The 230,686-nt window shown below is 52.3% G+C and carries 215 protein-coding genes, 6 tRNA genes, 3 rRNA genes and 2 pseudogenes (2 of these 226 only partly in view); 114 read left to right on the top strand and 112 right to left on the bottom strand.

All coding sequences use genetic code 11. From position 1 onward, the window contains the following. The 6 genes from NMD08_RS23730 to NMD08_RS23705 form a co-directional block, all read right to left on the bottom strand. Nucleotides 1–596: the 5' portion of a carbohydrate kinase family protein gene (locus NMD08_RS23730; protein ID WP_370620226.1), read on the bottom strand. Its footprint begins 412 nt before the window's first position; 596 of the gene's 1,008 nt are visible here — the first part of the coding sequence; it begins with the start codon at nt 594–596; the stop codon falls past the left edge of the window. Then, entirely contained in the window at nt 593–1,453 is an 861-nt protein-coding gene (locus NMD08_RS23725) for a ketose 1,6-bisphosphate aldolase (protein ID WP_151218044.1), read from the bottom strand. Before NMD08_RS23725 ends, NMD08_RS23730 begins: the two co-directional genes overlap by 4 nt. 14 nt (nt 1,454–1,467) lie before the next feature. Next, nucleotides 1,468–2,151, bottom strand: a complete 684-nt coding sequence (locus tag NMD08_RS23720) for a D-lyxose/D-mannose family sugar isomerase (RefSeq protein WP_187260071.1) — start codon at nt 2,149–2,151, stop codon at nt 1,468–1,470. Nucleotides 2,152–2,271: 120 nt separating this feature from the next. After that, entirely contained in the window at nt 2,272–3,213 is a 942-nt protein-coding gene (locus NMD08_RS23715) for an ABC transporter substrate-binding protein (protein ID WP_048213896.1), read from the bottom strand. Nucleotides 3,214–3,242: 29 nt separating this feature from the next. Further along, nucleotides 3,243–4,238 (bottom strand): ribose ABC transporter permease, encoded by a 996-nt coding sequence (locus tag NMD08_RS23710; protein WP_187253967.1) that lies wholly within the window; start codon nt 4,236–4,238, stop codon nt 3,243–3,245. Then, the gene (locus NMD08_RS23705; RefSeq protein ID WP_151218040.1) at nt 4,231–5,754 is read right to left on the bottom strand and encodes a sugar ABC transporter ATP-binding protein; all 1,524 of its coding nucleotides are present in this window, start codon (nt 5,752–5,754) and stop codon (nt 4,231–4,233) included. The genes NMD08_RS23710 and NMD08_RS23705 overlap by 8 nt, the downstream gene beginning before the upstream one ends. Nucleotides 5,755–5,868: 114 nt before the next feature. On the opposite strand from NMD08_RS23705, the gene NMD08_RS23700 reads away from it, so the two are divergent. Then, nucleotides 5,869–8,133 (top strand): hybrid sensor histidine kinase/response regulator, encoded by a 2,265-nt coding sequence (locus NMD08_RS23700; RefSeq protein ID WP_151218039.1) that lies wholly within the window; start codon nt 5,869–5,871, stop codon nt 8,131–8,133. 69 nt (nt 8,134–8,202) lie between these two features. Next, nucleotides 8,203–8,532 (top strand): DDRRRQL repeat protein YjdP, encoded by a 330-nt coding sequence (yjdP, locus tag NMD08_RS23695; protein ID WP_151218038.1) that lies wholly within the window; start codon nt 8,203–8,205, stop codon nt 8,530–8,532. Between the two features lie 124 nt (nt 8,533–8,656). Here the strand turns inward: yjdP and phnP are convergent, their stop codons facing one another. The 16 genes from phnP to NMD08_RS23615 form a co-directional block, all read right to left on the bottom strand. Beyond that, the gene (phnP, locus tag NMD08_RS23690; protein ID WP_151218037.1) at nt 8,657–9,415 is read right to left on the bottom strand and encodes a phosphonate metabolism protein PhnP; all 759 of its coding nucleotides are present in this window, start codon (nt 9,413–9,415) and stop codon (nt 8,657–8,659) included. An 8-nt stretch (nt 9,416–9,423) separates the two neighbouring features. Further along, on the bottom strand, nt 9,424–9,858 hold the full coding sequence (gene phnO, locus NMD08_RS23685) for an aminoalkylphosphonate N-acetyltransferase (protein ID WP_151218036.1): 435 nt from the start codon (nt 9,856–9,858) through the stop codon (nt 9,424–9,426). Beyond that, a complete protein-coding gene (gene phnN / locus NMD08_RS23680) occupies nt 9,845–10,399 on the bottom strand; it encodes a ribose 1,5-bisphosphokinase (protein ID WP_151218035.1) in 555 nt (184 codons plus the stop codon). The genes phnO and phnN overlap by 14 nt, the downstream gene beginning before the upstream one ends. Before the next feature lie 2 nt (nt 10,400–10,401). Beyond that, entirely contained in the window at nt 10,402–11,538 is a 1,137-nt protein-coding gene (gene phnM / locus NMD08_RS23675) for an alpha-D-ribose 1-methylphosphonate 5-triphosphate diphosphatase (RefSeq protein WP_151224623.1), read from the bottom strand. Further along, nucleotides 11,535–12,215 (bottom strand): phosphonate C-P lyase system protein PhnL, encoded by a 681-nt coding sequence (gene phnL, locus NMD08_RS23670; RefSeq protein WP_151218033.1) that lies wholly within the window; start codon nt 12,213–12,215, stop codon nt 11,535–11,537. The genes phnM and phnL overlap by 4 nt, the downstream gene beginning before the upstream one ends. A gap of 9 nt (nt 12,216–12,224) precedes the next feature. After that, a complete protein-coding gene (gene phnK / locus NMD08_RS23665; RefSeq protein WP_003844769.1) occupies nt 12,225–12,983 on the bottom strand; it encodes a phosphonate C-P lyase system protein PhnK in 759 nt (252 codons plus the stop codon). Then, nucleotides 12,980–13,771: an alpha-D-ribose 1-methylphosphonate 5-phosphate C-P-lyase PhnJ gene (gene phnJ / locus NMD08_RS23660; protein ID WP_247605068.1), complete on the bottom strand. Its 792-nt coding sequence runs from the start codon at nt 13,769–13,771 to the stop codon at nt 12,980–12,982. Before phnJ ends, phnK begins: the two co-directional genes overlap by 4 nt. A gap of 46 nt (nt 13,772–13,817) precedes the next feature. Beyond that, the gene (locus NMD08_RS23655) at nt 13,818–14,885 is read right to left on the bottom strand and encodes a carbon-phosphorus lyase complex subunit PhnI (protein WP_187253963.1); all 1,068 of its coding nucleotides are present in this window, start codon (nt 14,883–14,885) and stop codon (nt 13,818–13,820) included. Further along, a complete protein-coding gene (gene phnH, locus NMD08_RS23650) occupies nt 14,885–15,469 on the bottom strand; it encodes a phosphonate C-P lyase system protein PhnH (protein WP_151224624.1) in 585 nt (194 codons plus the stop codon). Before phnH ends, NMD08_RS23655 begins: the two co-directional genes overlap by 1 nt. Next, complete coding sequence (phnG, locus tag NMD08_RS23645) at nt 15,466–15,918, bottom strand: phosphonate C-P lyase system protein PhnG (protein WP_151218029.1); 453 nt, start codon at nt 15,916–15,918, stop codon at nt 15,466–15,468. The genes phnH and phnG overlap by 4 nt, the downstream gene beginning before the upstream one ends. Further along, nucleotides 15,919–16,644: a phosphonate metabolism transcriptional regulator PhnF gene (gene phnF, locus NMD08_RS23640; RefSeq protein ID WP_151218028.1), complete on the bottom strand. Its 726-nt coding sequence runs from the start codon at nt 16,642–16,644 to the stop codon at nt 15,919–15,921. A gap of 20 nt (nt 16,645–16,664) precedes the next feature. Continuing rightward, nucleotides 16,665–17,444, bottom strand: coding sequence for a phosphonate ABC transporter, permease protein PhnE (gene phnE / locus NMD08_RS23635; RefSeq protein WP_003841119.1), 780 nt, complete (start codon nt 17,442–17,444; stop codon nt 16,665–16,667). A 68-nt stretch (nt 17,445–17,512) separates the two neighbouring features. After that, complete coding sequence (gene phnD, locus NMD08_RS23630; protein WP_187253962.1) at nt 17,513–18,529, bottom strand: phosphonate ABC transporter substrate-binding protein; 1,017 nt, start codon at nt 18,527–18,529, stop codon at nt 17,513–17,515. A 24-nt stretch (nt 18,530–18,553) separates the two neighbouring features. Continuing rightward, a complete protein-coding gene (phnC, locus tag NMD08_RS23625) occupies nt 18,554–19,342 on the bottom strand; it encodes a phosphonate ABC transporter ATP-binding protein (RefSeq protein ID WP_370619184.1) in 789 nt (262 codons plus the stop codon). Nucleotides 19,343–19,474: 132 nt separating this feature from the next. Beyond that, a complete protein-coding gene (gene yjdN / locus NMD08_RS23620) occupies nt 19,475–19,921 on the bottom strand; it encodes a VOC family metalloprotein YjdN (protein ID WP_151218025.1) in 447 nt (148 codons plus the stop codon). Nucleotides 19,922–20,060: 139 nt separating this feature from the next. Beyond that, the gene (locus tag NMD08_RS23615) at nt 20,061–20,396 is read right to left on the bottom strand and encodes a zinc ribbon domain-containing protein YjdM (RefSeq protein ID WP_096758651.1); all 336 of its coding nucleotides are present in this window, start codon (nt 20,394–20,396) and stop codon (nt 20,061–20,063) included. A 540-nt stretch (nt 20,397–20,936) separates the two neighbouring features. Between NMD08_RS23615 and crfC the strand changes: the two genes are divergently transcribed. Continuing rightward, nucleotides 20,937–23,294 (top strand): clamp-binding protein CrfC, encoded by a 2,358-nt coding sequence (gene crfC / locus NMD08_RS23610; protein ID WP_252838883.1) that lies wholly within the window; start codon nt 20,937–20,939, stop codon nt 23,292–23,294. After that, a complete protein-coding gene (locus tag NMD08_RS23605; protein ID WP_151218024.1) occupies nt 23,291–24,184 on the top strand; it encodes a diguanylate cyclase regulator RdcB family protein in 894 nt (297 codons plus the stop codon). The genes crfC and NMD08_RS23605 overlap by 4 nt, the downstream gene beginning before the upstream one ends. Nucleotides 24,185–24,214: 30 nt before the next feature. Here the strand turns inward: NMD08_RS23605 and kdgT are convergent, their stop codons facing one another. After that, nucleotides 24,215–25,213, bottom strand: a complete 999-nt coding sequence (kdgT, locus tag NMD08_RS23600; protein WP_247605065.1) for a 2-keto-3-deoxygluconate transporter — start codon at nt 25,211–25,213, stop codon at nt 24,215–24,217. Between the two features lie 693 nt (nt 25,214–25,906). Here kdgT and proP point away from each other — a divergent pair. After that, complete coding sequence (gene proP, locus NMD08_RS23595; RefSeq protein ID WP_151218022.1) at nt 25,907–27,409, top strand: glycine betaine/L-proline transporter ProP; 1,503 nt, start codon at nt 25,907–25,909, stop codon at nt 27,407–27,409. A gap of 70 nt (nt 27,410–27,479) precedes the next feature. After that, entirely contained in the window at nt 27,480–27,569 is a 90-nt protein-coding gene (pmrR, locus tag NMD08_RS23590; protein WP_151218021.1) for an LpxT activity modulator PmrR, read from the top strand. Here pmrR and pmrB read toward each other — a convergent pair. The 7 genes from pmrB to melR all read right to left on the bottom strand — a co-directional run bounded on the left by pmrB (nt 27,563) and on the right by melR (nt 37,082). After that, complete coding sequence (gene pmrB, locus NMD08_RS23585; RefSeq protein WP_187253959.1) at nt 27,563–28,645, bottom strand: two-component system sensor histidine kinase PmrB; 1,083 nt, start codon at nt 28,643–28,645, stop codon at nt 27,563–27,565. The genes pmrR and pmrB overlap by 7 nt on opposite strands. Beyond that, nucleotides 28,646–29,314: a two-component system response regulator PmrA gene (pmrA, locus tag NMD08_RS23580; protein ID WP_003031849.1), complete on the bottom strand. Its 669-nt coding sequence runs from the start codon at nt 29,312–29,314 to the stop codon at nt 28,646–28,648. A 4-nt stretch (nt 29,315–29,318) separates the two neighbouring features. Further along, nucleotides 29,319–30,956 carry a phosphoethanolamine transferase EptA gene (gene eptA, locus NMD08_RS23575; RefSeq protein WP_370619181.1) on the bottom strand — a complete coding sequence of 546 codons (1,638 nt, stop codon included), beginning with the start codon at nt 30,954–30,956 and terminating at the stop codon, nt 29,319–29,321. A 144-nt stretch (nt 30,957–31,100) separates the two neighbouring features. After that, nucleotides 31,101–32,438 carry an arginine/agmatine antiporter gene (gene adiC, locus NMD08_RS23570; RefSeq protein ID WP_151218019.1) on the bottom strand — a complete coding sequence of 446 codons (1,338 nt, stop codon included), beginning with the start codon at nt 32,436–32,438 and terminating at the stop codon, nt 31,101–31,103. Nucleotides 32,439–32,565: 127 nt separating this feature from the next. Then, a complete protein-coding gene (locus tag NMD08_RS23565) occupies nt 32,566–33,327 on the bottom strand; it encodes an AraC family transcriptional regulator (RefSeq protein ID WP_151224627.1) in 762 nt (253 codons plus the stop codon). A 317-nt stretch (nt 33,328–33,644) separates the two neighbouring features. Beyond that, entirely contained in the window at nt 33,645–35,912 is a 2,268-nt protein-coding gene (gene adiA, locus NMD08_RS23560; protein ID WP_370620225.1) for an arginine decarboxylase, read from the bottom strand. Nucleotides 35,913–36,149: 237 nt separating this feature from the next. After that, nucleotides 36,150–37,082: a transcriptional regulator MelR gene (gene melR / locus NMD08_RS23555; RefSeq protein ID WP_151218098.1), complete on the bottom strand. Its 933-nt coding sequence runs from the start codon at nt 37,080–37,082 to the stop codon at nt 36,150–36,152. A gap of 268 nt (nt 37,083–37,350) precedes the next feature. Between melR and NMD08_RS23550 the strand changes: the two genes are divergently transcribed. From NMD08_RS23550 to NMD08_RS23540, 3 genes are all read left to right on the top strand, one after another. Then, nucleotides 37,351–38,706, top strand: a complete 1,356-nt coding sequence (locus NMD08_RS23550) for an alpha-glucosidase/alpha-galactosidase (RefSeq protein WP_187253957.1) — start codon at nt 37,351–37,353, stop codon at nt 38,704–38,706. 92 nt (nt 38,707–38,798) lie between these two features. Further along, the gene (melB, locus tag NMD08_RS23545) at nt 38,799–40,229 is read left to right on the top strand and encodes a melibiose:sodium transporter MelB (protein ID WP_370619179.1); all 1,431 of its coding nucleotides are present in this window, start codon (nt 38,799–38,801) and stop codon (nt 40,227–40,229) included. 2 nt (nt 40,230–40,231) lie between these two features. Then, the gene (locus NMD08_RS23540) at nt 40,232–40,486 is read left to right on the top strand and encodes a SemiSWEET transporter (RefSeq protein ID WP_151218016.1); all 255 of its coding nucleotides are present in this window, start codon (nt 40,232–40,234) and stop codon (nt 40,484–40,486) included. Between the two features lie 26 nt (nt 40,487–40,512). Here the strand turns inward: NMD08_RS23540 and NMD08_RS23535 are convergent, their stop codons facing one another. The 6 genes from NMD08_RS23535 to NMD08_RS23510 all read right to left on the bottom strand — a co-directional run bounded on the left by NMD08_RS23535 (nt 40,513) and on the right by NMD08_RS23510 (nt 47,428). Then, nucleotides 40,513–41,130 carry a DUF2238 domain-containing protein gene (locus tag NMD08_RS23535; protein WP_151218015.1) on the bottom strand — a complete coding sequence of 206 codons (618 nt, stop codon included), beginning with the start codon at nt 41,128–41,130 and terminating at the stop codon, nt 40,513–40,515. Nucleotides 41,131–41,278: 148 nt separating this feature from the next. Beyond that, entirely contained in the window at nt 41,279–42,925 is a 1,647-nt protein-coding gene (fumA, locus tag NMD08_RS23530) for a class I fumarate hydratase FumA (protein WP_187260087.1), read from the bottom strand. Nucleotides 42,926–43,021: 96 nt separating this feature from the next. After that, nucleotides 43,022–44,362, bottom strand: coding sequence for an anaerobic C4-dicarboxylate transporter DcuB (gene dcuB, locus NMD08_RS23525; protein ID WP_151218014.1), 1,341 nt, complete (start codon nt 44,360–44,362; stop codon nt 43,022–43,024). A gap of 118 nt (nt 44,363–44,480) precedes the next feature. Further along, a complete protein-coding gene (locus tag NMD08_RS23520) occupies nt 44,481–44,783 on the bottom strand; it encodes a hypothetical protein (RefSeq protein ID WP_370619177.1) in 303 nt (100 codons plus the stop codon). Between the two features lie 297 nt (nt 44,784–45,080). Continuing rightward, the gene (dcuR, locus tag NMD08_RS23515; protein ID WP_151218012.1) at nt 45,081–45,800 is read right to left on the bottom strand and encodes a two-component system response regulator DcuR; all 720 of its coding nucleotides are present in this window, start codon (nt 45,798–45,800) and stop codon (nt 45,081–45,083) included. Continuing rightward, complete coding sequence (locus tag NMD08_RS23510; protein WP_210905457.1) at nt 45,797–47,428, bottom strand: sensor histidine kinase; 1,632 nt, start codon at nt 47,426–47,428, stop codon at nt 45,797–45,799. The genes dcuR and NMD08_RS23510 overlap by 4 nt, the downstream gene beginning before the upstream one ends. A gap of 606 nt (nt 47,429–48,034) precedes the next feature. On the opposite strand from NMD08_RS23510, the gene NMD08_RS23505 reads away from it, so the two are divergent. From NMD08_RS23505 to NMD08_RS23480, 6 genes and pseudogenes are all read left to right on the top strand, one after another. Beyond that, nucleotides 48,035–49,575: ribosomal RNA gene (locus NMD08_RS23505) — 16S ribosomal RNA — on the top strand. Nucleotides 49,576–49,646: 71 nt separating this feature from the next. Further along, nucleotides 49,647–49,723: transfer RNA gene (locus NMD08_RS23500), tRNA-Ile, on the top strand. A 106-nt stretch (nt 49,724–49,829) separates the two neighbouring features. Continuing rightward, nucleotides 49,830–49,905 (top strand) — tRNA-Ala (locus NMD08_RS23495). Nucleotides 49,906–50,111: 206 nt separating this feature from the next. Then, nucleotides 50,112–53,016: ribosomal RNA gene (locus NMD08_RS23490) — 23S ribosomal RNA — on the top strand. A gap of 93 nt (nt 53,017–53,109) precedes the next feature. Next, a 5S ribosomal RNA gene (rrf, locus tag NMD08_RS23485) occupies nt 53,110–53,225 on the top strand. Together the 16S, 23S and 5S rRNA genes with 2 tRNA genes alongside form the textbook arrangement of a ribosomal RNA operon. A 302-nt stretch (nt 53,226–53,527) precedes the next feature. Next, nucleotides 53,528–53,743: pseudogene (locus NMD08_RS23480) on the top strand (IS110 family transposase); the annotation flags it as partial. Between the two features lie 99 nt (nt 53,744–53,842). Here the strand turns inward: NMD08_RS23480 and NMD08_RS23475 are convergent. The 6 genes and pseudogenes from NMD08_RS23475 to NMD08_RS23450 form a co-directional block, all read right to left on the bottom strand. Beyond that, nucleotides 53,843–53,938 (bottom strand): annotated as a pseudogene (locus tag NMD08_RS23475) (GNAT family N-acetyltransferase); the annotation flags it as partial. A gap of 507 nt (nt 53,939–54,445) precedes the next feature. After that, nucleotides 54,446–56,593 carry a hypothetical protein gene (locus NMD08_RS23470; RefSeq protein WP_252838510.1) on the bottom strand — a complete coding sequence of 716 codons (2,148 nt, stop codon included), beginning with the start codon at nt 56,591–56,593 and terminating at the stop codon, nt 54,446–54,448. Continuing rightward, a complete protein-coding gene (locus NMD08_RS23465) occupies nt 56,586–60,551 on the bottom strand; it encodes a hypothetical protein (RefSeq protein ID WP_370619175.1) in 3,966 nt (1,321 codons plus the stop codon). The genes NMD08_RS23470 and NMD08_RS23465 overlap by 8 nt, the downstream gene beginning before the upstream one ends. A gap of 128 nt (nt 60,552–60,679) precedes the next feature. Next, complete coding sequence (locus NMD08_RS23460; RefSeq protein ID WP_370619173.1) at nt 60,680–62,875, bottom strand: DEAD/DEAH box helicase; 2,196 nt, start codon at nt 62,873–62,875, stop codon at nt 60,680–60,682. Further along, entirely contained in the window at nt 62,872–64,188 is a 1,317-nt protein-coding gene (locus tag NMD08_RS23455; protein ID WP_252838507.1) for an ATP-binding protein, read from the bottom strand. Before NMD08_RS23455 ends, NMD08_RS23460 begins: the two co-directional genes overlap by 4 nt. Nucleotides 64,189–64,191: 3 nt before the next feature. Next, the gene (locus NMD08_RS23450; RefSeq protein WP_370620224.1) at nt 64,192–66,495 is read right to left on the bottom strand and encodes a TerB N-terminal domain-containing protein; all 2,304 of its coding nucleotides are present in this window, start codon (nt 66,493–66,495) and stop codon (nt 64,192–64,194) included. Here NMD08_RS23450 and NMD08_RS23445 point away from each other — a divergent pair. After that, the gene (locus NMD08_RS23445; RefSeq protein ID WP_223237005.1) at nt 66,406–66,612 is read left to right on the top strand and encodes a hypothetical protein; all 207 of its coding nucleotides are present in this window, start codon (nt 66,406–66,408) and stop codon (nt 66,610–66,612) included. The genes NMD08_RS23450 and NMD08_RS23445 overlap by 90 nt on opposite strands. A 94-nt stretch (nt 66,613–66,706) precedes the next feature. Here the strand turns inward: NMD08_RS23445 and NMD08_RS23440 are convergent, their stop codons facing one another. From NMD08_RS23440 to NMD08_RS23430, 3 genes are all read right to left on the bottom strand, one after another. Continuing rightward, nucleotides 66,707–67,768 carry a nucleotidyl transferase AbiEii/AbiGii toxin family protein gene (locus tag NMD08_RS23440; RefSeq protein WP_252838506.1) on the bottom strand — a complete coding sequence of 354 codons (1,062 nt, stop codon included), beginning with the start codon at nt 67,766–67,768 and terminating at the stop codon, nt 66,707–66,709. After that, nucleotides 67,768–68,385, bottom strand: coding sequence for a DUF6088 family protein (locus NMD08_RS23435; RefSeq protein ID WP_252838505.1), 618 nt, complete (start codon nt 68,383–68,385; stop codon nt 67,768–67,770). Before NMD08_RS23435 ends, NMD08_RS23440 begins: the two co-directional genes overlap by 1 nt. A gap of 154 nt (nt 68,386–68,539) precedes the next feature. Next, nucleotides 68,540–70,516 (bottom strand): ATP-dependent endonuclease, encoded by a 1,977-nt coding sequence (locus tag NMD08_RS23430; protein ID WP_370619170.1) that lies wholly within the window; start codon nt 70,514–70,516, stop codon nt 68,540–68,542. A gap of 254 nt (nt 70,517–70,770) precedes the next feature. On the opposite strand from NMD08_RS23430, the gene NMD08_RS23425 reads away from it, so the two are divergent. The 4 genes from NMD08_RS23425 (at nt 70,771) to NMD08_RS23410 (ending at nt 73,356) form a co-directional block, all read left to right on the top strand. Then, nucleotides 70,771–71,064, top strand: coding sequence for an ash family protein (locus NMD08_RS23425; protein WP_227012533.1), 294 nt, complete (start codon nt 70,771–70,773; stop codon nt 71,062–71,064). Continuing rightward, complete coding sequence (locus tag NMD08_RS23420) at nt 70,956–71,417, top strand: hypothetical protein (RefSeq protein ID WP_252838503.1); 462 nt, start codon at nt 70,956–70,958, stop codon at nt 71,415–71,417. Before NMD08_RS23425 ends, NMD08_RS23420 begins: the two co-directional genes overlap by 109 nt. Continuing rightward, nucleotides 71,414–71,629, top strand: a complete 216-nt coding sequence (locus tag NMD08_RS23415) for a helix-turn-helix transcriptional regulator (RefSeq protein ID WP_252838502.1) — start codon at nt 71,414–71,416, stop codon at nt 71,627–71,629. The genes NMD08_RS23420 and NMD08_RS23415 overlap by 4 nt, the downstream gene beginning before the upstream one ends. Nucleotides 71,630–72,471: 842 nt before the next feature. Further along, nucleotides 72,472–73,356, top strand: a complete 885-nt coding sequence (locus NMD08_RS23410) for an integrase domain-containing protein (protein ID WP_252838501.1) — start codon at nt 72,472–72,474, stop codon at nt 73,354–73,356. A 189-nt stretch (nt 73,357–73,545) separates the two neighbouring features. Here NMD08_RS23410 and NMD08_RS23405 read toward each other — a convergent pair whose 3' ends face one another. From NMD08_RS23405 to aspA, 7 genes are all read right to left on the bottom strand, one after another. Next, nucleotides 73,546–74,805, bottom strand: a complete 1,260-nt coding sequence (locus tag NMD08_RS23405; protein ID WP_252838500.1) for an integrase arm-type DNA-binding domain-containing protein — start codon at nt 74,803–74,805, stop codon at nt 73,546–73,548. Between the two features lie 163 nt (nt 74,806–74,968). Then, a tRNA-Phe gene (locus NMD08_RS23400) sits at nt 74,969–75,044 on the bottom strand. A gap of 158 nt (nt 75,045–75,202) precedes the next feature. Further along, entirely contained in the window at nt 75,203–75,778 is a 576-nt protein-coding gene (locus NMD08_RS23395) for a transcriptional regulator (RefSeq protein WP_210904338.1), read from the bottom strand. A 36-nt stretch (nt 75,779–75,814) separates the two neighbouring features. Continuing rightward, the gene (locus NMD08_RS23390) at nt 75,815–77,524 is read right to left on the bottom strand and encodes a protein-disulfide reductase DsbD (RefSeq protein WP_252838499.1); all 1,710 of its coding nucleotides are present in this window, start codon (nt 77,522–77,524) and stop codon (nt 75,815–75,817) included. Then, nucleotides 77,500–77,847 carry a divalent cation tolerance protein CutA gene (gene cutA, locus NMD08_RS23385; RefSeq protein ID WP_151217311.1) on the bottom strand — a complete coding sequence of 116 codons (348 nt, stop codon included), beginning with the start codon at nt 77,845–77,847 and terminating at the stop codon, nt 77,500–77,502. The genes NMD08_RS23390 and cutA overlap by 25 nt, the downstream gene beginning before the upstream one ends. Nucleotides 77,848–77,978: 131 nt before the next feature. After that, the gene (gene dcuA, locus NMD08_RS23380) at nt 77,979–79,280 is read right to left on the bottom strand and encodes an anaerobic C4-dicarboxylate transporter DcuA (RefSeq protein WP_151217313.1); all 1,302 of its coding nucleotides are present in this window, start codon (nt 79,278–79,280) and stop codon (nt 77,979–77,981) included. A gap of 115 nt (nt 79,281–79,395) precedes the next feature. Next, complete coding sequence (aspA, locus tag NMD08_RS23375) at nt 79,396–80,832, bottom strand: aspartate ammonia-lyase (protein ID WP_016151388.1); 1,437 nt, start codon at nt 80,830–80,832, stop codon at nt 79,396–79,398. Between the two features lie 337 nt (nt 80,833–81,169). On the opposite strand from aspA, the gene NMD08_RS23370 reads away from it, so the two are divergent. Next, a complete protein-coding gene (locus NMD08_RS23370) occupies nt 81,170–81,649 on the top strand; it encodes an FxsA family protein (RefSeq protein WP_151217315.1) in 480 nt (159 codons plus the stop codon). Nucleotides 81,650–81,689: 40 nt separating this feature from the next. On the opposite strand, the gene yjeH is transcribed toward NMD08_RS23370, so the two are convergent. Beyond that, nucleotides 81,690–82,937 (bottom strand): L-methionine/branched-chain amino acid transporter, encoded by a 1,248-nt coding sequence (yjeH, locus tag NMD08_RS23365; protein WP_187253589.1) that lies wholly within the window; start codon nt 82,935–82,937, stop codon nt 81,690–81,692. 274 nt (nt 82,938–83,211) lie between these two features. Between yjeH and NMD08_RS23360 the strand changes: the two genes are divergently transcribed. From NMD08_RS23360 to NMD08_RS23350, 3 genes are all read left to right on the top strand, one after another. After that, nucleotides 83,212–83,505 carry a co-chaperone GroES gene (locus tag NMD08_RS23360; RefSeq protein WP_000027827.1) on the top strand — a complete coding sequence of 98 codons (294 nt, stop codon included), beginning with the start codon at nt 83,212–83,214 and terminating at the stop codon, nt 83,503–83,505. A 43-nt stretch (nt 83,506–83,548) separates the two neighbouring features. Continuing rightward, nucleotides 83,549–85,195 (top strand): chaperonin GroEL, encoded by a 1,647-nt coding sequence (gene groL, locus NMD08_RS23355; protein ID WP_003025464.1) that lies wholly within the window; start codon nt 83,549–83,551, stop codon nt 85,193–85,195. 134 nt (nt 85,196–85,329) lie between these two features. Continuing rightward, nucleotides 85,330–85,683 carry a DUF4156 domain-containing protein gene (locus NMD08_RS23350; RefSeq protein ID WP_151217317.1) on the top strand — a complete coding sequence of 118 codons (354 nt, stop codon included), beginning with the start codon at nt 85,330–85,332 and terminating at the stop codon, nt 85,681–85,683. A gap of 171 nt (nt 85,684–85,854) precedes the next feature. Here NMD08_RS23350 and yjeJ read toward each other — a convergent pair whose 3' ends face one another. After that, nucleotides 85,855–86,718 carry a YjeJ family protein gene (gene yjeJ, locus NMD08_RS23345; RefSeq protein ID WP_187259227.1) on the bottom strand — a complete coding sequence of 288 codons (864 nt, stop codon included), beginning with the start codon at nt 86,716–86,718 and terminating at the stop codon, nt 85,855–85,857. Nucleotides 86,719–86,902: 184 nt separating this feature from the next. Further along, complete coding sequence (epmB, locus tag NMD08_RS23340) at nt 86,903–87,931, bottom strand: EF-P beta-lysylation protein EpmB (RefSeq protein ID WP_151217319.1); 1,029 nt, start codon at nt 87,929–87,931, stop codon at nt 86,903–86,905. Between the two features lie 41 nt (nt 87,932–87,972). On the opposite strand from epmB, the gene efp reads away from it, so the two are divergent. The 3 genes from efp (at nt 87,973) to ecnB (ending at nt 88,985) form a co-directional block, all read left to right on the top strand. Next, entirely contained in the window at nt 87,973–88,539 is a 567-nt protein-coding gene (gene efp, locus NMD08_RS23335) for an elongation factor P (RefSeq protein ID WP_003025478.1), read from the top strand. A gap of 57 nt (nt 88,540–88,596) precedes the next feature. Beyond that, nucleotides 88,597–88,731: an entericidin A/B family lipoprotein gene (locus tag NMD08_RS23330; RefSeq protein WP_151217320.1), complete on the top strand. Its 135-nt coding sequence runs from the start codon at nt 88,597–88,599 to the stop codon at nt 88,729–88,731. A 107-nt stretch (nt 88,732–88,838) separates the two neighbouring features. Next, complete coding sequence (ecnB, locus tag NMD08_RS23325; protein ID WP_370619166.1) at nt 88,839–88,985, top strand: lipoprotein toxin entericidin B; 147 nt, start codon at nt 88,839–88,841, stop codon at nt 88,983–88,985. Between the two features lie 30 nt (nt 88,986–89,015). On the opposite strand, the gene NMD08_RS23320 is transcribed toward ecnB, so the two are convergent. Beyond that, nucleotides 89,016–89,615: a LuxR C-terminal-related transcriptional regulator gene (locus NMD08_RS23320; protein WP_151217322.1), complete on the bottom strand. Its 600-nt coding sequence runs from the start codon at nt 89,613–89,615 to the stop codon at nt 89,016–89,018. Between the two features lie 256 nt (nt 89,616–89,871). On the opposite strand from NMD08_RS23320, the gene sugE reads away from it, so the two are divergent. Then, nucleotides 89,872–90,189, top strand: coding sequence for a quaternary ammonium compound efflux SMR transporter SugE (gene sugE, locus NMD08_RS23315; protein WP_000118520.1), 318 nt, complete (start codon nt 89,872–89,874; stop codon nt 90,187–90,189). Here sugE and NMD08_RS23310 read toward each other — a convergent pair. Further along, nucleotides 90,186–90,719: a lipocalin family protein gene (locus NMD08_RS23310; protein WP_151217324.1), complete on the bottom strand. Its 534-nt coding sequence runs from the start codon at nt 90,717–90,719 to the stop codon at nt 90,186–90,188. The two genes, sugE and NMD08_RS23310, sit on opposite strands and share 4 nt — an antisense overlap. A gap of 92 nt (nt 90,720–90,811) precedes the next feature. Continuing rightward, nucleotides 90,812–91,957 carry a class C beta-lactamase CMY-179 gene (locus NMD08_RS23305; protein ID WP_187259226.1) on the bottom strand — a complete coding sequence of 382 codons (1,146 nt, stop codon included), beginning with the start codon at nt 91,955–91,957 and terminating at the stop codon, nt 90,812–90,814. A 131-nt stretch (nt 91,958–92,088) separates the two neighbouring features. On the opposite strand from NMD08_RS23305, the gene ampR reads away from it, so the two are divergent. After that, on the top strand, nt 92,089–92,964 hold the full coding sequence (ampR, locus tag NMD08_RS23300) for a LysR family transcriptional regulator AmpR (protein WP_151224455.1): 876 nt from the start codon (nt 92,089–92,091) through the stop codon (nt 92,962–92,964). Nucleotides 92,965–93,004: 40 nt separating this feature from the next. Here the strand turns inward: ampR and frdD are convergent, their stop codons facing one another. From frdD to frdA, 4 genes are read right to left on the bottom strand one after another with little or no spacing between them, the layout of a single operon-like run. Next, on the bottom strand, nt 93,005–93,361 hold the full coding sequence (frdD, locus tag NMD08_RS23295; RefSeq protein WP_103768662.1) for a fumarate reductase subunit FrdD: 357 nt from the start codon (nt 93,359–93,361) through the stop codon (nt 93,005–93,007). 10 nt (nt 93,362–93,371) lie between these two features. Further along, complete coding sequence (gene frdC, locus NMD08_RS23290) at nt 93,372–93,767, bottom strand: fumarate reductase subunit FrdC (protein WP_370619164.1); 396 nt, start codon at nt 93,765–93,767, stop codon at nt 93,372–93,374. 10 nt (nt 93,768–93,777) lie between these two features. After that, the gene (frdB, locus tag NMD08_RS23285) at nt 93,778–94,512 is read right to left on the bottom strand and encodes a fumarate reductase iron-sulfur protein (protein ID WP_137384014.1); all 735 of its coding nucleotides are present in this window, start codon (nt 94,510–94,512) and stop codon (nt 93,778–93,780) included. Beyond that, nucleotides 94,505–96,295, bottom strand: a complete 1,791-nt coding sequence (gene frdA / locus NMD08_RS23280) for a fumarate reductase (quinol) flavoprotein subunit (RefSeq protein ID WP_048212906.1) — start codon at nt 96,293–96,295, stop codon at nt 94,505–94,507. The genes frdB and frdA overlap by 8 nt, the downstream gene beginning before the upstream one ends. Nucleotides 96,296–96,619: 324 nt before the next feature. Between frdA and epmA the strand changes: the two genes are divergently transcribed. After that, on the top strand, nt 96,620–97,597 hold the full coding sequence (gene epmA, locus NMD08_RS23275; RefSeq protein ID WP_048236296.1) for an elongation factor P--(R)-beta-lysine ligase: 978 nt from the start codon (nt 96,620–96,622) through the stop codon (nt 97,595–97,597). 214 nt (nt 97,598–97,811) lie between these two features. Continuing rightward, on the top strand, nt 97,812–99,314 hold the full coding sequence (yjeM, locus tag NMD08_RS23270; protein ID WP_187253595.1) for a glutamate/gamma-aminobutyrate family transporter YjeM: 1,503 nt from the start codon (nt 97,812–97,814) through the stop codon (nt 99,312–99,314). 65 nt (nt 99,315–99,379) lie between these two features. Here yjeM and mscM read toward each other — a convergent pair whose 3' ends face one another. The 3 genes from mscM to rsgA form a co-directional block, all read right to left on the bottom strand. After that, entirely contained in the window at nt 99,380–102,694 is a 3,315-nt protein-coding gene (mscM, locus tag NMD08_RS23265) for a miniconductance mechanosensitive channel MscM (RefSeq protein ID WP_151217329.1), read from the bottom strand. A 17-nt stretch (nt 102,695–102,711) separates the two neighbouring features. Continuing rightward, complete coding sequence (asd, locus tag NMD08_RS23260; RefSeq protein WP_151217331.1) at nt 102,712–103,680, bottom strand: archaetidylserine decarboxylase; 969 nt, start codon at nt 103,678–103,680, stop codon at nt 102,712–102,714. 92 nt (nt 103,681–103,772) lie between these two features. Continuing rightward, nucleotides 103,773–104,825 carry a small ribosomal subunit biogenesis GTPase RsgA gene (gene rsgA / locus NMD08_RS23255; RefSeq protein WP_252838498.1) on the bottom strand — a complete coding sequence of 351 codons (1,053 nt, stop codon included), beginning with the start codon at nt 104,823–104,825 and terminating at the stop codon, nt 103,773–103,775. A 105-nt stretch (nt 104,826–104,930) separates the two neighbouring features. Between rsgA and orn the strand changes: the two genes are divergently transcribed. The 4 genes from orn to NMD08_RS23235 all read left to right on the top strand — a co-directional run bounded on the left by orn (nt 104,931) and on the right by NMD08_RS23235 (nt 106,081). Then, nucleotides 104,931–105,476 carry an oligoribonuclease gene (gene orn / locus NMD08_RS23250; protein WP_151217332.1) on the top strand — a complete coding sequence of 182 codons (546 nt, stop codon included), beginning with the start codon at nt 104,931–104,933 and terminating at the stop codon, nt 105,474–105,476. A 185-nt stretch (nt 105,477–105,661) separates the two neighbouring features. Then, nucleotides 105,662–105,737, top strand: a tRNA-Gly gene (locus tag NMD08_RS23245). Nucleotides 105,738–105,774: 37 nt separating this feature from the next. After that, a tRNA-Gly gene (locus tag NMD08_RS23240) sits at nt 105,775–105,850 on the top strand. Between the two features lie 155 nt (nt 105,851–106,005). Next, nucleotides 106,006–106,081, top strand: a tRNA-Gly gene (locus NMD08_RS23235). A gap of 269 nt (nt 106,082–106,350) precedes the next feature. Here the strand turns inward: NMD08_RS23235 and queG are convergent. Then, entirely contained in the window at nt 106,351–107,490 is a 1,140-nt protein-coding gene (gene queG, locus NMD08_RS23230; RefSeq protein ID WP_286542384.1) for a tRNA epoxyqueuosine(34) reductase QueG, read from the bottom strand. On the opposite strand from queG, the gene nnr reads away from it, so the two are divergent. The 22 genes from nnr (at nt 107,489) to NMD08_RS23120 (ending at nt 130,349) form a co-directional block, all read left to right on the top strand. Continuing rightward, nucleotides 107,489–109,036 (top strand): bifunctional ADP-dependent NAD(P)H-hydrate dehydratase/NAD(P)H-hydrate epimerase, encoded by a 1,548-nt coding sequence (gene nnr, locus NMD08_RS23225; RefSeq protein ID WP_370619161.1) that lies wholly within the window; start codon nt 107,489–107,491, stop codon nt 109,034–109,036. The two genes, queG and nnr, sit on opposite strands and share 2 nt — an antisense overlap. After that, nucleotides 109,008–109,469, top strand: coding sequence for a tRNA (adenosine(37)-N6)-threonylcarbamoyltransferase complex ATPase subunit type 1 TsaE (gene tsaE / locus NMD08_RS23220; protein ID WP_187259221.1), 462 nt, complete (start codon nt 109,008–109,010; stop codon nt 109,467–109,469). Before nnr ends, tsaE begins: the two co-directional genes overlap by 29 nt. Nucleotides 109,470–109,485: 16 nt before the next feature. Beyond that, nucleotides 109,486–110,811, top strand: coding sequence for an N-acetylmuramoyl-L-alanine amidase AmiB (gene amiB / locus NMD08_RS23215; protein WP_187259220.1), 1,326 nt, complete (start codon nt 109,486–109,488; stop codon nt 110,809–110,811). Nucleotides 110,812–110,820: 9 nt separating this feature from the next. Beyond that, nucleotides 110,821–112,671 (top strand): DNA mismatch repair endonuclease MutL, encoded by a 1,851-nt coding sequence (gene mutL / locus NMD08_RS23210; RefSeq protein ID WP_187253600.1) that lies wholly within the window; start codon nt 110,821–110,823, stop codon nt 112,669–112,671. Next, entirely contained in the window at nt 112,664–113,614 is a 951-nt protein-coding gene (gene miaA, locus NMD08_RS23205; protein ID WP_151217341.1) for a tRNA (adenosine(37)-N6)-dimethylallyltransferase MiaA, read from the top strand. The genes mutL and miaA overlap by 8 nt, the downstream gene beginning before the upstream one ends. Before the next feature lie 84 nt (nt 113,615–113,698). Beyond that, nucleotides 113,699–114,007 carry an RNA chaperone Hfq gene (hfq, locus tag NMD08_RS23200; RefSeq protein ID WP_003025584.1) on the top strand — a complete coding sequence of 103 codons (309 nt, stop codon included), beginning with the start codon at nt 113,699–113,701 and terminating at the stop codon, nt 114,005–114,007. A 74-nt stretch (nt 114,008–114,081) separates the two neighbouring features. Beyond that, nucleotides 114,082–115,362 (top strand): ribosome rescue GTPase HflX, encoded by a 1,281-nt coding sequence (gene hflX / locus NMD08_RS23195; RefSeq protein WP_151217343.1) that lies wholly within the window; start codon nt 114,082–114,084, stop codon nt 115,360–115,362. 189 nt (nt 115,363–115,551) lie between these two features. Further along, on the top strand, nt 115,552–116,805 hold the full coding sequence (gene hflK / locus NMD08_RS23190) for an FtsH protease activity modulator HflK (RefSeq protein ID WP_151217345.1): 1,254 nt from the start codon (nt 115,552–115,554) through the stop codon (nt 116,803–116,805). A 2-nt stretch (nt 116,806–116,807) separates the two neighbouring features. Then, the gene (hflC, locus tag NMD08_RS23185; RefSeq protein WP_151217347.1) at nt 116,808–117,812 is read left to right on the top strand and encodes a protease modulator HflC; all 1,005 of its coding nucleotides are present in this window, start codon (nt 116,808–116,810) and stop codon (nt 117,810–117,812) included. Nucleotides 117,813–117,894: 82 nt separating this feature from the next. Further along, on the top strand, nt 117,895–118,092 hold the full coding sequence (locus NMD08_RS23180) for a DUF2065 family protein (protein ID WP_006686310.1): 198 nt from the start codon (nt 117,895–117,897) through the stop codon (nt 118,090–118,092). A 102-nt stretch (nt 118,093–118,194) separates the two neighbouring features. Beyond that, the gene (gene purA, locus NMD08_RS23175; protein ID WP_003025606.1) at nt 118,195–119,493 is read left to right on the top strand and encodes an adenylosuccinate synthase; all 1,299 of its coding nucleotides are present in this window, start codon (nt 118,195–118,197) and stop codon (nt 119,491–119,493) included. A 216-nt stretch (nt 119,494–119,709) separates the two neighbouring features. Continuing rightward, nucleotides 119,710–120,135 carry a nitric oxide-sensing transcriptional repressor NsrR gene (gene nsrR, locus NMD08_RS23170; protein ID WP_005134424.1) on the top strand — a complete coding sequence of 142 codons (426 nt, stop codon included), beginning with the start codon at nt 119,710–119,712 and terminating at the stop codon, nt 120,133–120,135. Between the two features lie 38 nt (nt 120,136–120,173). Beyond that, complete coding sequence (gene rnr / locus NMD08_RS23165; protein ID WP_210904351.1) at nt 120,174–122,636, top strand: ribonuclease R; 2,463 nt, start codon at nt 120,174–120,176, stop codon at nt 122,634–122,636. 70 nt (nt 122,637–122,706) lie between these two features. Continuing rightward, nucleotides 122,707–123,438, top strand: coding sequence for a 23S rRNA (guanosine(2251)-2'-O)-methyltransferase RlmB (gene rlmB / locus NMD08_RS23160; protein WP_003830482.1), 732 nt, complete (start codon nt 122,707–122,709; stop codon nt 123,436–123,438). A 123-nt stretch (nt 123,439–123,561) separates the two neighbouring features. Continuing rightward, nucleotides 123,562–123,966: a DUF2170 family protein gene (locus tag NMD08_RS23155; protein WP_151224459.1), complete on the top strand. Its 405-nt coding sequence runs from the start codon at nt 123,562–123,564 to the stop codon at nt 123,964–123,966. Nucleotides 123,967–123,981: 15 nt separating this feature from the next. Next, nucleotides 123,982–124,680, top strand: coding sequence for a PspA/IM30 family protein (locus NMD08_RS23150; RefSeq protein ID WP_187253603.1), 699 nt, complete (start codon nt 123,982–123,984; stop codon nt 124,678–124,680). Next, on the top strand, nt 124,680–125,747 hold the full coding sequence (locus tag NMD08_RS23145) for a potassium channel family protein (RefSeq protein ID WP_286540808.1): 1,068 nt from the start codon (nt 124,680–124,682) through the stop codon (nt 125,745–125,747). Before NMD08_RS23150 ends, NMD08_RS23145 begins: the two co-directional genes overlap by 1 nt. Next, the gene (locus NMD08_RS23140) at nt 125,723–126,406 is read left to right on the top strand and encodes a YjfK family protein (protein ID WP_187253605.1); all 684 of its coding nucleotides are present in this window, start codon (nt 125,723–125,725) and stop codon (nt 126,404–126,406) included. Before NMD08_RS23145 ends, NMD08_RS23140 begins: the two co-directional genes overlap by 25 nt. A 17-nt stretch (nt 126,407–126,423) precedes the next feature. Next, complete coding sequence (locus NMD08_RS23135; protein WP_006686318.1) at nt 126,424–126,822, top strand: DUF350 domain-containing protein; 399 nt, start codon at nt 126,424–126,426, stop codon at nt 126,820–126,822. 9 nt (nt 126,823–126,831) lie between these two features. Continuing rightward, nucleotides 126,832–127,473, top strand: coding sequence for a DUF1190 domain-containing protein (locus tag NMD08_RS23130; protein ID WP_187259217.1), 642 nt, complete (start codon nt 126,832–126,834; stop codon nt 127,471–127,473). Between the two features lie 2 nt (nt 127,474–127,475). Continuing rightward, nucleotides 127,476–128,642 carry a glutathionylspermidine synthase family protein gene (locus NMD08_RS23125; protein WP_151217354.1) on the top strand — a complete coding sequence of 389 codons (1,167 nt, stop codon included), beginning with the start codon at nt 127,476–127,478 and terminating at the stop codon, nt 128,640–128,642. Between the two features lie 84 nt (nt 128,643–128,726). Then, nucleotides 128,727–130,349 carry an isovaleryl-CoA dehydrogenase gene (locus NMD08_RS23120; protein WP_370619158.1) on the top strand — a complete coding sequence of 541 codons (1,623 nt, stop codon included), beginning with the start codon at nt 128,727–128,729 and terminating at the stop codon, nt 130,347–130,349. A gap of 85 nt (nt 130,350–130,434) precedes the next feature. Here the strand turns inward: NMD08_RS23120 and yjfN are convergent, their stop codons facing one another. Both yjfN and bsmA read right to left on the bottom strand, forming a co-directional pair. After that, on the bottom strand, nt 130,435–130,710 hold the full coding sequence (gene yjfN, locus NMD08_RS23115) for a DUF1471 family protease activator YjfN (RefSeq protein ID WP_151217356.1): 276 nt from the start codon (nt 130,708–130,710) through the stop codon (nt 130,435–130,437). Between the two features lie 147 nt (nt 130,711–130,857). Further along, nucleotides 130,858–131,187 carry a biofilm peroxide resistance protein BsmA gene (gene bsmA, locus NMD08_RS23110; protein WP_151217358.1) on the bottom strand — a complete coding sequence of 110 codons (330 nt, stop codon included), beginning with the start codon at nt 131,185–131,187 and terminating at the stop codon, nt 130,858–130,860. 181 nt (nt 131,188–131,368) lie between these two features. On the opposite strand from bsmA, the gene yjfP reads away from it, so the two are divergent. Further along, nucleotides 131,369–132,118, top strand: a complete 750-nt coding sequence (gene yjfP, locus NMD08_RS23105; RefSeq protein ID WP_151224462.1) for an esterase — start codon at nt 131,369–131,371, stop codon at nt 132,116–132,118. On the opposite strand, the gene ulaR is transcribed toward yjfP, so the two are convergent. Together ulaR and ulaG are read right to left on the bottom strand one after the other, a co-directional pair. Further along, nucleotides 132,115–132,870 carry an HTH-type transcriptional regulator UlaR gene (gene ulaR, locus NMD08_RS23100; RefSeq protein ID WP_003025646.1) on the bottom strand — a complete coding sequence of 252 codons (756 nt, stop codon included), beginning with the start codon at nt 132,868–132,870 and terminating at the stop codon, nt 132,115–132,117. The two genes, yjfP and ulaR, sit on opposite strands and share 4 nt — an antisense overlap. Nucleotides 132,871–132,975: 105 nt before the next feature. Beyond that, on the bottom strand, nt 132,976–134,040 hold the full coding sequence (gene ulaG, locus NMD08_RS23095; RefSeq protein ID WP_151217362.1) for an L-ascorbate 6-phosphate lactonase: 1,065 nt from the start codon (nt 134,038–134,040) through the stop codon (nt 132,976–132,978). 364 nt (nt 134,041–134,404) lie between these two features. On the opposite strand from ulaG, the gene ulaA reads away from it, so the two are divergent. From ulaA to NMD08_RS23065, 6 genes are read left to right on the top strand one after another with little or no spacing between them, the layout of a single operon-like run. Then, nucleotides 134,405–135,802: a PTS ascorbate transporter subunit IIC gene (ulaA, locus tag NMD08_RS23090; RefSeq protein ID WP_151217364.1), complete on the top strand. Its 1,398-nt coding sequence runs from the start codon at nt 134,405–134,407 to the stop codon at nt 135,800–135,802. A 15-nt stretch (nt 135,803–135,817) separates the two neighbouring features. After that, nucleotides 135,818–136,123 carry a PTS ascorbate transporter subunit IIB gene (gene ulaB, locus NMD08_RS23085; RefSeq protein WP_003025655.1) on the top strand — a complete coding sequence of 102 codons (306 nt, stop codon included), beginning with the start codon at nt 135,818–135,820 and terminating at the stop codon, nt 136,121–136,123. Between the two features lie 9 nt (nt 136,124–136,132). Then, nucleotides 136,133–136,600, top strand: a complete 468-nt coding sequence (ulaC, locus tag NMD08_RS23080) for a PTS ascorbate transporter subunit IIA (protein ID WP_151217366.1) — start codon at nt 136,133–136,135, stop codon at nt 136,598–136,600. Between the two features lie 12 nt (nt 136,601–136,612). Then, the gene (gene ulaD, locus NMD08_RS23075; protein WP_151217368.1) at nt 136,613–137,263 is read left to right on the top strand and encodes a 3-keto-L-gulonate-6-phosphate decarboxylase UlaD; all 651 of its coding nucleotides are present in this window, start codon (nt 136,613–136,615) and stop codon (nt 137,261–137,263) included. Between the two features lie 9 nt (nt 137,264–137,272). Then, entirely contained in the window at nt 137,273–138,127 is an 855-nt protein-coding gene (locus tag NMD08_RS23070) for an L-ribulose-5-phosphate 3-epimerase (protein WP_151217370.1), read from the top strand. Then, on the top strand, nt 138,127–138,813 hold the full coding sequence (locus tag NMD08_RS23065) for an L-ribulose-5-phosphate 4-epimerase (protein WP_151217371.1): 687 nt from the start codon (nt 138,127–138,129) through the stop codon (nt 138,811–138,813). The genes NMD08_RS23070 and NMD08_RS23065 overlap by 1 nt, the downstream gene beginning before the upstream one ends. A gap of 131 nt (nt 138,814–138,944) precedes the next feature. Here the strand turns inward: NMD08_RS23065 and yjfY are convergent, their stop codons facing one another. Continuing rightward, nucleotides 138,945–139,220, bottom strand: a complete 276-nt coding sequence (gene yjfY / locus NMD08_RS23060) for a DUF1471 family protein YjfY (RefSeq protein WP_151224466.1) — start codon at nt 139,218–139,220, stop codon at nt 138,945–138,947. Between the two features lie 298 nt (nt 139,221–139,518). On the opposite strand from yjfY, the gene NMD08_RS23055 reads away from it, so the two are divergent. The 6 genes from NMD08_RS23055 to NMD08_RS23030 all read left to right on the top strand — a co-directional run bounded on the left by NMD08_RS23055 (nt 139,519) and on the right by NMD08_RS23030 (nt 142,949). After that, nucleotides 139,519–140,283, top strand: coding sequence for a TSUP family transporter (locus tag NMD08_RS23055; RefSeq protein ID WP_151217375.1), 765 nt, complete (start codon nt 139,519–139,521; stop codon nt 140,281–140,283). Nucleotides 140,284–140,441: 158 nt separating this feature from the next. Next, nucleotides 140,442–140,837 (top strand): 30S ribosomal protein S6, encoded by a 396-nt coding sequence (gene rpsF, locus NMD08_RS23050; RefSeq protein ID WP_003025672.1) that lies wholly within the window; start codon nt 140,442–140,444, stop codon nt 140,835–140,837. 6 nt (nt 140,838–140,843) lie between these two features. Then, nucleotides 140,844–141,158 (top strand): primosomal replication protein N, encoded by a 315-nt coding sequence (priB, locus tag NMD08_RS23045; RefSeq protein WP_003025674.1) that lies wholly within the window; start codon nt 140,844–140,846, stop codon nt 141,156–141,158. 4 nt (nt 141,159–141,162) lie between these two features. Further along, a complete protein-coding gene (gene rpsR / locus NMD08_RS23040; protein WP_000135199.1) occupies nt 141,163–141,390 on the top strand; it encodes a 30S ribosomal protein S18 in 228 nt (75 codons plus the stop codon). 41 nt (nt 141,391–141,431) lie between these two features. Then, nucleotides 141,432–141,881: a 50S ribosomal protein L9 gene (rplI, locus tag NMD08_RS23035; RefSeq protein ID WP_003025676.1), complete on the top strand. Its 450-nt coding sequence runs from the start codon at nt 141,432–141,434 to the stop codon at nt 141,879–141,881. A 144-nt stretch (nt 141,882–142,025) separates the two neighbouring features. Continuing rightward, nucleotides 142,026–142,949: a DMT family transporter gene (locus NMD08_RS23030; protein ID WP_187253612.1), complete on the top strand. Its 924-nt coding sequence runs from the start codon at nt 142,026–142,028 to the stop codon at nt 142,947–142,949. A gap of 55 nt (nt 142,950–143,004) precedes the next feature. On the opposite strand, the gene NMD08_RS23025 is transcribed toward NMD08_RS23030, so the two are convergent. Beyond that, complete coding sequence (locus NMD08_RS23025) at nt 143,005–143,655, bottom strand: LysM-like peptidoglycan-binding domain-containing protein (RefSeq protein WP_151224468.1); 651 nt, start codon at nt 143,653–143,655, stop codon at nt 143,005–143,007. 219 nt (nt 143,656–143,874) lie between these two features. On the opposite strand from NMD08_RS23025, the gene fklB reads away from it, so the two are divergent. Further along, entirely contained in the window at nt 143,875–144,495 is a 621-nt protein-coding gene (fklB, locus tag NMD08_RS23020; protein WP_003025685.1) for an FKBP-type peptidyl-prolyl cis-trans isomerase, read from the top strand. Nucleotides 144,496–144,800: 305 nt separating this feature from the next. Then, nucleotides 144,801–146,210 carry a D-serine/D-alanine/glycine transporter gene (gene cycA, locus NMD08_RS23015; RefSeq protein WP_151217380.1) on the top strand — a complete coding sequence of 470 codons (1,410 nt, stop codon included), beginning with the start codon at nt 144,801–144,803 and terminating at the stop codon, nt 146,208–146,210. 82 nt (nt 146,211–146,292) lie between these two features. Here cycA and ytfE read toward each other — a convergent pair whose 3' ends face one another. Further along, nucleotides 146,293–146,955, bottom strand: a complete 663-nt coding sequence (gene ytfE / locus NMD08_RS23010; protein WP_151217382.1) for an iron-sulfur cluster repair protein YtfE — start codon at nt 146,953–146,955, stop codon at nt 146,293–146,295. A 244-nt stretch (nt 146,956–147,199) separates the two neighbouring features. Between ytfE and NMD08_RS23005 the strand changes: the two genes are divergently transcribed. Next, the gene (locus NMD08_RS23005) at nt 147,200–148,771 is read left to right on the top strand and encodes a methyl-accepting chemotaxis protein (RefSeq protein WP_187253613.1); all 1,572 of its coding nucleotides are present in this window, start codon (nt 147,200–147,202) and stop codon (nt 148,769–148,771) included. Between the two features lie 64 nt (nt 148,772–148,835). Here the strand turns inward: NMD08_RS23005 and NMD08_RS23000 are convergent, their stop codons facing one another. From NMD08_RS23000 to NMD08_RS22990, 3 genes are all read right to left on the bottom strand, one after another. Continuing rightward, complete coding sequence (locus NMD08_RS23000; protein WP_151217489.1) at nt 148,836–149,801, bottom strand: DMT family transporter; 966 nt, start codon at nt 149,799–149,801, stop codon at nt 148,836–148,838. Between the two features lie 76 nt (nt 149,802–149,877). Continuing rightward, nucleotides 149,878–150,702 carry an AraC family transcriptional regulator gene (locus tag NMD08_RS22995; protein ID WP_151224470.1) on the bottom strand — a complete coding sequence of 275 codons (825 nt, stop codon included), beginning with the start codon at nt 150,700–150,702 and terminating at the stop codon, nt 149,878–149,880. 63 nt (nt 150,703–150,765) lie between these two features. Continuing rightward, on the bottom strand, nt 150,766–151,632 hold the full coding sequence (locus NMD08_RS22990; RefSeq protein ID WP_370619156.1) for an SDR family oxidoreductase: 867 nt from the start codon (nt 151,630–151,632) through the stop codon (nt 150,766–150,768). Nucleotides 151,633–151,722: 90 nt separating this feature from the next. Here NMD08_RS22990 and NMD08_RS22985 point away from each other — a divergent pair, with 90 nt between their 5' ends. Then, nucleotides 151,723–152,103 (top strand): helix-turn-helix domain-containing protein, encoded by a 381-nt coding sequence (locus NMD08_RS22985; RefSeq protein ID WP_005134463.1) that lies wholly within the window; start codon nt 151,723–151,725, stop codon nt 152,101–152,103. Between the two features lie 45 nt (nt 152,104–152,148). Here NMD08_RS22985 and cpdB read toward each other — a convergent pair whose 3' ends face one another. Beyond that, nucleotides 152,149–154,092 (bottom strand): 2',3'-cyclic-nucleotide 2'-phosphodiesterase, encoded by a 1,944-nt coding sequence (cpdB, locus tag NMD08_RS22980; RefSeq protein WP_370619154.1) that lies wholly within the window; start codon nt 154,090–154,092, stop codon nt 152,149–152,151. A 187-nt stretch (nt 154,093–154,279) separates the two neighbouring features. On the opposite strand from cpdB, the gene cysQ reads away from it, so the two are divergent. Further along, nucleotides 154,280–155,020 (top strand): 3'(2'),5'-bisphosphate nucleotidase CysQ, encoded by a 741-nt coding sequence (cysQ, locus tag NMD08_RS22975; RefSeq protein WP_187259206.1) that lies wholly within the window; start codon nt 154,280–154,282, stop codon nt 155,018–155,020. Here cysQ and NMD08_RS22970 read toward each other — a convergent pair. After that, the gene (locus NMD08_RS22970) at nt 155,010–155,567 is read right to left on the bottom strand and encodes a YtfJ family protein (protein WP_370619152.1); all 558 of its coding nucleotides are present in this window, start codon (nt 155,565–155,567) and stop codon (nt 155,010–155,012) included. The two genes, cysQ and NMD08_RS22970, sit on opposite strands and share 11 nt — an antisense overlap. Between NMD08_RS22970 and NMD08_RS22965 the strand changes: the two genes are divergently transcribed. Both NMD08_RS22965 and NMD08_RS22960 read left to right on the top strand, forming a co-directional pair. Then, on the top strand, nt 155,566–155,739 hold the full coding sequence (locus NMD08_RS22965) for a hypothetical protein (RefSeq protein WP_370619150.1): 174 nt from the start codon (nt 155,566–155,568) through the stop codon (nt 155,737–155,739). The genes NMD08_RS22970 and NMD08_RS22965 overlap by 2 nt on opposite strands. 153 nt (nt 155,740–155,892) lie before the next feature. Beyond that, nucleotides 155,893–156,099 (top strand): DUF1107 domain-containing protein, encoded by a 207-nt coding sequence (locus NMD08_RS22960; RefSeq protein WP_003025710.1) that lies wholly within the window; start codon nt 155,893–155,895, stop codon nt 156,097–156,099. 67 nt (nt 156,100–156,166) lie between these two features. Here the strand turns inward: NMD08_RS22960 and NMD08_RS22955 are convergent, their stop codons facing one another. The 7 genes from NMD08_RS22955 to NMD08_RS22925 form a co-directional block, all read right to left on the bottom strand. Then, nucleotides 156,167–157,507: a hemolysin family protein gene (locus NMD08_RS22955; RefSeq protein WP_151217392.1), complete on the bottom strand. Its 1,341-nt coding sequence runs from the start codon at nt 157,505–157,507 to the stop codon at nt 156,167–156,169. Nucleotides 157,508–157,665: 158 nt separating this feature from the next. Next, the gene (locus tag NMD08_RS22950) at nt 157,666–158,736 is read right to left on the bottom strand and encodes a 1,4-beta-xylanase (protein ID WP_370619148.1); all 1,071 of its coding nucleotides are present in this window, start codon (nt 158,734–158,736) and stop codon (nt 157,666–157,668) included. A 10-nt stretch (nt 158,737–158,746) separates the two neighbouring features. Continuing rightward, nucleotides 158,747–160,291, bottom strand: coding sequence for an MFS transporter (locus NMD08_RS22945; RefSeq protein ID WP_151217394.1), 1,545 nt, complete (start codon nt 160,289–160,291; stop codon nt 158,747–158,749). An 80-nt stretch (nt 160,292–160,371) separates the two neighbouring features. Then, nucleotides 160,372–161,394 carry a Gfo/Idh/MocA family protein gene (locus tag NMD08_RS22940; RefSeq protein WP_151217397.1) on the bottom strand — a complete coding sequence of 341 codons (1,023 nt, stop codon included), beginning with the start codon at nt 161,392–161,394 and terminating at the stop codon, nt 160,372–160,374. 11 nt (nt 161,395–161,405) lie between these two features. Continuing rightward, nucleotides 161,406–162,473, bottom strand: coding sequence for a Gfo/Idh/MocA family protein (locus tag NMD08_RS22935; RefSeq protein WP_210904366.1), 1,068 nt, complete (start codon nt 162,471–162,473; stop codon nt 161,406–161,408). Then, nucleotides 162,470–163,654, bottom strand: coding sequence for a Gfo/Idh/MocA family protein (locus tag NMD08_RS22930; RefSeq protein WP_151224477.1), 1,185 nt, complete (start codon nt 163,652–163,654; stop codon nt 162,470–162,472). The genes NMD08_RS22935 and NMD08_RS22930 overlap by 4 nt, the downstream gene beginning before the upstream one ends. Nucleotides 163,655–163,670: 16 nt before the next feature. Then, the gene (locus NMD08_RS22925) at nt 163,671–164,825 is read right to left on the bottom strand and encodes a Gfo/Idh/MocA family protein (protein WP_370619146.1); all 1,155 of its coding nucleotides are present in this window, start codon (nt 164,823–164,825) and stop codon (nt 163,671–163,673) included. A 190-nt stretch (nt 164,826–165,015) separates the two neighbouring features. Here NMD08_RS22925 and NMD08_RS22920 point away from each other — a divergent pair, with 190 nt between their 5' ends. Beyond that, nucleotides 165,016–166,071 (top strand): LacI family DNA-binding transcriptional regulator, encoded by a 1,056-nt coding sequence (locus tag NMD08_RS22920; RefSeq protein WP_151224479.1) that lies wholly within the window; start codon nt 165,016–165,018, stop codon nt 166,069–166,071. Between the two features lie 7 nt (nt 166,072–166,078). Here NMD08_RS22920 and msrA read toward each other — a convergent pair whose 3' ends face one another. After that, complete coding sequence (msrA, locus tag NMD08_RS22915) at nt 166,079–166,717, bottom strand: peptide-methionine (S)-S-oxide reductase MsrA (RefSeq protein WP_151224480.1); 639 nt, start codon at nt 166,715–166,717, stop codon at nt 166,079–166,081. A gap of 212 nt (nt 166,718–166,929) precedes the next feature. Between msrA and tamA the strand changes: the two genes are divergently transcribed. From tamA to NMD08_RS22900, 3 genes are read left to right on the top strand one after another with little or no spacing between them, the layout of a single operon-like run. Next, nucleotides 166,930–168,663 (top strand): autotransporter assembly complex protein TamA, encoded by a 1,734-nt coding sequence (gene tamA / locus NMD08_RS22910; protein ID WP_151217409.1) that lies wholly within the window; start codon nt 166,930–166,932, stop codon nt 168,661–168,663. Further along, entirely contained in the window at nt 168,660–172,436 is a 3,777-nt protein-coding gene (tamB, locus tag NMD08_RS22905) for an autotransporter assembly complex protein TamB (protein WP_370619144.1), read from the top strand. Before tamA ends, tamB begins: the two co-directional genes overlap by 4 nt. Nucleotides 172,437–172,438: 2 nt before the next feature. Next, nucleotides 172,439–172,783, top strand: coding sequence for a gamma-glutamylcyclotransferase (locus tag NMD08_RS22900; protein ID WP_029139743.1), 345 nt, complete (start codon nt 172,439–172,441; stop codon nt 172,781–172,783). A 104-nt stretch (nt 172,784–172,887) separates the two neighbouring features. Here NMD08_RS22900 and ppa read toward each other — a convergent pair whose 3' ends face one another. Further along, nucleotides 172,888–173,415 carry an inorganic diphosphatase gene (gene ppa / locus NMD08_RS22895; protein ID WP_003025726.1) on the bottom strand — a complete coding sequence of 176 codons (528 nt, stop codon included), beginning with the start codon at nt 173,413–173,415 and terminating at the stop codon, nt 172,888–172,890. Nucleotides 173,416–173,723: 308 nt separating this feature from the next. On the opposite strand from ppa, the gene ytfQ reads away from it, so the two are divergent. The 5 genes from ytfQ (at nt 173,724) to NMD08_RS22870 (ending at nt 179,507) form a co-directional block, all read left to right on the top strand. Further along, nucleotides 173,724–174,680, top strand: coding sequence for a galactofuranose ABC transporter substrate-binding protein YtfQ (ytfQ, locus tag NMD08_RS22890; protein ID WP_005134480.1), 957 nt, complete (start codon nt 173,724–173,726; stop codon nt 174,678–174,680). An 84-nt stretch (nt 174,681–174,764) separates the two neighbouring features. Continuing rightward, the gene (ytfR, locus tag NMD08_RS22885) at nt 174,765–176,267 is read left to right on the top strand and encodes a galactofuranose ABC transporter, ATP-binding protein YtfR (protein ID WP_370619142.1); all 1,503 of its coding nucleotides are present in this window, start codon (nt 174,765–174,767) and stop codon (nt 176,265–176,267) included. A gap of 13 nt (nt 176,268–176,280) precedes the next feature. Next, nucleotides 176,281–177,303 carry a galactofuranose ABC transporter, ATP-binding protein YtfT gene (gene ytfT / locus NMD08_RS22880; RefSeq protein WP_151217413.1) on the top strand — a complete coding sequence of 341 codons (1,023 nt, stop codon included), beginning with the start codon at nt 176,281–176,283 and terminating at the stop codon, nt 177,301–177,303. Further along, nucleotides 177,290–178,291 carry a galactofuranose ABC transporter, permease protein YjfF gene (gene yjfF, locus NMD08_RS22875; protein ID WP_151217415.1) on the top strand — a complete coding sequence of 334 codons (1,002 nt, stop codon included), beginning with the start codon at nt 177,290–177,292 and terminating at the stop codon, nt 178,289–178,291. Before ytfT ends, yjfF begins: the two co-directional genes overlap by 14 nt. A gap of 103 nt (nt 178,292–178,394) precedes the next feature. Continuing rightward, a complete protein-coding gene (locus tag NMD08_RS22870) occupies nt 178,395–179,507 on the top strand; it encodes a methyl-accepting chemotaxis protein (RefSeq protein WP_151224482.1) in 1,113 nt (370 codons plus the stop codon). A 52-nt stretch (nt 179,508–179,559) separates the two neighbouring features. Here NMD08_RS22870 and fbp read toward each other — a convergent pair whose 3' ends face one another. Further along, nucleotides 179,560–180,558, bottom strand: a complete 999-nt coding sequence (gene fbp, locus NMD08_RS22865; RefSeq protein ID WP_003025742.1) for a class 1 fructose-bisphosphatase — start codon at nt 180,556–180,558, stop codon at nt 179,560–179,562. A 175-nt stretch (nt 180,559–180,733) separates the two neighbouring features. On the opposite strand from fbp, the gene mpl reads away from it, so the two are divergent. Continuing rightward, the gene (gene mpl, locus NMD08_RS22860; RefSeq protein ID WP_003839563.1) at nt 180,734–182,113 is read left to right on the top strand and encodes a UDP-N-acetylmuramate:L-alanyl-gamma-D-glutamyl-meso-diaminopimelate ligase; all 1,380 of its coding nucleotides are present in this window, start codon (nt 180,734–180,736) and stop codon (nt 182,111–182,113) included. 99 nt (nt 182,114–182,212) lie between these two features. On the opposite strand, the gene yjgA is transcribed toward mpl, so the two are convergent. Continuing rightward, nucleotides 182,213–182,764 (bottom strand): ribosome biogenesis factor YjgA, encoded by a 552-nt coding sequence (gene yjgA / locus NMD08_RS22855; RefSeq protein WP_008786039.1) that lies wholly within the window; start codon nt 182,762–182,764, stop codon nt 182,213–182,215. Nucleotides 182,765–182,859: 95 nt separating this feature from the next. On the opposite strand from yjgA, the gene pmbA reads away from it, so the two are divergent. The 11 genes from pmbA (at nt 182,860) to NMD08_RS22800 (ending at nt 192,381) form a co-directional block, all read left to right on the top strand. Beyond that, on the top strand, nt 182,860–184,212 hold the full coding sequence (pmbA, locus tag NMD08_RS22850; RefSeq protein WP_003830385.1) for a metalloprotease PmbA: 1,353 nt from the start codon (nt 182,860–182,862) through the stop codon (nt 184,210–184,212). 47 nt (nt 184,213–184,259) lie between these two features. Continuing rightward, nucleotides 184,260–184,646 carry a cytochrome b562 gene (gene cybC, locus NMD08_RS22845; RefSeq protein WP_151217419.1) on the top strand — a complete coding sequence of 129 codons (387 nt, stop codon included), beginning with the start codon at nt 184,260–184,262 and terminating at the stop codon, nt 184,644–184,646. Between the two features lie 330 nt (nt 184,647–184,976). Beyond that, nucleotides 184,977–185,285, top strand: a complete 309-nt coding sequence (locus NMD08_RS22840) for a PRD domain-containing protein (protein WP_016151467.1) — start codon at nt 184,977–184,979, stop codon at nt 185,283–185,285. Between the two features lie 10 nt (nt 185,286–185,295). Next, entirely contained in the window at nt 185,296–185,658 is a 363-nt protein-coding gene (locus tag NMD08_RS22835; protein ID WP_103675660.1) for an SFCGS family glycine-rich protein, read from the top strand. 2 nt (nt 185,659–185,660) lie between these two features. After that, the gene (locus tag NMD08_RS22830) at nt 185,661–185,960 is read left to right on the top strand and encodes a DUF4312 family protein (protein ID WP_038636649.1); all 300 of its coding nucleotides are present in this window, start codon (nt 185,661–185,663) and stop codon (nt 185,958–185,960) included. A gap of 22 nt (nt 185,961–185,982) precedes the next feature. After that, on the top strand, nt 185,983–186,759 hold the full coding sequence (locus NMD08_RS22825) for a DUF4311 domain-containing protein (protein WP_151217421.1): 777 nt from the start codon (nt 185,983–185,985) through the stop codon (nt 186,757–186,759). An 11-nt stretch (nt 186,760–186,770) separates the two neighbouring features. Beyond that, entirely contained in the window at nt 186,771–187,415 is a 645-nt protein-coding gene (locus NMD08_RS22820; RefSeq protein ID WP_003830379.1) for a DUF4310 family protein, read from the top strand. Between the two features lie 58 nt (nt 187,416–187,473). Further along, nucleotides 187,474–188,607, top strand: a complete 1,134-nt coding sequence (locus NMD08_RS22815) for an amidohydrolase/deacetylase family metallohydrolase (RefSeq protein ID WP_210904370.1) — start codon at nt 187,474–187,476, stop codon at nt 188,605–188,607. After that, on the top strand, nt 188,591–189,709 hold the full coding sequence (locus NMD08_RS22810) for a DgaE family pyridoxal phosphate-dependent ammonia lyase (protein ID WP_151217425.1): 1,119 nt from the start codon (nt 188,591–188,593) through the stop codon (nt 189,707–189,709). The genes NMD08_RS22815 and NMD08_RS22810 overlap by 17 nt, the downstream gene beginning before the upstream one ends. Then, on the top strand, nt 189,706–190,446 hold the full coding sequence (locus NMD08_RS22805) for a KDGP aldolase family protein (RefSeq protein ID WP_151217427.1): 741 nt from the start codon (nt 189,706–189,708) through the stop codon (nt 190,444–190,446). Before NMD08_RS22810 ends, NMD08_RS22805 begins: the two co-directional genes overlap by 4 nt. A 21-nt stretch (nt 190,447–190,467) precedes the next feature. After that, nucleotides 190,468–192,381 (top strand): BglG family transcription antiterminator, encoded by a 1,914-nt coding sequence (locus NMD08_RS22800; protein ID WP_151217429.1) that lies wholly within the window; start codon nt 190,468–190,470, stop codon nt 192,379–192,381. Between the two features lie 33 nt (nt 192,382–192,414). Here NMD08_RS22800 and nrdG read toward each other — a convergent pair whose 3' ends face one another. From nrdG to treR, 5 genes are all read right to left on the bottom strand, one after another. Further along, the gene (gene nrdG / locus NMD08_RS22795) at nt 192,415–192,879 is read right to left on the bottom strand and encodes an anaerobic ribonucleoside-triphosphate reductase-activating protein (protein WP_151217431.1); all 465 of its coding nucleotides are present in this window, start codon (nt 192,877–192,879) and stop codon (nt 192,415–192,417) included. A gap of 159 nt (nt 192,880–193,038) precedes the next feature. Next, complete coding sequence (gene nrdD, locus NMD08_RS22790; protein WP_151217433.1) at nt 193,039–195,177, bottom strand: anaerobic ribonucleoside-triphosphate reductase; 2,139 nt, start codon at nt 195,175–195,177, stop codon at nt 193,039–193,041. 408 nt (nt 195,178–195,585) lie between these two features. Then, on the bottom strand, nt 195,586–197,238 hold the full coding sequence (gene treC, locus NMD08_RS22785) for an alpha,alpha-phosphotrehalase (protein ID WP_370619139.1): 1,653 nt from the start codon (nt 197,236–197,238) through the stop codon (nt 195,586–195,588). A gap of 49 nt (nt 197,239–197,287) precedes the next feature. Further along, nucleotides 197,288–198,706 (bottom strand): PTS trehalose transporter subunit IIBC, encoded by a 1,419-nt coding sequence (treB, locus tag NMD08_RS22780; RefSeq protein ID WP_370619137.1) that lies wholly within the window; start codon nt 198,704–198,706, stop codon nt 197,288–197,290. Nucleotides 198,707–198,816: 110 nt separating this feature from the next. Then, entirely contained in the window at nt 198,817–199,764 is a 948-nt protein-coding gene (gene treR, locus NMD08_RS22775) for a trehalose operon repressor TreR (RefSeq protein WP_370619135.1), read from the bottom strand. 191 nt (nt 199,765–199,955) lie between these two features. On the opposite strand from treR, the gene mgtL reads away from it, so the two are divergent. The 8 genes from mgtL to NMD08_RS22735 all read left to right on the top strand — a co-directional run bounded on the left by mgtL (nt 199,956) and on the right by NMD08_RS22735 (nt 207,746). After that, nucleotides 199,956–200,009, top strand: coding sequence for a mgtA regulatory leader peptide MgtL (gene mgtL, locus NMD08_RS22770; RefSeq protein ID WP_353655333.1), 54 nt, complete (start codon nt 199,956–199,958; stop codon nt 200,007–200,009). A gap of 143 nt (nt 200,010–200,152) precedes the next feature. Next, nucleotides 200,153–202,861 (top strand): magnesium-translocating P-type ATPase, encoded by a 2,709-nt coding sequence (gene mgtA / locus NMD08_RS22765; protein ID WP_151217440.1) that lies wholly within the window; start codon nt 200,153–200,155, stop codon nt 202,859–202,861. 375 nt (nt 202,862–203,236) lie between these two features. After that, complete coding sequence (locus NMD08_RS22760) at nt 203,237–204,214, top strand: TRAP transporter substrate-binding protein (RefSeq protein ID WP_048212839.1); 978 nt, start codon at nt 203,237–203,239, stop codon at nt 204,212–204,214. A gap of 62 nt (nt 204,215–204,276) precedes the next feature. After that, nucleotides 204,277–204,786, top strand: a complete 510-nt coding sequence (locus NMD08_RS22755) for a TRAP transporter small permease (protein ID WP_151224490.1) — start codon at nt 204,277–204,279, stop codon at nt 204,784–204,786. A 30-nt stretch (nt 204,787–204,816) separates the two neighbouring features. Beyond that, nucleotides 204,817–206,103: a TRAP transporter large permease gene (locus NMD08_RS22750; RefSeq protein WP_278238680.1), complete on the top strand. Its 1,287-nt coding sequence runs from the start codon at nt 204,817–204,819 to the stop codon at nt 206,101–206,103. 191 nt (nt 206,104–206,294) lie between these two features. Continuing rightward, the gene (locus NMD08_RS22745; protein WP_252838479.1) at nt 206,295–206,969 is read left to right on the top strand and encodes a hypothetical protein; all 675 of its coding nucleotides are present in this window, start codon (nt 206,295–206,297) and stop codon (nt 206,967–206,969) included. Continuing rightward, a complete protein-coding gene (locus NMD08_RS22740; protein ID WP_370619133.1) occupies nt 206,962–207,381 on the top strand; it encodes a hypothetical protein in 420 nt (139 codons plus the stop codon). Before NMD08_RS22745 ends, NMD08_RS22740 begins: the two co-directional genes overlap by 8 nt. Beyond that, on the top strand, nt 207,378–207,746 hold the full coding sequence (locus tag NMD08_RS22735; RefSeq protein WP_151217446.1) for a hypothetical protein: 369 nt from the start codon (nt 207,378–207,380) through the stop codon (nt 207,744–207,746). The genes NMD08_RS22740 and NMD08_RS22735 overlap by 4 nt, the downstream gene beginning before the upstream one ends. Nucleotides 207,747–207,780: 34 nt before the next feature. On the opposite strand, the gene ridA is transcribed toward NMD08_RS22735, so the two are convergent. From ridA to pyrL, 4 genes are all read right to left on the bottom strand, one after another. Then, the gene (gene ridA / locus NMD08_RS22730) at nt 207,781–208,167 is read right to left on the bottom strand and encodes a 2-iminobutanoate/2-iminopropanoate deaminase (RefSeq protein WP_000047544.1); all 387 of its coding nucleotides are present in this window, start codon (nt 208,165–208,167) and stop codon (nt 207,781–207,783) included. 76 nt (nt 208,168–208,243) lie between these two features. Further along, a complete protein-coding gene (pyrI, locus tag NMD08_RS22725) occupies nt 208,244–208,705 on the bottom strand; it encodes an aspartate carbamoyltransferase regulatory subunit (RefSeq protein WP_003025816.1) in 462 nt (153 codons plus the stop codon). 13 nt (nt 208,706–208,718) lie between these two features. Further along, nucleotides 208,719–209,654 carry an aspartate carbamoyltransferase gene (gene pyrB, locus NMD08_RS22720; RefSeq protein WP_151224491.1) on the bottom strand — a complete coding sequence of 312 codons (936 nt, stop codon included), beginning with the start codon at nt 209,652–209,654 and terminating at the stop codon, nt 208,719–208,721. A 36-nt stretch (nt 209,655–209,690) separates the two neighbouring features. Further along, entirely contained in the window at nt 209,691–209,792 is a 102-nt protein-coding gene (gene pyrL / locus NMD08_RS22715; protein ID WP_003025819.1) for a pyr operon leader peptide, read from the bottom strand. Here pyrL and NMD08_RS22710 point away from each other — a divergent pair. Next, nucleotides 209,772–209,894: a hypothetical protein gene (locus NMD08_RS22710; protein WP_123268762.1), complete on the top strand. Its 123-nt coding sequence runs from the start codon at nt 209,772–209,774 to the stop codon at nt 209,892–209,894. The two genes, pyrL and NMD08_RS22710, sit on opposite strands and share 21 nt — an antisense overlap. On the opposite strand, the gene NMD08_RS22705 is transcribed toward NMD08_RS22710, so the two are convergent. The 5 genes from NMD08_RS22705 to arcA all read right to left on the bottom strand — a co-directional run bounded on the left by NMD08_RS22705 (nt 209,891) and on the right by arcA (nt 215,156). Beyond that, nucleotides 209,891–210,370, bottom strand: coding sequence for an arginine repressor (locus NMD08_RS22705; protein ID WP_151217448.1), 480 nt, complete (start codon nt 210,368–210,370; stop codon nt 209,891–209,893). The genes NMD08_RS22710 and NMD08_RS22705 overlap by 4 nt on opposite strands. A 144-nt stretch (nt 210,371–210,514) precedes the next feature. Next, the gene (locus NMD08_RS22700) at nt 210,515–211,918 is read right to left on the bottom strand and encodes a YfcC family protein (protein ID WP_187253635.1); all 1,404 of its coding nucleotides are present in this window, start codon (nt 211,916–211,918) and stop codon (nt 210,515–210,517) included. Nucleotides 211,919–211,973: 55 nt separating this feature from the next. Continuing rightward, nucleotides 211,974–212,978, bottom strand: coding sequence for an ornithine carbamoyltransferase (gene argF / locus NMD08_RS22695; RefSeq protein ID WP_151224494.1), 1,005 nt, complete (start codon nt 212,976–212,978; stop codon nt 211,974–211,976). Nucleotides 212,979–212,999: 21 nt separating this feature from the next. Next, nucleotides 213,000–213,926, bottom strand: coding sequence for a carbamate kinase (gene arcC, locus NMD08_RS22690; protein ID WP_210904378.1), 927 nt, complete (start codon nt 213,924–213,926; stop codon nt 213,000–213,002). 9 nt (nt 213,927–213,935) lie between these two features. Beyond that, nucleotides 213,936–215,156 (bottom strand): arginine deiminase, encoded by a 1,221-nt coding sequence (arcA, locus tag NMD08_RS22685; protein WP_370620223.1) that lies wholly within the window; start codon nt 215,154–215,156, stop codon nt 213,936–213,938. A 672-nt stretch (nt 215,157–215,828) separates the two neighbouring features. Here arcA and NMD08_RS22680 point away from each other — a divergent pair. Further along, nucleotides 215,829–216,281 (top strand): YhcH/YjgK/YiaL family protein, encoded by a 453-nt coding sequence (locus NMD08_RS22680; RefSeq protein WP_151217454.1) that lies wholly within the window; start codon nt 215,829–215,831, stop codon nt 216,279–216,281. A 90-nt stretch (nt 216,282–216,371) separates the two neighbouring features. On the opposite strand, the gene argF (NMD08_RS22675) is transcribed toward NMD08_RS22680, so the two are convergent. Together argF (NMD08_RS22675) and NMD08_RS28365 are read right to left on the bottom strand one after the other, a co-directional pair. Beyond that, nucleotides 216,372–217,376 (bottom strand): ornithine carbamoyltransferase, encoded by a 1,005-nt coding sequence (argF, locus tag NMD08_RS22675; protein ID WP_187259185.1) that lies wholly within the window; start codon nt 217,374–217,376, stop codon nt 216,372–216,374. Continuing rightward, a complete protein-coding gene (locus NMD08_RS28365; protein WP_373276870.1) occupies nt 217,346–217,441 on the bottom strand; it encodes a hypothetical protein in 96 nt (31 codons plus the stop codon). Before NMD08_RS28365 ends, argF (NMD08_RS22675) begins: the two co-directional genes overlap by 31 nt. A 98-nt stretch (nt 217,442–217,539) precedes the next feature. On the opposite strand from NMD08_RS28365, the gene rraB reads away from it, so the two are divergent. The 3 genes from rraB to NMD08_RS22660 all read left to right on the top strand — a co-directional run bounded on the left by rraB (nt 217,540) and on the right by NMD08_RS22660 (nt 219,771). After that, on the top strand, nt 217,540–217,965 hold the full coding sequence (gene rraB / locus NMD08_RS22670; protein WP_286542434.1) for a ribonuclease E inhibitor RraB: 426 nt from the start codon (nt 217,540–217,542) through the stop codon (nt 217,963–217,965). A 51-nt stretch (nt 217,966–218,016) separates the two neighbouring features. Next, the gene (gene miaE, locus NMD08_RS22665) at nt 218,017–218,775 is read left to right on the top strand and encodes a tRNA isopentenyl-2-thiomethyl-A-37 hydroxylase MiaE (RefSeq protein ID WP_370619131.1); all 759 of its coding nucleotides are present in this window, start codon (nt 218,017–218,019) and stop codon (nt 218,773–218,775) included. A gap of 165 nt (nt 218,776–218,940) precedes the next feature. Next, entirely contained in the window at nt 218,941–219,771 is an 831-nt protein-coding gene (locus tag NMD08_RS22660) for a topoisomerase II (RefSeq protein ID WP_370619129.1), read from the top strand. A 26-nt stretch (nt 219,772–219,797) separates the two neighbouring features. Here NMD08_RS22660 and NMD08_RS22655 read toward each other — a convergent pair whose 3' ends face one another. The 4 genes from NMD08_RS22655 to pepA form a co-directional block, all read right to left on the bottom strand. Then, entirely contained in the window at nt 219,798–220,301 is a 504-nt protein-coding gene (locus NMD08_RS22655; protein ID WP_370619127.1) for a GNAT family N-acetyltransferase, read from the bottom strand. Nucleotides 220,302–220,461: 160 nt separating this feature from the next. Next, complete coding sequence (locus NMD08_RS22650; protein WP_151217462.1) at nt 220,462–223,317, bottom strand: valine--tRNA ligase; 2,856 nt, start codon at nt 223,315–223,317, stop codon at nt 220,462–220,464. Further along, on the bottom strand, nt 223,317–223,760 hold the full coding sequence (holC, locus tag NMD08_RS22645) for a DNA polymerase III subunit chi (RefSeq protein WP_151217464.1): 444 nt from the start codon (nt 223,758–223,760) through the stop codon (nt 223,317–223,319). Before holC ends, NMD08_RS22650 begins: the two co-directional genes overlap by 1 nt. Nucleotides 223,761–223,904: 144 nt before the next feature. Further along, nucleotides 223,905–225,416: a leucyl aminopeptidase gene (gene pepA / locus NMD08_RS22640; protein ID WP_003025870.1), complete on the bottom strand. Its 1,512-nt coding sequence runs from the start codon at nt 225,414–225,416 to the stop codon at nt 223,905–223,907. Between the two features lie 153 nt (nt 225,417–225,569). On the opposite strand from pepA, the gene NMD08_RS22635 reads away from it, so the two are divergent. From NMD08_RS22635 to lptG, 3 genes are all read left to right on the top strand, one after another. Continuing rightward, nucleotides 225,570–225,620 (top strand): hypothetical protein, encoded by a 51-nt coding sequence (locus NMD08_RS22635; protein WP_212723231.1) that lies wholly within the window; start codon nt 225,570–225,572, stop codon nt 225,618–225,620. 62 nt (nt 225,621–225,682) lie between these two features. Continuing rightward, nucleotides 225,683–226,783 carry an LPS export ABC transporter permease LptF gene (gene lptF, locus NMD08_RS22630; RefSeq protein WP_151217466.1) on the top strand — a complete coding sequence of 367 codons (1,101 nt, stop codon included), beginning with the start codon at nt 225,683–225,685 and terminating at the stop codon, nt 226,781–226,783. Next, nucleotides 226,783–227,865: an LPS export ABC transporter permease LptG gene (gene lptG, locus NMD08_RS22625; protein ID WP_151217468.1), complete on the top strand. Its 1,083-nt coding sequence runs from the start codon at nt 226,783–226,785 to the stop codon at nt 227,863–227,865. Before lptF ends, lptG begins: the two co-directional genes overlap by 1 nt. Nucleotides 227,866–227,898: 33 nt before the next feature. Here the strand turns inward: lptG and NMD08_RS22620 are convergent, their stop codons facing one another. The 3 genes from NMD08_RS22620 to idnT form a co-directional block, all read right to left on the bottom strand. After that, the gene (locus NMD08_RS22620; RefSeq protein ID WP_370619125.1) at nt 227,899–229,425 is read right to left on the bottom strand and encodes a helicase HerA-like C-terminal domain-containing protein; all 1,527 of its coding nucleotides are present in this window, start codon (nt 229,423–229,425) and stop codon (nt 227,899–227,901) included. A gap of 79 nt (nt 229,426–229,504) precedes the next feature. After that, nucleotides 229,505–230,503 carry a LacI family DNA-binding transcriptional regulator gene (locus NMD08_RS22615; protein ID WP_151217472.1) on the bottom strand — a complete coding sequence of 333 codons (999 nt, stop codon included), beginning with the start codon at nt 230,501–230,503 and terminating at the stop codon, nt 229,505–229,507. A 52-nt stretch (nt 230,504–230,555) separates the two neighbouring features. Further along, nucleotides 230,556–230,686 carry the 3' end of a gnt-II system L-idonate transporter gene (gene idnT / locus NMD08_RS22610; protein WP_370619123.1) on the bottom strand. 1,189 nt of this gene lie beyond the right edge of the window, so the window shows 131 of its 1,320 coding nt (coding positions 1,190–1,320); the start codon falls outside the window, past its right edge; its stop codon occupies nt 230,556–230,558.

Below are 230,686 nucleotides of genomic sequence, written 5' to 3'. Positions count from 1 at the left end.
TAATCGAGATGGCGCAGGGCGGGCATCACCAGCGGCTGGTAGCGCGGGTCGCCCTTGCGTGAGACCAAATCCAGCGATGTTTCGAAACCGTTATCGCGCATTTGCGCCAGCAGCCGAGCGCTACGTGTGCCGTACTCTTCATCTGGCATGTCCAGGCTGTCGAGCAGCAGCAGATAGCCAAGATGGAAGATTTTCATCGAGGTATCCAGTTGCTCAAAAGCGGGCAGATCCAGCAGGCGATTCGCGCCGGGAGAATGAAAAAAGGTGCGCTGACCGCTCGGATCGGTCATCACCTGCGACATTGACGTGGGCGCGAATGTCGTGCGCTGCACGTGTTGGTGATTAACGTGATACTGCTCCAGCATCGCCATAATGTAGTCGCCGTCGCTGTCCTGCCCGATTAACCCCACCGCCTGCAGCGGCAGTCCGGCGTGCATTTTTGCCAGCGTCAGTAGTACGTTCAGCGGCGCACCACCGGTGGCGCGTTCGCTACGGGTGATCTCCGCCAGCCAGCCGCGTTCCGTCCACTGCACAATTTGATGCACATGATCGACCAGCATGTTGCCTGCGGCGATAACGCCTTTGCGTTCCATCAGACCCGTCCTGCGCTGCCAAAAATGCGCATCTGTTCTGAAACGGTATCGGTAATGGCTTCCTCAATGCCGAGCAGCAGTTCGGCGAATTCGTCGTACAAGGGCTGACGATTCGCCATCCGCGTCTCCACTGCCGACAGCGCCGCTTGTGACATGCCGGTATAGAAGTTGATTTTGTGAATGCCGAGTTCAATCGCGCGCTTGAAATCGTCGTCGCTGATGCCGGAACCGCCGTGCAGCACCAACGGGATCGCCGCCTGCTGGCGGATAGTGTCCAGACGCGGGAAGTCGAGTTTGGGTTCGCCTTTGTATTTGCCGTGCGCATTACCAATGGCGACAGCCAGCGCGTCAATTCCGGTTCTGTCGACGAAATCACGCGCCAGCATCGGATCGGTAAACAGTGATTCGTCGGCATGACCGTACAGCGCACCGCCTTCATCACCACCGACTGCGCCCAACTCAGCTTCCACCGACACGCCGACGGCGTGGCACATCTTCACCACTTCGCGGGTCTGACGGATATTTTCTTCGTACTCCAGCGTGGAGCCATCGAACATCACTGAGCTGAAACCTAAGCGTAACGCTCGCACCACCGACTCAAAGTGCAGGCCGTGGTCAAGATTCAGCACTACAGGAATGTCATGTCTGGCGGCTTCGAACTTGACCGCTTCGACCAGAGAATCCAGCGAGATATATTTAAAATGCACCTCGGCAATGTTGATAATAAATGGCGAACGTTCCTGCTTTGCCGCGGCAAACAACGCGCGCAGGAAATGTGAATCCAGAACGTTAAACGCCCCTAAGGCATAGCGGTGTTCGCGAGCATGGGCAAGGCCATCAGCGAGTGAGATCAACGGCATAATGTGCTCCTTGGTTAGCGGAACAGGCGATATTCGTTACACAGCACCAGCAGCGCCGGTTCGTCTTCTTCAATGTCGTTGTAGCGGGAAATCGGTTGCAGAAAATGGTTGTCGTGGTCGTCGTCATTAACAGAAGAGACCTCGCCAACCAGCACGTCACCAAAACCTTCTTCCGCCCAGAAGCTGTGATACAGGCCTGGCGGCAGGCAGATGCTTTCACCCGGCGTCAGGCGCAGTTGACTGCCTGCGGCATGCGTTTGTCGACAACCGTCAATCACCACGCTAACGTCGCTGTCTTCCGTTTGCTCGCGGATCCCTGCATTCCACAGTTCTACAATGAGATTACCGCCGCCGCGATTGATAATGTCTTCACGTTTGCGCCAGTGAAAATGCATCGGCGTGACCTGCGCATCGCGAACGTGCATGATTTTCTCGGCGTAGCATTTCTCGTAAGGCATACCTTTCGGCGAGCCGTTACGCAGGGTGAACAGCGTTAACCCTTGTGCGGCGAAATTGTTGCCGCCGAATGCGGTGACATCCCAACCGAGCTTGAGGTCGAAAACTTCGCTCCAGGCACTGGCGTCGAGCTGGCGCCATTGGGTGGGCGGGAAACTGGCGAAAGGAGGCAGGTGCACGTCGTGCAGAGAAAAAAACTGGCGCGTGTGCCCAAGGATCTCGTTTATTGCGGAGCGTTTCATCGGCTGAATCCTCCTTAATATAATGCCGGATGGTGCCGCGCTTATCCGGCCTACAAATTCATAGCGATCTTGTAGACCGGATAAGGCATCTTTGCCGCCAACCGGCGTTGTTGTGGCGGGCTATTTCACCGTCCAACCCTTATAACTGCCGACGTTGTTTTTATCGATCATCGTCACTGGGATCAGCACGGGTTCTTTCGGGGCGGGTTTCCCCTGTAATATGTCATAACCGATTTCGACCGCTTTGGCAGCCATCACCTGCGGATCTTGTGCTGGCGTCGCCACAAATAGTGAGTTTTCGCGCTTCAGGGCTTCTTCGCCGTCCGGGCTGCCGTCTACGCCGACAATAAAGAATTCGCTACGTTGCGCCTGCTTTGCCGCCAGATCGGCACCGATCGCCGTGGGATCGTTAATGGCGAATACGCCGTCGATCTTCGGATTCGCCGCCAGCAACGCGGTCATGATCTCCAGCCCGCCTTCGCGACTGCCTTTGGCGTTTTGGTTATATGACAGCACCTTGATGTCAGGGTGGCGTTTAAACTCGGTCTGGCAGCCTTCCACACGGTTCTGGACGGCAGATACCGGTGGCCCGTTGATAATGACCACGTTGCCTTTGCCTTTCAGACGGTCGGTAATATATTTACAGGCCATTTCTCCCGCCTGGGTGTTATCGGAGGTGATGGTGGCGTCTGCGCCTTCCGCCGCCACGTCAACGGCGACCACCACAATCCCGGCGTCTTTCGCGCGTTTTACCGCCGGGCCGATGCCTTTGGAGTCGGCGGCGTTCAGGATAATCATGTCGACTTTGGCGGCAATAAAGTTGTCGATTTGCGACACCTGCTGGCCCAGATCGTAGCCGCTGGAAACCAGCGTCACTTTAACGTTATCACCGGCCAGTTTGCGTGCTTCCAGCTCCGCGCCTTTGGTTATCTGCACGAAGAACGGGTTGGCCAGATCGCCCACCGTAACACCGATGGATTTCAGTTCTTTTGCCTGTACAAACGGAGCGCTAGCAAGCAGTGCGCCAGCACAGAGCGCGGTGACTAAGGGCTTCAATCTCATGCTGTATTCCTCGAAGTAAGATGTTGTTGTTATGCACTTTGATGGTGTCGGGTACGGTATTTGTCGATCAGCACCGCTATGATGATCACCGCCCCTTTGATCACCAATTGCCAGAAATAGGAGACGCCCATCAGCGTCATGCCGTTATTCAGCGTGGCGATAATCAGCGCCCCCACCAGCGTGCCAGTGATGGTGCCGATCCCGCCAACAAAGCTGGTGCCGCCGAGGATCACCGCGGCGATGGCGTCCAGTTCGTAGCCCATGCCTAAGTTGCCGTTGGCGCTGTACAGCCGCGAGGCGCTCATCACCCCGCCAAGACCCGAGAGCAAACCGCTCATGCCGTAGACGAACATCAGCACCAGCCACACTTTAATCCCGGTTAGGCGCGCGGCCTGCATATTGCCGCCAACCGCATAGATATGAACGCCGAGTGTGGTGCGCCTAAGAATGAACCAGCACACCACCACCACCGCCAGCGCAATCACTACCAGCCATGGAACCGGACCAAGATAGTTATTGCCGATCCACTCAAAGCTGATGTTGGAGTTAATCACCGTCGTGCCGTCGGCCAGCAGGTAGGCCGCACCGCGCAGCGCGGTATAGGTTCCAAGCGTGACGATAAACGGCGGCAGGCCAGCAAAAGCGACCAGCGCCCCGTTAAACAACCCCAGCAGCATGCCGAGCAGCAGCGCAGCAGGGACTGACAGCATGGCAAATTCCGGGATCAGCGAAACTACCATCGCCGCGACTGCGGTAGTGCCGAGAATGGAGCCAACCGAAAGATCAATGCCACCGGTTAAAATAATGAAGGTCATGCCAGCGGCCAGCACGATGTTGATCGACGCCTGGCGGGTAATATTCAGCAGGTTGCTTTCGGTAAAAAAGTTTGGCGCGATAAAGCCAAATACCGCCACAATCAGGATAAGAATCGGCAAGATACCGACCGTTTGCATCAGATCGCTCATCAGCATTTTTTTCGCGGAGGCGGATTTCGCCACCTGCTGGGGAGTGGTTGGATTATTCATGGGACACCGCCTGATGATGGGAGTCGTTCACGCCGGTTGCCAGCGTCATAATATTTTCCTGGGTAATACTTTGTCCGTTCAGCTCGCCGGCAATGCTGCCTTCACGCATCACATACACGCGATCGCTCATCCCGACCACTTCCGGCAGTTCGCTGGAGATCATCAGGATCGCCACGCCTTTGCGCGCCATATCATTCATGATCCGGTAGATCTCGCTTTTGGCACCGACGTCCACACCGCGCGTCGGTTCATCGAGGATCAAAATGCGTGGGCCGATCGCGACCCAGCGCGAAATCAACAGCTTTTGCTGGTTGCCGCCGGATAGCCCGCCCGCACGGACCTGCGCATGCGGGACGCGAATATTGAGCAATTTGATGGCGTCATCAGAAATTGCCTGCGCCTTTTTGCGATCGAGCATGCCCCAGGTGGCGTCGCGCTCCAGCGTCGCCATGGTGATGTTCTCTGCCGCTGCCAGCTCCAGAAAGAGTCCCTGTTCTTTGCGGTTTTCCGTCAGAAAACCGATGCCGTGGTCAATCGCCTCGCGCGGGGAGTGGATCACTACCGGTTCACCGTCCACTTCAATCATGCCGCCGATGGCTTTACGCACGCCAAAAATCAACTGTGCCAGTTCAGAACGCCCGGCGCCGACTAAACCCGCAAGGCCGACAATCTCCCCGGAGCGTACCAGTAAGCTGCACGGCTGGACTTTATTGCCGTCGGTCAGGTGGTGGACGTTGAGGCGCGCTTTACCTAAAGGAATATCGCGCTCTTTGTTGAACAGATCGCTTAACGGACGGCCTACCATCATGCGCACCAGTTCCGAGGCGTTGAGTTTGTCGCGGGTCAGGCTGCCGACGTATTGCCCGTCGCGCAGGACGCTGACGCGATCGGAGAGCTCGTACACTTCCGCCATGCGGTGGCTGATGTAGATAATCGCCATCCCCTCATCGCGCAGGCGCATAATCAGTTCAAACAGGCGGTGGGTTTCACGTGAGGAGAGGGCGGCGGTGGGTTCATCCATCACCAGAATGCGGCTGTTACGGTGCAGGGCGCGAGCGATTTCTACCTGCTGCTGTTCGGCGATGGTCAACGTCATCACGCGATCGCTGGCCTTAAACTGGGCGCCGAGTCGGTCGATGACTTTCTGCGACTGTATCACCATCTCTTTACGCTGGACCAGACCGCCGCGCGACAGTTCGCTACCAAGAAAGATATTTTCCGCCACCGTCAGGTTTGGCGCGAGCTGCATCTCCTGGTAAATCAGCGTGATGCCTGCGCTAAGCGCATCTTTTGGCCCACGAATGTGGAACGGCTGACCGTCAATCAGGATCTCCCCGCTGGTGGCGGTATAGGCGCCCGCGAGGATCTTCATCAGGGTGCTTTTCCCTGCGCCGTTCTCACCCATCAGGGCATGAATCTCACCGGGCCAAACCGTTAAATCGACCCCTTTTAGCGCATAAAATTTGCCAAACGCTTTGGCAATGTTGCGCATCTCCAGAACCGGTGTCCTGCTCATGGCGGATCTCCTGTGGGGTGGCCGATATCAGCAGTCCATCACAGGAATGTAAATGCAAAATGTCAGAAGCCGTTCATATTTGTCATATTGCGATTTTTCTTCACGGAGCGTGATATGCCGCAACCGGGACGTCACTTTTTCGCCAGTGCGCGTGGACGATTACTGTTCTTTAATCTGCTGGTGGTGGCGGTCACGCTGATGGTGAGCGGCGTGGCGGTGCTGGGGTTTCAGCATGCCAGCCAGATCCAGGAACAGGTGCAGCAGCAAACCGTTGACGACATGACCGGCAGCATGAACCTGGCCCGCGATACGGCAAACGTGGCGACGGCGGCAGTGCGACTGTCGCAAGTGGTCGGCGCGCTGGAATACAAAGGTGAAGCGGAGCGGCTGCAGGAGATGCAGCGGGCGCTGAAGCAGTCGCTGGAACAATTGGCCACCGCGCCGCTGGCTCAGCAAGAGCCGGTGCTGGTCGAGCGAATTATCCAACGCAGCCAGGAGTTACAAAGCAGCGTGGAAGGTATGTTGCAGCGCGGACAGCAGCGGCACTTTGAACGTAACGCGCTGCTCAGTTCGCTGTATCAGAATCAAAGTTATTTACGTCACCTGCAAAAGCTTATCGGCACGCAGGATGACGTACAGCTGGGACAAATAGACCGCTTAATTGTGGCTGCCATTGAAACCCCCACGCCGCGTTCGGTGATCAAACAACTGGACGAAGTGATGCCCACGCTGCCTCTGCAAACCAGCAATCTTCTGATTACCAACATCCTCAGCGATTTCAACCTGGAGCTGCATAAGCTGGGGCCGCTTTCGTCCGCGCTGGAGCAGAGCGATCTGGCGATCAGCTGGTATATGTTCCACATCAAAGCGCTGGTGGCGATTCTCAACAGCGATATCAACCAGTATGTCTCGCAGGTGGCGACTATCTCCGAACAGCGGGTGGCGCAAAGTCATCAGGAACTGCAATCCGGCGCGTTATTTATTTTGTCATTTGCGCTGCTGGCGGTGGTGATCACCGGTTTTGCCGGGTGGTATATCTACCGCAATCTCGGTTCTAACCTGACGGCTATTTCGCGGGCGATGACCCGGCTGGCGCATGGGGAATCAGACGTCAGCGTCCCGGCCCTGCAACGGCGCGATGAGCTGGGCGAACTGGCGCGCGCCTTTAGCGTCTTTGCCCGCAATACGGCGTCGCTCGAACACACTACCCGGCTGCTGAAAGAAAAAACCACGCAGATGGAAATCGACCGCACCGAGCGTCAGGGGCTGGAGGAAGCGCTATTGCACAGCCAGAAACTGAAGGCAGTGGGGCAACTGACGGGCGGATTAGCCCATGATTTTAATAACCTGTTGGCGGTCATTATTGGCAGCCTGGATTTGGTGGACCCGGATTCTCCCGACGCGCCACGGGTCAATCGGGCGCTGAAAGCCGCCGAGCGCGGGGCGCTGCTGACCCAGCGGCTGCTGGCCTTTTCGCGCAAACAGTCGTTGCATCCGCATGCCGTTGAGCTGAAAACCTTGCTGGAAAATCTCGGCGAACTGATGCGCCATTCGCTCCCCTCCATGCTGACGCTGGAAATTGAGGCCCAGTCTCCGGCCTGGCCCGCCTGGATTGACGTTAGCCAACTGGAAAATGCCATTATCAACCTGGTGATGAACGCCCGTGATGCCATGGACGGGCAGGTGGGTACGATAAAAATCCGTACCTGGAATCAACGGGTCACGCGCAGCGACGGACGTAAGCAGGATATGGTGATGCTGGAGGTTGCCGATCAGGGAAGCGGGATGTCACAGGAGGTGAAAGCTCAGGTCTTCGAGCCGTTTTTCACCACCAAACAGACCGGCAGCGGCAGCGGATTAGGCCTGTCGATGGTCTACGGTTTTGTGCGCCAGTCTGGTGGTCGGGTGGAAATTGAGAGCGCGCCGGGGCAGGGAACCACGGTCCGGTTACAGCTTCCCCGCGCCGTTGTGCCGGTACAGATTCAGGCAGAGCCGATAGCGGAACATGCGGCGAACTGCGGTGAAAAGCTGGTACTGGTGCTCGAAGATGAGGCCGACGTGCGCCAGACGCTGTGTGAGCAGTTGCATCTGCTGGGGTATCTAACGCTGGAAGCCGCCAACGGCGAGCAGGCGCTGCATATGCTGGCGGCTTCATCCGAGATTGATATTTTTATCAGCGACGTAATGCTGCCTGGAGGGTTAAGCGGTGTGGATGTAGTCAACTATGCGCTGAAGCACTACCCTCAGCTAACAATTCTGCTGATTAGCGGTCAGGATTTACGCCCGGCGCATAACCCGGCGCTGCCTGACGTGGCGCTACTACGTAAACCTTTTACCCGAGGAGAGCTGGCGCAGGCGCTGCGACTCGCACGTAATTGAGATTCCTCCGCTACCCGCGCGAATACGCTTTGATTACCGTGGGGTGAGTTTCTTGATGAGGCGGGTTTTATGCAACGCTCCCTGACATTCTTTCTTTTCAGTCTGCTAATGATTACCACCGTTTCGGCGCAGGCCGATATTATCGATGATGCCATCGGCAATATTCAGCAGGCGATAAACGACGCATACAAACCCGATAACGGGCGGGATTACGACGACGCCCGCGACAATGGTTGGGAACGCCAGATGAGTGACGATCGGCGCAGGCAGTATGATGACCGGCGACGTCAGTTTGAAGATCGACGTCGCCAACTGGATGACCGTCAGCGCCAGCTTGATCAAGAACGGCGTCAGTTAGAAGACGAAGAACGCAGAATGGAAGAAGATTACGATCGTTAACTGTAACTATCTAAATGTAAGAATATTTTATCCCCTGTAAGGGATTTAGCTGTCAGCTCAACATCTCGCCATTTTATGTTAATACATGCACTTGAGTACAGTGCATGTATGCATTGCAATCTCTCTACTCCAGCATAATTTCCATTCCGTCATAACCGGCCTCAAACCCTGTGGGGAGCGGGTTATCCATCATCCACAGGTCGAACTGATGGCTGATATGCGTCAGGATCACCCGTGGACAGCGGATAACGTCGTTCAACGCGATAACGGTATTTAAATCACAGTGATTGCGCGGTGGCTCGCTACGCGGAGCGTGACTGCAATCGATGATAATCACCTGTGGCTGATTGTTATGAAGAAACCTCAGCGTTTTGTCGGGCAGTCCGGCGGTATCAGTGAGCCATGCCACGCGGCTGTGTGCGGTCTCCAGCAGATAGCCAAACGTCAGCTTTGAATGATTGAGCGGCAGCGGCGTCACCTGTAATCCTTGCAGGTCGAACACCTCAAACGGCGCAACGGTATGGCCAAAATCGAGGAGGCCGGAATGCTTAAACAGATCGTCGCAACCCTGCTCATCCGGCGGGCCGTATACCGGGATGGTCGCCCCTACGCCCCAGCGCAGCGGAAACAGCCCCTGCACGTGGTCCATATGATAATGGGTGAGCAGAAACTGCTGGAAGCTGCCCGCTGACCAGTCGTCCATCAGATGCGGGATCCCTGCATCCAGCAGCGTCACCGCATTGTTGAATTTGACCACCCCGCTACAAGGGCGTCGACGATATTGCGCCTGTAAGCGTGCTCGTTGGCAGGCCGCGCAGTCACAGCCAAATGCCGGCACCAGCTGCGCGCCGCCCGTTCCCGTCAGCGTAATGGTCAGACTCATGGCTCCCCCTACAACGGTTTTGTGAAGCGAAAATGGCTCATGGTATAGCCTTCGCGCTGATAAAAACGGTGCGCGTCAAGGCGTTGGGTGCTGGTGGAAAGTTCGGTTATTTCTGCGCCCGCTTCGCGCGCGGTGGCTTCGGCCCAGGCCAGTAACTGGCTGCCAACGCTTAGCCCTCGCGCCTGCGGCATCACCACCAGCTCCTGGATCTCGCCAATCCAGTTGGCGTGGTGCAGATGAAACTGCAGGTGCAGGCCGATCAACCCCACGACCTGTCCGTCAAGCAGCGCCAGCTGGTAGTGCATATTGGGATCCTGCAGATTAGCGGCGTAACCAGCGCTAAAAGCCTGCAGGTCGAATTGACCCTGCTTCAACTCACAGACAAGCGCGTAAACTGCATCGGTATCGTAGAGCGTGGCGCGGCGTAATTCACAGACAGACATGTTTCTTCTCCTTGCGTCCCATCAGTGTGAGTAGTGTAGCGACAGACTGTAGCAAACTACCATCGTTGTTCAGGACGTGGCAGTCATACGGCGCATAGCGCGCCGCGCGTTCAAGGCGGGCGGCGATTTCCGTTTCGCTCTCCCGCCCACGTGCCTGCAGGCGCTGGCGGAGAATTGCCGGAGAAACCTGTAAGCAAATGGGGAGTAAAGAAGCGCCATAGCGACTTTGCGCCTGGGGCAGATGCGCACGTGAGCCGTTGACCACCACATCAAACCCGGCGTGCAGCCAGAGGTCTATCTCCACGCCTACGCCGTAGTAGAAGCCGTTGGCATGCCAGCTCAGCGCCAGCAGGTTCTGCCCGGCGCGGGTAAAAAACTCTGGTTCGCTCAGCGCAATATGATTTTCATTTCCTGCGTTGGCGGCGCGGGTGATGTAGCGATGCGCCACCAGCAGTTGTGCAGGTTCCTGTAGGCGGAGTTCCGCCAGCAGACTGTCCTTACCGGAGCCGGACGGCCCCATCAGCCAGATCAGTTTAGCCATAGTCAGAATACCCTTTTGCCCTGACGCCAGACGTGGTCGATATGGATGTTGCCGTCTTTGCGATGCGCCAGCACCAGATCCGCGCGTTTCCCTTCGGCAATAACGCCGCGATCGTCGAGATTTAATGCCCGCGCCGGATTGTGGGTCACCAGACGAATGGCCTGTTGCAGCGTAAAACGGTTGGCCTCATCGTCCGCCACGCGAAACGCCGCATCGAGAAGGCTGGCGGGATAGTAGTCGGAGGAGAGAATATCCAGCAAGCCCAGCTCAGCCAGTTTATGCGCCGCCACGTTGCCGGAGTGAGAACCACCGCGCACGATGTTTGGCGCGCCCATCAGCACGTTCATGCCATGATGGCGCGAGGCCTCTGCAGCAGCAAATGTGGTAGGAAATTCGGCGATCACGCTGCCAAGTTGATGCGATTCCAGCACATGATCGCAGGTTGCGTCGTCATGGCTCGCCAGCGCAATCTGGCGTTCGCGACACATCTGCGCAATGGCCGTACGGTTGGGCTGCGACCAGCGTGCGGCGAGGGCCAACTGTTCTTCTTCATAGCGGGCCATCTGCTCGTCGGTGAGCGAATATTTCCCCTGATAATACTCACGGTATTTTTCGCGGCTAGCGAACTGGCGCTGGCCCGGCGAGTGATCCATCAATGAAACCAGCGTCACCGGCTCACGACCAACCAGTTTTTCAAACAGCGGCAGGGTAGTGTGATGCGGCAGTTCGCAGCGCAGATGCAGACGGTGCTCAGCGCGATTAACCCCGCGCTTTTGCGTCTCTTCAACTGCATTAATCATTTTCTCCAGATTTTCGAGGCGGTCACCGCCGTCGCGCACATCGCCAATCGCCACCGCGTCCAGCACGGTGGTAATGCCGCTGGCGACCATCAGTGCGTCGTGGCTGCTCATCGCCGAGTGGGCTGGCCAGTCTACCTTCGGGCGCGGGGTGAAAAACTTGTCGAGATTGTCGGTATGCAGCTCGATAAGTCCTGGCAGCAGCCAGCCGCCTTCGCCGTCCAGCGCCTCTGGTAAACGGCTCTGACTCTCAGTAAAGGCGCGGATAATTCCGTCCTCAATTTCCAGCGATCCTTGCACCACGTCATCTTCCAGCACCAGCTTTACATTATTGATAATCATGCTGTTGTTCCCATCAGGTGCAGGCGATCTGCTACGCGATCGCGCACGGTTTGATCGTGAAATATGCCGACAATTGCCGCGCCGCGCGCTTTCGCTTCTTCAATCAATGCGACAACGGCGGCGCTGTTTTTGGCGTCCAGCGAGGCTGTAGGCTCATCGAGCAGCAGAATCGGGTAATCGACGATAAACCCGCGGGCGATGTTGACGCGCTGCTGTTCGCCACCGGAAAAGGTCGACGGTGCGAGATGCCACAGTCGTTCTGGTACGTTCAGGCGGGTAAGAAGATTGGCCGCTTTGGCGGTGCACGCCTCACGAGGTACACCCAGATCCAGCAGCGGTTGCATCACCACATCCAGCGCGGAAATCCTTGGGATCACGCGCAGAAACTGGCTTACCCAGCCGATGGTTGAACGGCGAACTTCCAGCACTTTGCGCGCCGGGGCCTGAACCAGATCGACCCATTCATCGCTGTGACGAATGTGGATGTGTCCTTCATCCGGCAGGTAGTTGGCGTACAGCGAGCGCAGCAGCGTAGATTTACCGCTGCCGGAATGACCGTGCAGCACTACGCATTCGCCATTTTTTACTTCCAGCGTGGCGTTTTGTAGCACCGGCAGACGTACGCCGTTTTGCTGATGCAGGACAAAAGTTTTACTGACGTTTTCAACGCGAATCATTTGAGCCTCTTAGTTCTGCAGTACGGACGACACCAGCAACTGGGTGTATGGATGGTGCGGGTCGTCGAGCACGCGGTCGGTTAACCCACTTTCCACCACCTGACCCTGTTTCATCACCAGCAAACGGTCTGCCAGCAGACGCGCCACGCCCAGATCGTGGGTGACAATCACCACCGCCAGATCCAGTTCCACCACCAGGCCGCGCAGCAGGTCCAGCAGCTTGGCTTGTACGGAAACGTCCAGCCCTCCGGTGGGCTCGTCCATAAATACCAGTTTGGGATGGGTGACGAGGTTGCGGGCGATCTGCAGGCGTTGCTGCATGCCACCGGAAAAGGTGGTTGGCAGGTCGTCGATACGCGAGGCGGGGATCTCCACCTCCTCCAGCCAGCGCTGTGCGGTGGCGCGGATGTCGCCATAGTGACGCGCGCCGGTGGCCATCAGGCGCTCGCCGATGTTGCCACCGGCGGAGACCTGACGGCGCAGACCATCCAGCGGATGCTGGTGCACCACGCCCCATTCGGTGCGCAGCAGACGGCGACGATCGGCCTCGTTCATGCCGTACAGCGAGCGGTTCTGATACAAAATCTCACCGCTCTGTGGCGTCAGCCGTGAAGAGATCGATTTCAGCAGTGTGGTTTTGCCCGAGCCGGACTCGCCGACGATACCCAGCACTTCGCCAGGCCACAGGTCAAAAGAGACATCGCTGAAGCCTTTGCCCGGCGCGTAGAGATGAGTCAGGTTGTTGACTGAAAGCAGCGGTTGCGTCATTTGCTGAGGGCCTCGCTCTGTTGGCGGCAGTAGTCAGTGTCGGAGCAGACAAACATGCGTTTGCCGGTGTCATCGAGCACCACTTCATCGAGATAGCTGTGGGTTGAGCCACAAATGGCACAGGGCTCATCCCAGCGCTGTACGGTAAACGGGTGATCGTCGAAATCGAGGCTTTCCACGCGGGTGTAAGGTGGTACGGCATAGATGCGCTTTTCGCGGCCTGCGCCAAACAGTTGCAGGGCCGGCATCATGTCCATCTTCGGGTTGTCGAATTTCGGGATGGGCGACGGGTCCATGACGTAGCGGTCATTGACCTTCACCGGATAGGCGTAAGTGGTGGCGATATGACCGAAGCGGGCAATATCTTCATACAGTTTCACCTGCATGATGCCGTACTCTTCCAACGCGTGCATGGTGCGGGTTTCCGTTTCGCGCGGTTCGATAAAGCGCAGCGGTTCGGGGATCGGTACCTGGAAGATAATGATTTGATCTTCCACCAGCGGCGTTTCCGGGATGCGATGGCGGGTCTGGATCAGCGTCGCGTCTTCCGTACGCTCGGTGGTATTGACCCCGGTTACGCGTTTGAAGAAGTTGCGAATCGACACGGCGTTGGTGGTGTCATCCGCGCCCTGGTCAATCACCTTCAGCACGTCTGGTTCGCCAATCACGCTGGCTGTGAGCTGAATACCGCCCGTTCCCCAGCCGTAAGGCATCGGCATTTCGCGACCGCCGAACGGTACCTGGTAACCGGGGATCGCCACCGCTTTCAGAATTGCACGGCGGATCATGCGCTTGGTCTGCTCATCAAGATACGCAAAGTTATAGCCGGAGAGGTTAGTGGTCACGGGTAGACTCCTGTTGCAGGCGTTTGAGCAGTTCCAGCTCGGCCTGGAAATCGACGTAATGGGGAAGTTTGAGGTGCGATACAAAACCCGCCGCCTCGACGTTATCCGCATGCGCCAGCACGAACTCTTCGTCCTGCGCCGGTCCCGTGACCGTCTCATCGTAATCGGCTGCCTGTAGAGCGCGGTCCACCAACGCCATCGCCATCGCTTTGCGCTCGCTCATGCCGAACACCAGTCCGTAGCCGCGGGTAAAATGGGGGGAATCGTTTTCCGGCGCGACAAAACCGTTGACCATTTCGCATTCAGTCATCAGCAATTCGCCGACGTTCACCGCAAATCCCAGCTCTTCCGGGACGGTTTCCAGTGCCACATAGCCGCTGCGGATTTCGGCGGCAAACGGATGATTGCGCCCGTAGCCGCGCTGGGTGGAGTAGGCCAGCGCCAACAGATATCCCTCGTCGCCGCGCATCAACTGCTGCAGGCGTGAAGCGCGTGAACAGGGGTAAACCGGCGGCGTGCGGGTGATGTCATCGGGTTGAGCGCCGTCGTCCTCTTCGCGCTTTGCCAGCCCCTGATTAGCCAGCAGGGAAAAAACGTGCGGGGAGGCATCTTGTTTGCTATCAGCGGTGCGCAGTGGCGGCGTTTCGCCATTGGCCAGCAGGGTAAAATCCAGCAGACGATGGGTGTAGTCGTAGGTTGGACCCAACAGTTGCCCGCCGGGAATATCCTTGTAGATGGCGGAAATACGTCGTTCGAGGTGCATCTCGGCGCTGTTTACCGGCTCGCTCACCGCCACTTTTGCCAGCGTAGTGCGGTAGGCGCGTAGCAAAAAGATAGCTTCTACGCTATCGCCGCTGGCCTGTTTGAGCGCCAGTGCCGCCAGTTCACGATCGGCGATGCCGCCTTCGGTCATTACCCGGTCGACGGCCAGGTTCATCTGCTGTTCGATTTGCGCCACGCTCAGTTCAGCAATGGTCTCATCGCCCCGGCGTCGGTTTTCTTGCAGGGCGTGGGCGTTGGCTATCGCCTTCTCGCCCCCTTTGACGGCGACGTACATCAGCACACCTCCACATGGGTGGTTCGCGGAATAGCCAGCAGGCGCTCGCCGCAAGTGAGGATCAGATCGACTCCCAGCGGGAACGGGTGCGGACGCTCGGTGAGTTCGTGAATCAGGCATTCCGGCAGTTGCGGCGCGATCATGCGCTCTTCAGCGATACCGGCCCCGGTCAGACGCAGCATGCGTCCGCCGCTTAAGCCAGAGATTTGCACAATCAGCGTGGCGCTGGTTTCTGGCGCGACGGCGGAACCGGCAGAGAGGGCGTTTAGCTGTTCGCTGCTAATGTGTCCGTCGGCGACGGCAAAGGCTGCCAGTTGCGGCTGATCCACCAGCGGCGCGTTGGTGTGAAAACGCAGGTTCTGTCGGGCGATATCGTTATCCATCGACGGTGCCAACCAGACCGGCGTGTCGCCGTCAACCAGGGTCAGCAGCACGCTGGTGGTTGCCAGGCCCAGCGGCTGCCAGCCGTGTTTCAGTTGATGCAGGGCGACGATGACGCCCGGTTCGCTCATGGCTTTCAGCAGGCGACGAAAGCTCTGCTGAGCATCCTGAACGGGTAAATTAAATGCGGTCTGTAAGGTCATGCGTTATCTCCGCGTACCAGCGTGAAGAAGTCGACCCGGCTGGCGTTGACTTCGGCACGGCGTGCGCTAATCAGCGCCTCGCGTTCCGCTTCCAGCGGGGCAATTAAGGTTTCCATTAGGTTCTGGAAATGCGTTTGCTCCTGCAGCAGTGCGTCAATGACTGCGCACTGCTCGGCATGGCGTTTGTTGCGTCCCAGCAGGTAGCCGTAACCCAGCGTGCCGCTTTTCAGGCGTATTACTGCACGGGTAATCGTGGTGTCACCGGCAAAGAAGCGGTTGCCGGTGCCGCCCATGCGGGCCTGGATCTGCATCAATCCGCATTCAGGTGCGCGGATGAGTTCATAGTCCGGCGTCAGTTTGAGCGCGTTGATGCGGGCGTTCAGGGCATCGGCATTGCTGTAAGCCAGCGCGCGCATCCAACGCTGGCGGGTGGCGGTATCGAAATGCATTCAGTGCTCCATAGTGAATTCGATCATGTCGGCGCGGGTCAGGCTGACGGAATATTCCGCCGCGTGTTCTTCGCCTTCACGGTGGTTCAGGGTGCGCACGCACAGCAGCGGCGCCATATTGGGGATTTCCAGTACCTTGCTCTCTTTGGCCTGTGCGCGGCGGGCGCTGATGCGCGTCTGCGTCCGTAGCAGCGTCAGACCGGACCGTGCGTGCAGGTAGTCGTGCAGTGAGCCGCTGTTGAAGTCCTGCAGCAGCGGCCACAGCGTGAGGTCGGAAAAATAGTGGTCGATCTGGCACAGCGCGATGCCGTTTACCCGGCGCAGAGTGCGCAAATGAATCACGTTATCGCCCTCGTTAATGCTGAGCGCGTCGGCAATGTGGCCGGAGGCCGGGCGCAGTACCGCCAGCAGTTTTTCGCTGGTGGGATGACTGCCCTGGTCCAGCAGGTTCTGGCTAAAGCGCGCCTGAGCATTGAGCGGGTAATCGAATGGGCGCATCAGCACCAGTACGCCGACGCCCTGGCGACGTTGAACCCAACCGCGATCAACCAGCTGGTCAATGGCGCGGCGCAGGGTGTGGCGGTTAACATCAAAACGCGCGGCAAGCTGATGCTCGGCGGGCAGATAGTCGCCGCAGCGGTAATGTTGACGTAGCTCCTGCTCAAGTCTCGCGGCAATTTCCTGATAACGCGTTGGATAACTGGTCGGATGTGTAGACAAGTGCATAGCAATCAATGCCTCGTTAATCAGATAAAGTGCTTACGCAAACGCTGGGAAAGGAAATCCAACAGGCTGACAGTGACGATGATTAACACCATCAGGGCGCAGGTTTGCTGGAACTGAAAGCCGCGAATCGCCTCCCATAAGGTCACGCCAATACCACCTGCGCCCACCATGCCGACTACCGTGGCCGAGCGAACATTGGATTCAAAGCGATACAACGAGTAGGAGATCAGTAGCGGCATGACCTGTGGCAGAACGCCGTACAGAATCTCTTCAATTTTGTTGGCTCCGGTGGCGCGAATACCTTCTACCGGACCCGGCTCAATGGCTTCTACCGCTTCGGAAAGCAGCTTGGAGAGTACCCCGGTGGTGTGAATGAACAGCGCCATCACCCCGGCGAATGGCCCTAAACCGACGGCGACCACGAACAGCATGGCGAAGACCATTTCATTGATGGCGCGGCAGGCGTCCATCAGGCGACGCATCGGCTGGTAAATCCACCACGGCACGAGATTGTCGGCGCACATCAGGCCGAAGGGAATCGACAGCACCACGGCGAGGGCGGTCCCCCAAACGGCGATTTGCAGGGTGACGGCCATTTCACCGAGATAGTCCTGCCACTGGCTGAAATCTGGCGGGAAGAAGTCGGCGGCGAAGGTTGCCATATTGCCGGAATCTTCGATCAGCGTGAGCGGAGCCATTTCGGCACCTTTCCACGAGACCACCAGTACGGCGAGCAGAATGGCCCAGCTCAGTAGTGAGAACCAGCTACGTTTGGGCGGGGCAACGGTGATGGTTTGCATGTTTGACTCCGTTGGAACGTGTATTTGCGTGGCAGGCCAGATAAGCGCAGCGTCATCCGGCCCACAAATCACTGCACCGCTTTGCTGACGCTGGTCATGGCTCCCAGGGCTGCGGTCAGACGGTCCAGGTCGTCGAGCTGCGCTTTCAGCGCCGAGGTTTTGCTGGTTTTCTCTTCCTCGTTCAGCCCTTTGTTGTCCTTCACGCTCTGCATCTCTTTAAACAGCGCCAGTTGGCGAATCGGCACCAGCTGTAAGTCGCTCGAGGCACGGAACGGCGCCCATCCCAGGCGTTCCAGTACGGTTTTCTGTTCCGGCGTTTTGCCGTAATTCATAAAGAAGTCGTACACCTTGTCCTTGGTGTTTTCGGAGAGATTTTTACGCCAGACGATCGGATCGCCCGGAATCAGCGGTGACTTCCAGATAACTTTCAATTCTTTTAGTTTGTCCGGCGCGGACGTTTTCAGCTTGTCGAGGTTTTCGGTGTTGTTGGTGGCGACATCGACCTGTTTGTTGGCGACGGCCAGGGCGTTGGTTTCGTGCCCGGCGTTAACGGTGCGTTTGAAGTCGCTGGCGGAGATGTTGTTTTTGGCGAAGACGTAATAACCGGGGACGAGGAAGCCTGATGTCGAGTTTGGATCGCCGTTGCCGAAGGTCAGATCCTTACGTTTGGCGATCAGATCGTTCAGGTTATTGATCGGACTGTCTTTGTTAACGATCAACACGCTCCAGTAACCCGGGGATCCGTCGGCGGCGACGGTCTGGGCAAACACTTGCCCGTTAGCGCGATCCACCGCTTCCATTGCCGAGAGATTGCCGTACCAGGCGATATCCACTTTGTTAAAGCGCATGCCCTGGATGATCCCGGCGTAGTCCGGGGCGAAGAAGGCGTTTACCTTCACGCCCAGCGATTTTTCCATGTCCTTCAGGAACGGTTCCCACTGTGGCTTCAGGTTTTGCTGTGATTCGGTCGAAATAATGCCAAAGTTCAGCGCTTTCTCTTGCTCCTCGGCAAATGCTGGACTGAGCAGAGTACTGACGCTGAACATGCCGGTGAATGCCAGCGCGGCAACAGCCTTGTAATTCATGTTTATTCCTCAGTTCGGACAAAGTTAAGCAGCCTGCGCGTTCTGTTCGACGCGGTTCATGCTGCGGTAGAGATGGTCAAAACGGTCATTGTCAAAATGCTGGCTGCTGCCATCAAAGAAGACGTTGCCCTGGCGTAGCGCGACAATGCGTTCGCAGTAGCGCAGGGCGTAATCCACCTGATGCAGCGTGACGACCACGGTGATGCCGTCGGTCTGGTTGATGTCGCGCAGGGTGTCCATCACGATGCGTGCGGATTCTGGATCCAGCGAGGCAATAGGCTCGTCAGCAAGGATTACTTTTGCCTGCTGCATTAACGCGCGGGCAATCGCGACGCGCTGCTGTTGCCCGCCCGAAAGCGTGGAAACGCGTTGGTAGGCAAAGTGCGCCATGCCAACGCGGGTTAACGCTTGTAATGCGCGCTGTTTCTGCTCAGCGGTAAACCAGCTAAAACAGGTGCGCCAGAACGGTGTGCTGCCGAGCGCGCCAATCAGAACGTTCTCCAGCACCGTCAGGCGATTCACCAAATTGAACTGCTGGAAGATGTAGCCGGTGTGGGCGCGACTTTTGCAGATATCGCGCGCCAGGCGGCCTTCATGTTGAACGGTGCGACCCAAAAGTTCGACGTGGCTACCGGGTGATTTATCACCGACGATCAAGCCGCTTAAATGACGTAAAAGGGTGGATTTGCCGGAGCCAGACGGCCCAAGCAGAGCCACCATCTCACCGGAACAGATGTTCAGATCAACCGCATTAAGCGCCTGATGTTGATTGAAGGATTTGGAGAGTTTTTCGACGCGAATAATCGTTTGCATGTTGCGGCCTCCCTAAAAAAGTGGCCCCATCGTGGCGGATCAATGTGACGTTTTCGTTAAGGGATGGTTACTTGGCGATGAAGAGTTGAGCGATATTTGATGACAGTACGGGAGGGTTGGCCTCCCGTTTGATTACTCGGATAGCGGCTGCTGTTTGACGACGTTGATCATCCACGGGACACCATACTGGTCACTCACTTTACCGAAACCGTGGGCCCAGAAGGTTTCCTGCCAGTCCATTTCGATTTTTCCGTTTGCTGCCAGGTTATCAAACCAGCGTTTACCTTCGTCGACGTTTTGCGTGTCGAGCACTAACGTAAAGCCGGAGTAGTGGGCATTTCCGTCAGGGGCGCTATCGCTCATCATGATGTCGCTGCCCGCAACGCGCAGGTTGGCGTGGGCAATGGCGGTATCAGGGAATTTCATAGCGGAAGGGCAGCCTTCTTCACTGTCCTGCGCCGATTTTGGCATTTCACTGAAGTTGATTTTGTAGAGCAGCTCAGCGCCTAACGTTTTTTGATAGAAAGCGATAGCGTCGGCGCAGTTGCCTGCAAAGGAGATATAGGGACTTAACGGCATAATCTTTACCTCAGGTAAAAGAAACCAGTTAAGTGTAGTTATCGTCTGCATAAACAAACCAGGCGGGAAGTATGAGCTTCCCGCCTGGTTGATGAGCTGGTGTAGGCCTGACGAGCGTAGCCCCATCAGGTAATTTGCATCAGTTCTTTTTCACAAACTCAGATTTTAGCTTCATTGGACCAAAGCCATCGATTTTGCAATCGATGTTGTGGTCGCCTTCAACCAGACGAATGTTTTTTACTTTGGTCCCGATCTTCAGCATGGAAGAGCTACCTTTTACCTTCAGGTCTTTCACGACGGTAACGCTGTCGCCGTCGGCCAGCAGGTTGCCGTTGGCATCTTTAACGATCAGTTCGTCGCTGTCGTGAGCCGGTTCAGCATCGTTCCATTCGTGAGCGCATTCCGGGCAGATGAACATGCCGTTATCTTCGTAAGTGTATTCGGAGTTGCATTGTGGGCAGTGTGGTAATGACATGTGGATTTCCTCAAAAGTCAGCAGGGGCAAATGCGCCCAAAAAATGGCAGATTGCCGAAAAAGGCCGCAATTATACATAAAATCCCTGCTTTTGTCGGGACTACTGCGCAATTAAGCAAAATGATCTGCTGTAAAGACCCCTTGCATTAACCTCAATGAAAGTATGGCGGAATATTTTTTAAGGGAAATTGCTACGCCAGGTTATTTAAGATAAGGTGAGGCGAAATATCTGATATTCATAGGTAACATCGCCTGGGGATGTCTAAGTCATTGTGATTAAATATCTCATACCCCCTTAATTTTAGTAGGGGGATTAAGCTGGCATTTTTTAAAACTGAACTACGCTGTTTATCTTTCTTACTTATTACATAAGTGAGAGGCTTCATGCCAGCGGTTGTACGTCAAAATTATTTTAATAATATCAATTGGTTGTTTTGATTTTAATTATTTCCACACGTAATTATAAAAGCCAAAAAATCTATAAATAAAACGATTGGGCTAAATAAAAGTAATGTTATTTGCGTTAAGGAAAGATTTTCCATGCACACACAGACAATATATGAATTAAGTCAGGAAGCGGAACGCTTGCTGATGCTTTCGCTTGAACATCTCAGGCAATTGCAAACATTGCCTATAACGTCGTTAGATGATGTTGCGCTAAAACAAGGAGAGCATAGCAGACAGGTGGTCCAGCCCCTGCATTTCAGCGCGCGTGGCATGGATGTCCAGCAAGCAACGCTCAACAATGAGCTGCGCAAGATTACGCGTCTGGAGATGGTGCTGGCGATTGTCGGCACTATGAAAGCAGGGAAGTCGACGACGATTAACGCAATTGTGGGGACCGAAGTTTTACCTAATCGTAATCGCCCGATGACGGCGTTACCGACGCTAATCCGCCATACGCCGGGACAGAAGGAACCGGTTCTGCATTTTTCACATGTCGCGCCGATCGATGCTTTGATGAAAGTTTTACAGCAGCGCGTGCGCGAGTGCGATCGCCAGCGTCTTACGCAGACCCTGGAGATTGATAAGGATATGAATCTCCTGCTGCAACATATTGAAAATGGTGTCGCATTTGAACGCTATTATCTTGGCGCACAGCCTATTTTCCATTGCCTTAAAAGTCTGAATGACCTGGTGCGTTTGTCAAAGGCGCTGGAGGCTGATTTTCCTTTTGCCGCTTATGCCGCGATTGAGCACATTCCGGTTATCGAGGTTGAATTTGTCCATTTAGCCGGACAGGCGAGTTATCCGGGACAATTAACCCTGCTGGATACGCCAGGGCCGAATGAGGCCGGGCAACCGCACTTACAAAAGATGTTGAATGAACAGCTGGCGCGGGCTTCCGCGGTACTGGCGGTGCTGGATTACACCCAACTGAAGTCTATTTCTGATGAAGAAGTGCGTCAGGCGATTATGGCGGTCGGAAAGTCAGTGCCGCTGTATGCGCTGGTGAACAAATTCGATCAGAAAGACCGCAACAGTGATGATGAAGAGCAGGTGCGGGCGCTCATTTCCGGTACGCTGATGCAAGGGGGAATTGCCCCAGAGCGAATTTATCCGGTTTCTTCTATGTGGGGTTATCTGGCGAACAGGGCGCGTCACGAGTTGATGACCCGCGGGCGGTTGCCGGATCATCAGGTGCAACGTTGGGTACAGGATTTTGCCGAAGCGGCGCTTGGCAGACGCTGGCACACCACCGATCTTGAGGATATGGAGCACATCCGTCATGCCGCCGATCTGTTGTGGGAGGATTCTTTGTTTGAGCAGCCGATCCAGAAAGTGATTCACGCCGCTCACGCCAATGCTTCGCTGTATGCGCTACGCTCAGCGTCGCATAAGTTATTGAACTATGCGCAAAGCGCGCATGAATACCTGGAGTTTCGCGCCCACGGGTTAACGGTCGCCTATGAAAAGCTACGGTTGAACATCACGCATATTGAAGAGGATATGCAGCAGTTAGAAGTGAGCCAGGGGCGGGTGAGCGATGAAGTCAGTCATGAGGTAGAGCTGACTTTGGCGGCTGCCGCGGCCTATCTCAGTGAGCAACAGACCGAGATTCTTCGCAGTATCAACACGTTTTTTGTCAAAGAAAACGTTCTGATGATGTCTCGGCATGGCCTTGGAGCTGGCGTTTCCTCGGTAGAAATGGCCGGAGAAATGCTGGTGCTGCGTGATGAAGGGCAGGCGAAAATCGTGCTGGATAAAATACGATCGTCCTGTGAGGTCGTATTGCTGGCAGCGCAGGAAAGTATGAGTCGGGATTTAGCTCTGCGCTTTGAGCAGCTTGAGTCGACGCTGTCCCGGGCGCTAAACGACGCTATGCGCCCTATTGAGCAGCGGGTGAAAGAGGAACTTAATCATGCTGGTTTTCGTGCGCGGATCCGTTTTCCGGCGTTTCATACGGCGATGTTTAACTTCAATACCCGCCAGTTGTTTAACGAGGCCATTGAACAGGATATTCCGGTAGAAAATCCGCCGTCGACTGGTGGCGCGGTGCGGGATACGTTCTCTCGCTGGCTGAATCAACCCAACTGGGGATGGAATGATTACGTCGAAACAAAAACGCGTTATCTCATTGATATGGGAGCTCTGCATAAAAACCTTGTGCACTACGTCACCCAGTTTTGCCAACAAATTCGTAAAGCTTTAGCGGCTCAGGTCGATATTTCCGTTACGGCAGGCATGGCCACGTTTTTTGCTGACTTTTCACTGTGTTTGACGCAATTACAGGCGAGCCTGCGTGAGAGTCTGACCCTGCGTCAGCAAAATGAATCTGCGGTGAATGCCCTGAACGAACAACTGCAGCATTGTATTACGACTGCGGCATGGCTTTATGAAGATTCCCGCTTGCTGCGCGACGATATCAATACCCTTTTTGCAACCGAGCACACATGACTAACGTGTTACTGGAAGGCCCAGGGCGGACGCTGGAGTGTGTCTACCCGAAGTTTATGGTCGATCTGGTTCAGGGAGATGAAACCAAACGTTCCGGCGGTTTTCTGCAACAGCAGCAGCGCCTGCGAGCACGCCTGACGCAGGAGGTGTTATCCCAGACGCAACTGCGTGCGTGGGTAATGGCGGGCGTGTCCAGCGAGCATCTGGTGATGCGGCTAAAGCTGGTGGAAAAACTGGCTGGCATGATTGACCCGGGTCATCTGGCGCTGGTACGCATTGCTGAAGGGCTGATGTGTTTACAACAAACTGAACACCCGCGTGGACTTTCCACACCTGGTCTTGTGCAGCAGATCAGTTCGCTTGCTGACTGGTTTACCCAGCGCGGCGCTTATAAAGAGAAGGCGGTGACGCAACGCGGTCTTACAGTTCAGGCGGGCGAACACAGCGAGCAAATTTTTACCCGCTGGCGGGCTGGCGCGTATGACGGTTGGTCGTTACCTGGACGCTGTTTTGTCGCGCTGGAGGAACTGCGCTGGGGGGCCTTCGGTGACGCTTGCCGGTTAGCGAATGCCGATGTGGTGTCAATGCTGAAAGACAATCTGCGTACGATGGCCGCTCAGGCGCTGGCGGATAGCGTGAATGCGGCGCCCGCCACGCGTCATTACTATCATCATTGGCTCAGTACGCCAGCCATTGGTGGCTCAGTAGAGCATCACGATATGTTGAGCTGGCTGGGGGACTGGTGCGATGCGCAACGCCATCCGGTGAGCTGGTCGGTGACGCAGCGTTGGCAAAATGTGGCTCTGGGAATGCCGAGATTGTGTTCGGCGAAGCGGCTGGTCGATGCGATGGTTGAGGAGATTTTCGCACCGCCCCAGCTCATCAGTTGAGCAGGGGCGGTAAGTGAAGCAAAGGCAGGCTTAGTGGTGCAGTGAGTCTGCCGGGGTAGCCACCGTCTCGTTGGCGACCTGGTTTTTATTAAAATGTTTGGCATACAACGCGGTGATAATCGGCACCAGAATGGCGGTGACAATCACGCTGGCGGCAACCAGTGCCGTAGCGGATGCGGCAACCGGTTCAAATGCCGGGTTGATCTGGGCGATAATCACCGGGTTTGCCACCGCAGCGCCTGCGGCAGAAGAGGCTGCCACGCCCGCCGTACCGTTTCCGCCGCCAATAACGCGGTCAGCAATAATCAGCGGGATACCGGTGATGACGATAACCGCGACACCCAGCAGAATGCCCAGCAGACCAGTATCAACGATGACGCTCAGGTTAATCGTGTTGCCCAATGCGAAGCCGAAGAACGGGATCAGCACCGGGGTAGCTTTGCTGAAGAAGGCACGAAGATCGTGATCCAGGTTACCCAACGCAAAACCAATCAGGAACGGTAATACCGCGCCGACAAAATGGTGTGGCTCGAAAGAGGCCAGGCCCGCAGAGCCGAGGATCACCATGGTCATTAACGGACCGGATTCCAGAGACATCAATACAAAGGCGCCAGACTCTTCTTTTGTTCCGTACTGGTTCATCAGGCTGGCGTACAAACCGCCGTTGGTCATGTCCATCGCTGAAACAATGGCCAGTACGGATAGACCGGCAAAGAACCCGGTTTGAATACCGGTATCAGGAATAAATGAAGCGGCAATCATTGCCACTGCCCATGCCACGGCTATTTTGGTTAATACCAGCGTGCCGGATTTGCGTAATACCGTACCGGTTGCCCGTAAATCAATAGATGCGCCGATACAAAAAAACCACACAGCCAGAATTGGCACCGTTCCGCTGATCATACCTTTAGTAAACGAACCGAAATACGCGCCGGTATCCGGAGCTAACGTATTTAACACTGCGCCTAATAACAGAGGAATCAACATCATTCCGCCGGGGATGCGTTCAATCGTGGCTTTAATTTTCATAAACGTCCTCATGTCTTGTCGCAGCTAATACTCGCGAAAGAAAAAATTAATAAATTCAAATGTTTATTCGGGTCTTTTAACAAAGAAAACCACTATCTCTTTGTTTTATAAAATCTAACGCGGCATACGTTGAGCGTGTTGCTGCTCCCAGGGATATTGCGTCTGGAATTAGTTTGCATTCATGGGAACATTGATTCAATCAAAATAAAACGATGTTTTAGTTATCTTCATCACATATTCCGAGCAAAAAACCTTAAACGCCATGATTATTAAAAAAGCTGTGATCTTTTTGTGAAGAGATGTAGTGTTTTTTTTGCTAGCAGAATAATAGTGACTATTGTGATTGTTGGTGAAATAAAGCGATGTATTCTTAAATTCCATTGTCAAAAAAGCGCAAGCGTGACATGTAAAAAATCTGACTCAGAATGAGCTGATTTACACATGTTGACGAAATGAAAATTTATATGTGAAGTTGATCACAAATTTAAACACTGTTAGGGTAAAGAGGTCATTAACCGCCCAATCAGGCGTCAACAGGTTCGGTTGTATAACCCTTAACCAGGGTGTGTAAGTAAACCTGCTACGCTTGTTACAGGGAGTGCGCTTGTGCATTCCCCGCTCGGCGATGACCTTGACGCATGCGGCGTTGAGACTCGACTGGAGCGTGACAGGGCTAAGTCTACGAGGACTGGTATGCTTAAAAGGAAAAAAATAAAACCAATAACGCTGCGCGACGTTACCATCATTGATGATGGTAAACTGCGGAAAGCCATTACCGCGGCGTCGTTAGGTAATGCGATGGAGTGGTTTGATTTTGGTGTTTATGGGTTTGTTGCTTACGCATTAGGTAAAGTGTTCTTCCCGGGGGCTGACCCCAGCGTGCAGATGGTTGCCGCACTCGCTACTTTCTCTGTTCCCTTTCTGATTCGACCGCTTGGCGGATTGTTCTTCGGTATGCTTGGCGATAAATACGGTCGTCAGAAGATCCTCGCCATCACCATTGTGATTATGTCGATCAGTACCTTCTGTATCGGTCTCATTCCTTCATATGCCTCGATTGGTATCTGGGCGCCGATTCTGCTGTTGCTGTGTAAGATGGCGCAGGGGTTCTCGGTCGGTGGGGAGTACACCGGGGCGTCGATTTTTGTCGCAGAGTACTCGCCAGACCGTAAGCGCGGATTTATGGGCAGTTGGCTGGACTTCGGCTCGATTGCCGGGTTTGTGCTGGGTGCGGGCGTGGTAGTCCTGATCTCAACTGTCGTCGGCGAAGAAAACTTCCTTGAGTGGGGCTGGCGTATTCCGTTCTTCCTTGCGCTACCGTTAGGGCTGATTGGCCTGTACCTGCGTCATGCGCTGGAAGAAACGCCGGCGTTCCAGCAGCACGTGGATAAACTGGAGCAGGGCGATCGACAGGGTCTGCAGGAAGGTCCGAAGGTTTCGTTTAAAGAGATTGCGACCAAACACTGGCGCAGCCTGCTGGCGTGTATCGGGCTGGTTATTGCTACCAACGTCACCTATTACATGCTGCTCACCTATATGCCGAGCTACCTGTCGCATAACCTGCATTACTCTGAAGACCACGGCGTGTTGATTATTATCGCCATCATGATTGGTATGCTGTTTGTACAGCCGATTATGGGTTTGCTCAGTGACCGCTTTGGACGCCGTCCGTTTGTGATTATGGGCAGTATTGCGCTGTTTGTGCTGGCCATTCCGGCATTTATCCTGATCAACAGTAACGTCATTGGCCTGATTTTCGCCGGGTTACTGATGCTGGCTGTGATCCTCAACTGTTTTACCGGGGTGATGGCGTCAACGTTACCGGCGATGTTCCCGACGCATATTCGCTACAGTGCGCTGGCCGCCGCGTTTAATATCTCGGTATTGGTAGCCGGTCTGACCCCGACGCTGGCCGCATGGCTGGTGGAAAGCTCGCAGAATCTGATGATGCCAGCTTATTATCTGATGGTAATTGCGGTGATAGGTTTAATTACTGGCGTGACCATGAAAGAAACCGCCAATCAGCCGTTGAAAGGGGCCACGCCTGCCGCGTCGGATATTCAGGAAGCGAAAGAGATCCTTGGCGAGCACTACGACAATATTGAGCAGAAAATTGAAGACATCGATCAGGAAATTGCAGAGCTGCAACTTAAGCGTACGCGCCTGGTGCAGCAGCATCCGCGTATTGATGAGTAGTTTTCATGGCTTAAGGTTGGCTTAATATCCTTCAGGCAAACTCTCCTCCATATCCTCGGAGGAGAGTGTCATGAAAACCCGCATTTACGAAAGTTTGACCACCGTGTGCAGCGTACTAATTATCAGCAGCTTTTTGTACGTATGGGTGAGTTCTTACTGATCTTTCGCTAATTCTACCCACGCGCGAGTACCGGTGGTTCCCTGACGATTTTGCAAATAAAAATGCCCGCGATGTAACTGGGTGATTCGACTGACAATGCTCAGTCCCAGCCCAATCCCGCCAAAACGGCTATCCATCCGCACAAACGCTTTGCTCAGTTCCCCGCATTTACTTTCATCAATGCCTGGCCCTTCATCTTCGACGGCCATGACGGCATCATGCTCTGTATTCAGACTAATCGTAATATGGGTGCCTTCCGGGCTGTAGCGATGTGCGTTCTCCACCAGATTTCGCAGCAACATCCGTAAGAGCGTTGCATCGCCACGTACGACAACGTCCACCGTACTTTGCGGTAGGAGCAGCGTCTGCTGGCGCTGGTCCAGCATGGTGCTGAGTTCATCGTAGGAGGGCAGAATCACATCCTCCAGCAGTTTGACGTGCTGATAGCTCCCGGCTGAAAACGACTGTCCGACGCGGGCGAGTTGCAGCAGCTGCGACACGCTATCCATCATTTGGTCAAGGCGGGCAATTAACGGCGAAACATCGACCTTATGAGTTTTGGACAGTAATTCAAGATGCAGGCGCACGCCTGACAGCGGCGTGCGCAGTTCGTGAGCGACATCGGCGGTAAATAAGCGTTCGTTTTCAATCGTGCTGGTTAGCCGCGTTACCAGGTCGTTTAGCGCTGAGACAACCGCCTGGATCTCAATGGTTGAGCTGTGAATTTCAATCGGGGTCAGGTTATCGGCTGCCCGCGCTTCCAGCTCTTTTTGCAGATCCGCCAGCGGGCGAGTAATACGTCGCACTGCCTGGTAGCAAATCAGCAGCGCCAGGCTGACCATAAAGATTCCGGGGACGATCAGGCTGGCGATTGCCTCACGGATCTCATGCATGATGTGGCGATCGTTGTTACGATTTTCGCGCAATGCCTGTTCGAATAACTGTATTTGTTCGGTACTTTCGTGCCACAACCAGAAGGTACTAATCAGCTGAAAGACCAGCAGAATAAGACCAATCGTCAGCATCAGGCGATGACGAAGCGGGAGAGGTTGTTTTAGATATTGCAGCAGCTTCACTTAGCTTTCCTCAGTGGCAACCAGCATATAGCCAAATCCCCTGACCGTGCGGATGCGAGATTTTCCGACTTTGTCGCGCAGGTTGTGAATGTGCACTTCCAGCGTATTGGTCGACGGTTCGTTATCCCAGCTGTAGATGTCGTTATAGAGGATTTCCCGGTGTACCGGGCTGCCCGCTTTGAGCATCAGGCGCGACAGGAGTGCGTATTCTTTTGGCGTTAAGATAACCTCTTGCCCGTCCATCCACACCTGGCGACGACCGATATTCAGCGTCAGGTTGCTGACAATGAGTTCACTTTCACCCTGATTGTTATGCCGACGCAGCAGCGCCCGGATGCGGGCATGCAGTTCTTCCAGTGCGAACGGTTTGACCAGATAGTCATCGGCCCCCACGTCCAGCCCGCTGACCCGGTCTTTCACCGTATCACGGGCGGTGAGGATGAGTACCGGCACGGTGTATTTTTTCTGCCTGATTCGGTTCAGAAAGTGCAGGCCGTCTTCATCCGGTAAGCCCAGGTCGAGGACCACCAGACTGTAATGTCCGCTTTCCAGACACTGCTCCGCTGCACGGGCCGTCGATACGCCGTCGCAGGCATAGCCTTCTGTTTGCGCGGCGAGTATCAGTCCCTGTAATAACAACGTATCGTCTTCAACAATCAGAATTTTCATTCGTTTAGCCTCCCCGGCAGGGTTGCAGAATATCATCTGTCGCCTGGTATTTCTGTGTTTGCACGCCTGTTAATCCCAGCAGGGTAGAGAATAGATTATCCTGTGAGAAATCTTCTGAGCTTGCCCGTTTTTGTAAACATGTCTGAGAGACTTGATAGCGTTGCTGATAATCTTCTGAGAGCCACAGCAGCATCGGCACATGTTTTTGCGTATCTGGCGCAATCGAATACGGCAGGCCGTGCAAATAGACGCCATTTTCCCCTAAGGATTCACCGTGATCGGAAAGATAAACCAGGCTGGTGGTGAAATTATCCTGATGCTCTTTCAGTATATTGATTGCTTTATCAACAATATAGTCAACGTAAACAAGAGTGTTGTCGTAGGTATTGATCAACTGCTGCTGTGAACAATTCTGGATTTCGTTAGTGTCGCAGGTTGGTGTAAATTTCTTGAACTGCGCAGGATAGCGGTTGTAATAGGTCGGGCCGTGGCTGCCGATGGTGTGCAGCACAATCACGCCGTCGCCTTGCAGGTTATTAATATACTCTTCCAGTCCGTGGAACAGCACTTCATCGTAGCATTCGCCGTCAATACACTGTCCTGGCAGGTTCAACGCGGTCATATTCTGGTGTGGTACCCGGTCACAGGCTCCTTTGCAGCCGCCGTCGTTATCGTTCCACAGCACGTTAATTCCTGCGCGCTGAATAATGTCGAGGACGCCTTCCTGATGCTGCGCCAGTTCTTCATCGTAGTGTGCGCGCGGCATATCGGAGAACATGCAGGGTACGGACACTGCCGTTGCCGTTCCGCAGGAGGTGGTGCGGGGGAAATAGACCACATCATCTTTTTCCAGCAGCGGGTTGGTCTGGCGCGAATAGCCAGACAGCGAGAAGTTATCTCCGCGTGAGGTCTCACCGAGAACCACAATTGTCAGGTTCTTACGTTTTTCTTTTACCATTAATGGGTTGCGATGCGCATCTTCGCCAATACGCACCAGCGGTAGGTGGGCCAGCCTCTGGTGTGAATACCAGGACGATGTCGCCACAATGCTGTTGGATGGGCTGAGAGATTTCACCAGCTGTTTATTGTTGCGAAACAGTGAGGCGTAATCTTTGTAGAAGAAGGTGGCGACCAGCACGATCAACAACGCGGACACCAGAATGTTAGCGCCACGGAACAGTACGCTGCGCATTACCGGGGCGATTGGTTTGATTCTTACCCAGCAGGCAATGAGCGCGGCCAGAATACCGCTTACACCGAGCGTGAGGAGCATTTTTGGCGTCAGCAGCGCGAAGGTTTCTGCGGGCGTAGTGTCCATCATGTTGGCGATCATCGAGCGGTCGATGATGATGCCGTAGGTCATGATGAAATATTGGGCCGCTGCGCCAACCAGAATGAAAATGCAGGCCACCAGGCGATTAAGCCACAGGAATGAGGCCAGCGTCAGCACAATGTTCATGACGCTGAACGCGACGACTGGCATCGACAAAAACACCAGCACGTTACGCACGGAATCCAGCGGCAGGACTTGCAGCACTTGTTTGTAGAACGCAATGTTCAGAAAAGTTGCAAGATAAATTGAGATCAGCAGAATCCAGCTGATTAGACCGAGAACAGGCCTTTTAAACAGGTGCTTTAACATTAAGGGGGTTCCATCGACTAAGTGGTGCAAATCCTCTCAAAGTAAAGTTAAGCCAACCTTAAGTTCTTAATGTTGATTCCGAATCGCGGTAGGAAAATCCAGGCCCGATGAAGTTATGTCATCGGGCCACTACGGTGAGTTGCGTTAGTTATTGTTTACCGGGGCATCCAAAGGATACGGATTTTTATGGATTCGGTTGTAGTTCAGAGCGTACAGCGCAGTAATGATCATCAGCGTGACGAACGACCACATCACTTCTTTAGCACCGGAACCGATAACCGCCCAGATACAATAGACAAACGCGATAAAGGTTACTGCCAGGTACACTGGGCGCGCTTTGCCGAAATGACCATGGCCGAGCAGCAGCAATGCCGCGCAGGTGTACAGATATGGCACCAGGGTGAAGATAACGGAGACCGAAGAGACCAGACCAAATTCTTTCGCGGCGTTCGGCGACATGCTGCTGAACTGGAAGATGGTCATCAGGATACCGACAATAATTAACCCGGCTACCGGCGTACCGGCTTTGTTGACGCGGGCAAAAATCGGCGGGAACAGGCCGTCATCGGCTGCCGCTTTGGCAGTTTGTCCGGCAAGTAGCGTCCAGCCGCCCAGAGAACCGAGGCACCCGGCAGCCGCACAGAAGGAGACAATCGCCCCTGCGGTGTCACCCAGCGCCATTCGAGCGGCATCGCCGAACGGGGAAGCTGAAACACGCAGCGCAGCATTAGGGATCATACCCATAATCGCCGTGGTGGAGAGCACATAGCAAACCGCGGCAATCAGCACGCCACCAATAGTGGCAATAGGCACGTTACGTTTAGGGTTTTTAACCACGCCTGCCGCGACGGAGGCGCTTTCCACCCCAATAAATGACCACAAGGTTACGTTCAGAGTACTTTGAATCGCGCCGAAGGTGTTCATGCCGCTGACGTTCCAGGCCGCCATATAAGTTTCACCGCGGAACCAGAACCAGCCGAAGACGGCAATACCGACGATGGGCACCAGCGCCAGAACCGTTGCGACGGCCTGTACACGGGTGATCATTTTTGGTCCGACAATGTTCAGCAATACGAAGATCCACAGTACCACAACGCAGGTCAGTGTCAGGACCAACGGATCTTTTAAGATGGGGAAGAAGTAGCTCAGGTAACCGACGCCGATGACCACCATGGCGATGTTACCTATCCAGCAGGCCAGCCAGTACAGCACGTTGGTCTGGTAACCTAAAAAAGGGCCGAAACAGCGGCGGGCATAAGCGTAAGAACCACCGGGACTGGAGTCTAAGGACGACATTTTCGCATACACCATCGACAGTGCTAAAGCACCGATAATAGTGACCAACCATCCGTAGATTGCAATCCCGCCAGTTGACGCCAGGTTTGCGGGTAGCAGGAATACACCGGAACCCATGATATTCCCCGACACCATAAGGGTGACGGGGATTAATCCCACTTTGTGAGCATCAGCATCCGTCGACATATTTTTTAACTCCTGATTAGGATAAATGACGTCTTATCATACCTCTTCAGAAGACTATTTTATGATGGCGGACCAGGGGTATCGCCAATGCTGATATTATTATGGCTTATTGCTAACTGATTAAAAATCAGGCAGCGGATTGCTCCCTATGTTGACTAACATAATGCAGTGGCGTCATCCCATAGAACTCTTTGAAAACGGAAATAAAGTATGAGGTACTGTTATATCCGCACAGTTGAGAGACCTGAGAAATGTTTTTTCCGTCCATCATTAATTGATTGACGGCGTAACGCATACGACACGTAGTTATTATTTGACTGTAACTGGTGTTTTCATTTTTGAGCTTTTTCTTTAACAAACTGGGGCTCAGGCATAAGCAGCTGGCGACCATGCTTAAATTCCAGTCTTTATGGATATCGCTCTCGATAATGTGGTACACGCAGTCGCTGACGCAATTGCGTAGCATATGCATGAGCAGGGAGATAAACTTTTTGCTGTCGAGAAAACGTGATAACACTGTGAACAGAAGCGAACGAGTACGTTCGTATTCACCTTCATCCACCGTTTCCATCACGCTATGTTGAGCAGCTGCCCGGAAGATATCCGGCGTCAGGCAGACGGCGGTCATGACCGGATTGGCACTGCGTTGCCAGGGAGGGATCTGTGACAGATCTTTGTTTAAGAATCGAAGATAGTCTTTAATAATTTCACGACTGATGTGTACGACCAGTGCGTTATTAAGTGATGATAAATCAATAATATTATTATCGCATGCTACCAGTGCCATGTTGTTGGCTTTTAAACTGATGGCTTCTTTTCCGTTAATCCTTAACCAAACATCCTTCTCCGTTAATACAACAACACAAGCTGCTCTGCTGCAAACCCTCATACCCAAACTCCAGGAATATGAACATAAAACACCGTAACCCACCAAATCAGGTGAATCAAATCGGTTAAATAGAATTGTATGATGAAACCAAGACTGCAATAAAATAACGTGTCTGAAATTAATTACAATATTTGGAGGGATTTTTCTTATGTACACATTTTTGTACGGAGTGGAAACTGGCGTTTTTTGTATGTAAAAAAAGCGCGGGGTGGTCCCGCGCAAAAAGGTATGACAGTGTTATTGTTTTGCAGCAATACTCAGGAATTACTCAAGAATGACATGTCTACCTTAAACATCGGACTCTCTAAAAAGAGACATTATGCTTTCACGCACATGACGTGATACACACCGTCAATAATTTCCGTTCCTTCGGTTTCATGTTCAAATCCAGGGAAGTGGTGGTCCCAGGACTGCAACGAACGCAGGTACCCAATTTGCGGGCTGTTGGCATCGCCAAAGTTTTCACCGGACAGCAGCATCGGAATTCCCGGTGGGTAAGGGATCACGGAGTTTGCCGCAATACGTCCCGCCAGATTTTCAATCGCGACCATCTCAACGTTGTCACTGACTATCGCGTTGTAAGCGTCACGCGGGGTAATATTCGCATCCGGCAGACCGGAGTAAGCGGCGTTGAGCCGGCTGCCTGGGTTGTTCTCTTTCAGCCAGGCAAACATGGTGTCGCCCAGATCGTGAATACCCATGTTGGCATAAGTGTCAGGATGTTCTTCCACCAGTTCTGGCATAACCTGTGACAGCGGTGTATTGGCATCGTAGTGGTGTTTGAAAGAGCACAACGTGTTGATTAATGTGCCCCATTTACCACGGGTAATCCCCATGGAGAACAGGAACATAATCTGGAAGTCGGTGGTACGGGTCGGCACGATACCGTGGCGGCCAAGCCAGGCGGTAACCAGCGCTGCCGGTACGCCGTTCTCTTCCAGTTCGCCATCGTCGCCCATCCCCGGAGCCAGAATGCTGACTTTGATTGGGTCCAGCATGCTCCAGTTATCCGGCAGGTCTTTAAAGCCGTGCCAGGATTCACCCGGACGCATCACCCAGCAATTCTGATCGGTTGCCAGCAATGTAGCTGGCGCGTCGGCAAAGTCATAGGTTTTACCGGTCTGCGGATCGGTTACCACTTCTTTGTTCCACGGTTTGAAGAACCAGTCGCCTTCGGCGGTGAATTCTTTGTACAACCTTGCCATGGCCTGACGGAAATCGACCGCTTCGTCGATCACTTCCTGAGTGAGTGACAGGCCGCTGTTACCGTCCATCATGGAGACCGCCACGTCGTTTGATGCGCAGATGGCATACAACGGAGAAGTGGTGGCGTGCATCATGTACGCCTGGTTAAAGCGGGAGAAGTTCACGGCTCCACGACCTTCACGGACGTGAATGTAAGATGCCTGAGAGAGCGCATTCAGCAGTTTGTGGGTCGAGTGGGTGGCAAAAACGGTAGGGCCGTTGTGATCGCCCGGCGCGCCACGCATGGCGTAGTGATCGGTATAAATTGGGTTGAAGCGGGCATAACCGTACCAGGCCTCATCGAAGTGGATGCGATCGCTGGTTTGCGCGAGCAGATCCTGCGCTTCTTTGGCGTTGTAGCAAACACCGTCGTAGGTACAGTTGGTCACAACGCTGTAAGACGGTTTTTGCCCGGCCTTGCCTTTGGTCAGCGGGCTTTCGCTGATTTTTTTCTGCAATGTTTCAGGCTGCATTTCCTGCGGGTAGATAGGTCCGATAATGCCGTACCGGTTGCGGCTCGGTACCATGTACACCGGTTTTGCCCCAGTGAGGATCAGCCCCTGCTCGATAGATTTGTGGCAGTTACGATCCAACACCACGACGTCATTGTCGGTCATACAAGCCTGCATGATGGTGCGGTTAGAGCCGGAAGTCCCGACCACCACGGACCAGGAACGATCGGCGCCGAACACGCGGGCAGCATTTTTTTCACTTTCCCCAAATGCGCCAGTATGGTCGAGTAAAGAACCGAGATTGGTACGTTCAATCCCCATGTCGGTACGGAACAGATTTTCACCGTAGTAGTCATGGTACAGTCGACCGGCAGGCGTTTTGGTGAAACCGACACCGCCCTGGTGACCAGGAGCCGCCCAGGAATACTCATGGACATTACTGTATTTCATCAGGGCGTTGAACAGCGGCGGTAACAATTGCTGACGATAGCGAGTCATCGCTGCGATGGCGCGGCCAGCGATAAAGTCAGCGCTGTCCTCCAGAATCCAGGCGAATTCATCGACAAGCTCCAGCAGGTCGCGATCCAGTGACGCGGTGGCCTTTTCCCGATCGCCCAGCAGGAAAACAGGAACGTTTTGCTGGCGCTCGTGGAGCTTACCGATCAATTGCCTGACATTCAGGTGCTCGTCTTGTTGTTCCATTTGATAGCTGAACATCAGGTAATCAATGGCTTCATTTGCGGCGAGGATGGCATAACCATCGTCGAATGAGGTGGACTTAATGACGGTAACATTTTGGCGGCTTAAAGCATCGGCCAGACGTTCGACAGCGCTACCGACCCAGGTGTCCTGATGCAGAAACTCACTTTCAACAATTAATACTTTCATCATCTTTTACCCGGTTGTGGAAAGGTTGCAATTTAGGGATTGCAGACACACCGTATGAATGTGACGTAGGCAAGTATTATCCTGACAAAATGGCCTGTAAAGCGGGTGAAAAATAGTCTGATTTGACTTTATTATTTTATTAAACAAAATGTTGCGTTTACTTGTTGTCGGTTTTCCACTGCCGTTTATCGACAGGGGGAATATTTTTTTGGCTGATACTGATATCAGCGAATGATATCAACCCGCCATTGTTTGCCGACGCTGCTGGCTCAGTTTACGGTACTGCTGCGGCGACATGCCGACAAACTTGCTGAAGGTGTCATAAAAACGGCTGCTGGATCGGAATCCGGCAGTCAATGCGACGTCGAGAATGGTTTTATCGGTATCGCTAAGCAATGCGCGGACGTGATTGATCCGCATGGCGGTGATGTACTGCTTCATGGTGAGTTGCATCACGCGCTGGAAAATCCCCATCGCGTAGTTGGCATTGAGCTTCACGTGCTCCGCAACGTCGTTGATGGTAAGCGCCTGATCGTAGTTATCAGCAATAAAGCTCAACATTTGGCTGACGTAAAACTGGGCATGCCGTGAGGCGCTATTTTTATGCGTGCGTGAGGTTTTGTTGACCAGAATAGGTTCCCATCCAGAAAGGCTAAACCGCTTTAACATCAGGCCGATTTCATCGATCGCCAACTGGCGAATTTGCTCATTTGGGCTGTTCGCTTCCTGCTGCCAGCGCAGCACTTCAAAGGTACTGAGTTGCTGGGTCGCGAGCGATTTGACGACCATGCCATGGGTAACATGATTGATAAGCTCCCGATCCAGTGGCCAGGAGAGAAACAGATGCATCGGTAAGCTGAAAATCGCCATCTGCTTGCAGTTGCCGGGGCGGGTGAGTTGATGTGGGGTACAGGCCCAGAATAGGGTGATATGTCCTTGTTTTATCTTTACGACTTCGTTGTTGATCAAATACTCCACATCGCCGTCAAACGGTACGTTGACTTCCACCTGACCGTGCCAGTGGCTGGCAGGCATAGCATGCGGTGAACGCAGCTCAATATCCATCCGCTGATATTCAGAGTAGAGCGACAGCGGGCTGCGGGTCTGTTTTTCGTCGCCATTACACATATGCGGGTCGGGCGGGAGAAAGACTATCGGCTCTGTACTCATCATCACTCCATTTCCTGAATTATCAGAATCATGTCTCATCCGCAGAAAAGAAACCGCGAAGGGGGGCACAAAACCGGTCGCTATGAATGATAGTAGACCGATTATCAGGCCGGATACTCTGCTTTTTAGGTGATTTAATCCCAAAAACTCAGATCGTCACACGGCTGACAGAGGATCTGAGTTTTTGGGAATGCTCATGAGGGAAAACGGAGGTTTTCACCCGGGCGGCGTGCCACCATGACCGTGTTCACTACTGTTCTGGAGAGTCATGATGTCTGCACCCAAAATTACCTTTATCGGCGCCGGTTCGACGATTTTCGTCAAAAATATCCTCGGGGACGTTTTTCATCGCGATGCGTTGAAGTCGGCGCATATCGCCTTGATGGATGTCGATCCTACACGTCTGGAAGAGTCACACATTGTTGTGCGTAAACTGATGGATTCTGCGGGTGCATCCGGGCATATCACCTGTTATAGCGATCAAAAAGCGGCATTGCAGGATGCTGATTTTGTGGTTGTCGCTTTCCAGATTGGCGGCTATGAACCCTGTACCGTTACCGATTTTACGGTGTGTAAACGTCATGGTCTGGAGCAGACGATTGCCGACACTCTGGGGCCGGGCGGCATCATGCGTGCGCTGCGCACTATCCCGCATTTATGGCAGATTTGTGAGGACATGACGGAAGTCTGCCCGCAGGCCACCATGCTTAACTACGTTAACCCGATGGCGATGAACACCTGGGCAATGTATGCGCGCTATCCGCATATCAAGCAGGTTGGGTTGTGCCATTCAGTACAGGGCACGGCGGAAGAGCTGGCGCGGGATCTGGATATTGATCCTGCTTCGCTACGTTATCGTTGCGCCGGGATCAACCACATGGCGTTTTATCTGGAGCTGGAGCGTAAAACGGCTGATGGGGGCTATGTAGATCTCTACCCGGAACTGTTGGCGGCTTATGATTCCGGTCAGGCACCGAAACCGAATATTCATGGGAATACCCGTTGCCAGAACATTGTGCGTTATGAAATGTTCAAAAAACTGGGCTTTTTCGTCACCGAGTCATCGGAACACTTTGCGGAATATACGCCGTGGTTTATTAAACCGGGGCGTGAAGATCTGATTGAACGCTACAAGGTTCCACTGGATGAATATCCTAAACGCTGCGTGGAACAGGTGGCGAACTGGAATAAAGAGCTGGAAGAGTACAAAACGGCGGCGCGGATCGATATTAAGCCGTCGCGCGAATATGCCAGCACTATCATGAACGCTATCTGGACTGGTGAACCAAGCGTGGTGTATGGCAACGTTCGTAATGACCATCTGATCGATAACCTGCCGCAAGGCTGTTGCGTGGAGGTAGCTTGCCTGGTTGATGCGAATGGTATTCAGCCAACGAAGGTGGGGACGCTCCCGTCCCATTTGGCGGCCATGATGCAAACCAATATCAATGTTCAGACCCTGCTAACGGAAGCCATTCTGACGGAAAATCGCGATCGCGTTTATCACGCGGCGATGATGGATCCGCATACCGCCGCGGTATTGGGAATTGAGGAGATTTATGCGCTGGTGGACGATCTAATCGCCTCCCATGGCGACTGGCTGCCAGCCTGGTTACATCGTTAACACACAATCACGCCGGGCAGAGTATCCGGCGTTTAACGTCTGACGTTTCCTCTTACAGAAGGCGGGCGCTGGTAACAGCGACCCGATACCCTATGAGCATCTCTCTGACTACAAAACTCAGTTACGGATTTGGCGCGTTTGGTAAGGATTTCGCTATCGGTATCGTGTACATGTACCTGATGTATTACTACACCGACGTGGTGGGATTATCGGTGGGCGTCGTCGGAACTTTGTTCCTGGTGGCAAAAATATGGAACGCGTTTAACGATCCGGTGATGGGGTGGATAGTGAATGCCACCCGGTCGCGTTGGGGAAAATTTAAACCCTGGATCTTACTCGGTACGCTGGCGAACTCGTTGGTGCTGTTTTTGCTTTTTAGCGCACATCTGTTTGAGGGGACGGCGCAAATCGTTTTTGTTTGTGTGACGTACATATTGTGGGGGATGACCTACACCATTATGGATATTCCATTCTGGTCGCTGGTCCCCACGATTACGCTGGATAAACGCGAGCGTGAACAACTGGTGCCGTTCCCTCGTTTCTTCGCCAGCCTTGCAGGGTTTGTCACCGCGGGCGTGACGCTACCCTTTGTAAACTATGTTGGCGGCGCGGATCGCGGGTTCGGTTTTCAGATGTTTACGCTGGTGCTGATCGCATTTTTTATTGTTTCTACCCTCGTAACCTTGCGCAATGTGCACGAAGTGTATTCCTCTGACAGCGAAGCCACGGCAGACAGCACCCGGCTGACGCTGAAATCAATCCTTGCGCTTATCTACAAAAACGATCAGCTTTCCTGCCTGCTGGGTATGGCGCTGGCTTACAACGTGGCGTCCAATATCATTACTGGTTTTGCGATTTATTACTTCACCTACGTGGTGGGTGATGCTGACCTTTTCCCATACTACCTCTCCTATGCCGGAGCGGCTAACTTGCTGACATTGATTCTCTTTCCCCGTCTGTCAAAGGCGCTTTCTCGCCGGATACTGTGGGCTGGCGCTTCGGGTATGCCGGTTCTGAGCGCAGGCGTATTGCTGATTATGGCACTGGGGGCATTCCACAATACTTTACTGATTGTTACCGCAGGGATCCTTCTGAACATTGGTACGGCACTGTTCTGGGTACTTCAGGTGATTATGGTGGCGGACACCGTAGATTACGGCGAGTATAAGTTTAACGTCCGCTGCGAGAGTATTGCCTATGCCGTGCAGACGATGGTGGTCAAAGGTGGCTCGGCGTTTTCTGCTTTCTTTATTGCGGTGGTGCTGGGATTGATTGGTTATGTTCCGAATGCAACGCAATCCGCTGAGACCATTCTTGGCATGCAGTTCATCATGATCGCGCTGCCGACGCTCTTCTTCATTGTGACACTGGTGCTCTATTTCCGTTACTACCGGTTAAATGGCGATATGCTGCGTAAGATTCAGATCCACCTGCTGGATAAATACCGAAAAGTGCCGTCGCCCGTCAAGCAGTCGAATACCCCGGAGATACCGGTGGTAGTGGCCAGCGATGCGAAGGCGTAGCTATGGAATGGCATTCCTGGATTGGCTATCTGGCGGCAACGCTGACGACGCTCTCTTTTTTGCCGCAGGCGATTAAGGTCATTACCACCCGCAACACCCAAGGTATCTCCGGTTTAATGTATGTGATGTTTGTGTGCGGGTTGGTTTTGTGGCTGGTTTATGGGTTATTGATTGACGATACCGCCGTCAGTATGGCGAACTTTCTGACGCTGCTGTTCGCCTTGCCGATTCTGGTTATCAAATCGCGTAATGGGTAGGGCAGATTGCCGGATAAGCGTTAGCGCTATCCGGCGATTTTTAACTGTCTGTTGTGCCAGCCCGCCAGCACGAGCACCGTCGTTAGCGCGCCGAGCAGGGCGCAGAACATATCCGACTGGGTATCCCACGGGTCGCCTTGCGTACCCAGAAAATCATCGGCTCCCTGGCCCATCGCCAGTGCCGCCCACCATTCGATCAGCTCATACATCGCGCTAATCGCCAGCGCTACGCAGCAGACCAAAAAAGCCAGCATTTTGCGGCCACGAACGCGATTACCGCGCACTAAAATCTCTCTTGCCGCTAGTGCAGGTACCAGCCCCTGGAAGAAGTGACCCAGCTTGTCATACGGGTTACGACTGAGATCCAGCCATTCCTGAACCTGAAAACCGACGGGAACTTTGGCGTAGGTATACATACCGCCGACCATCAGAATGATGGCGTGCAAAAAAATGAGCGTGTAGAGCAATGGCGTCAGCGGATACTGTTTTTTGGTCGCCAGCAATAATGGGACGACAATAATGACCGGCGTGACTTCCATCAGCCAGGTGATCTTCTCCGAGGCTGAGATACCGGTGTAGATAAGAATCAGCGTCAGCAGCAGCGCGCCAGTATGCAAGATTGTGACGTTCAGGGTACGAAGCATTGCGAATTCACAAGTAATGGAAAAGGTCACTATTCCCTGTGCGCAACAAAAATTCAAGGTCAGTAAATGGGGGGATAAAGGAGGCCCGGGGGGATCACTGGACTGACGCCAAAAAACGGGTGTCAGTCCAGTGCCGGGCCGAATGGGTTTACTTCGCGCAGTTAGCGCATTGTTTGCTGACGATTTGCTGGAAGAAATCGTTGCCTTTGTCATCGACCAGGATGAAAGCCGGGAAATCTTCTACTTCGATTTTCCAGATTGCTTCCATACCCAGCTCCGGGAATTCCACGCATTCCAGATGCTTAATGCTCTGCTGCGCCAGTACCGCTGCCGGACCACCGATGCTGCCTAAGTAGAAGCCGCCGTGTTTGTGGCAGGCGTCAGTTACCTGCTGGCTACGGTTACCTTTCGCCAACATGATCATGCTGCCGCCATGGGACTGCAGCAGGTCAACATAGGAGTCCATGCGACCCGCAGTGGTTGGGCCTAAAGAGCCAGACGGATAACCCGCAGGGGTTTTGGCCGGACCCGCATAGTAGATCGGGTGATCTTTCACGTACTGTGGCAGGCCTTCGCCGGACTCAATACGTTCTTTTAGCTTCGCGTGGGCGATATCGCGACCGACAATGATAGTGCCGCTCAGCGACAGACGAGTAGAAACCGGGTACTGAGAAAGCTGGGCAAGGATCTCTTTCATTGGGCGGTTGAGGTCAACTTTGACCACTTCACCTTCGCCTGCCTGGCGCAGGGATTCCGGAATGTATTGAGCTGGATTGTGTTCCAGTTTTTCAATCCAGATCCCTTCGCGGTTAATCTTGGCCTTAATGTTACGATCTGCGGAGCAAGAGACGCCCATACCAACCGGGCAGGACGCGCCGTGGCGAGGCAGGCGGATCACGCGGATATCGTGCGCGAAGTATTTCCCGCCAAACTGGGCACCGAGGCCGAGTTTCTGCGCTTCTTCCAGCAGTTCCTGTTCCAGTTGCAGATCGCGGAACGCCTGGCCGTGCGCATTACCTTCAGTTGGCAGTGCGTCATAGTAGTGTGTGCTGGCCAGCTTCACCGTTTTCAGGGTGCTTTCCGCTGACGTGCCGCCAATGACAAATGCAATATGATACGGCGGGCAAGCTGCAGTACCCAGCGTACGCATTTTCTCCACCAGGAAGTTTTTCAGTTTGCCGGGAGTCAGCAGCGCTTTGGTTTCCTGATACAGATAGGTTTTGTTCGCTGAACCGCCGCCTTTGGCTACGCACAGGAATTTGTATTCGTCGCCGTCCACGCTGTACAGATCGATTTGTGCGGGCAGGTTGGTGCCAGTATTCACTTCTTTGTACATATCCAGCGCCGCGTTTTGCGAGTAGCGCAGGTTATCTTCAATATAGGTATTAAATACGCCTTTAGAGAGTGCCGCTTCGTCGCCGCCACCGGTCCAGACACGCTGACCTTTTTTCCCCATGATAATGGCCGTACCGGTGTCCTGGCAGGTTGGCAACACGCCTTTGGCGGCGATTTCGGAGTTTCTCAGGAACTGCAGCGCGACATACTTATCGTTTTCGCTGGCTTCGGGATCATGGAGGATTGAGGCGACTTGCTGTTGGTGTTCAGGGCGGAGCATGAAGGAGGCGTCGTGGAAGGCTTGTTGGGCCAGTAGCGTAAGTGCTTCAGGAGCTACTTTCAGGATTGTTTCGCCTTCAAACTCGCCAACGCTGACGTGATCGGATGTCAGCAGGTAGTACTCAGTTTTGTCTTCCCCCAGTGGGAAAGCCGCCTGGTAAGTGAATTCAACTTTTGACATTTGCTTCCAGCCTTTTCATTTTTCTCAGGAATTTTAAAATTCTCTGCGTCTTAACGGTGGCGTGCCGTACTAAAACGGACGGCACGCGAACTGTAATTACAGGAAACCGTACATTGCGGCGAAGATCCAACCAAAGACACAGGATACGCTTACGCCGATCAAACCAGGCAGAATGAAACTGTGGTTGATAACGAAGCGGCCAATGTGGGTAGTGCCGGAACGGTCAAACTGAATTGCCGCCAGATCGCTTGGGTAAGTCGGCAGAATGTAGTAACCGTAACATGCCGGAGCGGAAGCCACGATGTATGCTGGATCGACCCCAATTGCCAGCGCGACCGGAACAATCGCCGCCAGCGCCGCTGCCTGAGAGTTTACAAATTTAGATACCAGCAGCAGAACAATTGCATAGGCCCACGGATACTCTTTCACCATGTTGCCCAGCACACCTTCGATTTCTGCCATGTGCGCGCCGAACATGGTTTCTGCCATCCAGGCAATACCGTACACCGCCACAATCGCGATCATACCGGAACGGAAGACTTCGTTTTTAGATATTGAAGCGGGATTAGTCTTCGTCAGGATAATAATCAGCGCACCGGTCAGCAGCATGAACATCTGGATGACCAGTACCATTGACAGCGGTTTGCCACTGAAGGTAGGACGCAGTTCAGAGAACGCGCCGAGCACGGCAACAACGGCGATAGCGGCAAGGAAGATCCACATGGCCAGCCAGTTGCTTTTCGGCAGCTTTTTGTCTAACAGCGTGGCGGTATCGCCATAAACGTAGTTGTGGTTTTCAGGTACGGAAATAAACTTCTGGAACTCTTCATCTTTATCCAGATCTTTACCACGAAACCAGCTGAAGATACCGATCGCCAGGATACCCAACAGGGTAGACGGGATGGTGATGCTGAGCAGGTCGAGGAATTCGAGATGCTTGCCTTCAAACGTTACGTTACCCAGCATGGCGACCAGTGAAACAACGGCTACGGAAACAGGGCTGGCGATAATCCCCATCTGCGCACCGATAGAGCTCGCCGCCATCGGACGTTCCGGGCGAATATTGTTCTTAATGGCAACGTCATAAATGATTGGCAGGATGGTGTATACCACGTGGCCTGTACCACAGAGAATCGTCAGGGTGCAGGTCACGAACGGGGCGACGATGGAAACGTATTTTGGGTTACGGCGCAGCAGCTTTTCAGCAATTTGCAGCATAACGTCAAGGCCACCGGAGGCTTGCAAGGTTGCCGATGCGGCGACCACGGCAATAATAACCAGCATGACATCTACAGGCGGTTTACCCGGCTGAAGATGGAAAACGAAAACCAGAATGACCAGGCCGATACCGCCTAATAAACCCAGCGCGATACCGCCCTTTCTGGCACCATAAAACAAACATATTAATATTATGAGAAGTTGTATACTAAATAACATTTTATTTACCCTCGCGAAAAACCCAGTCAATTTTTTGAAAAATGGATCTGTGCCACATTCTTTTTTGCCGGAATAGGCATCAAAAAATGGTCAGTATTCGATATGTCCGTATTTGCGATTAATGTTCAAATGTCTTGCTAGAATGTTTTCTTAAAATTATGGTGATATTTGGCTTTTTTCTGTGGTGTTGATCAGAGGAAAGTATCCTCAGGCGATGGGAAGCAGGGTTGGGTGTGGAGAGCTGCGTTTGACGCTGTAATTTATCTGTTTTGCGTTTTCCGCTATTACGTGAACCACCGACAAAATGGGTGAGTAGATTATTTATGTGATCACGCTCGCGCCATTTCATGATGTAATGAGGTTGGCGTGCGGATACTTTTACTTGCTCACAAAAATGTACGGTGTCCATGGTACGTAGCATGGTCTCCATTGCTACCAGTCTAGATTTTGTATGTCTGGTTAATTTCAGACTAATCCTTTATGGGTAAAAATACACACTCTGCGAGTTAGATAATACTTAATTAACTTTTGTTAGCGATTTTGAAATTAAAAACAGTGTGACGTTAATCAATATTAAAATAATACATTTAACATGCTGGATACAAATACATTTGATCTAACGCAAATTTATAATTCTGCAGCATGAGTCAGCAAAATAGGGATTTTTCATTATTTTAATAATTGTTACTTTCAAATAACAAATAATCCCAACATGTTTTTATTGGCAATATTGTTTAAGCAATGAGTAGTGCTCAGCCTGAACGCGGTAACGATAAACCGGTCTACCGGTTACGCCATAATGGATGCTGGTAAATAATATGTGACAATTGACGAGCCAGATAAGATATTTACGGCATGAGACGCGCGAGATATTAACCTCGTTAGCCAGCTCATCGGTGGAGAACTCCTGATCCTGATGCTCATCAATCCACTGACACAGCGTGCGTAACGTTTGTGGCGTTAACCCTTTAGGTAAGCGCCGCGCTTCCTGCTCATTAGAGGAACTTCCATGAATCAACTGGTCAAGCTCAGACTGTTCATAGTACTGATGCTTTTCCATTTCGTTTTTCTTTTGTAACCACCCGGTAAGCGCTTCTTCAAAACGGGATGCCTGAAAAGGTTTGATCAGGTAGTCAACGACACCATAGTGAAGGGAGTCTTTGATAGTCGTTGCGTCAGCGGCGGAAGAGATGACAATAACATCACACTTGCAACCTTCGCTGTGCAGAACGGGCAACAGATCCAGACCGTTTTCTTTTTGCATATAAATATCAAGCAAAATCAGGTCGATATGATTACCGCTATGAAAGATTATCTCTTTCGCTTTCTCCAGCGTGGAGGCTGTGCCGCAGCAATGAAACCCGGAGAGTTGTGCAACATAACGACGGTTTAATTCCGCTACCATTGCATCGTCATCGACAATTAAGACATTGATCATCTGCTGGCCCTCTCACCATTCCACGGTAACTGTACAAAAAATTGGGTGAAGATCCCAGGTTCAGACTCGACGGAAATATTGCCGCCAACGTTTTCAACCTGTTGTTTAACAAGCGCTAAACCAACGCCCCGTTCGGTTCCTTTTGACGAAACGCCCTTCTCAAAGATGTGCTCAATGTGTTCGGGGGCGATCCCCGGACCATCGTCATTCACTTCGCAATGCAACCAGCCGTGTCGATAATGCAAGGATACGCTGATCTCGCCCCCAGGTTCTTGACCTAGCGCTTCCAGGGCGTTTTCAATTAAATTCCCCAGAACGGTAATCAGCACTGCCACCTGATCTTCGTTGCTGTTTTCCGGCAACTGGCTTTCATTGCTGATCACCAGGCTATGGCCTAAATCAGATGTGCGATTAATCTTACTGAGTAAAAATCCTGCGATCACCGGGGATTTAATTTTTCCTAACAGCGAGCCAATCTCTTCCTGATAATTGTTCGCGGTCTTCAGGATATAATTTTCAAGCTGCTTATAACTTTTCAGATGCAATAATCCCAGAATCACGTGCAATTTATTCATAAATTCGTGGGATCGTTCACGAAGTGCGTCGGCATAGTTAACCATACCGTCCAGACGCTGCATCAGTTTTCGGACTTCAGTTTTGTCTCTGAAGGTTGAAATGGCCCCGATGATTTTACCGTTGCTGAGCACCGGAACTGTGTTTATCAAGAGTAGTCGATCCTTCACCATGATCTCTTCATCGCGACGCGGCGTACCATTATGTAGTACCTGTGAAAAATCGACCACCTGTGACCACGCGTGGCTGAGCGTAGAGAGCTGAGCATCGTCTTGCGATTTGTGGTAATCCAGTAGCTCCTGCGCCGCCTGGTTTATCAGCGTTACCTCACCGCACTCGTCAACGGCAATGACGCCTTCCTTTATAGAATGCAACATCGCCTGGCGTTGTTCGAACAGATTGGATATTTCATAAGGTTCCAGGCCAAACAGAATGCGCTTGAGGACTTTAACGAATATCCATGTGCCGAGTAGCCCAACCAGTACACCAAATAAGATGGACCAGATGATGCTACCGCGACTGTTATTGATCTGTTCAGCAACTCTGCTTAGCTCAAGACCGATCGCCACGACGCCAATTTGTCGGTGATGCTCGTCATAGATTGGGGTGAAAACACGCAGGGCTTGTGCCAGGAACCCGCGATTAATAGCCACATTCTCTTTGCCTTGCAGGGCCAGCAAAATGTCATCACCTTTAAACGGCTGGCCAATTCGTTGCGCTTCGGGATGGGAGTAACGAATGCTCTGCATATCGGTGACTACAATGAACAAAAAGTCATTGCTCTTATTCACCGCCTGGGCAATCTCCTGAATGCCACTTTCTTCGGGCTTCTTCATTAGCCCCTGACGGATTTCTGGAGAATTCGCCAGCGTTCGTGCGACAGCAAGCGCTTTATCAGCTAGCGCATCGCGCGTCATATTACTTATTTGCGAGAAATAAATCAGATGAACGACAAGCAGCACAGAGAAGAGTACCGCACTGACCATGAGGATCACGGTGGTGCCGAGCTTCATCGGGCGTTTGCGTATAGCAGTACGTTGCAGAGAGTGTCTCATCACGGTCCTGGAATCACTGTTTGTACGGGTATTATCGCCTGATGGGGTACGTAATTCAAAGGTGGTAGGGCTATGGGGCATAGGCTACCTGTACTTTTCTTCTTTTATATAACGTAGCGCGAATTTCTTTCTATATAGAGAATAGAGATTTACTTATCTGTTTTTCTACTTTTCAGCGATGGTGGCCGCTAATCTTCTTACGATTGTGGATAACTCTGTGTGCAAATGGGTATAAAGCGGGGTTTTGCTGTGGAATGCAGCACTCAGTCATTTTTCTGTCATTTAAGGGTTGCGGGCTGCAGGAAACTCCCTATAATGCGCCTCCATCGACACGGCGGATGTGAATCACTTCACACAAACAGCCGGTCCGGTTGAAGAGAAAAACCTGAAAATGAGGGTTGACTCTGAAAGAGGAAAGCGTAATATACGCCACCTCGCGACAGAGCGCTAAAGCGCGTCGCAACTGCTCTTTAACAATTTATCAGACAATCTGTGTGGGCACTCGAAGATACGGATTCTTAACGTCGCAAGACGAAAAATGAATACCAAGTCTCTGAGTGAACATACGTAATTCATTACGAAGTTTAATTCACGAGCATCAAACTTAAATTGAAGAGTTTGATCATGGCTCAGATTGAACGCTGGCGGCAGGCCTAACACATGCAAGTCGAACGGTAGCACAGAGGAGCTTGCTCCTTGGGTGACGAGTGGCGGACGGGTGAGTAATGTCTGGGAAACTGCCCGATGGAGGGGGATAACTACTGGAAACGGTAGCTAATACCGCATAACGTCGCAAGACCAAAGAGGGGGACCTTCGGGCCTCTTGCCATCGGATGTGCCCAGATGGGATTAGCTAGTAGGTGGGGTAACGGCTCACCTAGGCGACGATCCCTAGCTGGTCTGAGAGGATGACCAGCCACACTGGAACTGAGACACGGTCCAGACTCCTACGGGAGGCAGCAGTGGGGAATATTGCACAATGGGCGCAAGCCTGATGCAGCCATGCCGCGTGTATGAAGAAGGCCTTCGGGTTGTAAAGTACTTTCAGCGAGGAGGAAGGTGTTGAGGTTAATAACCTCAGCAATTGACGTTACTCGCAGAAGAAGCACCGGCTAACTCCGTGCCAGCAGCCGCGGTAATACGGAGGGTGCAAGCGTTAATCGGAATTACTGGGCGTAAAGCGCACGCAGGCGGTCTGTCAAGTCGGATGTGAAATCCCCGGGCTCAACCTGGGAACTGCATCCGAAACTGGCAGGCTAGAGTCTTGTAGAGGGGGTAGAATTCCAGGTGTAGCGGTGAAATGCGTAGAGATCTGGAGGAATACCGGTGGCGAAGGCGGCCCCCTGGACAAAGACTGACGCTCAGGTGCGAAAGCGTGGGGAGCAAACAGGATTAGATACCCTGGTAGTCCACGCCGTAAACGATGTCGACTTGGAGGTTGTGCCCTTGAGGCGTGGCTTCCGGAGCTAACGCGTTAAGTCGACCGCCTGGGGAGTACGGCCGCAAGGTTAAAACTCAAATGAATTGACGGGGGCCCGCACAAGCGGTGGAGCATGTGGTTTAATTCGATGCAACGCGAAGAACCTTACCTACTCTTGACATCCAGAGAACTTTCCAGAGATGGATTGGTGCCTTCGGGAACTCTGAGACAGGTGCTGCATGGCTGTCGTCAGCTCGTGTTGTGAAATGTTGGGTTAAGTCCCGCAACGAGCGCAACCCTTATCCTTTGTTGCCAGCGGTTAGGCCGGGAACTCAAAGGAGACTGCCAGTGATAAACTGGAGGAAGGTGGGGATGACGTCAAGTCATCATGGCCCTTACGAGTAGGGCTACACACGTGCTACAATGGCATATACAAAGAGAAGCGACCTCGCGAGAGCAAGCGGACCTCATAAAGTATGTCGTAGTCCGGATTGGAGTCTGCAACTCGACTCCATGAAGTCGGAATCGCTAGTAATCGTGGATCAGAATGCCACGGTGAATACGTTCCCGGGCCTTGTACACACCGCCCGTCACACCATGGGAGTGGGTTGCAAAAGAAGTAGGTAGCTTAACCTTCGGGAGGGCGCTTACCACTTTGTGATTCATGACTGGGGTGAAGTCGTAACAAGGTAACCGTAGGGGAACCTGCGGTTGGATCACCTCCTTACCTTAAAGAAACGTTCTTTGTAGTGCTCACACAGATTGTCTGATGAAAATTAGCAGTAAGAAAATCTCTGCAGGCTTGTAGCTCAGGTGGTTAGAGCGCACCCCTGATAAGGGTGAGGTCGGTGGTTCAAGTCCACTCAGGCCTACCAAATTCGCTCTCGTGCTTTGTTGTGGCAAAGCTCGCATACTTCAGTATGCTTCGCTTCACCACGCCGCGCCCGAAAACGAATTAAGGTTAAAAGAGATTCATTCGATGGGGCTATAGCTCAGCTGGGAGAGCGCCTGCTTTGCACGCAGGAGGTCTGCGGTTCGATCCCGCATAGCTCCACCATCTTTACTGCAACAAACCAAGAAAACTTCAGAGTGTACCTGAAAAGGTTCACTGCGAAGTTTTGCTCTTTAAAAATCTGGATCAAGCTGAAAATTGAAACGACACACTGTTTCATTTCTCCGTAATAAGAAATGAAAAGCGGTGTGTTCGAGTCTCTCAAATTTTCGCAACACGATGGTGTTTTACGAAACATCTTCGGGTTGTGAGGTTAAGCGACTAAGCGTACACGGTGGATGCCCTGGCAGTCAGAGGCGATGAAGGACGTGCTAATCTGCGATAAGCGTCGGTAAGGTGATATGAACCGTTATAACCGGCGATTTCCGAATGGGGAAACCCAGTGTGATTCGTCACACTATCATTGCGTGAATACATAGCGTAATGAAGCGAACCGGGGGAACTGAAACATCTAAGTACCCCGAGGAAAAGAAATCAACCGAGATTCCCCCAGTAGCGGCGAGCGAACGGGGAGCAGCCCAGAGTCTGAATCAGCTTGTGTGTTAGTGGAACGGTCTGGAAAGTCCGACGGTACAGGGTGATAGTCCCGTACACTAAAATGCACAGGTTGTGAACTCGAAGAGTAGGGCGGGACACGTGGTATCCTGTCTGAATATGGGGGGACCATCCTCCAAGGCTAAATACTCCTGACTGACCGATAGTGAACCAGTACCGTGAGGGAAAGGCGAAAAGAACCCCGGCGAGGGGAGTGAAAAAGAACCTGAAACCGTGTACGTACAAGCAGTGGGAGCATCCTTCGGGATGTGACTGCGTACCTTTTGTATAATGGGTCAGCGACTTATATTCTGTAGCAAGGTTAACCGTATAGGGGAGCCGAAGGGAAACCGAGTCTTAACTGGGCGTTAAGTTGCAGGGTATAGACCCGAAACCCGGTGATCTAGCCATGGGCAGGTTGAAGGTTGGGTAACACTAACTGGAGGACCGAACCGACTAATGTTGAAAAATTAGCGGATGACTTGTGGCTGGGGGTGAAAGGCCAATCAAACCGGGAGATAGCTGGTTCTCCCCGAAAGCTATTTAGGTAGCGCCTCGTGAACTCATCTTCGGGGGTAGAGCACTGTTTCGGCTAGGGGGTCATCCCGACTTACCAACCCGATGCAAACTGCGAATACCGAAGAATGTTATCACGGGAGACACACGGCGGGTGCTAACGTCCGTCGTGAAGAGGGAAACAACCCAGACCGCCAGCTAAGGTCCCAAAGTCATGGTTAAGTGGGAAACGATGTGGGAAGGCACAGACAGCCAGGATGTTGGCTTAGAAGCAGCCATCATTTAAAGAAAGCGTAATAGCTCACTGGTCGAGTCGGCCTGCGCGGAAGATGTAACGGGGCTAAACCATGCACCGAAGCTGCGGCAGCGACACTATGTGTTGTTGGGTAGGGGAGCGTTCTGTAAGCCGTTGAAGGTGTGTCGTGAGGCATGCTGGAGGTATCAGAAGTGCGAATGCTGACATAAGTAACGATAATGCGGGTGAAAAACCCGCACGCCGGAAGACCAAGGGTTCCTGTCCAACGTTAATCGGGGCAGGGTGAGTCGACCCCTAAGGCGAGGCCGAAAGGCGTAGTCGATGGGAAACAGGTTAATATTCCTGTACTTGGTGTTACTGCGAAGGGGGACGGAGAAGGCTATGTTAGCCGGGCGACGGTTGTCCCGGTTTAAGCATGTAGGCGGAGGTTCCAGGTAAATCCGGTACCTTTTAACGCTGAGGTGTGATGACGAGGCACTACGGTGCTGAAGTGACAAATGCCCTGCTTCCAGGAAAAGCCTCTAAGCATCAGGTAACACGAAATCGTACCCCAAACCGACACAGGTGGTCAGGTAGAGAATACCAAGGCGCTTGAGAGAACTCGGGTGAAGGAACTAGGCAAAATGGTGCCGTAACTTCGGGAGAAGGCACGCTGATATGTAGGTGAAGCGGTTTACCCGTGGAGCTGAAATCAGTCGAAGATACCAGCTGGCTGCAACTGTTTATTAAAAACACAGCACTGTGCAAACACGAAAGTGGACGTATACGGTGTGACGCCTGCCCGGTGCCGGAAGGTTAATTGATGGGGTTATCCGTAAGGAGAAGCTCTTGATCGAAGCCCCGGTAAACGGCGGCCGTAACTATAACGGTCCTAAGGTAGCGAAATTCCTTGTCGGGTAAGTTCCGACCTGCACGAATGGCGTAATGATGGCCAGGCTGTCTCCACCCGAGACTCAGTGAAATTGAACTCGCTGTGAAGATGCAGTGTACCCGCGGCAAGACGGAAAGACCCCGTGAACCTTTACTATAGCTTGACACTGAACACTGGTCCTTGATGTGTAGGATAGGTGGGAGGCTTTGAAGCGTGGACGCCAGTCTGCGTGGAGCCAACCTTGAAATACCACCCTTTAATGGCTGGTGTTCTAACGTGGACCCGTGATCCGGGTTGCGGACAGTGTCTGGTGGGTAGTTTGACTGGGGCGGTCTCCTCCTAAAGAGTAACGGAGGAGCACGAAGGTTAGCTAATCCTGGTCGGACATCAGGAGGTTAGTGCAAAGGCATAAGCTAGCTTGACTGCGAGAGTGACGGCTCGAGCAGGTGCGAAAGCAGGTCTTAGTGATCCGGTGGTTCTGAATGGAAGGGCCATCGCTCAACGGATAAAAGGTACTCCGGGGATAACAGGCTGATACCGCCCAAGAGTTCATATCGACGGCGGTGTTTGGCACCTCGATGTCGGCTCATCACATCCTGGGGCTGAAGTAGGTCCCAAGGGTATGGCTGTTCGCCATTTAAAGTGGTACGCGAGCTGGGTTTAGAACGTCGTGAGACAGTTCGGTCCCTATCTGCCGTGGGCGCTGGAGAATTGAGGGGGCTGCTCCTAGTACGAGAGGACCGGAGTGGACGCATCACTGGTGTTCGGGTTGTCATGCCAATGGCACTGCCCGGTAGCTAAATGCGGAAGAGATAAGTGCTGAAAGCATCTAAGCACGAAACTTGCCCCGAGATGAGTTCTCCCTGAGACTTTAAGTCTCCTGAAGGAACGTTAAAGACGATGACGTTGATAGGTCGGGTGTGTAAGTGTAGCGATACATTGAGCTAACCGATACTAATGAACCGTGAGGCTTAACCTTACAACGCCGAAGGTGTTTTGGCGAAGAGACAGATTTTCAGCCTGATACAGATGACATCGACAGACTAAAAAGTGTGTTGATAGACAGAATTTGCCTGGCGGCTGTAGCGCGGTGGTCCCACCTGACCCCATGCCGAACTCAGAAGTGAAACGCCGTAGCGCCGATGGTAGTGTGGGGTCTCCCCATGCGAGAGTAGGGAACTGCCAGGCATCAAATAAAGTGAAGAAGCCCATCCTGCCGGATGGGCTTTTTTGCGTCTGTGCGCCGTGAAATCTGCCGGCTGCGGCGCAGCGCCTTATCCGGCCTTAGGTTCATAACCTGTGCTGTAGATTTATGCAGCGGACTGCCGTTATCCACAAGTGACAAACCGGACAGTATCATGGACCGCTTTTCCCGGTAATCCGCATTCACAAGGCTGGTCTCACTATGGAACAGGAACTTCATTTTATCGGTATCGACGTCTCTAAAGCCTGGCTGGATGTCGATGTGGTGCGGCCAGATGGCCGTCACCGCAGTGTATATGCCTGCGATGGTGGCGGTGAGTAAAACAGAATGGGGACGGGCATTCCGGGTGCGTCTGGCAGGGAATGGAAAGAAAGGGAAAGTGATAATCGGCGCGATGATGCGCAAGCTGGCGCAGGTGGCTTACGGGGTGCTGAAATCAGGTGAGCCGTTCGATGTGAGCAGACACATAGCCGTACAGCGTGGTGAAAAGCGCGGGAGATAACAGCGCCTGACGGCGCTGTGGTTGTCATGCCTTCAATCCGGAATGCCGGAACATCAAAATGCTTGCAGGTGATAACAGTATCGATAACAGTCTACATCATTACCCGAGCACCAGTTTCAGTAGCGGATACGGTCGTCCGAGATCGACTACTTCCGTGCGTCCCGTCACTTTAAAGCCCATCTTCTTATAGAGCCCAGATGTCTTCTTGTTAACTGGCATGGCTATTTTATATATGGATTGTGAGCGGGGAAACTCTGTAAGGATATTGAGAGATGAACAGTTGGAAAGTATCAGAAACTATAAAAGCAAAAACCCGCCTTTAGGGCGGGTTCTTTAAATAGTGGTGCCGGACTCGGAATCATATCCACGACTAACACACTGTTTGTTATTGGTTTTATTGATATTTCTCGTAAACAGCGCCCCCACTAAGGCCCCCATAAAAAATCGCTTTTGTTTTGTGATGGTTATCTCGAAAAAATCGTTATTTAGAGAATTGGATTTTGTTATGTGTGGAATCAGGGCTACGAAAAACGTCATGAAGTTCACACAGTGCTGGATATACGAAATTGTCAATTAAGTTTTGTGAATCCATACAGTCAGTATGTTAATTCTTTGCATTTATATTTCTCAGGACAAAACCATCCAACCTAAACCGAGTAAATAAAATTTATGTTGGAAGGTTTTGCTCCTGATTACACAACCTTAATTGTGCAGCATCATTCGTGCGATCTTTTCTAGTAGAGAACTTTGGCTGACTTCATGGTGGCGTACTAGGTCATAAGTAAAAGTACGCAACAATAATTCTGTAGCAGGTTCTGCCATGACTTCTATGGAATGTCCTTCAAAATCTTTTGCCATCAGATTATATACTAGTATCGCTTTATCCATGCTCCGATTTGGCTGATTGCTACGAGTACAAAACAAATTTGCGCTATAGCCATTATCTTCAATAAACAGTTGCTGGTACTGGTTTGGGCGGTGACCTTTTGGCTTGGGAGTAAGGTAGTAAGGAAAGTACGTCTCATCAGCGGCGCCTCGCTTATTTAACACACCATTATTGAACTCTGCTGCTTGTAGGGAACAGCGATCTGCTGCACCTATTAAGCGTGGAACGCGGCTTGTGTTATAGCGCCACAGGACAACATTACGTTGATGATCGATAAGAAAAAAATCGTTGTCTCTGATTTGCTCTATACATGCCTGCGTCATACCAGAGACGGTGTGGCGTAATTCCTGTTCCCGTTCATACAGCTTAGGCATTTGGATCGTTAGTGTGCCATTTTTAATTTCTATGGGAGTAACTGCAGCGTAGAAGGCTTTTTGTTTACGCCGTTTTTCCCACGGACAACGGATTGCTACTAACGTAAAATAGCCATCAGCTATTTGGAGTCCCGATATCTTACCCAATCCTCGTATTACTTCTTTGAGCCAAAGTTCGCTGCGGAGCATTGCTAACTTGGACGGTTCTATTTTTTTTAATATTTTTCGAGTAATTCCTGTTTCAGGATCTTTTTGGGAGCGTAGTATTGAGTCAACATTACATCCTTGAATGACATGTTGATAATTTTTATTAAAATCTAATATTAAGTTGACTTTAAGCTTCGAGTAATAATCCAGTTGTTCATGTTTACCCTGTTTAGCAAGGTCGAGAGCCTGCCAGGTTGTGTTGAAACTATTATTTCTAACCTCACCGTCATCATCCATGATTTCTAATGTAATACTTGAACCATTTTTCTTTTGTGAGCTATTGAGAACTAAATAATTTTTATCATTATCAAGATGCTTTATATCCTGAGCATTAACTACAGATTCCGCATTTAATTCTTGCTGGAGGTAATGCAGATAATTTTGGTGTGCTTTTTCATCTTCATCGTTTTTTAGATTATCAATGATAATAAGAGGACGGTGAAGCGCAGTATGTGGTGTTTCTAAAAATTTTAATTGGCGATGAGATGCTTGAAAAATACGCGGAGTAAATGCAATATTTGCTGAGGCCAGAATTTCAGTGATTAATTTTTGTATTAGGTTTTCTGCGTGGTTTTGGCATCCAGAGTAGGGCTTGTTTGCAAAGCGCATATAAGGCAGATTGCCAAATTGCTTAGCATTCACTGTTTCTATAAGGTCAATATTTTTGTTATCATTGATGAGCAATCGGCCAAGATCTGTATTAATCCCAGATGCTTCTGGTTGCGCTCGAAAGCAAACAGCCTTCAGTTCAAATGTTAGATCATTATACTTGGAATAAAAAATGGAAAATTTCAAAGCATCGATATAATATTCATTGTTTTTGTTTGGCTTATCGTTTTGTAAGCTTGCTGAAAAATATAAATCACTATTATAAGAAATTGGCGATAAAGAGAAATATTGGGCAGCGTTCTTTAGCAGTATTAACTTAAGATGTAACGCAATAACTTCTTGGGCTATTCTATAGTGATCAAAACCTAACTTTATTATTTCAGTAGCCCATTGACTGTAAGGTCTTGGATTGGGGGTGAGAAATAAAGCTAGATGGTAATCTTTCAATGAAAAAGAGTGATAGCGTAATTTTTTAGGGGTGTCTAAATGTAATTTTTCGCTTAAGAGTTTCTTAATGTCTCGATGAACCCCGCTGATGTATTCATCATAGCTAATTTCAAGTGGTTTAGGTTTTCTAATATATGCTACATCGATACCCCATCCATCCGATGAAGGTAACTTAAGAACTTTTTCCAAAACACTCTCTACTTGTTCAGCAATATCGAACAATTGTGTTCTGGCAAGCGGTGCATAGGGAGAAGGGTGAATATCCCATTCAGAGGACATTGTTATAACTGCATTTCTGGGTTGATTTAATTCCATTGTTTCACTCATTTTCATATCCTAACATATTCATAAGTGTACGGTTAATTAGTATCTTTCTATTTATTTTTGATTCGTACCGACTTGAACTAATATCTTTTTCATAATAAGAAACAACTTTCAAAAGGTTAAAGTAAAAGATTTGTGTGGATTTAAATTTCTCCGCGCGATCATTTAGGCAGTTGAGTCCATGCCGCGTATTAAGGTAGACAGCAGAAACTTTATTCAGAGAAGTGCTAGCGCTGACAATCTTATTTAATATTTCTACTTTGTTTAAAGCACTTGTGTGCAATCTTTTCGAAATATCACGGTTATTCTTTCCCATCATCCAGTTTTTAACGTCTATAGCAAATAAATGATCTTTTTTGATTAAGTAGATATCAAACAATTCATAGCACTCGCTACCTAACTGTAAAATTATCTGTTCAGGTGCTAAGGGTTTTATTCCTGCCGCTTTTAACACTTGATGAAATTGCCACTCTCCAATATTTCCAATAAGCAATGGAATTAATGCTGGGATAGGAATAAATCTCTTTAATGGCTCGGATTCTAATTTCAATAGTCTTGGGAATACGCGTTTTTCGAGGTCACCACACTCTTCACTCATACCCTCATGATATTGGGGTAAACAGTGTTCAGGCTCATAAGGTGAACTACCCGCAGAAATATCTGTAAGGCCATCTGATTGGATTGTTCTTGCTAAGATAATATTTTCCAAATCGACGGTGCGCTCCAGGAAGAAATTTTCAACGCATAATTTCATATAATCGATGTTTTTAATTATAGGATTGCGTTTTAATCGGTTGATATATTTTTGAGGGCTTTGAAAACTATCAGGATGGCGTAAATCTTCGTTAAGCTGGATAGCATTTTTGTCACCGGTTCTGGCGGCTTTTAAAATTACTTCGACAAACTCGACTTCAAAATCTTTATACATTGCATTGGCATTTAGCACGCGTTGTTCGAAATCAGTACGCTGTTTATCCGTATTGAAACTGGCTTTTTCTAAATCGTGTCGCGCTTTTTCAAACCAACGATTGTTATGGAGGCTGAGTGATGCGAGCAGAGATCTAGCATCGGGATACCGCGCCAGATCACGGAAGACGCGTATCGCATTCAAATGTACGCCGGAAGGTAACTTGATAGTCCCCTGCATTTTTGCATCGCGACGTTCAGTCCGGCCAATGGTCTGCATGGCCACTTTATGAAGTTCTACTATATGTTCATCATCAAGCATTCGTGCTGCATCTGAATCTACCAGGTCGGTTTCAAAGTCATTTGCGCGACGAAGCATACTTCCGTGTGCGTAGTGCTTAAGTAATGTTACATAGTTTTCCAGTGTGTTGCGTGTGCCTGCGGCGTTAACCTGACTCCAGAAGCTATCGCATACCATCGCAAGTTCATCAAAATCAACTTCTAGCGATTTTCCTCCAGCATCCGTTTCCGGATAGGCAATGTAGTAGTTGAGACCGGTTCCTGCCCCTTTGAAGTGTGAAATCATAAAAAGAGTCAAATTAGGCTGATCAATACGCAAGTAGTCCCGGACGGGATCCTCACGGTTAAGTTTTGAGTCAAACATGACGACTCGTAGGGTATGCAGGTTGTCGAAAGGTGTTATTTCAAATACACGAGGTGTATCATTTCCACGCCGATTATCAGTGTCTAAAATTTTCAATCCATTCATAGGAGTAGAGCTATTGAGCGTCGCTTGCAGAAATTTACCTAAGACTGTAAAAAAGCGAGCACTGAGGCCAATACACAAAGTATGCCGGGTGGTATAGGCTGCGAGTAACATTGCTTGTAGCTCGCGGTGAAATTCGCGTTTATGATAGCGATGACGTTGTATATACGTTAAATAGTGTTCAAGATGACCTTCCCATATCTTCAGCACTTTTTTGAATATGGGGTCATTAATTAATGGAGAAAGCTCACTTTTTTGATCGTCGAATATTTCAATATTAACGGGACGATGAATATTTCTTAATTTACGGATAGTTGCTAACGGAGCGGCAGACTCCACATCTCTGCACTTAATCTGGTAGCCGAGATGGTATGCATAGTCGGCAAGAAAGGGGCGGCTATATTGCCCATTGTAAGTACCAGGGAAGCCTGCGGTAGCTGATAGCAGGATCACTGTATTATGTGTTTGATACAGAACACGAAGCAGAGCGACTTCAGGAAGCTCCTTGATAAGTTCCATACGGAATTTGAGTAAAACCCAACCCTTTAGTTGGCTGGATTCAATAATAACCTTTTCCCTGGGGGCTAATGAAAAAAGCGTTTTCGGTTGAAAGTAAGTAAAAAAATCATCAATCAACTGTTCGTCCGTTGAGCTTCCGGATAAAAGATATGAAGCTTCCCCCTTAATTTGCTGTGCTTTACCTATAAATAATGATAATGGATTGTTTTGGTTAGCCTGATCTTGTTGCGACAGCATTTGCTGAACTCGCGATGGATTTTTAAGCTTTGCCGAAGCAGCAAGGATTGCGGTGATTGTTTGGTATAATTCATAGAGACTAAAATCATTTCCAGCATCTTCATCGTCCTCGGCGCTTACGTAAATTTCCGTATAGGATTGTCGTCCGTGGCTACGAAGTCGTATATGGCGAAGATCATCTTCTCTGTAGAAGCGTTGGATTTGATAGCTGAAAACATTACCTATAAGCGCAATCACTTGTTCTGTATTCCGGCTATCAACAACAACATCAAGCATTTTATTGCTAAACAATTGAGTCATTTTTTTTAAATCAAAACCGGGGCGTAAATCACACCGCAAGAGTGCGTTATTTATTTCACAAACATATTCATCTAATGGCTCATACCCAGGTGCTCGCTCATTCCCTCTACACTCGTCTATATATTCGAGAACGCGATGTAATGTTGCAAGAATTGATGGTAATTGCAGATCGTCATTAAGTAATATTTTGCATACTGTTTGTTGGAAAATTTTGTAGGCTTCGTGCTCTTCATCAAGTACTAAAGTAAACCGAATATCTCGCTGTGCATAAGGCGAGTCGCTATCGTGAACCCAGTATTCCTGTTTTAATTTTTCAAGACGTTCTCCCGATGTAACTGAGGTCAATTCTTCCAGAGGATTTTTATCCTGGTGTTTTTTTTGCCCAAGAACATGATCAAGTAACTGGCTGCTTTTATGATAAATTCCTTCATTATCTCGTTTCAGAAGGAGTACGCTGCCGTCAAATTTTTTTGTTGTCGCTAACAGAATACATCGCCTGTACAGTGCTATATGAAATGGGAAAAGATGTTTCACCATTTCTACTGCTAAACCCGCGAGTTTGTCTTGGCCAGCTCTCTCCAGCAGTGTTTCGAAATCGGTATTGAGGGTATTAAGTAATGCGATGGCCGCTTCCTGTAGGCGTCCTGTGAGCTTATAGCCGCTGGTGAGTAATTCTTCTTCTATTTTAACCTGTTCGTCGGTGGCTCCGGCTCTTACTTCCGCTTTAAGCCGTAGTTCAAGTGTAACTCTTGCCTGTACATCGGATCTCAGTCGTTCAAAAATCAACTGAGTATTGTTTTTCAGTATGTTACAGCCAGTGTGTATCCAGTCGAAATAACGTTGCTGGTTATCTTTTTCGTCTCTATCCGTTTGTTTCACCCAAGTGGTAAAACTTAAGTCCGCAACATCGCGTAACGAGAGATAGGGGAGTATCAGGATTTGCTTCGAGCTGGCCAACTCGACAAGTTCTGAGGGAATGTCAATTTGCGATTTTAAAGGGGTGATGAAAACCAGGTTACGATGCCCATTTCCGGGTGACGTTGCGGCATTTACACCTTGTATGTATTGATAAAAAACGTTATAGGTTTTTCCGCTGGATGTACCATCTTGCGACTGAATTAATAATGGGGTTTCGGATTCGCTAAAAGCATAGAACTTACCTGCATTGCTTCTTGCTTTCGTAATTTCCTGATGAATAGCATCAGGCAACCGTAAATTTTCTCTTTTTGACATTGTATTTTACCTTGTCCTTATGTTCTGGGAGTCAGTGCGTTTAGTCGAATATCCCGGTCTTATTATCAGTTGCTTTTTGATTCATTTATCGTTCGTTGATTTTGTCGGTGAGTATTGGGTTTGCTCGCCTACAAATGTCCCCGTAGCCACTCCTCCACGCGCTCAACATCAAAAGCGCGTAACCCATACTCCTGCGTCAGCAATGTCTCAGGTAAATACTCATCATATTTTTCGAGGCACTTTTCAGCGATGCTTTCGGCAAGACGGGATTCGGAAGGTAGCCCTTCCTGAAGTGCGCTGAATAACGCTTGTTTAACCTCCGAGACCGTAGTTTTTTCTACTTCAACCACACCAGCAAATGAGCCCGCCTTGAAACCGCGTTGGATAAGTAATGCCGACAACGTGTTTACGGTTTGATCGCCTAGCCAGGGAAGAATGTAGACATGCTGTCCCTGCTGAATAAAACATTCCGAAGCCAGATTATTGTTGCGAAAACAGTGCAGCCCTTCATCAAACAGGTTTCTGGCCGTGGTATCGGCAAAATCGGCTTTGCGATCGCCAACGGTGATACGGTAGTCGCCTTCCCGATAAATGGTGAGCATTTCCTGGCGGACGACATCATGAATGGACATCCCTTGTCCGCCAAATAACGGCGGCTGCCCCCCCTTTGTCGCCTCGACATAGATGACTTTTTTATCACTATCGATATCGGTTACCTTCCAGCGTCGACCGCCGAAAATAATGTGTTGGTCAGGCATTAGTGGGGAATCGACGGGGATAGAGCCCAATGTTTTGCTCCCCGCCACAATACGAAACTCTTCCAGCGTGCTGAATACGGCGTAGAAGGTGTATTGATTCACCTGACGTTCGCCCTCGGCGCCCAGAACCAGTTCACCGCTTGATAGCTGGGTCAGAAACTGGTGCTCCCCCATATGCTTCAACAACGTTTTGAAGTCATCAATGCTGACTTTCTGGAACGGTCCTTGTTGACATAGCTGTGACCAGAATTGATCGGCACGTACGCCTCCCCACTGCGCCACGATCGCCAGGATCTGATGGAACAGCGTGGAGTAGTGCATCTGCCGGGTATCGGCGGGCTCAAACCATTTACTGCCGATAAGTAAGCGGATCATGGCCAGCGACTGAACGAGCTGAAGCCTGAGGTGGTCAACAATGCCTGATGTTGGGGTCAGTTCATGTTCGGCAATCAGCATTCTCAATACGGCAGGCGAGTCGCGTCGGCCAGAACGACCCATACGCTGACGCAGGCTGGCTACGGAATGAGGCGCAGTAACCTGCACCACGGAGCTGACTTTGCCGATGTCGATGCCAAGTTCCAGCGTCATCGTACAGATGGCGGTGGTAGGTAAGTTGCCTTGCTGAAGGCGTTTTTCCAGCGTTTCACGCAGATCTCTGGACAGCGATCCGTGATGTGGGAAGAATTCGTTGGGAACGATGCTCGCTTCACTCAGATCGCCTAGCGTAGCAGCAATGCTTTCGGTCCGTTTGCGGCTGTTCGCGAAAACCAGATGGGAATCACCGCGACAGAGGCGAAAGATATCATGGCAGATTTGCGTCTCTGCCGACGGCGGCGGTTGCTGGCCCGAGGTGGTCAGAGGTTCCAGATAGCCTTTCACCTGCACTTTTAGCGTGGCGTGAGTCTGACTGTCAGTAATAATGTCGCAGGGCAGACGTTGATTGGGCCGCAGAGATAACGGTACTCGCTCCAGTTCCCCCAGCGTTGCGCTGAGTGCGACTCGGGGGACGGGATTGTCGATTCTTCCCAGCAGGTGATCGACTCGATTTAACAGAGAGAGAAGCTGCATACCACGCTCGGAACCGATGAAGGCGTGGAATTCATCAATGGCGATATACTCCAGTGGAGCGAACGCCTGCTTTAACCATCCCGCATTGCGGATCAGCATCGCTTCCAGTGATTCCGGGGTGATAAGCAAAATACCGGCAGGGTTTTTCTTCGCTTTCAGTTTTTTGCTCTGCGCAACGTCACCATGCCAGGGGGTGACCGGCATCTCCAGCGCATCGCCGAGGCTTTCCAGCCGTCGATACTGATCGTTAATCAGGGCCTTAAGCGGGCTAATGTATAAAATGCCAAAGCCGCCCTGAATATCCGCAATGGCAGAACAGGCGGGCAGGAAAAATGCTTCCGTTTTACCCGCGGCAGTCGCGGCGCTGATCAGGACATCCCGATCTCCCGCTAATATTGGTGGAATGGCTTTTTTTTGCAGTTCCCGGAGATCTGCCCATCCCTGTCGGTATATCCACTTCTGTATGCGTGGATCCAGCCGCTGGTATTCGTTCGTCATAATCTGAAATCAGCCAGGCCGTCCTCATCGGCATCTTCTGCCGACGTTACTTCATCCATATCGCTGGGTTTTTCTTGCGCGACAGCGACACCGGCGATCAACTGTGACCATTGAATGGACGGGTTTTGTTCCAGCACGGCTAACATATCCAGGAAGGCTTTAATCGTGTTTCGCGGCGTGCGGAAATAAGCATCGCCGATGGTATTGCTACAGTGGCGTAAAAATGCCGTCAGCGCTTCATCAGGAACCAGATAGTGACTCGCATCGCCACCTGAATATACGTGACGTAGGTTTTTTAACAGAATATAAAGCTCTTCCGGCGTCAGGCTGGCTAAATGCAGGGAAGGGGATGAATAATCAATGACGCCAGCCCGCTGGGCGAAACTATTTTCCGCCAGCCGTGACTGGAGTGCTTCGTAGCTGTACAAACCCTTGCGCGGATCGAACAGGAACTCTGGCGTACCGCCGAGTAAAAAACCAATATATTCAGCGGTTCCTTGCAGGCAGTCATTCAAAATACGCAGTATCTGTTCATAGTTCGCAACCCTGGCCTGCGTATTGCTCAGTTTGTACAGATTGACCATTTCATCCAGATTGACCAGCAGACCCGCGTATCCGGCCTGACGAACAAACAGGCTCATCAGCTTTAACGAGTCGTAGAAAGAAGCATCAGAAATAATGGTGCGCACACCCAGATCGTTACGGGCGTCGGTTTTCGTGGTGTATTCACCTCGTAGCCAACGGATGGCATTTGATTTCAATGTCTCATTATCCTGCTCGTGGCCCTGCCAGTAACATTCAATGACTTTGGCGAAATCGTAGCCGCCAACCATATCGGACAAGGCGGCGAGCTTCTGGTGAATAATTGTCGGAACGGGAGTATTTTTACTTTCCGATTCTTTTCTGGCCTCCGTAATAAAGCGCTCAACCACACTTAATAAGGCGTTTCCGTCCGGCTTATTGCGTGTGGACAGATTTTTCATTAGCTCGGAATAGAGGTTACGCGCTTGTCCACCCGTCGCGTGGATGCGCCTGTCCGGGGATAGATCGGCACTGATTGTCACCAGCTTTTTCTCTAACGCAATTGAGCGCACAACGCTTAAAAAGAATGTCTTACCGGAACCGTATTCCCCAATAATCAACCGGAATCCTGCACCACCATCAGCGATACGCTCAATATCCTGATACAGCGCTTTTATTTCGTTGACCCGGCCAACCTGAATATGCTGAATGCCAATTTTAGGCGTAACGCCTGACTTCAGTGACTGAATAATGGCGTCTCTTTCTTTGAGACGAATACGAATGCCAGACATAAATTATCCTTTGAGTTCTTGTGCTATTTCCAGGTCAACGTAAATATCATCGTCATCATCAAGCACCGGGGCGTCAACCTGTTCGAAAGACCAGTCATTAATTGCTTCAATCGCACCACTGAGCATCAAATTAAACTGCTGACATAGCTCAGCGACGTCGTTTCGGGCCCAATGTTCTTTTTCCAGCAAACGTTGGTAAAGCTGATGATGTGCCTCATCAAGACCTGCGCCAGTCTGTGACGGGATCTCCGCCGGGGACTCGTCTGCGGGTTCATCTTCGGTGAAGATGGTGTTCAGTAACTTGCGTACGTCCGTGGTATCAGACTCATGACGGGCAAGGATCCGTTCATCAAGAGAAAACGCACCGCTCGTCGCTGATGGGGATTGTAACGTAGCTGTCGGCGTTGTTTCTGTGGTTGACAGACGGTGGATATCGCTGGTGACGGTACTGCTGTCCAGGCCGAGGCTGGTGTAGATTTTTTCCAGTTGCTTAATTTCAGCCGGATCGATTTTTCCATCTGCGCAGGCGACGCTGATAATCACGTTGCCAATAGTGGATTTATCTTTACCGCTGAGTTGCTCAATTTTACCCTTCAGACCGGCCTGATTTGCAGGCGTATTGAGCCGCCAGATGAGGTAGGCGTGCAGCGAGCGTTTTTCGGTGGGCGATAAGGCATCGTTATGATTAATTATTCTCTCCAGTGCGGCCTGTTCCGCAACATCCACGCGCTTGTCCATTTGTGCAATCATGGCGCCCAGCCGAAGCGCCACGGAGACTGACGTAAATTCTGCCGACGGTACGTAGAATTCCGCATGCCCTTCAGGGAATAAAACAACGTGCCCTTCTGGTTCTGCCCGGACAAGGTGATAGCGCATATCCGGCGCAATGCCGTAGCCTGCTCGCCGGGCGAAATTTTGCATCAGCTCGGCTTCTTTCTTATTCATCTTATCCGGTACAGGCATCCCCATTCTGGCCCAGAAATCAGCCACTGTCGCCAGCCCTGAATGTTCGCGGATTTTCTCATCGGCCCAGCGCTTAAATTCAGCAAACAGACGTTCTGCATCTTCAGTCAGAATTTCATCGGGAAGCAGCATGATGGCGGCGACATCGCTTTTTGACGCCTCTTTTTTACCGAGGTAGCGACTGTAGGCATCAAGCGCGTTGGTACAGGATTCAGCAACAGGGATTAGTTTCTGCACCGGCGCTTTTAAAACGCTGGGGTCGGGAAGATCTATCTGTTTTTTGACCTGAAGTTCCCGAAGCGTACCACTGGCGGGGGTATAGCTTAAATACAACCGTGTTTTATTGGGTTTGACGACAATACCGTCACCATATTTTTGGGTATAACGCTGTTTGAATAACGAGGAAAATTCAGAATGACATCGACGGGCAGGTGTGCGCAGGGTGTAATCAGGAAAATAGTGTATCCATGCCAGTGCCAGATCGGCACAAACAGGTTGTCCTTTATCGACCACCGTCGCCAGATTTAGCCTGAACAGTAATGCACTTCTCGACGAGAAATATTCGTTTTCAGTGTGTACAGAAAGTAGCTTCGGTCTGAGAATGATCATCATTTCCAGCAACTGTGTTGCATAATGACGGAAGGAACCGCTTGCCTGAAATACGGTTCTCAGGCGCGATATCTCTTCAAATAACGCTTTGAATTCATTATCAGAAATAGCCTCTTGCGTACCATCGGCCAGTACGCGGCGCTCAAGACCGTAAAAATAAATAAAAACATAACCGATGGGGCAGGTTGCATCGCTGCGATCGCTTGCCAGCCAGTCAATATAAGCGCCACGGCAACGAGGAGAGAGAGCGGCAAAGGTGGGCCAATACCCCAGAGACTCATCATAATAATGGCGTGAAATGGGCTCAATGGGGAAAGCGTCGTTAACCAGAGAAGCATCGGAACCATCGTTATAAAGATGACCATATTCTCCGGATGAATGGGTTTTCAACCGCCCGCCGAAATAAAAATTGCCGTAATTAATGACGACGTTTTGAATGGTGACGCTTTCTCCCGGTTTGACCCATCGCGCTGGCGTGGTATTGCGCCGGGCGGCGCTCTCTTGTGACGGTTGGCGGCTGGTGCTGTATTCAACCGCCAGTCCATTAACAAAGCTAAAAGTTGCCAGTTCGTCATCTTCGGAAGCCTGAGAATGCATATTTGTCACGCTGCTGTCTGACTTATTAAGAGATGCTTGTCGGGATGAATGATTTATTTTGGTGATGATTTTGTTATTTATATTGGGGGGCAGCGACTTTTTCTTTTTGGAAAACAGAAGCCAGATAACCGCCAACATAATAACAAATATCCAGAAGCCCATTCCGTGCCCTTAATCGCTGATAACGCTTCCCGGCATTGTTCTACGATCGGCAAGGGCGGTAAGCATAAAACTGGAAGAGAGATCGCAAAATGATACCGCGACTGGGCTGAAGTACAAGCATAAATCCCTGGTATTTAAAAGGCTTATGCCATATGGCAGAGGGGTAATTAAACGAAATAGTTTATATCTATGAGATGCACATAAAACGATTGATTTCATCTTGCGCATGACGAAGGCGCTCAGCAATGTCAGCAAATCCGTCAGGCTCACGGAAGAACATTCCCCCTTCCACTGCCGTTTGATGATCCCCTGCGATCGCGGCGAACCGTTCAGCGTCATCAGGCAACAGTTGCAAGTTTCCGACAATCACCTGAGTAAAATCCACACCCGGCACAGACCAGCGACGTTGCTTCATCTCGACCACATTACGCATGGCTTCCAGCGTTTCATAGGGGCTGGCGAAATGATGGCGCAGCAGACAATCCACATCATACCAGTGGCGAGCGAGTCGGGCCGGGTTTGGCGCTTTGGTTTGCGTACAAAACTGGTGTAGCGCCGTCAGCTTTTCCCAAAGAATATAACCGATGTTATAAGCATTTACGGTCGCAACAGGTAGCTGAAATGCATCTAATCCAGCAATCCCGGACAGATAGCTCACAACAGGCATTTGATCGGTTGGCTTACCACGATTTCGTCCACCAAATTCCAGCAGAATATGATCGCGCTGATAGGCCATACTGTCTTCTTTCACCCGTGGGAAATAAATATCGATTTTTTCGCCACCGCTGTCAGGTTCCATTTTTGCTTCAAGGCCCGGAATTTTATAAGCCTGAAAGCGTTGGTTTAACCGTTCTGCCAGCGTACTTGTCCATGCGATTAAACGCTCTTGCTGCTGATCTCTGAACCGGCGATTCTGGCTATTATTCAGCGTGCTTTGCTCCCACGCCTGCTGTTCGTCCTCTTCTGAATGGCCTGCCAGATCGGCCCAGTGAACAGAAAGATCGATATCTTCAGAAAAACGTTCAATCACGTTCCAGCATTTGCTTAACGCCGTTCCACCTTTAAACGCGACAGAAAGGTCGCCCAGCAGATCCTCATTAAAAAGCAGCCGAAGGATCTCAGTTACCCAGAGATCCTTTTCCAGAAAACTGGCTCCCAGCCCGGAGGGATGCTGTTGTGCTGCATAAGAAAGGATTTCCTGAAGCTCGCTGCGGTACGATGCGCCCCGGTAATAATCGAAAATGTTCATCAGAGCGCCTTTTGCAACGTCATCAGATGCGAGCGCCACGCATGAAGCGCAGGTTCATTCATTAACTTTCCGGCAATCTGTCGCGCTTTGGCTGACGGGATGCTCAGCCGGTGAAAGGCATTCTTCAGGGTTTCCGGCGGGGTATGTTCCTGATCCAGACTCAGTAAACCGCGCATCAGTTCCCCTTCAGGTCGGTTCAGCCAACGCAACCGGCTTGCTGATTTATGCTGGATCCGTACCTGCTCATTACCAACTCGGAACTCTCGCGTCGGGCCATTTGACCAGTAGATGCGTTTAACCGGTGCCTGCGTTTGCAGCCCCAGCCGGTAAGCGGCTTCCAGTCCCTGAAGGGTGATTTTGTAACCGCGCTCCTTTGCCCATGCGGCGGCAACATCACTGGCGCTGGCAACCACGTTAACAGAGGGAAGATTCTTCAACGGTTTTGGCCGGGAGTAGAAACCCCGTTCAACCCGAACCAGCAGGCCTTCTTTGACCAGACGACTCATTGCCTGTTGTACAGATGCGCGGCTTCCCAGCGAATAAAATCCGCTGATGGAAAAGGGGACGCCACGCTTCATGCGGTGAACCCGCTGGCGGGCCAGAGCGGCAACAGACATTGATTCTCCTGTACTGACATTCTGTTTTAGTGTGAATTTATTTTAGACCATATTTATCAGGGTATACAAGCATATTGATGTCAGTAGAAATATGTATATATCGATAGAATTAATAACAGGATCCCTATGAGAAGTGACCCTGTTAATTTCTGTATCAGGCCTCAGCGTTTAGCGGTTCAGCATTGCGTCTGAATCTGGGATCGTCTTGTTTTCCGTGCTGTGCTGCCCAATCAAGAACCTGAGCCAGCAATTGCTGCATGTAGTGATCGGTATCTCTGATGGTTTCAAAAGGAGAGTGCTGTTCGGAAGAAAGAAGTGCAGTCAATAAACCCTGAACGCCAGTCGCCAGTCCTTCGTCCTGAGTGATTTGCAGATAAGCATTTAGCGGCTTATCTTTCGACGCTTCGTCTCCGCCCAGAAAACGTTCAAAGTCAGGAACACTGACGCGGTGGCGAACTGTAAGCCCTTCACTTCGGGCCTGTCGGATGGCATTTTTGATTTTTTCGTTTTCTGTCCACATGCCATTTCTGGTACCGTTCGATTTCTGCGGTGAATCGGCGTCATGCACCAGACTGAAATCAATTTTGAAATGCGTAAGCACTTTTATCAGCGGCACCAGTATGGCTTTTCCACGAGCGCGGATGATGGCGACCTGATCCATCAGCGCATGGTTTCGTTCTATGATGGACGCCATAAATGCTGCATGTTCCGTATCGCCTTCGACCAGTACAGGGTGTGAACCAAAAAAGACCTCAGAAAAGCTGGGATCGATATGCTGTAACGCCTGAAGCCGCTGTTTATCATCACCTTCAAATTCAATCAGATCTGAGCGATAGGTTCTCGGCGTTACAGGGGACTGATCATCATCTCTTTCCCTGTCTAAACGCACAATGGTGGTGTGATCTTCAAACGGATTGATAAAATAAGGTGAATGGGTGGTCAGAATGATCTGCCAGTCCGGGTTTTTTGCCAGTTGGTATAAATGACGCTGAGCCGCTCGGGCCGCCATAGGGTGTAAAGCATTTTCTGGTTCATCAATTAATAACAGGTAGCCGGGAAAGGCCGGATCTTCCGGACTGTCCGGGATTGGTGCGCCACTGTCGTGGGCGTCCAACTGCGCTTTGGCTTGTGCTAAATACTCTGCCAGCTGTTCCGGGTCATCTTTTTTGGTGGGTTTCGCGACTTTCTTTGAAAGCTCGGTAATATCTTTTTCAAGGCGTTTGCGATAGTCACCACGAACCTCTTTATCGCGATTAAGCTCATTATGGACCTGAAGCATTGCCCAGAATAACGCTCTGCGAGCCCCTGTTCCTTGTTGAACCAAATCGGTATCAGCTCTTCCATCTGAAATTCTCAAGCTCGAGCCATTTTTAATAAGTTCGTCCACTTTTGGAACAAGCGGTGCCGCACACACATTAAGACTAACGTCCAGTCGGGGAAAAATTCCTTTAAATCCCGTAGACACCTTACCCGCAATACCATTGAAATGTTCCTGATGTTGCTCGCTGAGGGCGTTCATACTGGAGGACACACTCTCAATCGCTTTTGCCAGATCGGATGCAGGATTGCTCCGGGCTTTTTCCAGTTCCGTGAACAGGGGAGACAGAGCAAGTTTAAGTAACAGTTCTTCCGTTTTTGCCGCATCTTCGAGCGAGCCTATCCGTAGCGGTCTGGGAAGTCTGGAAGTAAATACCGGATCGGCACCACCAGCTTTAGTATCCTCGGCCCAGCAGCCTTGCTGTTCATCGCCTCCGGTGGGATCCCATGTGGTACGGACTTTCTGAAAATCTGGCGCGCACCATTGCCAGCGGCTTTTTACAACAAGAAACTCACCTCTTGCTTGTTTCCATTTTTCATCAACGTTGCCAATACCCTGAGGAATATGTACCTCAAGAAGGACTTCAGAGGGTTGATCCGGTTGAGCGTGCTGGTGTCGATCATGCGCGGGATCAAATGACACGCTTCCTTTGGCTAACTCATAGGCTCTGAGAACGGTGGATTTACCGGCATTGTTTTTTCCTACCAGACAAACAATGTTATCGAGTGCAATATCGATACCTTCATTACCTATACATCCGATGTTGCGGATGGTCATACGAAGCAGCTTTGAGCGGTTTTCTACGGACATCATTGACTCCAGGATTATTAATATGCAAAGAAGGGTCATGTTAATAACGAAATGAGAAGCATAATTTGATGTCACGCTAATTTATTGATAATCATCTATTTTGAGATGGCCGTACAATTTAAAGATAGTTTTTTCTGTTTGCGATCTGCCTTCCATAACCTCACTTGCTGTTAACCGCTAATCGCGGTATCTTTTACCCACACCTGCAAAATCAGGTGCCGGGATTGACCTCCTGAAATACCACATACTGGCGACACATGACGCGCCTGCGTCTTTTTTTGTGTTGTGCGTTCGGCTATATCTCAATGGTGGGCTGGGCGAGGGCACCGCAAGGTGCGCCGGTATCCAGTATGGCCGGTAAGGTCAACCTCGTTCAGTCCACCACCCGTGAGATTGACCTCTCCGGTGGTGGTATTAAAACCACATACTGGAGGCTGCCATTATGGCTACGATCCCCACCCAGACACACCCGTTACTTGCTGTTCCCTTCAATGCCGCCACGGACTTTACCGTCCTTGCCAGCCACTGCGAAAACTTCGCTGAAACCCTGATTGAAAGTAAAGATATCGCGTTAAAAATGGCGCTCTGCGGCAGACTTAACACCGCTCTGACGCTGCTCCAGCCCACGCTGTTAGAACCCGTCCCGCCCCATCTTGTTGAAAGCCTGACCGTTGATACCCTCCCCGCAAACGCCCCTCAGTTCGGGCCAGAATGCACTGAGCTTTGCAATTACTGCCTTGCTCTGACGCAGACGCTGGCGGGGCAGGGATTTTCCTCTGAAACGGAGAAATTCCTTAGCTGGCTGTTGTATGACCTGATCAATTACTTCGCAGCGGAAATGAAGGCCCCGCGTTGGCTGCGTACCCCCGATGGCGTAAAGTTTATTGACGGGGTGGCGGCATGATGCAACCGGACTGGCATTCTGCCGACATTATCGCAGCGCTGAAAAAGCAGGGCACGTCGTTGTCCGCCGTTTCCCGCAGCTCAGGGCTGGCATCCTCCACGCTGGCGAATGCGCTGATCAGACACTGGCCCAAAGGTGAAAGATTGATCGCCGAAGCGTTGGGCGTTGCGCCAGAGCACATCTGGCCTTCCCGCTATCTCGGACCACGTTAAAACAGACTCTCCCGCTCTTCTGATGGCCCTGCTGTCAGAAGAGCGGGAGAAGGCAAGCGAAGCGCGGCAGTGGAATCCTTTTTGACATAAAAACAGTTTTTCCTTTCTGCGCCAGCGGCACTGGTATAGTCTCCCCTTGCCCTATGCTGTCGTTGACAGCGACACGCTTCACAACCTGAAAGAAGCGCCTGTTATCAGTACGGTTGAGCCCTTTACCGGTGCAGACCTCTGCAAACACCGGGTCGCAGACTATCGCGATGGAGGCTCAAGTTTTGACACGATACGTCCTTTTACTGCGTCAGCCTGCTGGCTCACTCTACACCGCGCCGGAATTCTCCCGGCTAACCTGTATCTGCTGACACCTTCAGTGCCCTTTACCTGACGGGCTGCGGTCTGCATTGCCGACAGGCTTTGCTGCCGCGCGACCGTAAAACAGCACCAGAAACGCAACGTTTAAGCACTGCACCAGTCCAGTGCGTCACTTTAACCGCGCAAAGCGGGAAAGTGACGCACGCAGCCCTTTCGACCTGTATCAGACAACTCAACCGCGCCAGCTCATGGCTGGATTCTGACACTGCCTTTTCAGGCCATTTACCCATAAGGAGAACATGAACCGATACCGAGGCGGATCCGGACGATCCGGGGGATAACCCGCGCAAGCGGGCGGCTGCTCAGAGAGCACAACCGAAGCCCCGCCACACCTCAACGGCTGCCGCCCCGGCGCTCAGGTATCGTTCGCAGCCCCGACAAAAAAACAGGGGCTATCGGCCTGTGCGCCGGGGAAAGCTGTATCAGTGTTGGTTTTTGGGATGAGTTTGCGGCAATCATGAAAGGGGGAATGTATGGGAATACTGGAGCAGGAAATGAAGCGGCTGGCGCAGCAGGCGGGTGGCAGCTACAAAACTGTGGATGATCGCATCAGGCTGGCGCAGCGTTTTTGTGAGCGTCTGGTACTGGCGCAGAATGTGCAGATCCGCCGGGTAGAGCAGCTTAAGGCCCGGCATATTGAAGGCTATATCCGTGAACGGCTGGCGCAGGGTATCACGAAGCGTTCCCTGCAAAACGAGATGGCGGCGGTGCGCTGCATCCTGAAACAGGCCGGACGCGCAAAACTGGCAGGCGGTGATCGGATAAACAACCGTTCGCTGGGGCTATTTGGTGCATCCCGTAGCGGTACGAAACGGGCCATCACGCCGGAGTATTACCGCCATGTGCTGGAAACTGCCCGCATAAAAGATCCGGGGCTGGCGGCAGCGCTGGAACTCTCGAGGCTGATGGGGTTGCGCTCGCAGGAAGCGGTACAGTGCTGTCAGTCATTAAAAACGTGGAAACAGGCGCTGGAGCGTGGCGAAACCCGGCTGACGGTGGTGTTTGGCACCAAGGGGCATCGTCCCCGTGAAACTATTATTCAGGATACTGGCGCAGTGAAAAAAGCGCTGGATAACGCCTTATCTGTCGCAGAGTTGCGTAACGGCAGACTGATTGATCAGCCCTGCCTCCAGAAGGCCATGAATTACTGGCGGGGAGCGCTCGCTGAAGCCGGATTGACGGGGAATTATACCCCGCACTCACTGCGCTATGCGTGGGCGCAGGATGCCATCCGTCACTATCTGACGCAGGGATTCAGCGACAAAGAAGCGCTGGCGCTGACCTCAATGGATTTGGGCCACGGCGACGGACGCGGGCGGTATGTGGTGCAGGTCTACGGGCGGCGGGAAGAGGAATAATTTCCCGTTCTGGTGCAATCATAAAAAGGCCGAAGGGGTAAGGGGACGCTAAGGGTAACAGCGCCAGACCGGAAAGGGCCAAAGGGCTTAAAAAGCCGGAACTGGCGCAGTTAAACGGAGTTTGGCACTGGTGCAAATAAAAAAGCAGATCCGCGGAGATCTGCTTTCCGGCGAGGCTTGTCAGGGGATTCAGGCCACCTGAACCTGCCTGTCATACCGGTACGGCGCAACAAACTTCTGCCGACAGGCGTCGAGCCAGTCCGACCACCACTGCATCATCTGCGTGCGCTCGTCGAGGTGCTCGGCCTTGTGGATATAGGCGGCGCGCACGTTGTTACGCTCCTGATGGCTCATCTGCCGCTCCACGGCGTCTTTCGACCAGCGCCCGGACTCAATCAACGCGCTACAGGCCATCGTGCGGAAGCCATGACCGCAGACGTCCACCTTTGTGTCATAACCCATCACCCGCAGCGCCTTGTTGATGGTGTTCTCGCTCATCGGCTTGTGCGGATCGTGGTCGCCGGGAAACAGCAGCTCACTGTTGCCGGACAGCAGTTTTAGCTGCTTCAGCACCGTCACTGCCTGTTTTGACAGCGGCACCAGATGCGGCGTTTTCATCTTTGCGCCACGCTCTGAATAACGCACGCCGGGAATAGGCTCACGCCCGGCGGGAATAGTCCACATTGCGCCATCCAGATCAATCTCCGTCCAGCGGGCGAAGCGTAGTTCGCTGGAGCGGATAAAGATCAGCAGGTTAAGCTGTACCGCCAGCCGTGTCAGTAATCTGCCGGAATAGCCCTCCAGCCGCTCCAGTAACTCTGGCATTTTCTCCAGCGGCAGGGCGGGGTAGTGGTTTTTCGGCGGCGGTGTGATGGCCCCTGTAAGATCGTTGGCCGGGTTGCTGGCGATCAGGCTCTCCTGCACCGCGTAGCGCATGATCGCCGTAGTGCGCTGCTGAATGCGTGCGGCGGTCTCCAGATTACCTTTCTTTTCAGCCACCCGAAGCGGGATCAGCAGGTCGGCGGTTTTCAGGTCAGCGACGGGGAATTTGCCGATCAGCGGGAAAACGTGCAGTTCAAGAGAACGCAGGATTTTCGCGGCGTGGTGCTCCGTCCAGCGGATATTGCCCGCCAGCCACTTACGGGCGACCTCTTCGAACGTATTGCCGCTTTTCTTCGCCTGCTTCTCCTGCTGCTTCTTCACCCCCAGATCGTCGCCTGCACAGAGTACCGCACGAGCTTCTTCACGCAGCTTACGCGCATTCGCCAGCGTGACGGTCGGGTAAGCGCCAAACGCCAGCTTCTTCTCCTTGCCGCCAAAACGGTACTTGAGTTGCCAGAGTTTAGATCCGTTAGGTTTAATCAGCAGGTACAGGCCCTGCGCGTCGCTGAGTTTGTAAGGTTTGTCGATGGGTTTGGCGTTACGGATGGCGGTATCGGTGAGTGGCATAACGGGGGCTCCAGAGTTTATCGAACCAACAGGCCCCCAATTAAGCCCCCAAAAACTCTGGATGTCAAAAAACCTGACGGAACTTTTCAGCACCATCAGGTTTCTTTAACTTACTGATTTTTTAACGTTTCAGGACGTATAGGGACATCATGAAACTAAATTTTGGTGCCCGGACTCGGAATCGAACCAAGGACACGGGGATTTTCAATCCCCTGCTCTACCGACTGAGCTATCCGGGCAACGGGGCGCATTAAACCGTATTCACGTCTGTCAGTCAATTAAATTTCGGGAAAAACCGTTCAACCGCTTAATATTACGGCAATCTACGCATTTATGCCTGAAGATTGAACAAAATAGCGTGGTGCCAATTTCTCACCACCCAATAAGCGTTGTGCGCTTAAGTCAGCGCACCGCCCATACGGCACTGAGCAAAGCGCAGGATATCTTCAGCCAGACGGTGTGCTGTTTCGACATCAGCATGGCTACGATTGACCAACATGCGGCTCAGGCAGCCTTCCAGCACCAGTTCCATCTGTTTGGCAACCATTGCCGGGTCGTCAACTTCCAGCGTCGTGAGCAGTTCATGGGTGAAGTCATGCGCCGCCTTTTTTTGTTGATCGGCTAACTGATGGATCGGATGTCCGGGATCGGGGTAAAACGTACAGGCGGCGATGAACAGGCAGCCTGGATAGCGATTATTGCTCACGCATTCGGACAGCGCGTTGTAGCGTGCCAGTAATTTCTGCTCAACGCTCTGGGTGTCATCCAGCAAAAGCTGACGCCGCCAGATATCCACCCGCTGGCTGAGGTAACGTAACGCATCGTACAGAATGGCCTCTTTATCGGGCCAAAAGCGTTGTAGTTCATCAAGAGGATAATTGATACGTTCGGCCACCATTTCCAGCGTGGTATTGGCTATCCCTTGAACCTCAAGTAATTTCAGGGTTTCTCCCAGGACATCTTCACGTTGCACGGTATTCTCCTCCGTATTTCCTGTTGCAAGTGTCGCTCACGGTTGGCGATCGCGCAAATGTGCGCTGAAGGTCGTGGCATCCATAAAGCCTGTTACCCGGGCCTCCGGGTGCTCTTTCCCTTCAGCGTCAAAGAACAAAATAGTCGGCAAACCTAAAACCTGTAAATGCTTCAGCAGAGCAACATCCTGGGCATTGTTTGCCGTCACATCCGCCTGCAAAAGCACTGTGTTGCCGAGCGCTTGCTGAACCTGTGGGTTACTGAACGTATACTTCTCAAACTCTTTGCAGGCCACGCACCAGTCGGCATACAAATCCAGCATAACAGGCTTGCCTTTAGCTTGCGCCAGCGCCTGATTTAGCGCATCTACCGATGCTACCGGCGTAAAGTTAAGATGCGTCTGGTCTTGAGCATGCGGCGCACCGAACGCCCAGTCCTGTAATGGTCTTACGCTGACCAGCGCTGCAGCTAACAGGACAATCTGCACGATGCGCATCCAGGCGTGCTTTGCCTGCAGGCTGGTGATGAATGCCCACGCAAAGAATGCGACGCCAAGCGCTGACCACAGGCGAGCGCCCCATTCGTCGCCAATGATGCGCTCGAGTAAGAAGACGGGAAGCGCCAGAATGACAAAACCAAAAGCGGTTTTGACATGCTCCATCCAGGGGCCGCTTTTAGGTAACAGGCGATTGCCAAATACGGTAATCAGCATCAGAGGTAATCCCATCCCCAGCGCGTACAGATACAGCGTGCCGCCTCCCAGCCACATGTTCCCGCTCTGAGCGATATACAGCAAAATCGCGCTTAACGGGGCTGTGGTACAAGGAGAACAGATGAGACCTGCGATCGCCCCCATCGCAAAGACGCTACCGGGAGAACCACCTTGCTGGCGGTTACTCATCAATGTAAGGCGCGTTTGCAGCGATGAAGGGAGCTGCAGCGTAAACAAACCAAACATCGATAACGCGAGCAGCGTAAAGATGACGGCAAGGCCAATCAGAACGTAAGGATGCTGTAGTGCGGCCTGGAACTGCAATCCAGCGGCCGCAACAACCAGACCCAACGCGGTATAGGTGAGCGCCATCCCCTGGACGTAGATAAACGTCAGCAACAGTGCGCGCCCGGTTGATAATCGTTGCTTGCCGCCCAGCACTATGCCGGAAATCAATGGATACATCGGTAATACGCAGGGCGTAAACGCGATGCCTATTCCGATCAGTAATGCCCACAGAGCGGTAAAGGGGAGTTTGGCTGCGGGCTCCGGTTGCTCTTGCGGCGCGACAGTGGCTGGCGCTGGCGCAGGTGTTGCCTGGGTATCGGCGGATACTTCACTTAACGGTACGGTTTTGGTTTCTGGCGGGTAGCAAAATCCGGCGTCAGCACAGCCCTGGTACGTGACCGTTAATGTTGCGCCAGATTTCGCCTGATTGATCGTGACCGGGATGGTCAACTGTTTACGGTATATCTCACTTTTGCCGTAAAACTCATCTTCATGCCAGACCCCCGGCGGTAGTTTTACCTCGGCGATATCAGCCTGAGAAGGCGTAATGCTTATCTGTTTGCGATACAGATAATAGCCATCTTTAACCTGCCATGTGAGGTTCAGATCGTGTTGGTTTTGCTGGAAATCAAAAACAAACGCCCGATCGGCAGGTACAAACTGCGAGCGGCCTGGCGCGTCAAATAATCCGGCAAAAGTAGATGTGCTGCACAGCAGCAGGATCAGCGTAAGGATGCGTTGAGCCATGAGCGGTAATCAAAGTCTCCGTGAATGACGGGTAAAACCAGAAGTTCAGGTGTTTGATATGGATGATGTGACTTCAGGCAATCGAGTAAGGCTTGCTGGTGCGTAACGGTGGTTTTTAAAATCATCTGGACTTCATATTCCTGCTCCAGTTTACCTTCCCAATAATAGAGGGAGGTCGCACCGGGCAGTAGCGTTACACAGGCGGCTAGCTTTTCCGCCAGCACTTTTGCAGCCAGATCCTGGGCGGTTGCTTCATCCGGCGCAGTACAGAGCACCACAACGGTATCGGGGATGGAAATATCCTGACTCTTTACATCAAGCATAAACACCTCGAAAGAACAGAGTAACCAGCTAAAGAGTGGTCACTATACAACGGACGAGGGAAGGATGTTAGCTAAAGCGGGGTGATAAAGAGGAGGAACTGCAGGGTGCGAAGGCACCCTGCAGTAAAGTCTTATAGCATGAAGCTGCCCAGCAAGAAGCCGAAGCAGACAGCCAGAACGACACCCAGAGTACCTGGGATGAAGAACGGATGGTTAAAGACGAATTTACCGATGCGGGTTGTTCCGGTGTCATCCATCTGAACCGCCGCAACCAGAGTTGGGTAGGTTGGCAGAATGAACAGGCCAGAAACCGCGGCGAAAGACGCAACAGCAGTCAGCGGGGAAACGTTCAGAGCCAGAGCCATCGGCATCAGTGCTTTAGCGGTTGCAGCCTGAGAGTACAGCAGTGCAGAAGCAAAGAAGAAGATGACCGCCAGCAGCCACGGATGACCCTGGATTACGCTACCTGCAGTATCTTTGATCCAGTCAATGTTGTGAGATACGAAGGTATCACCCAGCCATGCAACACCCAGGATACAAATACAGGCGCTCATACCGGCTTTGAAGGTGCTGGAGTTCAGGATGGAGTCAGTTTCAACGCGGCAGATGATTGTCGTCAGCGTCGCGATGCTCAGCATGATGATCAGGATTGCGTTGGTGGTGTTCATCAGCGGTTTAGCGACCAGGCCAAGGCTTGGGCTGTTGATGATGGCGTATACAACGACGCAAACCACGCCCAGCAGGAACAGCCAAACGGAGGTTTTCGCGCCAGCTTTGATTTCAACTTGTCTTTCACCGCGCAGTTCAACCAGGCCTTCTTCCAGACGTTTACGATAAATCGGGTCGTCAGACAGTTTGGAGTTGAACAGTGCGGTGATCAGGAAGGACATCACCAGAACGGCCAGCAGAGTGGATGGAATGACCACGGACAGCAGGTGAATGTAGCTGATGCCATGACCTTCCATGACGGAAGACATGTAAACCACAGCCGCGGAGATTGGAGACGCCGTAATCGCAATCTGTGCGGAAACCACTGCGGTAGAGAGCGGACGGCAAGGCTTGATACCTTGCTCCTTCGCGACTTCAGCGATAACCGGCAGAGTAGCCAGAGAGATGTTGCCGGTACCGGCAAAGATCGTCAGGAAATAGGTCACGATAGGTGCAAGGATCGTGATGTATTTCGGATTCTTACGCAGCAGTTTTTCAGTTTGATGAACCAGATAGTCCAGACCACCGGCAATCTGCATGGCAGAGATAGCAGCGATAACCGCCATGATAATGGAAATAACATCGAACGGAATATTACCCGGTTTTACGCCAATAGCGGCAAGAACCAGAACACCCAGCCCACCTGCAAATCCAATACCTATACCCCCAAGTCTGGCACCTAAAAAGATTGCCAGCAAAACGATGATAAGTTCTAAAACTATCATATTAGCCTTCCTTGTTGTTTAACAAGTTGATATTAAATTGTTGTTTTTAAGTAACTTCGAGTAAGAAAAAAGGCACGTCATCATGACGTGCCTTCTCCGGTACTACCCTACACGATTACTGTTCGCTTTCATCAGTATAACGTTTTGCTTTATAAGCAGGGTGCATCAGGTTCTGTGCAGAGAAGATATCGTCTAGTTCAGACTCGGTCAACAGACCGCGTTCCAGGACAACTTCACGTACGCTCTTACCGGTTTCGGCACAAATTTTACCGACGATGTCGCCGTTGTGGTGACCGATGAACGGGTTGAGGTAAGTAACGATGCCGATGGAGTTGAATACAAACGCTTCACAGACTTCTTTGTTAGCAGTGATACCACTAACGCATTTTTCCAGCAGGTTGTAGCAAGCATTGCTCAGAATGTGAATGGATTCAAACATTGCCTGGCCAATGACCGGTTCCATTACGTTCAGCTGCAGCTGACCCGCTTCAGATGCCATGGTGACAGTGATGTCGTTACCGATGACTTTGAAGCACACCTGGTTTACGACTTCCGGAACAACCGGGTTCACTTTTGCTGGCATGATAGAAGAACCCGCCTGCAGTTCTGGCAGGTTGATCTCGTTCAGACCAGCACGTGGGCCAGAGGAGAGTAAACGCAGGTCGTTACAGATTTTGGACATCTTAACAGCCAGACGTTTCAGTGCGCCGTGCACCATAACGTATGCGCCGCAGTCAGACGTCGCTTCAATCAGGTCTTCAGCAGGAACACAAGCGAAGCCAGTGACTTCAGCCAGTTTCTGTACTGCCAGCGGGGAATATTCTTTCGGCGTGTTCAGACCTGTACCGATTGCCGTTGCGCCGAGGTTAACTTCCAGCAGCAGTTCTGCGGTACGACTAATGTTTTTCACTTCTTCTTTCAACAGTACGCTGAAAGCATGGAATTCCTGACCGAGAGTCATCGGTACAGCATCTTGCAACTGGGTACGACCCATTTTCAGGATGTCCTGGAATTCAACAGCTTTTTGTTCGAAGCCTTCACGCAGTTGGTTCAGAGCATCAATCAGTTTGATGATGGATGCGTAAACAGCGATACGGAAGCCGGTTGGGTAAGCGTCGTTGGTAGACTGACATTTGTTAACGTGGTCGTTCGGGTTCAGGTACTGATATTCACCTTTCTGGTGACCCATCAGTTCCAGACCGATATTGGCCAGCACTTCGTTGGTGTTCATGTTGACGGAGGTACCCGCACCACCCTGGTAAACGTCTACCGGGAATTGATCCATGCATTTTCCGTTATTCAGGACTTCATCACACGCCGCGATGATGGCATTTGCCACACTCTTAGGAATGGTTTGCAGCTCTTTGTTGGCCATTGCCGCTGCCTTTTTAACCATTACCATACCGCGAACAAATTCAGGAATGTCGCTGATTTTGTTGTTGCTAATGTAGAAGTTTTCAATCGCTCTCAGAGTGTGAACACCGTAGTAGGCGTCCGCTGGAACTTCCCTGGTACCCAACAAGTCTTCTTCGATACGAATGTTGTTTAACATGTGAACCTTCTTTTTCAAGCTGCCAATGATTTGACTAAACACACAGGATATATGTGATTTCGATTGTTTCTCGACCGACGATTATCCCCTGCATCGGTCTGATACTCGAGATCATATGCTGGTTCAGGATTTCTACCGTAATCTGGATCACTTAAAGCGTGGAATTTACCCCTTATTTATTATTCTGTGAAATGGATCACCCCTTTGTGATTAACCCTAAATATTAGTGTACAAGCCGCTTGAAATTTTGCTAACCACCACAATATCAAACCGATGCGAGTCACATAATTTTCGTACAGGCGTTGAAAAAAACGACTGTTATTAACAGGAGATCCCCTTGCGCTGGATACCACTAATTGCCATTTTTCTCTATGTTTACATAGAGATATCCATTTTTATTCAGGTCGCCCATGTATTTGGTGTCCTGATGACGCTGATTTTGGTTATTTTTACGTCGGTTATCGGTATGTCACTGGTTCGTAACCAGGGATTTAAGAACTTTTTACTGATGCAACAAAAAATGGCTGCTGGTGAAAGTCCGGCTGCAGAAATGATCAAAAGCGTGTCGCTGATTATCGCTGGTTTGCTGTTGGTGCTGCCCGGCTTTTTCACCGATTTCCTCGGTCTTCTCCTTTTATTACCTCCGGTGCAAAAACATCTGACGATGAAACTGCTGCCGCATTTACGTTTTTCGCGGATGCCGGGTGGCGGTTTTAGCGCTGGAACCGGTGGCGGTGAGACCTTCGACGGTGAATTTCAGCGTAAAGACGATGAGCGCAACCGTCTTGATCATAAAGACGACGATCGTCGAGACTGACCCCGCAGGCCCGGTAAGTACTACCGGGCTTTTTTATTGCTTATTTGGCCTCAGCCATTTTCCGACTCGGTAAAAACAGCCACAGCCCAGCCAGCATAATCAGGGCGTACAGGCTCTTCCAGCCAACCATCGTCAGTAGCAGTAGACACAGCAGACCGCCAATGACTGCCAGTGCGCGGTAATGCCCTTTCAGTAATCGACATCCCGCCAGCATGCACAGCAGGTAAATCATAATAAAAATGCCGTTGGCATAGACGATTAACGCATCGAGATTGATTTGCAGCATATAGATGCACAAGGTACTCACCACGCAGCAGCCCAATACGGCGTTTAGCGCATTGCGTGGAAGGTGACGGGGAGACAGACGTGCCAGATGACTCTCCGGTTTATACTGTGCTTGCGACCAGACCAGCCGGGCGAAGCTTTGAATATAAATGTTAAGGCTGGCAAAACAGGCCAGATAACCAATGATGCAGGCGACCCACAGTGCCTGTACGCCAAACAGCTGCACGACGATCTCTGGCAGTGATGCCGCTGCCGCCATCTGTTCGCCGTAGGCGCCAAAATGAAGCACGACGACGGTGCATGCCCAATAAACAGAGCCCGCCAGCAGCAGACCTATCATTAGCGCGCGCGGGAAATCCCGCTCAGGATTTTTGAATTCAGACGCCAGATGAGCAAAGGCTTCAAGGCCAACAAAACACCAGAACATCACCGACAGCGCGGCGAATAGCCCGGGTAGTTCAATATCGCTAATCGCAGGGAAGGGGATTTCGCCAGGTTTCAGATCGCCCGCCCACCAGATAGCGACTATGAGGGCAACAATCAGTCCGGCAATGACCGTTTGCAGATTCGCGCTGGAGCTTGCGCCGCGAGAGCCGATATACCAAACCAATCCCAGCGTACCGAGTTCCGCCAACAGCAGTTGCTCGTCATGCCAGCCAAACATCGCCTGACCAAATCCGGCGGCGATGTGTAATGCTGCGGGCAAGCCGACGGGAATCACCGACAAAAACAGCCATCCGGTGACGCGCTCCAGGCGTGAGCCAAAGGCCATGCCGACAAAATGCGCTACGCCGCCCGCGCTGGGAAAATGGCGACCCAGTATGGCAAAGACAATCGCCACGGGAAAAACTAAAACAATCAGCACCGGCCAGGCCCACAAACTGTTGTTGCCGGCCACCAGCGCAGCCAGCGCAGGGACGGCGAAAACGCCTGTACCTAACAATGATGTCGACAACAGGCCAACGCCCTGAGCCAGTCCCAGCTCTTGTTTCAGTCCGCTCATAAGTTGTTATCCGGTTATGCCCAATGACGGGCTACAGCGCAGATTTTTGATGGTATCACAATCGGATTTGCTTATGACGACGCGGCTGAAATCGTTATGAAATGTGAGGCGCGTCGGCGTTTTGACGGGATTTTCTGCTGATAAAAATTTTTTTTCGCTTGCCCCCTTGAAGGCACAAAACCCCATCCCCATCTCTCTGGTCACTAGCCGGGAAACCGTTTACGGGCCGGCGTCACCCATAACTGATAAAGACTTTCTCAAAGGAGAGCTATCAATGAGTATTCGTCCGTTACATGATCGTGTGATCGTCAAACGTAAAGAAGTTGAATCTAAATCTGCTGGTGGCATCGTACTGACCGGTTCTGCAGCAGGTAAATCAACTCGTGGCGAAATCATCGCTGTCGGTAAGGGTCGCATCCTGGACAACGGTACCGTACAGCCGCTGGACGTTAAAGTCGGCGATATCGTTATTTTCAACGATGGCTACGGTGTTAAATCTGAGAAGATCGACAATGAAGAAGTGTTGATCATGTCTGAAAGCGACATCCTGGCAATTGTTGAAGCCTAATCCGCGAACGACACTGAACATACGAATTTAAGGGAAAGAGAAAATGGCAGCTAAAGACGTAAAATTCGGTAACGACGCTCGTGTGAAAATGCTGCGCGGCGTAAATGTACTGGCAGATGCAGTGAAAGTTACCCTCGGTCCAAAAGGCCGTAACGTAGTTCTGGATAAATCTTTCGGTGCACCGACCATCACTAAAGATGGTGTTTCCGTAGCACGTGAAATCGAACTGGAAGACAAGTTCGAAAACATGGGTGCGCAGATGGTGAAAGAAGTTGCCTCTAAAGCGAACGACGCTGCAGGCGACGGTACCACCACCGCAACCGTACTGGCTCAGTCCATCATCACTGAAGGTCTGAAAGCCGTTGCTGCGGGCATGAACCCGATGGATCTGAAACGTGGTATCGACAAAGCTGTCGCTGCTGCCGTTGAAGAACTGAAAGCACTGTCCGTACCGTGCTCCGACTCTAAAGCTATTGCTCAGGTTGGTACTATCTCCGCTAACTCCGACGAAACCGTAGGTAAACTGATCGCTGAAGCGATGGACAAAGTCGGTAAAGAAGGCGTGATCACCGTTGAAGACGGTACCGGTCTGCAGGATGAACTGGACGTGGTTGAAGGTATGCAGTTCGACCGTGGCTACCTGTCTCCTTACTTCATCAACAAGCCGGAAACTGGCGCAGTAGAACTGGAAAGCCCGTTCATCCTGCTGGCTGATAAGAAAATCTCCAACATCCGGGAAATGCTGCCGGTTCTGGAAGCCGTTGCGAAAGCAGGCAAACCGCTGCTGATCATCGCTGAAGATGTTGAAGGCGAGGCGCTGGCAACTCTGGTTGTTAACACCATGCGCGGTATCGTGAAAGTGGCTGCGGTTAAAGCACCAGGCTTCGGCGACCGTCGTAAAGCGATGCTGCAGGATATCGCTACCCTGACCGGTGGTACCGTTATCTCTGAAGAGATCGGTATGGAGCTGGAAAAAGCAACTCTGGAAGATCTGGGTCAGGCTAAACGCGTTGTTATCAACAAAGACACCACCACCATCATCGATGGCGTGGGTGACGAAGCTGCAATCCAGGGTCGCGTGACTCAGATTCGTCAGCAGATCGAAGAAGCAACTTCCGACTACGACCGTGAAAAACTGCAGGAGCGCGTAGCGAAACTGGCAGGCGGCGTTGCAGTTATCAAAGTAGGTGCTGCGACTGAAGTTGAAATGAAAGAGAAGAAAGCCCGCGTTGAAGATGCCCTGCACGCGACCCGTGCTGCGGTAGAAGAAGGCGTGGTTGCTGGTGGTGGTGTTGCGCTGATCCGTGTAGCAAGCAAAATTGCCGGCCTGAAAGGCCAGAACGAAGACCAGAACGTTGGTATTAAAGTTGCGCTGCGCGCAATGGAATCCCCGCTGCGTCAAATCGTGCTGAACTGCGGCGAAGAACCTTCTGTAGTGGCTAACACCGTGAAAGCGGGCGACGGTAACTACGGTTACAACGCTGCAACTGAAGAGTACGGCAACATGATCGACATGGGTATCCTGGATCCAACCAAAGTAACGCGTTCTGCTCTGCAGTACGCTGCTTCTGTTGCGGGTCTGATGATCACCACCGAGTGCATGGTTACCGACCTGCCGAAAGGCGATGCGCCTGACTTAGGTGCTGCTGGTGGTATGGGCGGCATGGGCGGTATGGGCGGCATGATGTAATCATGTTGTTCTGAATCTCTCAGAATTGAGAAACCCCTGGGCAGAAATGTCCGGGGGTTTTTCTTTTGGTCATCTTTTTAGTATATGATTCAGCTACGGACATAACGTCCAGCTAATTGATTATGGGGAATGACATGCACGTGAAATATTTAGCAGGGATCGTTGGTGCCGCGCTACTGATGGCGGGTTGTAGCTCCAGCAACGAACTGAGTTCTGCCGGACAAAGCGTACGCTTTGTCGAAGACAAGCCTGGCGCAGAGTGTCAACTGATTGGCACCGCAACCGGCAAACAAAGTAACTGGCTTTCTGGCCAGCACGGCGAAGAGGGTGGTTCAATGCGTGGTGCCGCAAACGATCTGCGTAACCAGGCCGCAGCAATGGGTGGTAACGTGATTTATGGCGTCAGCAGCCCATCACAAGGAATGCTTTCCAGCTTTGTTCCTACTGCCAGTGAGATGACTGGCCAGGTTTATAAGTGCCCTAATTGATTACACTTCATCCTGCCTCCTTGTTGGCTGCGCTATGAAACCCCAGTCACATAGCTATCTATGCTCCTGGGGATCTCTTTGCTTGCCGCCGTGATGCAGATTGAATGATTTTGCGTAATGAAAAGCACTTACCAAATTCGCTTGGTCATAGGCCTGATAAGCGCAACGCCATCAGGCATTCTGAACTTTTTGCGCAGACTGGACGCGTAAATGATGTAGTGCGCGCAAGCATTGATCCTGAGTGAGCTTTTGCGCCTTATCACTCGTCAACGTTCTGACAAATACCTGACAGGGTACGCCCGCTATTTTTTTCAGCCGAGGGCTGAAATCGAGAAGACGACGAGTAATGGCTTCGGCTTCTTTGCTGCCGGAAAGGGCGCGAGTTTTTACTACCGATCCACAGAACTGGACTTTCCCTTTTTCATCCTTATAACGATAGATAATCGCCAGATAATGATTAAACAGGTTATGCTTCCATTCTGGTTGTGTATAAGAGTCGTATTCAAGATTGTCGTTTTGCTGGCAATCAACATCATACAGCGGCAGAAAATCCAGTAGTGATGTAATTCGTAGCGCCAACTCCCGCATGCCTGCATTATTTATTGCATGAATAATTGCATGGACCAGCACTTGAATCTGTAATTCATTAACCCGTAGTTCGTGCGTTTTTCCGTCATGCAACGTCAGAGAAAATGTTAAGTTTTCCCCTTTATTATTCACTAACATGAGCGAATTTATGCGAAAGTTAATATCCGCGTTCCTTAACTCATCTTCCTGAATTAAAGGGATATTTTCGTGCATTTTTTTGCTGGCTTTGTCACGTTCTTTTTCATATTGCAAACGAGCGTCTTCGCTAAGCTGGTGCTTTGTATAGAGTCTGCTCTCGAGCGCGATAAGCAGATCTCTTAGTCCAAGCGGAGAGAGAAAAAATAACGACTCTTTATTTCTTGGTTCTTTAATCTTCAATGCCAAAGCAACAAATTCATTCTTCTGACGAATAACGCCGGTATTAATACCTTTAATACTGATAGTCATCAAAGGTTCTCCCTAACCATATATTTATTAAAAATCTAGATTTGACCTGATTTATATGTTTTGCAAATAATAAATTGCGCGCCGCGAGTTAAAATAGCACATATTAAAAGTGCGACTCCACCTACAGGGATATTAAATAATCGCGATCGATAGCGAGTGTCCGAAATCGGACACTCAATAATGACTATTGTTGGCGTAACTGCAGATCCAACGGTGTTTTACTTGGTTCTCCACCAATTTCACGTGCCAGTTTAGGGACCATATAGCCGGAAACCAGTGTCAGCAGCTCACGCATAATACGACGCGCTTCATCGTCGCTGACCATAAAGTGGGCGGCACCCTGCACTTTATCCAGTACGTGCAGGTAATAGGGCATCACACCGGCATCAAACAGCGCGTTACTCAGGTTGGCCAGCGTTTGTGCGTTATCGTTCACGTCACGCAGCAGTACGCTTTGGTTGAGAAGCGTGACGCCTGCAGCACGCAGTCTGACCATCGCCTGGCGAAATGTCTCATCGACTTCATTCGCGTGGTTAATGTGATTGACCAGCAGAATTTGCAGGGAAGAGTGCGCAAAACGTTCGATCAGTCCTTCAGTAATACGTGCTGGGATAACAATCGGCAAACGGCTGTGAATACGCAGACGCTTAATATGCGGGATGTCTTCCAGTTGCGTGAGCAGCCAGTCCAGTTCATGGTCTTTAGCCATTAACGGATCGCCACCGGAGAAGATAATCTCATCCAGCTCAGGATGTGCGCTAATGTAGTCCAGAGCGACCTGCCAGTTGCGCTTATTGCCCTGGTTTTCAGCGTACGGGAAGTGTCGACGGAAGCAATAGCGACAATTTACTGCACAACCACCTTTAACCAACAGCAGCGCACGGTTGCGATATTTATGCAGCAGACCGGGAACCACGCTGTGCTGTTCCTCCAGTGGATCGGTGGAGTAGCCAGGTGCAGAAACGAACTCTTCCTGAGAAGTCAGTACCTGACGCAGAAGAGGATCGTCCGGATTGCCTTTTTCCATGCGGGCAATAAACGTACGTGGTACGCGCAGGGCGAAAAGCCGTCTCGCGTCGCGTCCGGCCAACAGTTTTTCATCTGCGTCGATATTCAAAAGATGCAGAAGTTCATCAGGATCGGTCACAACATCGGCAAGTTGCGATAACCAATCTTCTCTGGATGGGGTATTTAGGGTTACAATATGCGCCATTTTGTGGCTTAGCTACCAGTTAACAATTTTCAGAGGGCCTTATGGCAACGTACTATAGCAACGATTTTCGTGCTGGTCTTAAAATCATGTTGGACGGCGAACCTTATGCGGTTGAAGCCAGCGAATTCGTTAAACCAGGTAAAGGCCAGGCATTTGCGCGCGTTAAGCTGCGTCGCCTGCTGACCGGTACTCGTGTAGAGAAAACCTTCAAGTCTACTGACTCCGCTGAAGGCGCAGACGTAGCTGACATGAACCTGACCTTCCTGTATAGCGACGGTGAGTTCTGGCACTTTATGAATAACACCACTTTCGAACAGCTGGCTGCAGACGAGAAAGCGGTAGGCGATAACGCCAAATGGCTACTGGACCAGGCTGAATGCATCGTGACCCTGTGGAACGGTCAGCCGATCTCCGTGACTCCGCCGAACTTCGTTGAGCTGGAAGTTGTTGAAACCGACCCAGGTCTGAAAGGTGATACCGCAGGTACTGGCGGCAAACCGGCTACCTTGTCCACCGGCGCAGTCGTTAAAGTTCCGCTGTTCGTACAGATCGGCGAAGTGATCAAAGTGGATACTCGCTCAGGCGAATACGTTTCTCGCGTAAAATAAGATATCTCATTGATTATATGGCGCAGGTTACTGCGCCATACTTTTTCCAGGGCAGGAATGATGAAACGTCTTCTCGGTCTTGTAATGCTCATTTCTTTCACCTGCACCTTGTTGACGGGGTGTAATACCGCGCGCGGCTTTGGTGAAGACATCAAACATCTTGGCAGTTCAATCTCTCACGCCGCCAGCTAATCCTCTCTCATAGTCTTAAAAATGGTTGTTTATCCATCATCCTTGCGGATCTTGTCTATTATTAAGTAGCTATACACAAACAATATTGGCTAGAAAAGGAAGACGTTATGATTAAGAAGACAATTGCTGCGATCTTTTCTGTGTTGGTACTTTCTTCTGTATTAACCGCGTGTAACACCACGCGAGGCGTAGGGCAGGATATTTCTGAAGGCGGTAGCGCCATCTCTGGTGCAGCGACAAAAGCTCAGCAATGACCATCAACGGTACGACGTTGTGTCGTACCGTTAATTACCTTTCTCGGCTAGTGAGAGAAACGGCGAGAATCGATTCCCCAGGTGCAGTTTCATGCGGATATTCCGTTTATAGGTGTAGACTGTCTTGCCATGAATGCTGAGGGCGGCAGCTATCGCATTGTTACTCACACCATCCATCCACATCGATAATACTTTCTCTTCCTGGGGCGTAAGCAGCGGAGACGCGTTTTCGCCGATTTCTAAGGTGGGACGAACCTGGAGCGCCTCCTGAATGGTGTTCGAAAGTGCGTTCAGAGTGGCGTGCTTAGTTAAAACCGAATGGGCGACGGATTGAGGGGAAGCAAGAGAGGGATGTAATCTGTCAGCTGATTGCAATAAAATCAGCGGAACGACGCCGCAGCTCATAAAAAAGGGCGTAATTGGCGGGCTGGGATGCGTCTCGCTAATAAAACTGTATAAATCCGCGATCACCAGATGCGGCTTCCACTGCAAAATATGCTCTTTTGCTAACAGGAGGTTATTTATTCCTGATACCAGAAATGAGGAGCTGAACCTGCCGGAATGATTAAGCAAGGCCTCAATCCCTGTGCGAGTATAGTGGCACCGGTCAATCACTAAAATTTTAAGCATAACCTTTTCGCATTCAGAAGAGAGGCAATCGACTTTCTGGATTCAGAAAGCCCTTCATCATAGAGAACTCCGATGAGCGCCAAACGCGGGAACTACGCCGCTAATTATGCTTAATTCTTGCTTTTAGTAGGTTGCGAATAAAAAGGTTGAAATTCATTTTCTTCCGGGCAAAAATGCCATTTCACACATCAGCTTTGCAGGACGACCTGCAAACGCTTCTTTCACCGGGGACGGCCCCATTGTTCTGGAGCCTGATATGTCCTGGATCGTTTTATTAATTGCAGGTCTGCTCGAAGTTGTCTGGGCGATTGGCCTGAAATATACCCACGGTTTTACGCGTTTGACGCCAAGCATTATTACCATTGCGGCGATGATCGTCAGCATCGCCATGCTATCCTGGGCAATGCGTACGTTGCCTGTCGGGACCGCTTATGCCGTATGGACCGGTATTGGCGCAGTTGGCGCAGCAATTACCGGGATTCTGCTGCTGGGTGAGTCTGCCAGCCCGGCGCGTTTACTGAGCCTCGGACTGATTGTTGCCGGCATTATTGGCCTGAAGCTGAGCACCCACTAAGCGCCTGGTTGTTTTACCCAAATCAGTTTATTTACCTCAAACCCTTCCCGGGTCGCGACAGCCAACATTTGCTGTTTTATTTCGTCTGAAATAGTCGGGGTCCGTGAAAGGATCCATAGGTAGTCGCGATCCGGCCCGCAAACCAGCGCGTGACGATATTCCCTGTCGAGCGCAATCACGTTATACCCGCCATAGAAAGGGCCAAAGAACGAGACCTTGAGCGCAGCGCGGTTTGGATCGCCGGTGAAATAGGCTTTACCCTCGGTTTTCTGCCACATTTCCCTGTCAGGGTTATAGCCCTTGTTGATCACATTGATGCCGCCATCGTCGCGCAGGCTGTAGGTTGCGGTCACTTTTTCCAGTCCACGCTCGAATCGATGGTCGAAACGCGCAATTTCATACCAGGTGCCCAGATAGCGTTTGGCATCAAAGTTATTCACCACGGTAACGCCTTTCGGCGGTGTAGGGGTACTGCAAGCAACAACCAGAAATGCAGCCGTAACTGCAGCAACGACGGGCAGAATGCGCATAGTGTTTTCCTTACTGTTTTTTGTTAAGTGTAGATGACAGCAGGAAAAAAAGATCAAGAATGGAGGTCCGATTTACCGGACCTCTTTGTCAGTTATTGCAACTTTTCCAGGATGCGCCAGGCGGCCTCTACGCGAGCCGGGTTAGGGTAGCTTTTGTTTGCCAGCATCACGATGCCAAGTTTTTTTTCTGGCACGAAGGCAACGTAGCTGCCAAATCCGCCAGTAGACCCTGTTTTATGCACCCATGAGGCTTTCACGGCCGGGGCTGGCGGATTTACCTCAACGGCGGGAAGTGCTGCCAGCGCTACTTTGCTGTCGCTACCGCTGATTATCGAGTCGGCTTTCACCGGCCAGTTAAGCATCTCCCAGCCCAGTCCCTGATACATATCGCCAATACGCCAGTAACGTGATTGCGCAAGCTCAATGCCCTGCTGGAGCGTTTTCTCCTTAACCTGGCTGGCGTCCATGTTGGCCTGAACCCAACGAGTCATATCGACGACGCTGGATTTCACGCCATAGGCTTCGGCATCAAGTTGTCCGGGGGAAACATGCACTGGCTTTCCTTCGCGATAGCCCCAGGCATAATCTTTTTGTTCGCTCTGTGGAACCGTAATCCAGGTATGCGCCAGTTTTAAAGGCTGCAGGACGCGTCTGGTTAGCGCCTCTTCATAGCTCATCCCTGAAGGTTTCACCGCTAGTGCGCCAAACAGGCCAATACTGGAGTTAGCATAGAGACGTTTAGCACCTGGAGCCCATTGCGGCTGCCAGTTTTGATAAAAGCGCAGTAATGCGGCTTTATCCGTAACGTCGTCGGGGATCTGAAGCGGCAGACCACCCGCCGTATAGGTGGCTAAGTGCAGCATGCTGATACCCCGCCATTGTTTGCCCGTCAATTCTGGCCAGTATTGCGTGACCGGATCGCTGAGCTTGATTTCGCCGCGGGCGATAGCATCGCCACCCAACACGCCGTTGAACGTCTTACTGACCGAGCCAAGTTCAAACAGTGTTTGCTGAGTAACGGGACGGTTATTGGCGATATCGGCTTTACCCCAGGTAAAGTAATACGGTTTCCCCTGGTAGATAATCGCCACGGCCATACCCGGAATAGCCTGTTCTTGCATCAGCGGTGTGATGGTGCGATTGACGATATCGGCAATGTGTTGTTCTGTTTTTGACGCGGCAAACGTTGAGAAAGAGGCTGTCAGCAGCAACGCGCAGCATATTGATTTTTTCATCATGAAATCAGTTCCGTTATAAAAAGCGAAAGAGTGTCCGGGCCCGTCAGACGCAATCAGTGTGTTTGATTTGCATCGTGTTGACAAACGGTTAAATTTAGCAGCAGATATAAGTTTTTCTAACAGGCCAGATGATGACGCGTCGCTATATCCCTCTAAACTCGCTGCGTGCTTTTGAAGCCGCGGCCAGACATCTCAGTTTGACCCGTGCTGCGATTGAACTCAACGTGACGCATTCTGCAATTAGCCAGCATGTAAAATCACTAGAGCAGCAGCTGAATTGTCAGCTTTTCGTGCGTGGTTCTCGTGGGTTAATGCTGACGACTGAAGGAGAAAGTCTGTTACCTGTACTTAATGACTCTTTCGATCGTATGGCGGGGATGCTGGATCGTTTTGCCACTCAACAGACTCAGGAAAAACTTAAAATTGGCGTGGTAGGGACTTTTGCGGTCGGCTGTCTTTTCCCTCTGCTGAGCGAATTTAAGCGCAGCTACCCGCATATTGATTTGCACATTTCCACCCATAATAACCGCGTGGATCCCGCTGCCGAGGGGCTGGATTATACCATTCGCTATGGTGGTGGTGCCTGGCACGATACCGATGCGCAATATTTATGTAGCGCGTTGATGTCTCCTCTGTGTTCACCGACATTGGCTTCGCAGATTAAAGTACCTGCGGACATCCTGAAATTTTCGTTACTGCGATCGTATCGGCGTGATGAATGGGCGCTTTGGATGCAGGCCGTCGGAGAAGCGCCGCCGTCACCGACGCACAACGTGGTGGTGTTTGATTCGTCCGTCACCATGCTGGAGGCCGCGCAGGCGGGGATTGGTGTGGCAATCGCCCCAGTCAGAATGTTCACGCATTTGCTCAGTAGTGAACGTATCGTCCAGCCGTTTTTAACGCAGATTGATCTGGGGAGTTACTGGATAACGCGTTTGCAATCTCGCCAGGAGACACCTGCGATGCGCGAGTTTTCACGTTGGTTGATCGGGGTATTGCACAAATAAAAAGGCCCGCCACTGGCGGGCCTGAAATTAACGTATGCGATTAGATGGTCAGGATACCAATCGCCGTTACAACGGTCAGGATCGCTGCCAGGCCGTAGAATACCCATTTGCCAGCAGGCACGTGGATTTTCAGGTCATGCATTGCGTGGTGCATACGGTGTAAACCGCACCACAGCGGCAGAACGATCATCAGGAACAGAAACGCACGTCCGATGAAGCTCTGAGCGAATGCCAGTACGCGTTCATAGGTGAAGGCATCAGGAACAAAGCCCAGCGGCAGCATAATGCCGACCAGCAGGATCATCACTGGCGCAATGATTGCGCTCCACATACCGCCTGCACCAAACAGGCCCCAGAATACGGGTTCGTCAGAGCGTTTTGGATTTGGATTAATCATTCCGGACTCCTTACCAGAACAGGGCAACAAACAGTATTACTACTGTCGCAACCACAGTAACTGCCCAGAGACCTTTGATGATCGGCTCTGGCCCCATTTTTTCGTCTTTTACGATGATGTTGGCGGCTTTAGGCGCCAGCTCAAACCAGGTTTTGGTATGCAGCAGCGCTGCTGCCAGGGCGATAATGTTCAGGATCACCACCACCGGGTTTTGTAAAAAGGCGACGAAGCCCATCCAGGACTCTGCACCATGCTTGAGTGCAAACAGGCCGATAATCAGTTCAATGCTGAACCAGACTGCCGGAACTGCCGTGCCTTCGTGCAGCATGTAAAAACGATAAAATGGCAGCTTTTTCCACCAGGTGGACGTCATAGGACGCACATAGGGTTTGCGTTTAGTCGTCATCGTGCACTCCTTAGCGTGGTTTCAGGGTAGCGATAAGAAAGTCTTTTGAACTTTCAACTTTACCCTGCTGAATGGCCGCAGCCGGATCGACGTGTTTCGGGCAGACTTCGGAGCAGTAGCCCACGAAAGTACAGGTCCAGACGCCGTTCGGGCTGTTCAATTGAGCCATACGCTCCTTCTTACCGTGGTCGCGGCTATCTTCGTTGTAACGATGCGCCAGCGTAATCGCAGCCGGTCCAATGAACTCAGGGTTCAGGCCGAACTGCGGGCACGCGGCGTAGCACAGACCACAGTTGATGCAACCGGAGAACTGATGATACTTCGCCATCTGCGCCGGAGTCTGGGTGTTTGGTCCCTGATCCGGTGTACGCGGGTTACCGATGATGTACGGCTTGATTGCTTCCAGACTTTCGATAAAGTGCGTCATGTCAACGACCAGGTCGCGCTCGATCGGGAAGTTGCCCAGCGCTTCAACCTTCATACCGCTGGTGTAATCACGCAGGAAGGTTTTGCACGCCAGTTTTGGCACATTGTTGACCATCATGCCGCAGGAGCCGCAGATCGCCATACGGCAGGACCAGCGGTAGCTCAGGTCCGGCGCCAGGTTATCTTTGATGTAGCCCAGCGCATCCAGCAGTGACGTGGTTTCATCATAAGGAACTTCGTAGAAAGCACTGTGCGGCGCGGTATCGGTTTCCGGGTTATAGCGCACCACCTCAACTTTCAGGTTTTTCATCTCAGCCATTCGCCTTCTCCTTCTTATCGGCTGCTTCCGCTTCGCCACCGTAAACACGTTTAGCCGGTGGCAGAGTGGTGATTTTCACGTCGCTGTATTCCAGGCGAGTCGTGCCGTCAGCATCGCGGAAGGCGAGGGTGTGTTTGAGGAAGTTCACGTCGTCACGCTCGGTGCAGCCTTCATCCAGACGCTGGTGCGCGCCGCGGGATTCTTTACGTGCCAGAGCGGAGTGCGCCATACATTCAGCAACGTTCAGACCGTGACCCAGTTCGATGGTGTACAGCAGGTCGGTGTTGAAGACGCTGGAAGTATCAGTGATACGTACGCGCTTGAAGCGCTCCTGCAGTTCCGCCAGCTTATCAACGGTTTTCTGCATGAGTTCCGGCGTACGGTAGATACCGCAACCTTCTTCCATGGAAATACCCATTTCGTCACGGATCTTAGACCAGTTTTCGTTACCTTCCTGGTTAACCAGATCTTTCAAGCGTTTTTCAACGCCAGCAACCTGTGCATCCAGAGCAGCACTGTTTGCAGCGCCAGCCGTTGCAGCGCGTTCCGCAGCTTGTTCTCCGGCCATACGACCGAAGACCACCAGTTCCGCCAGAGAGTTGGAGCCCAGACGGTTAGCGCCATGCAGACCAACAGAGGAACATTCGCCGACAGCGAACAGACCTTTAATGCGGGTTTCACAGTGCTGATCGGTTTCGATACCGCCCATGGTGTAGTGTGCTGTCGGACGTACCGGGATCGGTTCTTTAACCGGATCGACACCCACATAGGCTTTCGCCAGTTCGCAGATGAACGGTAAACGTTCGAGCAGTTTTTTCTCGCCGAGGTGACGCAGGTCGAGGTGAACAACATCGCCACGCGGAGTGGAAATGGTGTTGCCTTTGCGCCATTCGTGCCAGAAAGCCTGAGAAACTTTGTCGCGCGGACCGAGTTCCATATATTTGTTTTTCGGCTCGCCCAGCGGAGTTTCTGGGCCCATGCCGTAGTCTTGCAGATAACGGTAGCCGTTTTTGTTGACCAGAATACCGCCTTCACCGCGGCAGCCTTCAGTCATCAGGATACCGGAACCTGGCAGACCCGTCGGGTGATACTGAACGAATTCCATATCACGCAGTGGAACGCCATGGCTAAGTGCCATGCCCATACCGTCGCCGGTTACGATGCCGCCGTTGGTGTTGTAACGGTAAACACGACCTGCACCGCCCGTCGCCATCACAACGGCGTTAGCACGGATCTGCACCAGCGTGCCTTCCATCATGTTCATGGCTACCAGGCCGCGAGCATGACCATCGTCAACAAGGATATCCAGAACGAAGTGTTCATCAAAGCGCTGAATCTGCGGGAACTGCAAAGATGTTTGGAACAGCGTATGCAACATGTGGAAGCCGGTTTTATCCGCGGCAAACCAGGTACGCTCGATTTTCATACCGCCGAAGCGACGTACGTTGACGCTACCGTCTTCACGACGGCTCCATGGGCAGCCCCATTGTTCCAGTTGCGTCATTTCAGTTGGGCAGTGGTGGACAAAGTAATCCACGACATCCTGCTCACACAGCCAGTCTCCGCCTGCTACCGTATCGTGAAAATGGTAGTCAAAGCTGTCATGATCCTGCGCGACAGCAGCAGAGCCGCCTTCGGCAGCAACGGTATGGCTGCGCATTGGGTACACTTTTGAGATCAGTGCGATTTTAGCGTTGGGATTTGCTTGTGCGGCAGCAATTGCTGCACGCAATCCCGCGCCACCGGCGCCTATAATGGCAAGATCGGCTTGAAAGGTTTGCACGACATTCCTCCAGATTGTTGTTATTTCATTCCTGCCTGAAATCAGATGCTTCATCGGCTCCAAACAGGTTATGAACGCGTTTCCACTGCTCCTTTATAGGTACAATAGTATAGTCTCAGGGATGTGCGGGAAATTTGACGTGTTCGATTTTTTTAGCGTGTCACAGGGGGGAATTATCATTGAATTTGATTAATTTAATTACTAAACCACCCTATGTCGCTTTTTTTACCCAATTGCTTGTACAGATTACTGGGGCGCGAAATTTGTCTCGTTAACGCGATACGAGTAGACTTCGTGCCCTTGTCTTAAATCGGAGAAACAACCATGAGCGAAACGGCAACCTGGCAGCCGAGCGCGTCCATCCCCAATCTGTTAAAACGTGCAGCAATTATAGCGGAGATTCGCCGCTTTTTTGCCGATCGTGGCGTGCTGGAGGTTGAGACCCCTTGTATGAGTCAGGCAACGGTAACGGACATCCATCTGTTCCCGTTCGAAACGCGTTTCGTCGGCCCGGGGCACTCTCAGGGGATGAATCTCTATTTAATGACCAGTCCGGAATACCATATGAAGCGCCTGCTGGTGGCAGGGTGCGGCCCGGTGTATCAACTGTGCCGCAGCTTCCGTAATGAAGAGATGGGGCGCCATCATAACCCTGAATTCACCATGCTCGAGTGGTATCGTCCGCACTACGATATGTATCGCCTGATGAACGAAGTGGATGATTTGCTTCAGCAGGTGCTGGACTGCTCGCCTGCGGAAAGTCTCTCTTACCAGCAAGCCTTTCAGCGTCATCTGGAGATAGACCCGTTGTCTGCGGATAAAACCCAACTGCGGGAAGTCGCGGCGAAATTGGATCTCAGCAATATCGCTGATACCGAAGAAGACCGGGACACCTTACTGCAACTGCTGTTTACGATGGGCGTTGAGCCGCATATTGGCAAAGACAAACCGACGTTTGTGTATCATTTCCCGGCCAGTCAGGCATCACTGGCGCAAATCAGTACCGAAGATCACCGCGTGGCTGAACGTTTTGAGGTTTATTACAAAGGTATTGAGCTGGCAAATGGTTTCCATGAATTGACCGACGCGCGTGAACAACAGCAGCGGTTTGAACAGGATAACCGCAAACGTGCCGCACGAGGCTTACCGCAGCAACCTATCGACACCAACTTGCTGGAAGCGTTAAAAGTAGGCATGCCGGATTGTTCTGGCGTGGCGCTGGGCGTTGACCGTCTGGTGATGCTGGCGCTGGGCGCAGAGAGCCTGACTGAGGTTATCGCATTTACCGTCGATCGCGCGTAACTGACTCTTCTTCAATACAACGTGGCGGTAAAATCGCCACTTTGTAGCATATTTTTTCATTTTCCCTCTAATAGCCACAATTTACTCCTGGATATTTGATATCGTTCAGGTATCAATTCTGTGTTGATTTATCTATCGCTGAACTCTGCAAAGAGAGCAGTGCCAATCGGTGAGCGGCGTTAGTTAAACGCTTGCCAGAGAAAGGGATGGTTTAATGACCCAAACAATAAAAAAGATGAGCCTGATTGGTCTCATCCTCATGATATTTACGTCAGTTTTTGGATTTGCTAATAGCCCATCGGCTTTCTATTTAATGGGATACAGTGCTATTCCATGGTATGTATTTTCTGCATTATTATTCTTTATTCCATTCGCCTTAATGATGGCTGAAATGGGTTCTGCCTATCGTAAAGAAGAGGGCGGTATCTATTCCTGGATGAATAATAGCGTTGGACCACGCTATGCCTTTATCGGCACCTTTATGTGGTTCTCTTCCTATGTTATCTGGATGGTCAGCACTGCGGCGAAAGTCTGGGTACCTTTTTCAACCTTCTTATTTGGCGCAGACATGACGCAACATTGGCGTATCGCGGGGCTTGAGCCTACGCAGGTCGTCGGACTGCTCGCCGTTGGCTGGATGATTCTGGTGACCTGCGTGGCCTCCCGGGGTATTAATAAGATTGCCCGTATTACGGCAGTAGGCGGAATTGCCGTAATGTGTCTTAATTTAGTTCTGTTGTTAGTGAGTGTCGCTATTTTGTTATTAACTGGTGGCCACTTTGCTCAGGATATTAATTTTATCTCCTCGCCTAATCCGGGATATCAGTCCGGTCTGGCCATGCTGTCATTTGTGGTATTTGCCATTTTTGCTTACGGTGGAATAGAAGCCGTGGGTGGATTAGTTGATAAAACGGAAAAACCCGAAAAGAATTTTGCGAAAGGCATTGTTTTTGCCGCGATTGTGATTTCTGTGGGTTATTCGCTGGCTATTTTTTTATGGGGTGTTAGTACTAACTGGCAGCAGGTATTAAGTAATAGCTCGGTTAACCTCGGCAATATTACTTATATCCTGATGAAAAGCCTTGGGATGACGTTGGGTAATGCGCTGCATCTTTCCCCTGAGACCGCGATGGCGATGGGCGAATGGTTCGCGCGTATTACCGGACTTTCTATGTTCCTCGCTTATACCGGCGCGTTTTTCACGCTCAGCTACTCGCCGTTGAAAGCGATTATTCAGGGTACGCCGAAGGCATTGTGGCCCGCACCGATGACCAAACTGAATGCGGTGGGAATGCCGACGACCGCAATGTGGTTGCAGTGTCTGTTGGTAAGCCTGTTTATCCTGCTGGTTTCGTTTGGCGGCGATACGGCTTCAGCGTTCTACAACAAACTGACCCTGATGGCGAACGTTTCGATGACGCTGCCGTATCTGTTCCTTGCGCTGGCATTTCCGTTCTTTAAATCCCGCACGGGTCTGGAAAGACCGTTTGTTGTCTTTAAAACCCGAGCGGCGACGCTACTGGCAACAGGCGTGGTAGTACTGGTGGTGACGTTTGCCAACGTATTCACCATCATCCAGCCGGTAATTGAAGCCGGGGACTGGAACAGCGCATTGTGGATGACCGGTGGCCCAATCTTCTTCTCGCTGCTGGCGATGGCGATTTATCAGAACTACAGCCGCCGCAAGGTCAACGAACCTGAGTGGGCGGTGGAATAAACATCCTACCTAATCCGGCCTACAAAGAAGCATCTTCGTAGACCGGATACGCTGTAGCCGTCTGTTTACAAACTTCCCGCCGGGCGACTGCCTCTGCCCGCAGAACTTAACGTTCTACCCGTTTGCTTACCCCCCAGACTCTCCAGACGCATCTGGAACGGTGGGAATGGCATATCGATACCGTGCTCGCGGAAACCAGCCAGTATCAGCTGATGGATCTCGTGGCGCAGCGGCATACGGTGCCCCATCTCTGCGGCATAGATACGCAGTTCGAAGATTTGAATCCCCTGCTGCAGGTCAACCAGAAAGACTTCTGGCGCCGGGTTATCGATAACCAGTGAACAGCGGTGTGCGGCAGTAAGCAGGATCTGCGTCACTTCCTCGCTGTTCGCCTCCGACGGTGCCGGGATGGTTAACACTACGCGGGTGACCGAATCTGACAACGACCAGTTGATAAACTGCTCGGTGATAAAGGCTTTGTTGGGCACGATGATCTCTTTGCGGTCCCAGTCGCTGATGGTCGTGGCGCGGGTATTAATTTTCGTCACGCTACCGGTAAGATCGCGAATTGTCACCGTGTCGCCAATGCGGATTGGTTTTTCAAACAGGATAATCAGGCCGGAAATAAAGTTGGCGAAGATTTCCTGCAAACCAAAGCCCAGACCAACACCGAGAGCCGCCACCAGCCATTGCAGTTTGGACCACTCAATACCGATCATCGAGAAGCCAACCAGACCGCCAATCAGCATTAGCAGGTACTTGGTGATAGTGGTGATGGCGTAACCGGTGCCGGGGGTTAAATCCAGATGTTGCAGCAGCGCCAGTTCCAGCAACGCGGGCAGGTTGCGTACTAATTGGGTGGTGATGATAAACACCAGAATTGCGATAAGCACTGCACCCAGCGTTATCGGCTCCAGGCTTTCCACGCCCTGCACCGTAGAGGTGACATCCCACAGCGAGATGTTTTCCAGGAAGCCAAAAGCGGAATGAATTTCTGACCACAGCACAATGACCGAGAGCAGGGCGATAAGCATCAGGATAGAACGCACCAGACGCAGCGATTGCGCGCTGATAGCATCCAGATCCACTTCGCTTTCATCAACATCAATTGTGCCTTCAAGACTGGTGGAATGCGGCGGTTCTTCTTCACCCCGCGCGCGCTGCGCAAGCATTTCGGCGCGTCGATGCTTGGCGCGATCGAAGGCCAGGCGGCGGCGCTGGATCAGCATCCAGCGGCGGATGACGTGATAAACCACCAATAACAAGAACCAAATCGCCACGGACGTTTCCAGACGTGCCAGCAACGCTTGTGACGTGGCGAGGTAGCCCACGGCTGCGGCGAGAATAGCAATCAGCGGCGCGCCCATCAGCATATTCCATAGCATGCTGTTGACCATGTTGTCGCTGTTGCCCTCTTTATCGAGGTACAGCGGTATCCCGGCGCGTTTCAGGCTCAGGGTTACAACCGCCAGCGCACCGCAAATCAGAATAAAGCACAGACGTCCCAGTGAGGCGGAGAATTCCCGATCATTGAGATTATCAAACATAATCACCGCCATGATCAGCGGGACAATCAGTCCGATGCTCATCAGGTAATAGTGCATGGCTTTCGCGACGCGGTTACGTGGCCAGCCAAAGTGGGCAATGAACAAACCGTTGGGACGCGCAAAGGTGGCGCAAATCATTACCGCCCATAGCATAGGCACCGTGGCGGTAACGCCATCGCCGATAGCAACAGCCAGCGGGTAAGGCCAGGCTTCCTGCAACCCGTAACCGAGCGTTGCCCACAGCACCGGCAACGGCGAAGCGACGAGTATTGACCAGAAAACCGTGCGTATCGTCAACCAGAAGTGGTCCTGGGTGACTTTCCCGACCCGCGCTGATGAACGCTCCAGAAAACGGGTGAAATGTTTGCGCGAAGAGAGGCTAAAGCCAACCAGCACCAATGCCGCGAAAAGCGGTAGCAGCGTTTCTTTGCTGGTCAGCATCATGATGCTGGCTTTACCCAACTGATTAAACGTATCTAATGAGATCAAACGCCGCAAATCCTGAACGATGTCGACAGGCCAGGAGAGCGAGATGGGGCTGACGTCTGACGTCCAGAACAGATAGCGGTGCGTTGCTTCGTTGACCTCTTTTAGCGCATCTTCCAGTTGGCTGTTGGAGACCTTGAGTTTGGTCAGCTCAAGGATCAGGGTATCGCCACCCTGTAACAGAGAGTTCAGCAACTCACGCTGGGTGCGTAGCTGGGCGTTGAGAATGCTGCTCTGTTCAGCAGTTAGCGGTTGTCCATCGGCCTGATGAATCTGACGCAGTTGTGGCTGTTTGTTGAGGAGATCTTCATAGCGCATACGGTGCACGCGTAGCTGCGCCATTTCGGTATCCAACTGCTGGGGTTTGGGCATTTCCGGTAAACGGGATACCTGCGCGCGCAGCGCTTCTCCCAGCATATTTGAGACCCCAAGCCATTGGGACTGCTCTCGCAGCGTATTCAATGCCTGGCGCACCTGTAATGTTTGACTGGCGGCCTGACGCTGTTGCGAGGCAACCAGGTCCATACGCTGCGCCTGCTGGTTTAAGGCCTGAGACAGTTCGCGGTTAACTTTGAACTGGTCAACAATGCCTTCCGGCAGCCCCGCGCTGTTTTCCGCCAGCAGTTCGGTGCTTTCCAGCGCTCGCTCTGCTTCACGCTGGCGCTGACTGTTGAGTTGGTTGCGCAAAGCCTGCAGGTAAGTATCAAGCTGTTGGCTCTGTTTTTCCGCCAGCTCTGAGCGCATACGTGCCAGTTCCTGGCGGTTATTGGCGGAAAGCTGCGCCAGCTCCAGTTCATCGACCAGAGCTTTGAGTTTGGCGGATTCAGCCTGCATCGCCTGATTCTGCGCGGGATTCGCGTTGGCGGCACCAATACGTCGCTCAAGCTCATTGAGCTGGCGGCGGGCATCGGTTTGCTGTTGAGGAAGCTGACTTAAGGAGTCGGCGATTTCCCGGGCGCGATCCTGCTCCTGCTGGGCCTGACGACTCTTTTCCAATAGCTGGCTGCTGACCTGGAGGATCTCCTGATTTAACGCATCGGTGGTGAGTCCGGTTGGCACATTGCGCGGTTCATCGCGCAGGTTGCTAAGCTGCGCGCGTAATGTTGCAGACAGCTTGGGGAAGTTATCAATAACCTGTTGATATTGTTGGGCGCGCTCGAGAGATCCTTTACGCTCCTCAAGGGCATTCAGCGCGGACTGGAGCGCCTCGACGGTTTCTGGCTGAGCGGGTTTTGCCGCCTTTGCCTGCTCCAGTTCCTGGGTGAGTTGTTTGGCATCGGGGGCCGTCGCAGCGTACGCCCCCAGGCTGAGGCACCAGGCCATCAGAAAAGTGATAATCAGGCGCACAGCAGCGATTCCTATGTTTAACTTTCGTCTTTTTTGTCGTCAACCAGCGGGCTGGCATCGTGTTCTGCTTCGATCTCTTCTTTCGTTAGCGGGGCAGGTTCTGCCTCTGGCGTCACGAAAGTCTCGGTCGAGATGGCCATTGGTTGGCCAATTTTTGTCACGGAAAGGTCCTGCAACTGCTCAACCAGGTTAACTTTGCCCGGTGCGAACAGGTTGATGACGGTGGAACCGAGCTTAAAGCGACCCATTTCCTGACCTTTCAGCAGCGCCACCGATCCTTCACTTTCGCCTTCCGGCCAGGTCCAGCGTTTAATGACGCCTTCACGCGGTGGGGTAATGGTGCCAGCCCAGGCGGTTTCAATACTGCCGACGATGGTCGCACCGACCAGAATCTGCACCATCGGACCAAATTCGGTATCAAACAAGCAGATTACGCGTTCGTTGCGTGCAAACAGGTTCGGCACGTTTTGCGCAGTCAGGATGTTTACAGAGAAGAGATCGCCCGGTACATACATCATTTCACGCAGGATACCGTTACACGGCATGTGTACACGGTGGTAATCGCGTGGAGACAAGTAAGTGGTCACAAACGTACCGTTGCGGAATTTGTCCGCCATCTGGTAGTTGCCGGCCAGCAGCGCTTCCAGGGTATAGCTGTGTCCTTTGGCCTGCAGCAGTTTGTCTTCTTCAATGTTACCTAACTGGTTAATCACACCGTCAGCAGGCATGACCAGAACGTTTGGATCGGTGTTGATCGGGCGTGCGTCATCGCGCAGCGGGCGAACAAAGAAGTCGTTAAAGGTGCGATAGCTTGCGGTGTCCGGCTTTTGTGCCTCTTTCATATCGACCTTGTAGTATTTCACGAACAGATCGATAACCAGTTTAGTTAGCCATCCAGCTCGTTTGCTTGCACCCCAACCCGCCAGGCGAGTGAGCCATAGTTTCGGCAGAATGTATTGTAGCGAAAGCTTAAATGAGTTTAACAAGGTAGCCTCCAGGCCATAATTTGTTCCCGATCCGGCATACGGGCCGGATCCTGAAAAAAGGGGGACGATTCTAGCGATGCTTAGCTTAGTTGTCAGTTGTCTGTATCAGAAAAGTTTTTACGCGTTTTTACCTGCGCCATGCTTTCCAGGATGCGGTGATAATTTTCAAACCGAGTTTCGGCTATGGCCCCTTTTTCTACAGCCTCACGGATAGCGCAGCCTGGATCGGTATCATGCTTGCAGTCGCGGTATTTGCAGTGGCCCAGGTAGTCATGGAATTCGACAAAGCCCTGCGTGATTTGTTCCGGCTCCAGATGCCACAACCCGAACTCACGAACGCCAGGGGAGTCGATCACGTCACCGCCATGCGGGAAATGATACAGACGAGAGGCCGTGGTGGTATGCTGTCCAAGGCCGGAGTTGTCGGAGACATCGTTGGTCAGGATCTCTTCCTGCAGCCCGAGAAGGTTATTAAGCAGGCTGGATTTCCCTACGCCCGACTGACCGGCAAAAATGCTGATGCGATCGGTTAATGCTTCTTCAAGTGGTTTCAGGCCGTCTTTAGTGCGGCTTGATACCATCAACACGCGATAGCCAATGTGGCGATAGATATCCATCTGTTCGTTAACAAAGGCCATGCCTTCGCCATCCAGCAGATCGATCTTATTCAGTACGATAATTGGTTCAACGTGTAGTGTTTCACAGGCTACAAGATACCGGTCGATAATATTGAGTGACAGCTCGGGTAAAATGGCTGAGACAATAACGATCTGGTTGATGTTGGCGGCAATGGGTTTCACCCCGTCGTAAAAATCGGGACGTGTCAGTACTGAGGTACGCTCGTGTACCGCCTCAACGATGCCTTTGACATTCACACCTTCTGCTGCCGCTTTACCCGGGCGCCAGACGACGCGATCGCCGGTAACCAGCGAGCGAATTGTACGGCGGATATTGCAGCGGTGAATCTCGCCGTCAGCGGATTCCACGTCGGCATGCATGCCAAAACGGCTGATAACGATGCCTTCGGCGGTTTCGCCAAACAGGTTGTCGTCGTAGTCTGGCTTCTCCGTGGACGATTTAAGACGACGCTGGTGATTGGCATTCACTCGGCGCTGTTGGCCTTTGGAGAGTTTATTCTTACTCAATCGGACTGGCTCCTGGTCGCCCATGATGGGCAAAACATTTATGATACACGCAATTTTAGACGAATATAGTCACACTGAATGTGACGCTGAAGGGTGGAAAATAGCATGAGTGCCAATGAAAACAACCTGATTTGGATCGATCTGGAGATGACTGGCCTGGATCCCGAGCGCGATCGCATTATTGAGATCGCCACGCTGGTGACGGATGCCGACCTGAATATTCTGGCTGAAGGACCGACAATTGCGGTGCACCAATCCGACGAACAACTGGCGTTAATGGATGACTGGAACGTACGTACACATACCGGTAGCGGGTTGGTGGATCGCGTGAAGGCAAGCACCATGGGAGATCGTGAAGCCGAATTAGCCACCCTGGCGTTTTTGAAAGAGTGGGTTCCAGAAGGAAAATCACCTATCTGCGGCAACAGCATCGGTCAGGATCGTCGTTTCCTGTTTAAATACATGCCGGAGCTGGAGGCGTATTTCCATTATCGCTATCTGGACGTCAGCACGCTCAAAGAGCTAGCGCGTCGCTGGAAGCCGGAAATTCTGGCTGGCTTCACCAAGCAGGGAACACATCAGGCTATGGACGATATTCGTGAATCGGTTGCCGAGCTTGCTTACTATCGCGAACATTTTATTAAGCTCTGATTTTGTTCTCCGGTGGCTTGCGTCACCGGGTTTTTGACGCTAAATTGTTCAGCTTGATTGTAAAGTAATCACTTGAACGGATTTTCGAAAAAAACGTATTCAGGGGGGTTGCAGCTAAACGGATTTCTCGTATAATGCGCCTCCCGTAACGACGCAGAAATGCGAATTACGACAGCAACAAATTTGCGGGAATAGCTCAGTTGGTAGAGCACGACCTTGCCAAGGTCGGGGTCGCGAGTTCGAGTCTCGTTTCCCGCTCCAAAATTTGAAAATGCTTGTAAAGCAAAGACACACCCAAGCGGGAATAGCTCAGTTGGTAGAGCACGACCTTGCCAAGGTCGGGGTCGCGAGTTCGAGTCTCGTTTCCCGCTCCAAAATTTGAAAGTGCTTATAAGCACAGACCACCAATCGCAGGATTTCGAATTGCGACAAGGCGGCAACTGAATGAGTCCTTAGGAGCTTACTGAAGTAAGTGACTCAGGCGAATGAAGGCAGCCAACGCAGTAGCGGTTCGAAAGACGAAGATTATGCGGGAATAGCTCAGTTGGTAGAGCACGACCTTGCCAAGGTCGGGGTCGCGAGTTCGAGTCTCGTTTCCCGCTCCAAATTCTTACCCCAATAAAAATATCCACAACGACTAATCGCGTTGGGGGCGTTTTGTTTCGTCATTGACATACTCTTGTAAACAGACTTATCCACAGGTCCGGGTATTGTTCCTCGAATACAAAAAACTTCGCTGGGTGAATAGTATCATTTTAAACATCTGAAATTATTGAATTAATTATCATTTCAAATTGTTAATGCGATCACTTGACGATTTTTTCCCTCTTGAATATCAATGTGTTTTTATTTTTATACACAAGCTGTGGATGACTTATGCGTCGCGCGGCAGACCCTTTTCAATGACCCTGACCAAACGTAGTTTCTTCGGTAACTGCACCTCAACTACGCTGGCATTCCGCTTCTCAATTTGCTGAGCAATCGCCCAGTCTATGTGTTCGTCGAGAAGTGGGTGCTCACTTCTTCGACTTTCCAGCGCGTGAATAACCGCTTCATCCCATGGGGCATTACCCAACGCAACGGCGATATTTCGCAGCCAGCGCAGGTGGCCAATACGGCGAATGGCAGAACCTTCCGTGACTTTTAAAAACCACGCTTCGCTCCAGCTAAACAGTTCAATTAACTCCGGGGCATGAAGTTGCTTGCGGGGGGAGAAGTCATCCTCTGTCGTCAACTGCGAATAGCGGTTCCACGGGCAGATGAGCTGACAATCATCGCAGCCATAAATTCGATTCCCCAGCAGAGGACGAAATTCTTCCGGGATCGCGCCTTCCAGTTCGATAGTGAGATACGAGATACAGCGGCGCGCATCTACCGTATAGGGTTCAACGATGGCCCCGGTTGGGCAGATGGTCATACAGGCAACGCACTTCCCGCAGCCTTCTTCGACTGGCTCATCGACCGGCAGGGGCACGTCGATCAGTAATTCCCCGAGGAAGAAAAATGAACCTGCTTCACGATTGAGGATAAGTGAGTGCTTACCTGTCCAGCCAAGCCCGGCTTTTTCCGCCAAAGGACGCTCAAGAATGGGCGCGGAATCGACAAAAGGTCTAAAATTCAGCGAAGCGCAGTGCTGTTGGATCTTCTCCCCCAGCTTTTTTAAGCGGTTACGCAGTAGCTTATGGTAGTCGCGTCCAAGCGCGTAACGGCTGACATAACCGAGTGAGGGATTTTTCAACGTGCCGGCAAAGGCTGCATTAGCAGGAAGATAGTTCATACGTACGCTGATGACGCGTAGAGTACCGGGTAACAATTCGTGAGGTCGGGCGCGCATCATGCCGTGACGAGCCATCCAGTCCATCTCGCCGTGGTATTGTTTATCCAGCCAGGCCTGCAGTTTGGGTTCCGCTTCGCTGAGGTCGGTATCGGCAATACCGACCTGCTGAAAGCCAAGCTCCAGCCCCCACTGCTTAATATTATGCGCTAACTGATTGAGATCGAGGGGCTCTGACATGACGGACCATACAATGAAGAAAAACCCCACAAGTATACCACACTCCATCTGGCACGCCGATGACATCAGGCGGATGGAGCGAGAGGCAGCAGACAGTTTAGGGCTGACGTTGTATGAGCTGATGCAACGAGCGGGAGAGGCGGCGTTTCAGGTCACACGCAAGGCATATCCGAATGCCCAACACTGGCTGGTGCTCTGCGGTCACGGCAACAACGGCGGTGATGGTTACGTGGTGGCAAGGCTTGCCAAAGCGCAGGGTTTTAATGTTACGTTGCTGGCGCACGAGAGTGATAAACCGCTCCCCGAGGAAGCACAGCAGGCGCACGACGCCTGGCTTAACGCTGGTGGCGTGATTCATGCTGCTGATATTAACTGGCCAGACAGCGTGGACGTCATTATTGATGCGCTGTCAGGTACTGGCTTAAAAAACGCGCCGCGTGAACCTCTCCCGGCGTTGATCGAACGTGCCAATAGCCACCCAGCCCCTACAATTGCAATCGACATTCCCTCCGGCCTGCTTGCGCAGACGGGGGCGACGCCGGGGGCAGTCATCAACGCTGCGCATACCGTTACCTTTATTGCGCTCAAGCCAGGTCTGCTCACCGGTAAAGCACGCGATGTCACCGGACGTCTGCATGTTAACGCACTCGGGCTGGACGACTGGCTGGCGGGGCAGAACGCGCCGCTGCAACGTTTTGATGCTCAACAGCTTGCGCACTGGCTAACGCCGCGTCGGCCCACCTCACACAAAGGCTCCCACGGTCGGCTGGTGATTATCGGCGGCGACCACGGCACGGCAGGTGCAATACGTATGGCCGGTGAAGCGGCGTTGCGTGCGGGAGCCGGGCTGGTCAAAGTATTGACGCGCAGTGAGAACATTGCGCCTGTTCTGACTGCCAGACCGGAACTGATGGTCGATGCGCTGACGCCGCAGACTCTGGAAGAGAGCCTGGCATGGGCGGATGTTGTGGTGATAGGACCAGGGCTTGGTCAGCAGGAGTGGGGCAAAAAAGCGCTGCAAAAAGTGGAGAATTTTCGCAAACCGATGCTCTGGGATGCGGATGCGCTGAACCTGCTGGCAATCAACCCCGATAAACGTCACAATCGCGTGATCACGCCGCATCCAGGTGAAGCCGCGCGACTGCTGGGCTGTTCCATTGCAGAAATTGAAGACGATCGCTTACTTTGTGCACAACGTCTGGTAAAACGGTACGGAGGCGTAGTAGTGCTGAAAGGCGCGGGTACGGTTGTTGCTGCTGAACAAGCTGAGTTAGGTATTATTGATACTGGCAATGCAGGGATGGCCAGCGGCGGAATGGGGGATGTGCTTTCCGGTATTATTGGCGCATTGCTCGGACAGAAGCTTACCCCGTATGATGCAGCATGTGCGGGATGTGTTGCGCACGGAGCGGCGGCGGATGTGCTGGCGGCGCGTTTTGGTACGCGCGGCATGCTGGCGACAGATCTCTTTACCACGCTACAGCGTATTGTTAACCCTGATGTGATTGACGTTTATCATGATGAATCGAGTAATTCCACTACCTGATGAGCAGGCGACTTTAGACCTGGGACTGCGGGTAGCCAAAGCCTGTGACGGCGCGACGGTTATATATTTGTACGGCGATCTGGGGGCGGGTAAAACCACTTTCAGCCGGGGATTCCTGCAGGCGTTAGGCCACAAAGGTAATGTAAAAAGCCCCACCTACACGCTGGTTGAACCCTATTCACTCGATAACTTGATGGTATATCACTTCGATCTGTACCGACTTGCGGACCCGGAGGAGCTGGAATTTATGGGGATCCGCGATTATTTTGCCAATGATGCCATCTGCCTGGTGGAATGGCCGCAACAAGGTAAAGGTGTGTTGCCAGACCCGGACGTCGAAATACACATTGAATATCAGGCGCAAGGTCGAGAGGCGCGCGTAAGCGCAATCTCCTCATCGGGTGAATTATTGCTGGCGCATTTAGCCGAATAACCTTAAGGGTGGCGGGATGATTTATTGCATCAGAAACTGGCTGATGGCAACCCTGGTCCTGCTGTGCACGCAGGCAGGGGCCGCCAGCCTCTCCGATCTTCAGGTTTCCAATGGCGATCAACAGGCGCGGATCACGCTGAGCTTTATTGGCGATCCTGAATACGCCGTGACCCAGGACGGGAAACGCACCGTCGCGTTTGATATTAAACAAACTGGTGTGATTCAGGGTTTACCACTGCTGTTTAGCGGCAATAATCTGGTGAAATCTATCCGTTCCGGCACGCCAAAAGATGCGCAGTCTCTGCGCCTGGTAGTGGATTTAACCGAGAACGGCAAAGCTGAAGCCGTTAAACGTCAGAACGGTGGCAATTATACCGTTGTGTTTACCATCAAAGCAGATGCGCCGCCGCCTCCACCTCCAGTGGTTGCTAAGCGTGTTGAAACGCCGGTTGTCGCCCCTCGTCCTGCCGAGCCTGCGCGTAACCCGTTTAAAGCGGAAAACGATCGCACCACGATGGTGACCAACAGTAATACCTCCACACGACCTGCGGCGCGCGCCAGCACCAGCAGCAGTGAAAAAGTGGTTATTGCCATTGATGCAGGGCACGGTGGGCAGGATCCGGGGGCGATTGGCCCTGGCGGTACGCGTGAGAAAAACGTCACGATTGCCGTGGCGCGCAAACTGCGTAGTTTGCTCAATGATGACCCGATGTTTAAAGGCGTACTCACCCGTGATGGCGATTACTTTATCTCGGTGATGGGGCGTTCAGACGTCGCGCGTAAACAAAATGCCAATTTCCTGGTCTCTATTCATGCGGATGCCGCGCCAAACCGGGATGCCACCGGCGCTTCCGTTTGGGTTCTGTCAAACCGTCGGGCAAACAGCGAGATGGCCGGCTGGCTGGAACAGCATGAGAAGCAATCAGAGCTTTTGGGCGGCGCGGGCGATGTGCTGGCAAACAGTCAGTCCGATCCTTATCTCAGTCAGGCCGTGCTGGATCTGCAATTCGGCCATTCGCAACGTGTCGGGTATGATGTGGCGACCAGCATGATCGGCCAGTTAGAACGTATTGGCTCGATGCATAAGCGTCGTCCTGAACATGCCAGTCTGGGGGTATTACGTTCGCCTGATATCCCGTCAGTGCTGGTTGAAACCGGCTTTATCAGTAACAACAGCGAAGAGCGTCTGTTGGCGAGTGATGATTATCAGCAGCAGCTGGCCGAGGCGATTTACAAAGGATTGCGTAACTATTTCCAGGCGCACCCAATGCAAACTGGGCCGCAGGGCGCACAGGCGCAAACCGCCAGTGCTGTATCGCCTGGTAACACGTTAACAAATTAAGGATTAGCCATGCCGATTCAGGTTCTACCGCCACAGCTGGCGAACCAGATTGCCGCAGGCGAGGTGGTAGAACGGCCTGCGTCAGTGGTGAAAGAGCTGGTGGAAAACAGCATTGATGCTGGTGCGACGCGCATTGATATTGATATAGAGCGCGGTGGTGCGAAGCTTATCCGTATTCGTGACAACGGCTGCGGGATTAAAAAAGACGAGTTGGCGTTAGCGCTGGCGCGCCATGCCACCAGTAAAATTGCCTCGCTTGACGATCTCGAGGCCATCGTGAGCCTCGGATTTCGCGGCGAAGCGCTGGCCAGTATCAGCTCCGTCTCTCGTTTAACCCTGACGTCGCGCACACAAGAGCAGCCTGAGGCCTGGCAAGCCTATGCTGAAGGGCGCGACATGGATGTGACGGTAAAACCTGCTGCGCATCCAGTGGGAACCACACTGGAGGTGTTAGATCTGTTCTACAACACCCCGGCGCGGCGCAAGTTTATGCGTACCGAAAAAACCGAATTTAATCATATTGATGAGATTATTCGTCGCATTGCCCTGGCACGTTTTGATGTGACGATTAATTTGTCACACAACGGTAAAGTGGTACGCCAGTACCGTGCAGTGGCTGCTGATGGACAGAAAGAGCGCCGACTGGGCGCGATTTGCGGCACGCCGTTTCTGGAACATGCGCTGGCGATTGAATGGCAGCATGGCGATTTAACGTTGCGCGGCTGGGTGGCCGATCCTAACCACACAACGGCAGCGCTGGCGGAAATCCAGTACTGCTATGTGAATGGCCGGATGATGCGCGATCGGCTGATCAACCATGCTATTCGTCAGGCCTGTGAAGATAAGCTGGGAGCCGATCAGCAACCCGCTTTTGTGTTGTATCTGGAAATCGACCCGCATCAGGTGGATGTTAACGTACATCCGGCCAAACATGAGGTCCGTTTTCATCAGTCCCGCCTGGTGCACGATTTTATTTATCAGGGCGTGTTGAGTGTTCTGCAACAGCAGCTTGAAACGTCGCTGCCGTTGGCTGATGACGATGAACCCGCCCCCAGGCACATTCCTGAAAACCGCGTTGCCGCCGGACGTAACCATTTTGCCGAACCGGCTCCCGTGCGTGAACCTGCGACACCGCGTTACTCCGCGTCCGCTGGTGGCGCAGGCCGTCAGGCGGCTAGCTGGCCTCATGCCCAACCTGGATACCAAAAGCAGCAGGGTGAAATTTATCAGCAACTGCTGCAGACGCCGGCTCCGCCGCGTAAAACGCCAGTCTCTGAAACACCATCGGCACCGCTGACCGGCAGCGCTCAGGGCTTTGGACGGGTGCTAACGATTGTCGGCGCAGACTGCGCGTTACTCGAATGCGATGGTCATATTCGGTTGCTGGCATTACCGGTGGCGGAACGTTGGCTGCGTCAGGCGCAGTTAACGCCAGACCAGGGGACCGTTTGCGCCCAGCCGTTGCTGATCCCTTTACGTTTAAAAGTCACCGCCGATGAAAAAGCGGCGCTGCAAAAAGGGCAGGGCCAACTGGCTGAGCTGGGCATTGAATTTCAACTGGATGCACAGCATGTGACCATCCGGGCGGTGCCTTTACCCTTACGCCAACAAAATTTACAAATCTTGATTCCTGAACTGATAGGCTACCTGGCGCAGCAGTCCGTATTCGAACCGGGCAATATTGCACAGTGGATTGCACGTAACCTGATGAGCGAGCATCCTCAGTGGAGCATGGCTCAGGCGATTACGCTGTTAGCGGATGTTGAGCGGCTTTGCCCACAACTCGTGAAGGCGCCGCCGGGTGGTCTGTTACAACCCGTTGATTTACATTCGGTAATGAATGCCCTGAAACATGAGTGATACCCGTAAGGCGAGCCTGCCAAAGGCGATTTTTTTGATGGGGCCAACGGCCTCTGGTAAAACGGCACTGGCAATTGAATTGCGTAAAGTTTTACCCATAGAGTTGATAAGCGTTGATTCCGCCCTTATTTACAAAGGGATGGATATCGGCACAGCCAAGCCTGATGCAGATGAATTACAGGCTGCGCCGCACCGATTGCTGGATATTCGCGATCCGTCGCAAGCATATTCTGCGGCGGATTTTCGCCGCGATGCGTTAGCCGAGATGGCCGATATTACCGCTGCGGGGCGTATCCCGCTGCTGGTGGGCGGTACAATGTTATATTTTAAAGCCTTGCTTGAAGGGCTGTCGCCGTTACCGTCGGCGGACCCGGAAGTCAGGGCCAGAATTGAGCAGCAGGCTGCAGAGCTTGGGTGGGACGCGTTGCACCGACAGCTTCAGGAAATCGATCCAGTGGCAGCGGCGCGTATTCATCCAAATGATCCGCAAAGACTTTCCCGGGCACTGGAAGTTTTTTTCATTTCGGGTAAAACTTTAACGGAGCTGACGCAAACGTCAGGAGATGCTTTGCCGTATCAGGTGCATCAGTTTGCAATCGCCCCGGCGAGCCGTGAACTGCTCCATCAGCGAATTGAGCAGCGTTTTCATCAGATGTTAGCTTCAGGTTTTGAAGCAGAAGTCCGGGCGCTTTTTGCCCGAGGAGATTTGCATACGGATTTGCCTTCCATTCGTTGTGTAGGGTATCGCCAGATGTGGTCATACATTGAAGGCGAAATTTCATACGATGAAATGGTTTATAGAGGTGTTTGCGCCACGAGGCAGTTGGCGAAGCGACAGATAACCTGGTTGCGTGGTTGGGAAGGCGTGCATTGGCTTGACAGTGAAAAGCCTGACCAGGCGCGAAACGAAGTATTACAGGTTGTTGGTGCTATCGCGAACTGAATGTGTACAATTGAAACGTATCGTGCGCAATTTTTCAGAATCGAAAGGTTCAAAGTACAAATAAGCATATAAGGAAAAGAGAGAATGGCTAAGGGGCAATCTTTACAAGATCCGTTCCTGAACGCACTGCGTCGGGAACGTGTTCCAGTTTCTATTTATTTGGTGAATGGTATTAAGCTGCAAGGTCAAATCGAGTCTTTTGATCAGTTCGTGATCCTGTTGAAAAACACGGTCAGCCAGATGGTTTATAAGCACGCGATTTCTACTGTTGTCCCGTCTCGCCCGGTTTCTCATCACAGCAATAATGCCACCGGCGGCACTGGCAGCAACTACCATCACGGTAGCAACGCGCAAGGTTCATCTGCGCAACAGGACAGCGAAGAAACCGAATAAGGTTGTCTGCTGTTTTACACACGGGGAGCCAGCGATCCTGCGTTCCCCGTTGATACATATTAAGGGGTTGACGCTTGTTTGACCGTTATGATGCCGGTGAGCAGGCGGTACTGGTACACATCTATTTTTCGCAAGACAAAGATATGGAAGACCTCCAGGAGTTTGAATCTCTGGTTTCTTCCGCCGGTGTCGAAGCAATGCAGGTGATTACCGGGAGCCGTAAAGCACCGCACCCGAAGTATTTTGTTGGTGAAGGTAAGGCAATCGAAATTGCCGAAGCCGTAAAAGCGACTGGCGCTGCGGTGGTGATTTTTGATCATGCTCTAAGCCCCGCCCAGGAACGTAACCTGGAACAGTTGTGCCAGTGTCTTGTTATCGACAGGACAGGCCTTATTTTAGATATTTTTGCCCAGCGTGCGCGCACCCATGAGGGTAAGTTGCAGGTTGAGCTGGCGCAGTTGCGCCATATGGCTACGCGTCTGGTCCGTGGCTGGACCCACCTTGAAAGGCAAAAAGGCGGGATTGGTTTGCGCGGTCCGGGTGAAACCCAGCTCGAAACCGACCGTCGTTTGCTGCGTAATCGCATTTTGCAAATACAGTCGCGCCTGGAAAAAGTTGAAAAGCAACGTGAGCAGGGGCGACAGTCGCGCAAGAAAGCGGATGTCCCAACCGTATCACTGGTGGGATATACCAACGCCGGAAAATCCACCCTGTTCAACCAGATTACCGAAGCCCGGGTTTACGCAGCGGATCAGCTGTTTGCAACTCTGGACCCGACGCTGCGCCGAATAGACGTAGCGGACGTCGGTGAAACTGTGCTGGCGGATACCGTAGGGTTTATCCGTCATTTACCGCACGACCTGGTGGCGGCGTTTAAAGCCACCCTGCAGGAAACACGTCAGGCGACATTGCTGCTGCACGTTATTGATGCAGCAGATTTTCGTGTGCAGGAAAACATCGAGGCCGTCGACACGGTGCTCGAAGAGATCGATGCTCACGAGATCCCGACCCTGCTGGTGATGAATAAAATCGATATGCTGGAAGATTTTGAGCCGCGTATCGACAGAGATGAAGAAAATAAACCGATTCGCGTTTGGGTTTCAGCGCAAACGGGAATAGGTATACCACAGCTTTTTCAGGCTTTGACTGAGCGACTTTCCGGTGAGGTGGCGCAGCATACGTTGCGTTTGCCGCCGCAGGAAGGGCGTCTGAGAAGCCGGTTTTATCAACTTCAGGCAATAGAAAAAGAGTGGATGGAGGAGGACGGCAGCGTAGGTCTGCAGGTTCGTATGCCGATCGTAGACTGGCGTCGCCTCTGTAAACAAGAACCGGCACTGGAAGACTATGTTGTCTGATCTGACGGATATGGCCTGAAGATTTTTTCGCCTCTATACCTTGTGGATTTTGTGCGGCAGGAAGGCGGCAAGTCCTGAAATCTCCAGCTGCATAGTCAACTATGTGACTGGAGTTGAGGGACGTAGCCAACGCATCGGCAGCGCAAAAGACGCAGGTATAGCATCGCATAACAAATATGGAGCACAAAAATGGCGTGGAATCAGCCCGGTAATAACGGACAAGACCGCGACCCGTGGGGAAGCAGCAAACCTGGCGGCAACTCTGAGGGAAATGGAAACAAAGGTGGTCGCGATCAGGGACCTCCCGATCTGGATGATATCTTCCGCAAACTGAGCAAAAAGCTCGGTGGTCTGGGTGGCGGTAAAGGTACTGGTTCTGGCGGCGGTAGTTCATCGCAAGGCCCGCGTCCTCAATTGGGCGGTCGGGTCTTTGCTATCGCAGCGGCAGCTATCGTCATTATCTGGGCGGCCAGCGGTTTCTACACCATTAAAGAAGCGGAACGCGGCGTGGTGACACGCTTCGGTAAATTCAGCCATTTGGTTGAGCCGGGTCTGAACTGGAAACCGACCTTTATCGATGAAGTGACCCCGGTTAACGTTGAAGCCGTGCGTGAACTTGCCGCATCCGGCGTCATGCTGACCTCTGACGAAAACGTCGTACGCGTTGAAATGAACGTGCAGTATCGTGTGACCGATCCGCAGCGTTACCTGTTTAGCGTAACCAGCGCGGATGACAGCCTGCGTCAGGCAACCGACAGCGCCCTGCGTGGTGTTATCGGTAAATACACTATGGACCGTATCCTGACTGAAGGCCGTACCGTTATTCGTAGCGATACCCAGCGTGAACTGGAAGAAACGATCCGTCCGTACAACATGGGTATCACTCTGCTGGACGTCAACTTCCAGGCCGCACGTCCGCCGGAAGAAGTAAAAGCCGCGTTTGACGATGCTATCGCAGCACGTGAAAACGAACAGCAGTACATTCGTGAAGCAGAAGCGTACACCAACGAAGTGCAGCCGCGTGCAAACGGTCAGGCGCAGCGTATTCTGGAAGAAGCGCGAGCTTACAAAACGCAAACCATCCTGGAAGCACAGGGTGAAGTGGCTCGTTTCGCAAAAATTCTGCCGGAATATAAAGCCGCGCCGCAAATTACCCGCGAGCGTCTGTATATCGAGACCATGGAAAAAGTGTTGAGCAATACCCGCAAAGTCCTGGTTAACGATAAAGGCAGCAATCTGATGGTTCTACCGCTGGATCAAATGCTGAAGGGCGGCAGTGCGCCGGCAGCAAAGACTGACAGCAGTTCAAACCTGCTGCGTCTGCCGCCAGCAGCGACTTCCAGTACTGGAGCAAGCAATACTTCGTCCACCAGTCAGGGCGATATTATGGACCAACGCCGCGCGAATGCGCAGCGTAACGACTACCAGCGTCAGGGGGAATAACGATGCGTAAGTCAGTTATTGCGATTATCATCATCGTTCTGGTAGTTCTGTTCATGTCTGTCTTTGTGGTCAAAGAAGGCGAGCGCGGTATTACTCTGCGCTTTGGTAAAGTACTACGTGACGATGAAAACAAGCCGCTGGTTGTTGCACCAGGCCTGCACTTCAAGATTCCGTTTATTGAATCAGTGAAGATGCTGGATGCGCGTATTCAGACCATGGACAACCAGGCCGATCGCTTTGTCACCAAAGAGAAGAAAGACCTGATCGTTGACTCCTACATTAAGTGGCGTATCAGTGACTTTAGCCGTTACTACCTGGCAACGGGCGGTGGTGATGTTTCTCAGGCAGAAGTCCTGCTGAAACGTAAGTTCTCTGACCGTCTGCGTTCTGAAATTGGTCGTCTGGACGTGAAAGACATCGTTACCGACTCCCGCGGTCGTCTGACCCTGGAAGTGCGTGACGCGCTGAACTCCGGTTCTGCTGGCACGGAAGATGAAGTCGCGACGCCGGCGGCGGACAGCGCAATTGCCGAAGCGGCTGAGCGTGTTCAGGCTGAAACGAAAGGTAAAGTACCGGTCATCAACCCGAACAGTATGGCGGCATTGGGGATTGAAGTGGTTGACGTGCGTATTAAGCAAATCAACCTGCCTGCTGAAGTGTCCGAGGCTATCTACAACCGTATGCGCGCTGAGCGTGAAGCGGTAGCGCGTCGCCATCGTTCACAAGGTCAGGAAGAAGCGGAAAAACTGCGCGCGACGGCAGACTATGAAGTCACCAAAACGCTGGCAGAATCTGAGCGCCAGGGCCGCATAATGCGCGGTGAGGGCGATGCAGAAGCCGCTAAATTGTTTGCCGATGCGTTCAGCCAGGATCCTGACTTCTACGCCTTCATCCGTAGCCTGCGTGCGTACGAGAAGAGCTTCGAAGGTAATCAGGACGTGATGGTCATGAGCCCGGACAGCGATTTCTTCCGCTACATGAAGACGCCGAATACCGCGACACGCTAATAGCGTTCCAGCGGTTTAAAAACCAGCAAAACCACCGGCATCCCCAGGATGCGGTGGTTTTCTTTTTATAAAAGGACGATGGATGAATTCAACAATTTTGCTGGCGCTCGCACTGGTTCTGGTGCTGGAAGGCCTGGGACCGATGCTTTATCCCGGCGCGTGGAAGAAAATGATCTCCGCAATGGCGCAGCTTCCTGAAAATACTTTACGTCGTTTTGGTGGAGGTCTTGTGGTTGCGGGCGTTGTGGTCTACTACATGTTGAGGAAAACGATTGGCTGATCAATTAGTAGCCTATTTTGCGGATTTTCGCATGCAAAAAGTGCTGTATATCTGAAAAAGCGGTGGTAGAATCCATTTTTAAGCAAACGGTGATTTTGAAAAATGGGTAACAACGTCGTCGTACTGGGCACCCAATGGGGTGACGAAGGTAAAGGGAAGATCGTCGATCTTCTGACTGAACGGGCTAAATATGTTGTGCGCTACCAGGGTGGTCACAACGCAGGCCATACTCTCGTAATCAACGGTGAAAAAACCGTCCTCCATCTTATTCCATCAGGTATTCTTCGCGAGAATGTCATCAGCATCATCGGTAACGGTGTTGTGCTGTCTCCGTCCGCGCTGATGAAAGAAATGAAAGGACTGGAAGATCGTGGTATCCCGGTTCGCGAGCGCCTGCTGTTGTCTGAAGCTTGTCCGCTGATCCTTGATTATCACGTGGCGTTAGATAACGCTCGTGAGAAAGCGCGTGGCGAGAAAGCGATCGGTACTACCGGTCGTGGTATCGGTCCTGCTTATGAAGACAAAGTGGCACGTCGCGGTCTGCGCGTTGGCGATCTGTTTGATAAAGCAACCTTCGCTGAAAAACTGAAAGAAGTGATGGAATATCACAACTTCCAGCTGGTGAATTTCTATAAAGTTGAAGCGGTTGACTACCAGAAAGTGCTGGATGATGTGATGGCGATTGCCGACATCCTGACCTCGATGGTTGTTGATGTTTCCGATCTGCTGGACCAGGCGCGTAAGCGTGGCGATTTCGTCATGTTCGAAGGCGCGCAGGGTACGCTGCTGGATATCGACCACGGTACCTATCCGTACGTAACGTCTTCCAACACTACCGCAGGTGGTGTGGCGACCGGCTCCGGCCTGGGTCCACGTTATGTGGATTACGTTCTGGGTATCATCAAAGCTTACTCTACACGTGTCGGTGCGGGTCCGTTCCCGACTGAGCTGTTTGATGACGTTGGTGAGTTCTTGTGCAAACAAGGTAACGAGTATGGCGCGACCACCGGTCGTCGTCGTCGCACCGGTTGGCTGGACTCCGTTGCTGTACGTCGCGCAGTACAGATTAACTCCCTGTCTGGCTTCTGCCTGACCAAACTGGACGTACTGGACGGTTTGAAAGAGGTGAAAATCTGTGTCGCTTACCGTATGCCAGATGGTCGTGAAGTGACCACGACTCCGCTGGCAGCTGACGACTGGAAAGGTATTGAGCCGATTTACGAAACCATGCCGGGCTGGTCTGAATCCACCTTCGGCGTGAAGGAACGTAGCGGTCTGCCGCAGGCAGCACTGAACTACATCAAGCGTATTGAAGAACTGACCGGTGTGCCGATTGATATTATCTCAACTGGCCCAGACCGTACCGAAACCATGATCCTGCGCGACCCGTTCGACGCATAATTCTGGTTATAGCGTGGCGTCGAATGGCGCTGCGCTTGCACTATCTTAGGCCGGATGGAGCGCTTTGTATTAGAATCCGGCTTAAATTCACGTAAGTTCCTCGCTTTTTTCCTTCCTGAATTGAAATAAATTAGCGACCTGGCTGGTGGCTGGTTTATCATCAATGTAATTAATACCACCAGGTTTATCCGTTTTATCCCTTTTCCTGAGGTTGATGTGCAGTTAACAAGTTTCACCGATTACGGATTACGTGCGCTAATCTACATGGCGTCACTTCCCGAAGGACGTATGACCAGTATTTCTGAGGTGACAGAAGTCTACGGCGTGTCCCGTAATCATATGGTCAAAATAATCAATCAACTTAGCCGGGCGGGCTTTGTTACTGCTATTCGTGGAAAAAATGGCGGTATCCGCTTGGGTAAACCGGCTAAAGCTATTGGTATTGGTGATGTGGTTCGCGAGCTCGAACCTCTATCGTTGGTCAATTGTAGCAGCGAGTTTTGCCATATTACCCCGGCCTGTCGACTCAAACAGGCGCTTTCTAAGGCAGTGCAAAGTTTTCTCACGGAACTGGACAACTACACACTTGCTGATTTGGTTGAAGAAAATCAACCGCTTTATAAATTATTGCTGGTGGAGTGACGAAAATCTTCATCAGAGCTGACAATGGAGGAACCTCAATGTCACAAGATCCTTTCCAGGAACGCGAAGCAGAAAAATACGCGAATCCTATCCCGAGCCGGGAATTTATCCTCGAACATTTAACTAAACGTGAAAAACCGGCCAACCGCGATGAGCTGGCCGCTGAACTCAACATTGAAGGTGAAGAGCAGCAAGAAGCGTTGCGTCGTCGCCTGCGCGCCATGGAGCGTGACGGACAACTGGTCTTCACCCGCCGCCAGTGCTATGCGCTGCCGGAACGTCTTGACCTGCTGAAAGGTACCGTTATTGGCCACCGTGATGGCTACGGCTTTCTGCGCGTTGAAGGCCGTAAAGATGACTTGTACCTGTCCAGCGAGCAGATGAAAACCTGTATTCATGGCGATCAGGTACTGGCACAACCGCTGGGCGCAGATCGTAAAGGTCGTCGCGAAGCGCGTATTGTGCGCGTCCTGGTGCCAAAAACCAGCCAGATTGTCGGTCGCTACTTTACCGACGCTGGCGTTGGGTTTGTTGTCCCTGACGATAGCCGCCTGAGCTTCGATATCCTGATCCCGCCGGAAGAGATTATGGGGGCGCGTATGGGCTTTGTGGTCGTGGTTGAACTGACCCAGCGTCCGACTCGTCGCACCAAAGCGGTGGGTAAAATTGTTGAAGTCCTGGGCGACAACATGGGAACCAGCATGGCCGTAGATATGGCTCTGCGTACTCATGAAATCCCGTATATCTGGCCGCAGGCGGTCGAAAAACAGGTCGCCGGGCTGAAAGAAGAAGTGCCGGAAGAAGCGAAAGTCGGACGTGTCGATCTGCGCTCACTGCCGCTGGTGACTATCGATGGTGAAGATGCGCGTGACTTCGACGATGCGGTTTACTGCGAAAAGAAACGTGGCGGCGGCTGGCGTTTATGGGTGGCGATTGCTGACGTAAGCTATTATGTTCGCCCGCCGACTCCGCTGGACCAGGAAGCCCGCAGCCGTGGCACATCCGTCTACTTCCCGTCGCAGGTTGTTCCGATGCTGCCGGAAGTGCTGTCTAACGGATTGTGTTCTCTCAACCCGCAGGTGGACAGGTTGTGTATGGTCTGCGAAATGACCATTTCGTCGAAAGGCCGTTTAACCGGCTTTAAATTCTACGAAGCGGTCATGAGCTCCCATGCGCGTCTGACCTACACCAAGGTCTGGCATATGCTGCAGGGGGACCAGGAACTGCGTGAGCAGTACGCGCCGTTGGTTAAACACATTGAAGAGTTGCACAACCTCTACAAAGTGCTGGATAAAGCGCGAGAAGAGCGTGGCGGTATCTCGTTTGAAAGTGAAGAAGCGAAGTTTATCTTCAATGCTGAACGCCGTATTGAGCGTATTGAGCAGACACAACGTAATGATGCGCACAAACTGATTGAAGAGTGCATGATCATGGCGAACATCTCCGCGGCGCGATTCGTTGAGAAAGCCAAAGAACCCGCGCTGTTCCGTATTCATGATAAGCCGACGACCGAAGCGATTAACTCGTTCCGTTCCGTACTGGCGGAGTTGGGGCTGGAGCTGCCAGGCGGCAACAAACCGGAGCCACGTGATTACGCGGAGCTGCTGGAGTCGATTGCTGACCGTCCTGACGCTGAAATGCTGCAAACCATGCTGCTGCGTTCGATGAAGCAGGCGATTTACGATCCGGAAAACCGCGGACACTTTGGTCTGGCGCTGCAATCTTATGCGCACTTTACCTCGCCGATCCGTCGTTACCCGGATCTCTCCTTGCACCGGGCGATTAAGTATCTGCTGGCGCAGGAGCAGGGCCATAAGGGCAACACCACGGAAACGGGTGGCTACCATTATTCGATGGAAGAGATGCTGCAACTGGGTCAGCACTGTTCGATGGCCGAGCGCCGTGCTGACGAAGCCACGCGCGATGTCTCTGACTGGTTGAAGTGCGACTTCATGCTGGATCAGGTAGGGAATGTCTTCAAAGGCGTGATCGCCAGCGTCACCGGATTTGGCTTCTTTGTCCGTCTTGATGAGTTGTTTATCGACGGTCTGGTGCATGTCTCCTCCCTGGATAACGACTACTATCGTTTCGACCAGGTTGGGCAGCGCCTGACGGGTGAATCCAGCGGTCAAATGTATCGCCTGGGCGATCGGGTGGAAGTTCGTGTAGAAGCGGTCAATATGGACGAGCGTAAAATCGACTTCAGTTTGATCTCCAGCGAACGTGCACCGCGCAATGAAGGCAAAACCGCGCGCGAAAAAGCGAAAAAAGGTGATGCAGGTAAAAATACCGGTAAACGTCGTCAGATGGGCAAAAAGGTGAATTTCGAGCCGGACAGCGCTTTCCGCGGCGAGAAGAAAGGCAGAGCCAAACCTCAGGCGGATAAGAAAACGGCTGAGAAGAAAGGCGACAAAAAAGCGAAAAAGCCATCGGCAAAAACGCTTAAAATCGCTGCCGCCACCAAAGCTAAACGTGCGTCGAAAAAGAAAGTCGCACAATAACAGCCATAAACAGTAAGTCGGGCAACTTCGCGTTGCCCGCGTTACACATAAAAAATTAACGAGTACATTCATGAGTGAAATGATTTACGGCATCCATGCGGTGCAGGCTCTGCTGGAACGTGCGCCTGAGCGCTTCCAGGACGTCTTTATTCTCAAAGGTCGTGAAGATAAACGCCTGCTGCCGCTGATCCACGCACTGGAAGCACAGGGTGTTGTCATTCAGTTGGCTAACCGCCAGTTCCTGGATGAGAAAAGTGAGGGTGCGGTACATCAGGGCATTATTGCTCGCGTGAAGCCGGGTCGTCAGTACCAGGAGAACGATCTGCCGGATCTGATTGCTACACTCGATCAGCCGTTCTTTTTGATCCTTGATGGCGTCACTGACCCGCATAATCTGGGCGCATGTCTGCGTAGCGCCGATGCTGCTGGCGTGCATGCGGTTATCGTACCGAAGGATCGTTCTGCGCAGCTGAATGCGACGGCGAAAAAAGTGGCCTGCGGCGCGGCAGAAAGCGTACCGCTGATCCGTGTAACTAATCTGGCACGCACCATGCGTATGCTGCAGGAAGAGAATATCTGGATCGTCGGAACCGCAGGTGAAGCCGACCATACTCTCTACCAGAGCAAAATGACCGGGCGTCTGGCGCTGGTGATGGGCGCAGAGGGTGAAGGTATGCGCCGTCTGACCCGTGAACACTGTGACGAACTCATCAGCATCCCGATGGCAGGTAGCGTTTCGTCGCTGAACGTTTCAGTTGCGACGGGCATCTGCCTGTTTGAAGCAGTCCGCCAGCGCGGATAAATTTAATTTTCAGACAAACCATCCAATTTAGGATGGTTTTTTTTTATCTAAAACGGGTATTATAAGCGAGTAAAAATAACATTCATTTTATTTATTCCTAAATAATCAATATATGGAAGATATATAGTGTGGACTCCACAAATGCTCGCTACTGCGCTGCAGAATATCCATGATTTAAATATTAAAACTCATAATGATGAGCAATCCTTAATAGTTAAAATGGATGATTATGGCGATCTGCAGCTTAACGTTTTATTTACTTCCCGCCAGATGATAATTGAAACTATTATTTGTTCGGTGAATGATATTCAACACCATGACGAATTCAATCTCTTTTTGTTACGTCATCAAAAACTGCTGCCGCTGTCCTCTGTGGGAATTTCTCGCGTTCAGCGAGATGAATATTACGTTGCGTTTGGCGCGCTGTCGCTTAATTCATCTCTGGACGATGTTGTCCTTGAAATGAAAACGTTAGCCGATAATGCGCTGGATCTGGCTGAAATCACTGAAGAATACACGCACGAATAACAAGGAACGTTATTAATGGGAATTTTGAAAAGTCTGTTCACCCTCGGCAAGTCAATGATTTCGCAAGCGGAAGAATCAATTGAAGAAGCACAGGGTGTGCGGATGCTGGAGCAGCATATTCGTGACGCGAAAGGTGAACTGGATAAAGCGGGAAAATCACGGGTTGATCTGTTGGCGCGTGTGAAGCTCAGCAACGACAAACTGAAAGATTTGCGCGACCGTAAATCCACGCTGGAAACGCGAGCGATGGAAGCGCTGAGTAAAAACGTTGATCCATCTTTGATAAATGAAGTTGCGGAAGAGATTGCCCGCCTTGAGAATATGATTTCAGCTGAAGAGCAAGTACTTACTAACATTGAGGCGTCGCGCGATGGCGTTGAGAAAGCGGTGAACGCAACCTCACAACGGATTGCGCAGTTCGAACAGCAGCTTGAGGTGGTAAAGGCAACAGAAGCGATGCAACGCGCCCAACAGGCGGTGACTACATCGACAGTGGGCGCGTCTTCCAGCGTGTCTACAGCCGCAGAGTCGCTCAAGCGTTTGCAAACGCGGCAGGCAGAGCGTCAGGCTCGTCTGGATACCGCTGCGCAACTCGAAAAGGTTGCCGATGGGCGTGACCTCGACGAGAAGCTGGCCGAAGCTGGCATTGGGGCGACCAATAAAAGTTCGGCTCAGGATGTCCTGGCACGACTGCAGCGTCAGCAAGGCGAGTAATGCCGTTCACTTGGGTCATCAAAACGTGCCAACGGCACCTTTCAAGACTGACCTGGCCTGCATTACTGGGGTTATTCGCAGGGCAGTATCTGTTTTGTTACCTGGTGCTGAGGTTACTTGGTGAGGCGGTCCTGGTTGGTCGTCTGAGCGACTTTATTTATTACTGCTCAGTCGTCGGCTCTACGTTGGGTTTTGGTGACATGAGTCCGCAAACTGCGGCAGGTCGGATTTTTACAGCGATCTGGCAAATTCCTGTCAGCGTTGGTTTATTTGGCGCATTAATGGGAAAGGTTATCGGCCTGGTGCAAGGGATGTTAGCGAAAGGAATGATGGGGATGGGAGATTATCAGCATTTGCGTAACCATATGCTGGTGGTCGGTTGGCGAGGCCACCAGACGGAAAAAATGATATCGCTGTTGCTGTATGACACCCGGCGCGCTTTTGAGCGGGTGCTCCTGTGTGAATCAGATGATATTCAGCATCCTTTATCAGGAAATAACTGGGTTGATTTCATTCGTATCCGTAATTTTAATGACCCGCAAGAGCATGCTCGCATGGGGTTATGCAATTGCCAGAGTGTGATCATATTTGCTCGTACAGATGAACTCACGTTTACCATCGCGCTTTCACTGGTAGATTCCATTCCTGAACAATGCCATGTTGTTGCTTATATGGAAGATGAGCGTTACGCAGGATTGCTGGAAGTTCATTGTCCGCGCATTGAAATTGTGCGCAATCTCTCCGCTGAGCAGCTTTCTCGCTCCATTCAGGACCCAGGGTCTTCGCAGTCGGTCGCATCCATCATGAATCCCATGCTGGGTGATACGGGGTTTGCCGTGCCAATACCTGAAGAGGTGGTTTCAATTCGTTATGGCGACCTCATGCGCTATATGAAGCTTCGTCACGATGCCACGGTTTTGGGGATTAGCAGCTGTAAAAATGGTCGGGGGATGGAATTAAATCCGGTCATTTCGACAGAGGTAAAAGGAGGTATGTGGCTGCATCTGATAGGTAATAGCCGCATTCTGGCGAAAGAGATTGCATGGCTGGAGATAGAGGGAAAATAATGACGAGTTTTTTCCAGCGTTTATTTGGTAAAGCTGCTGCCGATGCGCCAGTACGCGGGCCGTTGGGGTTACATCTGAATGCAGGGTTTACGCTCAATACGCTGGCGTTTCGCCTGCTGGAAGAGTCTTTGCTGATCGAATTACCTGGTGAGGAGTACACCGTCGCCGCGGTTAGCCATATTGATTTGGGAGGAGGAAGCCAGATTTTCCGCTACTACACGTCTGGAGAGGAGTTTCTGCAAATCAATACCACGGGCGGCTCAGATATTGATGATATCGACGATATCAAATTTTTTGTTTATGAAGAAAGTTACGGGATTTCACAGAAAAAACACTGGCAGTCTGCCATTAGCCCGTCCGCAATAGGTACGCCGACGCTGAGCTGGCAGGAAGTATGCTGGCAGCGCTTTTTTAACGATGAAGAGCCGGGGAATATTGAACCGGTTTATATGCTGGAGAAAGTGGAAAATCATCAGCATGCCACATGGGATGTACATAATTTTACTATGGGCTACCAGCGGCAGGTTACAGATGATACGTGGGAATACCTGTTGTTAAACGGTGAAGAGTCGTTCAATGAGCAGGGAGAGCCTGAGTGGGTATTTTCGCGGGCGCTGGGTGTAGATATTTCATTAACATCGCTTGATATTATTGGTTAATTTTAGGGATGGTTACAATGCATATACTGGATTCATTACTGGCTTTTTGCGCCTATTTTTTTATTGGTGCAGCCATGGTGATAATTTTTCTTATCATCTATTCAAAGATTACACCGCACAATGAATGGCAGCTGATTAAAAATAATAATACGGCAGCATCGCTGGCCTTTAGCGGTACATTGCTGGGCTACGTTATTCCGTTATCCAGCGCGGCAATAAATGCTGTTAGCATCCCGGATTATTTTTGTTGGGGGGCAATTGCGCTGGTAATTCAACTCATTATCTACGGCGGCGTGCGTTTATACATGCCAGCACTGAGTGAGAAAATTATTAATCACAATACCGCAGCGGGAATGTTTATGGGGACCGCTGCCCTGGCGGGGGGCATTTTTAACGCCGCCTGCATGACATGGTAATGGACGATCATGGCAAGAATACGTAAATCCGGAAACAAAAACAGGACGTCAGGGCATTCCTCCATCACGCGAATCGGACGCCCGGTCGATCCTTTTGCAAAAAAACGCAGCCGCTACAGCGGAAAATATCTGACGTTGGCCATTATGGGCGGTGCGGCATTTTTTATCCTTAAAGGATGCACAGACGACGATAATACCGATAACGACGGTGACGGTACCTTTTACTCCACGGTGAACGAATGCATTGACGGTGGCAATAGCGCCACCGTTTGTGCCGATGGCTGGAACAATGCGAAATCAGAGTTTTACGCTGATCTGCCGAAGCAAATGAGCAAGGAGAGTTGTCAGACGCAGTTTGGTGACTGCTATCTCGATAGCACCGATCAAAGCTGGGTGCCGGTATTCACCGGTTTTTTACTCAGCCGCATTATTCGTAAGGATCGCGACGAGCAGTATGTCTACAGCAGCGGCGGTTCTTCTTATGCTTCACGCCCGGTCTGGCGTACGCCTTCCGGAGATTACAGTTGGCGTTCCGGTAGCGGAAAGAGTGATACCGCAACCAGCCATAGCTATACGACGAAAAAAGTCTCGACAGTTTCACGCGGCGGCTACGGACGTTCGTCCAGCGCACGCGGGCACTGGGGAGGTTAACGATGCTGCGACATGATGTCCCTGTGCGCCCCGCTCTGGACAGGATCGCCTACGATCATGGTTTCGATTTTCATATTATCGATGACGAAATCTATTGGGATGAGAGTCGGGCATACCGCTTTACGCTCAGGCAAGTGGAAGAGCAGATCGAAAAGCCTACCGCAGAATTGCACCAGATGTGTCTGGATGTCGTCGAGCGGGCAGTTAAAGACGAACAGATTATGCAGCAACTGGCGATCCCGCCCCTGTACTGGGATGTGATTGCCGAAAGCTGGCGCGATCGCGATCCTTCGCTGTATGGCCGCATGGATTTTGTCTGGTGCGGGAATAACGCCCCGGTCAAGCTGCTGGAGTACAACGCCGATACGCCAACGTCGCTCTACGAGTCCGCGTATTTCCAGTGGTTATGGCTGGAAGATGCGCGTCGTAGCGGAGTGATCCCACGCGATGCCGACCAGTACAACGCTATTCAGGAGCGGCTGATCTCTCGTTTTGCTGAGCTTTATAGTCCCGAGCCCTTCTATTTCTGCTGCTGCGAAGATACCGATGAAGATCGGACCACGGTATTGTATTTACAGGATTGCGCGCAGCAGGCTGGGCAAAAGTCACGATTTATTTATGTCGAAGAACTGGGGCTTGGCGTCGGCGGCGTGCTCACGGATCTGGACGATAACGTCGTTCGTCGCGCCTTTAAGCTCTATCCCCTGGAGTGGATGATGCGCGATGAAAATGGTCCCTTACTGCGCCATCGCCGAGAACAGTGGGTTGAGCCGTTGTGGAAGAGTGTGCTCAGCAATAAAGGGCTGATGCCTTTGCTGTGGCGATTTTTTCCCAACCATCCTAATCTGCTTCCCGCCTGGTTTGATGGTGAAACGCCACAAATTGCGGCTGGTAAAAGTTATGTGCGCAAACCGATATTTTCTCGGGAGGGGGGAAACGTCACCATTTTTAATGGTCAGCAGCAGGTCGTTGAACATGCTGAGGGGGACTACGCCGAAGAGCCGATGATCTATCAGGCATTTCAGCCATTACCGCACTTTGGCGACAGCTATACGCTGATCGGCAGTTGGATCGTGGATGATGAAGCCTGTGGTATGGGGATCCGCGAGGACAATACGTTGATCACTAAAGATACTTCTCGTTTCGTCCCTCACTATATTGCGGGCTAACCGCACTTTTGTGATCTCCCTCCGTCGCGAATAATGAGGTTCTGACCATACTTAAGGCGAGGGCCATTGACGGAGGGAGACACAATGCACTGGCAAACGCATACCGTTTTTAACCAACCTGTACCGCTCAATAACAGCAATTTGTACCTGTCGGATGGGGCTCTGTGCGAAGCGGTCAATCGCGAAGGCGCGGCCTGGGACAGCGATCTTCTCGCCAGTATTGGTCAGCAGTTAGGGACTGCCGAGTCGCTCGAATTGGGTCGGTTGGCTAACGCTTATCCACCGGAACTGTTGCGCTACGACCCGCAGGGGCAGCGGTTGGATGATGTGCGTTTTCATCCAGCCTGGCATATGCTGATGCAGGGATTGTGCGCCAACCGCGTACATAATCTGGCCTGGGAAGAAGACGCGAGGCAGGGAACATTTGTTGCCCGGGCGGCCCGCTTCATGCTGCATGCACAGGTGGAAGCGGGTACGTTGTGTCCGGTGACTATGACGTTTGCCGCCACGCCGCTGTTGATCCAAATGTTACCTGCACAATTTCGCGACTGGTTGACGCCGCTGCTAAGCGACCGTTATGACTCGCATTTACTGCCCGGAGGGCAAAAGCGTGGGCTGCTAATCGGCATGGGAATGACCGAAAAGCAGGGTGGTTCAGATGTGCTGAGCAATACCACTCAGGCAGAACGTCTTACAGACGGCGCGTATCGGCTGGTCGGACATAAGTGGTTTTTCTCCGTGCCGCAAAGCGATGCCCATTTGGTGTTGGCTCAGGCAAAGGGCGGTTTATCCTGCTTTTTTGTACCGCGATTTTTACCTGATGGGAGCCGGAATGCGATTCGTTTTGAACGACTCAAAGATAAGTTAGGCAACCGATCCAACGCCAGCTGCGAGGTTGAATTCCACGATGCGATTGGTTGGCTATTGGGTGACGAAGGGGAAGGTATCCGCCTTATCCTGAAAATGGGCGGGATGACGCGTTTTGACTGCGCGCTCGGCAGTCACGGCATGATGCGGCGTGCTTTTTCCGTCGCGATTTACCATGCACATCAGCGACAGGTTTTTGGTAAGGCATTGATTGAACAACCGATGATGCGTCAGGTATTAGGTCGAATGGCGCTCCAGTTAGAAGGACAGACGGCGTTATTGTTCCGACTGGCGCGGGCCTGGGACCGTCGTGCTGATGTCAAAGAAGCGCTGTGGGCCAGGTTGTTTACGCCAGCAGCGAAATTCTCCATTTGCAAGGCCGGTATGCCGTTTGTGGCAGAGGCGATGGAAGTGCTGGGCGGGATTGGCTATTGCGAGGAGAGCGAGCTGCCGCGGCTGTATCGTGAGATGCCGGTAAACAGTATTTGGGAAGGCTCCGGTAACATTATGTGCCTTGATGTATTGCGGGTACTGACAAAACAACCCGGCATCTACGATATGCTCAGCGAAGCTTTTGCGGAGGTAAAGGGGCAAGATCGGCATTACGATCGAATGGTACGTCAGCTACAGCAACGTTTACGTAAACCCAGCGAGGAGTTGGGACGGGAGATTACGCAGCAACTGTTCTTGCTCGGCTGCGGGGCACAGATGTTGCGCTATGCCTCTCCGCCAGTGGCGCAGGCCTGGTGTCAAATGATGCTCGATACGCGGGGCGGACTACGATTGTCTGAACAGGTGCTGAACGATTTGCTCCTGCGGGCAACGGGGGGATTACGGTAATAACTTGCCTGATGGCGACGCGGGCGCGTCTTATCATGCCTACGCTCAGTCCAGGTCAGATAAGTTTACGCCATCCGGCAATCTGTTACGCATAAAGTATGGCCTGTACGCGCCAGTTATCGGGCTGCTGGTCTTCGTACATTTGAATGATCCGATACCATGAGGCACCTTGTTCATCCGCTTTTAACGCGATTACACGTTCTACATCCTGCGGATTCCCAGCAATGTTACTGACAGAGATCAGGCCAATTTCGTTCAGGCCCGTAACGCAGTCAGCACTGGCGAACTCGGCAGACTGCGCCGTAGTACCTACCAGTCCGGCAGAAAGCAGCAGTGAGGATAAGGCAAGTGTTTGTTTCATCGTCAGCTCCATTATTCGTACCCCTACACACGGCAGGGCATTCCATCGCGATAATAAACCGCAAGCTTCCTGCTGTTGGTTTATTGTGCACAGGTAAACGCATAGGGGCGCAAAGCAATGTAAAGCTGACTAAATTTCAACCCAATGTTATTTACGATACAAAATTGCCTGTGAATACCATTGGCCTGTCACGATGGTTTCATCCACTAATAAAACCACGTAGTAATCAGCTTTAGCCGCGACGGCTTTGGCACGGATCTCTGCCAGCGCATCATCCGGAGAGCCTCTTACCAGCGAGCTAACCGTCCCTATTCGCTGTAACCCATTACTTTGGTCACGGCGAATCTCCTGCGGGTGGTCGGCAACGGGTGGTGCGGGTTGCGGAGTTCCCTGTAGCACGCTACAGGCGCTTAAAAACACCACCAACAATAAAGAGGCAAACCGACGCATAACTCTATCTCGTTTCCTGATATCCATAGTGTAGTGCCTTATCAATTTCCCTTTAGGGGAATGTTCCCGAATTGTTATCTCTCACGCGATTTTCGAATGAAAATGTTGTGAAAGCGTAACCCAGTTCTCAACATTATGAATCATTGCCGAACACATTCGCTTGCGTTAAGTATTGCTGCATGGCATACCAGAAAGAAAGAGGCGACAAATGATCGAAATTGAAACACGACAGTTGGCTGGTATCCCTGTCCTGCACGCCGTTCCGGCAGGCAAGTGTGAAAGTTCACTCCCATGCATTATCTTCTACCACGGATTTACATCTTCAAGTCTGGTCTACAGTTATTTTGCCGTTGCTCTGGCTCAGGCCGGATTTCGCGTCGTCATGCCAGATGCGCCCGACCATGGTGTCCGCTTTAACGGTAATGCTCAGGAGCGAATGTTCCGCTTCTGGAATATATTGCAGCAAAACATGCAGGAATTTACGACGTTACGTGCGGCGCTGGTGGCGGAAAATTGGTTATCAGATGAACGACTTGCTGTTGCGGGAGCATCCATGGGGGGAATGACGGCGTTGGGCATTATGGCTCGCCACACCGAGGTTAAATGTGTAGCCAGCCTGATGGGTTCAGGCTATTTCACCCGTCTTGCGCGTACGCTTTTTCCTCCTTTGCAGGTCCAGACGCCAGAGCAGCAGGCAGAGTTCGATGCCGTTATTGATCCGCTAGCCGAATGGGATGTTACGCATCAACTGCAACGTCTGGCCGATAGACCATTGCTGCTGTGGCATGGACAAGAAGACGATGTGGTACCGGCGGTTGAAACCTACCGCTTACAGCAGGCGCTGATTCAGGCAGGGTTGGACAATAATCTGACCTGCCTGTGGGAAGCGGGCGTGCGCCATCGCATTACGCCTGAAGCGCTGGCTGCGACGGTAACATTTTTTCGCCAGCACCTTTAAACGCGCATAATGCTTACGCCCTGAGCTTCAAGCTGTTGCAGAATTTCAGGGTTCGCGTTTTTACCGGTAATGAGCATATCGATTTGATCGGCGCGGCTGAACAGCATCCCCGCGCGTTCACCGACCTTACTGCTGTCGACTAGTACCACCAGTTTGCCCACCACGTTAAGCATCTTCTGCTCGGCCATCGCAGTCAGCATATCGGTTTTATACAGTCCGTCCGCGGTCAACCCTTTACCGCTGGTAAACATCCAGTGTCCGGCATACAGGCTATTTTCACTGCCTTGCGGGCTAAGCGTGATGGATTGGCTTTTGTTGTATTGCCCGCCCATGATGATCACGCTGTCATGCTCCTGGTCGATCAGATAATTTGCCAGCGGCAGATAATTGGTGATGATCTGCACTGGCTTGCCGCACATTTCACGACCCAGCAGGAAAGCGGTCGATCCGCAGTTGATCACCACACTTTCACCCGCATTCACAAGCTGGGATGCCGCCTTGGCAATACGTACTTTTTCATCGTGGTTCTGCGCCTGGTGCAAATTCATTGGCGTCCAGCGCGGACGCTGCTGCGTAATAGCTTCTGCGCCGTTGCGGACTTTCTTGAGTTTGCCGCTTTCGTCGAGTTTGTTGATGTCCCTACGGGCCGTTGCGGGTGAAATCCCCAGACGCTCAATCACGTTCTCAACGGTAACAAAGCCCAACTGCGCCAGCATATCCAGCAATATTTGATGTCTTTGTGCTTCAGTCATGAGCTATTCCGATACAAATTGATTTGAAAAGATGATATTTGAAATAGCCTGGAAATACTAAAGTAAAAGGGAAAAATGCCGGGATGACCCGGCATTTTGTGTGGATCACAGGAAGGATTTAAACGGTAAATCTGGTTCAATGGTGAAGCAGTCATCAAAGCCGCGCGGATAGTGATATTCAAAGTTATCTTTGTCCAGCGGCCAGGTGAACTTGCCGCCTACCTGCCAGATGAATGGCTTAAAGCCATACTTCAGCCGATCCTTTTTCATCTCCCACAGGACGCGGATCTCTTGAGGGTCAGCCTGAAAGTTTGACCAGATGTCATGATGGAAGGGGATCACCACTTTCGTATTCAGCGCTTCAGCCATACGCAGCATGTCGGCGCTGGTCATTTTGTCGGTAATACCACGCGGATTCTCACCGTAGGATCCAAGCGCGACGTCAATCTGGTGCTCGTTGCCATGTTTTGCATAATAGTTGGAGTAGTGTGAGTCTCCGCTGTGATACAGCGTCCCCCCCGGCGTTTTGAACAGGTAGTTTACCGCGCGGGCATCCATACCATCCGGCAGCACGCCTGCCGCTTTTTGATCTGCAGGCAAGGTGATTAATGCCGTACGATCAAACGCGTCGAGCGCGTGAATCTCAATATCTTTTACTTTAACAACGTCGCCCGGTTTCACTACGATGCAGCGTTCTTTTGGTACGCCCCAACCGATCCATAGATCCACGCAGGTTTGTGGTCCGATAAACGGCACGTCGTCGGCGCAGTTCTGCATGACGGCTGCCGCAACATTCACATCGATGTGATCGTTATGATCGTGCGTCGCGAGTACCGCATCGATCTGTCGAATGGCAAACGGATCAAGAACAAACGGTGTGGTGCGCAGATTCGGCTGCAGTTTTTTCACCCCTGCCATACGTTGCATTTGGTGGCCGGTTTTCATCAGCGGGTTACCGTGACTCTGTTTACCCGTACCGCACCAAAAATCGACGCAGACGTTAGTCCCGCCCTCTGACTTCAGCCAAATTCCGGTACAGCCAAGCCACCACATAGCGAAAGTGCCTGGTGCAACCTGTTCCTGTTCGATCTCTTCATTCAGCCAGCTTCCCCACTCCGGGAATGTACTCAGGATCCATGATTCACGCGTGATGCTTTTTACTTTACTCATCGCATTTACCTTCATGTTTACTCAAATTTAATCAATGTGTGATTTGTTTTGATTAATCCTGACATTATTTTTTCATATTGGCAATGGGGGATTTTTGAGCTTTGCACCAATGACAGAAAAGGTAATGTAATGATTTTAGGTGGTTTTACGCTATGGGGTTTATTGTAATTTATTGATTTAGTTAACATTGAGTATTTTTCGTCGCACTGCTTAATTATCCACTCTTTAAATATGGTAATTATTTGCGTACTGCATCACATTTAATCAAATTTAATCTTGTTGTGATTACTTTTGAAAATTACAGTGAGTGGACAACATCCTGGGCATCTGGAAAGCCCGGCAACTTCGTCTACTGGAGATCGTTATGGAGATCCTCTACAACATCTTTACCGTCTTTTTTAATCAGGTTATGACCAACGCCCCGCTGTTGCTGGGTATTGTGACCTGTCTTGGCTATATCCTGTTGCGTAAAAGTGTCAGCGTTATCATTAAAGGCACGATCAAAACGATTATCGGTTTTATGCTGCTGCAGGCGGGGTCTGGCATTCTCACCAGCACGTTCAAACCGGTGGTGGCGAAGATGTCCGAGGTTTACGGTATCAACGGTGCGATTTCCGATACCTATGCTTCCATGATGGCAACCATCGAACGTATGGGGGATGCCTATAGCTGGGTAGGGTATGCCGTGCTGTTGGCGCTGGCGCTAAACATTTGTTACGTACTGCTACGGCGGATTACCGGTATTCGCACCATCATGCTGACCGGGCACATCATGTTCCAGCAGGCGGGCCTGATCGCCGTTTCTTTCTACATCTTTGGCTATTCCATGTGGACGACCATCATCTGTACAGCGGTGCTGGTGTCGCTCTACTGGGGCATTACCTCCAATATGATGTACAAGCCTACCCAGGAAGTGACCGACGGTTGCGGTTTTTCCATCGGTCACCAGCAGCAGTTTGCCTCGTGGATTGCCTACAAAGTCGCGCCTTACTTAGGTAAGAAAGAGGAGAGCGTGGAAGATCTCAAGCTGCCAGGTTGGCTGAATATCTTCCATGACAACATCGTTTCTACCGCGATTGTGATGACCATTTTCTTCGGCGCTATCCTGCTCTCTTTTGGCATTGATGTGGTTCAGGCGATGGCGGGTAAAACCCACTGGACGGTCTATATCTTGCAAACTGGTTTTTCGTTCGCCGTCGCTATTTTTATCATCACTCAGGGCGTACGCATGTTCGTTGCTGAACTTTCAGAAGCGTTCAACGGTATCTCTCAGCGTTTGATTCCCGGCGCGGTGCTGGCCATCGACTGCGCGGCGATTTATAGCTTTGCTCCTAACGCGGTGGTCTGGGGTTTTATGTGGGGCACCATTGGCCAACTGATAGCAGTGGGCATTCTTGTGGGCTGCGGCTCCTCCATCCTGATTATCCCAGGCTTTATCCCGATGTTCTTCTCGAACGCCACTATTGGCGTATTTGCTAATCACTTTGGCGGCTGGCGAGCGGCGCTCAAGATTTGCCTGGTGATGGGGATGATCGAAATCTTCGGCTGCGTCTGGGCGGTGAAGCTTACCGGTATGAGCGCCTGGATGGGCATGGCGGACTGGTCAATTCTGGCGCCGCCGATGATGCAGGGTTTCGCCTCCATCGGCATCGTGTTTATGGTCGTCATTCTTCTGATTGCACTGGCTTATATGTTTTTCGCAGGGCGCACGTTGCGCGCTGAGGAAGACGCAGAAAAACAACTGGCAGAACACTCTGCTTAAAAAGGAGTTCCGATTATGACCGTACGTATTCTGGCTGTATGTGGCAATGGGCAGGGCAGTTCCATGATCATGAAAATGAAGGTGGATCAGTTTTTAACCCAGTCAAATATCGACCATACGGTAAACAGCTGTGCCGTGGGGGAATACAAAAGTGAACTGAGCGGCGCAGATATCATCATCGCCTCTACCCATATTGCCGGCGAGATTACCGTATCTGGCAATAAATATGTTGTCGGCGTGCGCAACATGCTGTCTCCCGCCGATTTTGGACCAAAACTGCTGGAAGTGATCAAAGCGCATTTCCCACAGGACGTGAAGTAAGGACACGCCATGAAATTACGTGATTCGCTGGCAGACAATAATTCAATCCTTTTACAGGCTGAGGCCAGCACCTGGCAGGAAGCGGTAAAGCTTGGCGTGGATCTGCTGGTTAAGGCTGATGTGGTTGAACCACGTTACTACCAGGCGATCCTCGACGGAGTCGAGCAGTTTGGTCCGTACTTTGTGATCGCACCCGGTCTGGCGATGCCGCACGGTCGCCCGGAAGAAGGCGTCAAAAAAACGGGCTTCGCGCTGGTAACGCTGAAAACTCCGCTGGTGTTTAACCACGAAGATAACGACCCGGTCGATATCCTGATAACGATGGCGGCAGTTGATGCCAACACGCATCAGGAAGTAGGCATCATGCAGATCGTGAATCTGTTTGACGACGAAGCCAATTTCGACCGTTTACGCGCCTGCTGCACCGCGCAGGAAGTGCTGGATTTAATTGATAACGCCACCGCGGCGGCTGTTTAAAAGGATACCAAAATGTCATTACCTATGTTGCAGGTTGCGCTGGACAACCAATCAATGTCTTCCGCGTATGAAACGACGCGTCTGATTGCCGAAGAGGTCGATATCATTGAGGTGGGTACTATTCTTTGCGTGGCAGAGGGCGTTCGTGCCGTTCGCGATCTGAAGGCGCTTTACCCGCATAAAATTGTGCTGGCGGACGCTAAAATTGCCGACGCGGGCAAAATCCTCTCCCGCATGTGTTTCGAAGCCAACGCAGACTGGGTAACCGTCATCTGCTGTGCCGATATCAACACCACCAAGGGTGCTCTGGCGGTGGCGAAAGAATTTAACGGTGACGTACAGATTGAACTGACCGGCTACTGGACCTGGGAGCAGGCGCAGGAGTGGCGTGACGCGGGTATTGGGCAAGTTGTCTATCACCGCAGTCGTGATGCGCAGGCGGCAGGCGTGGCGTGGGGAGAGGCGGATATCAGCGCGATCAAGCGTCTGGCCAATATGGGCTTTAAAGTTACCGTGACCGGCGGTCTGGCGCTGGAGGACCTGCCGTTGTTCCAGGGGATCCCTATTCACGTCTTTATCGCTGGTCGCAGCATTCGCGACGCCGCTTCTCCGGTTGAGGCCGCACGTCAGTTCAAACGTTCCATCGCCCAGCTGTGGGGATAAGGAGCGGCTATGCTGTCGAAAGAGGTCCCGCTCGGTATTTATGAAAAAGCGCTCCCTGGCGGGGAGTGCTGGCTGGAACGCTTGCAACTGGCGAAGGAACTGGGCTTTGACTTTGTCGAAATGTCGGTTGATGAAACCGACGCACGCCTGGCGCGCCTTGACTGGTGTCGCGAGCAGCGACTGGCGCTGGTGGCGGCTATCGCCGAAACCGGGATACGCGTACCGTCCATGTGCCTGAGCGCCCACCGTCGTTTCCCGCTTGGCAGCGAAGATGATCGGGTGCGCGAACAGGGGCTGGAGATTATGCGTAAAGCCATTCAGTTTGCGCAGGATATCGGTATTCGCGTTATTCAACTGGCGGGTTACGACGTCTATTACCAGCAGGCCAATAACGAAACGCGTCGTCGGTTTCGCGATGGACTAAAAGAGAGCGTGGAGATGGCGAGCCGTGCGCAGGTGACGCTGGCGATGGAAATCATGGATTATCCGCTGATGAATTCGATCAGCAAGGCGCTGGGTTATGCTCACTATCTCAACAATCCGTGGTTCCAGCTGTATCCCGATATTGGTAATTTGTCGGCGTGGGACAACGACGTGCAGATGGAGCTGCAGGCTGGGGTAGGCCATATCGTCGCGGTACACGTGAAGGATACTAAACCAGGTGTATTCAAAAATGTGCCGTTTGGTGAAGGGATCGTTGATTTCGAGCGTTGTTTTGTGACGCTCAAACAGAGTGGATACTGCGGGCCATACCTGATTGAGATGTGGAGTGAAACAGCGGACGATCCGGCACGTGAAGTCGCGAAAGCGCGCGATTGGGTGAAAGCGCGTATGGCCAGCGCAGGTCTGATGGAGTCGGTGTAATGCAAAAACTTAAACAGCAGGTTTTTGAAGCCAATATGGATCTGCCACGCTACGGGCTGGTGACATTTACCTGGGGTAACGTCAGTGCCATCGACCGTGAACGTGGGCTGGTAGCGATCAAGCCCAGTGGTGTCGCCTACGAGCACATGACTGTTGATGATATGGTGGTGGTCGATATGTCAGGGAAGGTGATAGAAGGCGGCTTTCGTCCTTCTTCCGATACCGCCACCCACCTGGCGCTCTACCAGCGTTATCCGTCGCTGGGCGGAGTCGTGCATACGCACTCTACTCATGCCACTGCCTGGGCGCAGGCAGGGCTGGCGATCCCGGCTCTGGGAACCACTCACGCGGACTACTTCTTTGGCGATATTCCCTGTACCCGGGCATTGACGGAAGAAGAAGTGCAGGGCGAGTATGAGCTGAATACTGGCAAGGTGATCATTGAAACGCTGGGCAATGTAGAACCATTACATTCGCCGGGTATTGTGGTGTATCAGCACGGTCCGTTTGCCTGGGGTAAAGATGCTCACGATGCGGTACACAACGCGGTGGTCATGGAAGAAGTGGCGAAAATGGCGTGGATTGCGCGTGGCATTAACCCGGCGCTCAGTCCCATCGACAGTTACCTGATGAATAAGCACTTCATGCGAAAGCACGGCCCAAATGCCTATTATGGCCAGAAGTAAGAAAAAACGTTCCGGAGCCAACTCTTCATGGGGATGAGATCGGTCTGGCTTCAGGACTTTTTTGCAAAAAAAAGCCCCCGATAAGGGGGCAAATCAAACTGTGGCAATATTCTCGTTGGTTATTTCTGGTGCTAGCGATAAATATCTGCACTGGCATGCATATTTCCGTTACTACCGGGTTCCCTGGTGAGGATCACGTGATAGTAGGTTGCGCCTTGTACATCGGTTTCTTCATTCAGGGCCTGAGTGGCTTCACTTTCAGTGGCGAAGTTATGATTTATGTAAATAACGCCTAAGCTCTGCACATCATCCATATTCCTGGCCTGATGATTGTCAATTTTGATGGCTGCCGTTGCATTTGCACTGAGCAAAAGTACAGCCAGAAGGGGCAAAATACGGGCTCGCATATGTACCTCCTCGATTGCGGTCTCTGGTTAGCTCTCTCCTGTGAGTGGATAACTTCTGATTTAATTTTAACCGCTCCCGGCGCAGTCGATAGCGACCATTTCTGATGCAGTTGTTCAAAAAATTACCGCAAAGCCATCTTTTCTTTAATTAACAATCAGCTGAAGCCTTCCGCTGCGGTTAAAAATACCTGCCTTGCGCGCATAAGCTCTTACCAAATAGTCAATTTAATCGGGTGAGTACGCCGTTTATAGTGAGCCGGATAATTAATATAACTTTATGATAATAAGGCAAAAACTTATGGATACTTCATTCATGGATTTCAGCTACTTTGTGATTATGTTTATGGTCGCGCTGGTGGCAGGCTTTATTAATGTAGTGTCGGGCGGCGGTGGTTTTCTCTCTATTGGCGCTCTCTTAATTTCTGGTTTACCCCCCGCCAATGCGCTGGCAACCAATAAAATTCAGGCGTTGGGCAGCTCGCTGACCTCCGGAATTTACTTTTTACGCCGGGGACATATTAATGTGCAGGAACACAAATATGTCTTTTTATCTGCCTTTATCGGTTCTGCGTTGGGCACGACGCTTATCCAGTTTATTGAACCAGAAGTGTTGAAGAAACTGCTGCCGATCCTGATTATTGCGGTCGCCATCTACTTTATTTCTGCGCCTAATCTTAGCGAACCGAAAAGAAAGCAGCAGGTATCCCTGTTTCTCTTCTCGTTGATCTGCGGGGGAGGAATTGGGTTTTATGATGGTTTTCTCGGTGCCGGAGCAGGCTCCTTTTATACGCTCTGCTACATCCTGCTGTGGGGATACAGCATCGATAAGGCGCAAATTCACTCGAATTTTATCAACCTGGCGTCGAACATCGCCTCGATTCTGTTCTTCATTTTCGGCGGTAAAATGATCTGGTCGCTGGGGCTGGTGATGTTTGCTGGTCAGTCCCTTGGCGCACGTCTTGGCGCGACGGTGGTACTGACGCGCGGGAAGAAAGTTATCCGGCCGATGATTGTCGTTGTCTCCATTTGTATCAGCATCAAAATGCTGCTTGATATGTATTAATTGCGGCATGGTAAATAATCGTACAATCACCTTGAGTTTAGCGGCTGACCCCAGTATTATGACGCGTCATTTTTCAGCCGACCTTTAACACGTTCCTTGCCTCCATGGGCCTCGGCTGACCCAGACAGGAGGCTGAATAATCCGTAAGGAGCAATTCGATGCGTCATTACGAAATCGTTTTTATGGTCCATCCTGACCAGAGCGAACAGGTTCCGGGTATGATCGAACGCTACACTGCTGCCATCACTGGTGCAGAAGGCACGATCCACCGTCTGGAAGACTGGGGCCGCCGTCAGCTGGCTTACCCGATCAACAAACTGCACAAAGCTCACTACGTTCTGATGAACGTTGAAGCGCCGCAGGAAGTGATCGATGAGCTGGAAACTACCTTCCGCTTCAACGATGCCGTTATCCGCAGCATGGTTATGCGTACTAAACACGCTGTTACCGAAGCATCTCCGATGGTTAAAGCGAAAGACGAGCGCCGTGAGCGTCGCGATGATTTCGCTAACGAAACCGCAGATGATGCTGAAGCTGGGGATTCTGAAGAGTAATTTCTGATGACCAACCGTCTGGCGTTGTCCGGCACCGTGTGCAGGGCTCCCCTTCGAAAGGTCAGTCCATCAGGAATTCCTCATTGCCAGTTCGTGCTTGAGCATCGTTCTGTGCAGGAGGAAGCCGGGTTTCACCGGCAGGCGTGGTGCCAAATGCCCGTTATTATTAGCGGACACGAAAACCAGGCCATTACTCACAGTATAACGGTCGGTAGCGCAGTGACCGTTCAGGGGTTCATCTCTTGCCACAAGGCAAAGAACGGCCTGAGCAAAATGGTTCTGCATGCCGAGCAGATTGAATTGATAGATTCTGGAGACTAGCCATATGGCACGTTATTTCCGTCGTCGCAAGTTCTGCCGTTTCACCGCGGAAGGCGTTCAAGAGATCGACTATAAAGATATCGCTACGCTGAAAAACTACATCACCGAAAGCGGTAAGATTGTCCCAAGCCGTATCACCGGTACCCGTGCAAAATACCAGCGTCAGCTGGCTCGCGCTATCAAACGCGCTCGCTACCTGTCCCTGCTGCCGTACACTGATCGTCATCAGTAATCGGTCACGGTCCATTAATACGACTTTGAGAGGATAAGGTAATGCAAGTTATTCTGCTTGATAAAGTAGCAAACCTGGGTAGCCTGGGTGATCAGGTTAACGTTAAAGCGGGCTATGCTCGTAACTTCCTGGTACCACAGGGTAAAGCTGTTCCTGCTACCAAGAAAAACGTTGAATTTTTCGAAGCGCGCCGCGCTGAGCTGGAAGCTAAACTGGCTGACGTTCTGTCCGCTGCTGAAGCTCGTGCTGAGAAAATCAACGCACTGGAAACCGTAACCATCGCGTCTAAAGCTGGCGACGAAGGTAAACTGTTCGGTTCCATCGGTACTCGCGACATCGCTGACGCTGTAACTGCAGCTGGCGTTGAAGTTGCTAAGAGCGAAGTTCGTCTGCCGAACGGCGTTCTGCGTACCACTGGTGAGCACGAAGTGAGCTTCCAGGTTCACAGCGAAGTGTTTGCTAAGCTGACTGTAAACGTAGTTGCAGAATAAGTTTTTATTCTGATAACCGCGTAAAAGCGCCGGCCCTGTGCCGGCGTTTTGCTTTTCTGTTTCCCCCCGCTTTTCGCTCTGGCTATTCTTTATCCTTTTCGGGATAATCATAAAAATAAAACATTATTTCAAAGTGGTGATGGAATGGAACCAACGCACCAACCTCTGTTTGCGCGTAAAAATGTTGTCTACCTGAGCGCGGCGTTTTGCTGCCTGCTGTGGGGGAGCGCCTATCCGGCTATAAAAAGCGGATATGAGATCTTCCAGATTGCCACGGATGATATTCCCTCAAAAATTGTCTTTGCCGGCTATCGCTTCCTGTTTGCGGGATTATTGCTGCTACTGTTGGCGATGGCGCAGCGTAAACCGATTGGCCGGTTAAGCCCGCGTCAATACGGTCAGCTCACGCTGTTGGGACTGACGCAAACCTCGCTGCAATACATCTTCTTCTATATTGGCCTGGCGTTCACGACGGGGGTAAAAGGCTCCATCATGAATGCGACCGGGACCTTCTTCAGCGTGCTGCTGGCCCATTTTATCTACCATAATGACAAACTGAGCTACAACAAAGCACTGGGCTGTATCCTCGGCTTTGCTGGGGTGATGGTGGTGAACTTTAGCAGCGGAATGGATTTTAGTTTCAGCCTGTTAGGTGACGGTTCAGTGGTGATGGCCGCCTTTATTCTTTCGGCCGCCACGTTATACGGTAAACGCATTTCTCAGACGGTAGATCCGACGGTAATGACGGGGTATCAACTGGGCGGTGGCGGTCTGGCGCTGGTTATCGGCGGCTACGCTTTTGGGGGCTCGTTGACCTTACATGGCGCATCTTCAGTGGCGATTCTGGGCTACCTGACGTTACTCTCTTCGGTCGCCTTTGCCTTGTGGAGTATTCTGCTCAAGCATAACCGCGTGGGGATGATTGCGCCGTTTAACTTTCTGATCCCGGTTTCGGGAGCGGTGCTGTCGGCGATATTCCTCGGCGAAAACATTCTCGAATGGAAATATGCGCTGGCGCTGGTGCTGGTTTGTTCAGGGATCTGGTGGGTGAATAAGGTGAAGCGCTGATGCTTCACCTTGATGCCTGATGGTGCTGTGCTTATCAGGCTTACATGTGTGCTGCTTAACGGGCGCGAATAAAACTGCCGTTCGGCTGGCGGGTAAACAGTACCTGCTGGCCATTACCGGTATCGATGGTTAACCCGGTCACCACGCCATTGGCATTCTGCCTGATCTGCACCATCTGACCGTCTTTCAGATTACTTAGCGGTTTTCCTGCACCTTCAACCTGCGCCATTGCATACACATCGGTTGGCGGGAGGTTATGGTCACGGAAGACCTGGGCCAGCGTTTTGCCCGAGTCGACGCGATAAGAACGCCACTGTTGCTCAATTCCGTTATCCTGTTGGAAAGGTTGCGTCTGCGGCTGAGATTGCTGAACCTGCGGCTGCGCGTCCGGTTCTCCTTCCTGAATCGGTTCCGGTGCAACCGGAGCGACCTGGCCGGGATCGTTTTGCGGGGCCACTAACTGTGCCTGAAGCTGAGCCTCGGTTGGCGGTTGCGACTGTGACTGTAAATCCAGTTGGGCAGTACGCGTCACCACAGGGGCATCAGTAGTGTCACTGGAAGGAAGCAGGAAACCGATCACCAGCACGATAGCAGCAATAATAATGCCGCGTCGGTGCATAGGCGGTAGCGGGTCCATAATGCGAAAATTGTCCGGTGCATGCCAGATTTTCGCCAGGGTTGGTTTTAATTCAAAGCGCCCGGGCATGGCTTTCCTCCTGCTCCGCGTCTCGTTCCTCGATCATAGAGTATAGATGGCTAACGCTATGATGTTCGTCATATTACCCGCTTTCGTGACGTCAACGCGGGATATTCCTATTGTTTATGTTTCCTCGCGATTTGTCATCTGTTCCCGAGACAAAGTTTTACCGGATGCAGCATGGCTGATATGCTGCCCGCTACTTTACATCCGATGAAAGGAAATATGATGGCTAACCCGACTTTTGACACTATCGAAGCGCAAGCAAGCTACGGCATTGGTTTGCAGGTAGGACAACAGCTGAGCGAATCCGGACTGGAAGGACTGTTGCCTGAAGCGCTGGTAGCGGGTATCGCTGACGCGCTGGAAGGTAAGCACCCAGCAGTGCCGGTCGATGTTGTGCATCGCGCACTGCGTGAAATCCACGAACGTGCTGATGCAGTACGTCGCGAGCGTTTCCAGGCTATGGCGGCTGATGGCGTCAAATATCTGGAAGAAAACCGTGAGAAAGAGGGTGTGAACAGCACTGAATCCGGTTTACAGTTCCGCGTTCTGACTCAGGGCGAAGGTGCTATTCCGGCGCGTACTGACCGCGTTCGCGTTCACTATACCGGTAAACTGATCGACGGTACCGTGTTTGATAGTTCTGTCGCACGCGGTGAACCGGCTGAATTCCCGGTTAACGGCGTTATCCCTGGCTGGATTGAAGCGCTGACCCTGATGCCGGTAGGTTCCAAATGGGAACTGACTATTCCTCAGGAACTGGCTTACGGCGAGCGTGGCGCTGGCGCGTCCATCCCTCCGTTCAGTACGCTGGTGTTCGACGTTGAGCTGCTTGAGATCCTGTAAGCAGTGAACTCTGTTCCCCCGAGGCCGGGGGAGCAAAAAATAGCGTGAAAAGCTATTGTTACGTCGATGTCGAGATTTTATCTTGCAAATGCCGCATCAGCGTGTATTTTTGTGAACTGTTTCGCGCTATCAGAGTGATATGACACTCACTTTAAACATTAAATTAACATTATATCTAAATCTTAGTATTCATCCCGCCAATTCTTACCTAATATCGATGAGTCCTGATAACAGGATCGTCGTATCATCGACACACTAAAGGCCGTAGAGCCTGAACAACACAGACAGGTACAGGAAGAAAAAACATGGTAGATCAGGTAAAAGTTGACGCCGCTGAAGAGGCATCGACTGAACAGTCGCTACGGCGCAATCTCACAAACCGTCATATTCAACTTATTGCCATTGGTGGTGCTATCGGCACCGGCCTGTTTATGGGCTCAGGTAAAACTATCAGCCTCGCCGGGCCGTCGATCATCTTTGTGTATATGATCATCGGTTTTATGCTGTTTTTCGTGATGCGGGCAATGGGGGAATTGCTGCTCTCGAATCTGGAGTACAAATCGTTTAGTGATTTCGCCTCCGACCTGCTCGGGCCATGGGCCGGATATTTTACCGGCTGGACCTACTGGTTCTGCTGGGTCGTTACCGGGATGGCGGACGTTGTCGCCATTACGGCGTATGCACAATTCTGGTTCCCCGAGCTGTCAGACTGGGTCGCCTCGCTGGCGGTGATCGTGCTGCTTCTGAGCCTCAACCTCGCCACCGTAAAAATGTTTGGGGAGATGGAGTTCTGGTTTGCGATGATCAAAATCGTCGCCATCATCGGCCTGATCGTCGTCGGTCTGGTGATGGTATTGACGCACTTCCAGTCGCCAACCGGCGTTCAGGCATCATTTACGCATCTGTGGAATGACGGTGGCTGGTTCCCGAAAGGTCTGAGCGGCTTCTTTGCTGGCTTCCAGATAGCTGTGTTCGCGTTTGTGGGTATTGAGTTGGTGGGAACGACCGCTGCGGAAACCAAGGATCCGGAGAAATCTCTGCCGCGCGCCATTAACTCGATTCCGATCCGTATCATCATGTTCTACGTTTTTGCGCTGATTGTGATTATGTCCGTCACGCCGTGGAGCTCGGTCGTGCCAACCAAGAGCCCATTTGTTGAATTGTTTGTGCTGGTTGGTTTGCCTGCCGCAGCGAGCCTGATCAACTTTGTGGTGCTGACTTCAGCGGCCTCTTCTGCAAACAGCGGCGTGTTCTCGACAAGCCGTATGCTGTTCGGCCTGGCACAGGAAGGCGTTGCGCCTAAAGCGTTTGCCAAGCTGTCTAAACGCGCAGTTCCGGCGAAAGGTTTAACCTTCTCCTGTATCTGTCTGTTGGGCGGCGTGGTGATGCTGTACGTGAACCCGAGCGTAATTGGCGCGTTCACCATGATCACTACCGTGTCGGCGATTCTGTTCATGTTCGTCTGGACCATCATTCTTTGCTCGTACCTTGTGTACCGTAAGCAACGTCCGCACCTGCATGAAAAATCAATCTACAAGATGCCGTTAGGCAAGCTGATGTGCTGGGTATGTATGGCGTTCTTCGTCTTCGTACTTGTGCTGTTGACGCTAGAAGATGATACCCGTCAGGCGTTGATGGTGACACCGCTGTGGTTCATCGCGCTGGGTCTGGGCTGGTTGTTTATCGGTAAGAAACGTATGGCAGGTATGCGTTAAGCGTTGCCATCTCGGGCACAAAAAAGGCCACATAAACAGTGGCCGAATGCGGACTTCAGGAAGGCGCTCTCGGGCGCCTTTTTTATTCACCTGCGAGGGCACGCGGGAACAACACATTGTTTTCCAGACTGATGTGTTCCATCAGGTCGTCGATCATTTCGTTAATGCCGTTATACATGGCTTTCCAGGTGGTGCAGGCTTCTGGCGGCGGCGTCACGTTGTGGGTGATATGCTTGATTACTTCCACCAGTTCACCCGCATCGTCATGCTCGCTTTCCATCACGCTGATTGGCCCCATCGCCTGGCTACCCATGCCCTGTTTGATCATCGGGAACAGGATCTGCTCTTCTTTCATCATGTGGCTGGACAGCTCTTCATGCAGCATGGTCAGGTTTTTCGCCAGACCGCGCGGTACGTTCGGTTTGTCTGCGTGAACGCGTTCAACTTTAGTGGCCTGCAGAATCAGTTCCGGCAGCTGTTCACGGTGTCGGTCATGATAACGCACAACGATATGGTCAATGATTTCAGCCAGCGCCACGGTACGCCAGTCTTTTTCCAGCGGCTGCTCAGCGAGTTTTGCCAGTTCGGATTCGATGGCTTCGACATCCAGCTCTTTACGCGCGGCAGCGCGTGCCAGCGTTTGCTTACCGCCGCAGCAGTAATCCATATCGTATTTACGAAACAGGGCCGAAGCGCGAGGAATAGAGAGCGCCAGTTCACCTAAAGGTTGATCGCGATAAGACATTGCCGTTACCTCATTCTCAATAATATAAGATGCATTTTAAATACAAGTTATGGTGAAGGATATAACCCTTTCGGGGTGGGGTTTTTTGTGATGAATGTCACAAGAATTTCTTATTTCGTTAAGGTGCTGAATCTTATTGGAAAGGAGGGGGACGGCGAAAAAAGCCACGCGACAGTGTTAAATAAGCGCACGCCGCTGCCGATAGTTAGACCTCAGACAATACCTGCATAATAAAAGGCTACAGATGTTCAAACGAATTAAAGTGATAACCTTACTTATCACTGTGTTACTCGCCCTGGGCGCAATGCAGCTCATCTCCGCGGGCGTGTTTATTGGCGCGCTCAATAATGATAAACAAAACTTTAACGTCTCGCAGCTTTCCAGCCAGAACGTGGCTGAGTTTACCGATGCGTGGATTAGCCTGAACCAGGCTCGTGTTACGCTCAACAGGGGCATGCTGCGTTTACAGGGAACGATGGCCAGCGATATCAATGGTGGTCAGTTGAAGGAACTGGTGAACACGGCAAATCGTCTGTTGGCCGAATCGAAAGAGCATTACGATACCTACTACGCCTTGCCGGAAACGCCGGGACTGGATGAGCATCTGGCCGATCGACTGGAAGAACAGTACGGTATCTATTCTGCAACGCTGGCTAAAATGAACGCGCTGCTGGCTGAAGGTAAGCTGGAGGAGATGTTCAAACAGAATGCCGAGCAAAAGCAAACGGCGATGCAGGCCGTTTATCGGGAATGGCGTAGCGCGCAAACGGCGCTGGCCACTGCCGGAGTGCAGGACAATGAAAGTGATTATCAGAAGATAATCTGGTTGCTGTCCGCAGTGATGCTAATTGTTGTCGGCGTGATTATCGCCAGCTGGCTGGCGATGCAGCGAGTGTTACTCAAGCCGCTCCACGAAGTGATGGCACATATTCGCCACATTGCCGCGGGTGATTTGACGCACCGCATCAACGCCGATGGCAGTAATGAAATGGCGCTGCTGGCAGGCAACGTCCGCGAGATGCAGCAGGCGCTGGCGAATACGGTCAGCGTAGTGCGTGACGGGGCTGACACCATCTATACCGGTGCGGGTGAAATTGCCGCTGGCAGTAACGATCTCTCTTCACGTACCGAGCAGCAGGCCGCTTCTCTGGAAGAGACCGCTGCCAGCATGGAACAACTCACCGCGACCGTGAAACAGAATGCGGATAACGCGCGTCAGGCGACCAGTCTGGCAAAAAACGCCTCACAGACGGCGCAAAAAGGCGGAACAGTGGTTGATAGCGTGGTGCGTACTATGGATGAGATCGCTACCAGTTCCAGCAAAATCGCGCAAATTACCAATGTTATCGACGGCATAGCTTTCCAGACCAATATTCTGGCGCTGAACGCGGCGGTAGAAGCGGCGCGAGCGGGTGAACAGGGGCGTGGCTTTGCAGTAGTTGCAGGCGAGGTTCGCACGCTGGCGCAGCGTAGCGCTCAAGCAGCGAAAGAGATTAAGGCGCTGATTGATGACTCGGGGAATCGGGTCAATGCCGGTACAGCGCTGGTTCATGAAGCGGGTGAAACGATGGCGGAAATTGTCAGCGCCGTGACTCGCGTGACCGATATTATGGGCGAGATTGCCTCGGCCTCTGATGAACAGAGTCGGGGTATCGATCAGGTAGGCCAGGCGGTGGCTGAGATGGATCGCGTCACGCAACAAAACGCCTCGCTGGTGGAGGAGTCTGCTTCCGCTGCCGCTGCGCTCGAAGAGCAGGCTGCACGATTGAATCAGACAGTGGCGGTGTTTAAAGTGTCGCGTCGGATGACGGCGTAAACGCCTTATCCGGCCTGCAAGGTATTATTCCCCAGGCCGGATTAGCGGAGCGCCATCCGGCACATTATGATTGTGGTACCACGACAACGCTGGGTTTCTGCGGCTTGGCTCTGACGGCTATCACTACCCCAACCATCAGCAGCGCAATGCCGCTTATCGTCAGCAACGGCGGAAATTCCTGGCGCAGTATAAAGGTGTACAACAGGCCTGCCAGTGTTTCAAACACAATCAGCGGACCGAGGATCACCGTCGGCAGCTTCTGGCTGGCGACGTTCCAGCACAGTGCGCCAACCCACGAACACAAGACCGCAATGGCTATCATCAGGCCGATAAACACGCCCGGACGCGGGCCGAAGGGCAGAGCGAAGTCCGGCGTTTGCCCGTTCAGCCAGAGGCAGGCGGCAATATAACCGAACAGGGATACAGGCAGCGTCACCAGTGCCTGGGCCGTCGCCCACATCATTGGGTGCTTATCCGGATTTTCGCGTAGCCAGCGGGCATTACGCAGTGCATACCACGCCCAACACACCACCGAAATCAGCGCCAGCGCGATGCCAGAGCCATATCGCCAGCCGCTAAAGTCGGGGAGGCCCTGATTCAGCTCCGAAATATTCACGCACAGCAGACCCATGCCAATTAACACCAGCGCAGGCGACAAACGCCACCATGATAATTTGCCGTCGCGTTGGCTATAGAGCAGGTTAGCGAAGATCGGGATCACCACCGGCAAGGTACCGATTATCATGGTTGAGACCGGTGCTCCGGTGCGCTGGATGGCACTTGCCAGACAAACGTAATAGACCAGGTTACCCATCATCGTTAGTGCCAGCGCCGTTATCCAGTCTTTACGCGTCAACTGGCGCAGGCGCACACGCCCCAGCCAGGCGATCGGCAACGCTATCAGCCCCAGCGCCAGATAACGCCCCATCGACTGTAACACCGCCGGGTATTCCGGTACGATCAGCGGCCCAACAAAAATTAATCCCCACATCAGCCCTGCCAGCAGGGCATACAACACGCCGCTAATCATTTTTGACATCCACATCGCTTAACAATAAGTCGAGTGTAGGCAGGAAAAATGCCGCGGTATTGTATGAGATTGCTGATCAGCGCCGGACGACTTGTTTCTGATAACGCACCGGCGTAATGCCGTAGCGATGGGTAAACGCGCGGGTGAGATGCGACTGGTCGGTGAGGCCGGTTGCGGCGGCGACCTCTGCGGCGGGCATACCGTGAGTGAGAAAACCTTTAGCTCGCCACAGGCGGATCGCCATCAGCATCTGGTGCGGCGTGACGTGGAAATGCAATTTGAACTGGCGCTGAAAATGCCAGGGACTCAGCGATGCCACCCGCGCCAGTTCGTCGAGCGTGACCGGGTGCATATAGTTATCGTGCAGATACTCGCGGACTCGTTCAAAGCGATGCGCCCCCTCCGGCAATACCGGCGCATGGCGGGCCAGCGGTTGGAACGTGTCGATCAGATCGAGTAATAATCCTTTTTGCGCCAGCGGATCTTCCGTGTTCCACAGACCGTGGATCAATGAACAGATCTGACGCGAGCGCAGCGGATCGTGACGGGTAACGTCATGGAACCACCAGTGGCGGATCCCGGTGACCTCCTCCAGAAGATCGGGTTCAAGATAGATCATCCGATAGCGCCAGCCGTCGGCGGTTTCGGCTTCGCCGGTGTGCAGCTCATCGGGATTCATGGTGACGACGGACTGGGCGGGGGCCACGTACTGCGTGCCGCGATAGCGAAAGCGTTCGGCTCCGGCTTCTATCGCGCCAATACCAAACGCTTCATGAGTGTGCGGCTCAAAGGCGTAACGCGAGATATGCGCATGATACAACTCAACGCCGGGCACCTGCGCCAGATGGCGAAAGCGGGCGCTGTCTTTCTCATCAATAAACTGCTCAGGTACACCTTGCACGTTTTCTCTCCCCACGCATCATTCTGTCATTATCAGAGAGGATGCGCGGGGATGCCACCACAATTAACTAATTTTTAACATTTGCACGATGCCTTTGACGCTGTCAGCCAGCGATGTGGTCGGGCGACCAATCAGTTTGCTCAGCGTATGGCTGTCGTCGAACAGACCGCCTTTGGAGGCGCCAGTGTCTGAGTCAGCCAGCATGTCCGCCAGTCCGGCAGGTAGACCAAAGCCCTTCAGCGCAGCGGCAAAGTCAGTTTCGCTCAGGTTCTGATACACCACTTTTTTACCGCTCTGTTTTGCCAGTTCGGCAGCCAGTTGGCTCAGTGTCCAGCCGTCATCGCCCGCCAGCTCATAGATTTTACCGGCGTGACCGTCTTCGCTGATGACGTGCGCGGCAGCGGCGGCGTAGTCGGCACGGGTCGCCGAGGCGATTTTGCCCTCACCTGCCGCGCCAATAAAGATGCCATGTTCCAGCGCGGCCGGGGCGCTGGCGAGATAGTTTTCGGTGTACCAGCCGTTACGCAGTAGCGCGTACGCGATACCGGATTCAGCCAGCATCTTCTCGGTTGCGACATGCTCGTCAGCCAACCCCAGCGGGGAAGTGTCGGCATGTAGCAGGCTGGTGTAGGCGATAAATTTCACGTGGGCAGCTTTTGCCGCGTTAATTACGTTGCGATGCTGTGGGGCGCGTTGTCCCACTTCGCTCGATGAGATCAGCAGTAGCTTGTCGATACCCTGTAGGGCAGTTGTAAAGGCGGCTTCATCGCTGTAATCCGCCTGACGAACGGTAATGCCCTGCTGGCTAAGCGCCGTCGCTTTCGCAGGGTTACGTACAATGGCCACAATGTGGCTGGCAGGAACGGTTTTCAGCAAAGTTTCAATAACGTGTTGGCCCAGTTGGCCGGTGGCGCCGGTAATCGCGATCATGGGGTGACTCCTTGGTATTGGTCTTGTGTTTAATCACGCTAACACCTAAACTTACTTTTAGTAAGTACGCACAAAAAGGTAAGTATGAAAATGGCCACACCCACGCTTTCTCAGCAGTTACGCGATGGCAACTTGTTCGCCGAGCAGTGCCCCTCCCGCGAGGTGTTAAAACACGTCACCAGCCGCTGGGGGGTGTTGATTCTGGTGGCGCTGCGCGACGGTACGCACCGTTTTAGCGATCTGCGCCGTAAGATGGGCGGCGTCAGTGAAAAGATGCTGGCGCAATCCCTGCAGGCGCTGGAGCAGGACGGGTTTATCAACCGGGTATCGTATCCGGTCGTACCGCCGCATGTGGAGTATAGCCTGACGTCGTTGGGGGAGCAGGTGAGCGATAAAGTCGCCGCACTGGCGGACTGGATAGAACTTAATTTGCCGCAGGTGCTGGCGCAGCGGGAAGAGCGGGCGGCGTAAAGTATTGCCGGATAAGACGCAGTTGCGTCACATCCGGCACGAAAATTACTTACTCAAATCCAACTGATAAATCGCAAAACCAATGTCATCGGTCGCGACTTTTTTCAGCGGATATTGTCCTTTCTCTTTGATAAACGCGGCGGCCTTCTCGGTTGGTGATGTTTCAAAGCGAATATCCAGTTTGGTATCGCTGTGAATCGGCGCCAGACGCCAGTTGTTATCCGCTGCCGGATGTATTTCACCGGCGCGCTTCGTCTCGGCACCTATCCATGCCGCCAGCACCGATCGGTTTTCATCCGGTGATGCAAATGCGATGTGGCTGTCGCCAGTTCCGGCAAACTTACCACCGTAGGCACGGTAGTTATTCGTCGCGACGAGGAAGGTGGCATTTGGATCGACAGGTTTGCCGTTGAAGGTCAGATTTTTAATACGCTCTGCTTGCGGATTGATGGTCTGGCATTCACCGTCATAGCGGGCGGGTTGCGACACATCAATCTGGTAATTTACGCCGTCAATCACGTCGAAATTATAGGTACGGAAGCCGTCCCAGTTAATCAATGACTGTGGTTTGCTGCTGTGGATATCAATCTGATTAAACTGTCCGGCGGAACATTCCAGCCACTCTTTCACCTCTTTACCGCTGGCTTTCACCACCACCAGCGTATTGGGATAGAGATACAAATCGGCGGCGTTACGGAAGGTGAGCTGGCCTTTTTCGACTTCGACAAAGCTGGCCGGATCGTTCTTGCGTCCACCGACCTTAAACGGCGCGGCGGCGGAAAGTACCGGTAGTTTTGCCAGATCCGGATCGCCCTGAATAAAGTGTTCCACATAGGCTTTCTGCGCGTTGTTCACCACCTGTACGGTCGGGTCATCCTGTACCAGCGCCAGATAGCTGTACATATTGTCGGCGGATTTACCGATCGGTTTGCTGACAAACTCACGCGTGGCGTCGTGATCGGCTTTCAGGATCTCAACGATTTTTTTGTCTTCTGCTGCCAGTGATTTTTTCGCTGCCGCGTCATAAATCGGACGTGCTTCGGCTTTCGCCTGGGTGACCTGCCATTTACCGCTGTCGTTATTCAGCACTAAATCCACCACCCCCAGATGATCGCCCCACATGCCCGGCATCACCGCAGGAACGCCATTGAGTGTACCTTTTGTGATATCTGCGCCTTTGATGTTGGCAAAGTCTTTACCGGGGAAAACAGCGTGGGCGTGACCAAACATAATGGCATCCACGCCCGGGACTTCACTGAGGTAGTAAACGGAATTCTCTGCCATAGTCTGGTATGGGTCGGCAGAAAGCCCGGAGTGAGCAACCACCACCACCACATCGGCACCCTTGGCTCGCATTTCTGGCACGTATTTACGTGCGGTTTTGGTGATGTCATTCACCGTCACTTTGCCGCTGAGGTTGGCTTTATCCCAGGTCATGATCTGCGGCGGTACAAAACCGATATAGCCTATCTTCAGCGTCTGCTTGTTCCCTTGCTGGTCGACAACCTCAGTGTCTTTGATCAGATAAGGCGTAAATAGCGGTTTTTTGGTCTTAACGTCGATGATATTGGCGTTAACGTAAGGGAATTTCGCTCCGGCTAGTGCGTTGTGCAGATACTCAAGACCGTAGTTGAATTCATGGTTGCCGAGGTTACCCACCGCGTAATCCAGCGTGTTTAGCGCCTTATAGACCGGGTGAGTTTCGCCCGCTTTCAGCCCCTTGGCTGCCATATAATCCCCGAGTGGACTGCCCTGAATCAAATCGCCGTTATCAACCAGCACGCTGTTTTTGACTTCACCACGCGCAGCGTTGATAAGGCTAGCCGTACGCACCAGGCCAAACTTTTCAGTCGGTGTATCTTTGTAATAATCGAAATCCATCATATTGCTATGTAAATCAGTGGTTTCCATTATCCGCAGATCGACGGTCGCGGCATTCACGCTGGCTGCAATCAGCGTGGCCAGAAGCGTTGCACTAAACTTAATCATCAGGGGCATCCTTTTAAGATCTAAGCCACAAAAGAAAATGTATATAAATCTTCTTGCTTACAGAACTGTGAATCATGACATGAATATAGCGTTTAAAACCGCAGACGCTATCACAGTTGGCGGATCCCCTGGCGATCGGGTATAAGTAAAACAACGAGTTAACACCACGAAAGAAACGAGGTGGAGAATGTTAGAACATGTATGCCAGCTTGCACGGAACGCGGGCGATGCCATTATGCAGGTCTACGATGGAATCAAACCGATGGAGATTACCAGCAAGCAGGATGATTCTCCGGTCACAGCGGCGGATATCGCCGCGCACAAGGTGATCCTCGAGGGATTATTGGCGCTGACGCCGGATATTCCCGTTCTGTCTGAAGAAGCACCTCCTGGCTGGGATGTCCGCCAGCACTGGCAGCGCTACTGGCTGGTAGACCCGCTGGACGGTACCAAAGAGTTTATTAAGCGTAACGGTGAATTCACCGTCAATATTGCGCTGATCGAGAACGGAAAGCCGGTACTGGGCGTGGTTTACGCCCCGGTAATGAAAGTAATGTACAGCGCGGCAGAAGGTAAAGCGTGGAAAGAAGAGTGCGGCGTGCGCAAACAAATCCAGGTTCGTGATGCGCGTCCGCCGCTGGTGGTGATTAGCCGCTCGCATACCGACAATGAGTTAAAAGAATATCTGCAACAGTTGGGTGAGCACCAGACCACCTCGATTGGTTCCTCGCTGAAGTTCTGCCTGGTGGCGGAAGGGCACGCACAGCTGTACCCGCGTTTTGGGCCCACTAACGTATGGGATACCGCCGCAGGCCACGCGGTTGCCGCCGCAGCCGGAGCGCACGTTCACGACTGGCAGGGGAAACCTCTGGACTACACCCCACGTGAATCGTTCCTCAACCCCGGCTTCCGCGTTTCTATTTACTGAGTAATTTGTGCAGCAGGGCAATCACCTGCTGCACCTCTTCCTGCGTTAATGCGCCATCTTTTGCCCACTGCACGCGTCCGTCCTTGTCGAGAACGACAATTGCTGAACTCTCTTCATCAAGTTGCCAGGCCTTACGCGCAATGCCATTGCTGTCGACAATAAATTGTGACCACGGGTAGAGCTTCTTATTACTCTCCAGACTGCTGCGCACAAACATTCCGGAGCCTGGGATGGCGTCATCGGTGTTGACGATCGTAGTGGTCTGGTATTTATCGTGCGGTAAATTGGCCGCTTTGATGGCCTCGATCAGTGTCGCATTTTTCTCTTTGGCGGAGGTGCGCCCGGCGATGTGCTGCACAATACGGACTTTGCCGGGCAGTTGCGCGCTATTCCAGCTTTTGTAGCTAAACTTATCGTTATCGAGAATCAGTTCGCCGCGATCGGCGATTCCCACCGGCGGTACGCGCTGGTTAGTTTCGAACGAATGCGCGGAGGCAATCATCGGCAGCAGCAGGCACGATAGCGCCAGCAGTTTTCGTAAGGTCATGGGTTTTCCTTTTTCTTTGTTTGCAGGTGATCCGACCACTTGGGTCTGGAATTTAATCATATGTGCGATTGCTGCTTTTTCCCGCAAGCGCGATGCCAGTTTGCGGACGGGCGCACAAATCCTGCGAAAAATGAAGGCTTATACTGAAGACAACGAAGCGTTGAAAAGATAATTCTGAATAATTGTAACTTGAAGGTAAATAAACTTATACACGCTGGAAACATCAACGAGATAGTCTATAGTCATAGGGCATTAAAATTTGCGCCTGAGGATTGTCGGACCGATTGTGGTACCGCTAAGGCGTAATGCTCAGCAGGAGACAACAATGAAAATTTTCCAACGATACAACCCGCTGCAGGTGGCGAAGTACGTGAAGATCCTGTTTCGTGGACGGTTATATATCAAGGATGTAGGCGCTTTTGAATTTGATAAGGGTAAGATTCTTATCCCAAAAGTGAAGGACAAACTGCATTTTTCCGTGATGTCCGAAGTTAACCGTCAGGTCTTGCGTCTGCAAACTGAGATGGCTTGATCAAAGTGCTATGCGGTAGTTAAAAAAACGGCTCCTGGATGGGAGCCGTTGATGTTTTTGTCAGGCGTTAAGACGCCTTCGCCTCTTCTTTTGCATCCGGCAGTTTTGGTACCAGAACAGTAGGTTTGCTGTCCAGTCGCGTTACCAACAACTGATCGATCTTGTAGTTATCGATATCCACCACTTCAAATTTGTAGCCAGAATACTTCACCGAGTCGGTGCGTTTCGGGATTTTACGCAGCATGAACATCATAAAGCCGCCGATGGTTTCATAGTTGCCGGACTGCGGAAACTCGTCGATATCCAGTACGCGCATAACGTCATCAATCGGCGTACCGCCATCAACTAACCATGAGTTTTCATCACGCGCCACAATCTGCTCTTCCAGACCCTGGCCAACTAAATCGCCCATCAGCGTGGTCATCACGTCATTGAGCGTGATAATTCCCACCACCAGCGCGTACTCGTTCATGATGACGGCAAAATCTTCGCCTGCGGTTTTGAAGCTTTCCAGCGCTTCCGAGAGCGTCAATGTATCCGGAACAATCAACGTATTGCGAATCTGTACGCCGCTGTTCAGCGCCATGCTTTGATTCGCCAGTACGCGGTTGAGGAGATCCTTTGAATCAACATAGCCAATGATGTGGTCGATATCTTCGTTACACACCAGGAACTTGGAGTGCGGATGTTCCGCCACCTTGTTCTTCAGGCTTTGCTCATCTTCGTGGAGATCGAACCAGATAATATTCTCGCGGGAGGTCATAGAAGACGGTACGGTACGCGATTCCAGTTCGAACACGTTTTCAATCAGCTCATGTTCCTGCTTACGCAAAACACCTGCCAGCGCACCGGCTTCGACCACGGCGTAAATGTCGTCCGAAGTGATGTCGTCTTTTCGTACCATTGGGATCTTAAACAGGCGGAAAATGTTATTTGCCAGACCGTTGAAGAACCACACCAGCGGGCGGAAGACCAGCAAGCAGAAGCGCATCGGGTTGATGATACGCAAAGCCACAGCTTCTGGCGCAATCATACCGATGCGTTTCGGGGTTAAATCCGCGAACAGGATGAACAGGCCAGTAACCAGCGAGAACGACAGAATAAAGCTTAACTGTTCGGACAGCTCTGGGGCGAAGTATTTTGAGAACAGGCTGTGAAAAGCCGGGGAGAATGCCGCATCACCGACTATACCGCCGAGAATAGCGACCGCGTTAAGGCCGATTTGCACGACGGTAAAAAACATGCCGGGGTTTTCCTGCATCTTCAAAACACGCTGTGCGTTCACGCTGCCTTCATCGGCAAGCAGTTTAAGTTTGATTTTGCGTGATGCAGCAAGCGAGATCTCTGATATCGAGAAAAACGCACTCACGGCGATCAGGCAGAGAATGACTAAAATACTGTTTAACATATCTTATCCGACCGTTAAGGCCAGATCCTCGGAAGGGATAAATTGATAAATCCGTGTGAAATACACATTGAAAACCGGTCCGAAGGGAGTGGACCGGTAATTTCAGAAGCTAGTATAGCGTAAGGTACTGTAAAGTCGCCAGAGGAGCTTTTTTGGCCTTATCCAGCGGCGTTAAGCCTGCGCACCATCTGCATCTCTTTTTCGCTATAAGGTGAGCCATCCGGCTTCAGCACATCATGGAACCATAGCTGCGCCGTCGTTTCGTTAAGCGGGATATCCGGCCACGGTAACCAGGTTTGTGTTTTCCCCTGTACCAGCCCCCAGTGAAAGCTGGAGACACGCTGAGCACGAAATAGCGGCAGTTGTTCTTCTATTCGGCTATTGACATGACGTGCCAGCCACTCGGTACAAAAGAGCGGCCTGCCAAATTCGGCCAACTGCGACAGAAGAGACCGCTGGCCAGGGGTATCGACATAGGCATGGTAGCTAATCACATCGGAAAGCCTCAGCGCGGCTATATCAACAGGATGCGTAAACGCACTCCCGCACGCCGCGCGATCGTCAATATGCCAGGCTGCTACGGTCAACGGTTGAGAGGGGGACTCCTGTCGAGCCCAGCCAAACAGATGGGTCATCAAGGTTAAGGCGTAGATTTCCAGCCTGTCGTCATAGCGGGAAAATTCGCCGGTATGACAAAAAATCCCGCCGTTGCCAGGCTCATTATATAAATCCCAGACGCTGATGCGTGAGTCATGGCAAAAGTAACGGATGACATCTCTCACGTAAGCTTCAATTTGCGGCCAACAGCGTCGGTCCAGCACGCAGGCGCGCCCAGGGCTACCCGCTGCCTGGCTGTTGTGAATGCCGGGAACCGGCGGTTTTTGCTGACCGATAAACGGCTCATCGCCGGAAAAGGCGCAGTCGTCGAGCAGCGTCAGCATCACTTTTATACCGTGGCTATGGGCAATGCTCAGGAAGAGGTCGATGCGCCCGAGAAGGCCGTCACGGTCATGCTGCCAGACGGTAAACGGTAAATTTGTTCGTAGCTGGTTATAACCATACAGGCTGGCCCAGCCGAGTTCCTGATCGATAGTGTTGCTATCGAAACTCTCTGCTTGCCACATTTCGAGCCAGTTAACCGCGGTGCGCGGTAAGTAATTAAAACCGCAGCCCCAGGGTTGCTGTTGATACCAGCTTTGCGCCCGTGCTTTGTTCCATGGGTTATACATGATGCGCTCCTTATTCTGCATCTGAGAGACTGACGCGTCCCATCGCACGTTGCGTAGCGCTGCCACCCCAAACTTCATCGTACTCGTAGCCAGTGAGTTGTTTGATCACCATCCGAGTTTCTTCATCGCAGTCGCGGTAGTTGCCACCCAGCTTGCGGCGGGCGATCTCTTTAAGCAGGACTTTGTGCGTTTCGCGGGTGAGTTTGAATTTGTAGGTGGTGTAGAAACTCACCGCCAGCAGTGCCGAGGTAGCAAAGATCATCAATCCGATTATGGCGTGAAGCGCGCTTGCTGGCTGTGCGCCGCTGCCTTTTATAAAGCCAGACTCTTCCAGCACCATGCCGATAAGCAAAATAGCGATTGCCACGGTACTTTTGCGGGTGAGTACCATAACACCTGCAAAAATCCCTTCTCGGCGCTGTTGGGTAACCATTTCGTCGATATCAGGAATAAAGCTGTAGATATTCCATGGGATATAGTAAAGACCGGAACGCGCCATACCGAGTAGAATAAATACCGCCGAGAACAGAATATTGGATACCTGGGTTTCAGTGTAATAAATAATAAATAAAAATAGTAGTACGCTAAATATACAGGTGTAAGAAAGACGTAGTGCCGCTGACGGGGTGATATTGAGTTTGTTCAGTAATAGCATAAATCCATAGGTGCCAAACACTGAAGCAAAGGCGGCAATACTTAACCAGCCAGAAACGGAGGCTGCATCCTGGCTTAAACAATACACCACGTAATAGGTGAAAACCGAGCCGAATACATCCATGGCGGTAAATGAGAAAATATAAATAATGATATGCAGGCGAAATGCCCGAATGCGGAATGCCGAAAACAGATCGAGTACTAAATATTTAAGGTGATTCAGTAGACCGCTATTTCGTTGCAAGTCAGCCTGAAATGTCTCTTCCTGAACGTCTTTGGCTTCCCATGTACATCGCCAGGTTATAAACACGGCAAGACAGAACACGGCGGAAAAAATCAGCCCGGTTAGCGTATAGGTAAAGGGATTATCTTTGCCGGTGAACTGCATCAGGATGCCGGGTACCGAGACGGCAAGAAATCCGCCCAACTGCGAGCAGATCATGCGCACACCGGAGAGGCGACTGCGTTCTTCGTAGCGATTGGTCATCTCTGCGGCGAGGGTTTCCCACGGCACCAGCACCATCGCTGACAGCAGCTCAATTGACAGATAGGTTCCCAGGTAATACCAGTAACCCATGTCGGTCAGCCACAGCAGGGCATAGAGAAACATTAAAGGAGAACTAAGTAATAAAAAGAAGCGACGGCGGCCAAATCGTCGACCCAGCCACGTGTTGCCAAAGTTATCGGTGATGTAACCCATAATTGGACTAAGTACGGCATCAATTACGCGGGCAATAGCAAATATTGAGCCTGCTTCCAGCACGCTTAAACCGCAGTAGGTGGTATAAAAAAATAAAAGCCAGGTTCCGATAATGGCGAAAGCACCGCCGCCAAATAAATCAGTAATGCCATAGCCGATCGCTACACCATAACTGACTCTGCGTTCAGTTGGTTTGACCATAATATTTTCCAGTATGTAGGGTATTTGTACTCCGGTATTATCCGGCTGATGTTATTTAATTCTGTAGCGTTAGGTTAATTTTAATTATTAATGGTTATCCATTGTCGGGTTTTAGACGAATGATAAATAGCATCGACCATCGCCAGTGATTTGCGGGCATCATTAATATTGATATATTCTGTTTGACCTCCATGAGTAATAGCATGATAAAACTGACGAATGGCCTGCTGGTGGCCCAGGCCCCAGTAACTTTTACTGTGACCGTCCGGAGAACCGTCGCAATCCAGCTTCAGGCGCCGATCCGTTGTAACGCGCCAGAGGGTGTTATCCGTGAGCTGCAGCATGCCGTGTTCGCAATGAATCTCCAGCTGTAGCGGTGAATCGAGGGTGTTGCAGTTACTGGCATAAAACAGACCACGGGCGCCGTTGGCAAAGTGCAGAGTTGCCATCGCGCTGTCTTCGGCTTCGGTAACGTCTGCCAGTTCGCCGCTATCCACCACACCTTTTAAACGTGTCACACCGCCGGCGAACCACTGCATCAGATCGAGAGTGTGAATAGCCTGGTTGATCAGTAAACTGCCGCCTTCGCTGACAAAACGTCCACGCCACGGGCTTTCGCTGTAATACGCTTTAGAGCGTGACCAGGTCAAAACCGCTTTAATGCTTAACATTTTACCCAGCGTATTTTTCGCCAGTTCGTCGCGGATACGTAAGCTGGTTGGATTGAGTCGATTTTGATAACACACGCCCAGCAAGCCTTGGGCAGACGCCGCTGCGTTAGCGATGTCCGCAACTTCTGTGCAATTCAACCCCACCGGTTTTTCGCAAAACACATGTTTCCCGGCGGCAAGCGCGGCGGTAATCATGTTTTTGTGCTCGAAATGAGGTGTACAGATATGGACGACGTCGATGTCATTATCCAGCAGCATTTCACGGTAATTCTGGTAATAGCGGCAGTTATACGCCATGGCCTGTTGCAAACCGTTGGCACTATCAATATCGACTAGCGCACGCAGCGTGACCCCCGGCAAAAGCCGGAGGGCGTTAACGTGGCTGCGGTGAATCGCCCCCGCGCCGATGATGGCGGCATTGATTGTTGTCATGTCACCTCCGGTTATGTGCGGGCATTCGCCAGCATTTGCGCCTTCACGCACAGCTCTGCGGCTTTAAAGGCGTGGGCCTGAGTCATGGCGTTTTCCGTGCGATTCAGACAATCGAGAATGAATTCACCGAAGAACGGGAAACCGACTTTTCCCGCGACCGGGAAACGAAATTCTCCTTCTTTATTCACCAGATACACCACGTCCTGTTCGCCCCGGGTGATATCCACATACTTGCGGATCTCAATGTAACCTTCGGTACCCAGTAACGTCAGGCGGCCATCCCCCCAGCTACTGAGCCCCTGCGGCGTGAACCAGTCGCAGCGGAAGTAGCCAGTTGCACCGTTGTCGCCCGCCAGCATGGCATCGCCAAAATCTTCAAACTGCGAGTACTGCGGATGATTAACGTTACGCACCTGGCTGGCGACGACGTGTGCCTCGCGGTTGCCGGTATAAAACAGGAATTGTTCGATTTGATGGCTACCGATGTCGCACAGAATGCCGCCAAAGTAGCGTTTGTCATAAAACCAGTCCGGGCGTCCGTCGCCTTCGCGATGCGGACCGGTACCCAGAGTTTGCATCACGCGCCCAATCGTCCCTTGCTGAATGAGCTGACCGGCAAAGACAGCGCTTTCAACGTGCAGACGCTCGCTGTAATAGACTGCGTATTTGCGTCCGGTTTTCGCCACCATCGCTTTGGCGTCTTCCAGTTGTGCAAGCGTGGTTAACGGAGCCTTGTCAGTGAAGTAGTCTTTCCCAGCCGCCATTACCTTTAGCCCCAGCGGACAACGCTCAGACGGAATAGCTGCCCCGGCAACCAGCCGGACCTCGCGATCGTTCAGGATAGTCTCGAGCGAATCGGCCACCTGCGCCTGGGGATAATGCTGCAAAAATTGATCGATTTTGTGCGGATCGGGATCGTAAACCCATTTCAGCGTGGCGCCTGCTTCAATCAACCCGTTGCACATGCCGTAGATATGGCCGTGGTCGAGCGTGGCGGCGGCAATGACAAACTCGCCAGGCTTCACGACCGGTTGAGGCTTCCCGATAGGGGCGTAGTTCATTCCATCTTGTTTGTTCATGGTTTAACTCCTGAATCTAAGTCTTTACCCAGAGGGATGGCGCCCACTTCCGTAAAATTGTTCACGGAGGCGGATTTCTCATAGAAATGCGGGGCGATTTCAATCAGGCCGCCGGTGCGATAAAACGCATCGGTGTGGTGGATGGGTAGCGTCACCACCGCGCGGGTGATGGCGGATTTATAGATAGCGGTGATCAGTTCCAGCGAACGTTTGCCCTGTTCGCCATCGACCAGCGGACGGGTTTGTCGTTCGATGGCGCTAAGCAGGTTGTCGATTTGCCCGGTATGCAGCGTCCATTGCAGCGCTGGCGTCGCGTGAAAAAGCGCATCCAGACGCTGTTCCAGTTCGCCGTTATTTTCCGGTTGCGGAAAGCCGTTGTCCGCCGACTGGCTGGCATGCACTTGCCACGGCGCAGAAATTCGCGCCTTTTCGCCCTGAATAACCATTTTCTGATCTTCACCGTGATGCACAACTGAGGCGGTCAACTGCGTCAGTGCCCCGTGTGGGTATTTGAAAATAGCCGCGCTAAGATCCTCTACTTCGGCATTGTCGTGGGCGACGTTGGTCATCATTGCGACCACTTCGGCTGGGAAACCCAGTATCCATTGAATGGCATCAATGTGGTGCACCGCGTGATTCAGCGTGCAGCCGCCGCCTTCTTTCTGCCACGTGCCGCGCCACCACAAATCGTAATAGCAGTGTCCGCGCCACCAGAATGAATCCACCTGCGCATGGCAAATCTTGCCCGCCAACCCGGAATCAACCACCGTTTTTAGACGCCAGAAGGCATCAGTAAAGCGATTTTGCGCGATGATCGATAAGGTCTTTCCGCTGCTCTTTTGCGCGGCGATCATGGCATCGCACTCTTCGAGCGAGGCGGCCATCGGCTTTTCGCACAGCACGTGTTTTCCGGCGTGCAGCGCATCAATGCTGATGGCTGCATGTACGTACGGCGGCGTACAGACATCGACCACATCTACCGCAATGCCCGCGTTCAGCATCGCCTGATGGCTGCGGAAGACTTGCGCTTCGCTCAGGCCATAGCGTGATTTCTTTTCCTCTGCTTTCTCCGGGTAGATATCGACCAACGCGACAATCCGACAACGATCCGCGAACTGTAAATAGCCCTGAATGTGGTTGTGGGAGATATTCCCGGTACCGACAATTGCAATGTTCAGCATGATTTTCTCCTGCGCGTTACCAGCTACCGGAAGCGTCCAGCGTGCGGCTGGCCATATTTTTTTCCACTGAAGAGGCGATACGTTCCTGTAACAGCTGGAAGTAACGTTGCTCGTCAATCGGCAGCTCTACCCAGTCATCTGTCCAGGTAGAGAGGTGCATCGCATTGGAAAGCGTCAGGCCGCGAATGCCTTCCAGACCGGGGGCGATCAGCGGCTCATCGTGTAGGATCGCGGCGGTAAAATTGCGGGTAATGACATAGTGCTCGCAGCATTCCGGTTCGGTAGGGATGGTCACTTCCCAGCATTCCGGCTCACCAAAACCGTTTTGCCAGCGGGCGTTGAAGTCGGTTTCGGATTCACGCAGTCGCCAGAAGCGCAGGCGACCTTCTTCTACCACCACCTTTCCCCTGCTGCCGACAATTTCGAGGCGGTTTGTGCCAGGCGTTTCGGCGACGGTGGTGATGAACACCCCGGTTGCGCCGTTGGCGTATTCTGCGTAGGCCGTGACGTCATCTTCGACTTCAATCTGACGATGCTTGCCAAACTGGCAAAAAGCGCGCAAGCGTACCGGCATGCCGACCAGCCATTGCCATAAATCGAGTTGGTGCGGGTCCTGATTCAGCAGCACGCCGCCGCCTTCACCTTTCCAGGTCGCGCGCCACCCGCCGGAGTTGTAATAGCTTTGTGAACGATACCAGTTGGTAATGATCCAGTTAGATCGACGCAGCTCGCCGAGTTCGCCGCTGTCGATCAGATCTTTGACTTTCTGATACAGCGGATTGGGGCGCTGGTTGTACATCATGCTGAACACCACATTGCATTCGCGCGCGCAGTCGTTCATCTCTTGTACCTGCGCGGTGTAGACCCCTGCGGGCTTCTCACATAGCGTATGAATACCAAGATGCATGGCCATCATCGATAAACCCGGATGGTCATAATGCGGCGTGGCGACGATCACGGCATCGATCAGCCCACTTTCCAGCATCTCTCGCGCATCGCTGAACAATCTCACCTCTTCGCCGACCAGCCGGCGGATCGCCGGATGTTTATCCGGATTGTTATCGCACACTGCGGCGAGCACGGCTTCTTGTACCGTTCCGGCCAGCAGGTAGCGTGCGTGGACGGTACCAATGTTGCCAACCCCAATAATGCCAAAGCGTATTTTTTTCATGTCGTGCCTTTTTCGTCAGAAATAAGGGATATGCGGAACATAAGAAACGCCTGGAATATCGACAATGTGATTTTGTGAGAACGGTTGCAGGATGAAAAAGAAGTTTGTTCAGTCATTGAAAAAGTGTTTTAGAGTCAATGAACTACGTTTGCAAAAAATTGCAAAGATTGATTGCGAGTGAGGTCACAGAATGTCTGGCAAGCTAAAAATGGACGAAATTGCTGCTCTGACGGGGTACTCGGTGAGTACGGTGTCGAGGGTGCTTAGCGGAAAGTCATACACCAGTGATAAAGCACGTGAGGCGATTGTCAGTTGCGCGCGCGGACTGGGGGTTCTGGACTCGTTGTCCAGCGGACGACTGTTGATCAACGGCATTGCTGTTTTCGCCCCGTTGCGCACCTTTACCGCTCGTGGCGATGCATTTTACCTCGAAGTGACGCGCGGTATTGCCGAGGCGATAGCGCCGCATGATGTCTACCTGAGTTACTGCGGACTGGATGAGCAGCGTGCGGACATCAAGGTCTTTCAGGAAAAGGCCAACAATAAGAATATTAATGCGATTATTCTTATCGGCATTGATGACCCAACTGTGCATAAACTGGCGCAACTGTTGGATAAACCCTGCGTGTTGATTAATTCTCAGGACAAAGAAGGGTTACTGGATGCGGTATCCCCCGATCATCGGGCGATTGGCAACCGTGCTGTGCAATATCTTTTTGATCAGGGGCACCGACGTATTCTCCATGTCACCAGCCTGCGCCGGGAAACGATGTACTGGCGTCTGGAGGGCATCAAGGAGGTCTACCGACAGTATCAAATACCGTTTGATGCCGGGCGCGATCTGCTGGTAACGGAGGGCTTTTCTGAGGAGGAATCAGACCGGGCGATGGACAACTGGCTACGTGAGACGCCCCGTGAAGCGTGGCCGGAAGTTATTTTCTGCGCCGGGGCATCAATGTCGACGGGCATCAGGCGGGTACTGGAAAACATTGGCGTGGAGATACCCGGTGAATTGTCGCTGATGACGACGGATGTTCAGGAACTGGACGCGCATATCGTTGCAGCAGTAACCAGTATCACTATTCCTTGTCGGGCGTTGGGCGTGGAAGCGGTGCATTTGCTGCAGAACCGTCTTAATCGCCCCTCTGCGCCGGTGTTTAACCTGTTACTGAAAGGAAAGGTGACGGATCGAGGCACCGTGACCCACGCAACGCGCCATGCCGCGCGGGTGACGGTATCTCGTTAATCGAGGATTAACGTTCTGGCGGCAGGCAAACGCCTATTCCACCAATCCCACAGTATCCATAAGGGTTTTTGTACAAATACTGCTGGTGATCGTCCTCGGCATAGTAGAACGGGGTTGCGGTAGTGATTTCCGTGGTAATAGTGCGTTCATCGCCTGCGGCGGTCATTGCTGCCTGAAAACGCTCAAGGCTGGCCTGTGCCGCGGCGGTTTGCTCCGGCGTTAACGGGTAAATGGCGGAGCGATACTGCGTACCCTGGTCGTTCCCCTGACGCATGCCCTGCGCCGGATCGTGATTTTCCCAGAACACCTGCAGCAGTTGTTCGTAGCTGATAACATGCGGGTCATAGACGACGCGTACCGCTTCGGCGTGTCCGGTATCGCCGGAACAGACTTCCCGATAAGTTGGGTTTGGGGTGTAACCACCTGTGTATCCGGCTGCGGTGCTATATACGCCGGGTAATGACCAGAATAAACGTTCAACGCCCCAGAAGCATCCCATGGCGAAATAAGCTATCTCCATACCTTCGGGCACGTTGGTCATCGAATGTTGGTTAACCGCATGCAGCGTTGCCACTGGCATCGGGGTGTTGCGTCCAGGTAGGGCATCTGCTTGAGTAACAAGATGCTTTCTATCAAATAAACTCATGGCCGTTCTCCCGAAATCAGTCATTTGGGTTAAGGTTGTAACGAGACGCGTCTTTGCCCACAATAAACAGCGTGAATGCGTCTAGAGTTAAACATAAGAAATATTTGGGTTGTCGTCTGTTTTTCAACTCTTATTGTTGATTTTTTGTTAAGCCGAGGAACGGCATAGTATTTTTTTCCAGGGGTGGGAAAAAAGGATATTCAGGAGAAAATGTGCCACATATCCGTCAGTTATGTTGGGTTGGATTACTGTGCTTAAGTGGCTCCGCCGCCGCCGCGAATGTTCGCTTGCAGGTCGAAGGATTATCAGGACCGCTGGAGAAAAACGTCCGTGCGCAGCTGTCCACGATTCAAAGTGATGAAGTCACTCCAGACCGACGCTTTCGTGCGCGCGTTGATGATGCCATCCGCGAAGGGCTAAAAGCGCTGGGCTACTTTGAGCCAACCATTGATTTTGAACTGCGTCCGCCGCCGGCAAAAGGACGCCAGGTGCTGATTGCCAAAGTCACCCCTGGCGAGCCAGTGCTGATTGGCGGCACAGAAGTGATTCTACGCGGTGGCGCACGTACGGATAAAGATTACCTGGATCTGCTGAAAACACGCCCGGCAATCGGCACTGTGCTGAATCAGGGTGACTATGACAATTTCAAAAAGTCACTCACCAGCGTGGCGCTGCGCAAAGGCTATTTCGACAGTGAATTTAATAAAAGCCAGCTCGGGATAGCGCTTGAGCGCCGCCAGGCATTCTGGGATATCGATTACAACAGCGGCGAACGCTATCGCTTTGGGCATGTCACCTTTGAAGGCTCGCAAATTCGCGATGAGTATCTGCAAAATCTGGTGCCCTTTAAAGAGGGTGATGAGTATGAGTCGAAAGATCTGGGCGAACTGAACCGTCGTCTGTCGGCAACCGGATGGTTTAACTCCGTGGTCGTCGCGCCGGAATTTGATAAAGCCCGTAAAACCAAAGTGCTGCCGCTGAAAGGCGTGGTTTCGCCGCGCACCGAAAACACCATCGAAACCGGGGTTGGTTATTCAACTGACGTCGGACCCCGGTTGAAAACCTCGTGGAAAAAGCCGTGGATGAACTCCTACGGCCACAGCCTGACCACCAGCGCCAGCATCTCTGCGCCAGAGCAAGTTCTTGATTTCAGTTATAAAATGCCGCTATTAAAGAACCCGCTGGAACAGTATTACCTGGTGCAGGGGGGCTTTAAGCGTACCGATTTAAACGATACCGAGCAGGACTCCACGACGCTTGCGGTTTCCCGCTACTGGGATCTCTCCAGCGGCTGGCAACGCGCGATTAACCTGCGCTGGAGCCTCGACCACTTTACCCAGGGTAACGTCACCAACACCACCATGCTGCTTTATCCGGGCGTGATGATCAGCCGGACGCGCTCGCGTGGCGGTCTGATGCCCGTCTGGGGCGACTCCCAACGTTATTCCATCGATTACTCCAACACAGCCTGGGGCTCAGACGTTGATTTCTCCGTCTTCCAGGCGCAAAACGTGTGGATCCGTACGCTGTACGATCGTCATCGCTTTGTGATGCGCGGCAACCTCGGCTGGATTGAAACCGGTGACTTCGACAAAGTGCCGCCGGATCTGCGTTTCTTCGCTGGGGGCGATCGCAGCATTCGCGGCTACAAATACAAATCTATTTCGCCAGAAGGCAGCGACGGCAAGCTGAAAGGGGCTTCGAAGCTGGCGACCGGCTCGCTGGAATATCAATACAACGTGACCGGAAAATGGTGGGGCGCGATGTTTGTCGATAGCGGCGAAGCGGTTAGCGATATTCGCAAAAGCGATTTCAAAACCGGTGCCGGGGTCGGTGTTCGCTGGCAGTCGCCGGTCGGACCTATCAAGCTCGACTTTGCCGTCCCTGTCGGCGACAAAGATGAACATGGTTTACAGTTTTACATCGGTCTGGGGCCTGAATTATGAGTTTATGGAAGAAGATAAGCCTCGGCGTACTGATTTTTATCCTGCTGCTGTCAGGCACAGTAGCGTTTCTCGTCGGCACCACCTCGGGCCTGCATTTGATCTTCAAAGCCGCGAATCGTTGGGTTCCGGGGCTTGAGATCGGTCAGGTCACCGGCGGCTGGCGGGATTTATCACTTAAAAATATCCGTTATGACCAGCCCGGCGTGGCAGTAAATGCTGGCGAAGTACATCTGGCCGTTGGGCTTAATTGCCTGTGGAATAGCAGTCTGTGCGTCAACGATCTGTCGCTGAAAAATATCAACGTAGCGATCGACAGCAAAAAAATGCCGCCATCAGCGCCGGTTGAGGAAGAAGAGAACGGTCCGCTTAACCTTTCCACGCCTTACCCAATCACGCTTTCACGCGTGGCACTTAACAACATCAATATTAAAATCGATGACACCACGGTTTCCGTGCTGGACTTTACCTCTGGTCTGAACTGGCAGGAAAAAACGCTGACGTTGAAGCCAACGTCATTGCAGGGGCTGCTGATTGCCCTGCCTAAAGTGGTGGAAGTGGCGCAGGAAGAGGTCGTCGAACCAAAGATTCAAAACCCGCAGCCGGATGAAAAACCGCTCGGCGAAACGCTAAAAGATCTGTTCTCAAAGCCGGTGCTACCGGAAATGACCGATGTGCATCTGCCGCTCAATCTCAATATTGAAGAATTTCGCGGCGAGCAGTTGCGCGTCACCGGGGATACTGATCTCACGGTACATAACCTGTTGCTGAAAGTGAGCAGCATTGACGGCAACATGAAGCTGGATACGCTGGATATCGACTCGAATCAGGGATCGGTAAAAGCCAGCGGTACGGCGCAGCTCACCGACACATGGCCGGTCGATATTACGTTAAACAGCACGCTGAACATCGACCCGTTAAAAGGCGAAAAGGTGAAGCTGAAGGTCGGCGGCGCACTGCGTGACCAGTTGGAAGTCGGCGTAAATCTGTCTGGTCCGGTGGATATGGACCTACGGGCGCAAACGCGTCTGGCGGAAGCCGGGTTGCCGCTCAATCTGGAAGTGGTGAGTAAGCAAATATACTGGCCGTTTACCGGCGACAAGCAGTTCCAGGCTGATGACATCAAGCTCAAACTGACCGGCAAGATGACCGACTACACGTTGTCGATGCGTACCGCAGTGAAGGGGCAGGATATTCCTCCGGCTACCATCACGCTGGACGCTAAAGGTAACGAACAGCAGATCAATCTCGACAAACTCAGCGTTGCGGCGCTGGAAGGGAAAACCGAGCTGAAAGCGCTGGTGGACTGGCAGCAGGCGATCAGCTGGCGCGGGGAGTTAACGCTGGATGGCATCAACACCGCGAAAGCGATTCCAGACTGGCCGTCAAAACTGAATGGCCTGGTGAAAACGCGCGGCAGTCTGTACGGTGGAAGCTGGCAGATGGAGGTTCCGGAGCTGAAGCTGACCGGCAACGTGAAGCAGAACAAGGTCAATGTGAATGGTTCACTGAAGGGTAACAGTTACCTGCAGTGGACGATCCCGGGGCTGCATCTGGAACTGGGGCGCAACAGCGCGGATGTGAAAGGGGAACTGGGGGTCAAAGACCTCAATCTCGACGCGACGATTGATGCCCCGAGCCTGGATAACGCGCTGCCTGGACTGGGCGGTACGGCGAAAGGGCTGGTAAAAGTTCGCGGTACGGTTGAAGCGCCGCAGCTGCTGGCGGATATCACCGCTCGCGGTCTGCGCTGGCAAGAGCTTTCCGTCGCTCAGGTACGCGTCGAAGGCGATGTGAAATCGGCCGAGCAAATCGCCGGTAATCTCAATGTTCGCGTAGAGCGGATTGTACAACCTGACGTGAATATTGGCCTGGTGACGCTTAACGCCAAAGGCAGTGAAAAGCGGCATGAGCTGCAACTGCGCATTCAGGGTGAGCCGGTTTCCGGACAGCTTGATCTAGCGGGTAGCTTTGATCGTAAAGAACAGCGCTGGAAAGGGACGCTGAGCAATACGCGCTTCCAGACGCCGGTGGGTCCGTGGTCGTTGAACCGCCCTATTGCGCTGGATTACCGTAATCAGGAACAGAAAATCAGCATTGGGCCGCACTGCTGGAACAACCCGAATGCGGAACTGTGCGTACCGCAAGCCATTGATGCCGGTGCAGAAGGGCGCGCGGTGGTGAACCTGAATCGCTTCGATCTGGCAATGCTGAAACCGTTTATGCCGGATGCAACCCAGGCCAGCGGTGTGTTCACTGGCAAAGCCGATGTGAGCTGGGACACCACCAAAGAAGGGCTGCCGCAGGGGCAAGTGACGCTGAATGGACGTAACGTGAAGGTCACGCAAAGCGTGAACGATGCATCGCTTCCGGTGGCGTTTGACACGCTGAATCTGACTGCTGACCTGCATAATAACCGTGCCGAGCTGGGCTGGCTGATTCGCCTGACCAACAACGGGCAGTTTGACGGCCAGGTACAGGTGACGGATCCGCAAGGACGCCGCAACCTGGGCGGTAACGTCAATATTCGCAACTTCAATCTGGCGATGGTGAACCCCATCTTCTCGCGCGGTGAAAAAGCGGCTGGGGTGATCAACGCCAACCTGCGACTGGGCGGTGATGTGCAAAGCCCACAACTGCTTGGACAACTGCAACTGAGCGGTCTGGATATCGACGGTAACTTTATGCCGTTCGACATGCAGCCAAGCCAGTTAGCCGTTAACTTCACCGGAACACGCTCCACGCTGGCGGGCGTGGTGCGCACGCAGCAGGGAGAAATTAACCTGAGCGGCGATGCCGATTGGAGTCAAATAGACAACTGGCGGGCGCGGGTCGCGGCTAAAGGCAGCAGGGTACGTATTACCGTGCCGCCGATGGTTCGCCTGGATGTCTCGCCGGACGTGGTCTTTGAAGCCACGCCGAGCCTGTTTACCCTGGATGGCAACGTAGATGTGCCATGGGCGCGTATCGTGGTACACGACCTGCCGGAGAGCGCGGTAGGGGTTTCCAGCGACATGGTCATGCTGAACAACAATCTGCAGCCGGAGAAACCGCAGACAGCCAGTATTCCGATTAACAGCAACCTGAACATCCACGTCGGTAACAACGTGCGTATTGACGCTTTTGGTCTGAAAGCGCGTCTGACGGGCGACCTGAAAGTGGTACAGGATAAGCAGGGGCTGGGGCTGAACGGACAAATTAATATTCCGAGCGGTCGCTTCCATGCCTATGGTCAGGATCTGATTGTGCGTAAGGGCGAGCTGTTGTTCTCCGGCCCGCCGGATCAGCCGTTGCTCAATATTGAAGCGATTCGTAACCCGGATGCCACCGAAGACGACGTGATCGCCGGTGTTCGCGTGACCGGCACTGCCGATGAACCGAAGGCGGAGATCTTCTCCGACCCGGCAATGTCGCAGCAAATGGCGCTTTCCTACCTACTTCGCGGACAAGGACTTGATAGCGAACAGAGTGACAGCGCGGCGATGACCTCAATGCTTATTGGTCTGGGGGTTGCACAAAGTGGTCAGGTTGTGGGTAAAATCGGGGAGACATTTGGCGTAAGCAATCTGGCACTGGACACGCAAGGGGTGGGCGATTCATCTCAGGTAGTTGTCAGCGGATACGTACTGCCAGGTCTGCAGGTGAAATATGGTGTGGGTATATTTGACTCCTTAGCGACACTCACGCTACGTTATCGTCTGATGCCTAAGCTATATCTGGAAGCAGTGTCTGGCGTAGATCAGGCACTTGATTTGCTCTATCAGTTCGAGTTTTAGCAATGCGAATATTTGTCTACGGCAGTTTACGAACCAAACAAGGCAACAGCCACTGGATGACCAATGCCCTGTTGCTGGGGAATTTCAGTATCGACAACTACCAGTTGTATAGCCTGGGCCACTATCCAGGCGCCGTTCCGGGAAAGGGAACAGTACACGGGGAAGTTTATCGTATTGATAACGCCACGCTGGCAGAGCTTGATGCTCTGCGTACCCGTGGCGGTGAATACGCACGCCAGTTAATTCAAACGCCGTACGGAAGTGCATGGATGTACGTGTACCAACGTCCGGTTGATGGCTTAACGCTGATTGAAAGCGGCAACTGGTTAGACAGAGACCAGTACTGATGTGAACACGCCACCTTCGGGTGGCGTTGTTTTTTGTGCCAATCGTACTCGCATCAGGGCATAAAAAAGCCCCGACATGCGGGGCTAAGCATCAAAAGTAAAACTTACTTTTTCGCGCGCTCGAAGGAAGCAACGATTTCAGCTTTAGCGGCTTCAGCGTTGTCCCAACCGTCAACTTTTACCCATTTGCCTGCTTCGAGGTCTTTGTAGTGCTCGAAGAAGTGGGTAATCTGCGCTTTCAGCAGTTCCGGCAGGTCGGTCACATCTTTGATGTGGTCGTATTCTTTGCTCAGCTTGGTGTGCGGTACCGCAACCAGTTTCGCATCTTCACCGGATTCGTCGGTCATTTTCAGTACGCCAACCGGACGGCAGCGGATCACTGAACCTGGTTCCAGCGGATACGGGGTCGGGACCAGAACGTCTACCGGGTCACCGTCCAGAGACAGGGTGTGGTTGATGTAACCGTAGTTGCACGGATAGAACATCGCGGTGGACATGAAGCGGTCAACGAACAGGGCGCCGCTCTCTTTGTCAACTTCGTATTTGATCGGATCTGCGTTGGCAGGGATCTCGATAACAACGTAGATATCTTCCGGCAGATCTTTACCGGCAGGGACGTTGAGTAAGCTCATGTCTGTTTCCTTTAAATATGCTATGGCAAACAAGTGGCGGGTATTATAGCCAACTCGCGCTGAATGTCTCCGCTTGTTTTCGCTTTATCTACGTGCATTTTCTTCTTTTTACCCCTCTCTGATGACAGAAAAATCCATATCTTCAGCCGCATTTTTCATAGCGAGATGAAAACGATTACAAAGTTGTGATTAACGTTTTATTTACTTTTTTGAAGTGTGATGTAACGCAATCTGTTACATGCTCAATTGTCTATAGTTTTTCGCGACGGTTTATTAACCAACAATAATCACCCTACGAGGACGCACTTATGTGGAAGCGCTTACTTTTAGTCACAGCAGTTTCGGCAGCCATGTCGTCTATGGCAATGGCAGCCCCTTTAACCGTAGGATTTTCACAGGTTGGCTCTGAATCCGGCTGGCGCGCCGCAGAAACCAACGTTGCGAAAAGCGAGGCCGAAAAGCGGGGTATTACGCTGAAAATCGCTGACGGCCAGCAAAAGCAGGAAAACCAGATTAAGGCAGTCCGCTCATTCGTGGCGCAGGGCGTTGATGCCATCTTTATTGCCCCGGTCGTGGCAACGGGTTGGGAGCCGGTCTTAAAAGAAGCAAAAGATGCCGACATTCCCGTCTTTTTGCTCGATCGTTCCATCGATGTAAAAGACAAATCTCTCTATATGACCACCGTCACCGCTGACAACGTGCTGGAAGGTAAATTGATTGGCGACTGGCTAATTAAAGAAGTGAACGGCAAGCCGTGTAACGTTGTTGAGCTGCAAGGGACCGTCGGGGCAAGTGTAGCGATCGATCGTAAAAAAGGTTTTGCTGAAGCCATCGCTAACGCACCTAACATCAAAATTATCCGCTCACAGTCCGGTGACTTCACCCGCAGTAAAGGGAAAGAAGTGATGGAGAGCTTTATTAAAGCGGAAAACAACGGCAAGAACATCTGCATGGTTTACGCCCACAACGATGACATGGTGATCGGTGCGATTCAGGCGATCAAAGAAGCGGGTCTGAAACCCGGCAAAGATATTCTTACCGGTTCCATCGACGGCGTACCGGATATCTACAAAGCGATGATTGATGGTGAAGCTAACGCCAGCGTCGAGCTGACGCCGAATATGGCAGGTCCGGCCTTCGATGCGCTGGAGAAATTCAAAAAAGACGGCACGATGCCTGAGAAGCTGACCATCACCAAGTCGATCCTCTACCTGCCAGATACGGCGAAAGAAGAGTTAGAGAAGAAGAAAAACATGGGCTACTAGTTTTGCTGTCGGTCTTCTGTAGGTCTGATGGCGCTGCGCTTATCAGGCCTACGAAACGCCGTGATTTCGCACCGGAGGAATGCCATGACCACCGACCAACATCAGGAGATCCTCCGCACCGAAGGATTAAGTAAATTTTTTCCCGGCGTCAAAGCACTGGATAACGTGGATTTTAGTTTGCGTCGTGGCGAGATTATGGCGCTGCTGGGTGAAAACGGAGCCGGTAAATCGACGCTAATCAAAGCGCTGACCGGTGTTTACCACGCCGATCGCGGCACTATCTGGCTCGAAGGCCAGCAGATTTCCCCGAAAAATACCGCCCATGCCCAGCAACTGGGGATTGGCACCGTGTATCAGGAAGTAAACCTGCTGCCCAATATGTCGGTCGCGGATAACCTGTTTATTGGCCGTGAACCACGGCGTTTTGGCCTGCTACAGCGTAAGCAGATGGAAAAACGCGCCACGGAGCTGATGGCGTCATACGGTTTTTCCCTCGACGTACGCGAGCCGCTGAACCGCTTTTCTGTGGCGATGCAGCAGATTGTCGCGATTTGCCGCGCGATCGATCTCTCCGCGAAAGTGCTGATCCTCGATGAACCCACAGCCAGCCTCGATACCCAGGAAGTTGAAATGCTGTTCGGCCTGATGCGCCATCTTCGCGATCGGGGCGTCAGTCTGATCTTCGTCACCCATTTCCTCGATCAGGTTTATCAGGTCAGCGATCGCATCACCGTTCTGCGTAACGGCGGCTTCGTTGGCTGCCGCGAAACCCGCGAGTTGCCACAGATCGAACTGGTCAAAATGATGTTGGGCCGCGAACTGGATGCCCATGCGCTACAGCGTGCGGGACGCACGTTACTGAGCGATAAGCCGGTGGCGGCCTTTAGCGGCTTTGGCAAGAAAGGCACCATCGCGCCGTTTGATCTACAGGTGCGTCCCGGTGAGATTGTTGGTCTTGCCGGATTGCTGGGATCCGGGCGCACGGAAACGGCGGAGGTGATCTTCGGTATTAAACCTGCCGATAGCGGTAGTGCGCTGATCAAAGGTAAACCGCAGATCTTACGATCCCCACATCAGGCTTCGTGCCTGGGGATCGGCTTCTGTCCGGAAGATCGTAAAACGGATGGTATTATCGCCGCCGCCTCGGTGCGGGAAAACATCATTCTGGCTTTGCAGGCGCAACGTGGCTGGCTGCGGCCTATTGCGAGGAAAGAACAAAACGAGATTGCCGAGCGTTTTATCCGTCAGCTTGGAATTCGTACCCCCAACGCCGAGCAACCAATCGAGTTTCTCTCTGGCGGTAATCAGCAAAAAGTTTTGCTCTCGCGCTGGTTACTCACCAAACCGCAGTTCCTGATCCTCGATGAACCCACGCGGGGAATCGATGTCGGCGCACATGCTGAGATCATCCGCCTGATCGAAACGCTGTGCGCGGATGGCCTGGCGCTGCTGGTGATTTCATCCGAACTGGAGGAGTTAGTGGGTTATGCCGATCGCGTCATTATTATGCGCGATCGCAAACAGGTGGCCGAGATCCCGCTGGCTGAACTGTCCGTACCGGCGATCATGAATGCCATTGCGGCCTAAGGAGACTATGGTGATGCCTCAATCTCTCCCTCAATCCAACACCGCGAAACGACGGTTCCGTTGGCCAAAAGGTATGCCGCAACTGGTGGCGCTACTGCTGGTGCTGCTGGTCGACAGCCTGGTGGCCCCACACTTCTACCAGGTGATTTTGCAGGATGGACGCCTGTTCGGCAGCCCGATTGATATTCTCAACCGTGCCGCTCCCGTGGCGCTGTTGGCGATTGGTATGACGCTGGTGATCGCCACCGGCGGTATTGATCTTTCCGTTGGCGCGGTGATGGCGATTGCCGGTGCGACCACCGCGGCGATGACGGTGGCCGGGCACAGTCTGCCGGTGGTGCTGCTTGCTGCCTTAGGTTCCGGCATTCTGGCCGGGCTGTGGAACGGGATTCTGGTGGCAATCCTCAAGATCCAGCCGTTTGTTGCGACGCTCATCCTGATGGTGGCCGGGCGTGGAGTGGCGCAGCTTATCACGTCCGGGCAGATCGTCACCTTCAACTCGCCCGAGCTGTCGTGGTTTGGCAGCGGCTCGCTCTTTCTGTTCCCCACGCCGGTGATCATCGCGCTGCTGACGCTGGTCGCCTTTTGGCTGCTAACGCGTAAAACGGCGCTGGGCATGTTTATTGAAGCGGTGGGCATTAACATTCGTGCGGCGAAAAATGCCGGGGTGAATACCCGCATCATTGTGATGCTCACTTATGTACTGAGCGGCCTGTGTGCGGCTATCGCCGGTATTATCGTCACGGCGGATATCCGTGGGGCAGATGCCAATAACGCCGGATTGTGGCTGGAACTGGATGCCATCCTGGCGGTGGTCATCGGTGGTGGCTCGCTGATGGGCGGGCGATTTAACCTGCTGCTGTCGGTGATCGGCGCATTGATTATTCAGGGAATGAACACCGGGATTTTACTGTCGGGCTTCCAGCCGGAGCTGAACCAGGTGGTCAAAGCCGTGGTGGTGTTGTGTGTACTGGTCGTGCAGTCACAACGCTTTATCAGCCTGATAAAAGGAGTGCGTGGTCATGATAAAACGTAATTTACCGCTAATGATTACTCTCGGCGTGTTTGTGCTGGGGTATCTCTACTGCCTGACCCAGTTTCCGGCTTTTGCTTCAACTCGGGTAATCTGCAATATCCTGACCGATAACGCTTTTTTAGGGATTATTGCCGTGGGCATGACCTTCGTGATCCTCTCTGGCGGGATCGACCTTTCCGTTGGCTCGGTGATCGCCTTTACTGGCGTATTTCTGGCGAAGGCTATTGGTTATTGGGGTATTTCCCCGCTGCTGGCGTTTCCCCTGATTTTGCTGATGGGTTGCGCGTTTGGCGCATTTATGGGGTTACTGATTGATGCGCTGAAGATCCCTGCGTTCATTATTACGCTGGCGGGAATGTTCTTCCTGCGTGGCGTCAGCTATCTGGTCTCTGAAGAGTCGATCCCAATTAACCATCCGATCTATGACACGCTCTCAAGCCTGGCATGGAAAATTCCCGGCGGCGGTCGCCTGAGCGCGATGGGGTTGTTAATGCTGGGCGTGGTGGTGATTGGCATCTTCCTTGCGCACCGTACGCGGTTTGGTAATCAGGTTTACGCCATTGGTGGCAACGCCACCTCGGCCAACCTGATGGGGATCTCAACCCGTAGCACGACCATTCGTATCTATATGCTGTCTACCGGGCTTGCTACGCTGGCCGGCATTGTGTTTTCAATTTACACCCAGGCGGGTTATGCGTTGGCGGGCGTTGGCGTCGAGCTGGATGCGATTGCTTCGGTTGTTATCGGCGGAACGCTACTGAGCGGCGGGGTCGGTACGGTGTTAGGTACCTTGTTTGGCGTCGCTATTCAGGGATTAATTCAAACCTATATTAATTTTGACGGCACATTAAGTTCCTGGTGGACGAAGATTGCGATTGGTATTTTATTGTTTATTTTTATAGCGTTACAACGCGGTTTGACGGTGCTATGGGAAAATCGTCAAAGCTCGCCGGTAACCCGAGTGGGTACGACAGCAACACCAAAGTAACATCCTGATTTTACTAAAAACATTTAAATACCTAAACTTTTTCCGGTTGTAGTCGATAGGTTCTGTACAGGTCTGTTTTAACCCTACAACCGGAAATATAACAATGCCAAAATCCCTTTCAATTCGATCAAGTTTGTTGGTGTTATTGTCGCTGCTGACGTTCCTTCTGTTACTGACTGGAGGGATGGGGCTATATGCCTCTACTCGTATTATTACTTCATTGATTTACCACGCTATTATGAGTGGGGCAATGTTGGCTGCTATCGCGCTACTGGCCGTGATTTGGTTCATGCTGCGAAATAAGTTTCTCAAGCCGCTGGATAGTATAGTGGAGCAACTGGAACGCCTGGCGACGGGGGATTTGTCGCCGGTTTCGGCGCTGTCGGCTAGCGCTGAATTCAACCGCCTGAGCGCAGCGATGGATGAAATGCGCCATTCGCTGGGCGACTCGGTACAACGCGTACGCGATGCCAGTTCGCAAATTGATATTGGTAGCCGTGAGCTGACTGCCGGAAACCAGCATCTGGCGCAACGCACTGAATCGACCGCCACGTCGCTGGAGCAGACCGCCGCCAGCATGGAAGAACTCACGGCGACCGTGAAACAGAATGCGCAGAACGCGGAACAGGCGCATCAGTTGGCAAAATCGGTGTCGGATACCGCCGATCGCGGTAGCGAGATGGTGTGCTATGTGATCGAGAAAATGCGCGATATTTCAGGCAGTTCCAGCCGAATCGCCGACATCCTTAGCGTAATCGATGGTATTGCTTTCCAGACCAACATCCTGGCGCTTAATGCCTCCGTTGAAGCGGCGCGCGCCGGTGAGCAAGGGCGGGGCTTTGCGGTTGTCGCAGGTGAAGTCCGAAATCTGGCCAGCCGCAGTGCTGAAGCGGCAAAAGAGATCCGCACCTTAATCAGCGATTCGCACACGCACGTGGGTGAAGGCAGTGAGCTGGCGCAGCAGGCGGGTGAAACCATGGATGAGATTGCGACCGAGGTCATGCGTATGACCAAACTGATGCGTGAAATTGCCAGTGCGTCCCAGGAACAGAGTCGCGGCATTGAGCAGGTGAATATTGCGGTGATTCAGATGGATGAAACGGCGCAGCAAAATGCGGCGTTGGTACAGCAGTCGTCAGCAGCTACCCGCTCGCTGGAAGAGCAGTCACATGCGCTGCTTGAAGCAATGGCAGTGTTTAAAGTACAAACGGCGTAGCGGATAAATTTGCCGGATGATGGGGTTAACACGTCTCATCCGGCAAAACGTATTACGCGTCCGGGAACTCGCGGATAAAGCGTTCTACATCTTCAACCATATGGTCGTTACCCACGAAGAAGGAGCGGCGCTGATGCAGGCTTTCCGGGATAATATCCAGAATACGATTTTTACCGTCGCTCGCCTTGCCGCCCGCTTGCTCTGCCAGCAGGGCCATTGGGTTGCATTCGTACAGCAGACGCAGTTTCCCTTCCGGGTGGCTGGCGGTGCTTGGGTACAGGTAGATTCCGCCTTTCAGCAGATTGCGATGGAAGTCCGCAACCAGAGAGCCAATGTAGCGCGAGGTGTACGGGCGCTGGGTTGACTTATCTTCTTCCTGGCAGAATTTAATGTACTTCTTCACGCCGTTCGGGAATTTAATGTAGTTGCCTTCGTTAATGGAGTATGTGCTGCCTTTCGCCGGGAAGCGCATACGTTCCTGGCTGAGGCAGAATACGCCCAGAGAAGGATCGTAGGTGAAGGCGTGTACGCCGCAGCCGGTGGTGTACACCAGCATGGTGGAAGAACCATAAACCACGTAACCTGCCGCAACCTGCTTGTTGCCCGGCTGCAGGAAATCCTCTTCCGTGACCGGCGTGCCGACGGGGGTTACGCGGCGATAAATAGAGAAAATCGTACCGACAGAGACGTTAACATCGATGTTGGATGAGCCATCCAGCGGATCCATCAGCACAACATATTTTGCGTGTTCACAGCCTTCAAAGACGACGATTTCATCTTCTTCTTCCGAGGCAATGCCCGCCACAATGTCGCGCGCCTTCAGTGCAGCTTTCAGTTTTTCGTTCGCGAACAGATCGAGTTTTTGCTGAACCTCTCCCTGCACGTTCTCAGCACCGCTGGCACCCAGGATATCGACCAGACCGGCCTTATTGATATCGCGGTGGATGATCTTGGCGCCCAGCTTTATTGCCGACAACAAAGCAGTGAGTTCACCGGTAGCATGAGAAAACTCGTGCTGCTTTTCGACAATAAATTCACCTAACGTTTTCATAACACTTTCCCTGCAATTTATGTGGAGTAAAGCGACCGCAACAATATTAACAAATATTTCCATTGTTGCGCTTAGGTGAATCGCGCCAGCAAACTACGGAATATCCTGAAATGCGTTTCTCACCTGCCGGACATGTGCGTAAAATGGCCCCCAGATTAAAAAAGGATAGTGACGTATGCGCATTCATATTTTGGGAATTTGTGGCACTTTCATGGGCGGTCTGGCGATGCTGGCGCGCTCGCTCGGTCATGAAGTAACCGGTTCGGACGCCAATGTGTATCCGCCGATGAGTACCTTGCTTGAGAAGCAAGGTATTGATTTAATTCAGGGGTACGATGCCAGCCAGCTCGACCCGCAGCCGGACTTAGTGATCATCGGTAATGCCATGACCCGTGGTAATCCGTGCGTGGAAGCGGTGCTCGAGAAGAACATCCCGTACATGTCCGGCCCACAGTGGTTGCATGACTTTGTGCTGCGCGATCGCTGGGTACTGGCGGTTGCGGGCACGCATGGCAAAACCACCACCGCCGGAATGGCGACCTGGATCCTCGAAGCCTGCGGCTATAAGCCTGGCTTTGTGATCGGCGGCGTACCGGGTAACTTTGAGGTTTCTGCGCGTCTGGGCGAAAGCGACTTCTTCGTGATTGAAGCAGATGAGTACGACTGCGCCTTCTTCGACAAGCGTTCCAAATTCGTGCATTACTGCCCGCGTACGCTGATCCTCAACAACCTTGAGTTCGATCACGCGGACATCTTTGACGATCTGAAAGCGATCCAGAAACAGTTCCATCACCTGGTGCGTATCGTGCCGGGCCAGGGACGCATCATCTACCCGGAAAACGACATCAATCTGAAACAGACGATGGCGATGGGCTGCTGGAGCGAACAAGAGCTGGTGGGCGAACAAGGCCACTGGCAGGCGAAAAAGCTGACCACCGATGCCTCCGAGTGGGAAGTGTGGCTGGACGGTGAAAAAGTCGGTGAGGTGAAGTGGGGCCTGGTGGGCGAGCACAATATGCATAACGGTCTGATGGCGATTGCGGCCGCGCGCCATGTGGGCGTCGTGCCTGCGGATGCAGCCAATGCGCTGGGCTCGTTCATCAACGCCCGTCGTCGTCTTGAGCTTCGCGGCGAAGCCAATGGCGTGACGGTGTATGACGATTTTGCCCATCACCCGACGGCCATTCTGGCAACGCTTGCGGCGCTGCGCGGTAAAGTGGGTGGCACGGCGCGCATCATCGCGGTGCTGGAACCTCGCTCGAACACCATGAAAATGGGGCTGTGCAAAGATGACCTCGCGCCGTCGTTAGGGCGTGCGGACGAAGTGTTCCTGCTGCAACCCCCGCATATTCCGTGGCAAGTAGCAGAAGTTGCTGAAGCTTGCGTTCAGCCAGCCCACTGGAGTGGCGATGTGGATGCCCTGGCGGATATGGTGGTGAAAACCGCGCAGCCAGGCGATCACATTCTGGTGATGAGCAACGGCGGATTTGGTGGTATTCATCAAAAACTGCTGGATGGCCTGGCGAAGAAAGCTCAGGCAGAAGCGGAAGAGTAAAAAAATGCCCGGTGGCGCTACGCTTACCGGGCCTACAACGGATCATAGGCCGGATAAGGTATTTGCACCGCCATCCGGCACTTTCGGCAGATGAAGAGGTTACGCTTCGTTTTCCGCCAGTTCACGCAGATACTGGAAGATCTGGCGGGAAGATTTTGGCGGCTTGTTGCCCGCTTTTTCTTTCCTGGCGTTACGCACCAGCGAACGTAGTTGCTGACGGTCGGCGTCAGGCCACAGGTTCATCACTTCTTCGATGGCTTCATCGCTACCGTCAACCATACGGTCACGCAGTTGCTCCAGCTTATGGAAGACAACGACCTGCTGGTTGTGACGGTTTTTCAGCTTATCCAGTGCCTGACGGATAGGATCAACATCGCGCTGGCGCAACATTTTGCCAATCAGCTGCAGCTGGCGGCGGCGACCTTCCATCTTAATACGCTGGGCCAGCTCAATCGCGGCACGTAAATCCGCATCGAGCGGGATTTTATCCAGCGCGTTTTTCCCCAGTTTTACCAGTTCCACACCCAGGTGTTTTAACTCCTCGGCGTCACGTTTTATTTCACTTTTACTGACCCAGATAATTTCATCGTCTTCGTCTTCGATGTCATCACCGGGAACGTCGTCGAGCCAGTCTTCGGGCTGCTTAGTCATGTCAGGCTCCTTAAAAAAAGAGGCTAATGTTACCAGTTAAGATGCGCACTGAAAAACGGTTCTCTGTTAGACTTCAGAGAAACTCTCTCTACATTATGGCATTTGCGATGAAAGTAATCTCACAAGTTGAAGCGCAGCGTAAGATTCTGGAAGAAGCGGTCTCGACGGCACTGGAATTAGCGTCAGGTAAGTCGGATGGCGCGGAAGTCGCTGTAAGCAAGACCACGGGTATTAGCGTCAGCACCCGTTATGGTGAAGTGGAGAACGTAGAATTCAATAGCGATGGCGCGTTGGGGATTACGGTTTATCACCAGAACCGTAAGGGCAGCGCATCGTCCACCGATTTAAGTCCGCAGGCGATTGCCCGTACCGTGCAGGCTGCGCTGGATATTGCGCGTTACACCTCACCGGACCCGTGCGCGGGCGTTGCAGATAAAGAATTACTGGCCTTTGATGCGCCCGATCTGGATCTGTTCCACCCAGCGGAAGTCTCGCCTGACGAAGCTATCGAATTGGCTGCCCGCGCTGAACAGGCGGCGCTGCAGGCTGATAAGCGTATCACCAATACCGAAGGCGGCAGCTTTAACAGCCACTATGGCATCAAAGTATTTGGCAACAGCCACGGCATGCTGCAGGGCTACTGCTCCACTCGTCATTCCCTTTCCAGCTGTGTGATCGCGGAAGAAAATGGCGATATGGAACGCGATTACGCCTACACCATTGGTCGGGCGATGGGCGATCTGCAAACGCCGGAGTGGGTGGGGGCAGACTGTGCTCGCCGTACCTTATCTCGTTTGTCGCCGCGTAAGCTTTCCACCATGAAAGCGCCGGTGATTTTCGCCAACGAAGTGGCGACCGGACTGTTCGGACACCTGGTTGGCGCGATCGCCGGTGGTTCGGTGTACCGCAAATCCACCTTCCTGCTGGATTCGCTGGGCAAACAAATTCTGCCGGAATGGCTGACTATTGAAGAACATCCGCACCTGCTGAAGGGACTGGCGTCATCGCCGTTCGACAGTGAAGGGGTACGGACTGAACGCCGCGACATCATTAAAGACGGCGTGCTGACTCAATGGCTGTTGACCAACTATTCCGCACGTAAGCTGGGGCTGAAGAGCACCGGGCATGCGGGGGGGATCCACAACTGGCGAATTCCGGGACAAGGTCTAAGCTTCGAGCAGCTACTCAAAGAGATGGGTACAGGCCTTGTGGTTACCGAGCTGATGGGCCAGGGCGTAAGCGGCATTACCGGGGATTACTCGCGCGGTGCGGCGGGCTTCTGGGTCGAAAACGGCGAAATTCAGTATCCGGTGAGTGAAATTACCATCGCCGGGAACTTAAAAGAGATGTGGCGCAATATTGTGACCGTAGGGAACGATATTGAAACGCGCAGTAATATTCAGTGTGGTTCGGTATTGTTACCGGAGATGAAAATCGCCGGGCAATGATACTCGTTAAGGCGTAAATTTTTTAATAATAAAAAAGGAAGTGAGCAATGCGTAAACACCTGTTAGCGATCGTCGCGGCTTCAACGCTGGTTCTTGGTTCTTCTGCGTTTGCAGCCGATCTCGAAGATGACATGGGGATCCTCAACGACAACCTGAAGATCGTCGAAAAAACGGATAATGCGACTGAACTGAAAGATGCGTTAACCAAAATGCGTGCAGCCGCGCTGGACGCTCAAAAAGGAACACCGCCGAAGCTGGAAAGCAAATCCCCGGACAGCCCGGAGATGAAGGATTTCCGCCACGGTTTTGACACACTGATCGGTCAGATTGATGGCGCGCTTAAGCTGGCGAACGAAGGTAAAGTCAAAGAGGCGAAAGCCGTTGCGGAAGACATGAAAACCACGCGCAACGAAAACCACAAGAAGTTCCGCTAATCTACGCTATCCGGCCTGCATAACCGTGGGCCGGATAAGACGCTGCGTCACAACACCCCATAAGTAAACGCTATACCCATCACATTTTTTCATTTTTATCGTCCATTCATTGTTCGTATCGCCGTCCATTTTTCGGCTCACTCTTGCGATCTCAATCACATTCTTCCAGTGATAAATCGTGAACCCGACCCATTTTGCGGCGCAGATCACTAACGCTGACCCCCTTTCCACTTCGAAGTGGAAAACAACTCGCTACAAACTTTTAACCCCCACCGCTAATTTATCCCCAGAGCCATTAGTGGGGTAAGACGAGTGAATAACGGAGCTGTAATGAATGACATGGGGGAATCGGTGGAACTGGCCGACCGCATGCTGGCACAGGTGTATGCCTTGCTGCGTGAACGCCACATTATTCCCAACGCTGTACAGGAACAGATGCTGACGTCGCATGTTCGCGCCATGGCGCACCGCTCGGTAACGGGTGAACCCTTACCTGAAGTCGATGCCAGCTTGTTTGATGAAATTTCTGCCGAATCAATGGCGCTTGCCCGCGACGTGGTTGCCGAGTTTGGCAACCTTCCTGAGGAAGAGGCCTGGCTGCTGTCGGTGCACTTCGAAGTCGCAAAAGACAACCTTTAAGGAGCAAAAGATGGAACAGATTACCGTAGTGATTGGCGATCGTCTGGGTAAAGGCCAGAAAGTGGCGGCAGGCGTTGAGAAAGCGGGTGGCCGTGCGGTTGTGGTACCAGGCGTTGCGGCTGACATGAAGCTGGGTGACGTAATGAAAGCGGAAAACGCCACCTTTGGTATCTCGTTTTGCGGCAGCGGTGGGGCGGGGGCAATTACCGCGCAGAACAAATACGGCTACAAGGCGAAATACGGCATGCGCTCGGTTGATGAAGGCGTCACCGCCATCAACGAAGGTTGCAACGTGCTGGGGTTCGGTTTTATGGACAAAGAAGAGCTCGGTGAACGCCTGGTTCAGGCGTGGCAAAAGAAACACGGCGCTTAAGCATGAAAGAGCAATTCACCACCACGGTGAGAGTCACTGGCAAGGGCGAGGCAAAAGCGCGCGCCTTTGCCGACGCCCTGAACCACGTTCAGGCTGCGGTGATGAAAGCGTCGCCGCATATCTTACTGCGTATTGAGCCACAGGATGTGCAGGTTGTTCAAGCGCGTGAAACGGTGCGCAAAGAGGCGTTTTTATTTCTCTTTCTGCGCCGGGAAAGACGCACCTTCAGCGTGGAGCTGGATGTGACCGTCAACGTGACTGCCATCAATCTCGACAAGGTGGATTTCGTTACGCAACGCTGATTCTTTATTAAAAGGCATAAATATGTTCCTGATAATATTAATAAAATCGCTCATCATTGGTGGCCTGGTTGGCGTCGGTGTCGGCGCTGGGGCTGCACGCATGTTTCATGCGCCTACCACTCAAGGGATGGGCGCGTTTCGTACTCTGGGAGAACTGAATTCCTGTGAAGGGGATCCGGCTTCTCACTTCTCGTTCGGCCTGGGCTTCTTCTTTAACGCCTGGGCTTCTTCCGTTGCGGCGGGAGCGTTCACGCAGGACGTTGACCATCGCATCATCCCCAACTGGGGCGCCGCCGCGCTGATGGTTAAAAACCGCAACGTCGGCGAAACGCTGCACGATCCCAAACGCATGGCGATTGCCTGTGGCGTTATCGGGATGATTGTCGTGACCTTCCTGAACCTCACCGCGTCATCCGTACCGGAAGCGCTGCAAGTTACTGCCGTCAAGGTACTGGTGCCTGCGGCTAACCTGCTGGTTAACACCGTGATGCCAGTGATTTTCTGGCTGGCGGCGATCGATGCCGGTAAGAAATCAGGTTTCTGGGCCACCGTTTTTGGCGGCGCGGCGCAACTGATTATGGGCAACGCCGTCCCGGGTCTGGTCCTTGGTATTTTGATCGGTAAAGGCGTGGAAGAAAGCGGCTGGAACCACGTTACCAAAGTCATGATGGTGGCTATTGTTGCACTGTTTGTCCTGAGCGGCTTCTTCCGCGGCTTCGATATGAAGATGATCGAATCCTTCCATCTGACTGTGCCTGGCTGGTTGGAACTTATCCATAACTCACTCAGCGGCAAATAACGGAGGCCATCATGGAACAGAATAAAGGTTTTTGGTTCGCTGACTGGTCGTTCCCGATCTTCGTTGGCCTGCTCTCCTCTGGCGTATTTGCCGGAACGCACATGTACTACCTGTACGGTATCGGCGCATTTAACGAAGTCGCTTTTGTGGCGATGCTAAAGGCGGGAATGGACACCGGCTCTTACGGAGCGGTGGCGGCATTTGGCGCAAGCTTCCTGTTTGCCCGCATCATTGAAGGTTCGCTGGTGGGGATTCTGGATATCGGCGGCGCGATTCAGACCGGAGTCGGGTTAGGTGTTCCGGCGCTGTTGCTGGGCGCGGGCATTATCTTCCCGGTCGCCAACTTCGCCGCCTCTCTGGTCACCGGCCTGGTGATTGGCCTGGCGATTGGCTACATCATCATCCTGGCGCGTAAGTTCACCATCAATCAGAGCGATTCAACCTACGGGGCGGACGTCATGATGGGGGCCGGTAACGCCTCTGGCCGCTTCCTCGGGCCATTGATTATCCTCAGCGCGATGACCGCTTCTATCCCTATCGGCATCGGTTCGCTGGCAGGTGCGCTGCTGTTTTACCTGTGGCAAAAACCGATCACCGGCGGGGCGATCCTTGGGGCAATGATCCTCGGTTCAATCTTCCCGATTGCCATTAGCTAACTGTTGATTTGTAGGCCGGATAAGGCGGTTACGCCGCCATCCGGCAAAGGAGAGAGCGATGTTTGATTTACTCCTGCGCCGTGCGCGCCTCGTTGACGATACGGTGAGCGATATTGCGCTGAAAGACGGCAAAATTGCGGCGTTGGGCAACGTTGATGGCCCAGCGCTGAAAACCATTGAGCTCGGCGGCGAGTGCTACGTCAGCGCAGGCTGGATTGATTCCCACGTTCACTGTTACCCGAAATCCCCGATTTATCACGACCAGCCGGACAGCGTCGGTATTGCGACTGGCGTCACCACGGTCGTGGATGCGGGCAGTACCGGGGCGGATGATATCGACGATTTTTACACCTTGACCCGGGAAGCGACGACTGAAGTGTATGCGCTGCTGAACATCTCCCGTGTTGGGCTTATTGCCCAGAATGAGCTGGCTAACATGGCCAATATTGACGCCGATGCGGTGCGGCAGGCAGTGAAACGCTATCCTGATTTTATCGTCGGCCTGAAGGCACGCATGAGCAGCAGCGTGGTCGGTGAAAACGGCATCACCCCGCTGGATCGTGCCAAAGAGATGCAAAAAGAGAATGGCGACCTGCCGCTGATGGTGCACATCGGCAACAACCCGCCGAATCTCGATGAGATCGCCGAACGCCTGAGTGCGGGCGACATTATTACCCACTGCTACAACGGTAAGCCGAACCGCATTCTGACGCCGCAAGGCGAGCTGCGCGCATCTGTCACGCGGGCGCTGCAACGTGGAGTCCGTCTGGACGTTGGCCACGGCACCGCCAGCCTGAGCTTTGCGGTGGCAAAACGCGCTATCGGTCTTGGCATTTTGCCGCACACCATCAGCTCCGATATTTATTGCCGCAACCGTATCAGCGGTCCTGTGTATTCCCTGGCGAATGTGATGTCGAAATTTCTCGCCATTGGGATGTCGCTCCCGCAGGTCATCGAGTGCGTGACCGCCAATGCCGCTGACGGCCTGCGTCTGAAACAGAAAGGGCGACTGCAGGTTGGTCTGGATGCTGATTTGACCCTCTTTACGCTTAAGCGCCAGCCAACCGTGCTGGTAGATGCAGAAAACGACAGCCTGCAGGCTGAACAACTGCTGGTGCCGCTTGCCGCAATACGTGCGGGCAAGGGCTATATGACCGAACAAGGGAGCGCGGAACATGCCTTCGATTTTTGAGAAATACGATTTAAAACAGGTAATTAACACATCAGGCCGTATGACGGCACTTGGCGTCTCCACGCCGCGACCAGAAGTGGTTCAGGTCGCGATGGCGGGAATGAATCAGTACTTCGAAATGAAAGATCTGGTCAATAAAACCGGCGACTACATCGCGAAATTACTGGAAGTGGAAGGGGCGACAGTCGTTTCCTGCGCGTCGGCGGGAATCGCCCAGTCGGTGGCTGCGGTGCTGGTTAAAGATAGCGACTGGCTGCTGGAAAATCTGCACGTTACGCCCATCGAGAACAACGAAATCGTGCTGCCCAGAGGCCACAACGTCAACTTTGGCGCACCGGTAGGCACTATGGTGGCGCTCGGCGGCGGTAAGCTGGTGGAAGCGGGCTATGCCAATGAATGTTCCGCGGCACAGCTGGCGGCGGCCATTACGCCGCGCACGGCGGCGATTCTTTATATCAAATCTCACCACTGTGTACAGAAAAGTATGCTCAGCGTGGAGCAGGCCGCGGTGGTGGCGCGCACGCATAATCTGCCGCTGATTGTGGACGCAGCGGCGGAAGAAGATTTGCAGTGCTACTACCGCCTTGGTGCGGACCTGGTGATTTACAGCGGCGCAAAGGCGATTGAAGGGCCAACCAGCGGTCTGGTGATCGGCAAAACCCAGTACGTTGAGTGGGTGAAGCGCCAGACGGCGGGGATTGGCCGGGCGATGAAGGTGGGCAAAGAGGGTATTCTTGGCCTGACCTGCGCTATCGAACTGTATCTGAACGCGCAAAAAGAGAGTGGCGCGGAGATGGTCGAGAAAATGACGCCGTTCATTAATGCGCTGAATACCTTTAATGGCGTCAGTGCCCGCGTGGTGTGGGATGGCGCTGGGCGCGACATCGCCCGTACGGAAATTAAGTTTGACGAAGCGGTAACCGGTATCGCCACGGGCGAACTGGTTGAAGCCCTGAAACAAGGCGAGTACGCGATTTACTTCCGTGGTTACAAAGCCAACGAAGGCATTATCGAGGCCGATGTGCGCAGCGTCGATCGCGCGCAACTGGAAATTGTGGCCCGTCGAATTGGTGAAGTGATTTCACAGGAGAAAAACGCATGAAACTGACCCCTAACTTTTATCGCGACCGCGTCTGCCTGAACGTGCTGGCAGGCTCCAAAGAAAATGCGCGGGATATTTACGCGGCAGCGGAAGGACACGTGCTGGTCGGCGTGTTGTCAAAAAATTATCCGGATGTCGCAAGCGCGGTCGCGGATATGCGTGAATACGCAGCGCTTATCGACAATGCGCTCTCCGTGGGATTGGGGGCAGGCGACCCAAACCAGTCGGCGATGGTCAGTGAGATCTCTCGTCAGGTACAGCCGCAGCATGTTAATCAAGTCTTTACCGGTGTGGCAACCAGTCGTGCGCTGTTGGGCCAGCAGGAGACGGTAGTCAACGGTCTGGTCTCGCCAACGGGTACGCCGGGGATGGTGAAAATCTCCACCGGTCCGCTGAGCAGCCAGACATCGGACGGTATTGTACCGGTAGAAACCGCGATTGCGTTGCTCAAAGATATGGGTGGTAGCTCGATTAAATACTTCCCGATGGGCGGCCTGAAATGCCGTGATGAGTACATTGCCGTAGCGCAGGCCTGTGCCCGGCATGACTTCTGGCTGGAGCCTACCGGGGGTATCGATCTGGATAATTTCACTGAAATCCTGCAGATCGCTCTGGATGCCGGAGTGAGCAAAATCATTCCTCACATCTATAGTTCGATTATTGATAAGGTGAGTGGTAACACCCGCCCGGATGACGTGCGCCAGTTGATGGCGATGACCCGGGCTTGCGTAGGCTAACTGACAGATGAGGAGACTGACGTGCGATTCCCCAACCAACGTTTAGCGCAGCTGTTTGGCATGCTGCAAAACGAAGCGCTTCCACAGGACGAGCTGGCGCAGCGGTTGTCGGTTTCCACACGCACCGTACGAGCTGACATCACTGCGCTAAACGCGCTGCTCACCCAGTACGGCGCGCAGTTTGTCCTCAGCCGGGGCAACGGTTATCAGCTCAAAATTGACGATCCGGCAAGTTATCATACCCTGCAAACGCAGCAGCCTGATGGGTTGCTGCGCATCCCGCGAACCAGCCAGGAACGGATACACTGGCTGGTGGTTCGTTTTCTGACGTCGGCCTTCTCGCTAAAGCTTGAAGATTTGGCTGATGAATGGTTTATCAGCCGTGCGACGCTGCAAAACGATATGGCTGAGGTACGTGAACATCTGCAACGTTATCATCTCACGCTGGAAACGCGCCCCCGTCACGGCATGAAGCTGTTTGGCAGCGAGATGGCGATCCGCGCCTGTCTGACCGATCTGCTGTGGACGCTGGCGCAGCAGGATCCGCAGCACCCATTAGTGATGCAAGAGGCGCTGAATGCCGGGATCCCTGAGCAGCTACAGCCCGTTTTACAGGATATTTTTGCTCGTTTTCATATTCGCCTGACCGATGAGGGCGAGCTATTTTTGCGGTTGTACAGCGCAGTAGCGGTACGGCGGATTAGCGAAGGGTATCCATTGCCGGAGTTTGCCGCAGAAGAAACGGATCAATCGGTATGCCTTGCCGCGCGTGAGATTGCGGCGGTCCTGCACCGACTGGCAGACAAACCGCTTTCTGTTTTCGAAGAGAACTGGCTACAGGTGCACATCGCCGCCCGTCAGGTACAAGAGATCGCCCCCAGCGCCATCAATGCGGATGATGACGAAGCGCTGGTTAATTACATCCTGCGTTTTATCAACACGCAGTACAACTACAACCTGTTGAATGACAAACAGTTACATGCCGATCTGCTGACGCATATTAAGACGATGATCACCCGCGTACGTTACCAGATAATGATCCCCAATCCGCTGCTGGAAAATATTAAACAGCACTATCCTATGGCGTGGGATATGACGCTGGCCGCCGTCTCGGGATGGGGGAAATATACGCCATATGCCATCAGTGAAAATGAGATTGGCTTTCTGGTCCTGCATATTGGCGTTGGATTGGAACGTAGTTACAACATCGGTTACCAGAGACAGCCGAAAGTTCTGCTGGTATGCGATGCCGGAAACGCGATGGCGCGGATGATTGAAGCGGTGCTGGCGCGTAAGTATCCGCAGATAGAAATTGTCGATACCGTCACGCTGCGTGACTACGAACAGCGGGAAAGCATTAGCGAAGATTTTGTTATCTCTACCGCGCGGATCGGGGAAAAAGATAAGCCTGTAGCGATGATTGCGCCGTTCCCGACCGATTATCAACTGGAGCAAATTGGCAAACTGGTGCTGGTGGACAGAACTCGTCCGTGGATGCTGAATAAATTTTTCGATGCCGCCCATTTTCGTGTGATCGACGGTCCTATGGATCAACAAACGCTGTTCACCACGCTATGTCGGCAGTTGCAGAATGAAGGCTTTGTCGATGCAGAGTTTCTTGATTCGGTGGTTGAACGTGAGGCCATCGTCAGTACGATGCTGGGCGACGGCATCGCGTTGCCGCACGCCCTCGGTCTGCTGGCAAAGAAAACGGTGGTCTACACTATCCTCGCTCCGCAGGGTATTGCCTGGGGCGATGAAACGGCGCACGTGATCTTCCTCCTCGCCATCAGTAAAAGCGAGTACGAAGAAGCGATGGCGATCTACGATATTTTCGTCACCTTCCTGCGCGAGCGCGCCATGACGCGGCTCTGCGCATGTCAGAATTTCAGCGAGTTCAAAACCGTCGCCATGGAGTGCGTGAGCCGTTTTTGAGAGGTGGATAACAGAACGTTTATCGCCTGAAAATTAACGCAAACGATGTACGACCTGGTTGCTGCTGCCGCGCCAGATTAGCGCCGGGTCTTTGAGATCCAGCACGTATTTGCCATCGACCAGCACGTTGATGAGGTCGACAACCTGCATTTGCGCGGCGTTGAGTTCATCGAGCTTGTAGCCGGTCCACACCCAGATATCTTTCCCAGGGCACTCAGCGCGAATGCGCTGTACCAGTTTCAGGATATCCGGCACGTTTTGCGGATGCAGCGGATCGCCGCCTGAGAGCGAGATCCCCTGGCGCTTGATTCGCGTATCGTTCAGATCGGCAATGATCTTGTCTTCCATCTCTTTGCTAAACGGCTGGCCGGAATTGAGCCGCCAGGTGCTTTTGTTATAGCAGCCGGGGCATTCATGCACGCATCCGGAAACAAACAGCGTACAGCGGGTTCCGGGGCCGTTAACGATGTCGACGGGGTAATATTGGTGAAAGTTCATTTTCGCTTCTCAATTGACGCCATTACTGCGTTGTCTGCGCTCGCTCACCCGGGTCACTTACTTATGTAAATTCCCCGGGATTCACTTGCTTGCCGCCTTGTCCTGGCGCCAATTGCTTTGCGAAAAGCGTCGCATCGCCAGGCAATAATACTGCCGAAATTAACCTATCTGCCCATTACCTAAATGCTTAACGCGGCGCTTCACTTCTTCCTGCTTACCGGCGTTAAACGGACGGGCGTCCGGGCTGCCTAAATAACCGCAGACGCGGCGGGTGACCGACACGCGCGCGGCGTCGTGGTTACCACATTTCGGGCAAGTGAAGCCTTTGCTGGTGCATTCGAACTCACCGGTAAAGCCGCACTCGTAGCATTCATCGATTGGCGTGTTGGTGCCGTAATACGGCACGTGCTGATAGCTGTAATCCCAGACATCTTCCAGCGCTTTCAGGTTGTGCTGAATATTCGGGTATTCGCCGTAGCAAATGAAGCCTCCACTCGCCAGCGGCGGATACGGCGCTTCGAAATCGATCTTGTCGTACGGGTTAACCTTCTTCTCCACGTCGAGGTGGAAGCTGTTGGTGTAGTAACCTTTGTCGGTGACGCCCGGCACCACGCCAAACTCGGCGGTATCCAGACGGCAGAAACGATCGCACAGGTTTTCGCTCGGCGTGCTGTACAGGCTGAAGCCGTAGCCGGTCTCGTTTTTCCACTGATCAACGGCCTTACGCAGACGTTCCACAATGGCGATACCCTTGGCGCGCAGCTCCTCGCTGTCGTACAGATGTTTGTCACCAAACAGCGCGTTAATGGTTTCGTGAATACCGATGTAACCCAGCGAGATAGACGCGCGGCCATTTTTAAAGATTTCTGACACGTCATCGTCCGCTTTCAGACGCACGCCGCAGGCCCCTTCCATATACAGAATTGGTGCCACGCGAGCTTTCACGCCTTCCAGACGCGCAATGCGGGTCATCAGCGCTTTACGCGCCAGCACCAGGCGATCGTCAAGCAGTTTCCAGAAGGTGGCTTCATCACCGTGTGCTTCCAGCGCGATACGCGGCAGGTTGAGGCTGATAACGCCGAGGTTGTTACGCCCGTCGTGAATCTGTTCGCCGTTCTCATTTTCCCACACGCCGAGGAAGCTGCGACAGCCCATCGGTGTTTTGAACGAACCGGTCACTTTCACTACCTGATCGTAGTTCAGGATATCCGGATACATGCGCTTGCTTGCGCACTCCAGCGCAAGCTGTTTGATGTCGTAGTTCGGATCGCCAAACTTATGGTTCAGACCGTCACGAATCGCGAACACCAGTTTCGGGAACACCGCGGTTTTGCGATTTTTACCGAGGCCCGCAATGCGATTACGCAGAATAGATTGCTGGATCAAACGTGATTCCCAGCTGGTTCCCAGACCAAAACCAAAAGTGACGAACGGCGTCTGGCCGTTGGCGGTATGCAAGGTGTTCACTTCATACTCAAGGGACTGGAATGCGTCGTAGCACTCTTTCTCGGTACGAGAATGTGCATAGCCGTCGGCATCCGGGATCTGCCACTCTTCAGCGGTTTTACGATGCTTATTAAAGCTCTCGGTAACGAACGGCGCGAGGACTTCATCAATACGGTTAATGGTGGTGCCGCCATAAATGTGGCTGGCAACCTGCGCGATAATTTGCGCGGTCACGGCGGTCGCGGTAGAGATGGATTTTGGCGGCTCAATCTCCGCGTTACCCATCTTAAAGCCCTGCGTCAGCATGCCTTTGAGGTCGATCAGCATGCAGTTGAACATCGGGAAGAACGGCGAGTAATCGAGGTCGTGATAGTGAATATCACCACGCTCGTGCGCCTGAACCACATCGCGCGGCAGCAGGTGCTGACGTGCATAGTGTTTGGCAACGATACCGGCCAGCAGGTCGCGCTGGGTTGGGATCACTTTACTGTCTTTGTTGGCGTTTTCATTCAGCAGTGCGGAGTTGGTTTGCTCAACCAGACCACGAATTTCCTGGTTCAGACGGCCACGTTTTTCACGCTGGATATCACGGTCGTGGCGATATTCGATGTACGCGCGGGCGAGTTGTTTGTACGGGCCAGACATCAGCTGGTTTTCTACCGCTGTCTGGATCTCGTTGATATCGACCTTGCTGCGCTCATTCATCTGGCTACTAACGACTTCTGCGACGGTGGCACAGTAATCTGCGTCATCGACTCCCGCTGCTTTAGCTGCACGCAGAATGGCTTCTTTGATGCGCTCTGATTTAAACGGCACTTTACAGCCATCTCGTTTCATCACATGCGGTGTCATGATCACTCCATATTTATAAGAACAGGTTATCCACAGAGGTTGGGGAAGCGGCCATGGCTTTATTCATCTCTATTGCCAATGACTTCCCGCAATCCTGACCCACTTTATCCACAATTTCTCCGTTAAACGGTGCATTGTAGTTGTAGCAATTGTAGTCGATTAATACAACATGTTGGGTCGGCGTGCATTTTAAGTTCTATATGTAGTGATTTGCATCAAGGATGTTTACGATTTATTTGATGTAGCGCAAAGTAAAAATCGGAGCGTACAGATGACGGGCAGTACAGCGATTGTAAATTGTAGGCAGAAAATTCTGATTAATTATTCAACAAAAACAGTAGGGTAAACGTAGTGTCAGCAGTGAAGCCCGGCAACACTACATGAACCGGGCCTGACGCCAATTGCAAGCTATTTTTGCAACCACCAGACGGCCTCAAAAGGAAGCAGTGTCATGTCCCCAGGTTGGCTGGCGACCTCGGCATAGTTGTGCATCAGCACCTGCCAGTTTCCATCGGTCTGGGCTGGCTGCCAGCTCTGAAAGGTATCGCTCAGATTGGCAATGACCAGCAGCCGCTGCCCTTGCCACTCGCGTTGGTAACACCACAGATGCGGGCTGTCCGGTAACAGATCCTGATAGTCGCCCCAGGTAATAACTGGCTCCGCTTTGCGCAATGCGATCAGCTTCTGATAGGTGTAGAATACTGAGTCGGCATTGCTCAGCGCTGCCGCCACGTTGATCTCCGCCGCGTTGTCACACAGATTGATCCATGGCTCGCCCTCGGTAAAGCCCGCGTGTTGGCTGGCATCCCACTGCATCGGCGTGCGGCTGTTATCGCGGGATTTACTGGCGAGGATCGCCAGCAATTCGTCGGCATCTCGCCCCTGACCGTTCAGTTCGGCAAACATGTTATGGCTTTCTACATCGCGATAATCGGTAATCTGGCGGAAGTGCGGGTTGGTCATGCCGATCTCTTCACCCTGATAGATATAGGGCGTGCCCTGCATGCCATGCAGCACCATCGCCAGCATTTTAGCTGCTGGGACACGGTATTTACCTTCATCGCCAAAACGCGACACGATGCGTGGCTGGTCGTGGTTACACCAGAACAATGCGTTCCACGCTTGATTATGCATGCCCTGTTGCCAGTGGCGGAACAGAGTTTTCAGCGCCACATAGTCGGGTTTGGCTAACGTCCACTTCTCACCATTGGGGTAATCCACTTTCAGGTGGTGAAAGTTAAAGGTCATCGACAGTTCACTGCCATCGAGCGCGGCGTACTGCTGGCAGTTTTCCAGCGTGGTGGAAGACATCTCGCCCACCGTCATCAGGCCGCGTGGCGTGAAGACGTCGTGGTTCATCTCGCGTAAAAACGCATGCGCGCGCGGGCCATCGGTATAAAAACGCCGCCCATCGCCGTCGGGATCATTCGGGAAGTCCTGATCTTTAGAGATAAGATTCACCACGTCGAGTCGCAAGCCGTCCACGCCGCGATCGGCCCAGAACTCACAGACTTTTTTTAGCTCGGCGCGGACCGCCGGGTTCTCCCAGTTCAGGTCTGCCTGCTCCGGAGCGAAGAGGTGCAGATAATACTGCTCGCTTGCGGCGTGCCAGCCCCAGGCGCTACCGCCAAATTTGGAGCGCCAGTTATTCGGCGGGCTGTCTGGCGTGCCGTCGCGCCAGAGATAAAACTGACGATACGGGCTGTCTTTATCCAGCGCTTTGCGAAACCAGGCGTGCTGGGTTGAGGTGTGGTTAAACACCATATCGAGAATAATACGGATGCCGCGCGCTTTCGCCTGTGCCACCAGTTCGTCAAAGTCTTCCAGCGTACCGTAGGCCGGATCGACAGACAGGTAATCCGCGACGTCGTAGCCGTTATCAACCTGCGGTGAAACATAGAACGGCGTCAGCCAGATGGCATCAACGCCCAGTTTTTGTAGATAGTCGAGACGCTGCGTCACGCCGCGTAAATCGCCGGTGCCGCTGCCGGTGGTATCCTGAAAACTCTTGGGGTAAACCTGATAGATAACGCCGTTTTGCCACCAGTGGGGAATAGTCATGGTTGTTTCCTGGAAATACGTTGGGGCGCAACTGCGCCCCGAAGAAAAGTTAGATAATTTGTAATGTGCCCAGACGATATTTTCTCTGGTAAACAAATGAGGTCAGTACCATCGGGATAACAATCGCAATGGCCATCGCCATACCAAATACCTGCCAGTAAGTCGGCTGGATGGAGAGGATGCCCGGCAAACCGCCGACACCAATCCCGTTTGCCAACACACCGTTCAGGCCGCACAGCAGTCCGGCGAAACCGGAGCCGATCATCGCGCACAGCATCGGGAAACGGTATTTCAGGTTGATGCCGTACATTGCCGGTTCAGTGACCCCGAGATAAGCAGAGATGGCAGCAGGGATTGAGATTTCACGTTCATTGTGTTTGCGACTGGAGATAATGATGCCCACCACCGCAGAGGCCTGAGCGATATTCGACAGTGCGATCAGCGGCCATACCGGTGTGCCACCCATGCTCTGAATCATCTGCATGTCGATGGCTAGCGTGGTCTGATGCACGCCGGTGATCACCAACGGGGCGTACAGGAAGCCGAACAACGCCGCGCCGATCGGGGCAAAGCTGCCGGTCAGCAGATGACGGACCGCAAACGCGACACCGTCGCCGATCATGCGACCAAACGGACCGATGAAGGCATGCGCGAGAAACACTGCAAGGATCAGCGAGCACACCGGGACGATCACCAGATACAGATAATCTGGCACGATGCGTTTCATGCGCGTTTCAATAAACCCGAGCGCCAGACCGGCCAGCAACGCTGGAATAACCTGTGCCTGGTAACCCACTTTCTCAATACTGAACAGGCCGAAGTTCCACACTTCCGGCACCTGCTGACCGAGCAAATAGGCGTTCATCAGCTGCGGTGAAACCAGGGTTACGCCCAGCACAATACCGAGGATTGGCGTACCGCCCATTTTCTTCACTGCCGACCAGCAGATCCCGACTGGCAGATAGAAGAAGATTGCTTCGCCAATCAGCCACAGGAAGTCGTAAAGGGTTTTCAGCGAAGGATGCATCTGTGCCAGCGTCTGGCCGTTGCTCATGGGCAGATCGCCGATCACGTTACGAAAACCTAAGATCAAGCCGCCGCTAATCAGCGCGGGCAGCAGCGGGAAGAAGATCTCCGCAAAATGAGAAATCAGCTGTTCGTGCCATTTCATATTCTGCCGCGCCGCTTTTTTCGCCTGCTCTTTGTCGGCGCTGGCTTGTCCGGTAGTCGCCAACAGCGCTTTGTAGTAATCGCCCACCTCGGTGCCAATCACCACCTGAAACTGTCCGGCGTTGGTGAAGCAGCCTTTGACCATCGGTAACTGTTCGATCTCTTTCGGCCTGGCGTTAGCAGGCTGATTCAGCACAAAACGCAGGCGAGTAATGCAGTGACTCACCGTGGCGATATTGTCGCGCCCGCCTACCAGCTCAATCAGCCGGTCGATGTCTGCTTGTTTAATTTTGCTCATTATTAAGCCCTATTGTTGACCTGCCGCCAGAGTATATCGTCGATGAAAATTTAAAAATGGGAACGTTCCCGAAACGCAGCGAAGATCACAAATTGACGCTCAGAAAGCAATCAGGAGAGGCTGGAGGGAATAACGATTTGTCGTGGTTCGCTACGGCCGTTGATCTGCTCGATCAGCTGTGAGGCCGCTTGTCGTCCGGCTTCGGCGTATCCTGGATCGACGGTGATAATTTCCGGATGGAGGAATTTCATCAGCGGCGTGCTGCCCACGCTTGCCAATTGCAGGTTCTCAATTCGCTGCTCCTGCAGGTATTTGCTGACCCCAAGGGCGAGGGTGTCTGTCGCGCAGACTAATGCGGTGGTTTCCGGGGTGATAACACTGGCGGCCTGCTCATAACCCTGCTTCATGGCCAGACCCGGCAGCGCGGCGACGGGGGGTAATTTATGTTTCTTACAGAATGCCAGATAGGCTTCATGGCGGCGCTTCCCGGTGGTCACGTCGCTATGGGGAACGCCAAGAAAGCTGATCTGGCGATGCTCGCGATCGTACAGACGTTGCATCAGGGTAAGAATAGCGCCCTCATCGTCATAGCAGACGGAGGCAATGCCTTTGGCATCTCTTGCCAGCAGCACCAGCGAATCTTGCCAGGTGGCGAGCATGGATTCAGTAATGCCGGTAAAACCAAACAGCACCACGCCGTCAATATTACGGCGTCTGAGCATACCCAGATGTTCCTCTACCAGCTCAGGCGAGAACTGACTTTCCATCATGATCGGGTCGTAACCCTGCTCATAAAAGGCGGGCAGCATGGTTTGGACGGCGAGATTTTCCGAAAGTGAGTCCAGACGCGTGACGATAATCGCCACCACTTTGTCACTTTGTCCGCGCATGGCGCGTGCGGAGCGGGAAGGAGAGAATCCGTGCTGATTCATCACGGCTTCAACGCGTTCGCGGGTGCGTTCGCTCACGCCGCTTTCGTTGTTGAGAACGCGGGAAACGGTTGATTTTCCCACGCCGCTTAAGCGGGCGATGTCTTTAATTGTCAGCCGGTTTTGCATCCTGTTTTCCCGTGTTGCGTGCGAAGTTATGCCAAAGAGAGAATAACTTTACTCACGCGCAGTGCAATGGGCAAAGTCTGGTATACGTTTGGTTTAGTTTCCATGGTTTATCATACCGCCATAATTGCCACAAACCTTATGGTTTTCTGCGTATAATCCGCGGCGCAAATCATTCACTTACCGGAGGCTATATGGATCCCGATCCCACCCCTCTCCCTAAAAGGAGAAACAACCCTTTCCGGTAAGCCTGTCTTTCACTGTCTTACCGGAACAGTAAGACAGTGACGTTCTGACGTCCCTGTTACGATTATTAGATTGCCATCAGGCAAGGATTTGCCACGCCTGAAGGATTTACTGCCCTGTTTATACGGGGGCAGAGGGACTGCCTATGTTCAAAAATATTACTCGCCAGCTGTTTGCCCGGCTAAACCGCCATTTACCGTATCGTTTGGTGCATCGCGATCCGCTACCCAATGCGCAGACCGTTGCCAGCACGCCGATCCCGCCTTCGCTGAGCGAACATTGCCTGAAAATGGCGCTGATGGACGAAGAAGCGTTGTGGAAAACGTTCGGCACGCACCCGGAAGGGTTGAACGCTGCAGAAGTGGAAAACGCTCGCGAGTTACATGGCGAGAACCAGCTACCGGCGCAGAAGCCGTCGCCATGGTGGGTACATCTGTGGGTCTGCTACCGCAACCCGTTTAATATTCTGCTGACTATCCTCGGTGCGATTTCCTATGCCACCGAGGATCTGTTTGCTGCGGGCGTCATCGCGCTGATGGTTATCATCTCCACGCTGCTGAATTTTGTGCAGGAAGCGCGTTCCACCAAAGCGGCGGATGCGTTGAAAGCAATGGTCAGTAACACCGCGACGGTGCTACGCGTCATCAACGAGAAAGGGGAGAACGGCTGGGTTGAACTGCCGATCGACCAGCTGGTTCCTGGTGATATTATCAAACTGGCAGCAGGGGATATGATCCCAGCCGATCTGCGTGTGGTGCAGGCTCGTGATCTGTTTGTGGCACAGGCTTCGCTGACCGGCGAATCGCTGCCGGTGGAGAAAGTCGCCACCAGCCGCGACCCGCAGCAAAGCAACCCGCTGGAATGCGATACCCTGTGCTTTATGGGCACTAACGTGGTGAGCGGTACGGCGCAGGCCGTCGTGATTGCGACCGGAGCTAATACCTGGTTCGGGCAACTGGCGGGCCGCGTCAGCGAGCAAGAAAGCGAGCAGAATGCCTTCCAGAAAGGGATCAGCCGCGTCAGTATGCTGCTGATCCGCTTTATGCTGGTGATGGCGCCGATTGTGCTGATCATCAACGGTTATACCAAAGGCGATTGGTGGGAAGCGGCGCTGTTTGCGCTGTCTGTGGCGGTGGGACTGACCCCAGAGATGTTGCCGATGATCGTCACCTCAACGCTGGCACGCGGGGCGGTGAAGCTGTCAAAACAAAAGGTCATCGTCAAACACCTCGACGCCATCCAGAATTTTGGTGCGATGGATATTCTGTGTACCGATAAAACCGGCACGCTGACGCAAGATAAAATTGTGCTGGAGAATCATACCGATATCTCCGGCAAGCCCAGTGAACACGTCCTGCATTCTGCGTGGCTGAACAGCCATTACCAGACCGGGCTGAAGAATCTGCTGGATACGGCGGTGCTGGAAGGCGTGGACGAAGAATCCGCCCGCCGTCTCTCTACCCGCTGGCAAAAAATCGACGAGATCCCGTTTGATTTCGAACGCCGCCGCATGTCGGTGGTGGTCGCTGAAGAAACCGATGTACATCAACTGGTGTGTAAAGGCGCGCTGCAGGAGATCCTTAGCGTCTGCACCCAGGTACGCCACAATGGTGAGATTGTTCCGTTAGACGACAACATGCTGCGTCGGGTGAAACGCGTCACGGACACGCTGAACCGTCAGGGGCTGCGCGTAGTGGCGGTGGCAACGAAGTATCTGCCCGCGCGTGAGGGCGATTACCAGCGTATTGATGAATCCGATCTGATCCTCGAAGGCTATATCGCGTTCCTCGATCCGCCGAAAGAGACCACCGCACCGGCGCTTAAAGCGCTGAAAGCCAGCGGTATTACGGTGAAAATCCTCACCGGCGATAGCGAGCTGGTGGCGGCGAAAGTGTGTCATGAAGTGGGACTGGATGCGGGCGATGTGGTGATTGGCAGCAGCATTGAAGGGTTAAGCGATGACGAACTGGCAAAACTGGCCCAGCGCACCACGCTGTTTGCCCGCCTGACGCCAATGCACAAAGAGCGCATTGTTACGCTGCTCAAGCGTGAAGGTCATGTGGTCGGCTTTATGGGGGATGGCATTAACGACGCTCCGGCGCTGCGCGCGGCGGACATCGGTATCTCTGTTGATGGCGCGGTCGATATTGCGCGTGAAGCGGCAGATATTATCCTGCTGGAAAAGAGCCTGATGGTGCTGGAAGAAGGGGTGATCGAAGGACGCCGTACCTTTTCTAACATGTTGAAGTACATCAAAATGACCGCCAGTTCTAACTTCGGTAACGTATTTAGTGTGCTGGTGGCGAGTGCCTTTTTACCGTTCCTGCCAATGTTGCCGCTGCACTTACTGATTCAGAACCTGCTGTACGATGTATCCCAGGTGGCGATTCCGTTTGATAACGTTGACGAAGAGCAGATCAAAAAGCCACAGCGCTGGAATCCCGCCGATCTGGGCCGCTTTATGCTCTTCTTTGGGCCGATCAGCTCCATTTTCGACATTCTGACATTTTGCCTGATGTGGTTCGTCTTCCATGCGAATACGCCAGAACATCAGACGTTGTTCCAGTCGGGCTGGTTCGTGGTGGGGCTGCTGTCGCAAACGCTGATTGTGCATATGATCCGTACCCGTCGCGTGCCGTTTATCCAAAGCCGCGCCGCATGGCCGCTGATGCTGATGACGCTGGTGGTGATGGTGGTGGGTATTGCATTGCCATTCTCGCCGCTGGCCAGCTACCTGCAATTGCAGGCGCTGCCGCTGAGCTACTTCCCGTGGCTGATTGCGATTCTGGCGGGTTACATGACATTGACCCAATTAGTGAAAGGTTTTTATAGCCGCCGCTACGGCTGGCAGTAATCCTCAACATCTCTGCAGGATGGTGTTAATACCATCCTGCATTTCACTTTTTCATTCGAAAGATATTCTCCCGAAATATTGGTGTTTTATTTTTATTGAAATGCTAACGCGGGTTGTTAGTATCAAATCGCCATCCTTGCGTTGTTTATTTATCAATAAAACGATCTGCATTGCAAAAATGAAACAGTGTGCTAAAAATTTTAAGTGTCTGCGATTTTTTGTGAACGTAGTCATCGAAATAAATTGTTACACCAGTTAGTCTGCGCAGGTAACGTCGGTAAGAAAGTTTCTCGCTGCCCGTTTTTAATTCCGGCAGTCATTTGCTCTGCAAGCTATTCCTGTTAATGGATATTATGAACTTCTGGAGAAGGACAAATGAAACTGACAAAAAACCTGTTAAGTCTGTGTATTGGCGCGTCTGTATTACTGGCGAGTCATGCAACGCTGGCACAAACCTTTCGCGCCGCAGATGTGCATCCGGCTGATTACCCGAACGTTGTTGCCGTGAAACATATGGGGGAAAAACTTAGCGCTGCCACCGACGGTCGTTTGGAGATTAAAACCTTTCCCGGTGGCGTGTTAGGCGACGAAAAGCAGATGATTGAGCAGGCGCAATTAGGTGCTATCGATATTATTCGTGTCTCAATGACGCCAGTCGCCGCTATTCTCCCTGAAATTAACGTGTTTACCCTGCCATACATTTTCCGTGATGAAGACCATCTGCATAAGGTTCTCGACGGCATGATTGGTCAGGAGATTGGCGACCGCCTGACGGCCAACACCAAATCGCGGCTGGTGTTCCTCGGCTGGATGGATGCCGGAACGCGCAACCTGATCACCAAAAATCCGGTGGTGAAACCGGAAGATTTACACGGTATGAAAATCCGTGTTCAAGGGAGTCCGATAGCGCTGGATACCCTGAAAGCGATGGGCGCTAATTCCGTTGTCATGGGCGTCAGCGAAGTATTTAGCGGTATGCAGACCGGCGTTATTGATGGCACGGAAAATAACCCGCCAACGTTTGTTGCGCATAACTATTTGCCGGTCGTGAAAAACTATACCTGGAGCAAACACTTTATTATTCCTGAGCTTTTTCTGTTCTCGAAAGCCAAATGGGATAAGTTGAAAAAAGAAGACCAGGACCTCATTATTAAACTCGCCAAAGAAGCACAGGTAGAGCAACGAAAACTTTGGCAGGATTATAATGCGAAATCGCTGGAGACCATGAAAGCCAATGGCGTTCAGTTCCACGATATTGATACGGACTATTTCTATAAAGCCACGCAGTCAGTGCGGGATAATTACGGTAAAGACCACCAGGATTTGATCAAACGAATTCAGGATGTGAAGTAATTCATCAGGTGGAGGATATCAACCCTCTGCCTGAATCTTTTGATTAATTCGAGGTGATGATTATGGGTGAATGCTATTCATCGGTAATGGATTTTCTTTATCGGGTGTCAATGTGGATTGCCGGTATCGCATTATTGGTCATGGTCGCCATTATCCCCATTGGTATATTCGCGCGTTATGTTCTGAATAACGCCCTGTCATGGCCTGAACCCGTCGCTATTCTGTGTATGGTGACATTCACCTTTATTGGCGCGGCGGTGAGCTATCGTGCAGGCTCGCATATTGCGGTAAGTATGGTGATTGACCGTCTGGGTGAGGCTTCCCGCCGTTATTGCTCGGTAATCGCTGACGTTATGTTAGTGGCGATAAGCCTTTTTATCCTCTGCTACGGAACCAATCTCTGTCTTGAACTGTGGGGCCAGCCCGTGGCCGAATTCCCGCTTTTAAGCGCCGGGCAAAACTACCTTCCATTACCGATTGGCTCTGCCATAACGCTGCTGTTTATCGCAGAAAAGATTTTCCGTGGTCCGCAGTACCAACGTCCTGTTGTCATGCTGGGATCGACCAGCTAGTTACCGCCCCCATTTCAGAAAGGAAAGCAGATGGATGCATTTATTCTCGTCTTTACGCTCGGCATTATGCTGGCAATTGGGGTACCGGTAGCGTATGCGGTTGGCATTAGCGCCATCATTGGGGCCTGGTACATAGATATTCCGCTGGAAGCGGTAATGATCCAACTGACCAGCGGGGTGAATAAGTTTTCGCTGCTGGCGATCCCATTCTTTATTCTGGCTGGGGCTATTATGGCCGAAGGGGGAATTGCGCGGCGACTGGTGAACTTTGCCTATATTTTTGTTGGCTTTATTCGCGGCGGACTGTCGCTGGTAAACATTGTGGCATCAACCTTTTTTGGCGCTATTTCTGGATCGTCTGTAGCTGATACCGCATCCATTGGTTCGGTAATGATCCCGGAAATGGATAAAAAAGGTTATCCGCGCGACTTTGCCGCGGCGGTAACGGCCAGTGGTTCGGTGCAGGCGATTCTTACGCCGCCCAGCCATAACTCGGTTATCTATTCGCTGGCTACAGGCGGCACGGTGTCGATTGCCGCACTGTTCATCGCCGGGATCCTGCCGGGCCTGCTGTTAAGCCTCAGCCTGATGGTGATGTGCGTGGCTTTTGCGCACAAGCGCGGTTATCCAAAAGGGGAACGCGTACCGTTTCGCCAGGCGCTGAAGATTTTCGTCGAGACGCTGTGGGGCCTGATGACGGTTGTGATCATCATGGGCGGCATTTTGTCAGGTATCTTTACCGCGACGGAGTCTGCGGCGATTGCCTGTCTTTGGGCCTTCTTTGTCACCATGTTTATCTATCGTGACTATAAATGGTCTGAGCTGCCAAAGCTGATGTTCCGCACGGTGAAAACGGTCACGATCGTCATGATCCTGATAGGCTTTGCTGCTGCGTTCGGTGCCGTCATGACTTATATGCAGTTGCCGATGCGGATCACCGAAGCCTTCACAAGCATCTCGGATAACAAATATGTCATCCTGATGTGCATTAACATCATGCTGCTGCTGATCGGTACGCTGATGGACATGGCGCCGCTGATCCTGATCCTGACGCCGGTGCTACTACCGGTGACTAACGCGCTCGGTATTGATCCGGTCCATTTTGGCATGATCATGCTGGTGAACTTAGGGATTGGCCTGATTACGCCACCGGTAGGGTCGGTGCTGTTTGTGGCCAGTGCGGTGAGTAAGCAGAAAATAGAGCAGGTGGTAAAGGCGATGCTGCCATTCTACCTCGTGCTATTCCTGGTACTGATGCTCGTGACATATATTCCGGCGATTTCGCTATTCCTGCCGAAACTGTTTGGTGTGATGTGATAAATGCCCGGTGGCGCTCACGCTTACCGGGCCAACCTAAATTCACTCCGGGCTTCCATGCCCGTTTTTTTGTCTTTCGCCCAATACAGCTAAATATTTTCTGAATTATGGCATTGCCAGTGTCTTCCAACAGAATACGCTAGATTATAAATGTTAACATCTTGTCATGTTAATTATTCTTAGGCAGTATTATGAACGGTTATATATTGGGGAGAGATGATCCTGAATATAGTATTGATGTTGGAAGTGGTGAATGGTGCAGTGCGGGGAATTTTTCAGATCAATTTTATTATTATAAATATTACCTGGAACAGTTGATTGATGGGAGCTTATATTTAAAGTATCGCTATCCTTTTGCTCGAGAAAATTTACTGCATTATTTGCAAAATACGGGTGAAGACATACATATTAACTTAACTGATATGATGGGAAAATCAGCCCAGTTAAAGGATAATTATGTGCAATTATTGGATGCAGCAAAGAGTTTTTGTAAAACATTATCGCCAGGTCAGCATGAGTTTACTTCTGAGCATGTTAATACTGATGATTTTATTTCTAGCGATCCAGACTTGTTTTATGCTATAGGAGGTTATCAATACTGGGGCAAAGGTCAGGTGCAAATTACCGAAGATAAGTATAAAAATACGATGAGCAATGGTAGTAGATTATGTAGTTATGATTTGACATTTCAGTTTAAGTTTTTTGACAGGTATAACTGGAATATTAGTGTCGCAAATTCTGGCGTTCGTTTAGGTAGTATCGTTCCGGTGAATGATACTTTTATGGGGAGGTTTCATCAGGAGTGTCTGGCCAGAGAGTACAATGTTTTTGGTGCCATTGAGTCAGAGGTAAAATGGCATGACTGAGCATAGCACTCTATTTTACATGGAAAAAATACTTACTTTCGCTTTAGTTTGTGCCTTTTGTTATATGCTGTATATTATTTCGGTTTGCTGGTTACCCGTGCGTGAAAGTCACTATCTTCTGGTTGTACAATGGTGCCGTAACGATGATTCAAATACCCACTATGCAAAGAATTTATCCTGGCATGGTTTATATGTTTATTTGGAGAAATCGTCTGGGGATATTATTGTAAGGGAAATGAACACTCCTCTACACGATCCATTTCAGTCTTACCGGTACGTTTACCGTAAAATTGCACATGAAAATGATATATCCTTGGTCGCAGAGAAATGGGGGCTAATTAAGTGTCAGGAAAAAAATAAAGCGCTCATTGGTTCATCTGGTTATTCTTTTTTATGGAGACATGACCAATGAACACTTTTATAAGACGAGCTACTATAAAAACATTTTGTTTACTAATTATAATGTTTATCTGTATTTTTTCTATTAATTCAGTTGAAAGATATAACAATATTGTTAGTTTTAAAATTCACAATAAGATAGTTTATACATTGGAAAAGATGAAAAATGATAATGATGATGATCTCAAAATTAATGTTTATAGTTCAAGGTTGTACTGGGTTTTAGGACAAACCTGTTTCTCAGAGAATATAGAATCACAGCAAAAAGGGGAAATGGAATTATATAATTGGGGAGTGGGGATAATCGAAAATGAAACCATCACCTTAAAGAATAATGGCAGAGAATTGATTTTTTCAGTTATAGGCTGCAATACTTAAGGAACCCTGCCAGAGCAGGGCTCTCTAATAAGATTTAGCGACGAACGGCGATCGCTTCAATCTCGATTTTCACGTCTTTCGGCAGACGGGCAACTTCCACGCAAGAACGCGCCGGGAAGGTCGCGTTGTGCTCGGTGAAGAACGCTTCGTAGGTGGCGTTGACGGTAGCGAAATCGTTCAGGTCTTTCACGAAGACGGTCGTTTTTACGATGTCGCCCACTTTCAGACCAGCTGCTTCAACGATAGCTTTTACGTTTTCCAGCGACTGACGTGCCTGAGCGGACACGTCTTCCGCTACGGCACCGGTTTTCGGATCGACCGGGATCTGACCGGAAGTGATTACCATGCTACCCAGGTCAACGCCCTGAACGTATGGGCCGATTGCTGCTGGTGCATTTTCCGTCGCGATAGTCTTGCTCATGATTTCTCCTGAATTACAGCGGTAATAGAATGTTCCCGGCCATTATAGGGAGCCGGGAAACCATTACCAACCTCAATTAGTTGGCCAGCACCACATAATGCGAAAACTCTTTTTCACAGTATTTGCATTTGAGTGCGATATCATCAGCGCGTTTTTTCACTGCAAAACTGGAAGAAACCGGCTCAGCATGGCTGATGCAGTTGCTGTTCGGGCACACCAGTACGTTGTCGATGCGCTCCGGCAGGCTAGGGCGTGATTTACCCACCACGTCGTAATCATCAATGCGGTTTACCGTTGCCTGCGGAGCGTACAGGGAGAGCTGGTTGACCTGCTCGTCGGTCAGGAACGTATTTTCGATTTTAATCAGGTCTTTACGGCCCATCTCACCAGACGGCAGGTTCAGTCCGATGGTGATGCGCTGATCGGTTTCAGTCAGTTTGAACAGCGTCAGTAGCTTAAAACCAACCTGTGCGGGAATGTGGTCAATCACGGTGCCACGTTTGATGGCTTCAACCTGCAGTTTGTTATCGTGTGTCATCTCTTTTTCTCCCTTACAGTGCCAGTTCGCTATTCAGTACCAGTGCCAGTAACGCCTGGCGGGCGAAGATGCCGTTGCCAGCCTGCTGGAAATACCAGGCGTGCGGCGTCTTGTCGACGTCGGTGGTGATTTCATCGATGCGCGGCAGCGGATGCAGCACCTTCATGTTCTCTCTGGCTCCCGCCAGATCGCTGGCACGCAGAACAAACTGTGCTTTTACGTTGGCGTATTCGGATGGGTCCAGACGCTCTTTCTGCACGCGGGTCATGTAGAGAATGTCGACCTCCGCCATCACTTCTTCAATCGTGCCGTGCAGGCTCCAGGCAATACCTTTTTCATTCAGCATATCCAGAATGTACTGCGGCATCGCCAGCGCGTCCGGGGCGATGAAGTAGAAACGGTTACCTTCGAACTTCGCCAGCGCCTGAGTCAGGGAGTGGACGGTACGGCCATATTTCAGGTCACCCACCATGGCGATGTGCAGATTGTCCAGGCGGCCCTGTGTCTCCTGGATGGTAAACAGATCCAGCAGCGTTTGGGTCGGGTGTTGGTTGGAGCCGTCGCCCGCGTTAAGAACCGGAACGTTACCAGAGAATTCTGTTGCCAGACGCGCGGCACCTTCCTGTGGATGACGCATCACGATGGCGTCGACGTAGGTGCTGATGACGGAAATGGTGTCGGCCAGCGTTTCGCCTTTTTTACCCAGCGAGGTGTTGGCACTGTCAGAGAAACCCACCACGCTGGCACCCAGGCGGTGCATCGATGTTTCAAAGGATAAACGGGTGCGGGTCGACGCCTCAAAGAAGCAACTGGCGATGACCTTATGCTTTAACAGCTCTGGCTGTGGGTTCGCTTTTAATTTCGCCGCTGTCGCGAGAACCAGATTGAGGTCATCGCGGCTGAGGTCGTTTATGGAAATGATGTGTTTTTGATAGAGCGGGTTAGCCATGTTTATCTCCTGACGCCTGGGCAAAAAAAAAGCCCCTCAATTGAGGGGCTCGGAATGGGTGATCAACGGAAAGAAAAACGGCAGGCCAGCGTCCTTTTTCAGACGCGGTAAGACAAAATGTCGTACACACTGAACCATACATCCTCCCGGCAAATTGTCCGCGATTATACTCAGCTCCGTTATGGGATCAAGCGAAAAATGCACAATTTATTCATCGCAAACGGTTCTTATGAATTTTAATTCATTTTAAATAGATAATTAATCTGTTTGTGAACCAGGGCTGTTCGCTGTACAACCCGCGGTGCGACCCAGACAATACTGCTACCGGCAATGACGCCGAGAATTTCTGGCAACGCGTGATAATCGAGGATTCTGGCAACGGCACGGCCATAGCCTGCCGCCGTGTGGATGAGGATAAATTCGCTATTGTGTTCCACGCTGACCACCATTTCAGCAATCGAGCGGGCAGCATCAGGAGCGGGTCGCGATTGCGGATTTACAGAATAAATTTTTTGCCCTTTTGTATTTCTTATTTTTATCGCACCCAGCAGTTTTAGCAGACGAGATACCGTTGACTGGCTAATCCCGGTAAAACCATGCTGTTGTAGATCGCGGCGAAGTGCTTCCTGGGACAGGTAGCTTTTTTCGCTAATCAGGCGCTGACAAATCGCCAGCTGTTTCTGCTCTTTGGTCGAGTAATCATCGAGTTCCTTCATAAAAACACCCTAAATTTATCATTTGTATCAATGTGATGGCGAAATTCACCACATTTGCAGTATCAATAACGGCTCAAACGGGCGGTTGTGCAGAAAAACGAGAGCACGCACAAAAAAGCCGTCGGGATCCGACGGCCAAAACGGCTACAGCATCGCGCCGATACTCAGGACGACCATGTTCAGCACCGTCAGAACCAGCAGCAGCGGGGCGACCCATTTCAGGTAGCGCACATAAGGAACGCGAGCGATGGCCAACCCTCCCATCACGACGGCTGAAGTAGGGGTGATCAGATTCACAATGCCGGAAGCGGATTGGTACGCGGTGACGACCAAATCCCTTTGCACATGGGCGAAGTCGGCCAGTGGGGCCATAATGGGCATCGTGAGCACCGCCAGGCCAGACGAGGAAGGGACCAGGAAGGAGAGCAACACTTCCAGCCAGTAGGTCACATTGATAAAAATGGTGGTGGACAGACCGGAGACTAAATTTTCGGCGCTGTGCAGAATGGTGTGGGTAATCATACCGTTATCCATCACCACGACGATACCGCGCGCAATGCCGATAATCAGCGCCACGCCGAGCAGATCCCGCGCGCCGTCAATGAATGTGCTGGTGAAGCCCTCTTCACTCATACGGGCAATCACGCCGACGATAATCGCTGAGGCCAGAAAGACTGCGGATATTTCTGCCATCCACCATCCGAGTACCGCGACGCCATAAATCATTACCGCAAAGGCGGCGGCGAATATCAGCAGGATCCACTTACGCGTAGCCGTGAATTCAAGGTTAGCATTGCCGCGATTACCGAGAAAATGGGCGCGGTTTTCCTCCATTTTATCCGCCACAATCGACAACTCCGGGTGATTACGGACTTTGCGCGCATAACGCATGACCCACACCACGCAGATAACATAGCCGATGACCAGCAGCAGAATGCGCATCAGCATTCCCTGCGTGAAAGGGATCCCGGCGGCGTTTGCGGCGATGACCGTCGCAAAAGGGTTGATGGTCGAACCGAGCGTGCCGATGCCTGCGCCGAGTAGCACGGTTGCAGCAGCAACCAGTGGATCAAAGCGCGCGGCCATCATGACCGGAACCAGCAATGTGTAGAATGGGAGTGATTCCTCCGCCATGCCGTAAATCGTGCCTCCGGCGGCGAAAAGCCCCATCAGAATGGGGATCATCCACTCTTCTTTTCCGTTCAGCCTGACCGTCACGCGTTCGATGCCGGCATCAATGGCGCCCGTTTTGTTTACCACGCCGAGAAACCCACCGATGATCAGGACAAACAGCGCAACATCAATTGCGCCTGCGGTGTAGGTTTCGTGGTTATAAAGCCCGTCAATCGGTGCCAGCAGGACAGCGGTTATGCCTTGCGGATGCGCCTCTGTAGGGGCATAGGTACCGGCAACCGGCACTTCTTTGCCGAGGGTAGCATTCATCGCCATCTGGTATTTCCCTGCCGGGACAATCCAGGTCATAACGGCGACGAGCGCAATAAGAATAAACAGGATGGTATACGCGCTGGGAAATTTGAATTTGCCCATTATGTTCTCCGGATAGCTTGGGCATATGCCGCCAGGCGACACATGCCCGCAGGGGTTAGTCGCCGAGTGTCGCTACCATGACCGCTTTAATGGTATGCATCCGGTTTTCCGCTTCGTCGAAGACGATGGAATGTGCTGACTCAAATACCTCTTCCGTGACTTCAAGCCCTTTCAGGCCGTAAGCCGCTTCGATTTCACGGCCCACCTTGGTGTGCTCATTATGGAAAGCGGGCAGGCAGTGCATGAATTTCACGTTAGGATTGCCGGTCGCATTGATGACCTGCTGGTTAATTTGATAAGGCGTCATCAGGCTGACGCGTTCTGCCCACGCTTCTTTAGGTTCGCCCATCGAAACCCAGACATCGGTGTAGAGAAAATCTACGTCGTATACCCCTTCCGCAACATCGTCCGTGAGCGTAATGCGTGCGCCTGTTACGCTGGCGATTTCGCGGCATTCGGCAACCAGCGCCTCGTCCGGCCAAAAGGACTTTGGCGCGACCAGACGAATATCCATCCCCATTTTCGCCGCGCCGACCATCAGTGAATTGCCCATGTTGTTGCGAGCGTCACCAAGATAAGCGAAGCTCAGTTCGGGTAAGGTTTTCCCTGGCGCGTGTTCCAGCATGGTCATCAGATCGGCAAGGATCTGCGTAGGGTGGAATTCATTCGTCAGCCCGTTCCAGACCGGCACGCCAGCAAATTCACCCAATTCTTCAACGATCTCCTGGCCGTAGCCGCGGTATTCGATGCCGTCATACATGCGACCCAGCACGCGAGCGGTATCTTTCATCGACTCTTTATGACCGATCTGCGAGCCGCTTGGACCGAGGTAGGTCACCTGTGCGCCCTGATCGAAAGCACCGACTTCAAAGGCGCAGCGGGTGCGCGTTGAGGTTTTTTCGAAGATCAGCGCAATATTTTTACCGACCAGCGTTTGCCTTTCGCGCCCGGCTTTTTTTGCCGTTTTTAACTCGATAGCCAGATCGATCAGGTACTGGATTTCCGTTGGGGTGTAGTCCAGCAGTTTGAGAAAATTGCGATTTTTCAGGTTAACAGTCATGAAAATATCCTTAATGTTGGGTTATGCGTTGGCGGCTTCCAGGCGAATCAAGGTGCCTTTGTCACCGGCGAGAATGGCCGGGCCGTCGGCCAGTGAGCCGATGCCTGCAATTCCGTGGCAGTGAGAGACAAATTCCGCGCAGGCGGTGACTTTAGGGCCCATTGAACCGGCGTCGAATTGCATTTCACCGAGCAGTTCCGGCGTCACCTGGGCCAGCGGGCGCTGGGTAGGTTTGCCCCAGTCGAGATATACGGCGTCGGCATCAGTGAGGATCAACAACGCATCGGCATGGAGTTGGCGGGCGAGCAGGGCGGCGGAGAGATCCTTGTCGATCACCGCTTCAATGCCGTGGAAGCCATCGGCTTTTTCCACCACCGGTACGCCGCCGCCGCCGTTGCAAATCACCAGATGATCGCGGGCGATCAGTGTGCGAATGGCGTCGCTTTCAACGATGCGTTTGGGCTGTGGAGAGGGCACAACGCGACGGAATGTTTTGCCATCGGCTTTGAAAATCCAGCCCTTTTCCGCGTGTAGCGTTTTAGCCTGTGCATCGTCGTAAATCGGTCCGATATATTTGGTCGGATTGCTGAAAGCCAGATCGTGGGCATCGACTTCAACCTGAGTCAGCAGGACGCTAATTTCACGTTGTGGCAGTTGGTTTTTCAGCGCTTGTTGCAGCATATAGCCAATCATTCCCTGACTTTCCGCGCCGAGAATGTCGAGCGGATAAGGGGTGACACGGTCATAAGCGCTGTTTTGCAACGCCAAAAGTCCAACCTGTGGGCCATTGCCGTGCACCAGAATCACACGCCATTGCTGCGTGAGTTGAGCGATAGTTCTTGCTGCCAGCTCAATGTTCTTGCGCTGGATGTCAGCTTCCAGCGGCTCTCCGCGTTTGAGCAGCGCATTGCCGCCCAACGCCACAACCAGGGTAGGTTTGTTTTCCATAACGTCTCCTTAAATACCGTCGCGTTCCAGCGGGCAACTCATGCAGCGCGCACCGCCGCGCCCGCGTCCCAGTTCGTCGCCAGGAATGGGTAAAACGGTGATACCGGCTTTGTCGTATTTCTCGTTGGTCCAGATGTTGCGCTCGTAGCCCACCACCACGCCGGGGCGCAGCGTCAGGACGTTGTTGGCGTCGTTCCACTGTTCGCGTTCAGCTTCGAAGGCGTCACCCCCGGTGGTGATAAGCGTTATTTGGTCGAGACCCAGCGCTTTTTCGAGGGCGTGTACCAGCGTACTTTCCTGGGTACGTTTCAGGCCGCCGCGCCCGTCTGGCGTCAGGGTCCAGCACTGGACATCCGGGCGCACTACTTCCGGATAGACGGAAAAGGTATCGATATCGATGTGGGTCATGACGGTATCGAGGTGCATACAAGAGCGATGTTTCGGCAATTCGACCGCGATGACGCGTTCAGCCTGGCGATGCCTGAACAGCGACTGGGCAAGGAACTCAATACCCTGCGGCGTGGTACGTTCCGACATACCGATGAGTACCGCGCCGCGACCAATGACCAGCACATCGCCACCTTCTAAAGTGGCGTGGTCATAATTAATATTTTCATCGCCGAAATATTTAATAAATTCACCATCGGCAAATTGTGGATGCCAACGGTAAATTGCTCGCAGGTTATTGGTTTCCCGCTGGCGTGCGGTTTTTGCCATCGGGTTAATGGATACACCGTTATATATCCAGCAGGAGGTATCGCGAGTAAATAAGTGGTTTGGTAATGGCTTCATAATAAAGTCACTAATATCGTGTGTATCGACCACCATATTTTTGATTGAGGCAGGAATTTCCCCGTAGGTCAGCCCACCACTTAAATGCCGGGCGAGCTCCCGGTGCTGCATATCTGCAAGCCATGCGCGAATATCAGCAGCGAAAGCGGGGCCAAGGCGATAATCAGAGATTTGTGTCTCCAGTAGCCAGCCTTTGGCATCTGGGATATCTAAGGTTTGTGTCAATAAATCAGTGAGTAGCAGAACCTCAATCCCTTGCTGACGTAACGTGTTGGCGAAAATGTCATGCTCTTCTCCTGCACGTTCTACCGAAAGAACATCATCAAAAAGCAGTTCCTGGCAATTTGATGGCGTCAGCCTTTTTAAACTGAGATTAGGGCGATGTAGCATTACGCTACGTAATTGACCGATTTCAGACCCGACATAATGCTTTTCCATCATTATTCCTTTAATACGATTTTAAAAAATAAAGAGGAGGTGCCTGCAAATAATATTTATTGCAGTCATGATTTTTCAGCTGATTTCGGAGTCTATATTTAGATCTTATTTGGTAGAGAAACGTGATTTATTTCACAGTCAGGTTGATGGTTGGCTTTTGTTGTTTAATTTATGAGATGGCTCTGAGAATTTAAAAAATAAAAATAAGAGTAACTGAATTACTACGCATGAATATGTCTTGTTATTTATTCATGTTAATTTTTTGTACTTATTTAAAAATAAAGCAATTCAATAAGGTGCTGATTTTAGTGTATTTTTTATTATGGTATACATATTTATGCGAACCTGTGATTTTATTATTTGCACGCTGGTGTTGATTACCAAATAAATATGTCACTGCACAAAGATAAAGAGAAGGGAGTGAACTGTGATGAAAGACTGGTTTTTATAAAAAAACATTTTATAACAATGTGTTAGTAAACTCCTCGAAAATGACGAGGTGGAAGTTATGCAGTGTTTATGCATAAGCAGTTGTGGCAAGTTAACGATATTTTAACACCATCAGCGATAAACATGCGTTGACGCAAATTATCGGTAAATAGCAGTGGTATGGCAGGTCGTTTTTTCGTATAACAAGTAAAATGAAACGTTGTTTTAATTAGGGGGTTTGAGATGATTGTCGGCAATATTTACAACCTGGATGCCTGGCTGCCGGAAGAGTTGCGCCAGGCGATTGAGCATATTAAAGCGCATGTGACGGATGCGACGGAAAAGGGCAAGCATGATATCGACGGCGATCGTTTGTTTTATCTGATTGCTGAAGATATGACGGAGCCGTTCGCACAGCGCCGCGCCGAGTATCACGCCCGGTATCTGGATATTCAGATCCTGCTCAAAGGTCAGGAAGGTATGACTTTCAGCACGCAGCCTGCGGGCGCGCCGGAAACTGACTGGCTGACGGATAAAGACATCGCCTTCGTGGCGGAAGGCGTACAGGAGAAAACGGTGGTGTTGAATGAGGGTGACTTCGTGGTGTTTTATCCGGGTGAAGTGCATAAACCGCTATGCGCGGTCGGCGCTCCCGCGCTGGTACGTAAAGCCGTAGTTAAGCTGTTGGTTAAGTGACGGACGCCAGGCCTGATGAGCGTAGCGCTATCAGGCACAACGGCGCAGATTGCCGGGTGTGGCGGAGCCTTACCCGGCCTACAAACATCATTATTTTGCGAGCGTTGCGACCATCACCGCTTTGATGGTGTGCATCCGGTTTTCTGCCTGATCAAATACGATGCTGGCGGGTGATTCAAAGACCTCGTCGGTCACTTCTATACCGCCGTGCAGTCCGTACTCTTGCGCCATGTGTTTGCCAAGTGTGGTTTGATCGTCATGGAACGCCGGCAGGCAGTGCAGGAATTTCACCTGCGGATTACCAGTCAACGCCATCATTGCGCTATTAACCTGATACTTACGCAGCAGCGCAATACGTTCGGCCCATTTCTCTTTCGCTTCGCCCATTGATACCCAGACGTCGGTATAGATAAAGTCCGCACCTTTCACGCCCGCGGCGATATCTTCGGTCAGCGTAATATTGCCGCCGTTTTTCTGTGCCAGCGCTTTGCACTCCGCAACCAGGCTTTCTTCCGGCCAGCAGGCTCGCGGCGCGACCAGGCGCAGATCCAGCCCGGTTAACGCGGCGGCTTCCAGCATGGAGTTACCCATATTGTTACGTGCATCGCCTGCATAAACCAGCGTCATTTCATTGAGCGCTTTACCTGGCAGGTGTTCCTGCATCGTGAGCAAATCTGCCAGCAACTGGGTAGGGTGAAATTCGTTAGTTAATCCGTTCCATACCGGAACTCCGGCGTATTCCGCAAGCGTCTCGACAATTTCCTGGCCATGCCCCCGATACTGAATACCGTCGTACATACGACCGAGCACGCGGGCGGTGTCTTTGATCGACTCTTTATGCCCAATCTGGCTGCCGCTTGGCCCGAGATACGTTACGCGCGCGCCCTGATCGTATGCGGCAACTTCGAAAGAGCAACGGGTACGGGTTGAGTCTTTTTCGAAGATGAGCGCGATGTTTTTACCGGTGAGTTTAGCGACCTCTGTGCCGTTTTTTTTATCCGCCTTGAGCTGCGCGGCGAGCTGGAGCAGTGACGTCAGTTCAGCAGAGGTGAAATCAAGCAGTTTCAAAAAATGTTTCTGATAAAAGGTAGACATAGTTTCCTCACATGGCTTAGGCCATTTATTGAATTAAAATTCAATTTATATGGATGTTTATTCATTTGCAACCTTGTTTAACAAATCTTTCCTGGAAAGGTGGAGGCAATGACAGCGGTATGTGACAATAAGAGTATCGGCAGGACATTATGAGGAACGAGCCATGGCACACCCGGAACTACTGGAAGAACAGCGTGAAGAAACGCGCTTGATTATTGAAGAGTTACTCGAAGATGGCAGCGATCCAGACGCGCTGTACACCATCGAGCATCACCTTTCTGCGGATGACTTTGAAACCCTGGAAAAAGCGGCAGTAGAAGCTTTCAAGCTGGGCTATGAAGTGACCGAGCCGGAAGAGCTGGAAGTGGAAGAAGGTGACACGGTTATTTGCTGTGACATCCTGAGCGAATGTGCTCTGAATGCCGAGTTGATCGACGCTCAGGTTGAGCAACTGATGAACCTGGCTGAAAAATATGATGTGGAATACGACGGTTGGGGCACCTATTTCGAAGACCCAAACGGCGAAGAAGGTGAAGACGGCGACGATGAAGACCTCGTCGACGAAGATGATGACGGCGTGCGTCACTAAGTCATCTGCTGACCTACGGTGGCGTATGCTGCCGTAGGCCAAGGACAACGTATGGATTACCTGCAAATACTCTCCCCGATCCACAACTTCCTGCACTGTAAAACGCCCCAGGCCTGGCTTGATAAAGCGCGAGACCCGGCGAATCTCCCTCTGTTACTGACCGATCACCTCGTCTGCGAGCTGAAAGCGGCGCAAACGGCTATGCTGCTGGTGCGTAAGTATGTCGCAGATAAACAGGGATCGCAGGCGCTGCTGGACTGGCTGAAACCCTATGAGGCGTATGCTTTCAGGGATGGGGATGAACCGGATTTTATCGCACTGAATAAACAGATTAGCAAAAGTGTGATGCCGCAAACTGACGACCCGTGGGGACGCAAGCTTATCGACAGCATGGTTTTGCTGATCAAAGAAGAACTTCACCACTTCTGGCAGGTGCGTGAGATGATGATGAGCCGCAATATTCCCTACGTCAAAATCACCGCCAGCCGTTATGCCAAAGGCATGCTCAAAGAGGTGCGAACCCACGAGCCATTAACGCTAATCGATAAGCTGATTTGCGGGGCTTACATTGAAGCACGTTCTTGTGAACGGTTCGCCGCGCTGGCGCCGTATCTGGATGACGATTTACAGTCATTTTATCTGTCACTGCTGCGTTCTGAAGCGCGGCACTATCAGGATTATCTGGCGCTGGCGCAGCAGGTTTCTGCTGACGATATCAGTAGCCGGATACGGTTCTTTGGCGAAGTAGAAGCCGCGTTGATTACCTCTCCCGACGATGAATTCCGTTTTCACAGCGGGGTGCCCGCTTAGCCTCCTTCTCTGACGCGCGGCAGACATTGCCGCGCGATTTAACCCTTCCTGTTGCTGTTAACAAAATCTGGTGGCTGGCAATCGCTCACTGCTGCCGTAATAATCAAAACGCGCGAAGGGGAAATATATCCCCAGAACAGAGACGATTTGGCATAAGGATGGTTAATGAACTGGACACACGTATTGTTGGCGGGGTATATCGGGGTGGTGATTGCTATCGTCGTCGGCATGTTTCGCAAAAAAGGCTGGCTGGGCAAGCTCTCCGGCGCGGTGGTTTTTGTGGTGGCAATTGTCGCGTGGAATCTGTTTGATGTGCACTACCTGATCCCGCGGGAAAGCCCGAATTATGGGCTGACGGATGCGCAGAAATTTGAAAACGCGATGCTGTCCATGCCCGTTTATCAGGTGCTTAAGGAGCAGGAGCCTGCGCTGTGGCAGAACATCCTCACCCAGGCAACGCAGCTGAAAGAGGCGGGGAAAAGCGAGCAACAGATTATCGACGCTATTCAGCCGCAGATCCTGCAGGTACAGATGGCGCGTTTGCAGCAGGCGCCTGATGCCAATGTGATCGAGTATATGAAGATTAATCTCGAGCAGATTTCCGCGGTGGCAAAAGTGGGCAATGACGAATGTTTTCGCTTTTTGTTCCCGGCGGTGAAAGGTGGGATTAACCCAGTGCGTATTATTCCGCGTGAGATCATGGATCGTCGTATGGCGAGTGATATGAGCATGATGTATGCCTCACATGGCCCAAAAAAACATACGGTCACGGCAGAAGAAAAACAGCTGGCGCTTCAGGATCTGCAATCCATCAGCCCGGGTCTGGTACAGCGCTTTGGACCGGATATCCAAATCATGGCCGATCCGAGTAAAGGCGTGGGCAAAGAGAAAGTCGTCTGTGAAATGGTGCAAGATTTATGGTCACAGGTGCTGAAGCTGCCAACCGCGCGCGCGGCCGGCGTTATTCGGCTGATGCTCTCAGCCGAAATGCAGTAACGTAACCAGAGCCCCTCGGCGTGAGGTCAGAGGGGCTTTAACATCCGCACTTCACAATCTACATGTCCGGTACAGCCGAGCGCTTCGCTGATATGCTTAAACCCTAAATGTTCATACAGGCGGATAGCCTCGGTCAGAAATGCCGTCGTTTCAAGATAACACTGCTTAAAACCCTGCTCGCGGGCATGGTCAAGCGCCATCAGCGCCAGCTTTTTCGCCAGCCCCTGACCGCGTGCGCTTGGGAGGAAGTACATCTTTTGCAGTTCGCAAATGTCCGGTTCGCTACACCCTAATGGCGCAACGCCGCCGCCGCCCACGACTTCACCATTTTGCTCAACCACCCAGTAGGCTGCGCCCAGCTGGCTGTAAACCTGAAACAGCTCGTCCAGATTGGGATCGGCAACGGTATAGCCTTTATCGGCGGTCAGGCCGTATTCGGCGGAAACCTGACGGATAACGTGGGCAATAGCGGCGTTGTCGTCGGCGGTAATGCGGCGCAGCGTCGTTGAGACAGGTGTGATAACACTCATAGCGAACTCATGACATAAAAGTGAGACATATGCAGTTAATAACACTGCGGTGAGGGGAAGTGCAAGCGAGGATAATTCAAGAAAAAGCCTCTGCGCGGGTGCGTCAGAGGCTTTTATCGTCTGCGGTGTCGGATACGCTACGCTTATCCTGCAAACAATTTTACAGCGCGGCGATAACCGCCTGCTGCTCAATCAGCTTCGCTTTCGCTTCCGCATAGCCGTCCAGCTTCTCACGTTCTTTGGCGATCACCGCTTCCGGAGCGCGAGCAACGAAACCTTCGTTGGACAGTTTGCCTTCGATACGGGCAATCTCACCTTCAATTTTCGCCACTTCTTTTGCCAGACGCGCCAGTTCATCATCTTTGTTGATGAGACCCGCCATCGGGATCAGCAGCTCGGCACCGTCGATGATTTTGGTCACGGAGACCGGACCTTTGTCATCGGCAGGTAGCACGGTGATGCTTTCCAGACGCGCCAGGTTCAGCAGGAAGCTCTTGTTATCGTTCACACGACGCATCGCATCCGCGCTGCAACCACGCAGCAACAGCTCCAGCGGTTTACCCGGGGCAATGTTCATTTCCGCGCGGATGTTACGTACGGCAACGATCGCCTGCTTCAGCCATTCGGTATCGGCCAGCGCCGCTTCATCAACCTGTGCGGCGTTATATTCCGGGAACGGCTGCAGCATGATGGTATCTGCGGTGTTGCCACAAATTACTTTCACGCGCTGCCAGATGGTCTCGGTGATGAACGGAATAATCGGGTGCGCCAGGCGCAGCAGACCTTCCAGCACCGTCACCAGCGTATTGCGGGTGCCGCGCAGTTCAGCATCAGTTCCTCCGGTCATTACCGGCTTGGTCAGCTCCAGATACCAGTCGCAGAACTGGTTCCAGGTGAATTCGTACAGGATGCCCGCGGCGATATCGAAGCGGAAGTTATCCAGCGCTTCGCGGTACGCTTTAACGGTCTGGTTGAATTCCGCCAGGATCCAGCGGTCGGCCAGCGACAGGGTCATTTCGCCGCCGTTGAAGCCGCAGTCCTGATCTTCGGTGTTCATCAGCACGAAGCGGCTGGCGTTCCACAGCTTGTTACAGAAGTTACGGTAACCTTCCAGACGCTTCATATCCCAGTTGATGTCGCGACCAGTAGAGGCGAGTGCGGCCAGGGTGAAACGCAGGGCGTCGGTGCCGTGCGGCTCGATGCCGTTCGGGAACTGCTTCTCGGTACGTTTGGCGATCTTCTCGGCCAGCTGCGGCTGCATCATGTTGCCGGTACGTTTTTCCAGCAGCTCCGGCAGGGAGATACCGTCGACCATATCCAGCGGGTCAATTACGTTGCCCTTGGATTTGGACATCTTCTGGCCTTCGTCGTCACGGATCAGACCGGTCATGTAGACGGTATGGAACGGAACCTGCGGCTTGCCGTTTTCATCTTTGATGAAATGCATGGTCATCATGATCATGCGGGCAATCCAGAAGAAGATGATGTCGAAGCCGGAAACCATCACGCTGGTTGGGTGGAACTGACGCAGCGCGTCGGTATTTTCCGGCCAGCCCAGGGTAGAGAAGGTCCACAGTGCGGAGGAGAACCAGGTGTCGAGAACGTCTTCGTCCTGACGCAGCGCAACGTCGGCGCCGAGGTTGTTTTCCTGACGCACTTCGTCTTCGGTACGGCCAACGTAGACGTTACCCGCTTCGTCGTACCATGCCGGGATACGGTGACCCCACCACAGCTGACGGGAGATACACCAGTCCTGAATATCGCGCATCCAGGAGAAGTACATGTTTTCGTACTGCTTCGGTACGAACTGAATGTCGCCGTTCTCTACCGCTTCTACCGCCGGTTTCGCCAGCACATCGGCACGGACGTACCACTGGTCGGTCAGCATCGGTTCGATAACCACGCCGCCACGGTCGCCGTAAGGTACGGTCAGATCGTGAGGTTTGATCTCTTCCAGCAGGCCCAGCGCGTCGATGGTTGCAACGATCGCTTTACGTGCAGCAAAGCGTTCCAGCTTCTGGAATTCAGCCGGGATTTCACTGGAGTAAACGTCAGACTCTTCGCCTTTGGTATCGTACACTTCCGCCGTTTCGCGGATGTCGCCGTCAAAGGTCAGAATGTTGATCATCGGCAGGCCGTGACGTTTCCCGACTTCGTAGTCGTTGAAATCGTGTGCCGGGGTGATCTTCACGCAGCCGGTTCCTTTTTCCATGTCGGCGTGTTCGTCACCGACGATCGGAATGCGGCGGTTAACCAGCGGCAGGATCAGGAATTTGCCGATCAGATCTTTATAACGCGGATCTTCCGGGTTCACGGCCACGCCGGTATCGCCCAGAATGGTTTCCGGACGGGTAGTCGCCACGACCAGGTAATCTTTACCGTCAGCGGTTTTCGCGCCGTCGGCCAGTGGATAGCGGATGTGCCACATCGAGCCTTTAGACTCGCGGTTTTCCACTTCCAGATCAGAGATAGCAGTGCGCAGTTTCGGATCCCAGTTTACCAGGCGCTTGCCACGGTAAATCAGGTCTTCTTTGTACAGGCGAACAAAGACTTCTTTCACGGCATTGGAAAGACCTTCGTCCATGGTGAAGCGCTCGCGCTCCCAGTCAACGGAGTTGCCGAGACGGCGCATCTGACGGGTAATGGTGCCGCCGGATTCCGCTTTCCACTGCCAGATTTTGTCGATAAAGGCATCGCGACCGTAGTCGTGACGGGTTTTACCTTCTTCAGCGGCAATCTTACGCTCAACCACCATTTGGGTGGCGATACCCGCGTGGTCGGTACCGGCCTGCCACAGAGTGTTTTTACCCTGCATGCGCTGGTAGCGAATCATGGTATCCATGATGGTTTGCTGGAAAGCATGACCCATATGCAAACTGCCGGTGACGTTCGGCGGCGGGATCATGATGCAGAAGGACTCTTTGCTTTCATCGCCGTTAGGTTTGAAATAGCCCTGCTTTTCCCAGTGCTCGTAAAGCGGCTGTTCGATATCTTGTGGGTTGTATGTCTTTTCCATTATTTCCAGGTTGCCGTATTCAGGTTAAAACCAGCCACGCGGTAAGCTTTGTAGCGATCACGTGCCGATTGTTTCAAAGAATCTTCGTAAGGGACGAAGTCTATCACTTCTGTGAAAGCGGTGGCAAAATCTGCAAAGCCAACGCGCAAACTGATGAGCAGGTCACGTGGGCTGCTGTTGCGTTTTTCTGGCCAGGCAATCTCTACCGGGGCGCCGCCTCTGGGGCCTTCACCCGCCAGATTATGCGGAACAAAGCTTTCTGCCGGTCTTGCCCACAGAGCTTCATCCAGTCGAAGAGCCTGCTTTTCGTTTTCGCAGGCGATCAGCACGCGCTTGCCAGCCCGCCAACGTTCTGCGGCAATTTCACACACCAGTTGTTCAACGGCGCTTAAGCCATCAACGGTAGTGTCATTATCCAGAAGATAGAACGTCGCATTCTTCATATATGGGGCTTCTTGTGGTGAATTTAAATACAAGGCCGGGTGACCCGGCCTTATCGCCTGATGGCGACGCTTGCACGTCTTATCAGGCCTACAGCGTGTTGCTTTGTAGGCCGGATAAGCGTAGCGCCATCCAGCATTTACACATTACTCTTCGCCGTTAAACCCGGCGCGATTGAGCAGGAACTGCGACAGTAACGCGACCGGACGACCGGTTGCACCTTTGGCCTTACCGGAACGCCATGCGGTACCGGCGATATCCAGGTGCGCCCAGTTGTACTTACGGGTAAAGCGTGACAGGAAGCAGCCCGCGGTAATGGCGCCGCCAGGGCGTCCGCCGATGTTCGCCATATCCGCAAAGTTAGACTCTAACTGCTCCTGGTATTCATCACCCAGCGGCAAACGCCACGCGCGATCGCCAGCCTGCTCGGACGCACCGATCAGCTCATGCGCCAGCGGGTTGTGGTTCGACATCAGGCCGGTGATGTGATGGCCCAGCGCAATCACGCACGCGCCGGTCAGGGTCGCAACGTCAATCACCGCCTCCGGCTCAAAGCGCTCGACGTAGGTTAACACGTCGCACAGCACCAGACGGCCTTCGGCGTCGGTATTGAGCACTTCAACGGTCTGACCAGACATGGTGGTCAGCACGTCGCCTGGGCGATACGCGCGGCCACCCGGCATATTTTCGCAGCCCGCCAGTACGCCGACGACGTTGATGGGCAACTGAAGCTCGGCCACCATGCGCATTACGCCGTACACAGCCGCCGCGCCGCACATGTCGTACTTCATCTCATCCATGCCTTCGGCTGGTTTTATGGAGATACCGCCGGAGTCGAAGGTTAACCCTTTCCCGACCAGTACAATTGGACGCGCGTCTTCGGACGGATTGCCTTTGTACTCGATGACTGACATCAGCGACTCGTTCTGCGAACCGTGACCGACGGCGAGATAAGAGTGCATACCCAGCTCTTTCATCTGCTGCTCGCCGATCACACGGGTCACCACATTTTTGCTGTAACTGTCTGCCAGCTGACGCGCCTGAGAAGCCAGATAGGCAGCGTTACAAATATTTGGCGGCATGTTGCCGAGATCTTTCGCCGCTTTAATACCCGCGGCGATCGCCAGACCGTGCTGGATAGCTCGCTCACCGCTGGTCAGCTCACGGCGGGTCGGTACGTTGAAGACCATTTTACGCAGCGGACGACGCGGCTCGCTTTTGTTGGTCTTCAACTGGTCAAAGCTGTACAGCGTTTCCTGGGCCGTCTCAACGGCTTGACGTACTTTCCAGTAGTTATTGCGCCCTTTGACGTGCAGCTCAGTCAGGAAGCAGACGGCTTCCATTGAGCCAGTATCATTCAGCGTATTGATGGTTTTCTGAATGACCTGCTTGTACTGGCGCTCATCAAGTTCACGCTCTTTGCCACAACCAATAAGGAGAATTCGCTCAGACAGAACGTTAGGAACATGGTGCAGCAACAGGGTTTGACCCGGTTTGCCTTCCAGTTCGCCACGACGCAGCAGTGCGCTGATGTACCCGTCGCTGATCTTGTCGAGCTGCTCTGCAATCGGAGAGAGGCGGCGTGGTTCAAAGACACCCACGACGATGCACGCACTCCGCTGTTTCTCCGGGCTACCGCTTTTTACACTGAACTCCATGCACTACGCTCCTGAATCTTAAAGACAACAGCGGTGGCTACGGATAGAATTGCAAGCTTTCGTAACTCATACCCGCTGTTGCGGTGACTTCGTGTTAATCTTAACGTTATTACGGCATTGGCACGTCAGAACAATTTCTGAGAGGTGGATCCGTTGAGTATAATGATCTTAGCGACGATTTCGACGACTCAAGAGAATAAATGACGTTTAAGCCATGAAACAAGCTAAATTCCGGCAAAAGACGGGTTTTTACGGGCGTATTTAAAGTGATAATCATAAGATATCTGGTTCGGGAAACGCTCAAAAGCCAACTTGCGATCCTATTCATCCTGCTTTTGATCTTCTTTTGTCAAAAGTTAGTCAGGATCCTTGGTGCGGCTGTTGACGGCGACATCCCGGCGAATCTGGTGCTCTCGCTGCTGGGGCTGGGCGTGCCAGAAATGGCGCAACTTATCTTGCCCTTAAGCCTGTTCCTCGGGCTGCTGATGACGCTGGGCAAACTGTATACCGAAAGTGAAATTACGGTCATGCATGCCTGTGGGCTGAGCAAGACTGTGCTTATTAAAGCAGCGATGGTACTGGCGTTGTTTACCAGTATTATTGCGGCGGTCAACGTGATGTGGGCCGGACCGTGGTCCTCCCGGCATCAGGATGAAGTACTGGCGGAGGCGAAAGCCAACCCCGGTATGGCGGCGCTCGCTCAGGGGCAATTCCAGCAGGCGACTAACGGCGGTTCGGTACTGTTTATCGAAAGCGTCGACGGCAGTAACTTCAAAGATGTGTTCCTCGCGCAAATCCGCCCGAAAGGTAACGCCCGTCCTTCGGTGGTGGTGGCTGATTCCGGACATCTTACGCAGATGCGCGATGGCTCCCAGGTCGTAACCCTAAACCAGGGGACGCGCTTTGAAGGGACCGCGCTGCTGCGCGATTTCCGCATTACCGACTTCCAGGATTATCAGGCGATTATCGGCCATCAGGCCGTGGCGCTGGATCCAAACGATACCGAACAGATGACCATGCGTACGCTGTTGGCGACCGACACCGATCGCGCCCGCGCGGAGCTGACCTGGCGTATCACGTTAGTATTCACCGTATTTATGATGGCACTGATGGTCGTTCCGCTGAGTGTGGTAAACCCGCGTCAGGGGCGTGTACTGTCCATGCTGCCAGCCATGCTGCTCTATTTGCTGTTCTTCCTGGTGCAGACGTCGCTGAAGTCGAACGGTGGCAAAGGTAAGCTGGATCCTGTGTTCTGGATGTGGGTGGTTAACCTGGCTTATCTGGCACTGGCGATTGTGCTCAACCTCTGGGATACGGTGCCGATGCGCCGCTTACGTGCCCGTTTTATGCGTAAAGGAGCGGTATAATGCAGCCCTTTGGTGTACTTGACCGCTATATCGGTAAAACCATTTTCACCACCATCATGATGACATTGTTCATGCTGGTATCGCTCTCCGGGATCATCAAGTTTGTCGACCAGCTGAAAAAAGCCGGGCAGGGGAGCTACGATGCGATGGGTGCCGGGCTGTATACCCTGCTCAGCGCGCCGAAAGATATCCAGATCTTCTTCCCGATGGCGGCGCTGCTGGGGGCTTTGTTGGGGCTGGGCATGTTGGCCCAGCGCAGTGAACTGGTGGTGATGCAGGCTTCCGGCTTTACCCGTATGCAAGTGGCGTTATCGGTGATGAAAACCGCGATTCCGCTGGTGCTGCTGACGATGGCCATCGGCGAATGGGTTGCGCCGCAGGGTGAACAGATGGCGCGTAACTACCGTGCCCAGCAGATGTACGGCGGCTCGCTGCTCTCTACCCAGCAGGGGTTGTGGGCGAAAGACGGGGACAACTTTGTTTACATCGAGCGGGTGAAAGGTGACGCTGAGCTAGGTGGAATCAGCATCTACGCCTTTAACGACAAACGTCGTTTGCAGTCTGTTCGCTATGCTGCCAGCGCGACGTTTGACCCGGAGCAAAAGGTCTGGCGTTTGTCGCAGGTGGATGAGTCCAACCTGACCGACCCGAAACAAATCACCGGTTCGCAGACCGTGAGCGGCACCTGGAAAACCAACCTGACGCCTGACAAGCTCGGCGTCGTGGCGTTGGATCCTGACGCGTTGTCGATTAGTGGTCTGCATAATTACGTGAAGTACCTGAAGTCGAGCGGCCAGGATGCCGGACGCTACCAGCTCAATATGTGGAGCAAAGTGTTCCAGCCGCTGTCGGTGGCGGTCATGATGCTGATGGCGCTGTCGTTTATCTTCGGCCCACTGCGTAGCGTCCCGATGGGTGTGCGTGTAGTGACGGGGATTAGCTTCGGTTTTGTATTTTATGTGCTGGACCAAATCTTTGGCCCGCTGACGCTGGTGTACGGCATTCCGCCGATTATTGGCGCGCTGCTGCCAAGCGCCAGCTTCTTCCTGATAAGCCTGTGGCTGATGCTGCGTAAATCGTAATATCTACCCCTCCCGCTATGCGGGAGCTTCCTGTTAGCGTTTTCTCCCACCCATCAAACTGCCCAACATGCCACGGATTATCTGATTAGTGACCTGTCGCGCCGCGCTTTTCGCCACGCTCTGTACCACGCCATCGCGCTTGCCGCCGCGCTTGCCGCCGCGCTTGCCGCCGCGCGGTCCGGTACTGCCAAACAAAATATCCTTCAACCCACCGAGAATACCGTCGTCAACCTCGACCGCTTTACCGTTGGCGGGAGGCGTATTTTGCTGTTCGGTGCTGGCTTGCACGCCTTGCTGTAAACGCTCATAGGCGGATTCGCGGTCGATCTCTTCCTCATATTTGCCGTACAGCGAGGAGTGATTGATCAGCCCGTTGCGCTCGTCGTCGGTCACCGGTCCCATGCGGGAACACGGGGCAATTACCATCGCCCGCTCCACCACCGACGGGCTGCCTTTGGCGTCCAGAAACGACACCAGTGCTTCGCCGGTACCCAGCTCCTGAATGGCTTTCTCGGTATCAAACGCCGGGTTGGCGCGCATGGTTTGCGCCGCGCTTTTCACCGCTTTCTGATCTTTTGGCGTGAACGCGCGCAGGGCGTGCTGCACGCGGTTACCCAACTGGCCGAGCACGTTGTCCGGAATATCGGCCGGGTTTTGTGAGACGAACCACACGCCGACCCCTTTCGAGCGGATCAGGCGTATGACTTGTTCGATTTTATCCAGCAGCACCTGCGGAGCGTCGTTGAACAGCAGATGCGCTTCATCAAAGAAGAACACCAGTTTTGGCTTCTCCAGATCGCCTGCTTCCGGCAGCTGTTCGTACAGTTCGGAGAGCATCCACAGCAGGCTGGCGGCGTACAGTTTGGGCATCTGATAGAGCTTCTCGGCGCTGAGGATGTTGATCATCCCTTTGCCGTTGGCGTCGGTACGCATCCAGTCTTTGATATCCAGCATCGGTTCGCCAAAGAAGTGCGCCGCACCCTGCTGCTCCAGCGACAGCAGTCCGCGCTGGATAGCCCCGACCGAAGCGCTGCTGATATTGCCGTACTGATTCTGGAAGGATTTGGCGTTATCGCCGATGTACTGAGTGATGGCCCGCAGGTCTTTGAAATCGAGAAGCAGCAGGCCCTGGTCGTCGGCAATGCGGAAGATAATATCCAGCACGCCAGACTGCACGTCGTTGAGGTTCAGCAGACGGGCCAGCAGCAGCGGCCCGAGGTCAGATACCGTGGCTCGCACCGGGTGGCCTTTCTCACCGAAGATATCCCACACCGTGACCGGATTAGCATGCGGTTGCCAGTCGGTAATACCGATGTTTTTCAGGCGGGCGAGCAGCTTTTCAGAGGTTTGTCCTTCCTCGGCCACGCCGGTTAAGTCGCCTTTCACATCAGCCATAAATACCGGTACGCCAATCCCGGAGAGCGATTCGGCCAGTTTTTGTAGGGTGACGGTTTTGCCGGTCCCGGTCGCGCCGGTAATCAGCCCGTGACGGTTGGCCATGCCTGGCAGCAAAAACAGTTCTGTGTCCGGCGTGCGGGCAATTAGCAGGGGTGCGCTCATTGAGATTTCCTCCATTTATCCTGCCTGGAGTATAGGCAATGTCCATCAAAGAGAGTATGCGATGGCGAGAGAAAATGACTTAAAGCGTATTGCCGTGATAAATCTGATACCCCAGATCCACGGTGTTGTGGTTATGGTCGTTGTTCTTGATTTTGCTCAGCAACATCTGCGCCGCCATGCGGCCAATGTCAAAACGTGGGGTGATCACGCTGGCAAGGCTGGGGATCATCTGCCTGCCCATTTCCAGTCCGTGAAAACCAGCAATCGAGATCTGCTCCGGAACGGCCAGCTCACGCTCGCGGCACAGCAATAGCGCGCCCATCGCAATATCGTCGTTGGTGCAAAAGACGCCGTCTACATCCGGATGCGCGGTGAGCGCGTCCCGCATCATCTGGGTGCCGAGATGAATGGACGAAATAGAGCGCGGATTGACGCGCAGCGGCATCAGACCCCGACGCGTCATGGCATCGCAGTAGCCGCGATAGCGCTGTTCATCGCGGACGTCGTCTTTCGAACCAAGGTAGAGGATTTTGCGCCGCTGGCGTTTATCCAGCATGGTGCTGACCATATCAAACGCGGCCTGACGGTTATCGAAACCTACTTCCATGTCCAGACGATCGCCCTGAATGTCCATTAGCTCGACCACCGGAATGTTGGCAGAGCGCAGGAATTTAACCGTGCGCAGAGTGTGATATTTCTCGGACAGGATAATGCCGTCGATATTGTACGACAGCAGGTTGATCACCGACTCTTCCTCGGATTCCCGGTCATAATTGTAGTTGGCGATCAGCGTCTGATAGTTATGGTCTGAAGTGACTGACTCAATACCGGCCAGAATGTCAGCGAACAGCTGATTTTGAAACGAGGGGATCAGCACGCCGAGCGTATAGCTTTGCGCGTTCAGCAGCATCGCGGGCGCGCGGTTGGGGATGTAATTAATCTCCTCCATAATCTGCGCAATGCGTTCACCGGTTTCCTTTGCGACCTTTTTCGGCGAGCGAATGTAGCGGCTCACCGTCATTTTGGTCACGCCCGCCAGCGTGGCGATATCTTGCAAAGAAATTCTGTGGTTCCTCATTTTCTCTCCAGTGCCGGGGAGCGCTGACCTGTGCTCCCCGGTGATGACCGTCTTAATGCAGGATGGCGTTCAGCGCCAGAACACCCAGCAGACCCATAATGGAAATCAGCGTCTCCATTACCGTCCATGTGCGCAACGTTTCCCCCACGCTGAGATTAAAGTAGCCTTTAAACAGCCAGAATC

The organism is Citrobacter meridianamericanus (assembly GCF_041320245.1).
Taxonomy (GTDB): Bacteria; Pseudomonadota; Gammaproteobacteria; order Enterobacterales; family Enterobacteriaceae; genus Citrobacter; species Citrobacter meridianamericanus.
Note: the sequence above shows the minus strand (reverse complement) of the source record. Positions and strands in the feature narration are given on the sequence as shown.

Excerpts from the sequence above, each read along its gene's own strand:
- NMD08_RS23725 (WP_151218044.1), bottom strand. The coding sequence starts at position 1,453 with ATGCCGTTGATCTCACTCGCTGATGGCCTTGCCCATGCTCGCGAACAC.
- NMD08_RS23720 (WP_187260071.1), bottom strand. The coding sequence starts at position 2,151 with ATGAAACGCTCCGCAATAAACGAGATCCTTGGGCACACGCGCCAGTTT.
- NMD08_RS23715 (WP_048213896.1), bottom strand. The coding sequence starts at position 3,213 with ATGAGATTGAAGCCCTTAGTCACCGCGCTCTGTGCTGGCGCACTGCTT.
- NMD08_RS23710 (WP_187253967.1), bottom strand. The coding sequence starts at position 4,238 with ATGAATAATCCAACCACTCCCCAGCAGGTGGCGAAATCCGCCTCCGCG.
- NMD08_RS23705 (WP_151218040.1), bottom strand. The coding sequence starts at position 5,754 with ATGAGCAGGACACCGGTTCTGGAGATGCGCAACATTGCCAAAGCGTTT.
- NMD08_RS23700 (WP_151218039.1), top strand. The coding sequence starts at position 5,869 with ATGCCGCAACCGGGACGTCACTTTTTCGCCAGTGCGCGTGGACGATTA.
- yjdP (WP_151218038.1), top strand. The coding sequence starts at position 8,203 with ATGCAACGCTCCCTGACATTCTTTCTTTTCAGTCTGCTAATGATTACC.
- phnP (WP_151218037.1), bottom strand. The coding sequence starts at position 9,415 with ATGAGTCTGACCATTACGCTGACGGGAACGGGCGGCGCGCAGCTGGTG.
- phnO (WP_151218036.1), bottom strand. The coding sequence starts at position 9,858 with ATGTCTGTCTGTGAATTACGCCGCGCCACGCTCTACGATACCGATGCA.
- phnN (WP_151218035.1), bottom strand. The coding sequence starts at position 10,399 with ATGGCTAAACTGATCTGGCTGATGGGGCCGTCCGGCTCCGGTAAGGAC.
- phnM (WP_151224623.1), bottom strand. The coding sequence starts at position 11,538 with ATGATTATCAATAATGTAAAGCTGGTGCTGGAAGATGACGTGGTGCAA.
- phnL (WP_151218033.1), bottom strand. The coding sequence starts at position 12,215 with ATGATTCGCGTTGAAAACGTCAGTAAAACTTTTGTCCTGCATCAGCAA.
- phnK (WP_003844769.1), bottom strand. The coding sequence starts at position 12,983 with ATGACGCAACCGCTGCTTTCAGTCAACAACCTGACTCATCTCTACGCG.
- phnJ (WP_247605068.1), bottom strand. The coding sequence starts at position 13,771 with ATGATCCGCCGTGCAATTCTGAAAGCGGTGGCGATCCCCGGTTACCAG.
- NMD08_RS23655 (WP_187253963.1), bottom strand. The coding sequence starts at position 14,885 with ATGTACGTCGCCGTCAAAGGGGGCGAGAAGGCGATAGCCAACGCCCAC.
- phnH (WP_151224624.1), bottom strand. The coding sequence starts at position 15,469 with ATGACCTTACAGACCGCATTTAATTTACCCGTTCAGGATGCTCAGCAG.
- phnG (WP_151218029.1), bottom strand. The coding sequence starts at position 15,918 with ATGCATTTCGATACCGCCACCCGCCAGCGTTGGATGCGCGCGCTGGCT.
- phnF (WP_151218028.1), bottom strand. The coding sequence starts at position 16,644 with ATGCACTTGTCTACACATCCGACCAGTTATCCAACGCGTTATCAGGAA.
- phnE (WP_003841119.1), bottom strand. The coding sequence starts at position 17,444 with ATGCAAACCATCACCGTTGCCCCGCCCAAACGTAGCTGGTTCTCACTA.
- phnD (WP_187253962.1), bottom strand. The coding sequence starts at position 18,529 with ATGAATTACAAGGCTGTTGCCGCGCTGGCATTCACCGGCATGTTCAGC.
- phnC (WP_370619184.1), bottom strand. The coding sequence starts at position 19,342 with ATGCAAACGATTATTCGCGTCGAAAAACTCTCCAAATCCTTCAATCAA.
- yjdN (WP_151218025.1), bottom strand. The coding sequence starts at position 19,921 with ATGCCGTTAAGTCCCTATATCTCCTTTGCAGGCAACTGCGCCGACGCT.
- NMD08_RS23615 (WP_096758651.1), bottom strand. The coding sequence starts at position 20,396 with ATGTCATTACCACACTGCCCACAATGCAACTCCGAATACACTTACGAA.
- crfC (WP_252838883.1), top strand. The coding sequence starts at position 20,937 with ATGCACACACAGACAATATATGAATTAAGTCAGGAAGCGGAACGCTTG.
- NMD08_RS23605 (WP_151218024.1), top strand. The coding sequence starts at position 23,291 with ATGACTAACGTGTTACTGGAAGGCCCAGGGCGGACGCTGGAGTGTGTC.
- kdgT (WP_247605065.1), bottom strand. The coding sequence starts at position 25,213 with ATGAAAATTAAAGCCACGATTGAACGCATCCCCGGCGGAATGATGTTG.
- proP (WP_151218022.1), top strand. The coding sequence starts at position 25,907 with ATGCTTAAAAGGAAAAAAATAAAACCAATAACGCTGCGCGACGTTACC.
- pmrR (WP_151218021.1), top strand. The coding sequence starts at position 27,480 with ATGAAAACCCGCATTTACGAAAGTTTGACCACCGTGTGCAGCGTACTA.
- pmrA (WP_003031849.1), bottom strand. The coding sequence starts at position 29,314 with ATGAAAATTCTGATTGTTGAAGACGATACGTTGTTATTACAGGGACTG.
- eptA (WP_370619181.1), bottom strand. The coding sequence starts at position 30,956 with ATGTTAAAGCACCTGTTTAAAAGGCCTGTTCTCGGTCTAATCAGCTGG.
- adiC (WP_151218019.1), bottom strand. The coding sequence starts at position 32,438 with ATGTCGACGGATGCTGATGCTCACAAAGTGGGATTAATCCCCGTCACC.
- NMD08_RS23565 (WP_151224627.1), bottom strand. The coding sequence starts at position 33,327 with ATGAGGGTTTGCAGCAGAGCAGCTTGTGTTGTTGTATTAACGGAGAAG.
- adiA (WP_370620225.1), bottom strand. The coding sequence starts at position 35,912 with ATGAAAGTATTAATTGTTGAAAGTGAGTTTCTGCATCAGGACACCTGG.
- melR (WP_151218098.1), bottom strand. The coding sequence starts at position 37,082 with ATGAGTACAGAGCCGATAGTCTTTCTCCCGCCCGACCCGCATATGTGT.
- NMD08_RS23550 (WP_187253957.1), top strand. The coding sequence starts at position 37,351 with ATGATGTCTGCACCCAAAATTACCTTTATCGGCGCCGGTTCGACGATT.
- melB (WP_370619179.1), top strand. The coding sequence starts at position 38,799 with ATGAGCATCTCTCTGACTACAAAACTCAGTTACGGATTTGGCGCGTTT.
- NMD08_RS23540 (WP_151218016.1), top strand. The coding sequence starts at position 40,232 with ATGGAATGGCATTCCTGGATTGGCTATCTGGCGGCAACGCTGACGACG.
- NMD08_RS23535 (WP_151218015.1), bottom strand. The coding sequence starts at position 41,130 with ATGCTTCGTACCCTGAACGTCACAATCTTGCATACTGGCGCGCTGCTG.
- fumA (WP_187260087.1), bottom strand. The coding sequence starts at position 42,925 with ATGTCAAAAGTTGAATTCACTTACCAGGCGGCTTTCCCACTGGGGGAA.
- dcuB (WP_151218014.1), bottom strand. The coding sequence starts at position 44,362 with ATGTTATTTAGTATACAACTTCTCATAATATTAATATGTTTGTTTTAT.
- NMD08_RS23520 (WP_370619177.1), bottom strand. The coding sequence starts at position 44,783 with ATGCTACGTACCATGGACACCGTACATTTTTGTGAGCAAGTAAAAGTA.
- dcuR (WP_151218012.1), bottom strand. The coding sequence starts at position 45,800 with ATGATCAATGTCTTAATTGTCGATGACGATGCAATGGTAGCGGAATTA.
- NMD08_RS23510 (WP_210905457.1), bottom strand. The coding sequence starts at position 47,428 with ATGAGACACTCTCTGCAACGTACTGCTATACGCAAACGCCCGATGAAG.
- NMD08_RS23470 (WP_252838510.1), bottom strand. The coding sequence starts at position 56,593 with ATGAGTGAAACAATGGAATTAAATCAACCCAGAAATGCAGTTATAACA.
- NMD08_RS23465 (WP_370619175.1), bottom strand. The coding sequence starts at position 60,551 with ATGTCAAAAAGAGAAAATTTACGGTTGCCTGATGCTATTCATCAGGAA.
- NMD08_RS23460 (WP_370619173.1), bottom strand. The coding sequence starts at position 62,875 with ATGACGAACGAATACCAGCGGCTGGATCCACGCATACAGAAGTGGATA.
- NMD08_RS23455 (WP_252838507.1), bottom strand. The coding sequence starts at position 64,188 with ATGTCTGGCATTCGTATTCGTCTCAAAGAAAGAGACGCCATTATTCAG.
- NMD08_RS23445 (WP_223237005.1), top strand. The coding sequence starts at position 66,406 with ATGATTTATTTTGGTGATGATTTTGTTATTTATATTGGGGGGCAGCGA.
- NMD08_RS23450 (WP_370620224.1), bottom strand. The coding sequence starts at position 66,495 with ATGTTGGCGGTTATCTGGCTTCTGTTTTCCAAAAAGAAAAAGTCGCTG.
- NMD08_RS23440 (WP_252838506.1), bottom strand. The coding sequence starts at position 67,768 with ATGAACATTTTCGATTATTACCGGGGCGCATCGTACCGCAGCGAGCTT.
- NMD08_RS23435 (WP_252838505.1), bottom strand. The coding sequence starts at position 68,385 with ATGTCTGTTGCCGCTCTGGCCCGCCAGCGGGTTCACCGCATGAAGCGT.
- NMD08_RS23430 (WP_370619170.1), bottom strand. The coding sequence starts at position 70,516 with ATGATGTCCGTAGAAAACCGCTCAAAGCTGCTTCGTATGACCATCCGC.
- NMD08_RS23425 (WP_227012533.1), top strand. The coding sequence starts at position 70,771 with ATGACGCGCCTGCGTCTTTTTTTGTGTTGTGCGTTCGGCTATATCTCA.
- NMD08_RS23420 (WP_252838503.1), top strand. The coding sequence starts at position 70,956 with ATGGCTACGATCCCCACCCAGACACACCCGTTACTTGCTGTTCCCTTC.
- NMD08_RS23415 (WP_252838502.1), top strand. The coding sequence starts at position 71,414 with ATGATGCAACCGGACTGGCATTCTGCCGACATTATCGCAGCGCTGAAA.
- NMD08_RS23410 (WP_252838501.1), top strand. The coding sequence starts at position 72,472 with ATGGGAATACTGGAGCAGGAAATGAAGCGGCTGGCGCAGCAGGCGGGT.
- NMD08_RS23405 (WP_252838500.1), bottom strand. The coding sequence starts at position 74,805 with ATGCCACTCACCGATACCGCCATCCGTAACGCCAAACCCATCGACAAA.
- NMD08_RS23390 (WP_252838499.1), bottom strand. The coding sequence starts at position 77,524 with ATGGCTCAACGCATCCTTACGCTGATCCTGCTGCTGTGCAGCACATCT.
- cutA (WP_151217311.1), bottom strand. The coding sequence starts at position 77,847 with ATGCTTGATGTAAAGAGTCAGGATATTTCCATCCCCGATACCGTTGTG.
- dcuA (WP_151217313.1), bottom strand. The coding sequence starts at position 79,280 with ATGATAGTTTTAGAACTTATCATCGTTTTGCTGGCAATCTTTTTAGGT.
- aspA (WP_016151388.1), bottom strand. The coding sequence starts at position 80,832 with ATGTTAAACAACATTCGTATCGAAGAAGACTTGTTGGGTACCAGGGAA.
- yjeH (WP_187253589.1), bottom strand. The coding sequence starts at position 82,937 with ATGAGCGGACTGAAACAAGAGCTGGGACTGGCTCAGGGCGTTGGCCTG.
- NMD08_RS23360 (WP_000027827.1), top strand. The coding sequence starts at position 83,212 with ATGAGTATTCGTCCGTTACATGATCGTGTGATCGTCAAACGTAAAGAA.
- groL (WP_003025464.1), top strand. The coding sequence starts at position 83,549 with ATGGCAGCTAAAGACGTAAAATTCGGTAACGACGCTCGTGTGAAAATG.
- NMD08_RS23350 (WP_151217317.1), top strand. The coding sequence starts at position 85,330 with ATGCACGTGAAATATTTAGCAGGGATCGTTGGTGCCGCGCTACTGATG.
- yjeJ (WP_187259227.1), bottom strand. The coding sequence starts at position 86,718 with ATGACTATCAGTATTAAAGGTATTAATACCGGCGTTATTCGTCAGAAG.
- epmB (WP_151217319.1), bottom strand. The coding sequence starts at position 87,931 with ATGGCGCATATTGTAACCCTAAATACCCCATCCAGAGAAGATTGGTTA.
- efp (WP_003025478.1), top strand. The coding sequence starts at position 87,973 with ATGGCAACGTACTATAGCAACGATTTTCGTGCTGGTCTTAAAATCATG.
- NMD08_RS23330 (WP_151217320.1), top strand. The coding sequence starts at position 88,597 with ATGATGAAACGTCTTCTCGGTCTTGTAATGCTCATTTCTTTCACCTGC.
- ecnB (WP_370619166.1), top strand. The coding sequence starts at position 88,839 with ATGATTAAGAAGACAATTGCTGCGATCTTTTCTGTGTTGGTACTTTCT.
- NMD08_RS23320 (WP_151217322.1), bottom strand. The coding sequence starts at position 89,615 with ATGCTTAAAATTTTAGTGATTGACCGGTGCCACTATACTCGCACAGGG.
- sugE (WP_000118520.1), top strand. The coding sequence starts at position 89,872 with ATGTCCTGGATCGTTTTATTAATTGCAGGTCTGCTCGAAGTTGTCTGG.
- NMD08_RS23310 (WP_151217324.1), bottom strand. The coding sequence starts at position 90,719 with ATGCGCATTCTGCCCGTCGTTGCTGCAGTTACGGCTGCATTTCTGGTT.
- NMD08_RS23305 (WP_187259226.1), bottom strand. The coding sequence starts at position 91,957 with ATGATGAAAAAATCAATATGCTGCGCGTTGCTGCTGACAGCCTCTTTC.
- ampR (WP_151224455.1), top strand. The coding sequence starts at position 92,089 with ATGACGCGTCGCTATATCCCTCTAAACTCGCTGCGTGCTTTTGAAGCC.
- frdD (WP_103768662.1), bottom strand. The coding sequence starts at position 93,361 with ATGATTAATCCAAATCCAAAACGCTCTGACGAACCCGTATTCTGGGGC.
- frdC (WP_370619164.1), bottom strand. The coding sequence starts at position 93,767 with ATGACGACTAAACGCAAACCCTATGTGCGTCCTATGACGTCCACCTGG.
- frdB (WP_137384014.1), bottom strand. The coding sequence starts at position 94,512 with ATGGCTGAGATGAAAAACCTGAAAGTTGAGGTGGTGCGCTATAACCCG.
- epmA (WP_048236296.1), top strand. The coding sequence starts at position 96,620 with ATGAGCGAAACGGCAACCTGGCAGCCGAGCGCGTCCATCCCCAATCTG.
- yjeM (WP_187253595.1), top strand. The coding sequence starts at position 97,812 with ATGACCCAAACAATAAAAAAGATGAGCCTGATTGGTCTCATCCTCATG.
- orn (WP_151217332.1), top strand. The coding sequence starts at position 104,931 with ATGAGTGCCAATGAAAACAACCTGATTTGGATCGATCTGGAGATGACT.
- nnr (WP_370619161.1), top strand. The coding sequence starts at position 107,489 with ATGACGGACCATACAATGAAGAAAAACCCCACAAGTATACCACACTCC.
- queG (WP_286542384.1), bottom strand. The coding sequence starts at position 107,490 with ATGTCAGAGCCCCTCGATCTCAATCAGTTAGCGCATAATATTAAGCAG.
- tsaE (WP_187259221.1), top strand. The coding sequence starts at position 109,008 with ATGATGAATCGAGTAATTCCACTACCTGATGAGCAGGCGACTTTAGAC.
- amiB (WP_187259220.1), top strand. The coding sequence starts at position 109,486 with ATGATTTATTGCATCAGAAACTGGCTGATGGCAACCCTGGTCCTGCTG.
- mutL (WP_187253600.1), top strand. The coding sequence starts at position 110,821 with ATGCCGATTCAGGTTCTACCGCCACAGCTGGCGAACCAGATTGCCGCA.
- miaA (WP_151217341.1), top strand. The coding sequence starts at position 112,664 with ATGAGTGATACCCGTAAGGCGAGCCTGCCAAAGGCGATTTTTTTGATG.
- hfq (WP_003025584.1), top strand. The coding sequence starts at position 113,699 with ATGGCTAAGGGGCAATCTTTACAAGATCCGTTCCTGAACGCACTGCGT.
- hflK (WP_151217345.1), top strand. The coding sequence starts at position 115,552 with ATGGCGTGGAATCAGCCCGGTAATAACGGACAAGACCGCGACCCGTGG.
- hflC (WP_151217347.1), top strand. The coding sequence starts at position 116,808 with ATGCGTAAGTCAGTTATTGCGATTATCATCATCGTTCTGGTAGTTCTG.
- NMD08_RS23180 (WP_006686310.1), top strand. The coding sequence starts at position 117,895 with ATGAATTCAACAATTTTGCTGGCGCTCGCACTGGTTCTGGTGCTGGAA.
- purA (WP_003025606.1), top strand. The coding sequence starts at position 118,195 with ATGGGTAACAACGTCGTCGTACTGGGCACCCAATGGGGTGACGAAGGT.
- rnr (WP_210904351.1), top strand. The coding sequence starts at position 120,174 with ATGTCACAAGATCCTTTCCAGGAACGCGAAGCAGAAAAATACGCGAAT.
- rlmB (WP_003830482.1), top strand. The coding sequence starts at position 122,707 with ATGAGTGAAATGATTTACGGCATCCATGCGGTGCAGGCTCTGCTGGAA.
- NMD08_RS23150 (WP_187253603.1), top strand. The coding sequence starts at position 123,982 with ATGGGAATTTTGAAAAGTCTGTTCACCCTCGGCAAGTCAATGATTTCG.
- NMD08_RS23145 (WP_286540808.1), top strand. The coding sequence starts at position 124,680 with ATGCCGTTCACTTGGGTCATCAAAACGTGCCAACGGCACCTTTCAAGA.
- NMD08_RS23140 (WP_187253605.1), top strand. The coding sequence starts at position 125,723 with ATGGCTGGAGATAGAGGGAAAATAATGACGAGTTTTTTCCAGCGTTTA.
- NMD08_RS23135 (WP_006686318.1), top strand. The coding sequence starts at position 126,424 with ATGCATATACTGGATTCATTACTGGCTTTTTGCGCCTATTTTTTTATT.
- NMD08_RS23130 (WP_187259217.1), top strand. The coding sequence starts at position 126,832 with ATGGCAAGAATACGTAAATCCGGAAACAAAAACAGGACGTCAGGGCAT.
- NMD08_RS23125 (WP_151217354.1), top strand. The coding sequence starts at position 127,476 with ATGCTGCGACATGATGTCCCTGTGCGCCCCGCTCTGGACAGGATCGCC.
- NMD08_RS23120 (WP_370619158.1), top strand. The coding sequence starts at position 128,727 with ATGCACTGGCAAACGCATACCGTTTTTAACCAACCTGTACCGCTCAAT.
- yjfN (WP_151217356.1), bottom strand. The coding sequence starts at position 130,710 with ATGAAACAAACACTTGCCTTATCCTCACTGCTGCTTTCTGCCGGACTG.
- bsmA (WP_151217358.1), bottom strand. The coding sequence starts at position 131,187 with ATGGATATCAGGAAACGAGATAGAGTTATGCGTCGGTTTGCCTCTTTA.
- yjfP (WP_151224462.1), top strand. The coding sequence starts at position 131,369 with ATGATCGAAATTGAAACACGACAGTTGGCTGGTATCCCTGTCCTGCAC.
- ulaR (WP_003025646.1), bottom strand. The coding sequence starts at position 132,870 with ATGACTGAAGCACAAAGACATCAAATATTGCTGGATATGCTGGCGCAG.
- ulaG (WP_151217362.1), bottom strand. The coding sequence starts at position 134,040 with ATGAGTAAAGTAAAAAGCATCACGCGTGAATCATGGATCCTGAGTACA.
- ulaA (WP_151217364.1), top strand. The coding sequence starts at position 134,405 with ATGGAGATCCTCTACAACATCTTTACCGTCTTTTTTAATCAGGTTATG.
- ulaB (WP_003025655.1), top strand. The coding sequence starts at position 135,818 with ATGACCGTACGTATTCTGGCTGTATGTGGCAATGGGCAGGGCAGTTCC.
- ulaC (WP_151217366.1), top strand. The coding sequence starts at position 136,133 with ATGAAATTACGTGATTCGCTGGCAGACAATAATTCAATCCTTTTACAG.
- ulaD (WP_151217368.1), top strand. The coding sequence starts at position 136,613 with ATGTCATTACCTATGTTGCAGGTTGCGCTGGACAACCAATCAATGTCT.
- NMD08_RS23070 (WP_151217370.1), top strand. The coding sequence starts at position 137,273 with ATGCTGTCGAAAGAGGTCCCGCTCGGTATTTATGAAAAAGCGCTCCCT.
- NMD08_RS23065 (WP_151217371.1), top strand. The coding sequence starts at position 138,127 with ATGCAAAAACTTAAACAGCAGGTTTTTGAAGCCAATATGGATCTGCCA.
- yjfY (WP_151224466.1), bottom strand. The coding sequence starts at position 139,220 with ATGCGAGCCCGTATTTTGCCCCTTCTGGCTGTACTTTTGCTCAGTGCA.
- NMD08_RS23055 (WP_151217375.1), top strand. The coding sequence starts at position 139,519 with ATGGATACTTCATTCATGGATTTCAGCTACTTTGTGATTATGTTTATG.
- rpsF (WP_003025672.1), top strand. The coding sequence starts at position 140,442 with ATGCGTCATTACGAAATCGTTTTTATGGTCCATCCTGACCAGAGCGAA.
- priB (WP_003025674.1), top strand. The coding sequence starts at position 140,844 with ATGACCAACCGTCTGGCGTTGTCCGGCACCGTGTGCAGGGCTCCCCTT.
- rpsR (WP_000135199.1), top strand. The coding sequence starts at position 141,163 with ATGGCACGTTATTTCCGTCGTCGCAAGTTCTGCCGTTTCACCGCGGAA.
- rplI (WP_003025676.1), top strand. The coding sequence starts at position 141,432 with ATGCAAGTTATTCTGCTTGATAAAGTAGCAAACCTGGGTAGCCTGGGT.
- NMD08_RS23030 (WP_187253612.1), top strand. The coding sequence starts at position 142,026 with ATGGAACCAACGCACCAACCTCTGTTTGCGCGTAAAAATGTTGTCTAC.
- NMD08_RS23025 (WP_151224468.1), bottom strand. The coding sequence starts at position 143,655 with ATGCCCGGGCGCTTTGAATTAAAACCAACCCTGGCGAAAATCTGGCAT.
- fklB (WP_003025685.1), top strand. The coding sequence starts at position 143,875 with ATGGCTAACCCGACTTTTGACACTATCGAAGCGCAAGCAAGCTACGGC.
- cycA (WP_151217380.1), top strand. The coding sequence starts at position 144,801 with ATGGTAGATCAGGTAAAAGTTGACGCCGCTGAAGAGGCATCGACTGAA.
- ytfE (WP_151217382.1), bottom strand. The coding sequence starts at position 146,955 with ATGTCTTATCGCGATCAACCTTTAGGTGAACTGGCGCTCTCTATTCCT.
- NMD08_RS23005 (WP_187253613.1), top strand. The coding sequence starts at position 147,200 with ATGTTCAAACGAATTAAAGTGATAACCTTACTTATCACTGTGTTACTC.
- NMD08_RS23000 (WP_151217489.1), bottom strand. The coding sequence starts at position 149,801 with ATGATTAGCGGCGTGTTGTATGCCCTGCTGGCAGGGCTGATGTGGGGA.
- NMD08_RS22990 (WP_370619156.1), bottom strand. The coding sequence starts at position 151,632 with ATGATCGCGATTACCGGCGCCACCGGCCAACTGGGCCAACACGTTATT.
- NMD08_RS22985 (WP_005134463.1), top strand. The coding sequence starts at position 151,723 with ATGGCCACACCCACGCTTTCTCAGCAGTTACGCGATGGCAACTTGTTC.
- cpdB (WP_370619154.1), bottom strand. The coding sequence starts at position 154,092 with ATGATTAAGTTTAGTGCAACGCTTCTGGCCACGCTGATTGCAGCCAGC.
- cysQ (WP_187259206.1), top strand. The coding sequence starts at position 154,280 with ATGTTAGAACATGTATGCCAGCTTGCACGGAACGCGGGCGATGCCATT.
- NMD08_RS22965 (WP_370619150.1), top strand. The coding sequence starts at position 155,566 with ATGGGTTTTCCTTTTTCTTTGTTTGCAGGTGATCCGACCACTTGGGTC.
- NMD08_RS22970 (WP_370619152.1), bottom strand. The coding sequence starts at position 155,567 with ATGACCTTACGAAAACTGCTGGCGCTATCGTGCCTGCTGCTGCCGATG.
- NMD08_RS22960 (WP_003025710.1), top strand. The coding sequence starts at position 155,893 with ATGAAAATTTTCCAACGATACAACCCGCTGCAGGTGGCGAAGTACGTG.
- NMD08_RS22955 (WP_151217392.1), bottom strand. The coding sequence starts at position 157,507 with ATGTTAAACAGTATTTTAGTCATTCTCTGCCTGATCGCCGTGAGTGCG.
- NMD08_RS22950 (WP_370619148.1), bottom strand. The coding sequence starts at position 158,736 with ATGTATAACCCATGGAACAAAGCACGGGCGCAAAGCTGGTATCAACAG.
- NMD08_RS22945 (WP_151217394.1), bottom strand. The coding sequence starts at position 160,291 with ATGGTCAAACCAACTGAACGCAGAGTCAGTTATGGTGTAGCGATCGGC.
- NMD08_RS22940 (WP_151217397.1), bottom strand. The coding sequence starts at position 161,394 with ATGACAACAATCAATGCCGCCATCATCGGCGCGGGGGCGATTCACCGC.
- NMD08_RS22935 (WP_210904366.1), bottom strand. The coding sequence starts at position 162,473 with ATGAACAAACAAGATGGAATGAACTACGCCCCTATCGGGAAGCCTCAA.
- NMD08_RS22930 (WP_151224477.1), bottom strand. The coding sequence starts at position 163,654 with ATGCTGAACATTGCAATTGTCGGTACCGGGAATATCTCCCACAACCAC.
- NMD08_RS22925 (WP_370619146.1), bottom strand. The coding sequence starts at position 164,825 with ATGAAAAAAATACGCTTTGGCATTATTGGGGTTGGCAACATTGGTACC.
- NMD08_RS22920 (WP_151224479.1), top strand. The coding sequence starts at position 165,016 with ATGTCTGGCAAGCTAAAAATGGACGAAATTGCTGCTCTGACGGGGTAC.
- msrA (WP_151224480.1), bottom strand. The coding sequence starts at position 166,717 with ATGAGTTTATTTGATAGAAAGCATCTTGTTACTCAAGCAGATGCCCTA.
- tamB (WP_370619144.1), top strand. The coding sequence starts at position 168,660 with ATGAGTTTATGGAAGAAGATAAGCCTCGGCGTACTGATTTTTATCCTG.
- NMD08_RS22900 (WP_029139743.1), top strand. The coding sequence starts at position 172,439 with ATGCGAATATTTGTCTACGGCAGTTTACGAACCAAACAAGGCAACAGC.
- ppa (WP_003025726.1), bottom strand. The coding sequence starts at position 173,415 with ATGAGCTTACTCAACGTCCCTGCCGGTAAAGATCTGCCGGAAGATATC.
- ytfQ (WP_005134480.1), top strand. The coding sequence starts at position 173,724 with ATGTGGAAGCGCTTACTTTTAGTCACAGCAGTTTCGGCAGCCATGTCG.
- ytfR (WP_370619142.1), top strand. The coding sequence starts at position 174,765 with ATGACCACCGACCAACATCAGGAGATCCTCCGCACCGAAGGATTAAGT.
- ytfT (WP_151217413.1), top strand. The coding sequence starts at position 176,281 with ATGCCTCAATCTCTCCCTCAATCCAACACCGCGAAACGACGGTTCCGT.
- yjfF (WP_151217415.1), top strand. The coding sequence starts at position 177,290 with ATGATAAAACGTAATTTACCGCTAATGATTACTCTCGGCGTGTTTGTG.
- NMD08_RS22870 (WP_151224482.1), top strand. The coding sequence starts at position 178,395 with ATGCCAAAATCCCTTTCAATTCGATCAAGTTTGTTGGTGTTATTGTCG.
- fbp (WP_003025742.1), bottom strand. The coding sequence starts at position 180,558 with ATGAAAACGTTAGGTGAATTTATTGTCGAAAAGCAGCACGAGTTTTCT.
- mpl (WP_003839563.1), top strand. The coding sequence starts at position 180,734 with ATGCGCATTCATATTTTGGGAATTTGTGGCACTTTCATGGGCGGTCTG.
- yjgA (WP_008786039.1), bottom strand. The coding sequence starts at position 182,764 with ATGACTAAGCAGCCCGAAGACTGGCTCGACGACGTTCCCGGTGATGAC.
- pmbA (WP_003830385.1), top strand. The coding sequence starts at position 182,860 with ATGGCATTTGCGATGAAAGTAATCTCACAAGTTGAAGCGCAGCGTAAG.
- cybC (WP_151217419.1), top strand. The coding sequence starts at position 184,260 with ATGCGTAAACACCTGTTAGCGATCGTCGCGGCTTCAACGCTGGTTCTT.
- NMD08_RS22840 (WP_016151467.1), top strand. The coding sequence starts at position 184,977 with ATGAATGACATGGGGGAATCGGTGGAACTGGCCGACCGCATGCTGGCA.
- NMD08_RS22835 (WP_103675660.1), top strand. The coding sequence starts at position 185,296 with ATGGAACAGATTACCGTAGTGATTGGCGATCGTCTGGGTAAAGGCCAG.
- NMD08_RS22830 (WP_038636649.1), top strand. The coding sequence starts at position 185,661 with ATGAAAGAGCAATTCACCACCACGGTGAGAGTCACTGGCAAGGGCGAG.
- NMD08_RS22825 (WP_151217421.1), top strand. The coding sequence starts at position 185,983 with ATGTTCCTGATAATATTAATAAAATCGCTCATCATTGGTGGCCTGGTT.
- NMD08_RS22820 (WP_003830379.1), top strand. The coding sequence starts at position 186,771 with ATGGAACAGAATAAAGGTTTTTGGTTCGCTGACTGGTCGTTCCCGATC.
- NMD08_RS22815 (WP_210904370.1), top strand. The coding sequence starts at position 187,474 with ATGTTTGATTTACTCCTGCGCCGTGCGCGCCTCGTTGACGATACGGTG.
- NMD08_RS22810 (WP_151217425.1), top strand. The coding sequence starts at position 188,591 with ATGCCTTCGATTTTTGAGAAATACGATTTAAAACAGGTAATTAACACA.
- NMD08_RS22805 (WP_151217427.1), top strand. The coding sequence starts at position 189,706 with ATGAAACTGACCCCTAACTTTTATCGCGACCGCGTCTGCCTGAACGTG.
- nrdG (WP_151217431.1), bottom strand. The coding sequence starts at position 192,879 with ATGAACTTTCACCAATATTACCCCGTCGACATCGTTAACGGCCCCGGA.
- nrdD (WP_151217433.1), bottom strand. The coding sequence starts at position 195,177 with ATGACACCGCATGTGATGAAACGAGATGGCTGTAAAGTGCCGTTTAAA.
- treC (WP_370619139.1), bottom strand. The coding sequence starts at position 197,238 with ATGACTATTCCCCACTGGTGGCAAAACGGCGTTATCTATCAGGTTTAC.
- treB (WP_370619137.1), bottom strand. The coding sequence starts at position 198,706 with ATGAGCAAAATTAAACAAGCAGACATCGACCGGCTGATTGAGCTGGTA.
- treR (WP_370619135.1), bottom strand. The coding sequence starts at position 199,764 with ATGCAAAACCGGCTGACAATTAAAGACATCGCCCGCTTAAGCGGCGTG.
- mgtA (WP_151217440.1), top strand. The coding sequence starts at position 200,153 with ATGTTCAAAAATATTACTCGCCAGCTGTTTGCCCGGCTAAACCGCCAT.
- NMD08_RS22760 (WP_048212839.1), top strand. The coding sequence starts at position 203,237 with ATGAAACTGACAAAAAACCTGTTAAGTCTGTGTATTGGCGCGTCTGTA.
- NMD08_RS22755 (WP_151224490.1), top strand. The coding sequence starts at position 204,277 with ATGGGTGAATGCTATTCATCGGTAATGGATTTTCTTTATCGGGTGTCA.
- NMD08_RS22750 (WP_278238680.1), top strand. The coding sequence starts at position 204,817 with ATGGATGCATTTATTCTCGTCTTTACGCTCGGCATTATGCTGGCAATT.
- NMD08_RS22745 (WP_252838479.1), top strand. The coding sequence starts at position 206,295 with ATGAACGGTTATATATTGGGGAGAGATGATCCTGAATATAGTATTGAT.
- NMD08_RS22740 (WP_370619133.1), top strand. The coding sequence starts at position 206,962 with ATGACTGAGCATAGCACTCTATTTTACATGGAAAAAATACTTACTTTC.
- NMD08_RS22735 (WP_151217446.1), top strand. The coding sequence starts at position 207,378 with ATGAACACTTTTATAAGACGAGCTACTATAAAAACATTTTGTTTACTA.
- ridA (WP_000047544.1), bottom strand. The coding sequence starts at position 208,167 with ATGAGCAAGACTATCGCGACGGAAAATGCACCAGCAGCAATCGGCCCA.
- pyrI (WP_003025816.1), bottom strand. The coding sequence starts at position 208,705 with ATGACACACGATAACAAACTGCAGGTTGAAGCCATCAAACGTGGCACC.
- pyrB (WP_151224491.1), bottom strand. The coding sequence starts at position 209,654 with ATGGCTAACCCGCTCTATCAAAAACACATCATTTCCATAAACGACCTC.
- NMD08_RS22710 (WP_123268762.1), top strand. The coding sequence starts at position 209,772 with ATGTCGTACACACTGAACCATACATCCTCCCGGCAAATTGTCCGCGAT.
- pyrL (WP_003025819.1), bottom strand. The coding sequence starts at position 209,792 with ATGGTTCAGTGTGTACGACATTTTGTCTTACCGCGTCTGAAAAAGGAC.
- NMD08_RS22705 (WP_151217448.1), bottom strand. The coding sequence starts at position 210,370 with ATGAAGGAACTCGATGATTACTCGACCAAAGAGCAGAAACAGCTGGCG.
- NMD08_RS22700 (WP_187253635.1), bottom strand. The coding sequence starts at position 211,918 with ATGGGCAAATTCAAATTTCCCAGCGCGTATACCATCCTGTTTATTCTT.
- argF (WP_151224494.1), bottom strand. The coding sequence starts at position 212,978 with ATGACTGTTAACCTGAAAAATCGCAATTTTCTCAAACTGCTGGACTAC.
- arcC (WP_210904378.1), bottom strand. The coding sequence starts at position 213,926 with ATGGAAAACAAACCTACCCTGGTTGTGGCGTTGGGCGGCAATGCGCTG.
- arcA (WP_370620223.1), bottom strand. The coding sequence starts at position 215,156 with ATGGAAAAGCATTATGTCGGGTCTGAAATCGGTCAATTACGTAGCGTA.
- NMD08_RS22680 (WP_151217454.1), top strand. The coding sequence starts at position 215,829 with ATGATTGTCGGCAATATTTACAACCTGGATGCCTGGCTGCCGGAAGAG.
- argF (WP_187259185.1), bottom strand. The coding sequence starts at position 217,376 with ATGTCTACCTTTTATCAGAAACATTTTTTGAAACTGCTTGATTTCACC.
- NMD08_RS28365 (WP_373276870.1), bottom strand. The coding sequence starts at position 217,441 with ATGAATAAACATCCATATAAATTGAATTTTAATTCAATAAATGGCCTA.
- rraB (WP_286542434.1), top strand. The coding sequence starts at position 217,540 with ATGGCACACCCGGAACTACTGGAAGAACAGCGTGAAGAAACGCGCTTG.
- miaE (WP_370619131.1), top strand. The coding sequence starts at position 218,017 with ATGGATTACCTGCAAATACTCTCCCCGATCCACAACTTCCTGCACTGT.
- NMD08_RS22660 (WP_370619129.1), top strand. The coding sequence starts at position 218,941 with ATGAACTGGACACACGTATTGTTGGCGGGGTATATCGGGGTGGTGATT.
- NMD08_RS22655 (WP_370619127.1), bottom strand. The coding sequence starts at position 220,301 with ATGAGTGTTATCACACCTGTCTCAACGACGCTGCGCCGCATTACCGCC.
- NMD08_RS22650 (WP_151217462.1), bottom strand. The coding sequence starts at position 223,317 with ATGGAAAAGACATACAACCCACAAGATATCGAACAGCCGCTTTACGAG.
- holC (WP_151217464.1), bottom strand. The coding sequence starts at position 223,760 with ATGAAGAATGCGACGTTCTATCTTCTGGATAATGACACTACCGTTGAT.
- pepA (WP_003025870.1), bottom strand. The coding sequence starts at position 225,416 with ATGGAGTTCAGTGTAAAAAGCGGTAGCCCGGAGAAACAGCGGAGTGCG.
- lptG (WP_151217468.1), top strand. The coding sequence starts at position 226,783 with ATGCAGCCCTTTGGTGTACTTGACCGCTATATCGGTAAAACCATTTTC.
- NMD08_RS22620 (WP_370619125.1), bottom strand. The coding sequence starts at position 229,425 with ATGAGCGCACCCCTGCTAATTGCCCGCACGCCGGACACAGAACTGTTT.
- NMD08_RS22615 (WP_151217472.1), bottom strand. The coding sequence starts at position 230,503 with ATGAGGAACCACAGAATTTCTTTGCAAGATATCGCCACGCTGGCGGGC.